General features: G+C 68.1%; 213 protein-coding genes, 1 tRNA gene, 4 pseudogenes and 1 riboswitch (2 of these 219 only partly in view). Of the genes and pseudogenes, 142 read left to right on the top strand and 76 right to left on the bottom strand.

All coding sequences use genetic code 11. The features are described 5' to 3' along the window. Window positions 1-444: the 5' portion of a class I SAM-dependent DNA methyltransferase gene (locus BJ970_RS02205; protein ID WP_184722990.1), read on the bottom strand. Its footprint begins 255 nt before the window's first position; only the first 444 of its 699 coding nucleotides appear in the window; the start codon lies at window positions 442-444; its stop codon lies beyond the left edge, outside the window. A 173-nt stretch (window positions 445-617) separates the two neighbouring features. Between BJ970_RS02205 and BJ970_RS02200 the strand changes: the two genes are divergently transcribed. Next, window positions 618-2,204 (top strand): ABC transporter substrate-binding protein, encoded by a 1,587-nt coding sequence (locus BJ970_RS02200; RefSeq protein ID WP_184722987.1) that lies wholly within the window; start codon window positions 618-620, stop codon window positions 2,202-2,204. A gap of 31 nt (window positions 2,205-2,235) precedes the next feature. Further along, window positions 2,236-3,705 (top strand): TIR domain-containing protein, encoded by a 1,470-nt coding sequence (locus BJ970_RS02195; RefSeq protein ID WP_184722985.1) that lies wholly within the window; start codon window positions 2,236-2,238, stop codon window positions 3,703-3,705. A 19-nt stretch (window positions 3,706-3,724) separates the two neighbouring features. Here BJ970_RS02195 and pobA read toward each other — a convergent pair whose 3' ends face one another. The 7 genes from pobA to BJ970_RS02165 all read right to left on the bottom strand — a co-directional run bounded on the left by pobA (window position 3,725) and on the right by BJ970_RS02165 (window position 12,289). Beyond that, on the bottom strand, window positions 3,725-4,897 hold the full coding sequence (pobA, locus tag BJ970_RS02190) for a 4-hydroxybenzoate 3-monooxygenase (RefSeq protein WP_184722982.1): 1,173 nt from the start codon (window positions 4,895-4,897) through the stop codon (window positions 3,725-3,727). Window positions 4,898-5,172: 275 nt separating this feature from the next. After that, a complete protein-coding gene (locus BJ970_RS02185) occupies window positions 5,173-5,493 on the bottom strand; it encodes a helix-turn-helix domain-containing protein (RefSeq protein WP_376775098.1) in 321 nt (106 codons plus the stop codon). Next, entirely contained in the window at window positions 5,393-5,917 is a 525-nt protein-coding gene (locus BJ970_RS39830; protein ID WP_376775096.1) for a helix-turn-helix domain-containing protein, read from the bottom strand. The genes BJ970_RS02185 and BJ970_RS39830 overlap by 101 nt, the downstream gene beginning before the upstream one ends. Before the next feature lie 166 nt (window positions 5,918-6,083). Then, window positions 6,084-8,711 (bottom strand): hypothetical protein, encoded by a 2,628-nt coding sequence (locus BJ970_RS02180; protein ID WP_184722976.1) that lies wholly within the window; start codon window positions 8,709-8,711, stop codon window positions 6,084-6,086. Window positions 8,712-8,895: 184 nt separating this feature from the next. Beyond that, a complete protein-coding gene (locus BJ970_RS02175; protein ID WP_184722973.1) occupies window positions 8,896-9,105 on the bottom strand; it encodes a YbdD/YjiX family protein in 210 nt (69 codons plus the stop codon). After that, on the bottom strand, window positions 9,102-11,246 hold the full coding sequence (locus tag BJ970_RS02170; protein ID WP_184722970.1) for a carbon starvation CstA family protein: 2,145 nt from the start codon (window positions 11,244-11,246) through the stop codon (window positions 9,102-9,104). Before BJ970_RS02170 ends, BJ970_RS02175 begins: the two co-directional genes overlap by 4 nt. A 218-nt stretch (window positions 11,247-11,464) precedes the next feature. Continuing rightward, window positions 11,465-12,289: an LLM class F420-dependent oxidoreductase gene (locus BJ970_RS02165; RefSeq protein WP_184722967.1), complete on the bottom strand. Its 825-nt coding sequence runs from the start codon at window positions 12,287-12,289 to the stop codon at window positions 11,465-11,467. Between the two features lie 289 nt (window positions 12,290-12,578). On the opposite strand from BJ970_RS02165, the gene BJ970_RS02160 reads away from it, so the two are divergent. The 3 genes from BJ970_RS02160 (at window position 12,579) to BJ970_RS02150 (ending at window position 14,939) form a co-directional block, all read left to right on the top strand. After that, a complete protein-coding gene (locus BJ970_RS02160; RefSeq protein WP_312864068.1) occupies window positions 12,579-13,121 on the top strand; it encodes a SigE family RNA polymerase sigma factor in 543 nt (180 codons plus the stop codon). Beyond that, window positions 13,118-14,164, top strand: a complete 1,047-nt coding sequence (locus tag BJ970_RS02155; protein ID WP_184722963.1) for a hypothetical protein — start codon at window positions 13,118-13,120, stop codon at window positions 14,162-14,164. The genes BJ970_RS02160 and BJ970_RS02155 overlap by 4 nt, the downstream gene beginning before the upstream one ends. A gap of 88 nt (window positions 14,165-14,252) precedes the next feature. Beyond that, window positions 14,253-14,939 (top strand): hypothetical protein, encoded by a 687-nt coding sequence (locus BJ970_RS02150; RefSeq protein WP_184722960.1) that lies wholly within the window; start codon window positions 14,253-14,255, stop codon window positions 14,937-14,939. A gap of 30 nt (window positions 14,940-14,969) precedes the next feature. On the opposite strand, the gene BJ970_RS02145 is transcribed toward BJ970_RS02150, so the two are convergent. After that, the gene (locus BJ970_RS02145; RefSeq protein WP_184722957.1) at window positions 14,970-16,223 is read right to left on the bottom strand and encodes a hypothetical protein; all 1,254 of its coding nucleotides are present in this window, start codon (window positions 16,221-16,223) and stop codon (window positions 14,970-14,972) included. Between the two features lie 461 nt (window positions 16,224-16,684). Between BJ970_RS02145 and BJ970_RS02140 the strand changes: the two genes are divergently transcribed. Together BJ970_RS02140 and BJ970_RS02135 are read left to right on the top strand one after the other, a co-directional pair. Continuing rightward, window positions 16,685-17,161 carry a DUF3145 domain-containing protein gene (locus BJ970_RS02140; protein ID WP_376775095.1) on the top strand — a complete coding sequence of 159 codons (477 nt, stop codon included), beginning with the start codon at window positions 16,685-16,687 and terminating at the stop codon, window positions 17,159-17,161. A gap of 106 nt (window positions 17,162-17,267) precedes the next feature. Further along, on the top strand, window positions 17,268-17,846 hold the full coding sequence (locus BJ970_RS02135; protein WP_184722951.1) for a hypothetical protein: 579 nt from the start codon (window positions 17,268-17,270) through the stop codon (window positions 17,844-17,846). Window positions 17,847-17,888: 42 nt separating this feature from the next. Here BJ970_RS02135 and BJ970_RS02130 read toward each other — a convergent pair whose 3' ends face one another. The 6 genes from BJ970_RS02130 to BJ970_RS02105 all read right to left on the bottom strand — a co-directional run bounded on the left by BJ970_RS02130 (window position 17,889) and on the right by BJ970_RS02105 (window position 24,331). Then, window positions 17,889-19,337: an acyl-CoA carboxylase subunit beta gene (locus BJ970_RS02130; protein WP_184722948.1), complete on the bottom strand. Its 1,449-nt coding sequence runs from the start codon at window positions 19,335-19,337 to the stop codon at window positions 17,889-17,891. A 146-nt stretch (window positions 19,338-19,483) separates the two neighbouring features. Then, complete coding sequence (locus tag BJ970_RS02125; protein ID WP_184722945.1) at window positions 19,484-20,728, bottom strand: beta-ketoacyl-[acyl-carrier-protein] synthase family protein; 1,245 nt, start codon at window positions 20,726-20,728, stop codon at window positions 19,484-19,486. Then, window positions 20,725-20,964, bottom strand: coding sequence for an acyl carrier protein (locus tag BJ970_RS02120; RefSeq protein ID WP_184722942.1), 240 nt, complete (start codon window positions 20,962-20,964; stop codon window positions 20,725-20,727). The genes BJ970_RS02125 and BJ970_RS02120 overlap by 4 nt, the downstream gene beginning before the upstream one ends. 64 nt (window positions 20,965-21,028) lie before the next feature. Further along, window positions 21,029-22,009, bottom strand: a complete 981-nt coding sequence (locus BJ970_RS02115; protein ID WP_184722939.1) for a beta-ketoacyl-ACP synthase III — start codon at window positions 22,007-22,009, stop codon at window positions 21,029-21,031. Next, entirely contained in the window at window positions 22,006-22,926 is a 921-nt protein-coding gene (locus BJ970_RS02110; RefSeq protein ID WP_184722936.1) for an ACP S-malonyltransferase, read from the bottom strand. Before BJ970_RS02110 ends, BJ970_RS02115 begins: the two co-directional genes overlap by 4 nt. A 190-nt stretch (window positions 22,927-23,116) precedes the next feature. Then, complete coding sequence (locus BJ970_RS02105; RefSeq protein ID WP_184722933.1) at window positions 23,117-24,331, bottom strand: PucR family transcriptional regulator; 1,215 nt, start codon at window positions 24,329-24,331, stop codon at window positions 23,117-23,119. 416 nt (window positions 24,332-24,747) lie between these two features. Here BJ970_RS02105 and BJ970_RS02100 point away from each other — a divergent pair, with 416 nt between their 5' ends. Beyond that, a complete protein-coding gene (locus tag BJ970_RS02100) occupies window positions 24,748-25,641 on the top strand; it encodes a peptidoglycan recognition protein family protein (RefSeq protein ID WP_312864067.1) in 894 nt (297 codons plus the stop codon). Window positions 25,642-25,729: 88 nt separating this feature from the next. On the opposite strand, the gene BJ970_RS02095 is transcribed toward BJ970_RS02100, so the two are convergent. Next, window positions 25,730-25,963: a DUF3263 domain-containing protein gene (locus BJ970_RS02095; RefSeq protein WP_184722930.1), complete on the bottom strand. Its 234-nt coding sequence runs from the start codon at window positions 25,961-25,963 to the stop codon at window positions 25,730-25,732. A 221-nt stretch (window positions 25,964-26,184) separates the two neighbouring features. After that, window positions 26,185-26,317: riboswitch (FMN riboswitch) on the top strand. Between the two features lie 99 nt (window positions 26,318-26,416). Between BJ970_RS02095 and pnuC the strand changes: the two genes are divergently transcribed. Further along, complete coding sequence (pnuC, locus tag BJ970_RS02090; protein ID WP_184722927.1) at window positions 26,417-27,082, top strand: nicotinamide riboside transporter PnuC; 666 nt, start codon at window positions 26,417-26,419, stop codon at window positions 27,080-27,082. A gap of 131 nt (window positions 27,083-27,213) precedes the next feature. Here the strand turns inward: pnuC and aceE are convergent, their stop codons facing one another. Further along, a complete protein-coding gene (aceE, locus tag BJ970_RS02085) occupies window positions 27,214-29,979 on the bottom strand; it encodes a pyruvate dehydrogenase (acetyl-transferring), homodimeric type (RefSeq protein ID WP_184722924.1) in 2,766 nt (921 codons plus the stop codon). A 294-nt stretch (window positions 29,980-30,273) separates the two neighbouring features. Here aceE and BJ970_RS02080 point away from each other — a divergent pair, with 294 nt between their 5' ends. From BJ970_RS02080 to BJ970_RS02070, 3 genes are all read left to right on the top strand, one after another. Further along, window positions 30,274-30,708, top strand: a complete 435-nt coding sequence (locus BJ970_RS02080; protein ID WP_184722920.1) for a DUF3052 domain-containing protein — start codon at window positions 30,274-30,276, stop codon at window positions 30,706-30,708. A 114-nt stretch (window positions 30,709-30,822) separates the two neighbouring features. After that, on the top strand, window positions 30,823-31,287 hold the full coding sequence (locus tag BJ970_RS02075; RefSeq protein WP_184722917.1) for a peroxiredoxin: 465 nt from the start codon (window positions 30,823-30,825) through the stop codon (window positions 31,285-31,287). Window positions 31,288-31,395: 108 nt separating this feature from the next. Next, window positions 31,396-31,467: transfer RNA gene (locus tag BJ970_RS02070), tRNA-Val, on the top strand. A 542-nt stretch (window positions 31,468-32,009) separates the two neighbouring features. Here BJ970_RS02070 and BJ970_RS02065 read toward each other — a convergent pair. From BJ970_RS02065 to BJ970_RS02045, 5 genes are all read right to left on the bottom strand, one after another. Then, window positions 32,010-32,720 (bottom strand): hypothetical protein, encoded by a 711-nt coding sequence (locus tag BJ970_RS02065; protein ID WP_184722914.1) that lies wholly within the window; start codon window positions 32,718-32,720, stop codon window positions 32,010-32,012. Between the two features lie 157 nt (window positions 32,721-32,877). Then, entirely contained in the window at window positions 32,878-36,069 is a 3,192-nt protein-coding gene (locus BJ970_RS02060) for a type I restriction endonuclease subunit R (RefSeq protein WP_184722911.1), read from the bottom strand. Then, window positions 36,070-37,272, bottom strand: coding sequence for a restriction endonuclease subunit S (locus tag BJ970_RS02055; RefSeq protein ID WP_184722908.1), 1,203 nt, complete (start codon window positions 37,270-37,272; stop codon window positions 36,070-36,072). Next, the gene (locus BJ970_RS02050; RefSeq protein ID WP_184722906.1) at window positions 37,265-38,890 is read right to left on the bottom strand and encodes a class I SAM-dependent DNA methyltransferase; all 1,626 of its coding nucleotides are present in this window, start codon (window positions 38,888-38,890) and stop codon (window positions 37,265-37,267) included. The genes BJ970_RS02055 and BJ970_RS02050 overlap by 8 nt, the downstream gene beginning before the upstream one ends. Before the next feature lie 15 nt (window positions 38,891-38,905). Further along, complete coding sequence (locus tag BJ970_RS02045; protein ID WP_312864066.1) at window positions 38,906-40,774, bottom strand: helix-turn-helix transcriptional regulator; 1,869 nt, start codon at window positions 40,772-40,774, stop codon at window positions 38,906-38,908. 189 nt (window positions 40,775-40,963) lie between these two features. Here BJ970_RS02045 and BJ970_RS02040 point away from each other — a divergent pair, with 189 nt between their 5' ends. Then, window positions 40,964-42,649: a DUF6119 family protein gene (locus BJ970_RS02040; protein WP_184722903.1), complete on the top strand. Its 1,686-nt coding sequence runs from the start codon at window positions 40,964-40,966 to the stop codon at window positions 42,647-42,649. Between the two features lie 980 nt (window positions 42,650-43,629). On the opposite strand, the gene BJ970_RS39345 is transcribed toward BJ970_RS02040, so the two are convergent. Both BJ970_RS39345 and BJ970_RS02030 read right to left on the bottom strand, forming a co-directional pair. Continuing rightward, on the bottom strand, window positions 43,630-45,936 hold the full coding sequence (locus BJ970_RS39345; RefSeq protein WP_184722900.1) for an ATP-binding protein: 2,307 nt from the start codon (window positions 45,934-45,936) through the stop codon (window positions 43,630-43,632). A gap of 148 nt (window positions 45,937-46,084) precedes the next feature. Next, window positions 46,085-46,314 (bottom strand): annotated as a pseudogene (locus tag BJ970_RS02030) (IS256 family transposase); the annotation flags it as partial. A gap of 198 nt (window positions 46,315-46,512) precedes the next feature. Here BJ970_RS02030 and BJ970_RS02025 point away from each other — a divergent pair. From BJ970_RS02025 to BJ970_RS02010, 4 genes are read left to right on the top strand one after another with little or no spacing between them, the layout of a single operon-like run. After that, window positions 46,513-48,147, top strand: coding sequence for a GMC family oxidoreductase (locus tag BJ970_RS02025; RefSeq protein ID WP_184722897.1), 1,635 nt, complete (start codon window positions 46,513-46,515; stop codon window positions 48,145-48,147). Continuing rightward, the gene (locus BJ970_RS02020; RefSeq protein ID WP_184722895.1) at window positions 48,144-48,575 is read left to right on the top strand and encodes a hypothetical protein; all 432 of its coding nucleotides are present in this window, start codon (window positions 48,144-48,146) and stop codon (window positions 48,573-48,575) included. Before BJ970_RS02025 ends, BJ970_RS02020 begins: the two co-directional genes overlap by 4 nt. A 9-nt stretch (window positions 48,576-48,584) precedes the next feature. Continuing rightward, the gene (locus BJ970_RS02015) at window positions 48,585-48,785 is read left to right on the top strand and encodes a hypothetical protein (RefSeq protein WP_184722892.1); all 201 of its coding nucleotides are present in this window, start codon (window positions 48,585-48,587) and stop codon (window positions 48,783-48,785) included. Continuing rightward, window positions 48,764-49,672: an alpha/beta hydrolase gene (locus BJ970_RS02010; RefSeq protein ID WP_184722889.1), complete on the top strand. Its 909-nt coding sequence runs from the start codon at window positions 48,764-48,766 to the stop codon at window positions 49,670-49,672. Before BJ970_RS02015 ends, BJ970_RS02010 begins: the two co-directional genes overlap by 22 nt. Window positions 49,673-49,849: 177 nt before the next feature. On the opposite strand, the gene BJ970_RS37555 is transcribed toward BJ970_RS02010, so the two are convergent. The 8 genes from BJ970_RS37555 to BJ970_RS01975 all read right to left on the bottom strand — a co-directional run bounded on the left by BJ970_RS37555 (window position 49,850) and on the right by BJ970_RS01975 (window position 53,026). Next, window positions 49,850-50,407, bottom strand: a complete 558-nt coding sequence (locus tag BJ970_RS37555; protein ID WP_184722886.1) for a tetratricopeptide repeat protein — start codon at window positions 50,405-50,407, stop codon at window positions 49,850-49,852. Window positions 50,408-50,485: 78 nt separating this feature from the next. Further along, window positions 50,486-51,037 (bottom strand): DUF3558 domain-containing protein, encoded by a 552-nt coding sequence (locus tag BJ970_RS02000; RefSeq protein ID WP_312864065.1) that lies wholly within the window; start codon window positions 51,035-51,037, stop codon window positions 50,486-50,488. Continuing rightward, window positions 51,034-51,237 carry a type VII secretion target gene (locus BJ970_RS37550; protein WP_246470646.1) on the bottom strand — a complete coding sequence of 68 codons (204 nt, stop codon included), beginning with the start codon at window positions 51,235-51,237 and terminating at the stop codon, window positions 51,034-51,036. Before BJ970_RS37550 ends, BJ970_RS02000 begins: the two co-directional genes overlap by 4 nt. Further along, window positions 51,150-51,350 carry a hypothetical protein gene (locus BJ970_RS37545; RefSeq protein ID WP_246471854.1) on the bottom strand — a complete coding sequence of 67 codons (201 nt, stop codon included), beginning with the start codon at window positions 51,348-51,350 and terminating at the stop codon, window positions 51,150-51,152. Before BJ970_RS37545 ends, BJ970_RS37550 begins: the two co-directional genes overlap by 88 nt. Window positions 51,351-51,487: 137 nt before the next feature. Next, window positions 51,488-51,640 (bottom strand): hypothetical protein, encoded by a 153-nt coding sequence (locus BJ970_RS01990; protein ID WP_184722883.1) that lies wholly within the window; start codon window positions 51,638-51,640, stop codon window positions 51,488-51,490. Between the two features lie 38 nt (window positions 51,641-51,678). Further along, window positions 51,679-52,434, bottom strand: coding sequence for an SDR family NAD(P)-dependent oxidoreductase (locus tag BJ970_RS01985; RefSeq protein ID WP_184722880.1), 756 nt, complete (start codon window positions 52,432-52,434; stop codon window positions 51,679-51,681). A gap of 30 nt (window positions 52,435-52,464) precedes the next feature. Next, entirely contained in the window at window positions 52,465-52,728 is a 264-nt protein-coding gene (locus BJ970_RS37540; protein WP_246470641.1) for an SDR family oxidoreductase, read from the bottom strand. Between the two features lie 16 nt (window positions 52,729-52,744). Beyond that, the gene (locus BJ970_RS01975) at window positions 52,745-53,026 is read right to left on the bottom strand and encodes an Atu4866 domain-containing protein (RefSeq protein ID WP_246470639.1); all 282 of its coding nucleotides are present in this window, start codon (window positions 53,024-53,026) and stop codon (window positions 52,745-52,747) included. 133 nt (window positions 53,027-53,159) lie between these two features. On the opposite strand from BJ970_RS01975, the gene BJ970_RS01970 reads away from it, so the two are divergent. The 3 genes from BJ970_RS01970 (at window position 53,160) to BJ970_RS01960 (ending at window position 56,418) form a co-directional block, all read left to right on the top strand. Continuing rightward, window positions 53,160-54,005 carry a helix-turn-helix transcriptional regulator gene (locus tag BJ970_RS01970; protein WP_184722877.1) on the top strand — a complete coding sequence of 282 codons (846 nt, stop codon included), beginning with the start codon at window positions 53,160-53,162 and terminating at the stop codon, window positions 54,003-54,005. A gap of 737 nt (window positions 54,006-54,742) precedes the next feature. Further along, complete coding sequence (locus tag BJ970_RS01965) at window positions 54,743-55,339, top strand: choice-of-anchor C family protein (protein WP_246470637.1); 597 nt, start codon at window positions 54,743-54,745, stop codon at window positions 55,337-55,339. A gap of 413 nt (window positions 55,340-55,752) precedes the next feature. After that, entirely contained in the window at window positions 55,753-56,418 is a 666-nt protein-coding gene (locus BJ970_RS01960) for a 4Fe-4S single cluster domain-containing protein (protein ID WP_184722871.1), read from the top strand. On the opposite strand, the gene BJ970_RS01955 is transcribed toward BJ970_RS01960, so the two are convergent. Next, on the bottom strand, window positions 56,354-57,043 hold the full coding sequence (locus BJ970_RS01955) for a DUF6338 family protein (protein ID WP_184722868.1): 690 nt from the start codon (window positions 57,041-57,043) through the stop codon (window positions 56,354-56,356). The two genes, BJ970_RS01960 and BJ970_RS01955, sit on opposite strands and share 65 nt — an antisense overlap. A gap of 238 nt (window positions 57,044-57,281) precedes the next feature. On the opposite strand from BJ970_RS01955, the gene BJ970_RS01950 reads away from it, so the two are divergent. Genes BJ970_RS01950 through BJ970_RS01910 form a run of 9 tightly spaced genes read left to right on the top strand, consistent with a single transcriptional unit; the run spans window position 57,282 to window position 70,995 of the window. Next, window positions 57,282-58,205 (top strand): effector-associated domain EAD1-containing protein, encoded by a 924-nt coding sequence (locus BJ970_RS01950; RefSeq protein WP_184722865.1) that lies wholly within the window; start codon window positions 57,282-57,284, stop codon window positions 58,203-58,205. 56 nt (window positions 58,206-58,261) lie between these two features. Next, the gene (locus tag BJ970_RS01945) at window positions 58,262-59,665 is read left to right on the top strand and encodes a coiled-coil domain-containing protein (RefSeq protein ID WP_184722862.1); all 1,404 of its coding nucleotides are present in this window, start codon (window positions 58,262-58,264) and stop codon (window positions 59,663-59,665) included. A gap of 13 nt (window positions 59,666-59,678) precedes the next feature. Next, entirely contained in the window at window positions 59,679-62,315 is a 2,637-nt protein-coding gene (locus tag BJ970_RS39340; protein ID WP_184722859.1) for an AAA family ATPase, read from the top strand. Continuing rightward, the gene (locus tag BJ970_RS01935) at window positions 62,312-64,144 is read left to right on the top strand and encodes a hypothetical protein (RefSeq protein ID WP_184722856.1); all 1,833 of its coding nucleotides are present in this window, start codon (window positions 62,312-62,314) and stop codon (window positions 64,142-64,144) included. The genes BJ970_RS39340 and BJ970_RS01935 overlap by 4 nt, the downstream gene beginning before the upstream one ends. After that, window positions 64,141-65,199, top strand: a complete 1,059-nt coding sequence (locus tag BJ970_RS01930; RefSeq protein ID WP_184722853.1) for a hypothetical protein — start codon at window positions 64,141-64,143, stop codon at window positions 65,197-65,199. The genes BJ970_RS01935 and BJ970_RS01930 overlap by 4 nt, the downstream gene beginning before the upstream one ends. Then, window positions 65,166-67,814 carry a hypothetical protein gene (locus BJ970_RS01925; protein WP_184722849.1) on the top strand — a complete coding sequence of 883 codons (2,649 nt, stop codon included), beginning with the start codon at window positions 65,166-65,168 and terminating at the stop codon, window positions 67,812-67,814. The genes BJ970_RS01930 and BJ970_RS01925 overlap by 34 nt, the downstream gene beginning before the upstream one ends. Continuing rightward, window positions 67,783-69,171 (top strand): hypothetical protein, encoded by a 1,389-nt coding sequence (locus BJ970_RS01920; RefSeq protein WP_184722846.1) that lies wholly within the window; start codon window positions 67,783-67,785, stop codon window positions 69,169-69,171. Before BJ970_RS01925 ends, BJ970_RS01920 begins: the two co-directional genes overlap by 32 nt. Then, window positions 69,168-70,109 (top strand): hypothetical protein, encoded by a 942-nt coding sequence (locus BJ970_RS01915; RefSeq protein WP_184722843.1) that lies wholly within the window; start codon window positions 69,168-69,170, stop codon window positions 70,107-70,109. Before BJ970_RS01920 ends, BJ970_RS01915 begins: the two co-directional genes overlap by 4 nt. A gap of 34 nt (window positions 70,110-70,143) precedes the next feature. Further along, the gene (locus tag BJ970_RS01910) at window positions 70,144-70,995 is read left to right on the top strand and encodes a hypothetical protein (RefSeq protein WP_221467011.1); all 852 of its coding nucleotides are present in this window, start codon (window positions 70,144-70,146) and stop codon (window positions 70,993-70,995) included. A 257-nt stretch (window positions 70,996-71,252) separates the two neighbouring features. On the opposite strand, the gene BJ970_RS01905 is transcribed toward BJ970_RS01910, so the two are convergent. The 5 genes and pseudogenes from BJ970_RS01905 to BJ970_RS01890 all read right to left on the bottom strand — a co-directional run bounded on the left by BJ970_RS01905 (window position 71,253) and on the right by BJ970_RS01890 (window position 75,531). Further along, window positions 71,253-71,534, bottom strand: coding sequence for a hypothetical protein (locus BJ970_RS01905; RefSeq protein ID WP_184722838.1), 282 nt, complete (start codon window positions 71,532-71,534; stop codon window positions 71,253-71,255). Between the two features lie 427 nt (window positions 71,535-71,961). After that, window positions 71,962-72,297, bottom strand: a complete 336-nt coding sequence (locus tag BJ970_RS01900) for a hypothetical protein (RefSeq protein WP_184722833.1) — start codon at window positions 72,295-72,297, stop codon at window positions 71,962-71,964. Between the two features lie 52 nt (window positions 72,298-72,349). Beyond that, window positions 72,350-72,694 carry a hypothetical protein gene (locus BJ970_RS37530; protein WP_246471853.1) on the bottom strand — a complete coding sequence of 115 codons (345 nt, stop codon included), beginning with the start codon at window positions 72,692-72,694 and terminating at the stop codon, window positions 72,350-72,352. Between the two features lie 60 nt (window positions 72,695-72,754). Next, window positions 72,755-72,988: pseudogene (locus tag BJ970_RS37525) on the bottom strand (cyclic nucleotide-binding domain-containing protein); the annotation flags it as partial. 1,085 nt (window positions 72,989-74,073) lie between these two features. Next, window positions 74,074-75,531, bottom strand: a complete 1,458-nt coding sequence (locus tag BJ970_RS01890) for a helix-turn-helix domain-containing protein (protein WP_184722827.1) — start codon at window positions 75,529-75,531, stop codon at window positions 74,074-74,076. Between the two features lie 320 nt (window positions 75,532-75,851). Between BJ970_RS01890 and BJ970_RS01885 the strand changes: the two genes are divergently transcribed. Next, entirely contained in the window at window positions 75,852-76,364 is a 513-nt protein-coding gene (locus BJ970_RS01885; protein ID WP_184722823.1) for a GNAT family N-acetyltransferase, read from the top strand. Here BJ970_RS01885 and BJ970_RS39825 read toward each other — a convergent pair. From BJ970_RS39825 to BJ970_RS01855, 6 genes and pseudogenes are all read right to left on the bottom strand, one after another. Next, window positions 76,321-76,461: pseudogene (locus BJ970_RS39825) on the bottom strand (integrase core domain-containing protein); the annotation flags it as partial. The gene BJ970_RS01885 and the pseudogene BJ970_RS39825 sit on opposite strands and share 44 nt — an antisense overlap. Window positions 76,462-76,569: 108 nt before the next feature. After that, entirely contained in the window at window positions 76,570-76,869 is a 300-nt protein-coding gene (locus tag BJ970_RS01875) for a DUF6262 family protein (RefSeq protein WP_184722820.1), read from the bottom strand. Further along, complete coding sequence (locus tag BJ970_RS01870) at window positions 76,866-78,770, bottom strand: tyrosine-type recombinase/integrase (protein ID WP_184722817.1); 1,905 nt, start codon at window positions 78,768-78,770, stop codon at window positions 76,866-76,868. The genes BJ970_RS01875 and BJ970_RS01870 overlap by 4 nt, the downstream gene beginning before the upstream one ends. After that, window positions 78,739-79,821, bottom strand: a complete 1,083-nt coding sequence (locus BJ970_RS01865; protein WP_184722814.1) for a tyrosine-type recombinase/integrase — start codon at window positions 79,819-79,821, stop codon at window positions 78,739-78,741. Before BJ970_RS01865 ends, BJ970_RS01870 begins: the two co-directional genes overlap by 32 nt. Before the next feature lie 85 nt (window positions 79,822-79,906). Further along, window positions 79,907-80,599, bottom strand: a complete 693-nt coding sequence (locus BJ970_RS01860) for an IS3 family transposase (RefSeq protein WP_184722811.1) — start codon at window positions 80,597-80,599, stop codon at window positions 79,907-79,909. Beyond that, window positions 80,596-80,886, bottom strand: a complete 291-nt coding sequence (locus tag BJ970_RS01855; RefSeq protein WP_184722809.1) for a transposase — start codon at window positions 80,884-80,886, stop codon at window positions 80,596-80,598. Before BJ970_RS01855 ends, BJ970_RS01860 begins: the two co-directional genes overlap by 4 nt. Before the next feature lie 65 nt (window positions 80,887-80,951). On the opposite strand from BJ970_RS01855, the gene BJ970_RS01850 reads away from it, so the two are divergent. The 4 genes from BJ970_RS01850 to BJ970_RS01835 all read left to right on the top strand — a co-directional run bounded on the left by BJ970_RS01850 (window position 80,952) and on the right by BJ970_RS01835 (window position 84,365). After that, window positions 80,952-81,098: a hypothetical protein gene (locus BJ970_RS01850; protein WP_184722806.1), complete on the top strand. Its 147-nt coding sequence runs from the start codon at window positions 80,952-80,954 to the stop codon at window positions 81,096-81,098. Window positions 81,099-81,234: 136 nt separating this feature from the next. Then, window positions 81,235-81,723: a methylenetetrahydrofolate reductase gene (locus BJ970_RS37520; RefSeq protein ID WP_312864064.1), complete on the top strand. Its 489-nt coding sequence runs from the start codon at window positions 81,235-81,237 to the stop codon at window positions 81,721-81,723. Between the two features lie 139 nt (window positions 81,724-81,862). Next, complete coding sequence (locus tag BJ970_RS01840) at window positions 81,863-82,222, top strand: dihydropteroate synthase (RefSeq protein ID WP_312864063.1); 360 nt, start codon at window positions 81,863-81,865, stop codon at window positions 82,220-82,222. A 220-nt stretch (window positions 82,223-82,442) separates the two neighbouring features. Further along, window positions 82,443-84,365, top strand: a complete 1,923-nt coding sequence (locus BJ970_RS01835) for a tetratricopeptide repeat protein (protein WP_184722803.1) — start codon at window positions 82,443-82,445, stop codon at window positions 84,363-84,365. Here BJ970_RS01835 and BJ970_RS01830 read toward each other — a convergent pair. Continuing rightward, a complete protein-coding gene (locus BJ970_RS01830) occupies window positions 84,311-86,032 on the bottom strand; it encodes a hypothetical protein (RefSeq protein WP_184722801.1) in 1,722 nt (573 codons plus the stop codon). The two genes, BJ970_RS01835 and BJ970_RS01830, sit on opposite strands and share 55 nt — an antisense overlap. A 176-nt stretch (window positions 86,033-86,208) precedes the next feature. Here BJ970_RS01830 and BJ970_RS01825 point away from each other — a divergent pair, with 176 nt between their 5' ends. Beyond that, window positions 86,209-86,673, top strand: coding sequence for a hypothetical protein (locus BJ970_RS01825; protein ID WP_184722798.1), 465 nt, complete (start codon window positions 86,209-86,211; stop codon window positions 86,671-86,673). Between the two features lie 753 nt (window positions 86,674-87,426). Here BJ970_RS01825 and BJ970_RS01820 read toward each other — a convergent pair. The 5 genes from BJ970_RS01820 to BJ970_RS01800 form a co-directional block, all read right to left on the bottom strand. Next, window positions 87,427-87,675 carry a hypothetical protein gene (locus BJ970_RS01820; RefSeq protein ID WP_184722795.1) on the bottom strand — a complete coding sequence of 83 codons (249 nt, stop codon included), beginning with the start codon at window positions 87,673-87,675 and terminating at the stop codon, window positions 87,427-87,429. A 45-nt stretch (window positions 87,676-87,720) separates the two neighbouring features. Then, window positions 87,721-87,888, bottom strand: a complete 168-nt coding sequence (locus BJ970_RS01815) for a hypothetical protein (RefSeq protein ID WP_184722791.1) — start codon at window positions 87,886-87,888, stop codon at window positions 87,721-87,723. Between the two features lie 742 nt (window positions 87,889-88,630). Then, complete coding sequence (locus tag BJ970_RS01810; RefSeq protein ID WP_312864062.1) at window positions 88,631-89,416, bottom strand: S1 family peptidase; 786 nt, start codon at window positions 89,414-89,416, stop codon at window positions 88,631-88,633. Between the two features lie 353 nt (window positions 89,417-89,769). Next, window positions 89,770-90,888: an AI-2E family transporter gene (locus tag BJ970_RS01805; protein WP_312864061.1), complete on the bottom strand. Its 1,119-nt coding sequence runs from the start codon at window positions 90,886-90,888 to the stop codon at window positions 89,770-89,772. Window positions 90,889-90,947: 59 nt separating this feature from the next. Continuing rightward, a complete protein-coding gene (locus BJ970_RS01800) occupies window positions 90,948-91,277 on the bottom strand; it encodes a hypothetical protein (RefSeq protein WP_221467010.1) in 330 nt (109 codons plus the stop codon). A 187-nt stretch (window positions 91,278-91,464) separates the two neighbouring features. Here BJ970_RS01800 and BJ970_RS01795 point away from each other — a divergent pair, with 187 nt between their 5' ends. Then, window positions 91,465-92,835: an NAD-dependent succinate-semialdehyde dehydrogenase gene (locus tag BJ970_RS01795; RefSeq protein ID WP_184722789.1), complete on the top strand. Its 1,371-nt coding sequence runs from the start codon at window positions 91,465-91,467 to the stop codon at window positions 92,833-92,835. Between the two features lie 115 nt (window positions 92,836-92,950). Beyond that, window positions 92,951-93,391 (top strand): cyanase, encoded by a 441-nt coding sequence (cynS, locus tag BJ970_RS01790; protein WP_184722787.1) that lies wholly within the window; start codon window positions 92,951-92,953, stop codon window positions 93,389-93,391. 57 nt (window positions 93,392-93,448) lie between these two features. Here the strand turns inward: cynS and BJ970_RS01785 are convergent, their stop codons facing one another. Together BJ970_RS01785 and pruA are read right to left on the bottom strand one after the other, a co-directional pair. Then, window positions 93,449-94,378, bottom strand: a complete 930-nt coding sequence (locus BJ970_RS01785; protein ID WP_184722785.1) for a proline dehydrogenase family protein — start codon at window positions 94,376-94,378, stop codon at window positions 93,449-93,451. A gap of 176 nt (window positions 94,379-94,554) precedes the next feature. After that, window positions 94,555-96,183 (bottom strand): L-glutamate gamma-semialdehyde dehydrogenase, encoded by a 1,629-nt coding sequence (gene pruA / locus BJ970_RS01780; protein ID WP_184722783.1) that lies wholly within the window; start codon window positions 96,181-96,183, stop codon window positions 94,555-94,557. Between the two features lie 153 nt (window positions 96,184-96,336). Here pruA and BJ970_RS01775 point away from each other — a divergent pair, with 153 nt between their 5' ends. Beyond that, window positions 96,337-97,992: a PucR family transcriptional regulator gene (locus tag BJ970_RS01775; protein WP_184722781.1), complete on the top strand. Its 1,656-nt coding sequence runs from the start codon at window positions 96,337-96,339 to the stop codon at window positions 97,990-97,992. Between the two features lie 12 nt (window positions 97,993-98,004). On the opposite strand, the gene coaA is transcribed toward BJ970_RS01775, so the two are convergent. Together coaA and BJ970_RS01765 are read right to left on the bottom strand one after the other, a co-directional pair. Then, window positions 98,005-98,937 carry a type I pantothenate kinase gene (gene coaA, locus BJ970_RS01770; RefSeq protein WP_184722780.1) on the bottom strand — a complete coding sequence of 311 codons (933 nt, stop codon included), beginning with the start codon at window positions 98,935-98,937 and terminating at the stop codon, window positions 98,005-98,007. A 239-nt stretch (window positions 98,938-99,176) separates the two neighbouring features. After that, window positions 99,177-100,628 carry an amino acid permease gene (locus BJ970_RS01765; protein WP_184722778.1) on the bottom strand — a complete coding sequence of 484 codons (1,452 nt, stop codon included), beginning with the start codon at window positions 100,626-100,628 and terminating at the stop codon, window positions 99,177-99,179. Between the two features lie 557 nt (window positions 100,629-101,185). Between BJ970_RS01765 and BJ970_RS01760 the strand changes: the two genes are divergently transcribed. The 3 genes from BJ970_RS01760 to BJ970_RS01750 all read left to right on the top strand — a co-directional run bounded on the left by BJ970_RS01760 (window position 101,186) and on the right by BJ970_RS01750 (window position 104,407). Further along, window positions 101,186-102,565: an FAD-binding oxidoreductase gene (locus BJ970_RS01760; protein WP_184722775.1), complete on the top strand. Its 1,380-nt coding sequence runs from the start codon at window positions 101,186-101,188 to the stop codon at window positions 102,563-102,565. 22 nt (window positions 102,566-102,587) lie between these two features. Beyond that, window positions 102,588-103,817, top strand: coding sequence for an SAM-dependent methyltransferase (locus BJ970_RS01755; RefSeq protein WP_184722772.1), 1,230 nt, complete (start codon window positions 102,588-102,590; stop codon window positions 103,815-103,817). 107 nt (window positions 103,818-103,924) lie between these two features. After that, window positions 103,925-104,407 carry a VOC family protein gene (locus BJ970_RS01750; protein WP_184722768.1) on the top strand — a complete coding sequence of 161 codons (483 nt, stop codon included), beginning with the start codon at window positions 103,925-103,927 and terminating at the stop codon, window positions 104,405-104,407. A gap of 25 nt (window positions 104,408-104,432) precedes the next feature. On the opposite strand, the gene BJ970_RS01745 is transcribed toward BJ970_RS01750, so the two are convergent. After that, window positions 104,433-105,845, bottom strand: a complete 1,413-nt coding sequence (locus BJ970_RS01745) for a lipase maturation factor family protein (protein WP_184722765.1) — start codon at window positions 105,843-105,845, stop codon at window positions 104,433-104,435. A 65-nt stretch (window positions 105,846-105,910) separates the two neighbouring features. Between BJ970_RS01745 and BJ970_RS01740 the strand changes: the two genes are divergently transcribed. Next, window positions 105,911-106,735 (top strand): putative RNA methyltransferase, encoded by an 825-nt coding sequence (locus tag BJ970_RS01740; RefSeq protein WP_184722762.1) that lies wholly within the window; start codon window positions 105,911-105,913, stop codon window positions 106,733-106,735. Window positions 106,736-106,810: 75 nt separating this feature from the next. Here the strand turns inward: BJ970_RS01740 and BJ970_RS01735 are convergent, their stop codons facing one another. Next, window positions 106,811-108,274: an aldehyde dehydrogenase (NADP(+)) gene (locus BJ970_RS01735; protein WP_184722759.1), complete on the bottom strand. Its 1,464-nt coding sequence runs from the start codon at window positions 108,272-108,274 to the stop codon at window positions 106,811-106,813. A gap of 63 nt (window positions 108,275-108,337) precedes the next feature. Further along, window positions 108,338-109,690: an FAD-dependent oxidoreductase gene (locus BJ970_RS01730; protein WP_184722756.1), complete on the bottom strand. Its 1,353-nt coding sequence runs from the start codon at window positions 109,688-109,690 to the stop codon at window positions 108,338-108,340. Window positions 109,691-110,038: 348 nt separating this feature from the next. Here BJ970_RS01730 and BJ970_RS01725 point away from each other — a divergent pair, with 348 nt between their 5' ends. The 4 genes from BJ970_RS01725 (at window position 110,039) to BJ970_RS01710 (ending at window position 116,417) form a co-directional block, all read left to right on the top strand. Then, entirely contained in the window at window positions 110,039-112,135 is a 2,097-nt protein-coding gene (locus BJ970_RS01725; protein ID WP_312864060.1) for a putative bifunctional diguanylate cyclase/phosphodiesterase, read from the top strand. A 180-nt stretch (window positions 112,136-112,315) separates the two neighbouring features. Further along, window positions 112,316-114,331: a threonine--tRNA ligase gene (gene thrS, locus BJ970_RS01720; RefSeq protein ID WP_184728814.1), complete on the top strand. Its 2,016-nt coding sequence runs from the start codon at window positions 112,316-112,318 to the stop codon at window positions 114,329-114,331. 2 nt (window positions 114,332-114,333) lie between these two features. Beyond that, on the top strand, window positions 114,334-114,903 hold the full coding sequence (locus BJ970_RS01715) for an HIT family protein (RefSeq protein ID WP_184728815.1): 570 nt from the start codon (window positions 114,334-114,336) through the stop codon (window positions 114,901-114,903). Between the two features lie 182 nt (window positions 114,904-115,085). Beyond that, window positions 115,086-116,417: a transposase gene (locus tag BJ970_RS01710; RefSeq protein WP_184722754.1), complete on the top strand. Its 1,332-nt coding sequence runs from the start codon at window positions 115,086-115,088 to the stop codon at window positions 116,415-116,417. 290 nt (window positions 116,418-116,707) lie between these two features. Here the strand turns inward: BJ970_RS01710 and BJ970_RS01705 are convergent, their stop codons facing one another. Further along, entirely contained in the window at window positions 116,708-117,235 is a 528-nt protein-coding gene (locus BJ970_RS01705) for a YceI family protein (protein ID WP_184722751.1), read from the bottom strand. 181 nt (window positions 117,236-117,416) lie between these two features. Here BJ970_RS01705 and pgsA point away from each other — a divergent pair, with 181 nt between their 5' ends. Continuing rightward, window positions 117,417-118,022, top strand: coding sequence for a phosphatidylinositol phosphate synthase (pgsA, locus tag BJ970_RS01700; RefSeq protein ID WP_184722748.1), 606 nt, complete (start codon window positions 117,417-117,419; stop codon window positions 118,020-118,022). 16 nt (window positions 118,023-118,038) lie between these two features. On the opposite strand, the gene BJ970_RS01695 is transcribed toward pgsA, so the two are convergent. After that, a complete protein-coding gene (locus BJ970_RS01695) occupies window positions 118,039-120,153 on the bottom strand; it encodes an elongation factor G-like protein EF-G2 (RefSeq protein WP_184722745.1) in 2,115 nt (704 codons plus the stop codon). Between the two features lie 234 nt (window positions 120,154-120,387). Here BJ970_RS01695 and pdxS point away from each other — a divergent pair, with 234 nt between their 5' ends. The 12 genes from pdxS to BJ970_RS01635 all read left to right on the top strand — a co-directional run bounded on the left by pdxS (window position 120,388) and on the right by BJ970_RS01635 (window position 132,792). Then, window positions 120,388-121,305 (top strand): pyridoxal 5'-phosphate synthase lyase subunit PdxS, encoded by a 918-nt coding sequence (gene pdxS / locus BJ970_RS01690; RefSeq protein WP_184722742.1) that lies wholly within the window; start codon window positions 120,388-120,390, stop codon window positions 121,303-121,305. Window positions 121,306-121,372: 67 nt separating this feature from the next. Further along, window positions 121,373-122,008: a pyridoxal 5'-phosphate synthase glutaminase subunit PdxT gene (pdxT, locus tag BJ970_RS01685; protein ID WP_184722739.1), complete on the top strand. Its 636-nt coding sequence runs from the start codon at window positions 121,373-121,375 to the stop codon at window positions 122,006-122,008. Between the two features lie 35 nt (window positions 122,009-122,043). Beyond that, window positions 122,044-122,793, top strand: coding sequence for a YebC/PmpR family DNA-binding transcriptional regulator (locus BJ970_RS01680; RefSeq protein WP_184722735.1), 750 nt, complete (start codon window positions 122,044-122,046; stop codon window positions 122,791-122,793). Between the two features lie 209 nt (window positions 122,794-123,002). Then, entirely contained in the window at window positions 123,003-123,512 is a 510-nt protein-coding gene (locus BJ970_RS01675; RefSeq protein ID WP_184722732.1) for a DUF4262 domain-containing protein, read from the top strand. 129 nt (window positions 123,513-123,641) lie between these two features. Continuing rightward, window positions 123,642-124,232 carry a crossover junction endodeoxyribonuclease RuvC gene (gene ruvC / locus BJ970_RS01670; protein ID WP_184722726.1) on the top strand — a complete coding sequence of 197 codons (591 nt, stop codon included), beginning with the start codon at window positions 123,642-123,644 and terminating at the stop codon, window positions 124,230-124,232. Further along, window positions 124,229-124,828 (top strand): Holliday junction branch migration protein RuvA, encoded by a 600-nt coding sequence (gene ruvA, locus BJ970_RS01665; protein ID WP_184722723.1) that lies wholly within the window; start codon window positions 124,229-124,231, stop codon window positions 124,826-124,828. Before ruvC ends, ruvA begins: the two co-directional genes overlap by 4 nt. A 10-nt stretch (window positions 124,829-124,838) precedes the next feature. Beyond that, the gene (gene ruvB / locus BJ970_RS01660) at window positions 124,839-125,909 is read left to right on the top strand and encodes a Holliday junction branch migration DNA helicase RuvB (protein ID WP_184722720.1); all 1,071 of its coding nucleotides are present in this window, start codon (window positions 124,839-124,841) and stop codon (window positions 125,907-125,909) included. 360 nt (window positions 125,910-126,269) lie between these two features. Further along, window positions 126,270-126,653 carry a preprotein translocase subunit YajC gene (gene yajC / locus BJ970_RS01655; protein ID WP_184722717.1) on the top strand — a complete coding sequence of 128 codons (384 nt, stop codon included), beginning with the start codon at window positions 126,270-126,272 and terminating at the stop codon, window positions 126,651-126,653. Window positions 126,654-126,997: 344 nt separating this feature from the next. Further along, entirely contained in the window at window positions 126,998-128,554 is a 1,557-nt protein-coding gene (gene secD / locus BJ970_RS01650; RefSeq protein WP_184722714.1) for a protein translocase subunit SecD, read from the top strand. Further along, complete coding sequence (secF, locus tag BJ970_RS01645) at window positions 128,551-129,714, top strand: protein translocase subunit SecF (protein ID WP_184722711.1); 1,164 nt, start codon at window positions 128,551-128,553, stop codon at window positions 129,712-129,714. Before secD ends, secF begins: the two co-directional genes overlap by 4 nt. A 26-nt stretch (window positions 129,715-129,740) precedes the next feature. Then, on the top strand, window positions 129,741-130,277 hold the full coding sequence (locus BJ970_RS01640; RefSeq protein WP_184722708.1) for an adenine phosphoribosyltransferase: 537 nt from the start codon (window positions 129,741-129,743) through the stop codon (window positions 130,275-130,277). A gap of 193 nt (window positions 130,278-130,470) precedes the next feature. Further along, window positions 130,471-132,792: a RelA/SpoT family protein gene (locus BJ970_RS01635; protein ID WP_184722705.1), complete on the top strand. Its 2,322-nt coding sequence runs from the start codon at window positions 130,471-130,473 to the stop codon at window positions 132,790-132,792. A gap of 85 nt (window positions 132,793-132,877) precedes the next feature. Here the strand turns inward: BJ970_RS01635 and BJ970_RS01630 are convergent, their stop codons facing one another. Continuing rightward, window positions 132,878-133,702 (bottom strand): peptidylprolyl isomerase, encoded by an 825-nt coding sequence (locus tag BJ970_RS01630; RefSeq protein ID WP_184722702.1) that lies wholly within the window; start codon window positions 133,700-133,702, stop codon window positions 132,878-132,880. Window positions 133,703-133,884: 182 nt separating this feature from the next. Here BJ970_RS01630 and BJ970_RS01625 point away from each other — a divergent pair, with 182 nt between their 5' ends. Genes BJ970_RS01625 through BJ970_RS01615 form a run of 3 tightly spaced genes read left to right on the top strand, consistent with a single transcriptional unit; the run spans window position 133,885 to window position 136,498 of the window. Next, a complete protein-coding gene (locus tag BJ970_RS01625) occupies window positions 133,885-134,568 on the top strand; it encodes an MBL fold metallo-hydrolase (RefSeq protein ID WP_184722700.1) in 684 nt (227 codons plus the stop codon). A 20-nt stretch (window positions 134,569-134,588) separates the two neighbouring features. Continuing rightward, window positions 134,589-135,866: a histidine--tRNA ligase gene (gene hisS / locus BJ970_RS01620; protein ID WP_184722698.1), complete on the top strand. Its 1,278-nt coding sequence runs from the start codon at window positions 134,589-134,591 to the stop codon at window positions 135,864-135,866. Then, on the top strand, window positions 135,863-136,498 hold the full coding sequence (locus BJ970_RS01615) for a hypothetical protein (RefSeq protein WP_184722696.1): 636 nt from the start codon (window positions 135,863-135,865) through the stop codon (window positions 136,496-136,498). The genes hisS and BJ970_RS01615 overlap by 4 nt, the downstream gene beginning before the upstream one ends. A 15-nt stretch (window positions 136,499-136,513) precedes the next feature. On the opposite strand, the gene BJ970_RS01610 is transcribed toward BJ970_RS01615, so the two are convergent. Then, the gene (locus BJ970_RS01610; RefSeq protein ID WP_184722694.1) at window positions 136,514-137,953 is read right to left on the bottom strand and encodes a YibE/F family protein; all 1,440 of its coding nucleotides are present in this window, start codon (window positions 137,951-137,953) and stop codon (window positions 136,514-136,516) included. 151 nt (window positions 137,954-138,104) lie between these two features. Between BJ970_RS01610 and BJ970_RS01605 the strand changes: the two genes are divergently transcribed. Beyond that, complete coding sequence (locus BJ970_RS01605) at window positions 138,105-139,181, top strand: Rv2578c family radical SAM protein (RefSeq protein WP_312864059.1); 1,077 nt, start codon at window positions 138,105-138,107, stop codon at window positions 139,179-139,181. A gap of 229 nt (window positions 139,182-139,410) precedes the next feature. Here the strand turns inward: BJ970_RS01605 and BJ970_RS01600 are convergent, their stop codons facing one another. Then, complete coding sequence (locus BJ970_RS01600) at window positions 139,411-140,454, bottom strand: hypothetical protein (RefSeq protein WP_184722692.1); 1,044 nt, start codon at window positions 140,452-140,454, stop codon at window positions 139,411-139,413. Between the two features lie 565 nt (window positions 140,455-141,019). Between BJ970_RS01600 and aspS the strand changes: the two genes are divergently transcribed. The 14 genes from aspS to BJ970_RS01530 all read left to right on the top strand — a co-directional run bounded on the left by aspS (window position 141,020) and on the right by BJ970_RS01530 (window position 156,322). Continuing rightward, a complete protein-coding gene (gene aspS / locus BJ970_RS01595) occupies window positions 141,020-142,840 on the top strand; it encodes an aspartate--tRNA ligase (RefSeq protein WP_184722690.1) in 1,821 nt (606 codons plus the stop codon). A gap of 327 nt (window positions 142,841-143,167) precedes the next feature. Beyond that, a complete protein-coding gene (locus BJ970_RS01590) occupies window positions 143,168-144,376 on the top strand; it encodes a phosphotransferase family protein (RefSeq protein ID WP_376775093.1) in 1,209 nt (402 codons plus the stop codon). Between the two features lie 56 nt (window positions 144,377-144,432). Further along, on the top strand, window positions 144,433-144,798 hold the full coding sequence (locus BJ970_RS01585; RefSeq protein ID WP_184722685.1) for a GNAT family N-acetyltransferase, cg3035/Rv0428c family: 366 nt from the start codon (window positions 144,433-144,435) through the stop codon (window positions 144,796-144,798). A gap of 336 nt (window positions 144,799-145,134) precedes the next feature. After that, window positions 145,135-145,509 carry a hypothetical protein gene (locus tag BJ970_RS01580; protein ID WP_184722682.1) on the top strand — a complete coding sequence of 125 codons (375 nt, stop codon included), beginning with the start codon at window positions 145,135-145,137 and terminating at the stop codon, window positions 145,507-145,509. A gap of 46 nt (window positions 145,510-145,555) precedes the next feature. Beyond that, window positions 145,556-146,152: a carbonic anhydrase gene (locus BJ970_RS01575; protein WP_184722680.1), complete on the top strand. Its 597-nt coding sequence runs from the start codon at window positions 145,556-145,558 to the stop codon at window positions 146,150-146,152. A gap of 101 nt (window positions 146,153-146,253) precedes the next feature. Further along, window positions 146,254-147,768, top strand: coding sequence for a SulP family inorganic anion transporter (locus BJ970_RS01570; RefSeq protein WP_184722677.1), 1,515 nt, complete (start codon window positions 146,254-146,256; stop codon window positions 147,766-147,768). A 49-nt stretch (window positions 147,769-147,817) separates the two neighbouring features. Continuing rightward, the gene (locus BJ970_RS01565; RefSeq protein WP_184722674.1) at window positions 147,818-149,173 is read left to right on the top strand and encodes a replication-associated recombination protein A; all 1,356 of its coding nucleotides are present in this window, start codon (window positions 147,818-147,820) and stop codon (window positions 149,171-149,173) included. 57 nt (window positions 149,174-149,230) lie between these two features. After that, window positions 149,231-150,196: a 2-hydroxyacid dehydrogenase gene (locus tag BJ970_RS01560; RefSeq protein ID WP_184722671.1), complete on the top strand. Its 966-nt coding sequence runs from the start codon at window positions 149,231-149,233 to the stop codon at window positions 150,194-150,196. Between the two features lie 151 nt (window positions 150,197-150,347). Beyond that, complete coding sequence (locus tag BJ970_RS01555; RefSeq protein WP_184722669.1) at window positions 150,348-150,755, top strand: DUF948 domain-containing protein; 408 nt, start codon at window positions 150,348-150,350, stop codon at window positions 150,753-150,755. Further along, on the top strand, window positions 150,752-151,063 hold the full coding sequence (locus tag BJ970_RS01550; RefSeq protein WP_184722666.1) for a hypothetical protein: 312 nt from the start codon (window positions 150,752-150,754) through the stop codon (window positions 151,061-151,063). The genes BJ970_RS01555 and BJ970_RS01550 overlap by 4 nt, the downstream gene beginning before the upstream one ends. Before the next feature lie 76 nt (window positions 151,064-151,139). Beyond that, a complete protein-coding gene (alaS, locus tag BJ970_RS01545) occupies window positions 151,140-153,812 on the top strand; it encodes an alanine--tRNA ligase (protein WP_184722664.1) in 2,673 nt (890 codons plus the stop codon). Next, window positions 153,809-154,285, top strand: coding sequence for a Holliday junction resolvase RuvX (ruvX, locus tag BJ970_RS01540; RefSeq protein ID WP_184722662.1), 477 nt, complete (start codon window positions 153,809-153,811; stop codon window positions 154,283-154,285). Before alaS ends, ruvX begins: the two co-directional genes overlap by 4 nt. Further along, entirely contained in the window at window positions 154,282-155,481 is a 1,200-nt protein-coding gene (gene mltG / locus BJ970_RS01535) for an endolytic transglycosylase MltG (RefSeq protein WP_184722660.1), read from the top strand. Before ruvX ends, mltG begins: the two co-directional genes overlap by 4 nt. Beyond that, window positions 155,468-156,322: a shikimate dehydrogenase gene (locus tag BJ970_RS01530; RefSeq protein ID WP_312864058.1), complete on the top strand. Its 855-nt coding sequence runs from the start codon at window positions 155,468-155,470 to the stop codon at window positions 156,320-156,322. The genes mltG and BJ970_RS01530 overlap by 14 nt, the downstream gene beginning before the upstream one ends. 23 nt (window positions 156,323-156,345) lie before the next feature. Here the strand turns inward: BJ970_RS01530 and BJ970_RS01525 are convergent, their stop codons facing one another. Genes BJ970_RS01525 through BJ970_RS01515 form a run of 3 tightly spaced genes read right to left on the bottom strand, consistent with a single transcriptional unit; the run spans window position 156,346 to window position 158,792 of the window. After that, on the bottom strand, window positions 156,346-156,615 hold the full coding sequence (locus BJ970_RS01525; RefSeq protein WP_184722656.1) for an HPr family phosphocarrier protein: 270 nt from the start codon (window positions 156,613-156,615) through the stop codon (window positions 156,346-156,348). A 51-nt stretch (window positions 156,616-156,666) separates the two neighbouring features. Next, a complete protein-coding gene (locus BJ970_RS01520) occupies window positions 156,667-157,929 on the bottom strand; it encodes a PTS transporter subunit EIIC (protein ID WP_184722653.1) in 1,263 nt (420 codons plus the stop codon). After that, the gene (locus BJ970_RS01515) at window positions 157,926-158,792 is read right to left on the bottom strand and encodes a GntR family transcriptional regulator (RefSeq protein WP_246470636.1); all 867 of its coding nucleotides are present in this window, start codon (window positions 158,790-158,792) and stop codon (window positions 157,926-157,928) included. The genes BJ970_RS01520 and BJ970_RS01515 overlap by 4 nt, the downstream gene beginning before the upstream one ends. A 284-nt stretch (window positions 158,793-159,076) precedes the next feature. On the opposite strand from BJ970_RS01515, the gene BJ970_RS01510 reads away from it, so the two are divergent. From BJ970_RS01510 to BJ970_RS01475, 8 genes are all read left to right on the top strand, one after another. After that, on the top strand, window positions 159,077-159,313 hold the full coding sequence (locus BJ970_RS01510; RefSeq protein WP_184722647.1) for a PTS sugar transporter subunit IIB: 237 nt from the start codon (window positions 159,077-159,079) through the stop codon (window positions 159,311-159,313). Next, window positions 159,310-159,765 carry a PTS sugar transporter subunit IIA gene (locus BJ970_RS01505; protein WP_184722644.1) on the top strand — a complete coding sequence of 152 codons (456 nt, stop codon included), beginning with the start codon at window positions 159,310-159,312 and terminating at the stop codon, window positions 159,763-159,765. Before BJ970_RS01510 ends, BJ970_RS01505 begins: the two co-directional genes overlap by 4 nt. Before the next feature lie 77 nt (window positions 159,766-159,842). Continuing rightward, complete coding sequence (locus BJ970_RS01500) at window positions 159,843-160,454, top strand: prepilin peptidase (protein WP_184722642.1); 612 nt, start codon at window positions 159,843-159,845, stop codon at window positions 160,452-160,454. A gap of 128 nt (window positions 160,455-160,582) precedes the next feature. Continuing rightward, window positions 160,583-161,788: a chorismate synthase gene (gene aroC, locus BJ970_RS01495; RefSeq protein WP_184722638.1), complete on the top strand. Its 1,206-nt coding sequence runs from the start codon at window positions 160,583-160,585 to the stop codon at window positions 161,786-161,788. Then, window positions 161,788-162,312: a shikimate kinase gene (locus BJ970_RS01490; RefSeq protein ID WP_184722633.1), complete on the top strand. Its 525-nt coding sequence runs from the start codon at window positions 161,788-161,790 to the stop codon at window positions 162,310-162,312. The genes aroC and BJ970_RS01490 overlap by 1 nt, the downstream gene beginning before the upstream one ends. 25 nt (window positions 162,313-162,337) lie before the next feature. Continuing rightward, window positions 162,338-163,450, top strand: a complete 1,113-nt coding sequence (gene aroB, locus BJ970_RS01485; protein WP_184728812.1) for a 3-dehydroquinate synthase — start codon at window positions 162,338-162,340, stop codon at window positions 163,448-163,450. Then, window positions 163,447-163,890: a type II 3-dehydroquinate dehydratase gene (aroQ, locus tag BJ970_RS01480; RefSeq protein ID WP_184722630.1), complete on the top strand. Its 444-nt coding sequence runs from the start codon at window positions 163,447-163,449 to the stop codon at window positions 163,888-163,890. The genes aroB and aroQ overlap by 4 nt, the downstream gene beginning before the upstream one ends. Window positions 163,891-163,978: 88 nt before the next feature. Further along, window positions 163,979-165,454 (top strand): glycoside hydrolase family protein, encoded by a 1,476-nt coding sequence (locus BJ970_RS01475; RefSeq protein ID WP_184722627.1) that lies wholly within the window; start codon window positions 163,979-163,981, stop codon window positions 165,452-165,454. 2 nt (window positions 165,455-165,456) lie between these two features. Here BJ970_RS01475 and BJ970_RS01470 read toward each other — a convergent pair whose 3' ends face one another. Continuing rightward, window positions 165,457-166,452: a GlxA family transcriptional regulator gene (locus tag BJ970_RS01470; protein WP_184722624.1), complete on the bottom strand. Its 996-nt coding sequence runs from the start codon at window positions 166,450-166,452 to the stop codon at window positions 165,457-165,459. Here BJ970_RS01470 and BJ970_RS01465 point away from each other — a divergent pair. Further along, on the top strand, window positions 166,451-167,815 hold the full coding sequence (locus BJ970_RS01465; protein WP_184722621.1) for an MFS transporter: 1,365 nt from the start codon (window positions 166,451-166,453) through the stop codon (window positions 167,813-167,815). The genes BJ970_RS01470 and BJ970_RS01465 overlap by 2 nt on opposite strands. 156 nt (window positions 167,816-167,971) lie before the next feature. On the opposite strand, the gene BJ970_RS01460 is transcribed toward BJ970_RS01465, so the two are convergent. Continuing rightward, entirely contained in the window at window positions 167,972-168,505 is a 534-nt protein-coding gene (locus BJ970_RS01460) for a methylated-DNA--[protein]-cysteine S-methyltransferase (protein WP_184722618.1), read from the bottom strand. Window positions 168,506-168,619: 114 nt separating this feature from the next. Here BJ970_RS01460 and BJ970_RS01455 point away from each other — a divergent pair, with 114 nt between their 5' ends. The 3 genes from BJ970_RS01455 (at window position 168,620) to nusB (ending at window position 170,895) form a co-directional block, all read left to right on the top strand. After that, window positions 168,620-169,729 carry a M24 family metallopeptidase gene (locus BJ970_RS01455; protein WP_184722615.1) on the top strand — a complete coding sequence of 370 codons (1,110 nt, stop codon included), beginning with the start codon at window positions 168,620-168,622 and terminating at the stop codon, window positions 169,727-169,729. Window positions 169,730-169,812: 83 nt separating this feature from the next. Next, complete coding sequence (gene efp / locus BJ970_RS01450; RefSeq protein ID WP_184722611.1) at window positions 169,813-170,379, top strand: elongation factor P; 567 nt, start codon at window positions 169,813-169,815, stop codon at window positions 170,377-170,379. 51 nt (window positions 170,380-170,430) lie between these two features. Continuing rightward, on the top strand, window positions 170,431-170,895 hold the full coding sequence (nusB, locus tag BJ970_RS01445; RefSeq protein WP_184722608.1) for a transcription antitermination factor NusB: 465 nt from the start codon (window positions 170,431-170,433) through the stop codon (window positions 170,893-170,895). 142 nt (window positions 170,896-171,037) lie between these two features. Here the strand turns inward: nusB and bldD are convergent, their stop codons facing one another. Then, window positions 171,038-171,526: a transcriptional regulator BldD gene (bldD, locus tag BJ970_RS01440; protein ID WP_010311046.1), complete on the bottom strand. Its 489-nt coding sequence runs from the start codon at window positions 171,524-171,526 to the stop codon at window positions 171,038-171,040. A gap of 288 nt (window positions 171,527-171,814) precedes the next feature. Here bldD and pyrR point away from each other — a divergent pair, with 288 nt between their 5' ends. From pyrR to BJ970_RS01355, 17 genes are all read left to right on the top strand, one after another. Beyond that, the gene (gene pyrR / locus BJ970_RS01435; protein ID WP_184722605.1) at window positions 171,815-172,402 is read left to right on the top strand and encodes a bifunctional pyr operon transcriptional regulator/uracil phosphoribosyltransferase PyrR; all 588 of its coding nucleotides are present in this window, start codon (window positions 171,815-171,817) and stop codon (window positions 172,400-172,402) included. Continuing rightward, on the top strand, window positions 172,402-173,334 hold the full coding sequence (locus BJ970_RS01430) for an aspartate carbamoyltransferase catalytic subunit (protein WP_184722601.1): 933 nt from the start codon (window positions 172,402-172,404) through the stop codon (window positions 173,332-173,334). Before pyrR ends, BJ970_RS01430 begins: the two co-directional genes overlap by 1 nt. After that, on the top strand, window positions 173,331-174,629 hold the full coding sequence (locus BJ970_RS01425; RefSeq protein WP_184722598.1) for a dihydroorotase: 1,299 nt from the start codon (window positions 173,331-173,333) through the stop codon (window positions 174,627-174,629). The genes BJ970_RS01430 and BJ970_RS01425 overlap by 4 nt, the downstream gene beginning before the upstream one ends. Continuing rightward, window positions 174,629-175,171: a PH-like domain-containing protein gene (locus BJ970_RS01420; RefSeq protein ID WP_184722595.1), complete on the top strand. Its 543-nt coding sequence runs from the start codon at window positions 174,629-174,631 to the stop codon at window positions 175,169-175,171. Before BJ970_RS01425 ends, BJ970_RS01420 begins: the two co-directional genes overlap by 1 nt. Continuing rightward, a complete protein-coding gene (gene carA, locus BJ970_RS01415; RefSeq protein ID WP_184722592.1) occupies window positions 175,168-176,292 on the top strand; it encodes a glutamine-hydrolyzing carbamoyl-phosphate synthase small subunit in 1,125 nt (374 codons plus the stop codon). Before BJ970_RS01420 ends, carA begins: the two co-directional genes overlap by 4 nt. After that, a complete protein-coding gene (gene carB / locus BJ970_RS01410) occupies window positions 176,292-179,627 on the top strand; it encodes a carbamoyl-phosphate synthase large subunit (protein ID WP_184722589.1) in 3,336 nt (1,111 codons plus the stop codon). The genes carA and carB overlap by 1 nt, the downstream gene beginning before the upstream one ends. After that, window positions 179,624-180,472 (top strand): orotidine-5'-phosphate decarboxylase, encoded by an 849-nt coding sequence (gene pyrF / locus BJ970_RS01405; RefSeq protein WP_184722586.1) that lies wholly within the window; start codon window positions 179,624-179,626, stop codon window positions 180,470-180,472. The genes carB and pyrF overlap by 4 nt, the downstream gene beginning before the upstream one ends. 158 nt (window positions 180,473-180,630) lie before the next feature. Further along, entirely contained in the window at window positions 180,631-181,110 is a 480-nt protein-coding gene (locus BJ970_RS01400; protein WP_312864057.1) for a hypothetical protein, read from the top strand. A 98-nt stretch (window positions 181,111-181,208) separates the two neighbouring features. Continuing rightward, window positions 181,209-181,697: a YbaB/EbfC family nucleoid-associated protein gene (locus BJ970_RS01395; protein ID WP_312864056.1), complete on the top strand. Its 489-nt coding sequence runs from the start codon at window positions 181,209-181,211 to the stop codon at window positions 181,695-181,697. An 11-nt stretch (window positions 181,698-181,708) separates the two neighbouring features. Then, a complete protein-coding gene (locus BJ970_RS01390) occupies window positions 181,709-182,035 on the top strand; it encodes a hypothetical protein (RefSeq protein WP_246470634.1) in 327 nt (108 codons plus the stop codon). Then, window positions 182,032-183,324, top strand: coding sequence for a WXG100 family type VII secretion target (locus tag BJ970_RS01385; RefSeq protein WP_184722579.1), 1,293 nt, complete (start codon window positions 182,032-182,034; stop codon window positions 183,322-183,324). Before BJ970_RS01390 ends, BJ970_RS01385 begins: the two co-directional genes overlap by 4 nt. Beyond that, window positions 183,321-184,037, top strand: coding sequence for a hypothetical protein (locus tag BJ970_RS01380; RefSeq protein WP_184722575.1), 717 nt, complete (start codon window positions 183,321-183,323; stop codon window positions 184,035-184,037). The genes BJ970_RS01385 and BJ970_RS01380 overlap by 4 nt, the downstream gene beginning before the upstream one ends. 8 nt (window positions 184,038-184,045) lie before the next feature. Next, window positions 184,046-184,729 (top strand): hypothetical protein, encoded by a 684-nt coding sequence (locus BJ970_RS01375; protein WP_184722572.1) that lies wholly within the window; start codon window positions 184,046-184,048, stop codon window positions 184,727-184,729. Window positions 184,730-185,030: 301 nt separating this feature from the next. Then, a complete protein-coding gene (locus tag BJ970_RS01370) occupies window positions 185,031-185,354 on the top strand; it encodes a hypothetical protein (protein ID WP_246470632.1) in 324 nt (107 codons plus the stop codon). Then, window positions 185,351-186,517 (top strand): WXG100 family type VII secretion target, encoded by a 1,167-nt coding sequence (locus BJ970_RS01365; protein WP_184722569.1) that lies wholly within the window; start codon window positions 185,351-185,353, stop codon window positions 186,515-186,517. The genes BJ970_RS01370 and BJ970_RS01365 overlap by 4 nt, the downstream gene beginning before the upstream one ends. Continuing rightward, window positions 186,514-187,245 (top strand): hypothetical protein, encoded by a 732-nt coding sequence (locus BJ970_RS01360; protein WP_184722566.1) that lies wholly within the window; start codon window positions 186,514-186,516, stop codon window positions 187,243-187,245. The genes BJ970_RS01365 and BJ970_RS01360 overlap by 4 nt, the downstream gene beginning before the upstream one ends. A gap of 12 nt (window positions 187,246-187,257) precedes the next feature. Continuing rightward, window positions 187,258-187,953 (top strand): hypothetical protein, encoded by a 696-nt coding sequence (locus BJ970_RS01355; protein WP_184722563.1) that lies wholly within the window; start codon window positions 187,258-187,260, stop codon window positions 187,951-187,953. 140 nt (window positions 187,954-188,093) lie between these two features. On the opposite strand, the gene BJ970_RS01350 is transcribed toward BJ970_RS01355, so the two are convergent. Beyond that, a complete protein-coding gene (locus BJ970_RS01350; RefSeq protein ID WP_184722561.1) occupies window positions 188,094-189,002 on the bottom strand; it encodes a serine/threonine-protein kinase in 909 nt (302 codons plus the stop codon). 46 nt (window positions 189,003-189,048) lie between these two features. Then, window positions 189,049-190,905: an ABC transporter ATP-binding protein gene (locus BJ970_RS01345; protein ID WP_184722558.1), complete on the bottom strand. Its 1,857-nt coding sequence runs from the start codon at window positions 190,903-190,905 to the stop codon at window positions 189,049-189,051. A gap of 549 nt (window positions 190,906-191,454) precedes the next feature. Between BJ970_RS01345 and BJ970_RS01340 the strand changes: the two genes are divergently transcribed. Beyond that, on the top strand, window positions 191,455-192,597 hold the full coding sequence (locus BJ970_RS01340; RefSeq protein ID WP_184722556.1) for a serine/threonine-protein kinase: 1,143 nt from the start codon (window positions 191,455-191,457) through the stop codon (window positions 192,595-192,597). Then, window positions 192,594-193,046, top strand: coding sequence for a hypothetical protein (locus BJ970_RS01335; protein ID WP_184722554.1), 453 nt, complete (start codon window positions 192,594-192,596; stop codon window positions 193,044-193,046). Before BJ970_RS01340 ends, BJ970_RS01335 begins: the two co-directional genes overlap by 4 nt. A 116-nt stretch (window positions 193,047-193,162) precedes the next feature. On the opposite strand, the gene BJ970_RS01330 is transcribed toward BJ970_RS01335, so the two are convergent. Then, window positions 193,163-194,086 carry a hypothetical protein gene (locus tag BJ970_RS01330; RefSeq protein WP_184722552.1) on the bottom strand — a complete coding sequence of 308 codons (924 nt, stop codon included), beginning with the start codon at window positions 194,084-194,086 and terminating at the stop codon, window positions 193,163-193,165. A 35-nt stretch (window positions 194,087-194,121) separates the two neighbouring features. Then, window positions 194,122-194,289 carry a hypothetical protein gene (locus BJ970_RS01325; protein ID WP_184722549.1) on the bottom strand — a complete coding sequence of 56 codons (168 nt, stop codon included), beginning with the start codon at window positions 194,287-194,289 and terminating at the stop codon, window positions 194,122-194,124. On the opposite strand from BJ970_RS01325, the gene BJ970_RS01320 reads away from it, so the two are divergent. The 12 genes from BJ970_RS01320 to BJ970_RS01265 all read left to right on the top strand — a co-directional run bounded on the left by BJ970_RS01320 (window position 194,288) and on the right by BJ970_RS01265 (window position 203,448). Further along, on the top strand, window positions 194,288-194,788 hold the full coding sequence (locus BJ970_RS01320) for a DUF5753 domain-containing protein (protein ID WP_184722546.1): 501 nt from the start codon (window positions 194,288-194,290) through the stop codon (window positions 194,786-194,788). The genes BJ970_RS01325 and BJ970_RS01320 overlap by 2 nt on opposite strands. 21 nt (window positions 194,789-194,809) lie before the next feature. Next, complete coding sequence (locus BJ970_RS01315; protein WP_184722543.1) at window positions 194,810-195,013, top strand: DUF397 domain-containing protein; 204 nt, start codon at window positions 194,810-194,812, stop codon at window positions 195,011-195,013. Window positions 195,014-195,141: 128 nt separating this feature from the next. Next, window positions 195,142-195,678 carry a hypothetical protein gene (locus BJ970_RS01310; protein ID WP_184722540.1) on the top strand — a complete coding sequence of 179 codons (537 nt, stop codon included), beginning with the start codon at window positions 195,142-195,144 and terminating at the stop codon, window positions 195,676-195,678. After that, window positions 195,671-196,222, top strand: a complete 552-nt coding sequence (locus BJ970_RS01305; protein ID WP_246470630.1) for a DUF3558 domain-containing protein — start codon at window positions 195,671-195,673, stop codon at window positions 196,220-196,222. The genes BJ970_RS01310 and BJ970_RS01305 overlap by 8 nt, the downstream gene beginning before the upstream one ends. Window positions 196,223-196,233: 11 nt before the next feature. Next, window positions 196,234-197,481 carry a hypothetical protein gene (locus BJ970_RS01300; protein ID WP_184722537.1) on the top strand — a complete coding sequence of 416 codons (1,248 nt, stop codon included), beginning with the start codon at window positions 196,234-196,236 and terminating at the stop codon, window positions 197,479-197,481. 76 nt (window positions 197,482-197,557) lie between these two features. Continuing rightward, window positions 197,558-198,334 carry an ESX secretion-associated protein EspG gene (locus BJ970_RS01295; RefSeq protein ID WP_184722534.1) on the top strand — a complete coding sequence of 259 codons (777 nt, stop codon included), beginning with the start codon at window positions 197,558-197,560 and terminating at the stop codon, window positions 198,332-198,334. A 468-nt stretch (window positions 198,335-198,802) separates the two neighbouring features. After that, window positions 198,803-199,120, top strand: coding sequence for an integration host factor, actinobacterial type (gene mihF, locus BJ970_RS01290; protein ID WP_150068243.1), 318 nt, complete (start codon window positions 198,803-198,805; stop codon window positions 199,118-199,120). Continuing rightward, the gene (gene gmk / locus BJ970_RS01285) at window positions 199,117-199,719 is read left to right on the top strand and encodes a guanylate kinase (protein WP_184722531.1); all 603 of its coding nucleotides are present in this window, start codon (window positions 199,117-199,119) and stop codon (window positions 199,717-199,719) included. The genes mihF and gmk overlap by 4 nt, the downstream gene beginning before the upstream one ends. 97 nt (window positions 199,720-199,816) lie before the next feature. After that, complete coding sequence (gene rpoZ, locus BJ970_RS01280; protein WP_184722529.1) at window positions 199,817-200,110, top strand: DNA-directed RNA polymerase subunit omega; 294 nt, start codon at window positions 199,817-199,819, stop codon at window positions 200,108-200,110. Then, window positions 200,107-201,357 carry a bifunctional phosphopantothenoylcysteine decarboxylase/phosphopantothenate--cysteine ligase CoaBC gene (gene coaBC / locus BJ970_RS01275; RefSeq protein ID WP_184722526.1) on the top strand — a complete coding sequence of 417 codons (1,251 nt, stop codon included), beginning with the start codon at window positions 200,107-200,109 and terminating at the stop codon, window positions 201,355-201,357. The genes rpoZ and coaBC overlap by 4 nt, the downstream gene beginning before the upstream one ends. Before the next feature lie 96 nt (window positions 201,358-201,453). Beyond that, window positions 201,454-202,635 carry a methionine adenosyltransferase gene (gene metK, locus BJ970_RS01270; RefSeq protein WP_221467373.1) on the top strand — a complete coding sequence of 394 codons (1,182 nt, stop codon included), beginning with the start codon at window positions 201,454-201,456 and terminating at the stop codon, window positions 202,633-202,635. Window positions 202,636-202,719: 84 nt separating this feature from the next. After that, window positions 202,720-203,448, top strand: coding sequence for a YwaF family protein (locus BJ970_RS01265; protein ID WP_184722523.1), 729 nt, complete (start codon window positions 202,720-202,722; stop codon window positions 203,446-203,448). Window positions 203,449-203,471: 23 nt separating this feature from the next. Here the strand turns inward: BJ970_RS01265 and BJ970_RS01260 are convergent, their stop codons facing one another. Next, the gene (locus tag BJ970_RS01260) at window positions 203,472-203,930 is read right to left on the bottom strand and encodes a tRNA (cytidine(34)-2'-O)-methyltransferase (RefSeq protein WP_184722520.1); all 459 of its coding nucleotides are present in this window, start codon (window positions 203,928-203,930) and stop codon (window positions 203,472-203,474) included. A 111-nt stretch (window positions 203,931-204,041) separates the two neighbouring features. On the opposite strand from BJ970_RS01260, the gene BJ970_RS01255 reads away from it, so the two are divergent. Both BJ970_RS01255 and BJ970_RS01250 read left to right on the top strand, forming a co-directional pair. Beyond that, window positions 204,042-204,326: a hypothetical protein gene (locus BJ970_RS01255; protein ID WP_184722517.1), complete on the top strand. Its 285-nt coding sequence runs from the start codon at window positions 204,042-204,044 to the stop codon at window positions 204,324-204,326. A 103-nt stretch (window positions 204,327-204,429) separates the two neighbouring features. Then, window positions 204,430-206,448, top strand: a complete 2,019-nt coding sequence (locus tag BJ970_RS01250; protein ID WP_184722514.1) for a primosomal protein N' — start codon at window positions 204,430-204,432, stop codon at window positions 206,446-206,448. Between the two features lie 63 nt (window positions 206,449-206,511). Here the strand turns inward: BJ970_RS01250 and BJ970_RS01245 are convergent, their stop codons facing one another. Beyond that, a complete protein-coding gene (locus tag BJ970_RS01245) occupies window positions 206,512-207,543 on the bottom strand; it encodes a polysaccharide deacetylase family protein (protein ID WP_184722511.1) in 1,032 nt (343 codons plus the stop codon). Between the two features lie 175 nt (window positions 207,544-207,718). Between BJ970_RS01245 and BJ970_RS01240 the strand changes: the two genes are divergently transcribed. Both BJ970_RS01240 and ggt read left to right on the top strand, forming a co-directional pair. Continuing rightward, window positions 207,719-209,320: a putative glycoside hydrolase gene (locus BJ970_RS01240; RefSeq protein ID WP_184722507.1), complete on the top strand. Its 1,602-nt coding sequence runs from the start codon at window positions 207,719-207,721 to the stop codon at window positions 209,318-209,320. A gap of 158 nt (window positions 209,321-209,478) precedes the next feature. Beyond that, a complete protein-coding gene (ggt, locus tag BJ970_RS01235) occupies window positions 209,479-211,278 on the top strand; it encodes a gamma-glutamyltransferase (protein WP_184728806.1) in 1,800 nt (599 codons plus the stop codon). Window positions 211,279-211,472: 194 nt separating this feature from the next. On the opposite strand, the gene BJ970_RS01230 is transcribed toward ggt, so the two are convergent. Further along, entirely contained in the window at window positions 211,473-212,366 is an 894-nt protein-coding gene (locus BJ970_RS01230; protein WP_184722504.1) for a DUF4231 domain-containing protein, read from the bottom strand. A gap of 157 nt (window positions 212,367-212,523) precedes the next feature. Here BJ970_RS01230 and def point away from each other — a divergent pair, with 157 nt between their 5' ends. From def to BJ970_RS01155, 15 genes are all read left to right on the top strand, one after another. Then, the gene (gene def, locus BJ970_RS01225) at window positions 212,524-213,069 is read left to right on the top strand and encodes a peptide deformylase (RefSeq protein ID WP_184722501.1); all 546 of its coding nucleotides are present in this window, start codon (window positions 212,524-212,526) and stop codon (window positions 213,067-213,069) included. 1 nt (window position 213,070) lies between these two features. Then, the gene (fmt, locus tag BJ970_RS01220; RefSeq protein ID WP_184722498.1) at window positions 213,071-213,994 is read left to right on the top strand and encodes a methionyl-tRNA formyltransferase; all 924 of its coding nucleotides are present in this window, start codon (window positions 213,071-213,073) and stop codon (window positions 213,992-213,994) included. Then, entirely contained in the window at window positions 213,991-215,403 is a 1,413-nt protein-coding gene (locus tag BJ970_RS01215; protein WP_184722495.1) for an RsmB/NOP family class I SAM-dependent RNA methyltransferase, read from the top strand. The genes fmt and BJ970_RS01215 overlap by 4 nt, the downstream gene beginning before the upstream one ends. Before the next feature lie 73 nt (window positions 215,404-215,476). Then, window positions 215,477-215,935, top strand: a complete 459-nt coding sequence (locus BJ970_RS01210; protein ID WP_184722492.1) for a nucleoside deaminase — start codon at window positions 215,477-215,479, stop codon at window positions 215,933-215,935. Window positions 215,936-216,105: 170 nt separating this feature from the next. Beyond that, a complete protein-coding gene (locus tag BJ970_RS01205) occupies window positions 216,106-216,519 on the top strand; it encodes an OsmC family protein (RefSeq protein WP_184722489.1) in 414 nt (137 codons plus the stop codon). A gap of 180 nt (window positions 216,520-216,699) precedes the next feature. Beyond that, window positions 216,700-218,118 carry an amino acid permease gene (locus tag BJ970_RS01200; protein WP_184722486.1) on the top strand — a complete coding sequence of 473 codons (1,419 nt, stop codon included), beginning with the start codon at window positions 216,700-216,702 and terminating at the stop codon, window positions 218,116-218,118. Window positions 218,119-218,177: 59 nt separating this feature from the next. Continuing rightward, on the top strand, window positions 218,178-218,861 hold the full coding sequence (gene rpe / locus BJ970_RS01195; RefSeq protein ID WP_184728805.1) for a ribulose-phosphate 3-epimerase: 684 nt from the start codon (window positions 218,178-218,180) through the stop codon (window positions 218,859-218,861). Between the two features lie 55 nt (window positions 218,862-218,916). Beyond that, the gene (gene ribD, locus BJ970_RS01190; RefSeq protein WP_184722483.1) at window positions 218,917-219,939 is read left to right on the top strand and encodes a bifunctional diaminohydroxyphosphoribosylaminopyrimidine deaminase/5-amino-6-(5-phosphoribosylamino)uracil reductase RibD; all 1,023 of its coding nucleotides are present in this window, start codon (window positions 218,917-218,919) and stop codon (window positions 219,937-219,939) included. A 53-nt stretch (window positions 219,940-219,992) separates the two neighbouring features. Continuing rightward, a complete protein-coding gene (locus BJ970_RS01185) occupies window positions 219,993-220,640 on the top strand; it encodes a riboflavin synthase (RefSeq protein WP_184722480.1) in 648 nt (215 codons plus the stop codon). Beyond that, entirely contained in the window at window positions 220,640-221,938 is a 1,299-nt protein-coding gene (locus tag BJ970_RS01180; protein WP_184722478.1) for a bifunctional 3,4-dihydroxy-2-butanone-4-phosphate synthase/GTP cyclohydrolase II, read from the top strand. Before BJ970_RS01185 ends, BJ970_RS01180 begins: the two co-directional genes overlap by 1 nt. Next, a complete protein-coding gene (gene ribH / locus BJ970_RS01175) occupies window positions 221,935-222,432 on the top strand; it encodes a 6,7-dimethyl-8-ribityllumazine synthase (RefSeq protein WP_184722476.1) in 498 nt (165 codons plus the stop codon). The genes BJ970_RS01180 and ribH overlap by 4 nt, the downstream gene beginning before the upstream one ends. Next, complete coding sequence (locus tag BJ970_RS01170) at window positions 222,429-222,878, top strand: PH domain-containing protein (protein WP_184722474.1); 450 nt, start codon at window positions 222,429-222,431, stop codon at window positions 222,876-222,878. The genes ribH and BJ970_RS01170 overlap by 4 nt, the downstream gene beginning before the upstream one ends. 132 nt (window positions 222,879-223,010) lie before the next feature. Then, window positions 223,011-223,790 carry a nucleotidyltransferase domain-containing protein gene (locus tag BJ970_RS01165; protein ID WP_376774981.1) on the top strand — a complete coding sequence of 260 codons (780 nt, stop codon included), beginning with the start codon at window positions 223,011-223,013 and terminating at the stop codon, window positions 223,788-223,790. Between the two features lie 117 nt (window positions 223,791-223,907). Beyond that, window positions 223,908-224,930, top strand: coding sequence for a beta/alpha barrel domain-containing protein (locus BJ970_RS01160; RefSeq protein WP_184722472.1), 1,023 nt, complete (start codon window positions 223,908-223,910; stop codon window positions 224,928-224,930). Between the two features lie 406 nt (window positions 224,931-225,336). Then, window positions 225,337-226,416 (top strand): glycoside hydrolase family 172 protein, encoded by a 1,080-nt coding sequence (locus tag BJ970_RS01155; protein ID WP_184722470.1) that lies wholly within the window; start codon window positions 225,337-225,339, stop codon window positions 226,414-226,416. A 12-nt stretch (window positions 226,417-226,428) separates the two neighbouring features. Here BJ970_RS01155 and BJ970_RS01150 read toward each other — a convergent pair whose 3' ends face one another. Next, window positions 226,429-227,364, bottom strand: coding sequence for an MBL fold metallo-hydrolase (locus BJ970_RS01150; RefSeq protein ID WP_184722468.1), 936 nt, complete (start codon window positions 227,362-227,364; stop codon window positions 226,429-226,431). 84 nt (window positions 227,365-227,448) lie between these two features. On the opposite strand from BJ970_RS01150, the pseudogene BJ970_RS39820 reads away from it, so the two are divergent. From BJ970_RS39820 to uvrC, 3 genes and pseudogenes are all read left to right on the top strand, one after another. Next, window positions 227,449-227,636: pseudogene (locus BJ970_RS39820) on the top strand (hypothetical protein); the annotation flags it as partial. Between the two features lie 526 nt (window positions 227,637-228,162). Further along, entirely contained in the window at window positions 228,163-229,314 is a 1,152-nt protein-coding gene (locus BJ970_RS01145) for a helix-turn-helix domain-containing protein (protein ID WP_312864054.1), read from the top strand. A 267-nt stretch (window positions 229,315-229,581) separates the two neighbouring features. Further along, on the top strand, window positions 229,582-230,686 hold the 5' portion of the coding sequence (gene uvrC, locus BJ970_RS01140; protein WP_184722463.1) for an excinuclease ABC subunit UvrC. It continues 959 nt past the right edge of the window; only the first 1,105 of its 2,064 coding nucleotides appear in the window; the start codon lies at window positions 229,582-229,584; its stop codon lies off the right edge, out of view.

Below are 230,686 nucleotides of genomic sequence, written 5' to 3'. Positions count from 1 at the left end.
CACCAGGACGAATGGCGCCTTCGGTGTCGTCAGCCGCCACGCCTCCCGGTACAGCGGGCGCAGGTCGTCCAGGTGCTCGTCTATCAGCGAGGAGATCGCCAGATCGTAGGCCGCGTCCGGAAGTCCGCTGGCCGCGACGTCGGCCTCCACGAGCCGGTCGTGGGCGCCGCGACGGTGTGCGACGGCAAGCATCTCCGGCGTCAGGTCCACTCCGTCGACCGCCGGGATTCCCTTGTCCCGCAGCCACTGCCCGGTCCGGCCGGTGCCGCAGCCGAGGTCAACGGCGCGGGTGACGGTCGCCCAGGACGGCTCATGGAGCCGTTCCAGCAGGGCGATGTCCATCGCGTCCTCGACGGTCTGCTCGTAGTTGGTGACCCATTCGCCGTACCCGGTGCGGACGTCCACGGTGCGATAACCGCGCGCGTCGAAGCCACTGAACTCCATTGCCCGGATTATTCCGCCGTTACTCCCGTTGCCAAAAGGGTTTTCCACCGGTCGGCGCAGTGGTCCGCCGATGACGATCACAGCTGCGCCCCGGATTCGCCGAATCGCTTGACGGTTCGCGCAACGCAACGACATGGTTACGGGCTGCCTGTTGTGGACGGCGGGAGGACGGTATGGGGGAAAGCGGCGGGGAGCGGCGACCGTTCCAAGTTCCGGTGGTCAAGCGGCGCTGGCCGGTATTGGGCGTCGCCGCGGCTTGCGTGGTGGCGCTCGTGATCGCCGCCTACGGCATCGTGACGTGGTCGCGCGGCTGCGGTTCCGGGCTCTACCGCGCTGGGCCGCTCGACGAGTGCGTCGGCGTCACCGACGGGCCGGGCGAATTCGGTCTCAGCGATGGGCTGGGCGGATTCGACGAGAGCCTGCGGGACGTGCAGACAAAGATCGCGGCCGAGAACGAGCGGGTGCGGCGGGTCAGCCGCGAGCGAAACAGGCCGTACGTCAGCATCGCCTACTTCAGCCCGCTGACCGTCGCCAAGCCCGACACCACCACGATCGAGGCGGTCCGGCGCAGCTTGGAGGGCACCTACGTGTCGCAACTCCGCGCCAATTCCGACGGCAGGGAGGAGTGGGGCGGCAACCTGCCGCTGATCCAGCTGCTGCTGGCCAATCCCGGCAGCCGCAGCGCGCAGTGGGAGCCGGTGGTCAAGCAGTTGCAGGAGCGCGCCGAGTCGGTGGGCAACGGTCGGTTGGTAGCGGTGACCGGGCTCGGGCAGAGCCTGGCAGGCACCCGCGATGCGATCAATACCCTCGCGCAGCAAGGGATTCCGATGGTCGGCGCGATCATCACCGCAGACCGGTTCAGCGTCGATCCCGCCGCCCCCGAGGTGCGGGGCCTGCTGCGAGTGGCGCCCACCAACTCGGCGCAGGCAGGTGCGCTGGTCAAGCGCCTCGAAGACACCAAGCGGGCAATGGTCGTGTGGGACCGCAACCCTGACGAGGTGTTCTCCGGCGACCTGGCGGCAGCATACGAGAGGCTGTACCAGCAGCACGGACGCCAGCTGCGACGCGGTGAGCCGTTCGACTCCGCGCAGCTCGCGACCGCGAACACGTTCCCGGCGATGATCCCGAACATCTGCCAGATCCAGCCGGACGCGATCCTGTTCGCGGGCCGGCTCCGCGAACTGAAACCGTTCCTCAACGCGCTGGCATCCCGATCCTGCATGGAGCTGCCGATGCGCGTGCTGATCACCGACAGCGTCATCGACATCGGCGGCGACTCGGAAGTCCAGCGCAGCCTGGAGTCCGGGATCACGTTGGAGTACACGCAGTTGGCCGCGCCGCAGGCGTGGGATGCCGCACCCCAGTACTTCTCGCGGCGGTCGGTCGAGTACTTCAAGCTCGGTTCCACCGCGACCGCCGTATTCCAGCAGGAGTTCCCCGGCGAGTCGATCGACGACGGACTGGCCATCACCGCCTTCGACGCGTTCGGCGTGGCCGCCACCGCGGCCCGGCGTGCCGTGCAGTACAACAAGGTTGCCGAGAAGCTGCCCAGCGCCCGGGAGGTCGCCGCCCAGTTCGACCGGATGCACGACCGGGGCGGCGCGGTGGACGGCGCCAGCGGCTGGTTGTCCTTCGACCCGCTGACCGGACGTCCGGACAGCAAGGCGTTACTGGTCGTCGAGGTGACTAAGGAACCCGGTCAGCCGGTCCGGTCCGTGCCGAGCGTCATCTCGGAGAACGGCGCCCCTTACCTGCCGTAGGGCCGATGTCGCATGTGATTGGGAGTGCTCGATGCAGCCGTTCGAAGGGCCTGCGCGCACCGGCATCTTCGTCAGCTACCGGCACGGCGACAACGACTACGCCGTCGAGCTGTTGAACTCCAAACTGGACGAGCAGTTCGGTGCCCAACGGATCTTCTTCGACGCGAGGCTTGAATCCGGGGTCAACTACGTGCACGCGATCGAGTACGGGTTGCAGTCGTGCGCGGTGCTGCTCGCCGTGATCGGCGAGAAGTGGCTCGGCGTCGCCGACCGGCAGGGGCGTCGTCGGCTGGAGGACCCGGCCGACGTGGTGGTGCGAGAGATCGGCACCGCGCTGGGCAACGGCGTCCGGGTCATTCCGGTGCTCATCGACGGGGCGACGATGCCGAAGTCGTCGCAACTGCCGACCGCATTACGGGAGTTGGCACACCTCAACGCATACGAGTTGGGAGCGCGCGAGTCCGATCGGGCGGAGCTCGTGGTTCGGCTGGAAAGCTACCTGGGCGCGTTGGAAATGCGGCCACCGGAGCCCGTGCAGCCGGAGCCGACCGACGTCGATCAACCCGAGCCTGATCGGTCGGAGGCGGCCGGTCGCGACCCCTACGACCTGGTCCACGACCTCGTGCAGGAATGCATCGTCCCGCCGGGCGTCCGGGAGCGGGAGCTGCCGTTGATCAGGTTGCTGGGTGCGCGAGGCAGCGGGAAGACCGAGTTGCTGGGCCGCCTCGCCCGGGATTGCGGGGACAGCGTGCCGCACGCGAGCGTCGATTTCGACGACGACCGAACGACGACGCTGCGTGGCGCCGTGATTGAGCTGGCCACGCAGCTAGGCCGCCGGTACCCGAAGTTCGGGCAGGTGCAGTTCCGCTACCTGATGCTGTGCGTCCTGGCCGCCGGTTCGGGATTCGGTGCCCGGACGGCGCTGTCCAAGCTGCGCAACGCGGTGCTCAACGCCGATCCACCGGGCTATTCCCGGTCGACTTTCGATGCCGTGGTCGACACCTTGCAGGAATCGGGTGCCATGCTGAACTGGTCCGGCATCCTCGCGGATGCTTTGCTGCACGGCAGCGAGCGCACGTACTGGCGCAGGAGGCTGCGAACACTGACCGCGGTTCAGGAATTCACCGGTGCGCCAACGGATCCGTGGGCCGAAGGCAATGCCGTGGGCTCGCGCGAGTTCGACGCTGTGTTCCTGGCGGCGTTCCTCGCCGACCTGCGCCAAGCCTATGCCGACGGCCGGCACCGGTCGGACCGTACGATGAACTGCGTCGCCCTGCTGGACAATGTGGATGCCCCCCTCGGGGAGCGGTTCCTCAACCTACTGCTCGACCTTCGGCAAAGCCTCCCGCCCGATCCGCTCGTTGTCCTCGCGGCGAGCAGCCAGTGGCAGCCGGCCCTGGTGATCCGGGACGTTCCCGGGAGACCAAGCCTGGCCGCGTGGGCGCAACGGAGGAATGCCACCAGAGACCGGGATTCGTGGTGGTATCCGATCGACCTGTGAGGCGGCGAATCGGCAGGGCTCAGCGCGTCGGCAAGCCGACGTAGTTTTCCGCGAGGGTGGTCGCGGCCGCGGTGGAGGAGCGCAGGTAGTCGAACTGCGAGCGTTGCAGGCGGCGTTCGAAGGCGGCATTCGGGCCGCCGAAGTGGTGCGTCAGGGAGGTCATCCACCAGGAGAAATGCTGGACCCGCCAAACCCGTTGCAGACACGCGGCGGAGTAGCAGTCCAGACCGGTGGCGCTGCCGGTCCGGTAGAAGTCGGCGATGGCTTCGGCCAGTTTGTCCACATCGGACACCGCGAGGTTGAGACCCTTCGCGCCCGTCGGCGGGACGATGTGGGCGGAGTCGCCGGCCAGAAACAGGCGGCCGTGGCGCAGCGGTTCGGCCACGAAACTGCGAATCGCCGTGATGACCTTGTCGATGATCGGTCCTTCGTGCAGCGTCCAGCCTGGCGTGCCCAGCCGGGTGCGCAGTTCCGTCCAGATCCGGTCGTCGGGCCACGCATCGCGCGGTTCGTCTGGGGCGCATTGCAGGTAGAAGCGGCTCAGCGTGGCCGATCGCATGCTGTGCAGGGCGAATCCGCTGGCATGGTTGGCGTAGATCAGCTCGTCCGAGGAGGGACCGACAGTGGCCAGGATGCCGAGCCAGCCGAACGGGTAGACGCGCTCGTAGATGGTCCGGACACCGGCCGGGATGGCGTCCCGGCAGACTCCGTGGAACCCGTCGCAGCCCGCGATGAAATCCGCGTGCAGTTCGTGGTCGACGCCGTCGAATGTGAAGCGGACGAACGGGCGGTCTGTCGCCACGTCGTGCACCGCGACGTTGGAAACCTCAAACAGCACCTGCCCGCCGTCGCGTCGGCGGCGCTCATTGAGGTCCTTCACCACTTCCTGCTGGCCGTAGACGGTGATCGCGCGGCCGGTAAGCTCCTGGAAGGGAATGTGCTGGCGTTCGTCGTCGAACTGCAGGTAAACGCCGCGATGCACTTCGCCTTCGCGCAGCATCCGCTCGCCCAGGCCGACATCGCGGAGCAGGTCCACGGTGCCTTGTTCGAGGACCCCGGCGCGCACTCGCTGCTGGACGTACTCCTGGCTGCGCCGCTCCAGCACGACGGAGCCGATCCCGTGCAGGTGCAGCAGATGCGACAGCAGCAGCCCGGCGGGGCCGCCACCCACAATCGCGACCTGAGTACGCAATGCAGCTTCCTTCGCCTCTGGTCCACTCCACTGTCGATTCCCGAACGCCGCAACCGAGGCCAACGCTTCCACTGGCCGGAATCAGACCGGATCCGCTGCTTTCGGTGTCGAAAACTACGAAATACATCACGGACCCGTTCGCGCCGGCCGCAGCGCGCCGATACTGTGCCCGCAGTCTGCGAGGCACACGTCGTTACATACAGAACAGAAAGTCCCGGCCTGCGATTTACCGTAGACCGGGACTTGGTGCCAGAAGTGGAACGGTGTCGCAGGGTTTATGCGTGGACCTCGGTGCGGTCGAGCTCGTTCATCGAGACGGTGACGTCGTGGTCGTCGAAGTCAGCCACGAGTCGCAGGCGTCCGCCCAGGGCGGCCACGTAGCGCTCGATCGTGCCCGCCTCGACCTGGGACAACTCGCCCTGCTCCAGCTTGCTCACACGCGGTTGGCTGATCTGCATCCGCGCAGCCAGCTGTGACTGCGATAGCCCCAGGTCCTTACGTAGCTGGGCCGGTCGATCTCCCAGGATGTAGGAGTGGGTCACCGCGCGCGCCCGCTCCTGAGCGGCCGCCACATCCCGGCCCCGCGCCCGGTCCAGGGTCTCCTTGTCCTTCTTGACGTCCTTCCAGGATCGCCCCATCGCTCAGCCCTCCTCCAAGTCGGCCAAATGCTCTGCGAAACGCTTCTCCGCCAGCCGGATGCTTGTTTCGTACCAGCCCTGCCAGTTGCCAGCCTTGTCCCCGGCCACCAGGACAAAGCGAGACCACCGAGACGTTGCGGCCCAGCCCACGGGCGATCTCCCGCAGGGACTTGCCGGCCGCCAGCCCCCGGGAGATCTCCTCCCGCTCAGCGAAGGTCAACGCCCCGGCGGCCCGCCGACGCGGCGCGGGCGCGATCCCCCCGCAAGGACACACCACCTTGCGCACCGACTCATGCGAGATCCCCAGCTCACGCCCGATCTCCCGCTGCCCGTACCCCGCACGCCACAACCGCCACACCTCATCGGCATGCCGCTCGACCATCGACACCACAACACCTCCACGAAGATCATTTAAGAAGGTGTTGCATCGACCCCTTGAGGCCAAGCGCGAATCGGCGTTCGCCACGCCTGACCAGTGCCGATTTCGCGCGAAATCGTCGCCCCGTCAGGGCAACCCGGAAGCCCCTTCGTTAGAGCGGAACAGACGTTCATGGCGTGTGGGGGCAGCCTGGGCTTTCCTTGTCCTGTTCGGACGGTTTGCCGATGGTTGCCGCGCCGCAGGCGAAAAGCACGCGGGGCGAGGTGTTCAGGTCGTTGATCTGGCCCAGGCCCATTAAAGCCTGGCGCTTGCGCTGCGGCTCGTAGCCGGTCCTTGGATCCGTGTTGGTGGCGAAGTCGATCACGCCGGTGACGCCATCGAACTCGGGGAGTTGACGCAGCCGGGCCCAGACCGTCGGAGCCATCAGCGGCAGCGGCGGCCCCTCGGGCAGTTCCAGGCTCGCGACGGCCTGCCGGAACGCATAGGTGGCGTCATAGCCCAGCGCCACCCGTTCGCCGACGTGGTGCCGCTGGTACCTGTCGCACGGGTTCCACTGCTTGTCCTCCCGCAGCAGGCGCTGGAAGCGTTCCCTCGTCCGGTTCTCGATCTTGCCATCGCAGGTCGTGAGCGTGGATTTGGCCACGAAGATCAAGGGGCGGTTGAGCTCGGCCGGGCGGCGCAGGTCGTTGTCCGCGATGAACCGGTTGGCCGAGTCGTCGGCGATCACGGCGGGCTGGTTCTCGCCGCAGGTCCTCGCCACCTGCGTGATGAACTCCTTGAACTCGGTGCCCCGCCCGGCGAAGATCGCTGTCGGTCGGGGCTGCTCGCCACACAGCCTGGTCACGTCGCTCAGGGAGTGCACCGGAGAGGTCGGCAGGCCACGGCCGGCCAGGCTTGCCAACAGGTCGGCGGATAGCGTCGAGGTGTACAGGTCTTCGGGATCCGGCCGGTAGTAGACGTACGTGTGGCTGCCGGGTCGGATCGCGGCATCGCCCGGCGGGGCGTCGAGCAAGCTGGGGTTGGCCACCGCCTCGGCGATCAGCTCCGCCTGGTCGTGGTTGGGCGGGGCGAGCTGGAAGTAAAGCGGCGACACTAGGGCCAGGCCGTCGGCGGACAACGTGGTTCCGATGACGGGGAGGCTGAGCGTGTTCAGCTCCCGGAGGACGTCCCGCGTGACCGTTCGGCTCTCGTCCAGGCCGACCACGCCGACGATGCTCGGATCCGCGGCCACGAGCGGCCGGAGCATGTCGAGCGCAACCGCGCCGAACCGCATTTTCGGGCCCGCATTGGCCACGATGATCTGCAACAGCGGCGCGTCTTGGCGCTGGGGTTCGATCAGCTCGCGCTGCGCCATCGCCATGCCTTCCATGTCCTCGCTCGCCGCGGTGTAGGACTCGGCGGAAGATAACTGGCCAAAGTAGATCAGCGTGAACAGCGGCCGCTCCGGTTGATCGGCGTGCAGCCGCGCGGAAGTCCGGTTCTGCTGGTAGATCCGCTGCTGCGCCTCCGCCAGCCGGACATTCTCCGGGCTGAACACGAAGAGTTCGCTGTCGCTGAAGCCGACGCAATAGTCCTCGACTGTACGCACCGAAACCCGTTCGCCGCGCAGGCTGGCGGTGGAATTGCAGTGCCGGACATAGGAATTCACCGCGAAGCCGCCCGATCCGGCGACCAGCGCCGCGCACAGGACGGGCACTACCCACCGGCCCACCCACCACGGCGGCGCCGGGACCGGCTTCCTGATCAGCGGTCCCTCCGCCACCGGGGGCGGGGCGACCAGCGGCAGGTACCAGGCGGATGCCTCCTGCCTGGTCCGGGATTCCGGCAGGTTTTCCCGCCACCGCTCGTACGGTTCGTGCGCGTCGCGACCCGCCACGACCGGGGTCGGTTCCCGGCCCGGCGGGGCCATCTCGCCGGCCGCGACTACCAGCAGCGGGGCGTAGTGCCCGGTCGTGTTGCGGACGTCGTTGATCAGCCTCAACAGGGTGGCCCCGGCGTTGGCGGCGGCGACATTGTCGATCATCGCCAGCGGATACACGGTGCGACGCCAGCCCTTCAGCCGCCACGATTTCCGCTCGTAGCACTCGCGCAGGTCTTCTTGAAAGGCGTGCACCAGCAGCTTCTGCACCTGTTCGGCGCTTTCGTTGTCGCGCGCCGGCACGGTGAGCCGCTCGGCGAAGGCCAGGAACGTCTGCGACAACTTCGGCGACAGATAGTTCTGGCTCAGGAACCAGCGGAACTCCTGCCCCGACCCGGGACGACCGTTGATCCGCAGCCGCAACAACACTCCGGTCAGCAACCGCAGGCCGTGGAAAATCAGCTTCGTCCACCACTGGTCGGTGCTCTGGGCGGCGTCGGCGAACAGGTCATTTTGTTGGTTGCGGAGGTATTCGCGCAGCCGCTGCGCGAGTTTGCGGCGGCGGTCCAGCGAGGCGACCTCACTGAGGTCCTGTGCCATCAGCCACCTGGCGAGCGTGAAGCGCCGGAACCGAAGCGGGTCGAACCCGAACCTGCCCACCGAGAAGTCGGCGACGAGCTTCTGCAGCAGGTGGGCGATGTCCTGCGTCGCGTCGTCGCTGGGCGGCTGGGCGGCGGCATTGACGCTGGCCCGAGGCGCCTGGCGGGGGTTCGCCGTGTCGAGTTGGTCGTCCAGCTGCGTCAGAAAGCGGTCACCCGGTGCGTTTCCGGCCAAGCAGATGACCGGCAGCACCGTCTCCCCACGCCGCGGTCGCTGGAGCAGCTCGATGATCAGATCAACCGTTGCCTGAGCATCCGCTTCGTTCGGCATTCCGGTCATTGACCCCCCGCGCCCCTTGTCCTGGCCGCGCAGCGCGGCGCTCGGAATCAGCGTGAACCGCCAACTAAAGCAGAGCGGCACCGTGCGCGGGGGCGGATTCAACGCCCGAATCCACGGACGGAGTAATCGCCGCTCGGCGAGGCAGGTGACGCGAGAAGGCAATCCGGGACGTCGACAGCGCCTGTCAGCAGCAGCGCGAGCCCGGGGTAGCGTCTTTGCGGTCGATGTGGCGGCGCCAGAACTCGCGCTCCGGCAGCGGCGGCTCGGCGGGGTGGTTGCGGCGCTGGTGGTCCAGGTAGCGCTCGTAGGCGTTCTCGCCGACCACCCCCCGCACGATCTGCCAGGCCGTGCGGGCGGACCCGCGCAGCCTAGCCAGGATCGGCGTGCCGGTCACGTCCTCGCCTCTACCTTCCCGGCGGCCGCCAGCTCCTTCTGGACCTGCCGTTCCTCGGCGGTCGGGAGCAGTCCGGACGGGGCCCACAGCGCCGACTTCTGGTAGGGGACCTCGGTGTCCGGCAGCGGAGCGGTCACCCGCAGCGCCTTGATCCAGACCCGGATCGCGTCCAGTAGCACGATCACGATCAGCAGCGCGAACAGGATGCTCAGCACGCCGTCCACAGTGGAGTTTGTCACGACCTTCTGCATCTCCTCGACGGTGTGCGCCGAGCCCTTGCTGGTCTGCCCGGCATCCAGCGACGCCTGATAAGCCGCGCGCTGCGCGAAGAAGCCGATCTTGGCATCGGCGGAGAAGATCTTCTGCCAGCTCGCGGTCAACGTCACCGCCACGTCCCAGGCCAGCGGCACCAGCGTCACCCACGCGTACTTGGCCCGGCCGGACTTGATCAGGATCGTGGTGGCCACCGCCAGCGCCACCGCCGCCAGCAGCTGGTTGGCGATGCCGAACAGCGGGAACAGCTGGTTGATGCCGCCCAGCGGGTCGTTGACCCCGGCCCACAGGAAGTAGCCCCAGGCACCGACGATCACCGCGCTGGCGATCCAGTTGCTCGGCTTCCAGCTGACGTCGCCGAAGCGCTTCCAGACGTTGCCCACGGTGTCCTGCAACATGAACCGGCCCACCCGGGTCCCGGCGTCCACAGTGGTCAGGATGAACAGTGCCTCGAACATCACCGCGAAGTGGTACCAGAATGCCTTCATCGCATCCCCGCCGATGACCTGCGAGAACACCTCGGAAAGCCCGACGGCCAGGGTCGGTGCGCCGCCGCTGCGGCCCACCAGCGTGTGCTCGTCCACCGAGGCCGCGGCGGCGGCCAGCTGGTCCGGCGTGATCTGGAAGCCGATCCCGGCGACCGCTTGCGAGGCCGACTGCAGGGTGTCGCCGAGCGCCGCCGAGGGCATGTTCATCGCGAAGTACAGGCCGGGCTCGATGATGCACGCCGCGGCCAGCGCCATGATCGCCACGAACGATTCGGTGAGCATCCCGCCGTAGCCGATGACGCGGACCTGCGACTCCTTCTCCAGCATCTTCGGCGTGGTGCCCGAGGACACCAAGGCGTGGAAGCCGGACAGCGCGCCGCAGGCGATGGTGATGAACACGAACGGGAACATCGCGCCGGAGAACACCGGTCCCTTGGCGTTGAGCGCGAAATCCGTGATCGCCTCGGTCTTCATCATCGGCATCGCGATCAGGATCGAGACCGCCAGCAGCGCGATGACCCCGACCTTCATGAACGTGCTCAGGTAGTCGCGCGGCGCCAGCAGCATCCACACCGGCAGCACCGAGGCGATGAACCCGTAGATGATCAGCGCGAAGGTCAGCTGGTTGCCGGAGAGGGTGAACATCCCCGCCAGTGCGGAGTCGGCGACCCAGCTGCCCGCGACGATGCTCAGCAACAGCAGCGCTACGCCGATCATCGACGTCTCGACGATCCGGCCCGGCCGCAAATAGCGCAGGTAGAAGCCCATGAGCAGGGCGATCGGGATGGTCATGCCGATGGAGAAGGTTCCCCACGGCGAGCCCTTCAGCGCGCCGACCACGACCAGTGCCAGCACCGCCAACAGGATGATCATGATGGCCAGCACCGCGATCAGCGCCGCGATCCCGCCGACCGGGCCGATCTCCTCGCGCGCCATCTGGCCAAGGCTTCGGCCGTCGCGGCGGGTGGAGAAGAACAGCACCACCATGTCCTGCACCGCGCCGGCGAAGATGACGCCGACAATGATCCAGATGGTGCCCGGCAGGTAGCCCATCTGGGCGGCCAGCACCGGCCCCACCAGCGGCCCGGCCCCGGCGATCGCCGCGAAGTGGTGGCCGAAGAGCACCCGGCGGTCGGTCGGCTGGAAGTCGGTGGCGTTGTTCAGTCGCTCCGCCGGCGTCGCGCGGGTGTCGTCGACCTTCAACACCTTGTAGGAGATGAACCGCGCGTAGCAGCGATATGCGATGGCGTAGGAAGCCAGCGCCGCGAACACCAGCCAGGCCGCGGAGATCTCCTCGCCGCGAACGAGCGCGATGACACCCCACGAGACCGCGCCGACGATCGCCACCAACACCCAGATGGCGATTTCTTTGGGACTCATCTTGCGCTTCCGAGCGGCTGCACCGCCCGGCGCCGTTTTCGTAGCCACCGTCCCCAGACTCCATTTCTGCGTTGCGCTGTGCGAGAGGTCAGACACAGCAGTCTCCGAGGATCGGCGTGCGTGTCCCGAATGTCTAGCCCATTGCGTCGAAGTAACCAGGATGTAAGCCACGGCTGGTCACTTCCCGTTATCGGCGGAGGACTCACGTGTCTGCTGGTTCAGCTGAGGCCCTTGATGAGTTCGGTCATCTCGTCGAGCCTGCGCAGCGTGTCGTCGCGCGGGCGAGTCGGCAGGTAGAACAGCGTGCGGTCCACGCCGGCCGCCACGTAGGAGTCGAGGACCGCCGGATCGCGCGGCGCCGCGTAGACCGTGACCAGTACCCGCCAGCCCGCCCGGTCGCGCACCTTCGCCACCAGGTCGCCGAGGTTCTCGGTGCCCCCGCGCGGCAGCCAGCCACCGCCGTATTCGGCGACCCGGGCGATCGCCCGCTCGCTCTCCCCGCCGACGTAGATCGGTGGGTGTGGCTGCTGCACCGGCTTCGGCCACGAGTAGATCGGGTCGAAGTCGACGTACTCGCCGTGGAACTCCGCCAGCTCGGAGGTCCAGATCTCCCGCATGGCCCGGATGCGCTCGTCCATCAGCGCGCCTCGGGTCGCCGGATTCGTGCCGTGGTTGCGCATCTCCTCGCGGTTCCAGCCCGCGCCGACCCCGAAGATCACCCGGCCGCCGGAGATCAGGTCGAGGCTGGCGACCTCCTTGGCGGTGATGATCGGGTCGCGCTCGACGACCAGCGCGATGCCGGTGGCCACCAGCAGCCGCTCGGTGACGGCCGCGACCGCGGTAAGCGACACGAACGGATCCAGCGTGCGGTAGTAGATCCGTGGCAGATCGCCCCCGCCCGGGTAGGGCGTCTCCCGGCTCGCCGGGATGTGCGTGTGTTCGGCGATGAACAGCGAGTCGAAATCGCGTTCCTCCAGCGCGCGACCCAGATCCGTCGCCCCGATGGCGTCGTCGGTGATGAACGTGGAAATCCCGAACTTCATCGCACCCTCCTAGCCTCGCCGGCCCCTCAGACCTACCGCCCCGCGCGGCGGACGGCAAGATTTCGGGATCGGCGTGCAGCTCAGCCGCACGGCGGCTTCGTTCGGCCTGGTGCAGCGGTCCTGACCGGGCATGATCCACCTGGGGCGGGGGCGTGCGTAGACCGCCATGAGATCATCATCTATCGATTCGTCGGTAAACTTCGCCGCCGTTGGGCGCAGCCGATCGATAACGAGTGAATACCGGCCGCAACCAAGGAGGGGGTCTCGGGCGTCGTGCAGAGATGTGACGGTGTCGATTGCATTGCCCGTGACCGCCTGGCCGGGCGACGGGCTGGCGGCAATGGATGAACTGACGAGCAAGCTAACCGACCTCTACCAGGAGCATTACAAACAACTGCTGCGCGTCGCGGCTCTGCTCGTAGATGACCGCGCCTCCGCGGAGGACATCGTGCAGGACGCCTACGTGCGGGTCTTCGACTCGCGCTCCCGGCTGCGCGATCCGGATAAGGCGCTGGCGTTCCTCCGCCAAGCGGTGCTCAACCGCGCCCGTTCGATGTTGCGGCGCCGGTTGATCGCCAGGAAGTACCAGCCGAGGCTCGCCACCCGGGACAGCCAGCCGGACGACACGGAACGCGGGGTGGATCGCGCGGTGCTGGCCGCCGCGCTGGCACAACTGCCGCGACGGCAGCGGGAGGCCGTGGTGTTGCGGTACTACGCCGACATGAGCGAGTCCCGCACCGCCCAAGTGATGGGCTGCAGCCAGGGAGCGGTGAAGTCTTACTGCTCGCGTGGCGTGTCGCGACTGTCGGATCTGCTCGGGGAGAGGGTGTGAAGGACGGGAACAGAACTAGGGAGGTCGACCTGCTGCGCACGCAGCTGCACAGATTGGTCGAGGACGTCGAACCCAGACCCGACGCGCTGCCGAGGCTGCTCGCCAACGCGCGGCAGCGAAGATCGCCGTGGCGTCCGTTGCTCGCCGTGGCCGGCGCGGCCGCCGTCGCGGCAGCGGCTTTCGTGGTGGCGATGCCACGCCTGCCCGGCCAGCAGGCGCCCGAACCGGTCAGCGTCCGGCCGGACAGCTACCTCGCCGCTCCCGAACCAGGCGTGATTACGTCCTTTGACGTGTTGTCCGGTCGGCAGAACCAGGCGGTCGCCCGCGTTAACGGTGCCGACACCAAGGTCCTGGCCACCGATGGGGACCGGGTTTACACGTTGGTGTCGACCGCGGCCGGACGTCGGGTCGTCGAGGTGACGCTGGGCGGCGGGCAGCAGGTGCTGCCCGGCAACGTCGGCGACGGCCGGTTGCTGGCCGCCGGCGGCGGACGCATCGCCTACCTCGACGGGAACGACGTCGTGGTTGTGCACGCAATGCAGCAGCAAACGCCGCAGCAGCGGATCGCGATTCCGCCCGAGCTGCGGGTGAACGATCTGGCGTTGGCCGGCGACGGTCGGCTTGCGGTGCTGGCCGGGCGGCATGACAGCCGACGGTCCCTGGTGCTGTTGCTCGCGCCCGACGCCAACTCGCTGGCAGGGCACGTCGAGGCGGTGCCGGAGGCGAGCTGCGGACCAGTGGCGATCGCCTGGTCCGGAAGAGATGTCGCGGCGCTGCAACCCGTGGACTGCGGCGGCGAGCAGGCCCGGGTGGCCACGTACGCGGCCGACAGCGGCCGGAAGATCGGGGCCGGAGTGCCGTTCCGCACGCCGCCGCTGACTGCGGTTGGGACACGGTTGTCCACGGATTCGCTGGGGCGCTTCCTGGTGTCCTCTGACGGGCGGGGCCAGTGGCTCGTGGACGGTTCCGCGATCCGCCCGATCCCGCCGGCTTGCACCACCGGAGGAGTCTGCACGCCGGGCCCCAGCACGTTCTGGAGCTGATCACGCTCCGCAGTGCGGACACGCCCCTGATCCGACCAATGCCGGGCCTGCCCGCCGCAACGCCCGGACGATCGGTAGCGGCTTTCCGATGCCGAGGACAGGGGTGCACGTGCGGGCACAACGAGGGGAGCTGGCGCGGCTGTACCGGGCCGCGCTGAACCGGCCGAGATGGCAGCAGGTCCTCGCGTTCGGGGTTTCGCTGTGGACCTTGGCCTGGATCATGGGCCAGTTCCTCACGCCGCAGGACGGGCCGACCGCGCTGGGCGTGCTCGGCCAGCTCGCGGCCCGGCTCGGGCTCACCGGCGGTAGCTGGGCCGAACGGCTCACCGAGACCTGGCAGAACAGCGGCGGCGGGTTCGCCTTGCTGGGTGGGCTGCTGTGGGCCGCCACCACCGAGCGCGGCCAGTTGCCGGCTCTGCTCGGCTGGGTCGCGGTGATGCTCGGGTCGGAGCGGCTCGGCTACCAGCCCGCAGTCCTGCTGGCGGTGGTGACCTTGGTTGGCTTCGTGTTCGTGCTGTGGCTGGCGGCGGCGCTCACCAACTGCCGGTTCGTCGACCGCCGAACCACCCTGTTACCTCGCGACGTAGTGCGGGCGGGCGTCACCGCGGCGGCGCTGTCCGCCGTGGTGCCGCTGTTCGCCCCGGCCTTCTTCCTTACCCGGCTGGGAAATCCCTATGTGACCAAGGCCCCGCGGATCCTCGCCCGGAACACTCCGGATACCCCGGGCGCACCGGATCGAGACGGTTGGTCCCAAGGCCGTGACCAGGGGCCATGACCGTCCCATGCCCGCTCCGACGGTGGTGCGTCACGACTGGGGTGTCAGGCGGAGACCGTGCTCGGCCAGCGCACGAAGCCCCACATCGTCCGGAGCGGAAGACCGGTGCCGCCACACGGTTTGCACTATGCGCACCTGGTTGCCGGTCCGCTGCACGGCCTGCGCCGAGTTGTCGAACCCGTCCGGGCCGCCCGGCCAGCCCTTGCCCTCGGCGATCAGATCGGTGACGCCGCCGGTGCCGGCGGCATCGGCCAGTTCCCGCAATTCGCTCGCCGCCTGCTGGTCGGGCACCTCGACGATGGCGATCGAGACGGCGGCGGGCCGACCCGAGACCTGGGTGTCGAACACCGCGCGGGTCAGGCTCCGGCACGGCTGCTGCTGGAACCAGCGCTGCACGTCTCCGAAGGAGTGCCGGGCGCACGAGGCATCGCGCGCGGCGACCATCTGCGTGAACTCGACGCCGTCGATCCGCTGGGTCGGCGCGGGCTGCGGTGCTGGGCCGGTGGTCGGCCGACCGAGCGTCAACCACATCCCGACGACGCCGCAGATCAGCAGCAACGCGGCTACCGCCGCGATCAGCTTGATGCGCGGGGGTAGGCGCCATAGCGGCGCTGCCATGGCGGATTGCTCGGTGTATTTCGGGAGGAGCACGGTGTCCGCGGTCGCCAGATCCGTGGCCGCCGATTCCGGGAAGCCCTCCTCGGCCAAGTCGGCGAGGCTCAGCTCGCAGGTCTCGTCGAGCACCTGCACCAGCCGCAACGCGGGTTCGACCGGGCATGGGAATTCGTAGGTCGCCAGTTCGCGGGCGGCCGCGAGGATGGTGGTCGTGCTCGGCGAAACCACCCGCACACCCCGGTGCAGGTCGGTGGTGGGCTGAATGACCTGCCCGGCGTACGGGCCGACCACCACGATCGCGGCCACTGGCAGCGGCTCCAGCCCGCGCGACTGCAGGCTGCGGGCCAGCGCGGCGGCGGATTCGAGGCCCTCCAGCCCGGGGTTGACCGCGCCCTCGGTGCGTACCATCGGCCAGCCGTCGATCGTCCACGGGGTCTGCAGCGGCGCGTCGACCCGCAGCGCGGGCTGGGGGAGGTCGATCCCGAGCACCACGATCACCCCGCGCGGCAGCACGATCACGGCATCCAGGGGCCGCGGGCTGCCTGGTGGGCGGCAACCGAACGCGGTGACCCCACCGAGCACCGAGCAGCCGGCACCCCACGCGGAAATGGCCGCCCGGATGTCGGCGCCGACCCGGGTCGGTTCCGCGCCGAGCCGCATCAGTCGCATGACGGCCTCCAAGATCCGGCGGGCACCGCACGCCCGGCGTGGTCGGCTTCGACCTGGTCGCGTCGGGCGATCACTCACATGTTCGAGCAGAGACGTTAGTCGCGGTGGTCAAGCATTGTCGCGAGATTCCAGCTTTCGTCCGTTCGAGTGGTATCCCCCACTCGTCTGCTGCCCTCTCGCTGGTGCATTCGAGGGACGCGGAAGGCCCGTGACGACGCCCCGGAACTGCGATTTTCCGCTATTCGGAGCAGTCGGTGCCCGACACCCCAGACGACGGACCGCCTGCGCCGGGGCGCGGAGCATGGCGACGTTCTGGTGGCGGACCTCTCTATTCGCAATGCAGAATGGCGCGGCACCTGTTGATCGCCAAGTACGCGAGGTCGTAGGGGAAGACGTCCCTCGTCGAACAGCGGAGGTCAGCAGTGAGCACCCGTGGCAGTGACCGTGGCCTCACCTCTGGTGTGGTCTACGTCCACTCGTCGCCGTCTGCGGTCTGCCCGCACGTCGAGTGGGCGATCTCTGGCGCACTCGGCATTCGGACGGAACTCCGCTGGACGGCCCAACCGGCAGCCCCAGGGCAACTCCGCGCGGAGTGCAACTGGTCCGGCGAGCCGGGCACCGGCGCGCACTTGGTCACCGCGCTGCGCGCGTGGCCCATGCTGCGCTTCGAGATCACCGAAGATCCCAGTCCCGGGGTGGACGGTCAGCGGTTCTGCCATGCGCCCGGACTGGGCCTGTGGCGGGCCAGCACCAGCGCCAACGGCGACATCATGGTCAGCGAGGACCAGTTGCGGACGCTGGCGGCCAACGCCAAGGGGCCGGAGGCCTTCGGCCACCGAGTCGATCAGTTGCTCGGCGCGGCCTGGGACGACGCCCTCGAACCTTTCCGCCGCGCGGGCGACGGTGCCCCGGTGACCTGGCTGCACCGGGTGGGCTGAGGCTCGTTTCGTGAGCGGTGTTCCCGGTACTCGCCGGAACGGCCGCCACGGGGCCTTTCTCCCGAAACGCCTGCCGACGCCGTTCGGGGTGTGAAAGGCTGCGATCGTGCGTTCTTGGCTGAAATGGGGTCTTCCGCTCGCCATCGTCGTGCTGCTCGGCGCGGCGGGCGGCGGGATGCTGCTGGCCCAGTACGTCTACCGCGACCCGTCGTCGCAACCGCTGGACCAGACATCGCCTCCCGCGGTCCAGACGGTCAAGTCCGCGCTGGGCATCATCTACACCCCGGACGCCGCTGCGCACCCCGATCGCCAGACCGTGCAACTGCTGCTGGACGACCACTTCAGGTCGATCAACATGAAGAGCTACGACCTCTGGAAGTCCACAGTGGTCCCCGCCAAGTGGCGGGAACTGCCGAGGGAGAAGTGGTTCGACAACTACGGCACCACCCGGGACTTCGACTGGACCGTGCAGCGGATCGACCCGGCACCGGACAAGTCCCTGCTGGTGCTGCTGACCTTCCGGAGCAATCAGGCCAAGGAAGACGCGCCGCCGGAGCTTCCAGAGACGTGCGTGACCTGGAACGTGGCGTACCCGGTGGTGGTGGACCCGGAGACGGGCAACGGATTGCGGTTGGACACCAGCAAACTGCCCAACAGCGCCCTGTTCCGCCGCTGCCAGCAATGAGCGCGCGAAAACGCCAAGCTGCTGCGCGGGCCCCTCAGCGGATCACAACGGGATGTTGCCGTGCGCACCGCGGCCCGCGGGGGCGGCGGCGAGCGCTTCGGCAATCCGGCGGCGGGTGGTCTTCGGGTCGATGACCTCGTCGACCACGCCGATCGACATCGCCCGGCCGACTCCGCCCGCCACCCGCTCGTGTTCCTCGGTGAGCTTTGCCTGCAATGCCTCGCGCTCCTCCTCGGGCGCGGCGGCCAGCGTCTTGCGGTGCAGGATGCCGACCGCGGCCTTGGCGCCCATCACCGCGACCTCGGCCTCCGGCCAGGCGAACACGGTGGTCGCACCCAGCGAGCGGGCATTCATCGCGATGTAGGCGCCGCCGTAGGACTTGCGAGTCACCAGCGTCACCCGCGGCACCACGGCCTCGCCGAAGGCGTGCAGCAGCTTCGCGCCGCGGCGCACCACGCCGCCCCATTCCTGGCCGACGCCGGGCAGGTAGCCGGGCACGTCGACCAGCACCAGCAGCGGCACCCCGAACGAGTCGCACATCCGCACGAATCGGGCGGCCTTCTCCGCCGACAGCGAGTCCAGGCAGCCGCCCTTGCGCAGCGGGTTGTTGGCGATCACGCCGATGCTGCGCCCGCCGAGCCGACCGATGCCGACCACGATGTTCGGCGCCCACTTGGCCTGCAGTTCCTCGAAGTCCGCCGAAACGTTGCCCGCTCCGTCGTCCTTTTTATCGAGGATGCCGCGGATCACCGGCTTGATGTCATAGGCGCGCTGCGGGCGGTCCGGCAGCAGCGCGCGCAGGTCGTTGTCTTCCTGCACCGAGCGCAGATCGAACAGGCCCGGCTTGGCGAACAGCCCGGTCAGCCGCCGCGCCCGCACGTAGGCGTCGGACTCGTCGTCGGCGACCACGTGCACCACGCCGGACTTCGCGCCATGCGCCTCGACACCGCCAAGGCCCTCCTGGTCGATCTGCTCACCGGTGACGCTGCGGACGACATCGGGACCGGTGACGAATACCCGGCCGGCCGGGGACATGATGACCACGTCGGTCAGCGCCGGGCCGTAGGCCGCGCCACCGGCGGCCGGGCCCACCACCACGGAGATCTGCGGCACTCGGCCGGAAGCGCGGATCATCGCCGCGAACATCTGGCCCATGCCGTCCAGCGACTCCACGCCCTCGGGGATGCGGGCGCCGCCGGAGTGCCACACACCGATCACGGGGCAGCGTTCGCGCACCGCCATGTCGATGGCGTCCACGATGTGGCCACATCCCGCGGAGCCGAGCGCACCGCCCATCTTGGTGGCGTCGCTGCAATAGACGATCACCTTCGTGCCGTCGATGCGACCGCGCACCGCGTACATCCCGCTGGTGTCGCGGGAGTGCAGCGGCTCGATCGACTCCGGGTCGAGCAGTTGGTCCAGCCGCACCTCGGGATCGCGCGGATCCCGTTGTGCCTGCTCACTTTCCGCCCGGGTGGCCATGACGGTCATCGGTTCCTCCGGAAGTTCGGTGTCGGGAAGGCCGCCGGAACGACGAAATCAGTGCCGCGCTGGTCGACCGCCGTGCGCGGCTGTCATATCGCAAAGCGCTTAAGGACGGGCTGAATGACGCTCAGCCCGTCCTTGTGCGGCGGCGGTCATGCCCTAGCGAAGGCGAGCGCGACGTTATGCCCACCGAAGCCGAAGGCGTTGTTGATGGCTGCGGTCTGCTCGACGTGCCGCGGCTTGTCGGCCACCACGTCCAGCTCGACCTTCGGGTCGATCGTTTCCAGGTTGCGGGTCGCCGGAATGATGCCTTGCTGCAGCGAGAGGATCGTCATGATGCTCTCCACCGCGCCGGCCCCGCCGACCAGGTGGCCCAGCGACCCCTTCGGCGCGGTGACCACCGCGCTGTCGCCCAGCACCTTGCGCACCGAGTTCGCCTCGCCCACATCGCCGACGACGGTGGACGTCGCGTGCGCGTTGATGTGCCCGATGTCCGACGGCTGCAGGTCCGCGGTGTGCAGCGCCCGCTGCATCGCCCTGACCTGACCCGCGCCGTCCGGGTGGCTGCCCGTGATGTGGTAGGCGTCGGAGGTGATGCCCACACCCGCCAGCCGGCCGTAGATCCGCGCGCCGCGCGCCTTGGCGTGCTCCGCGCTTTCCAGGATGACGACCCCGGCGCCTTCGCCCATCACGAACCCGTCGCGTTCGACGTCGAACGGGCGGGAGGCCCGATCCGGATCGTCGTTGCGGGTGCTCAGGGTCCGGGCCTGGGCGAAACCGGCGATGGTGATCGGGTGGATGCAGGCCTCCGCACCACCGGCCACCACCACGTCGGCCAGGCCCTGCCGGATCATGTCCCAGCCCTTGGCCAGGCCCTCGGCGCCCGAAGCGCACGCCGACGCGGGGGAGTGCACCCCGGCGCGGGCCCGCACGTCCAGGCTGACCATCGCCGCCGGGCCGTTGGGCATCAGCATCGGCACGGTCAGCGGCGAGACCTTGCGCAGCCCGCCGGACTCCAGCAGGTCATCCTGCTGGAGCAGGGTCAGCGGCCCGCCGATGCCGGTGCCCAGCGACACCCCGAGCCGGTCGGGGTCGACCGATTCGGTGTCGTCGGTGGGCAGCTCGAACCCGGCGTCCGCCCATGCCTCGCGCGCGGCGATCACGGCGATCGCCTCGCACCGGTCCATCCGCCGCAGCTGCACACGGGGCAGCACCTCGCTCGGGTCCACCAGCAGCGGGGCACCGATCTTGGCGGGGAGGTCGAACCGGTCCACCCACTCGGCCTCCAGCCGGCGGATGCCGGTGGCGCCGTTGATGAGCCCATCCCAGGTGGATGCGACGTCACCGCCCAGCGGTGTCGTCGCCCCCAGCCCGGTGATCACGACATCCACAGTCATGCGCTCTTGGTGATGTAGTCCACCGCGTCACCGACGGTCTTGAGGTTGGCCAGCTCGTCGTCCGGGATCTTGACCCCGAACTTGTCCTCCGCCTGCACCGCGATCTCCACCATGGACAGCGAGTCGATGTCCAGGTCGTCGACGAAGGACTTGTCGATGGTCACGTCGGCGGCGTCGACACCGGCGACCTCCTCGACGATGGCGGCCAGACCAGTGGTGATTTCCTCGTTCGACACGGGTAGTTCCTTCCTCGTTCTTGCGTTCTCACCGCGGGCCGATGGCCCGCGGCAGCTGGGTGGTTCAGGGACAGATGGCGACCTGGGCCCCGTAGGACAGCCCGGCTCCGAAGCCCACTAGCAGCATCACGGCGCCGCTCGGGATCTCTCCCGCCGCCCGCATGTGGTCGATGGCCAGCGGGATGGACGCCGACGACGTGTTGCCGGAGAAGACGATGTCACGCGCGACCACGAGGTCGTCGCGGGCACCCTGCGACTGCAGCTTCTTGGCGATGGCGTCGACGATCCGCAGATTCGCCTGGTGCGGCACCAGAACGTCCACATCGGACAGCTGGAGGCCGGCCGCCTCGACCGCGCGGACCGCCACCGGGGAGATCTGGGTGGTCGCCCACCGGAAGACCGACTTGCCCTCCTGGTGGATGTATTTGTTGTCGCGCAGGCAGATCGCGTCGGCCAGGTCGCCGGCGCTGCCCAGCACGCCGGGACCGAGTTCCGGCTCGTCGGCCGGACCGACCACGGCGGCACCGGCGCCGTCGGCGAAGATGATGCAGTTCGCGCGGTCCTCCCAGTCCAGCCACTCCTGGAACCGCTCGGAGCCGATCACCAGCACGTTCCGGGCCGAACCGGCGCGCACCGCATCGGAGGCCGCGGCCAGCGCGTAGACGAACCCGGCGCACGCGGCGTTGAGGTCGTAGGCGCTCTTGGCCTCGATGCCGATCTGGTGGGCGACCTGGGCCGCCGCGTTCGGGATGTTGCCCGGCATGGTGCAGGTGGCGACGATCACCTGGTCCACATCGGACGGTGCCAGGCCCGCGTCGGCGATCGCCTTCGCACCGGATTCGATGGCCATGCTGACCACGGTCTGCTCGGCGTCGCCGAGCCGGCGGTGCACGATGCCCACGCGCTGCCGGATCCACTCGTCGTTGGTATCGACGATCTTGGCGAGATCGTCGTTGGTGACGATTCGGTTGCCCTGCGTGCTGCCGAAGCCCAGCAGCCTGGTGCCGACCGGTGCGGCTACCTGCGCAATGCGGGGTCGGGTCACGCGTCGCTCCCAAGCAGGTCGGCGACCTTGTCCAGGTCGGCAGGGGTCTTCAGGGCCACGGTCTTGACGCCCTTGAGCTCACGTCGCACCAGGCCGCTGAGGGTGCCTGCGGGCGGAAACTCCACCGTAGCGGTCACGCCGCGGTCGGCCAGCGCGGCCAGGCAGCTGTCCCAGCGCACCGGGCTGGTCACCTGGGCGACCAGGCGGCGGAGGATCTCGGCGGAGTCGCTGACGACCGCACCGTCGGCGTTGGAAAGCAGCGGCTGGGCGGCGTCGGCGGCGGTCACCTTCTCCGCGTGCTTGCCCAGGGCATCCTGGGCGGGCGCCATGAAGCGGGTGTGGAAGGCGCCGGCCACCGACAGCGGGCGGACCCGCGCCGCGGGCGGTGGTTCCTCGGCGAGCTGCGCCAGCGCGGGCAGCCGACCGGCGGCCACGATCTGGCCGGCGGCGTTGCGATTGGCCGGGTCCAGGCCGAGCAGATCGAGGTAGTTGAGCACGGCTTCCTCGTCGCCGCCGAGCACGGCGGACATGCCGGTCGGTTCCAGCGCGCACGCGGCGGACATCTCCCGGCCGCGCACGGCGGCCAATGCGACCGCGTCATCGAAGGTCAGGGCGCCGGCCACGGCGGCGGCGGCCAGCTCGCCGACGGAGTGCCCGGCGACCGGAGTGTCCGCCGGGATCGTCACCCGGCTGCGCAGTTCGTCGGCGGCGATCAGCGACAGCGCCACCACCAGCGGCTGGGTCACCGCGGTGTCCTTGATCTCATCCGCCTCGGCGGTGGTGCCGAGGCGGAGCAGGTCCAGGCCGGTCAGCTCGGACCAGGCGACGACGCGTTCGGCGACGCCGTCCAGTTCGAGCCACGGATTAAGCATCCCTGGGGTCTGCGACCCCTGTCCGGGGGCTAGAAGCGCGATCACTCTTGCTACTGAACACGCCCACGGCGATCCACGTGATGTCGATAGAGACGAAGTCCTGACTTCAATGTTGTGGAGTGTCTACAAGCCAGCCGGTGGCCAGGCCCGACGAGCGGCGAAATCGTTGTCGCCTGTGTTCGGTTGGTCACCCGGCGAGTGAACGCCGGCGAAGCCCGTTACGGGGAACCCGTCGTCACCAGAGGCCACGGGCCTTGGCGAGCCGCCCCACCGCCAAGCCGACCCGCAGGACGTGCGCATCGCGGGCGTTGGACGGGGTGCGGCCGGTCAGCTCCGCCACCCGGCGCAGCCGATAGCGGACGGTGTTCGGGTGCACGTACAGCTGCCGCGCGCAGTTCTCCAGCACACCGCCGACCTCCAGGTAGGTGTCGACGGTCTCCATCAACGCCCCGCCCGCGTCCACCAGCGGCAGCACGATCCGCTCGACCAGCTGCCGTTCGGCCTCCGGGTCGCCGGCCAACGCCCGCTCCGGCAACACGTCGCCGGAGGGCACCGGGCGCGGCGCGGACGGCCACGCCACCACGGCCCGCAGCGCGGACATCGCATCACCGGCCGAGCGGTGCGCCTCGGCCAGGCTCGGCACGGTCGGCCCGGCCACGACGGGCCCGTCGTCGAACGCTTCGGACAGCCGCCGCGCCGCCTCATCGTTGGCGCGGTCGTCGCCCAGCCCGCCGAAGACCACCACTAGCCGGGAGCCCTGCACGCCGAGCAGCACCGGGCAACCGACCCGCGCCGCGCGGCTGCGCACCTGGTAGACGATGGTCGGGGGGTCGTCCGACGGGGCGTTGCCGACCAGCACCGTCGCCTCCGATGACGGCTCCCAGCCGAGCGCGGCGGCCCGGGACAGCAGCGACTCCTCGGCGTCGCCACGCACGATGCCGTCGACCACGAGCGCTTCCAGCCGCGCATCCCATGCGCCGCGGGCTTCGGCTGCGGCGGCATAGGAGGTGGCCGCGGCGAAGGCGATCTCCCGGGTGTAGCGCAGGATCGACTCGGTCAGCAGCGTGCGTTCGTAGTCCTTGTCGGCGAGTTCGGGCAGCTGCTGCTCGAATACATCGATGGCCACCCGCACTAGTTCCAGGGTTTGCCGCAGGCTGATCCAGCGGGACAGGTCCCGGGGGGCGGTGCGGAACGCCTCGGCGGTCAACCGGATCGCCTCGGTGGGGTCCTGCAGCCACGCCACGAAGTTGGTGGCCCCGGTCTGGGTCACCAGCAGCACGCTCGCCCGCTGGTCGGCGGGCAATCGCCGGAACCACGGCAGCCGTTGCTCCATCGCGCTGACGCTGGCGCCGGCCAGCCCACCCGAGCCGCGTTCGAGGCGGCGTAGCGTGCCGGCGGAGACCTGCTGCGGCGTGCCGATATCCCGCTCACCTGCGCGTTCGGTACTCATGCCTCCAGAATCGCACGCCGCTGATCAGCGTCGTCGGGCAGCGGCCGTCCCCGCGGTCCGGCGCCCGGGGGCGTTCGGGTGGGAACCGCCGATCCGGGGCTCTCGCGGATCAGGAATTCGACGAGTGCGACACGGGCCTGCGCCGAATCACACCCGGTCGAGGCTCCGCAAAACGCACCACCGCAAACCCGATTGAGGGAATTGAACCCTTTTGAGGGGCCTGTCGCGGTTGCTGCCCGCTGTGTCGGCAGGAAACGATCTTGTGGTGAGGAAGGGTCACGCGTGATCGCCTGTGGCGCGACCCGATCGTCGGGACTCGCTCCCGGTGGGTCCCGACCTTTTCACGCGCTTGGCCGTGGTCGCTCGCGCGCGATCAGGACACCATGAAGCATCGGATCAAGCCGGGAGAGTGATCAGTGGTGGCTTTGCCTCTCGTCTGGCTCGCGGACGTGTTGCGCGCAACCGGATTAACGGTGGTCGAGACCGACGGCTGGCGGAACCGAACCGCGACGTCGGGACCGCTGCCGGACCCGGTCGGCGTGCTGGAACACCACACCGCGACCCCCGCGTCCTACGAAAACCCGGCGCCGAGCGTGCAGTTGTGCATCGATGGCCGACCCGACCTGGCCGGTCCGCTGTGCCACGCGATGATCGGCTTCGACGGCGTCGTGCACATGATCGCCGCCGGACGCGCCAACCACGCCGGGAGGGCGAGAGCCTCCGGGCCAGTCCCGGCGGGCGACGGCAACATCCTCTACGTCGGGTTCGAGTGGGACTACCAGGGCGTGGACCAGGGGCCGAGCCCGGAGCAGTACGACGCGGCGCTAGAGGCGACCCGGGCGGTGCTCAACCACCTCGGGAGTCCGATGGACGCCGCGCGCGGCCACAAGGAGACCAGCGTCACTGGCAAGATCGACCCCGGTCACGTGGACATGGACCAGTTCCGCGCGCAACTCGGGAACCGGAAACAGGAGGACGTGATGACACCGGAGCAGGATGCGATTCTGCGACGCCTCGAAACCGAACTGCTCGGCCCGCGTGGGCCGAAGGGCGAGATCCAGGGCTGGCAAACCGACCTCGGCCCCCGCACGATCGTCGCGATGCTCGTCGACCTGGTCAACGAAGTGGTGGCGAAGCAGCAGAACCCGGCAGCCGCGGCGCAGGCCCCGGCGCCCGACGCGGAGGCGATCAAGGCGGCTTTCCAAGCCCTGCCGCCGGATCAGGCCGCGCCGCTGCTGGCCGAACTGGTCCGCATCCAGCAGGCCCGCCAGCCCACTCCCGAGCAGTACGCCCAGCGCTCCCAGCCGTAACGGCCGCGGTCAACTCCCTTGAACACTTCTGGCCACCCGACCTGCTCGTGGCACCTGAGCAGGCAAAGCGGCTGGCATGCCGGGGAGGTCAGCTTTCGCTGGCGGCGCGGCGTTGGGCTCGTTGGTCGCGGCGGCGTTGAAGGCGCTTGACCAGGGCGGGCTGTTGCTGGAGCGCCTCGGGCTCGTCCAGCAGCCGGTTCAGCCGCTGGTAGTAGCGGGTCGGCGAGAAGCCGAAGCGCTCCTGGATGACCCGCTCCTTGTTGCCCTGGTAGTGCCAGTGTTCCTGCTCGAAGGCGAGGATGGCGCGGTCGGTGTCGTTCACCCGGCGTCCCTCCTCCGGCCGTCGATCAGTTGCCAGCCGAGTCTACCGACAGGGGCACGGGTGTTCGATCGGCCATCCGGGCAGCAATCCTCGCCCTTTCCCCGGACTTGTGGATTCCCGCGGCCCGGGCGGTGCGCCGTGATCAAGACTGTGATCCAAGGCACGTATCAATGCCGGAACAGTTCCGCGGGCGCACGATGTTGAGCACTACGAACGAAGTCGTGCGCTCCGGGGCTCGGTGAAAATCCGAACCGGCGGTGAAAGTCCGCGAACCGGCGTCTCCCCGCGGAGGTGTCGGCCGATCCGGTGGAATTCCGGTACCGACGGTGAAAGTCCGGATGGGAGGCAGCGCACGGGCGGCCAAAGCCGGGCGTCGGCGCACCGCGCCGACGGTCGTGCGTGTCGGCTTCCCGCCTAACCCCGGTGCGTTCACAGCCGGTGGGAGGAGCGGGCGTGCAGGCTGTCGCGGAATGGGTGCTCGGCAACGGGATTACCGTGCTGGGCCAGAAGATTTCCTGGGCGGAACTGGTCGGGCAGCTGTGCGCGCTGGCCGTGGTCTTCCTCGCGCAACGCAGAACCCTCGCGACCTGGCCGGTGCAGATATCCGCGACGGTCCTGCTCTTCGCCGTCTACGCATCCGCGCATTTGGGCGGACTGGCCGTCCGGCAGGTGATGATCCTGCTGATCTCCGGCTACGGCTGGTGGGCCTGGAACCGCCGCAGCGACCCGGTTTACGGCGTCGCGGTGCGCAAGGCCGGCGGCGCGGAGAGGCTCGTGCTGATCGCCGCGCTGGCGCTGGGCACCGCCGCCTTCGCGCTGCTGCTGTCCGCGCTGGATGCCTCGTGGGCACCGTGGCCGGACGCCTGGATCTTCATCGGAACCCTGGTCGCGTTCTGGGCGCAGGGGCGCGGTCTGGTCGAGTTCTGGCTGGTCTGGCTGGCAGTCGACGCGGTCGGCGTGCCACTTCAGATCGCCTCCGGGCTGTATTTCAGCGCGGCGATCTACGTGATCTTCGCGGTCCTGGTCATCCACGGCTGGTGGAGCTGGAACCGCACGGCGAAGGTGCAGCGTGCGCGTGAGGTGCCCCCGTCGCCAGCAGACTCCGGCCTCTCTCGTTGATCATCTAATGCCCAATTTGCCTTGGGCAACACCGCCTGCCCGTCGCCGCGCACATCGCGATCTCCCGGGGTGCCGTCCGGCTTCAACCGGACGGCACCTGCGGGCCTCGGCCGCGAGGCGGCCCGGTGCGATCACGCCACACCGGGGTCCGACGTCTGCGGCCCGGCGGCCTGAACATCGTCGAGCCGGTACCGGCGGGTCGCCTCGACCACCGTGGACTTGTCCACCTGACCGGCGCGGGCCAGCGCGGCCAGGGTCGCGACCACTGTGGACTCCGCATCCACCAGAAACACCCGGCGCGCGGCCGGCCGGGTGTCGGAGAACCCGAACCCGTCCGCACCGAGGCTGACCATGTCGCCGGGCACCCACGGCCGGATCAGGTCCGGCACCGCGCGCATCCAGTCGCTGACCGCGACCACCGGCCCGTCGGCCTGCGACAGCACCCGAGTCACATGCGGCACCTGCGGCTCGGCCTCCGGGTGCAGCAGGTTGTGCCGGTCGGCGGCTTCGGCCTCGCGCCGCAGCTGCGACCAGGACGTCGCCGACCACACGTCGGCCTGCACGCCCCACTCCTCGGCGAGCATCCGCTGCGCCTTCAGGGCCAGCGGCATGATCACACCCGAGGAGAGGATCTGCGCCCGCGGCCCCGAACCGCCCGGCGCGGTCTGGTACCGGTACAGGCCGCGCAGCAATCCGTCGACGTCAAGGTCCGCGGGCTCGGCCGGCTGCTGGTACGGCTCGTTGTAGACCGTCAGGTAGAAGAAGACGTTCTCGGCGTCCTCGCCGAACATCCGCCGCAAACCGTCCTTGGCGATGTGCGCCACCTCGAACGCCCACGCCGGGTCGTAGGCCACCACCGCCGGGTTCGTCGCGGCGAGCAACTGCGAGTGGCCGTCGGCGTGCTGCAGGCCCTCACCGGTCAGTGTGGTCCGCCCGGCCGTCGCACCCAGCACGAACCCACGGGCCATCTGGTCCGCGGCGGCCCAGAAACTGTCGCCGGTGCGCTGGAAACCGAACATCGAATAGAAGATGTAGACCGGGATCATCGGCTCGCCGTGCGTGGCATAGCTGGTGCCCGCCGCGGTGAACGACGCGGTCGACCCGGCCTCGTTGATGCCTTCGTGCAGGATCTGGCCCTGCTCGCTCTCCCGGTAGGCCAGCATCAACTGGTAGTCCACCGGCGTGTAGAGCTGGCCGAGCGGGTTGTAGATCTTCTGCGACGGGAACATCGAGTCCATCCCGAAGGTGCGGGCCTCGTCCGGGATGATCGGCACGATCCGCGGCCCGATCTCGCGGTCCTTCGCGAGATCCTTGAGCAACCGGACGAACGCCATCGTGGTGGCGACCTCCTGCTTTCCGGAGCCTCGCCGGACCACCTCGTAGACCTTGTCGCCGGGCAGCACCAGCGGCTTGGCCCGCACCCGCCGCTCCGGCAGGTAGCCGCCCAGCTGCCGGCGCCGTTCCTGCAGGTACTCGATCTCCGGAGCCGCCTGGCCCGGGTGGTAGTACGGCGGCAGGTAGGGGTCGAGCTCCTGATCGCTGATCGGGATCCGCAGGCTGTCCCGGAACAGCTTCAGGTCGTCCACCGTCAGCTTCTTCATCTGGTGGGTGGCATTGCGGCCCTCGAAGTGCGGCCCGAGCCCGTAGCCCTTGATCGTCTTGGCCAGGATGACGGTCGGCTGGCCGTAGTGCTCGGTGGCGGCCTTGTATGCCGCGTAAACCTTGCGGAAGTCGTGGCCGCCACGGCGCAGGCCCCAGATCTGGTCATCGGTGAGGTGCCTGACCATCTCCTTGGTGCGCGGGTCGCGCCCGAAGAAGTGCTCCCGGACGAAGGCCCCGTCGTTGGCCTTGTAGGTCTGGTAGTCGCCGTCCGGGGTGGTGTTCATCAGGTTCACCAGCGCCCCGTCGCGGTCCGCGTGCAGCAACGCGTCCCACTCGCGGCCCCAGATCACCTTGATCACGTTCCAGCCCGCGCCGCGGAAGAACGCCTCCAGCTCCTGGATGATCTTGCCGTTGCCGCGGACCGGGCCGTCCAGCTGCTGCAGGTTGCAGTTGATCACGAAGGTGAGGTTGTCCAGGCCTTCGTTGGCCGCGACGTGCAGCAGCCCGCGCGACTCCGGCTCGTTCATCTCGCCGTCGCCCAGGAACGCCCACACGCGCTGCTGGCTGGTGTCCTTGATGCCCCGATCGTGCAGGTAGCGGTCGAACCGCGCCTGGAAGATCGCGTTCATCGGGCCCAAGCCCATGGACACGGTGGGGAATTCCCAGAAGTCCGGCATCAGCCGCGGGTGCGGGTACGACGGCAGGCCGCCGCCCGGCCCGGCGTGCGAGTACTCCTGGCGGAACCCGTCGAGCTGGTCGGCCGACAGCCGGCCCTCCAGGAACGCGCGGGCGTAGATACCGGGGGAGGCGTGGCCCTGAATGTAGAGGTGGTCGCCACCGCCCGGGTGGTCCTTGCCGCGGAAGAACCAGTTGAAGCCGACCTCGTAGAGGCTGGCGGAGGATGCGAAGGACGAGATGTGGCCGCCCACGCCGATGCCGGGCCGCTGCGCGCGGTGCACCATCATCGCGGCGTTCCACCGCATCCAGGCGCGGTAGCGGCGCTCGGTTTCCTCGTCGCCGGGGAACCACGGCTCCTGCTCGGTGGGGATGCTGTTGACGTAGTCCGTGCTGGTCAGCGAGGGGACACCGACGCCGGTTTCGCGGGCGCGCTGGAGCAGCCGCAGCATCAGGTACCGGGCACGCTGCTGCCCGTTGGCCGACAGCACCGAGTCGAAGGACTGCAACCACTCCTCGGTTTCCTGCGGATCGATGTCCGGCAGGTGGGAGGCGAGACCGTCCCGGATCACCCGCACCCGCGGGGTGGGGGCGGCGGCGTCGTTGTTGAGCGGGGACAAGGGAACTCCTCGACTACGTCGTGGACGTGGCAGGGTGTCCGACAGTGATGTCCGACACTGTCATCGTCCCCCATCATGGCTGTCGATAGGTACACCGGCGGTTGGACCTGTGCGGACCAGGCTGTCGGTGTCGGGTATCCCGGTCTACAGTCGAGGCTCAACGTGTTGCTACGGCGTGTCGTGCCGTTAGCAGTTGCGCGGGTGGCGGTCGGCAGTGTTCGCTATCCGCCAGGTCTGGAAGGTGTGCGGCGCCGAACGGTCGTCGCACCTGTGCATTGGAGGAGTGAGCAAACCGTGGTCGCCGCGGGAGACGCCGGTAAAGGCGAAGCCGACGTCGCCGAGAGGCTCGACATCGAGCCGGAGATGGTTGTCCAAGAACTCGGCTGGGATGAGGACGTCGATGACGATGTCCGGGCCGCGATCGAGGAGCGTTGCGGGAGCGAACTGCTCGATGAAGATGCCGACGAAGTGGTCGATGTCGTGCTGCTGTGGTGGCGCGAAGACGATGGCGACCTGACGGACACGCTTCTCGATGCCATGACGCCACTGTCCGACGATGGGGTCATCTGGGTGCTGACCCCGAAGACCGGCCGGGACGGCTATGTCGAGCCGGCCGACATCGCAGAGGCCGCATCGACGGCGAACCTGGCCCAAACAGCGAACGTCAGTCTCGGCGAAAGCTGGATGGGCACCAGGTTGGCCTACCGCCGGGCCAAAGCCCGGCGCTGAGCGGCCGCGTGCTGTCCACCCCGTGGGCGCCGGTGCTCGCCATCGGTGCCCACGGCGGTCGGGTCGGTGTAGGTTCGGCGATGACAAGGTCACGTCGAACAGGAGGGTGCACTCATGACGGTCGAGGTCGGTGCACAGGCGCCGGACTTCACGTTGCCGGACTTCAACAAGGAAAAGGTCTCGCTGGCCGATTTCCAGGGTAAGAAGAACGTGCTGCTGGTCTTCTACCCGTTCGCGTTCAGCGGAATCTGCCAGGGCGAGCTGTGCCAGGTCCGGGACGACCTCGGCGAGTTCCAGAACGACAAGGTTCAGGTGCTCGGCGTGTCGGTCGATTCCCCGTTCGCGCTCAAGGCCTGGGCGGATGTGGAGGGCTACACCTTCCCGCTGCTGTCGGACTTCTGGCCGCACGGCGAGATCGCCAAGGCATATGGCGTGTTCAACGAGGCGGCTGGCATGGCCAACCGCGGCACGTTCTTGATCGACACGGAGGGCAAGGTCCGCTTCGCCGAGGTGAACCAGCCGGGTGAGGCTCGCGACCAGAACGTCTGGAAGAAGGCGCTGGCCGAGCTCACGGCGTGACGAACGGCCGAACGTAGCGTGGTGGCCGACCGGGTGCCGAGGATGCCGCGACACACCGGTAAGGTGTCCGAGGCGATCCGATTGACTGAACCGGACGGCCACCACCCAGGGCGCATAGCTCAGCGGAAGAGCACTTGCCTTACAAGCAAGGGGTCGCAGGTTCGAACCCTGCTGCGCCCACCGTCGCCACGGCCCGTTGGTCTGGGATGAAATGCCGGGTCAGCGGGCTTTTTTGTGCGAGGAAGAGGATCTTCCTTTGATCGTTTGCTGCGCGGGCTCGGCTGCAAGCCGCTTCCGCTGTGCCACAGATGAACGTTCGGAGTGCACATTTCCTGGTCAAGACATTGTCGTGGCGGTCACAGGGAGAGCCCACGCCCTGTTGCGACCCGGTGAGGACCACGCTGACGCAGCGGCGGTAGGCGAGAGTGGCCGAGCTCGCGGCGCTGGATGCTGACAGGCATGGCTCCTGGGCTTGCACCAGGGTGGCTACGGCGCCTTGATCCGCTGGGTGATGCGGTGCCGCCAGCTCGGTGTAGATCGGCTGCGCCGACGACCGGTGGCTGTGCGCCGGAGACGTAGGGTCGCCAAACGCGGCTACTGTAGCTCGTCAACGTGTCCCTTCATGAGTCGTCGGAACTGCCGCTGAAGGCAATCGGCGGACGCGACGGAAACATGGCCGAGCCATTGGTCAACGGCTCTTTTGAGAGCTTCGCTATGGGCGCTCAGTTCGCTGGCGGGCGGTGGTGATTCACGAGCCAGGTCACCCATGCGTGCGTGACCTCGCCGACGGTGCCGAGATGGGATGGATAGTCGGTGTAGAGCTCGTTGAGCCAGAGAATCCACAGCTCGTACGCTTCGCGCAGATCGGCGGCGAGCGCTTCACATGCCTCCAACATTGCCTTGAGCGCGTTGACGTTTCCTTCGCCGGCGTATTCCAACGCCTTCGGCCACAGATCCCAGACGAAGTGATCCAAAAGGGCACGAATGCGGTGTGCACATGTGTCGCGACGATTGCGCAGCTCATCGATGAACACGTCTTCGTCGTCGCCTGACGGCCGAGGTTCTGTTCCGCTCGGCTTGGGGAGTTCGGGCTCAATGATGCGATGGAACGCGCTGAGATCAGGCTCTTCGACAAGCTCCGGTTCCGTGTCGCCGGGCAGGCGGATCGCTGCCAGGCGGCACAATTCGTCGAGCTGCGCGTCGTCGCCCGCGTCGTTGATGATGTCGATCGCTTGCCTAACAGACTGCTCCACCATGGTGAAGTCGCTCTCGGCCAGCCGATCGTCGACTTCGGAGCTGATGTCTTGGACCTGCCGTGCTGGGTCGTAGAGAAAATCGGCGTTGGCCTCGATCGCCTCGTCGCGACGTTCCCGAAGCGATTCCAGTTCTTCGAGAAGGGCGTCTGCGTCGAGTAGAACGTCGGCTTCGGGCACGTGGATCTCCCAATTCGGTTCGGTAAGTTCGGACAATGTAGCCAATGAGCTCTTCAAGCCCGGCGAGGTTGCTGTTGTTTGGGCCTATCGCCCCGATGTACTCATCCAAATGGCAGATGTCGCTATCCACGGGCATGATCGCGGTCGGTGTTGTTGTTTAACTCGGCCGTGCCGCGTTTCGTAGCGCCATCGTCTCCATCTGTTCGATGACGAGTTTGATGGCTTCGGGCTGCTTGTCCGGCGGGTACTTGTATTTGACCAGGAGCCTTTTCACTGACGAGCGGAGTTTGGCGCGGACGTCGTCGCGGACGGTCCAGTCGGTTTTGACGTCGCGTTTCATGACGCCGACGAGCTCGCGGGCGATTTGAGCGAGGACGTCTTCGCCCTGAAGGTCGACGGCGGATTCATTGGTGCTGACGGCGTCGTAGAAGGCGAGCTCGTCGGCGCCCAGCGGCGGATCGAACTTCTTGCCCCGGTCGCCTTCGGTGGCGACTTCCTTGGCCAGCTTGATGAGTTCGGCGATGACCTCGGCGGAGGTGAGCTGCTGGTTGGTGTATTTGCGCATGAGTTCGGTGATGCGTTCGGAGAACGCCCTCTGACGCACTAGGTTGTGCCGGGTGACCCGGCCGGACTCCTCGACGAGCAGGGAGCGCAGCGCTTCGATGGCCAGGTGCGGGTTTTCGGCCCTTTCGGCTTTCTGCTGGAACTCGGGGCTGAGGTCGGACAGCGATGGTTTGGGCATGCCTGCGGCCTCGTAGATGTCGACGATGCCGGTGGTTCCGGTGGATTCGGCGACGAGTGCGGCGAGCATCCGCTGGATGTCCTCGGGGACGGGTTTGCCTTCGGCCTGGCGTTCCTGTGCGTCGAACTTCGCCATCCACACCCGCACCTCTTCGAAAAACCTTGCGGCGGGCCGGAATTCTTCCAGGGTTTCGCTGCCGGAGCACAGTGCCCAGGCGCGGGCGAGCTGGTTGCTGAGTTTGCGGAACCTGTCGCCGAGCGTCTCCTCGCCGGGTTCGACCTGGTTTCCGGGGGTGTGCGGGGAGCGGAGGTGGTTGGTGAGTCCCTTGGCGGCGTAGACGAAGCCTTTCTTCACGTCCTTCTTCCAGGTCTCGCGCCACGGGTACCCGGAGCAGAGCTGTTCGAGCTGGGTGAGCAGCGTGGTGGTGAGCGCAATAGCTTCGTCGACGTTCTTGCCGACGGGCTTCTTCTCCTGGTCGTTTTGGCTGTATTCGGCGAGCGCCTTGTTGAGGTTGTCGGCCAGGGGCGCGTAGGCGACGAGCAGCCCGTCTTCCTTGCCTTGGTAGGTGCGGTTGACGCGGGCGAGGGTCTGCATGAGCAGCGCGCCCTTGAGCGGCCGGTCGAGGTAGAGGGTGTGCATCGGTGGGGAGTCGTAACCGGTGAGCATCATGTCCTTGACGATCACTAGCCGCAGCGGGTCATCGGGGTCACGCAGCCGCTGCTTGATGGTCTTGTTCTGGCTTTCGCGGCGCACGTGATCCGTGATCGGGGGTTCGTCGGAGGCGGATCCGGAGTAGACGACCTTGATGGCGCCCTTGTCGACGGCGTCATCGTGCCAGTCGGGACGCAGCTTCGTGATCGCGGTGTAGAGGTTGGCGCAGATCTCCCGCGTGTTGCACACGATCAGGCCCTTGCCGGGCCCGGAGATGAACTGCTCCATCGCTGCCGAGCGGGTCTCCCAGTGCGCGACGATGTCAGCGGCGAGCACAGAGATACGTTTGGGAGCGCCGTAGACGGTGTTGAGCTTGGCCACGGCCTGCTCGACCTGAGCGCGTTGAACGTCGTCGAGCCCGGTAGTGGCTTCGTCGGCGGCTTGGTCGAGGTCGTCCTCGGAGACCTGCTCGGTCAGGCCGACTTTGATGAGTCGGGGTTCGAAGTAGACGGGGACGGTCGCGCCGTCGTCGATGGCCCGGCTGAGGTCGTAGATGTCGACGTAGTCGCCGAACACCTCGCGAGTGTTGCGGTCGGAGAACGAGATCGGTGTACCGGTGAAGGCGATGAGTACCGCGTTCGGCAGCGCGTCCTTGAGGTGCCGGGCGTAGCCGTCGAGGTCGTCGTAGTGGCTGCGGTGCGCTTCGTCGGCGATGACGATGATGTTGTGCCGATCCGACAGCAGCGGGTGGTCGGCCCCGGACTCCTTTTCGGATTTGCTGAGCCCGAACTTCTGCAGCGTCGTGAAGTAGATGCCACCGGTGGTGCGGTTGGTCAGCTCGTCGCGCAGCTGCGCACGGGTGGTGACCTTGACCGGTTTCTCGGCGAGCAGCAGCGACCGGTTGAAGGTGTCGAAGAGCTGTCCGTCGAGTTCCTTGCGGTCGGTGACGACCACGACCGTCGGGTTCTTCAATGCGGGCTGGGTGCCGACGAGCTGGGTGTAGAGCTCCATCTCCATCGACTTGCCCGAGCCCTGGGTGTGCCAGACGACGCCGGCCTTGCCATTGCTGGTCGCGGCGTCGACGGTCTTGCCGACCGCTTTGGTGACCGCGAAGTACTGGTGCGGCTTCGCGATCCGCTTGACGTAACCGCCGGATCCTTCGTCGAACGCGACGAAGTTGCGCTGCAACTGCAGGAACCGTTCGGTGTTGAACACCCCGTCGATGAGGTATTCCAGCTCCAGCTGGTGCTGGCTTTCGTTGGTGTCGTCGTCGGGGCTGACGGGTTTGCCGTCGTCGTCGACGTTCCACGGCGAGAAGTGGTTCAGCGGCGTGAACGGGGTGCCGTAGCGGGCGGTGATGCCGTCGCTGATCACCGTGAGCACCGCGAACCGGAACGCCATCGGGAACTCACGCAGATACGTGCCGAGCTGTGCGTGCGCGGCGTCGAGGTCGGCGTCCTCCGCCCCCGCCTGCTTCAGCTCGAAGATCGCCACCGGGAACCCGTTGAGGTAGCAGACGATGTCGAACCGTCGTTCGTGCTCCAACGACCGCACGGTGACCTGGTTGACGGCCAGGAACTCGTTGTCCTCCGGCCGGTGACTGACCAGGCGGATCGTCGGGGTCTGCTCGACACCGTCCGAATCCACATAGCTGATCTTGCGGTAGCCGTGCACCAGTGCGTCGTGCAGCCGCTTGTTCTCGCTGATCGGGTCCTGCGATTCCGGCTGGACGAGCTCCGCGAACGCCTGCTCCAGCCACTGCGCGGGCACCTGCGGATTCAACGCCCGCATTCGTGTCAGGGCACGACACTTGAGCACCAGATCGTCCCAGGACGTGCGGCCGTCCTCGGTGCCCGGAGCGATCGCGGAACCCGGCAGGTGCTGCCACTCGCGCTCCGCCAACTCGTCCAGTGCGAGCTGCTCCCAGTCCGCCTCACTGAATCCGACCTGCGACATCTACACAGCCTCCTCAACGACCTTCTCAGCATCGCGAACCCGAACCTTCCCCGACATCAGAAGGGGGAGAAGGGAGTCGCGGGTGGTGGTGAGTTTTTCTGTCTCGGTCATGGCTTGGGCCGCCAGATCGTGAAGCGGTCCGACACCCTCGGAGAACGATTTGAGAGCTGCTGTATCCGGAAGTCGAACTGGGAACTGTTTGAACTTGCCTCGGCTCAGTTCAAGGAACGTCGCTCCGTTTGCGTGGCTCAGAAAGTCCGAAACGCGCGCCCGCATCTCGTGGAACAGCCACCATTGATGATCGGAATTCTTGGCGTTGACGACGATGAATCCCTGGTTGACGGCAGTCGAGACCTTGGCGATCGCGAAGGCGCCGATTGTGGCACGTGAGGTCATCAGGATCGAACCGGCTGGATAGCGCTTGGACGAGCATGCGGCCATGCCTTCTTCTGTGATCATTCGACTGGTGTCGAACAGGTATGGCGCACTCAGTGCGGTCACGTCAGTCGGCGTCGCCCACGGGATGTCGCCGTTCCAGTATTCGTCCATGGAACTCTTTGGGGTTCCACCGCCGAAAACGTCGGCAAGGTCACCGAAAGTTCGGTCGCCGAGCGGAATGTCGCGGACCGCAGCAGCGAACCGAGTGTCCGCCAGTTTCAAGCACAGTTGTGCAGTGTGGTCGTTGGCGGCGATCTTGTCGTCGAGTGCCCCCAGCACCTCCGCAATCGCCCGCTGCTCCGTGACGCTGGGCAGCGTCATCGTTAGTGATGTGATGTCGCGTAGCGACATGAAGTCGGCCATGTCCGTCTGTGCCTTGAGAGCGGCAGCCTGTCCCCAGAACTCCGTACTCTTGAACCAGTAGTACAGGTATCGGGAATGGAGCGGGCCGTCCTCGACTGGCCGGAAGTAGCACAGTTGAGGGCTGTAGGCGAAAGTCGGACCGCCCGAAGGCATGATTGCGACTCGACCGACCGTGCCTTTGGTCGTCAGAACGACGTCACCTGGCCTGGAAACCTTTGGTCCCATTGTCTGCGGCGGAATGGTCGACTCGCTGGTTTGAGATGTCGCTTGAATTCGACCCTCCAAGACGTCCGCGACTCTCAACACCGGAAGCCCTGCCCCCTCCGATCTGGGCCTCCCTGCCCCCATCTCAAGCACGTTGTCGCCAGCGAGCTCATCGAGCGTCACAATTCCCTCACCCATCGATCCGCTCCAGCTGCTCGCGCACGACCTTCTCCAGCCGCGCCGACTCGTCGAACGCCTCCAGCAACTCCTTGGTGAGTCGCTGAATCTTCTCGTCGACAGGTTCTCCGTCGTCCTCGACCTCGGGTGCTCCGACGTAGCGTCCGGGGGTGAGCGCGTAGTCGGCGGCCTTGATCTCGGCGAGTGTCGCGGACTTGCAGAACCCGGGCACGTCCTCGTAAGTGAGGTTTTTCTTTGCGGCGGAGCGGGTTCCGCGCCAGGCGTGGTAGGTGTCGCCGATGCGGACGATGTCGTCATTGGACAGTGCGCGTTCGGCGCGGTCGATCATGTAGCCCATTTCGCGGGCGTCGATGAACAGCACCTCGCCGGAGCGGTCGACTCCGGCGTAGTCGCCGGCTTTCTTGTCCTTGGCGAAGAACCAGACGCAGACCGGGATTCCGGTGCTGCGGAAAAGTTGGGTGGGCAGGGCGACCATGCAGGAGACGAGATCGGCTTCGACGATCTGTGCGCGGATTGCGCCTTCGCCGTTGGAGTTCGATGACATCGAGCCGTTGGCCATGACGACGCCGGCCGCGCCGTTGGGCTTGAGCTTGGACAGGATGTGCTGGATCCAGGCGTAGTTGGCGTTGTTCGCCGGGGGTACGCCGTACTTCCAGCGCGGGTCGTTCTCGTTGCGAGTCCAATGCTTGATGTTGAACGGCGGGTTCGCCATCACGTAGTCCATCTGGACGTCGGCGTGTTGGTCGCGGGCGAAGGTGTCGCCCCAGCGGGAGCCGAGGCCAGTGTGGTCGATGCCGTGGATGGCGAGGTTCATCTTGGCCATGCGCCAGGTCTCTTCGAGGCTTTCCTGGCCGTAGATCGCGACCTGCTTCGGGTCGCCGTCGTGTTCGTAGATAAATTTCTCGGTCTGCACGAACATGCCGCCTGAGCCGCAGCACGGGTCGTAGACGCGACCCTTCGAAGGTTCGAGGACCTCGACGATGACTTTGACGACGCTGGGCGGGGTGAAGAACTCGCCCCCGCGTTTGCCTTCGGCGCGGGCGAAGTTGCCGAGGAAGTATTCGTAGACCTCGCCCATGAGGTCGCGGGCCCGGTGTTCGCCCTGACGGGAGAAGCGGGCGCTGTTGAACAGGTCGATCAGTTCGCCGAGGCGGCGCTGGTCGATGTTGTCTTTGTTGTAGAGGCGGGGGAGCGTGCCTTGGAGTGTCGGGTTCTCCGTCATGACCGCTGCCATCGCTTCGTCGACGAGCTGCCCGATCGGCTTGGGCTGCTCGTTACCGGCGAACAGGGTGCCCTTCGCATTTTCCGCGAGATACGACCACCGTGCGGCCGCGGGCACGACGAATACGCCGTAGCCCTGGTATTCCTCGGGATCGTCGATCAGTTCGGTGATCTGTTCCTCGTCGTAGCCGTCGGCTTCGAGTTCGGCGCGGATGGCCTCCCGGCGCTCGTCATAGGCGTCGGAAACGTACTTGAGGAACACCAGACCGAGGATCACGTCCTTGTACTGGCTGGCCGACAGCGAACCGCGCAGCTTGTCGGCGGCCTTCCAGAGTGTGTTCTTGAGTTCCTTCATCGTCGACGGTGCCGACGGTTCCTTCTTTTTGCGGGGAGGCATCCTCGTCCTTCTTCCTCAGTTTTCGCCGTGACCAACGATGGTGATCGCACCTTCGGCGGCTCCGTTGATCATGAACTCCGTTAGGTTCTGGAGGGCGTTCAGCCGCTCGCGTAGCCGCGCCTCGTAGGCGGTGGCGGCGGCGAGTGCATCGTCGAGTTCCTGGACGCCGGTCTCCAGCCGGGGAACGTTCCATGCCAGTGGGTCACCGGCTGTGTCCGGGAGTCGGTTGATGATCGCCGCCAGGGTATGCGGGCCGATCCCGGCCCCGGGAGCGAGCCGGATGATTCGCGCTGGAGCCCGGAGCAGTGATCCTCCGATCGGGTCCACCCAGGCTTCGGGCGGGCTCTTGGCGAAGACGACGTCGCCCGAGTCGGTGCGGGGCGCGTGCGGATGGCGTTGGGCGGCCTCGATCGGATCGAGCCGGATACCGGTCGGGCCGGACGCGCCAACTACGTCCACGGTGCCATCCGGGTCGTGATCGTCCTCGTTGTAGCGCTTACCGCGTTTGATCTTGAGGAGCTTCTGGTTCTCCAGCTGTCCCAGCGATGACCAGCTCACCGCGATGGTGCCGGCGGCGGGGGAGACGAGGACGTCGAATCCGGGAAGCGGCTCGGCGGTGCGTTGGGTGGCGGCGATGACACGGTCGCGGTGCTCGGCGGGCTCAGTAGTAGCGAAGCGGGCCGCGCGGATGCCCCGGGGGACCACGGGCTGCTTGCTCAGGACCGCCGCGAGCTCGCGCGGGCGGGCGTAGCGGAAGGCCCGCGCGGAGTCGTCGTTCAGCGCCGCCACCGCATCTGCGGCCAGGTCGTCGGCGTCGAGCTCGTCGAGCGTCGCGATGTCGGTAACTCGAAGCGGTGAGTCGGTGCGTCCGGTGCAGATCCAGAGCCCGAGGGCCTGGCGGTGCGCCTCACGCCACAGGCCGCGGGGAAGGCGTGCGGCGAAGGCGAGGTTGCCCGGGCGGAGGGTGCGCGCGCGGTCGGACTCGGCGTCGCCTCTGAGGTCATCGCACAGCATCGACGCCGGGCCGAGGATCATCGCCACGTCGTTCGGGCCGAGCCCCAGGATCACGTTGTCGATGTCATCGAGAACGGACGCCGTGTCGGAGCCGAGGACCGAGCGGAGGTGGATGCTGGGCAGCGCGGTCTCCGTCGCGGTCTCGACACCTCGGATCATCGCGCGCCGGAGCAGGGCACGGTGATCGTCGCCCGGTTCGAAGTCGGGCACGATCAGTTCGGTGAAGTCGGCGGCGACCGTCAAGGTCAGCCGGTGCGGACCGTCGGTGTGGATCAGGGGGACGCCGTAGGGATCCAGGTCCCGCGCGCATGCGGTCGCGACTGTGCGGACCAGGTCGATCGCGGTGTCGGTTAGCTCGCGGGTCGCGTGCTCACGGGCGACGCGACCCCGCTCCAGTAGATCGAGCGCTTCGTCCGGGCCCCGGGACGCCTCGGCGAGATCCTCGACATATCGGACCGTGTCGACGGTGGCTGCACGGACCTCGCGTACCAGGCACCGATCCTTCGGGTCGATCTCCTCGGCCAGGTCCACGAGCTCGTCGTGTCCTAGCTCACCAAGGTCGTCGCCGGTGGCGGAACGCAGGCATAGTAACGCCACGAGTTCCTCCAGCGACGCACCGTCAGGCGCGCTCCATGCTGGGGCGTCCAGGTGCATTTCGGGGTTGTTGCCGCGCCCGGTGGCCCGGAGCCACTCGACGATCTCGTCACGCCGGAACCGCGCGAGACCGCCGGTGTCGTCGATCGGCGCGGGAAACGGAATCGACCGGCCGCGCACCATCGGGCGGGTGCGCCACGCACTCACCACGGCACGCTGCACACCCGCGAGCGCGGCGATGTCCCGCAGCGTCAGCGTGGCTTCCGAGTCCGTCACGGTCGGTCTCCTCTCGATCACCGCAAGAGTAGATCGCCGAGCAATCTTAGTGAAAGATTATTCTGATAACCCTACTTATCGGAAAAAACTTCGTGTATCCAGTGTGCCTGCTGTCACTGTCGAAGCGGTCCCGATCTTCCCCGTCAGCCCGGAGAGACCGACTCCGGACTCGGAACCGTGGAGAAGCACATGGCGACGAACACGTCCAAGCACACGCTCTACCGCCTCATCGGTGTACCAGCGACCCCCGACGGTTTGCGGAAAGCGCTGGATCACGACCGCCTCGACGCACTCGACCACACGGTGCAGGAGGCGCCGTATTTCACCGAGCTCGACATCCCGGCCCTGCTCGTGACGGTGAACGACGTGCGTGACCAGGCGGAGTGGTGCCCGGAGGTCCGGCGCACGACAGGATGCGACGTGGCCGAGCCGAGCTGGCGCTCGTCCGCCGTGCTGGTGCTCGCCGTCGACGGTCAGGTCTACGCGATCGGCTTCGACCAGGGATTCCGGCTGATTCCCGACCGGCTCAAGGACACGAACTTCGGCCTGACCTTCGCACTACGGGCCGTAGACCCCAACGCAGTTTTCGGCATGACCTCGAAAGTGCTGGGCGAGGGACGTACCGACATCACCATGATCGCGGGCGGAGCACCGGTGAGTCGGCTTGGTGTCAAGGAGTACCTGCGGATCGTGCGCAAGGTGGCCGGCGAGATCCACGGAGTGGCACTGACGCGGACTCGCCTCGGTAACGACACACTCGTCCGGGTAGACGGAGGGTACGGGCTCCAGCTGCCGCTCGGCATCGAGGCGAAGAACCTGGTCGCCGACATCCGGGAAGTCGCTCGGGTGTGCCGCCAGAACTCGCCGCACCGCGCGCTGGAATTCATCGAGCACGTCCGACCGGTCCGCGATGAAGCGACAGTGGAGGAACTGGATCGAGTGCTGGACGACGTGTTGGGGGATCCTGCCAGTGGGCTCGTCACGGCCGCAATGCCGTACAACCGCCTTGACGAGATCGCCGAGGCGCGGAACTACCGCATCAAGATCAGCAAATCCGAGTGGCGCCACTCCGACGAGTTCGACCTGGAATACGTGCTGAAGAGACTGGGAATGCACCGGCCCGGTCACCGTGTGCCCGCGTTGCGTGATGCGGAAGTGGCGCTGTTCCGGCGCGTCGGCGACCGGGCCTCGAATGATTTGGCCACCGACCCGCTGATCCGGTGGCTGGAAGCGAACTTGTTGTCGATCGGGTCCCGTCGGTTCCACCTCACCGACAACCAGTGGTACGAGATCGGCGAACGATACCTGCCCGAGATCGTCAATACCGTGACCAGGGTGATCAGGCCGAAGGCGTCCGTGGAATTGCCGAAGTGGATGCCTGGGGAGGAAGAAAGCGACTACAACGAGAACGCCCCAAAGCGGTGCCCGGACGCCGGGTACGTGTGCCTGGACAAGAAAAAGGTGCGCAACCCGCTGAAATCGCCCGACACACTGGAAGTCTGCGACCTGCTCGCCGCCGATGGCACAATGGTCATGGTCAAGCAGGCGAGTGCGTCCGATGCCCTGAGTCACCTGTTCCACCAGGGGCTCGTGGCCGTGCAGATGCTGCTGGAGAGCGCCGAGGTTCGGGAGCGGTTCGCGCGCAAGGTCCATGACGTCAGCGGTCGCGTCATACCGAAGGACTTCAAGCCCAAGCGCGTCGTCTTCGCGATCCTTCTCAAGAAGGGTGTCGACCTCACCCCTGACACGCTGTTCGCGTTCTCGCAGGTCGCGCTCGCGCAGACAGTGAAGCTGCTGGAGGAGCGGGGAGTGGAGGTTGAGGTCGTCGGTATCGAAGCTGACGCCGCTGACGAGGTTCACGACGTGGCTGCGTGAACGGTTCCGTGCCGCCTGCAGGCGATGTCGATCCCCGTCGTGGTTCGCTTTCGCGATCGGAGATAAGGGCATGGCGCTTCACTGGTGTTCACGCTTCACGACGACAACGACAAGCACACGAAGCCGGAATGCTCATGTCGCGGATACACATGAACAATATCGCTCCTGCCGTGACGTCACGGTGGCTCTTCAGCCGGATCTCACGATGCTGGCAAGGGTGCACGCAGCACAGTTCACGACAGCGCGCCACGAGATGCCGACGGCCGATTCCGCCTTGGGAGCGCCAACTTGGGAGGAATCTCGGAGGTTCCATTCTGCGCTGAACCGCTCTCGACCGTCCACAACAGAACTGCCCCGACCTGCATGATCTCTATTTTCGCGGGTCGGGGCGATGTGGCCGTGTCTACCTCGACGCGGTAGGGCTCACGAGGACTCCTTCGCCTATGCAACTGGCCCGGTGCTGTCGAGGAAAGGGCTGACCAGCGTTGTCGTTCCGGTGGTGATCAGGGTTGTGAAGACTCTTGGAAGCTGCACAAGATCTTGAGCTCACCTCGGGAAGCAAGAACACGAACGAGGGTGCATTTATGGTGCAGACTCGTGGTCGAATGATGTCGAATCATGCCGATTGAAGGCGTGAGCGATTGCAAAGTTTCCAGCTAGATTGATTGGCGTCCAGGCTGGCCCGGTAACCGAAGGGTTGCTGGGTCGAGCCCGGTTGCTTCCTGGGGTGCAGACGCTCACGTGCCGTGGAGGGAAATGGGAGGAACGTGCTGTCCTGAGCTGCGTTGTACTGCTCGCAACGGCGCTGTACTTCACAGCATTGTCCTGCGGTTTCTTCGATTTTCGCAGTTCGCTGTCTCCTGTGGACACAACTTACAAGCAAGGGGTCGCTGGTTCGAACCCAGCTGCGCCCACCTCGAAACACCAGGTCATCGGGGGAGCAACGCAGGATCAAGCTCCTCCGGTGACCTGCTGAGTGGCTATTTGCTGCGCCGTTCCGTGATCCAGGTCGCGATCTGGGCACGGGAGGCGAAGCTGAGCTTGGCAAGGATGTGCTGGACATGGGATTCCGCCGTGCGTTGGGAGATAAGGAGCATCTTCGCGATGTCCTTATTGGACAGGCCCTGGGAGACCAACGCGGCTACCTCCGACTCGCGGGGTGTGAGAAGATCGAAAGGTGATCGGGCCGAGTCGGGTGCAGGCTGTGCGTGGGGCTCTTCCGTCAAGGCGTATTGAATCGCGGTATCACGCCGCAGGCTGGCGCCCTGGGTGTAGGCATCCGCGAAGGTATCGGCTAGCGTCTGTCGCAGGCGTGTCTCGCACTCCTGGTGGCGGGTGAACAGACCGGGTAGCGAGGTGATGGGGATGCCCATCTCCTCAAAGCGTGTGACGGCGGCGCCAAGCAGGGCGGCTGCGCGCCGCGGATTGCTCCGGGCCGTGATCCATGCCATGGCATCGATCGAGATGGCTATGCCAAAGTGGTCGTCGATCGAATATTTCAGCCGCAGGCTTTCCTGTTCCATCTTGAGGGCCCCTTGGATGTCCCCTGTGTGCAGGATGGCTAACCAGCTCAGACACTTGGCGCGGATCAGAATTTCGTCCGGGGGGTCGAGCGCTAAGCATTCGTGATAGCGGGTCGGCGCACGTTCGAAATCGCCCGCAAAGGTATGCACAAGCGCAAGCAGAAACAGCGTATAGACCTGTTCGCCGGAATTTCCTATGGTCTCGAAAGTGGCAAGTGCCTTTTCGAAATCGCTGGCTGCCCGGGACAGGTCATCGGCGAACAAAGCCCGGAAACCGGAGGCCTGACGGATGAACGCCTCGGCCGGCTCACCGAACTTGCGGGCCAGTGCACGGCCGTCCTCTAGTAACGAGGCCGCCATGGTGAGGTCGCCTTGCAAAGTGGCCAGCCAAACAGCGGTGTTGATGGCCAGGATTGTGGCGTGGGTGTCCGATGACGTTTGCGTGCGGAGACGTGTGATCCAATGGCGTCCTTCACGGACCAGCCCTCGTGTCATCCAGTGGTGACGTAAGCCAGCCGCGATGCGCAGGCCGGTAACTGCCTCGCCAGGCTCGGTCGCGCAGAACTCCAACGCCGCTTGCAGGTTAGCGTGTTCACGGCGCAGTCGAGCGAACCATTCGCTCTCGCGTACCTTGCCCCACCCTGCCTGCGCTTGGTCAACAAAGTCGGCATAGAAGTCGCGGTGGCGACGGCGCGCGGTTATCCATTGTCCGGAATCGCGCAACCGCTGCTGTCCGTACTGGCGGATGATTTCCAGCATGCGATAGCGCGTCTTGCCATCATGCTCCTCGCGGATCAAAATGGACTTATCCACCAGCGAAAACAGGACGCTCGCAAGCGCAGGCTCGCTGTCGTGGGAGGTTGCCGTGGCGATAGATTCGATGGCGTCAAGTTCGAAACCGCCAGCGAAGACCGCCGCCTGCGCCCAAAGGTCGCGTTCTTCCGGTGTGCACAGCTCGTAACTCCACTCGATGCACTCCCGTAAACTATGTTGCCGGTCTCCGGCTACCCGATTCCACGTAAGTGATGGGAAGCGACCGGACAGCTGCTCCAGAACCTCGGTGAGACCCATTCCGCGTAACTGGACGGCGGCGAGCTCCAGGGCAAGCGGCACGCCCTCGAGTTGCTGGCAGAGCGCGAGCACCTTGTCCATGTTGTCGTCGGTTAGTCGGAGGTCAGGCACCACGGCCCTGGCACGGTCGAGAAACAAGTTGATCGATGAATCCTCTATCTGCGCGACGCGAGGGTGCAGCTTGTCTGGGACCGGCAACGGCATCACCGGAAGGATCTGCTCTCCGGCGGTGTTCAATGACTGTCGGCTCGTCGCGAGGATGCGCAGGTTCGGGGCGGACTGCAGCACCGAGCCTGCCAGTTCAGCGCACGGATCCAGCAGATGCTCGCAGCTGTCCAACACCAGCAGCGCGTGACGCGGCGCAAGGAACTCCGTCAGAACGCCGATGGCCCCGCGTGGTGACTGCGGGTGCAGCTTCAATGCGCTGGCGACCGTGTCGGGGACGAGAACGGGATCACTGAGCGTCGAAAGGTCGGCAAACCACACCCCGTCTGGGAACGCCCGGCGTAACTCCGTCGCCGCGCGCAAGGCCAGCCGTGTTTTGCCCACCCCGCCGAAACCGGTCAGTGTCACCAGTCGCGCCCTTGACAGCAGCCGCCTGATCTCCGCTCGCTCCACCCGCCGGCCGACAAAACTCGTCAGCTCAGCCGGCAAGCTGCCGACAGAGCCAGTCACCGCCCTCGGTGCAGCCACAAATCCAGCATAGAGTGGGACAACGAGCTCTCGCTGGTCACGTGAGCACCAATGGCAACGCTGATAGACAACATTACCCGGCATCGCTCCTGTTAATCGCCGCGATTTTTGCTCAGCCGGGGAGGTCTGCCTCGGCAACGGTGTTCGGTTAGTAGGTTTCGGCGGCCGACCAGCGGTCGCCGAAGGCGATGGCGAAGGCGATGGCGAAGGCGTTGATGACTGGTTTCCATCGCATCGTCCATTGGTTGTGGCCCGTGCCGGTCGGGTGCATGCTGCGGGTCACAAGCTACTGGCACTTCAAGGCTGCTTGCTCGGCCGGAAGTGCGCCCTGGCTCGTACTGGTCGGCAGTAGCGGGCATTCAGCGACTCAATCGCGTTGCCCGCGGTGCCTGCCCCCCGGGCAGGGTAGTCCTCGACGAAGTCCGAGTAAGAGCGGGGCGCTGCGCTGCCTCGCCGGTCAGCACGAGGAGCGGGACCATGTCCTGCACATCGTGGCCGAACGGAAAGCGTTCAGTTCTCGACCGACGCCCTGGAACGGCACCTCCGAACCGGCAAGACCATGGAAGGACGGCGCGTATGAACGGCCGTGACAATCTCCGCGAGGAGAAGGCCGACGTCCTGATCGTGGGAGCGGGCGCCTCCGGTGCTTTCGCCGCAGTCGAGCTGTCGAAGGCGGGCTTCTCGGTGGTGTGCCTGGAGCAAGGCGATTGGACCAGGCCGACCGAGTTCGCGGGAGCCCGCCCGGAGTGGGAGCTCAAGGCACAGAAGGACTGGCATCCCAACCCAAACACGCGGGCTCGGGCCTCGGACTATCCGATCGACACCAGCGAATCCGATGTCAACCCGCTGATGTTCAACGGCGTCGGCGGGAGCACGATCTTGTACGCAGCACAATGGGTGCGGATGCTGCCGTCGGACTTCCAGACCCGAACCCGTGACGGCGTGGGCGACGACTGGCCGATCAGCTACGAAGACCTTGCTCCCTTCTATGGACGGACCGAGATCGACATGGGCGTCTCGGGTCTCGCGGGCGATCCCGCGTATCCCGACAAGGCGCCCTATCCCAATCCGCCCATGCCGATCAACAAGATCGGCCGGAAGGCGGCGGAAGGCCTGGACAAGTTGGGTTGGCACTGGTGGCCCGCGCCCAACGCGATTTCGGCGAGGAAATATCGCCACATGAACGCCTGCGTCCGCCGGGGGACATGCCTGACAGGCTGTCCCGAAGGTGCGAAGGGCTCGGTGGATATCACGCACTGGCCTGACGCCATCGATGCGGGCGCGCGCCTAGTCACCGGGGCGAGGGTCAAGGAGGTCACCACCGATGCGAAGGGCCTCGCGACCGGGGCGGTCTATATCGATCGGAACGGCGCAGAGAGGCATCAGGCCGCCGATGTGATCGTTATGGCTGCCAACGGCATCGGCACCGCGCGCCTGTTGCTCCTCTCGACGTCGCGAGCCCACCCTGACGGGCTCGCGAATTCTTCCGGTCTTGTCGGCCGTCGCCTGATGATGCATCCCTATGCTGCGGCGACGGGTGTCTACGACGAGCCGCTGGAGAGCTGGCTCGGTCCTGCAGGGCACGCGATCCAGACCTTCGAGTTCTACGAGACTGATGCCAGCCGTGGCTTTGCGCGCGGAAGCAAGTGGCAGGTCATGCCCAGCGGCGGTCCCCTGGGGCTGCGCGCCGGTTACAGCGACAGTCCGGTCGAGGAGGTCTGGGGCGAGAACTTCCACCACCGGATCCGCAGGACTCTCGGCCGGTCGTTCGAGTGGGGAATCACGGCAGAGGACTTGCCTGACCTGGAAAACCGGGTCGTCCTCGACTCGAAACAGACCGACTCCGACGGCATCCCATCGCCAAAGATCATCTATCGGTCGTCGGATAACACGCGACGGCTGATGGATTTCAACCTCGAACGAGCCCGCGATGCGCACAAAGCCGCCGGTGCGACCGAGGTCCACATCACACCCCTCATGCGGGACTGCGGCTGGCACATCATGGGAACGGCCCGGATGGGCCTCGACCCCGCCGACTCAGTGATCAACGAGTGGCATCGCGCGCACGACGTGCCGAACCTCTACGTCATCGATGGCAGCGCGTTCGTCACCTCGGCTGCGGTCAATCCAACTGCCACGATCACCGCGCTCACGCTGCGTGCCATGGAGCAGCTCATCGCGAACCGGAAAAACCAGGAGGTCCCCCTATGACCGCCTCGTACCCTGCTGTGACGCTGACCGATCACGAGCGCGACATCTGTGGCGCCCGCGCCGATGTCCTTATCCCCAACGCTGCCGGGATGCCTGCTGCTACGCAGATGGACGTGCATTCAATCTGGATCGAGCACGCGCTCGGTGCCCGCCCAGACCTGGCCGACCGGTTCCGGGCGTCCCTGGCCGAAGCTGTGGATGAACCTCCTGCCGAGGCAATCGAGACGCTCCACAAGAACAGCCCCGAGCTGTTCGACGCGTTCAGCGTGCTCGTCGCTGGCGCCTACCTTATGAGCCCCGAGGTACGCGCGCTCATCGGTTACCCGGGGCAGGAAAATCGACCTGTCGCGAACGACGAGGTGAAGACCTATATCCACCTTCTAGAGCGCGTTGTGCAACGGGGACCAATTTATAGGCCGACTGTCTGACTCCTGGACATGCGCCGCTCCCCGGTGCTGATCGAGTCGAACTTCCCCACCGAGCTGGGCGGGATGTTCAAGAACCTGGAGAACAAGGGCAACCCATGGGGCCAGAACGCCAAGGACCGGCTCGCCTGGGCCGAGGAGCTCGACTTCGAGGTGCCGGTCTTCGACGTCGATATGAGAGAGGTGGGTTCATGGTCAGCCGCGAAATGCTAGAAGTGATCGAGAGCATTACCGATTTTCCCTTGGATGTTCCGGGGCAGCGGCGCCACTACGAGAGGGTGTGGCGGGCAGTGCCGGTCGATGAGGACATCCGCTCCGAGCCCGCGGACCTGGGTGGTATCGGCGGAGCACGGTCGGAATGGGTGTGGACGGGCGAGCAGGCGAGCGATGCCTGCTTCATGTACTTCCACGGTGGCGGCTACGTGTGCGGCGAGCCGTGGATGTGGCGGCAGTTCAACGGGACGCTGTCGCGAGCGTCGGGCATGCGGTGCCTCGCCTTCGGCTACCGGCTTGCGCCGGAGTACCCGTTCCCGACGGCCGTCGCCGACTCGTTCGCTGCCTACCGCTGGCTGCTCAACAGCGGTGTCAGTCCCCAAGAGATCGTGTTGACCGGCGACTCGGCGGGCGGGGCTCTCGTGTTGGCTGTGCTCGTTGAGCTACGCGAGAAGGGCCTGCCGCTGCCGGCGGGTGGCGTGGTGATGTCGCCCTGGACCGATCTGGAGCTCCGTGGCGAATCGATGACCCCGGCCACCAATGATCCGCTCACCACCGAGGAGTCAGCGGGGTCAATGGCGCGGCTGTACCTCGACGATCAGGACCCGCGGAGCCCACTCGCCTCGGTCCTCTACGCCGACCTCACCGAGCTCCCGCCGGTGCATGTCGAGGCGGGCACCAGGGACGTGTTGTACAGCGACTCCGCCCGGCTGGTCGAAAAGCTGACGGAAGCCGGGAACAACGTTCGTTTCCATTCGGTGCCTGGAGCCATCCATTCCTACCCGGCGCTGGCCGGGGGGACCCCGGAAGCAGCGGAGGCAATCGACCGGATGGCAGATTTCATGATCACGATCACCGGCCGCGCAAGTTCAGTTCCCCACGAGTAAACGGACTCAGGCTGTCGGCGAGTACGGAAGACAGATCGTCTCCGAGACACGTCGCGGAGAGCGGGCCAAGCACCCGTTGATGAAGACGAGCGTGCTGGCGATTTGTTTGTTACTCGTTCCTTGGCGGTCGAGTTCGGCGATTTCTCGTTCACGTTGAGGCGTGCCCGAGGCTCTGCTTCAGGTGTGGGCTCGGCGCGTAGTGGTTTGCCGCGGAGGTATGCGATCGCTTGTTCGAGGCTGACATCCGAGCCCCTGGGCGAAGCAGTTGCGGTAGTGGTCGTCGCCGAGAGCCTGCCGAGTTTGTTGTTCGCACTCGTCGTGGTAGCGACGGAAGGTGAGCAGGGGTGCGCCCGCTTCACGGCGGATGGTTTCGGCGGCTCCGAACAGCCGCGCGGCGTCGTCATAGCGGCCTTCGCTGGTCGCGACCCACGCGATCGTTTCGGCGCACAGTCCGGTGCAGTGGTGGTCTTTGAATTCTTGCTGGAGTTCAAGGCTTTCCCGCGCCAGTGTCGCGGCGCGCTCTGGCTGGCCTTGACGCCAGGCCTCGACCCCGAGGCCCCAGAGGGCGTAGGAACGGCGCCAGTTCTCACCGTGCTCGCGTGAGAGCGCGAGAAGTTCCTCGTATACGGCGGTGACTCGTTGCGAGTCGCCGTGCAGGGAGGCGCTGACCCCCGGGAAGACCAGGGCGGCGGAGAACCAGTGGATATCTGTGGAGGTTCGTAGCTGGGGGATCACTTCTTCGCAGAGTTCGATCGCATGCGGGAAAGTCGCGTCGCTCAGAGCGCGGAAAGTGCGCCCGACTCCGGAAGCCTGTTACTTGGGGAGCCGCGGCTCGACGTGGCGGGCGATCTTCTCGGCCTCGCCGCACTTATCAGACACTGAACCAGGCTTGGCCTCGGTTACATCGACGAGCACGACACCGTCGCCCGCATCGAGGACGATCGAGCAACCAGCGTCAACCGCGCCTCCGCCGCCTTCGACGGCGCGGGCAGCGTTGCGCCCGTTGATGCTGAATTTTTCGTACTTATCCCAATGGCCATCGGATTCGTACTTGTCGACGGTCTCTTCCGCGTTCTTGTAGAGGGTGAGGAGGATCTTCTCGCCCCTGTAGCTGCAGCCCGGTTCAAAGCTCAGCTGCTCTGCTTTCTGGCCCGGGCCCTTGACACCAGCGGCACTCAGATCTCCCTGTGTGAAGAACGCGCACGTGTCGAAGTCCTTCAAGCCAGCGGCTGCCGCACTCGATGTTGGGGGCTGCTCTGTGGTGGTCCTACCGTTGCTGCCAGCGGCGCCACCAGAGCATCCGGCGAGGCCGATCAACACCAAACCGGCGGTCGCAGAAATCAGGGTCCGAGAGAGTGCGGTCACTGAATACCTCGCTGAAGATCCTGGGCGTTCTGGTCGTCGGTCGCACGATAGTCTCTCGCCGCTGCACGGAAGGCATCCGCCTGTTCCTGTAAGACTTTTTGCATCTCCTTGATCAGCGGCAATGCTCCAGCTGTTGCGTGTTCAGCCTTGTCAGCGAACCGCTGGCCAGTTTGCCAGCACTGACCTGTTGGTTGATCCATTGCGTCCGGCTGCGGACAGCTTGCAGACCTTCCGCCGCCGCCTCGAAACCGCCCTGAGTCACAGTTGCTTTCCCCCTGGCTTGTCGATCAACCAGGGGGATGCTCTCGACCATGCCCCTCTCGCGGGGGTGGTTTCGGACATGCCAAATCGAGCCCCGTTGCAATGCCAACGGTGCTCGACCGGCTGGCCTCTATATGCAGTGCGCAGCTGGAGCCGCGCTACTGCTTTATTGAGTCGTTCGTTTCTGTCTCACTCCCTGTACTCATCGAGGTTGGCGGCATTGGGTAGCCCGTAGAGCTCCTGCAACCGGCCGAAGGTCGGCGTTCCCGTGATCGGTGGTGATTGGGGATTCGGGCTGTCGGGGGCGGTGTCCGCTGCGGCGGTACCGTCAGCAGGGCCCACGGCCACCGGCGTGGTGGCTGTGGGATGACCTGTGGGTGTCAGTACGCGGTGAGTCCGCCGTCAACGACGAACTCGGCTCCGGTGATGAACGAAGATTCGTCGCTGGCCAGGAAAAGCATGGTGGGAGCGACCTCGTCAGCCCGGCCCGCTCGGCGCATTGGGGTGCGCATGATGTCGGGTTGCTGGTCGCCTTGCTCGTCGAGCAGGTCCTGGATCATCGGGGTTTGGATGACGCCGGGATGCACCGAATTGACCCGGACACCGCGCGTGGCGTATTCGACCGCGGCGGTTTTGGTCAGCAGCCGCACGGCCCCTTTGGAAGCTTGGTATGCGGCGGCTGCCCCGCTGCCGACGAGACCGAGGACCGAGGAGGTGTTGATCACCGAGGCGTTGCCGGACGCGCGCAGGAGCGGCATGGCGGTCTTCATCCCGAGCCAGGTGCCGGTCTGATTGACCGCGATCACGCGGTCCCAGGACTGCTGCTCGGTGTCCTCGATGCCGGGCCAGTCCAGGATGCCGGCAAGGTTGACCAGCACATCCAGCCGGCCGAAGCGCTGGCGGATCAGTTCGATCACCTCGCCCCAGTGCTCGGCCGAGGAGACGTCCAGCCGGGTCGCCAGCGCCTCGGCGCCGTCGGCTGCCAGCCGCGTCGTGAGTGCGCGCACAGCGTCATCGTCGACGTCGGTGACGACCAGGCGGGCTCCTTCTCGGGCGAATAGGTCCGCGGTGGCGGATCCGATGCCTCCGGTGGCGCCGGTGATCAGCGCGACCTTGCCGGTCAACCGTCCAGTCATGCTTCGTTCCTTGTCTGGTAGGGGGATGGGTCAGGCGGCGGTGTAGCCGCCGTCGGCGGCGACGATGGCTCCGGTGATGAAGCCGGACCGGGGCGAGGCCAGAAACCCGATCACCTCGGCGATCTCCTCGGGTTGCGCGACCTGGGGACGGACATCGGTGGCCACCACGTGGGCGCCCCGATCGTGCAGCCAGGCAACCGTGGCCGCGCCGACCCCGCGCGCGGCGCCGGTGACCAGCGCGGCCTTTCCGTCCAACTCGGCCACCGCTTCGTGGCCCGGGCGCGATGTAGTCATTGGTGTGGCTCCCTGTTCAATGCTCGTCATCGGCGGATTCGCGGTAAAGCACGAGGTGCTCGTGGTAGAGCACGCCGTCGCGGATGTCTCCGGTCGCGGTGAAGCCGGCGTCATCGACGTAATCCAGGTGATTCCCGGTTACCGTGTACCGGCCGGTGTAGGCGCTGCGTCTGTCGCCGCGGGCCTCGTCATAGCGTCCGTCGGCACGGAGTTCCTGCCGGATGTACCCATCCGCGGTGACCCACATGCCGACCACGTCGGCGTTCGGCTCGGTGTTTGACTGGCCTGTGCTCATCATCGCTCGCCTCAATCCCTGACTTGCGGTCTCGTACCACCGAGTCTCAGAAGCCGGCGCGGTAAGCGGCAGGACGTGCGCTGACTGGGTGCGCCATACCCACCCAACCGTGCGGGCACCGGCCTAAGGTGGCGGTATGAGCGGTGGAGAGTTGGGTGAGTTCCTGCGGGCACGCCGTGCGCAACGGACCCCCGAAGACGCGGGCCTGCTCTATTCAGGTCGGCGCAAGGTGTCCGGACTGCGTCGCGAGGAAGTCGCCGTGCTCGCCGGCGTGAACGCCGACTACTACACCCGCCTGGAACAGGGCCGCGAATCCAACCCGTCTCCACAGGTCCTGGATGCTCTTTGCCGCGCACTGAATCTCGACCCCGAAGCACGCGAGCACCTGTACCGGCTGACGGGCACCGCACCGGAGACCGCCCGCGCGCCGGTACCGCAGACCGTGAGCCCGGAACTGCGGCAGCTGATGGACGGCTACACCAACACCCCGGCGTTCGTGCTCAATCGGATCTTGGATGTGCTAGCCACCAACGCCCTGGCCGACGCGCTGTTCGCACCGTTTCACCCGGCGGACAACCTCGCCCGCATGACCTTCCTCGACCCCGCGGGACGCCACTTCTACGCGCGCTGGGACTGGACGGCGCAAGCCACCGTGGCGAACCTGCGCAGGGCAGCGGGCTTCGACCCACACGACCCGGGTCTGCTGCGCCTGGTGGCCGAACTCCGCGACGGCAGCGAGGAATTCCGCACCCTGTGGAACTCCCACCACGTGCGCGGCAAGACCCACGAACCCAAACACCTGGTCCACCCCGACGTCGGGCCCTTGACACTGACCTACCAAGCCTTCGACGTACGCAGCGCCCCCGGACAGCAACTGGTCATCTACCACGCGGAACCGGCCGCCCCCAGCGCCCACGCCCTCGCACTGCTGAGCAGCCTGCACGCCACGAAGCACCCGGCCGACACCCCTACCAACACCTGACCGGCCCGACCGGCCATTCGAGCAGCGCAGTTCCCGCGATCATGTTGCCTATGTGTATACACAATCGACAGTTTTGCGGACCTCCAGCGCCTTCTTCTGGAATTTCCGCGGAACAATCCAGTGGGCGTGTGGCCCAACGGTTCGATGCCGTCCACCTATGCCGGGATTCAGTTTCAGGCGCCGTACGGCCTCGCGGAGCTTCGCGGCTGGGGTTCGGAGTCGACCGCATGGCTCAGAACCTTCCACGGCGTGCTTCTAGGACTGTCTTGTGTGGACGATGTGCAGCGCCGAGTGCAGCAAGGACGCGCTCGATCCGCTATATGGCATTCGTCGTGTGCTGTGGTTTCCGAATTCGCCTGAAATTGGGGCTCTTCTGTCCCTGGAAGCCCGCACCCGTGGGATGTGGTTGGTCCGTTCGGGTTGATCCGTGGGGCACATCTGGCGGTGCTCCCACTGGTGCCGAGGGTATTCATTGCCATGTCTCTCTCCATAGTGCTACCAGCGCTAATCCGCTTAAATACAAGGAAAATCCCGGCCTGCTGCCGGTCTCCGACTCAGGTAGGGCAGGATCACCCATACGGCCGCACTAGCCGACCCTAAAGGCCGATTACGGCCTACGATCTTTGAACTACTTTCAGTTCGCCGCATCCAGTTTCGTGGTCGCTGACCTGCGACTTCGATTAATGGACTGCGGGCTACAGCAACTCATGATTCCCTTGGAGGGTTCTTTGCTGTCCATGCGAACCTATCTCGCTGCTGCCACTGCGGCAGTCGTGATTGGCGGTGCCGGCACCCTGGCGGCGGCACCGGCCTTCGCCTCGCCTCGCGCGATCAGCCACTTTGACGATGGCAGTTTCGAAACCCCAACCGTGGCAGTGAGCACGTTCGACACCTTCTCGGCGGGGCAGTCCTTCGGGCCGTGGCGGGTGACGAGCGGGACTATCGACCTGATCGGTGAAGGGTTCTGGCAGGCCGCCGAGGGCGGCCAATCCGTCGACCTCAACGGCACCAGTGCGGGGGCTATTTCCCAGACCTTCACGACGGTCCCGGGTACGACGTACACGGTGGCGTACTCCCTGGCCGGAAACCCCGGCGGGCAGGCGCTGAAGACCGGCAAGGTCCTCATTGACGGGCAGAACTTCCAAGACTTCTCCTTCGACACCACCGGAAAGACAACGACGGACATGGGCTACGTGAGACGGCAGGTGACCTTTGTGGCCACCAAGGCGTCCACGACGTTGACGTTCGCCAGCACCACACCCAATAGTGCGTGGGGCCCGGCGGTGGACGATGTCACAGTCCAGCCCTGCCCTCCGGTCCCTTGCTGCGGCTGACCCGGACTCGGTGATGGGCGGCAACCCGGTTGGACCGCCGGAGCGGCCTTCACCGTGCATGCAGGTTCGTTGAACCGGAAGTGTGGGGCGGGCAGGTGCCCGCTCCACACTTCCGAACCAGGACATGACCGTCGAAATGGCAAACCCGCGACCTTCCGAATTGCCCCCGAACCTCATCGGGCTTCCGGTTGGCTAGCGCGGCCAGATTCACCGGCTCGCATCGGCACCCCATCGGCTTGTTGCTCCGCTAGGCTGCTGCCGATACGCCGGATGCCGGTATCAGAATCGTTTGCGCTCCCGTTCTCCACCGAAGCGATAATCTTGGTACCTCGCAAAGAAGATCACTGGTGGCGAGTATTCGCGATCGGCAGATACCGCACAGCCGTGGGATAAGCGGGGGAGGTACCAAGTTCGTGCACATCCTCAACGTGGCAGCGACCTGTGTGGGCACCCGGTCGCTCGGTCCTGGCCTCCGGGCCGTGGTGTGGGTGCAGGGATGTCCGTTCTCCTGCCGGGAATGCGTGGCACCTGAGTGGATTCCGGATCGGCCGGCGCGGCAGGTGGATGTGCCCACGCTCGCCGGGGAATTGCTAACCCAAGACGTTGCTGGGCTGACCTTCAGCGGCGGCGAGCCGATGGTCCAGGCCGCCGGGCTGGCCGCGCTGGCGCGGACCGTCCGGGCCGAGCGCGACGTTTCGCTCATCTGCTTCACCGGATACACCCTGCCCCGGCTGCGTTCGCGGCCCCCAGGCCCCGGTGTTGCCGATCTGCTTGCCGAGGTGGACGTGCTGATCGACGGGCGCTACGTGGCGGCGCGGGACAATGGTCGTGGCCTGCGCGGCAGCACCAACCAGGTGGTACACCACCTCACCGACCGGCTGGCCGGATCCGGCTACGACTTTGAGAATCGGACGCGCTCGGTCGAGATCCGCCTCGGGGACGGCGACATGGCTTTGGTTGGTGTGCCACCGCCGGGCCTGCTCGCCACCCTGGACCGGGTCTTCGACGCCGCCGTTACGGCTCTCGCGACGCAGGAGCCTGGTAACTCACCAACAGCAGCGCGATCCGCCGAGCACTGACGACCACCGCGCTCGTGTTCGTCAGTTCGGCCGAGTCCGCCGCGCCTTTTGGCCGGTAGCGAATGGGAGCGGCGAGAGTCAGTTCCCGGTCGGCGTCTTCGTCGATGGCGGTGTTGTAGGAGGCCAGCCAGCCCGACACGAACGATCCGTCTTCCAGGTTGCACCCGACATGCACCCGCCGTCCCGGCTGTTCGCGGAACAGCAGCCACCACGCCGACGCGCTCGACTCATGCGGCATGACCTCCGCGTCGACGCGCAGTCCTGGTGCCCGGGACAGAATCCGCCTGAGCAGGCCGGAACCGGCCAGCCAGGCGAGCAGCACGGCCACGGCGAGCAAACCCAGTGCCCACCAGGCCACCAGCAGGTAGGACTCGCGCAGATAACTACCGGGCTCCCGGACGATTCGGTCGACATCCGGCGTGCCACCCGGCCAGATCAGGCGAATCAGCCCGAAAATCAGGAGCGCGACAATGTCGAGCAGCAGGCTCACGCAAACCATTTGGGCGGTTTCGCGAAATACGGACATGCTCTGCTGCGGGACCACACGCTGCCGTGCGAGAACGAAGGTCAGGCCCGGCGCCAGGCTGATCACGAAGACGAGCAGCCCCAAGAGCGTAGACGGCACATATCGACTATGCCATACTTCGATCACCGATCACGCAGGGGGAGCGATGGGTGACCAGGAGTTGCGGGGAACGGCTCATCAGCAGGACAGCAAGGCCGCTCGACCTCGTCGTTTTCGTGGCCAGAAGACGACCAAAGCGATGGAAATCCCGGTTTTCGAAGAGCTTCCCGAACCGCCGCCACCACCAACCGAATCAGGCTCGTAGGACCCTTTGTACACTGTGGACAATCAGCTTTCGGTGACCGAGATATCCGAGCTCACCGCATTGTTCTCCGACGAGGAAGACAGCCGGGCATTACTGATTAGATGCGGGATGCCGAATTGGGTGCTGAACCAACTGCCGACCGGCGATATTCACGCCTTCTGGTCCGCGGTGGCCGCTCGGCTGGCGGCCGGAGTCCTCACCGCCGGTCGGGCACGGCTGCTCGCCGCCGCACGCGGCCTTTTCCCGGACAACCCCGTGTTCGCACCCGCCGGGCAGCCGACCGCGGCTCGGGACGTGATCCAGGCCCCTGGCGGAACCGTCAACGTCTACAACGCCCCGGTGTGGAAGGGTTCGCCGGGCACGGACGCGGAACCGGTGAAGCACAAGGAAACCAAGGTTTTCTTCCTCGGCGCCAGCCCGTATGACATCGCGCTCGACCGGATTCGCGCCGATCGCGAGTTCCGCGCCATCCAAAGCGTCGCCCGGCCGGGCGTGCTGAGCGTGGTCAACCGCACCGCCGCCACCGTCGCCGACTTGGCGCACCTGCTCGACGAGCGCCCGCACATCCTGCACCTGTCCTGCCATGCCGGGGACGGCGTGCTGCTGTTCGAGGACCCGACCGGGGAACCGCACCCCATCGAGGTCGCTTCCCTGGTACGACGGATGCGCGCCTACTACGACCACGCCCGGTTCCGGCTGACCGGGCTCGTGCTTTCGGTTTGCGGCAGCGGTGATTTCGCCACCGAGTTCGCGGGCATGGCCGATGCGGTCGTCGGCTGGCGCGGCGACCTCGACGACGACTGCGCCATCGAGTTCGCCAAGGCGCTCTACCGGATGATCGGCGGCGAATCGGCCTTGTCGCTCGGGGACGCGGCGCGGGTGGCCGCGGTCGAGGTCGCCGAGTCCGGCCCGGCATGCGCGCGGCTGGCCGATCAGCTGGTCGTCTTTCCGCCGTAACGCCGTGCCGTCCGGAGCCCATGCGATCTACCCGGGAGAAACGATGTGGTGTTGTCGTGAGTGGTAGGAAGCGGATGTACGTCGACCAGGCCGAGTGGAACGACCTTCGCCGGCAGGCGGCCCAACTCGCCGAAATCCAGCGCGACCTGCCGAAGCTGATCCAGCGAGTCGAGGAACAGACACAGCGCGACCTGGAGCGCTCGATGAACGAGGTCGAGTCCCGGCAGGCCGGTTTCCAAGCGGAGATGGGCCGACTGAGCGAGCGCACCCAGAAGTTCGAGCGGCGGACCGCCGAGCAGTTGCGTGCCAGCACCGACCGGCTCCGGCAGGAGATGACCGAGCAAGGCCGGCAGCTGCGCTTCGAGACCGCGGAAGCGCTGCGCACTCAGCGGGAAAGCCTGCGACGGTTGATCGACCAGGAGCGCGAGGACCGGAACCGGCGGTTGGCCGAGATCGACGGCGCGGTGGCCCGACTGCGCGGCGACCAGGCCACGGCGGCGCGACTGACCGGCGAATACCTTGCCGATGCCGAAGTTCTGCTGGAGCAGGTGCGGAAGTTCCCGCACGAGCGGTACCTGCCCGGCCGGGTCGCCAGGCTGGACGAGCGACTGGCCACGGTTCGCGGCAACGTCTCGGATGGGGTGGGCGCCTATGCGCTCAGCGGCGCGCAGGAGCTGTGCCAGTCCGCGAGCGAACTGCTCCTCGAACTGGAGCATCTGGACCAGGAATGGCGGGCCTGCCGAATCGCCGCCGAGCGCGAACTGGTGAAGCTACAGGAACTGTTCGCCCAGAACGCCACGATCGACGTCTCCGAACGGTTCGGCCCCGGCGGGCCGGACAGCGCGCCGAGCGTCGACTACTGGTCCCGGGGCGCGCTGTCCCGGCTCAGCAAGGAGGTGGCCACGCTGCTCGCCCAGGTTCGCGACGACGAGGATCCCCTCGCCACCGAATCACTGCTGCGCATCGTGACGGAAACGGCCCCGGAGTCCGAAAAGCGCCTGGAGTCGGTGGTCGGGCAGGCGGTCACCGCCATCCAGGCTTCCCAGCTGCGGACCAACCTCGCCGACATGATCGCAACCGCCCTCGACGAACACCACTACTACGAGGTGACCGACTCCGGTTATGTCACCGGCGACCAGCGCGAGACCTTCCTGGCCAAGACGGTCCACCACGCCAGCGGCAGCGAGATCGTGATCGAGGTCGAGCCCAGTCCCGAGGATCAGCCGCCGACGGTCCGGCTGCACAACTTCGACGCCGACGGCGCTGCTGAGTCCGAGCGCACGGCGCGCACGGCCTCGATCCGCGCCAGCGTCTACGCGCACAGCGGCCTCAATCTCGGTGCGGCGCAGGAGGAAACCGCCGAACCGGACGAGAACGCGCGTGACGTCAGGGCCCGCGTGCTGGCACCCACCAAGGCGGGCCCGGCCGCCGATCCGGCCCAGCCCACCAACCCGTCCTGACCGGGAGCGGGAGGTGACAGCGGATTCCAGGGACCGGCCGCGGTTTCCGGTGCCGATGGCGGTTCCGGAACGTCTCACCGGGGCACGGCGACCAAGGCTGGGCGAGCCCATTTGGGTCGTGCATGGCGCGGGCGCGGACGACCAGCTCGTCGGGGCCGACCTGCGGGTGCGCGGTGCCGAGGAGATGCTGTGGGAGATCCTGCACGACGCCGGCTACGAGCGGATCGTGTTCAGCAGTTTCCGGGAAGCGGTCTACTTTCGTGACCGGCACTCGCGGGAGCTGACCAGGCGCACCGGTGAGCGGGCCGCTCCCCGCCGGTCCCGGACCATGCGCCATTTCACCGGGCCCCTCGGCGACCGGATGGTGCTGGCGGATCCGGCGCGGCAAGGTGCGGCGGCGCGGTCGTCCGCGGGTGGCACCGATTTCGGGCCGCGCACCCAGCCGCCGGCCGCATCGGACCCGCAGCGGATGATGATGCTGGATTCGCTGATGGTCCAGGAATCGGTGCGCACGGCGGTCGTGGTACCGGCCGCGGACACCCTGCTGCGCAACATGCAGATGGACATGCGCCGCTCGTTCGCCGAGATGATCGGCCGGTGGAGCGCCGGTCAGATCGGCGCGGGCAACACCTGCGTGCTGCTGTTCAGCCAGGCGGAGTTCGCCGACGTGGTGGAGTTCGTCCGCGGCCTCGACTACCTGCCGCAACTGAGCAGTCGGCTGGAGGCGCTGGCCGTGCGTCGCGCCGCGCCAACCGTCACCCGGATCGGCACCCCGGACGAGCCGGAGCTGTCCCGGCTAATCCAGTTGGTCCGGCTGCGCAACGGGCTGCGGATCGAGGACTGGAACGCGCTGCCGCACATCACGCGGGTCATGGCCGCCCAGCGGGTCGGAGTGCGCACCTGGCTACCGGAACTGCGGTCGATGGCCGAACGGCGGACGTTGTCGGTCGAGGCGTTGCGCGAACTGGGCCTCGCCGAGGTCCCGGTTCTGGACAGCCGTGATCTATGGCGGCGGTTGGACTCGATGACCGGGCTGCGCCAGGTGAAGGACTTTTTGGTCGCGCACCGGCACGCGCTAGAAGCCGATGCGGCCCTGCGCGAGTTGGGCCGGGGTGCCGATGCCGAGCCGACGGCGATGCATCTGGTCTTCACCGGCAATCCGGGCACCGGCAAGACGATGGTGGCGGGCATGATCGGCGAGTTCTACCGGGATCTCGGGTTGTTGCGCCGCGGTCACCTGGTGGACGCCTCGGTCGAGGACCTGGTTTCGCCTTATGTCGGCGAAACGTCGCGGCTCACCGGCGCGCTGGTTCGGCAGGCGCTGGACGGGGTGCTGTTCATCGACGAGGCGTATCGGCTCAGTGACCAGCGCGACGGTCACGGCGGCGAAGCCATCGACCTGCTGCTCTCGGAAATGGAGAACCACCGGGACCGGTTGGTGGTGATCATCGCCGGTTACCCGGACAAGATCGAGGAGTTCTTCGCCGCCAATCCCGGTCTGGCCAGCCGGTTCCCGGCGGGAAACCGGCTGGATTTCCCGGATTACTCGCCGGCGGAGCTGCACGCGATCCTGTTGCGACAGCTCACCGAACTCGGCCTGACCTGGTGCGCCGGCCTCTCCGCTGCCCTGCGCACGATCACCTCGGAGCTTTATCGAACCCGCGACCCGGAAACCTTCGGCAACGCACGTACCATGCGGGAACTGGCCACGCAGATCAAAAGGGAATGGGCGCAGCGGACGCGACCGGTCCGGGGCGGTCCGGTCGACGAGGCGACCGAGGACGACATCCCGCAGCGGTACCGGCCGCTGCTGGGCGATCCGGCGCCGTTGGACGAGGTGCTGGCCGAACTCGACGAACTGGTCGGTCTCGGGGCCGTCAAGGACTCCATTCGGCGGATCGCCGCGGTACTCGAATTGCGGCGACTACAACCGAATCGGCCCAGCATCGCCCTCGCTCCCCATATGGTGTTCACGGGTTCGCCTGGCACGGGCAAGACAACCGTGGCCGGGCTGATGGGGCGGGTGTTCGTCGCGTTGGGCCTGCTTCACTCCGGACACGTCGTAACGGCGACCAGGGCCGACCTCGTCGCCGGATACGTCGGCCAGACCGCGGAGAAGACCAGGGAAAAGGTGATGGAGGCGCTGGACGGCGTGCTGCTGATCGACGAGGCGTACGCGCTGCGTGGCGGCGTCTCCAACGACTTCGGGCCGGAGGCGATCACCGAACTGCTGACCCTGATGGTGGATTGGCGCGGCAGGCTGGTAGTGATCGTGGCCGGTTATCCGGAGGAGATGGCGGCATTCCTGCGGAGCAACCCGGGGCTGGCGTCCCGGTTCGAGCAGCACTTGGTGTTCGAGGATTATTCGGTGCCGGAGCTGCGGCTGATTTTCGAGCGATTGGCCGAAAGCGAGGGGTTCCAACTGGGGCAAGGGGTTTCGGCCAAGGTGGTGCGCTGGTTGGAGGCCGATCGGGATGGATTGCAGCAGCGGGGCGAGCGGTTTGCCAATGGCAGGACCGTGAAGAACCTGTTCGGGGTGATCGAGAGCCGGCTTGCCCAGCGCGTGCTCCGGCTTCCGGAGGCCGAGCGTGCGGCCAACGCCATGCTGATCACGTCCATCGACGTACCGGATCCGGGGCGCACGCGATGATCGCCGCCGAGAGCCAGCTCGCCTGCCCGGTCTGCTCGGCTGCGCCGGACGAGCCGGTCTGCTCCCGATGCGGCTGGGTGCTGGAGGCGGGGCCGTGGCTGGGCCCGGCCACCGAGGCGGATCGGCGCGCGTTCGGCGAAAGACTGGCCTCGGCACGGCGGCGGTTCGACCTGGCCGCCGCCGCACTAGCCGCCGGTTATCCCGACGCCGGGGACCCGGCGATCTTCGACCGGCTCGCCGCCCTCGCGCGAGGTGGGTGCCCGGACCCGGCCGAACTCGTGGCGGCCCGCGAAAGCGTGCCGAGGGTCGCCGCGATTTCGATGTCCGAGGCGGTCCGGCCCGCGCTGGCGCGACTGGTCGGCACATCGGAGGACGATCAGCCCCGCGTCCTCGACGTCGTCGATGTGCGGGTCAACGGGATTGCCGCGGTCCGGCTGCGCACCGACGAGCTCGGTGTTCCGCAACCGGTGGGACCGGTCCGGCTGCGGTCGTGGCCGGATCTGTTGCCGTCGCTGCCCGATGACGACGGCGAACGTCGGCTGGTAATGGCCGGCGGGGCAGGCGTCCACGGCACGGCGGTGATCTCCGACGCCGAGATCGCCACCGGTCGGCAGGTCCTTCGCCAGTTGGCCGGGGCAACCGAAGGCGCCGACGAGGTGCTGGTGGTGCACCGGCTCGGCGGATGGGCGATCCCGGACCGACTGCTTGACCTGCCGACCCGCCTGATCCGCGCGGATGGACCGGAGCTCGGCGCGGTGACCGGATTCGCCCCACTGCGCCACGACTACCGGCTGGTGCTGATCGAGGCGGACGGACGAGGCGCGACCCGCCCGGTGTCGAAGACGCTGTTTCCCGCTGGCACCACGGCGGAATCGGGCCCGGAGGTCACCGTGCCGGTCGTCGCGCCGGCGACCGGGCGGCAACCCGTGGTGGTGGCCGTGGTCGCCGGGCCGGACGGAATCCCGCCCCGGCAGTGCCGACCGGTCGAGGTCCTCCGGTGCGAACTGGCCGCCGGGCAGCGCCATGCGCTGCGGTTCCGGTTGGATGGCCCGGGCCGGGTGCGGCTGGGCAGTCCCGCGAACGCCGACCGGGACCCGGAAACCGCGGCTGCCTGGCCAACCCCGCTCGACGAGATTCCCGTTACGTACCAACCCGGCACGGACGACATGGACGTTGTGTTCGGCATCGAGCTCGGTGGCTCGGCAACGGAGGTGGGCCGACGGCGTGACCTGATCGTCGAGGTCATCCGGCTCGTCGAGGAAAGGCACCCCGAAGCCGCTGCCGTGCGGGTCTGCGTCGTCGGATACCACGACCACGTGCGTGGCCGGCGCAATGTGCTGGACGTTTCCGGGTTCGGAACACCGGCGGCCGGGCGCGAGTTCGCCGCCGGCCTGGTGGCCTCGCCGATGATCGAGCCGCTCGCCGCGCCGGTCGAGGACGCGCTCCGGGCCGCTCAAGGCTGGCGGGCCAGACCTGCGGCCCGCCGGTTCGTGCTGGTCGGCGCCCGCCCGCCGTTTCCCATCAAGGACGCCAGCGTGCCGAGATGCCCCAACGGCATCGACTGGCAAAAGCAGTTGCGACGGCTTGAGCGCGACGATGTGCACCACGTCGCCGTGTGGGACCGGCCGTCGCGGTACGACAAGCAGAACCAGGACAGTCGGCAGGCCCTCCGCGACTGGCTCAGGCTCAGCCATCCCAAGAAGCGGATGTTGCTCACCGGCACCGAGCCGGAGCTGGTCGCCAACAACGCCCGCCTGCTCGGCGCGACCAGCCGCCCGGCACCGCTGCTGTTTCCCCTCGCCGCCTGGACCCAGGAGGATGCCCAGTGACCCAACCAGCGCGACCACGACCCGCGCCGCCGACCCAGTTGCGAATCGGCCTGTGGGGGCCACCGGGCAGCGGCAAGACGACTTTCCTTGCCGCGCTCAAAATCGCGACCACCTTGAAGTCGGGCGAGCAGATGAACTGGATCATGAACGGCGCCGACGACGCATCGGCGAACTTCCTCCAGGATTCGATGTATCAGCTGACCACGGCGAAGGTCTTTCCGGTCGCGACCGCCGACCAGCAGAGCATGATCTTCCGGTTCACCGGCAGGAAGCAGGTCGAGCGGCGCAACCGGCTGGGCAGGCGGACGGTCGCGAGCGAACGTGTGGTCTTCGAGCTGGACGTGCTTGACGTGCCCGGCGGCATGTACGGCGACCAGGACGGCCGCCCGCTCGGGCGCGCCGGCGACACGGTCGAGGATTCGTCGTTCTCGGTCGGCGGGGACGATCGGGACGACCCGTTTCTCGGTTCCGACGCATCCGCCGACGCGGACGAGCGCTTGCTTGATCACTTGCAGTCCTGCCACGGCATCGTCTACCTCTTCGATCCGGAGCGGGAGACCCGGGAGGGGGATGCCTGGCGGTTTTTCCACCCGGTCCTGGAGAAGCTGGCCGGCCGCATCATGGGGCAGGACACCTTCGCCGGCACTAAGCTGCCGCAGCACGTCGCCGTGTGCGTGACCAAGTTCGATCAACCCAACATCTACCACCAGGCCCGGTTGCGCGGTTATCTCGCCTACGAGCAGCAGCGCCCGTTTCTGCCGATGGTGCCCAATGACCTGGCCGGTCAGTTCTTCCAGAAGCTCTGCGACGACCCCCTCAGCAACGCCGATCTGGTCGAGCGCGGGCTGCGGCAGTACTTCAACACGATCGACTATTTCGTCACGTCGTCGATCGGTTTCCACGTGACCGACAACCGGTTCCGGCAGTACGACTTCCTGAACGTGGAACGGGTCGGGCCGGGGCCCAGCGACTTCAAGATCAAGGGGAAACTTTATCCGATCAACGTGCTGGAGCCGCTGCTGTGGCTGCACCAGAGCATTACCGACGCGGGCTGACCATGACAGTTATCACCGCTGGCTGGGCGCTGGTCGGCAAGCAGCCCGGCACATACGACGACTACCGGCTGCTCGCGTCGAGCAGCGAGCCGTTCACCGCGCGGCAGTTCCAGGAGATCGTGTTCCGGTTCAGTCCCGGCAACTCGCCACTGCCGCACGAGACCGGGGCATCGGGCCTGCCGTGGGTGTGGTTCACGCCGTCCGCCATCCGGGGAACCACCTACATCGGTATCGCCATCCGGGAATGGACGAGACATTCCGACGCCACCAACCGGCCGATCGCGTTCACCAGGTACTTCTGCGTTTCCCTCGACGACTTTCTCGCGGCCGGGCTGACCTTCTCGACGCTGTACACGGCGGTTCGCGACGTCGAGCTTGCCTGGGAGACCGGAGCCGGCACCGGCGATCCGGTGCGGATCGCGCTGCCCGCCGCCCCGCCGCCGCGTGACTGGCCAGGCGGTATCGATCTCGAACTGGCCGCGGCAGCCGCCGCACGGCTCTTCACGGGGCCAGTGGCACTGCTCGGCGGTGACACCGACCTGGAAGACCGGTTGGCCGTGCTGGACGCCATCAGCAGTCTGCTGCCCGCCGGGGCGAAGGCGTGGCTGCGGGTGAGCTGCTGGGCCGATTTCGGCTCGAACCACCAACTTCGGTTGACCTTCGCGCACCGTGCTCGCGACATCGATCTTGCGGTGGACCTGCGGTCGCGGATGATCAGCGACGGCGAGCTTTCCGACGGCGCCGTAAGTTACCGGCGCGCGCTGCTGGAGCTGTGCGACAAGCACGGCGTCGACAAGGTCAGCCGCCACCTCGCGATGTCCGGCGAGATCAGGGAGCGCGACGTGGCCGGCGCCCAGATCGCCCTGGAGGAACTCGATCTCACGGTCTCGGCCCTGCGCGCGGCCAGGGCCGGGGCGCTGTCCCCGGCGCTGCTGCGCAGGCTCGATGCCAGGGAGCAGTTCGGCGTGCTATCCGCGGCCAACCGGGCGGAGGTGCTCACCGCCTACCTGTACGCCGCGACACCGGCCGAGGTGATCGCCGATGCGGGACTGCTGGCACGACACTGGCCGTCCGCAGTGGACACTCGACTCGACGACGCGCTGTGCGTGGCGGTGCGGCGGCAACTCGGCGACACATCGGCCACGATCGACGAGTCCGTCGACCTCGCCCGCGTGGCCTGGCGGATCGGCGCCGAGCGCACCTTCGCTCGCGCGCTCGACCCGACGAACGTGCCGGAGTGGCAACGGTCCGCCAAGGCCAGGACGGCCGCCGCGATCGCGGTCCGGCTCTCCGGAGACGACGGCTGGGCCGCGACCCTCGCTCCGGTGGTCGCCAATTCGGAAACGCTGTCGGTCGCGATGCTCCGCGAGTTGCTGGCCGCGAACAACGACTTGACGGGGGACTGGGTCGAGCGGCTCGACGTCGCCGGTGCCCGGTCGCCGTGGATGCGGATCAGCACGCCGTACCGGCTGGCACTGTCCGGTGGTCCCCATGACATCAGCCGGGACGAGCTCGACGGTCTTGATCGGGTCGACCCCGACATCGTCGGGGACTTGGTGCGTCTCACCCATGATCGCCGACCGTCCTATTTGGAAAGGCTGCTCGACACGGTGCTGCCGTGGCTGCGCGAGCGGCTGGCGACGGGCCGGGTACCCGGCTGGATCGGGGTGCTCGGCCGGCTCAGCCCGGACGACCAACGGCAGCAGGCCAGGATCGACTTCATGCTCTGCTGCTCGGCCAGGCGACCGCGCCAAAGCCTGCGGTGCGGGTCGACCTACCGGGACGCCCTGGTGCGCTCCGCCGAGGAGGCCGAGCTGTCCACCGCCCAACAGGAAACGCTCGTCGACACGGTGGCCGCACGCCTTGATCCCGGCTGGTCCGACGACCACGGGGGCTTCGTGGTAATCCTGGACGTCCTCTGGCGGCTGGCCAACCTGGCCGGCCGACCACCGATCGAGTCCAGGCAGCTCATCACCGTGCTCGGCGACGAGGTCCTGGCACGGCCCAGCATGCTGGACACCGTGCCGGAACTCGAACGCTGGCTGCCGTGGCTGGAGCAGGATCCGAGGTTGCGGCAGTACGTCGTGATGAGCCGACTAAGGCACCTGACCGACCGCTCCTCTCCGACCTACGTAGCGCAGTTGATCGCCGACCTCATCCAGGCCGGGTATCCGATGAAGGACATGGTCGGCGTTCTGCAGCAGGCGCGGTGGCGGCCGAGCGTCGCCGAGTGGGCCGAATGCCTCACGGCGGTCACCGCCGCACTACACCGCGCCGGTGTGCGGGATCTCAGGCCGGTCCGGCAACTCGCGGCCAGGCTCATGTCCGGCGACGGTATCGGCGGCGTCAACCCCGTCCAGGCCGCGGCCGAGCTTCCCGCAGCGGTATTTCCGCAGGTGCGCATGGCCGTCGAGATCGCGCGGCTCGCCGCGCAGCGCGACCGCGAGATGGGCGGCGTCGGTTCCGCACAAGCCGCGCTCAACGGCATCCGCCGACAGCTCGAACTGCTGATCAAGGAGATCGAGGGTGAGCCCGGCGGGCGGAAGCTGCTCCCCGAGTGGGCGCGGTGGAGGTCGCGGCCGGATGACGGCCGGTATCGCCATGACCAGCGATGACACCACGGTCGCTCAGGCTGGCCTCGACATCGGGGCGGTCCGGACCAAGATCGCTTTCGATCCGGCGACACCGGTATGGCATGGGCCGTCCCCGATCGCGGGCTCGCATCGCGGCTTGCTGGGCGCGTTCGCCGAAGTGGCTGGTGCCGCAACACCGGCGCGGTTGCTGACCGGTTTCCTGAGCGAACTGCTCGCGCCAGCCGGACCGGTGCCGGTGAAACCCGGCCGGACGGCTGTGGTGGCGGCGGTGCCGGACGCGTGGATCGGCGCCGACGCGGCGGACACCTGGACGGCGCCGGGAAGTACTCCGGTCGGCAGGTCGCTGCACAGGCTGCTCACCGAGGACGTCGGGTTCGCCTCGGCGCGGCTGGTGCCCGGCCTGCAGTGCGCCGCCGCCACCTACACCGAGCGGCGGCCCGAGAGCGGATGCCTGCTGCTCTGCGACATTGGATCGTCCACTGTAGATACTGCGGTGTATGTGCTCGACGGGGCGACAACGAGGCTGCTGGACGCCGACTATGGCAATGTGGCGGATAGCGCGCTGCGGCAGACGTTGCTGAAAGCCGCTGATGATCGCGGCGCCATCGACGATCCGGCGCGGATCGCGGCACTGGAGGACGAGCGGTGCCGACGCGCCCACCGGGTGCGGCTTGTCCTGGAAAGGGCCGAGGTCCATGCCCGCTACCGCGCGACGCCGGTGTACCTGCCGGGCGCGCACGGTGCCGCGCTCACCGCCGGCGTCCTGGTCCAGGCCCTGCGCCCGCTGGCGGAGCTGACCGCTCGGGTGGTCCAGCGGCTGCTGGCCAGGGTGCCCGAGCCGCTGTTGCCCGACATGGTGGTCACTGGTGGCAACGCGATCGCCCCCGTGGTCACCGCGGCGCTCGAAGCCACCGGCGGTCGGGTGCGGTCGGTCGCTCGCCTGGATCCGCTGGCGGCAGCGCGTGGTGCGCTGCTCATCGCCACCGGCCAAGCCGCTGCGTTGGACGGTTACCCGCACGAACTGGGCGTCGCAGTGCACCGCATCCGGCACGGAATGCTCGAATCGGCGATCGTCTCGATCACCGAAGCCGCCGCGACCCCGGTGGTCATCACCGTCCGAACCGGCCACAGTGGACCGTTGCCGGTGTGGGTCCGGCGCAACCGGCGCGGCCCGTGGTGCGAAACCAAGTCCGCCGAGCCGGTCTCCGTGCCCGAGGGCGACTACCGGGTGGCGCCGCTGGGGCGGCGAGGAGGGCTCGGCGCGGTGTCGCTGCGCCCGACCGGCGGCGGCCCGGACATCGTGTATCCACTCGGCCCGGATGTCGGCCCAGCCGTGCCCGACCCGGACCAGTCGACCGACGAGGGGAGAACCACGTGACAGACGACCCCCGTGCGGCGTTGCTCGCCGCGGCGAACAGCGGCGACGACGCCCAGTCGGCGCTGCGAGCGCTGCGCCATGCGCTGGCGTGGTCGGCTTGTGCGGTCGGTTCGGCCCAGCGGATCGAGGTGACCGATCCGGCCGCGATCGAGCTGGTGATCGCCCTCGACGACGCCTTCGCCGAGGTCGACGGCCTCCTGGAGCAGGTGCCCGGGTTGGCCGAGGCGGCAGTGGCGGGCGTCGAGGTGACCGAGTATCTGAACCGGCAGGCCGGGACCCTCACCAACCTGGCCGACCTGATCACCGTCGCCCGGCGGGAACACGAGGCGCTGGCCTCCGTCGAGGCCGAACTGCGGGAGAGCGGCGAGGAGCACACCAGGATCCTCGGCGAGATCGATGAACTCCGGCGGCTCGAAAGGTTACGGGATGCCCTACCCGCCCTGCGCGAGCAACACGAGAGCCTGAACCGACGGCTCGAAGCCATGGTGAGTCCGGTTGCCGAGGCCGAGCGCGCGCTGTACGAGACTGCGGACAAGGTCGTCCTGCTCAGCGCGGAGCGGCTGGCCGACCTCGATGAGCGAATCCAGCAGGTGCTCGCGAAGCTGCAACGGTCCGAAGCGGACTGGGCGGAGCAGGACCGGCTCCGCGCCGATGCGGAAACGAAGCTGCGGCAGAAGAACGCGGAGTACGAGAAACTGCGCACCGAAAGGGAAGGAGTGCTGGCCGCACTCAGGCAGCATGCCGAGATCGACGGCGATCTGCTCGACCGGATCGCCGCGGCACGGGACGGGACGGCACTGGATCGGGTCCGAAGCGTGGTGACCGACATCAAAGCATCGCTCGATCAAGTGGATGCCGCACTACGGGACGCGCTGGACCGGTACGTCCGGTTCGTCGAGGAAAACCGCAAGGTACTCCCATGGCGAGACGAACCATGACGCACAGCAGGCGATGAGCTGCTCTAGGAGCCATATGACAGCAGTACAGCGGAAACGTAGCTATGAGATCAAACCCGACCACGTCATCATGTTCGGGCGCGTGATCGTTACCGTGGTTTTCCCGTGGCTGATGGCCAAGTTCCTGCTCAAGCCCGGGGTCGGTCCGCTGCGCGACGATCGATTTCTGGACCGCCTCGGATTCTGGCGAGCGGCGGTCGGGCTGGTCGTGATCGTGGTCGCGACTTACCCATTCCAGTCGCCCGGCACCGTTCTGGGCAGCAACGTGACCAAGATGTGGCTCACCGCGTCGTACGCGATGCTTGCGGTGCCCTTGCCGTTCCTCGTGCTGCTCATCGCGACCCGCTCCGGCCACCGCGTGCAACTGCTACGCGGCGCACTGCGCCTGCTGCGGCGCATGGCTCTCGCGTCGACCGGCTTCTTGCTGCTGATAGGGATATTTCTCGTTTTCGGCCGCGAAGGCGGGACGTCCTACAAGGTGGCCGAGACGTCGCTTCCCGGACTGCCCGGCTTTCTCGTCGGCGTGCTCAAGGTGTTTGGTGTCGTTGGCGGTCTATGTTGGCTCGCGATCTTCATCCTGTGCACGATCTACTGGGCCGCGCGCACCGGGTTCTGGCTGAGCGAAATCCACCCGCTGCTCGCGCCGGTCAGTACCACGATCGTCATGTTGCTGATCAATGGACGGGAGATCATCGAGTTCGACACCAGAGGCGTGCCCGGCTCGCTCTGGCTCACGCTGAACCTCTGTGGGACGGCCTCAGCGCTGGTGCTGGCAGTCTTCGAATACCGGCATCTCCATTCGATCGGTTACCGATTCCGCAGCGGACCGCAACCGGCAGCCATTGATGTGCGCACGAGTGATCAGTGAACCAGGCTGATTCGGGCGCGTCGGATGTCGCAGTCGCCGAGTTGGCGAGCGGCGGTGACGCCGACGCATCGACGAGGCCGCCGATCTTGCAGGCTCGGTAACCAGGTGGGCACCACGCCGAAGACTGTTCTCACGCACGGGAGTGACGACGGCAAGGTTTTAGGGCTCTTCAATCCCCACGGCGAGTGCGCGCATGCGGGACCGGCCCGCCGCCGGTGTGGGAGGGGAAGTGCAGCGGCGGCGGGCCGGAGCTTGTATCAGCGGATGGGCTGTCGGTTCAGATCGACGACTCTCCCGGTGCGGAGCTCGAGCGGCTCTTCATATGTGGTTGCGCTTCGGCATACCTCACAGGGCGCGCCGCCGCCTTGGTACATCACGAATGCCAGCGGGAGCATTTCGCGGCAGGCGCTTACGTGGTACTCCGTAACCTCGGCAGGGGTCTGGGATTCGGATTCGACGGTGTGGATGAATCCGCCCTCGGAAGCAAAAGCGTGGCTGAGGGCGTCCAGCCCGGACTGCCGCCAGGTGTACTCGTTCATGGCGATGCTTTCTGGTCGTGCTGCCCCACGGGCAGCGTCTTCTTTTCTTGGATGGGCGAGCGGTCCCCGGTAGCGTCTGAGCCCACGCCGGGCACCAGCGCGGGATCGCCTGGGGGTCCGCGACGCGGGCGTGTCCGGACGGCATTTGCCGTGCACCGATTGTCCTTCTTCGCATCGCAGATCTCGATCAGCGTCAGGACCGGTGCCGAGAAAATCAGCAAGAACAACCCGGCAGAGTCTGTTGAGAAATAACGGTTTCCTCGAATTGATGCGGCGTTTGGGGCCGTGGTCGTGTGCACATACGCCGGTCCTCTCCAGAGGTATCGGCACCCGCTGGGGGACGTCCGCGACGACACGAAGCGCTGCGGTAGCTGATGGGCGGTCTCAGCGTTGCAACCAGCACCGACCGGCTCCGGAAGTTCGGAACTCACGAGGCGATCCCTTCCACAGTGCTCAACTGGCCGGTCAACTTGCCGAACCCACGGTTTGCCACAGCGGAGGGCGCTGGGAGCGGCAGCCGTTGGGCATCCGCAGGGTGGGCACGTGCACAGTCCTGGCACTTGGTCAGAGTCCGTGCGGAGAAGCTCTCGCCGTTGGACGGAAACGCCGGCGAGTTGCACGCTGACCAGTAAGCGACCCGGCCACGGACGGCAATTGGCCGGGCACCGGCGAAGATCCGGTGCTCAAGGTCGCGGAAAACGCCCACACCGACCATGTCGTGCTCGGCCGGGGGCAGCCCGGTCTCGGCGCCAACACCGGTCATCAGACGGCCCTCCCGTGCTCGTGCAGAACGGAGACCTCCAGTAGCGACAGGGTCATCGCGCACCACCCCGGGACTCCTGCGGGCGCGCTGCGTGCCACATGCCGCCGAGTTCGTTGAGGCGGTCCAGCCACGGGTAGCCCGACTCCTTGACCCCATTCGAGCCGTGAGTGCGCCGGTACAGGACCGTGAACTCCTGGCTGACGCGGTCACGGAGAACATGCACGACCTCGCCACGGGCACGCTTGCGCTGCATCGCGTACTCCAGCTGCGGATGCGCCTCCCGAACGAAGTCCAGGAAACCGGGCTCCTCAAGCGGAGGCAGATGCGCGGGACGTTCCTTCACATTGTCGTCGTCGGCCAGCAATAGCAGCGGCACGACTGCGTGTGCAGGGCTCACCGTCATAGGGGGATCACGTCCTCGACTAGGTTGGTTAATCAGTCGTCCAGTAGGGCTTGCTATGTCCGACGGCCCCAAAATCGCCAGCAGGTTTGTCCTGCCATCCCGGGCTTTGCACTCCAGCTTCACCTTGCCCGACTGAACGATGTAAAGCCGGTCGCCCGGCTCACCCTCGGCGAAAATCATGTGTCCTCGTGGGAACTCCACCGGTTCCAGCGACTGGGCGAGTGCCTGTGCCGCTGCCGGCTCAACACCTTGGAATATGCCGGCTCGGGCCAAAGTTTCATCCGCCACGTGAAGTCCTTACCCATCCACTACTTCCGCTGCCCAGGCGCCAATAGTGTTCCTATTAGGACCCGAGTGAAGTCCTGAACACTCGGCGCCGAGTGCAGCCATTCACAGTTCACCAGCGCGACGTTCCCGCCACGAGGCCATTGAAAGGACGATGAGAGGACATCGAGAGGACGTGCCCGCACCAGCTCGTCGAGCACAGTGGCGGCGATGTTGCGCTGTCGCTGTTGACCATCGACACAGCGGCTTCCCGAGTGACGCGGTGGGTAAGATGACCGATGGTGCACTGCAAGACTTCTGCTGTTCCTAAGCTGGCAGCTCTCAGAGGTCCCTGATCCTCCTGGGGTGTCCCGGTATTGAAGGTTTCTCGCCGACACCGTCGCCTTGTCCAGTCTGGACAGTTCTGTTCGCACTTCGGAAGTGGGGACCGGCTGGACAATGACGTGCGCCCTGCCCAAGCTGTAGGGCTCCAAACAGCGCTGATTCGGCGAGCGCCGTGGGGCTACATCCTCGAAGCTGAGGCAGCAGCCGAGCACTGCCTTTTTCGAATCGCCGACCTCGCCGACCTACCTGAACTCGTACGTGCGCACAACGCCCACGATGTCTAGACCGACCTCGCCGACGTGAGCGCCCGCACGCGGACCTCAAGCATACGAGCGTGTGGCGTGTGGGACAGTTCCCTGAGGACAGAGGGAATTCGCTCGGCGGTCGTGCCGTACCACGTTTTCTGGAGCGATTCTAATGCGTCGGCTACGGCGGCTGCTGACCGATCAGCATCCTCCTGGGCATTTGCCAGCGCCAAGTCGAGCAGCAGTACTGAATGCTGCTTGCCCTCATGCGGCCCGAGTCCCTCCAGTGCCGTGGTCAAGTTTCTTGCCGCCGCTGCGTAGCGTCCAGCCGCCAACTGGGCGCTGGCAGCAAATCCGTCCAGCCGTGATTCATCGTAGAAATCCAGCCAGACCGGTCCGGGTTCCCGCCTTCGGCGACCAAAGCGTCTTGAGCATGGCCGACATAACGGACCAGCAACGCCGACCGCAACCATTGACCTCCATCGCAACCGCTCATCCTGCCCCAAAGCACCCGAAAGATCACTTCACCAGGATCTCCCGATGCTTCCAGGAAAGGTGCAGTGCCGCCGACGCTCCAGGCGATAGCCGCGCGCTCTCTCGCAGCCGCCGGATGGTGTTCCCCTCGAAGGGAAGAACCTGTGTGGGAACGCGGCCCTCGGCGTTGTTTCGGACGGCTGCCGCACCGAAGAGTGCGTCGTAGAACTCCGGTTCGATCACCGCGACGGTCAGGATGTCGCCACACAAGGTCAACGCATCCAGCGTGAGGCCAAGACACCACACCTGGATCCTGCCGTCGGCCTGAGCCGCATCCATGCTCGCGAAGGGCTCCTGCTGGGCGTAATTTATCGGTCTTCCGCTGCCGTCGTACTCGACTTTCCCGAGGAGTTCTTCGGCGTATTCCCGTTGGATGTTGCGCCACAGCGAGAAGTCGGCGCGCAGCGCGGACGGAAGGACACTGGATGGCTGGAAGATTCCTGCCGGGATCAGGTGCGTCAGTCCGCCGCCTCCGGCGACCCGGCTGCCGTCGCGATGATGCAGCACGACGCTGGGCGAGTCGCCGCCGCGAATGGTGAGCGTGCCGATGGCACCCATCAACGGCCGACGCGTGACGTCACGCGGGTCGCCAACGAGTTTGCGGAACGATAGCCGCCGTGATGAGGGCCGTGGGTGGATGCTGGTATCCCCGCTGTCGGTGTGGATGACGTGATGCAAGGCGGTCTCGTGCGCGAGGGCCTCGTTGATGTCCATCGAGTCGAAGAACCCCATGTAACCGAAATGCAGGCTCGGGCCGGACGCCGACCAGTCCACTCGCGTCACACGCCACGCTAGCCGGTTCTCAAATAGTTTTGGCGGTTTCAGTTCCTGAATGGCGTCGTGGTACAGGCGGTGGCGCTGCGTCGCGGAGTGCAGTGGGCGCACCGCAGCACTCTCGTGTTCGCCACCAGTGATCACCGGCTCGGGCGCGGATTCATCCATGACGAGCATGATCTGCTTGAGCGGGACCGGTGCCTCGGGAATCCAGTCTGCGGGTGCGATGGTCCCGGTGCTCTCCAAACCGGGAATACGGTATTGGGGGTAGAGGTGCTCGGCGAGCACCGCAAGCTCGCGTCGGTAGGCGTTGAGAGCATGCTGGGTCGCAAGCCAGCGCTGCTGCTCACGTTCGACGCGGGGATCCCGCGCGTCAGTCTCGCCGTCGAAGCCGATAGGTGCCTGGGGCGGACGCGCCCGGCGGAACCCCAAGTCCTTGATCGGGACACTGAAATATTCCGCAAGAAGGCTGAGGCTAAGCAGGTCCGGCTCGGCGGTCTCGCCGGTCTCCCAGCGCCGCACCGCTCTGGCCGAATAGCTTGTGCCGCACTTGTGACGAGTGCGTGCCAGGTCGTTGAGCGCGTCGGCGAGGCCCTGTTGCGACAGCCCGGCTTCTCGGCGAAGCCTCACCAGTTCGTCGTTCCTGATCCGTGGGAAAACGGCCGCCATTCACCCACGATAGCGGCTGGCAGCTAAGGCAGCCGCCAGCCTGGTCGGTGAGGTTCAAATCGCAGTTCTGAAACGACGCTCCCCGGTGGCTCCCGGCTCGCGATACGGTGCCGAGGACACCGCTGCTCGGGTTACAGCCTCGCAACGCATCGCCAGCCGGCGGCTGACTCCTAGGTGCCGGGAACTGAGCCGGCATGGCGGCTCGGCGACCTGCGGCATGAAAATGTCCTCCTCGGAATGAACGGAACCTAGCCACGTCATGCCGACTGACGTCGCAGCTGACTCGGCATGCCACGCCCTCGATGAGGCAGGGTTAAGTTATGACTGAGAACCCGGTACTGCGTGACATCGCGGCCGACCATCCCGACGCCGCCGGGCTCATGGCTGAGCTGGAACACTTCCAGCTCAGCCTCTACGGTCATGCCGACCCCGCGTGGGTCGACGCCGCAGAATTCACACCGCCACGAGGACTGTTTGTCGTCGCCTACCTCCACGGCGAACCGGTTGCCTGCGGCGGATGTCACCGCCTCCTCAACGACACCGTCGAAATCAAGAAGATGTACAGAACCCCGAGACTGCGAAAACGGGGCCTGGGTCGCCTAATCCTCACACGGTTGGAGCGCTTCGCACTCCAAGCAGGCTCCCGACGGATCCGTCTTGAGAGCGGCGCGAGGAACGCAGACGCTCTCAAGTTGTACGAGGAGGCCGGATACCATCCCATCCCCCCGTACATGCCCAACCGGGGAGCTGAGGTTCCCCCCGAGTGGTGGACAGGGGGTTTACGGGGATTCAGGCAGCCGCTCGAAGTGAGTTCTCGTAGTCGTCGGGACTGAGCATCCCGATCGCGGAGTGCCGCCGGACAGCATTGTAGAAGCGAACCCAATTGTCAACTGTGTCAACAAGTTCCGCTTGTGTGGCGTAGGTATGCCGGTAGTAGTGCTCGTGTTTGAACGTGGACCAGAACGATTCCGCAGGGCTGTTGTCCCAGCATTATCCGGCTAATGATCGTGGTTTCCGGTTGTTGGCCGGTTAACGCTTTCAGTCGTTTCGAGCTGTGAGGCGTCGGAGTTGTTCTTCGTGGCGGCGTACTCGGGTGGCGAGGGCGTCGAGGGCGGCGCGGAGGGTGGTGATCTCGTCGGTGAGGCTGGTGAGGGTGCCGCTGGTGGCGGATCGAGATCGGTGTTCCTCGATGACGGCGCGCAGGGTTGGGTTGCGGTAGAGGGTGGTGCGGCCCAGCCCGGTGTGGGCGGCGACGGCGGTGAAGGTGACGGCGTGGCCGTCGTGGTGGAGCTGGACGCAGGCGCGTTCGACGCGGCCCAGGGTGCTGGTGGTGGTCATCCGGCTTGGGCCTCGTTGATCAGAATGTCGAGTCGGGCGATGAGTCGTTGGTGGCGTTGGGCTTCGGCGATCCAGCCTCGTTGTTCGGCGTCGCGGGCGAGTGCTTCGGCGTCGACGCGTTGGGCGGCCAGGATGGGCAGCGAGCTGGGTTCGGTGTGGAAGCTGGGGCAATGCTCGCAGATGTTGGCGTAGGCGCAGGCGCCTTGGGCGGGTGCGCGGAGGCAGAACCCGCCGGCCAGACGGGATTTGAGCAATGGGGTGTTCTTCCAGTCGGCTCCGCCGGTGATGTCGGCCAGTGGCAGGCTGATCGTGCCGGTGGTGGGGGTGCGGGCCTGTTGTTTGGCGAGGTCGAGGGCTCGTTCGTATTCGGCTCGGACGGTGGTGTCGAACAGCCGACCGTAGCGCAGGCTCATCTCGGCGGAGACGTGGCCAAGTAGCGCCATCAGTGCTTGGAGTGAGACGCCGGCGTTGACCAGGGCGGTGGCGTAGGTGTGGCGGAGCTGGTGCGGGGTGAGGTGGTCGAGTCCCGCGGACTGGGCGGCGCGGTCGAGTTCGTGACGGACCGCGCTTTGGGAGAGGCGTCGGCCGTGGTGGGTGAACAGGAACTGGGCCCGGCGCCGGTAGCGAGGGTGCGGCATCGGCCGTCCGTGGGAGCGGATGGCGGTGATGTGGTCGATTAGGTCGAGGATGTCGTCATCGATGGGGATCATGCGCTCGGTCTCCAGTTTGCCGAGCGGGATTTTCAGCCAGCTGCCGTGGTCGGGGACTTCGTGGACGCAGTCGAGCTCGAGGTCGAGCAGTTCCCCGATCCGCAGTCCGCAGCTGCGTTGCAGTCGCAGGGCGGCTGCGGCGAGTTCGTTGCCGGGGTGTTCGGTCAGCACTGCGGTGAGTCGGCGGTCGACGTCGAGGGGCAGGTAGCGGGGCAGCGTGTGCGGGAGTTTGGGGACATCGTCGCGGAATATCAGCTTGCGGGGTGGCGCGTCGGGCCAGTCCCACTCGGTGATATCGGTCAGGAATCCCATCAGCGCGAGCACTCGCCGGGATCGGTCCGCGACGGTGATCGGCTGATCGTTTTTCGGGTTGACCGCGTCGACCAGCGACCTCAGGTAGGGCTCGATGTGCTTGCGGCGATCCAGCTCGGCGATGGAGCCGAGTCCGGGATCGACCTCGGCCAGGAAGACCCCGAAGTGCTTGAGCCGGGTCGCGAAGGCCGACACCGTTTTGGGCTGACAGGTCGCCCGCTTGCGTTCCAGATAGGCGATCATCGTCTCGCGGATCGGCGGCCGCAGGTCGGCGAGCCGGTCGGCGAACGGGACCGGCCCGCCCGAGCGTGGCAGTTCATCGACGATTCCCAAGTAAAACAGCACCCGTTGGGCATTGCTGACCGACGCCAGATAGTGCCTGTGCCCCTTGCCAGTTCGCGTCTCCCGCTCCTGGCACGCAGCCCGGAATTCGTCCAGATCGGCCATGGTGAGCAGATCCAGCGACCGTCCAGTCTGGATCAGCAGCCGGACCGGAACTTGGGAACCGGTGGCGAACCGGACCCGTTCGGTGAACCCGAGCTCGGCGGCCGCGGTCATGAACCGATCGAGATCCGGACCCAGCGGTGAATCCTTGACCTCCCTCCAGATGCTGGAAAGCTTGCGTTCCAGCAGATAGTCATAGCCCGGTTGCAGCACCCGATGCAGCATCAGGAACGTGATGATCGGCCGGGTCGAGCTTCCCGCCGACAAGCGGGTCTCCAAAGGCTGCACCGCCCACTGCCCGGGGTCTGGCCAGCGCTGGAAGAACACCCGAGCCGCCCCCGTGTAGGCGGTGTTTCCGCGTCCGGTCCGCCGCAGGTAGTCCAAGTAGGCGGCGTGCAGATCATCACTGGGAGCGGATGCGATCGCGAGCGGCATCGAATTCTGCTTTCACATGCGCCGGAGCCAAATGGATGTAACGGGCGGTGGTGTCGACATGAGCGTGTCCGAGCAACGCTTGCATCACCGCGAGATCGACCCCCGCTTCGGCCAGGGCGGTGCCGAAGGTGTGTCGCAGCGCGTGAGGATGCCCGCCGACGACGCCGGTAAGCCCACGGTGATAGCGGAAGATCGTGCGCAACCCGGCCGCAGTCAACGGCTGGCCCCGGTTCGGCCCCTTGGCCACGAGAAACAGACGGGCGCTTGCGGATTCGGGCCGCTCGGCCAGCAAATACACCTGGATCACCGAAGCGACGTCGGCATCCAGCGGGACCCGGCGTTCCCGCTGGCCCTTACCGACCACCCGCAGCCATCGGCCGCCGATATCGGCGTCGACGACGTCCAGGCCCAGCACCTCGGCGGAACGCAGCCCGCAATACAGCATCAAGCCCGCGATCGCCCGGTCCCGCCACGCATGAAAACTCGCCAGAAGCTCCGCCGCATCCGACTGCGACAGCGCCGTGGGCAGACGACGAGGCTCCCGGAGCCGAAGCGACGAACGGGTTTTCGGCCGACGGACGGTGTGCGCGAGCATCCCGCTGCGCTCACCCGCTACCAGCCAGCGGGCCTCCTTGCCTCTGGGGACTGGGTTTTTCACGTCCGGATCCCGCATCGCGGCGAACGCGAACAAACCCGAGATCGCCGCCAACCGCCGATTGATCGTCGTGGGGGCATACTGATCCATCCGACGGCCCGACAACGTGACCACGTTCGGCCCCGGCCTGCCCGCAACCGTAGCCTCCCGGCAGGCACGCAAGAACCGCAACAACACCTCCGTGGTCACCTCCGGCAACGGCTGCTCCTCAACGACGAGCCACCGGCAGAACGCCAACACGTCGTATCCATAGGCACGCACGGTCTTCGGTGAATAGTTCCGATCGGCCAAATACGCCAGGTACTCATCCACCAACCCGAACCGCGACGCGGCCGGCCCGGCCAACGCCCAGCCACCGTCCCGTTCCTCAAGCCGAAGACCGGCCTCGATACCCATAAGGAACAGACGTACCAGCCATGAACGCAGCCAACCGGCAAGTACCACTACCGCAGCGTGTCGCTGACCTGGACAAACACAACCATTAGCCGGTTAAGAGGGACGACCCGGTCCTGCCTACCGATGGTCGCACGCCCAGATCGGCGAGCGTGGCGCGGAACTCGGCGGAGGTGTATTGCGAGCCACGGTCGGAATGAAAGACCGCGTCGTTACCGATCAGGCCACGCCGGGCGGCCAGGACGATGGCGTCACCGACCAGTTCGGCGCGAATGTGCCCGGCCATCGCGTGGCCGATGACCTCCCTGTTGTGCAGGTCGATCACGGTGGCCAGATACAGCCAGCCCTCTTGTGTGGGCAGATAGGTGATGTCACCGACGAGCCGTTGCCCGGGTGCTGGGGCGGTGAAGTCGCGGCCGATGAGATCGGGCACCGGGGCAGCGGTCTCATCCTGCCTGGTCAGTGACCGGCGTCGGCGCCGGGTGATGCCGGTGATGCCGTGCTCGCGCATGATCCGCTCGACGCGTTTGTGGTTGACCCGCCGGCCGCGGCGGTGCAACACGGCGGTGACCCGGGGGCGCCCGTAGGTGCCACGGTGCTCGGCATGGACCTCGGCGATCTCGGCTGCCAGCCGTTGGTCGGCGGCGGTTCGTTCGGCGCGTGCGGGGGCGGCGTCCAGCCATTCGTAGAAGCCCGGGCGTCTGATACCCAGGACCCGGCACAGCCGTGCGACGCCGAAGACGGCGCGGTGTTCGGAGATGAACCGGTAGCTGCAGGTCAACGACCCATCTCCTTGGCGAAATAGGCGGCTGCCTTGCGCAGGATCTCCTTTTCCAGCTCCAACTCGGCCACCCGCTTACGCAGCGCCCGCAGCTCTTCCTGCTCACCCGCGGAGACGCTGTCCGGCGAGGCGGCCTCGGCGCGTTCGGCGGTGCGGACCCAGTTACGCAGCGTCTCGTGGTTCACCCCAAGCTCGCGGGCGACCTGCCGTAACGGGCGATCCGAGGACCGGGCCAACTCGACCGCGTCCTTGCGGAACTGCTCGGGAAACTTCGACGAACCTGACACAGGGACATCCTTACTCAGGCAACTACTGCCTGGGATCAGGGTGTCCGGTTCACAGGGGCAACCTCATGATGCGTAACCGGTACATGTCACTGCTGTCGCTGTTCGATGACGACGAGCTTGCCCGCGGCATTGAGGAGGTCCGTCGCGATCGCCCTGGAGATCGAGTGGTGTTCGTCGACCGGTACGCCTTCGTACAAGGGGAGGTGCCGTGAGTCCGCAGCTCGACGAACGGTTGGGCCGCCTTCAGAAAAAGCTGGGCGACCATGCTCGGATCGCGTCTCACCTCGGGCTCGATTTCGAGCGGCCGATCCGGTCGCTGGGGGATGGCTACCCAGAGAACGCAGTCTCGTGGTTGGCAAGATCAGCGAACGGCTGCTCAAGCAGTTATGGCGCCACCACGATGTGGTCGGCGACCCGGGGTCGAAGTCACTGAGCGAGCTCATCAAAGGTTGTCGTCCGCAGCTGTCCGGCGCGCCGTTCCCGCCCCACCTGGCCGAGCGGTTCGCCGCCGTCGCCGACGATCCCGCAGCCGTGCGGGCTCTCGGCATCGAACGGGCGATCTTGCTTTCGCAACGACTGCTCGCCGAAGGCGTACTGGGTCCGCACTTCATCACGTTCAACTTTGCCCGAGCCACCACGGAGGTTGTCGCCGAACTCGCCCTGCCCACGTCATGCCCCCGAAGCCGCGCCGGATGTGGGTGGAAGGCACCGAGCTGGTGGCACTCACCGCCCACGACTACGAAAACCTGGCCGGCCAACGCCGTCAGGCCGGCGCGCAGGCCGCCCAAACCGTGCGCTGCGCAGCCAGCTCGACCTGCTCAACTCATTCGTCGATGAGCTCGAACAGGCTGTGGCCGACCTGCTTGAGTGCCCGTCCACACCGTGCACGGCCTGCGCGCATTGGTGACGAGTGCGCACAGAAAGCCCTGATCGACGCTTTGAAAAACCGTCCACACCAGACAAGAGGCCGACAGTCGTGACCATCGAGCAAGCAACCCTGTCCGGAAGTGCGGCGCGTGCCACCGTGACCAGACCAGACGTCGGCCCCCTCAAGGTGATGGGCGTCCTCAACGCCACCCCGGATTCGTTCTGGTCGGGCAGCAGGTTCGACGCCACCGCGCAGGCGATCATCGCTGGCGAAGGGATGTTAGTGAGCGGCACTTGGGCGGTGGAAGTCGGCGGGGAATCCACCAGGCCCGGAGCCGACTCAGTGTCGGCGGACGAGGGCTGGACCATGTGGGCCCGATCATCTCCGCACTCGCCAAACGGCTCGCGCAGCAGCCGACCGAGCCGGTTGGGCGTTGACGCGCTGAGGTCACCGAAGGCGACTTGCTGAGATCGTAGGCGTGGTGGGTGATCCGGTGTTTAGTATTGATCACTGAGTGCGGTGACGCCGTCGCGCCTGGGGTGGCGTGGTTGAGGAGGTAGGAGTGCGCGCGATAGCGAACCAGTTGCAGCCGCCGCCATATCCGTTCATCGATCGTGAGGATGTTCTGGCTGCGATGTTCACCCAGGTCGAACGAGCTACGCGAGACGGACGTCCCGCCCTGGTCGCCTTGGACGGGCCGGGTGGTATCGGCGTTACCGCTGCTGCGCTGCAATTCTATGCGAAGTACAAGTCGTGGTTCCCGGATGGCGCTTTGCAGGTCAAACTGAGCGACCCTGACCGCAACGAGATGGTGCCTGCCGGTGAGGCGCTCAACGGAACGTTGCAGAACCTGGGGCAGGCACCTGGCGAGCTTCCGGCGACCATGGCCGACCGATCGAGCCTGCTTCGTCGCCTGCTTTCGGACAAACGGGTCTTTCTGCTGCTCAACGATGCCGTGACCGTTTCTCAGATCGAGACTTTCCTGATCAACTCGCCGGGATCGCTGGTAGTGGCGACGAGCAGGGCCGAACTGCGGGGCTTGCGCCGGCTGGGTTTCAAACGGGTCCGGGTCGGCCCCCTCAACGCTGCACACAGTGCGGCGTTGCTGGACGCATCGGCCGAACGTGCGTGGGACTGCGATGACCAGACCAAAGCGCATCTCATCGCGGTCTGCGGCGGATATCCCTTGGCGCTGAACGTGGTCGCGTCGCTGGCCGAGGAGCCTTCACCAGGCCGGATCATCAAACGCAGACTTGAGCGGGGCGGGCTCGAACTGTTCCAGGAGGACGAAGGGAACCCGGTGCGACGGCCGCTCGACTTGGTCTACGACAACCTCCCCGCCGACGCGGCTGAAGCACACCGGATGCTGGCGCTGCACCCTGGAACGCAGTTCGCTCTGGAGGCGGCAGCGGTCCTTTTCAATACCAGCCTGGATGACGCCGAGGAACGCCTGCGGGTCTTGACACGTAAGCGTCTCGTTCACGTCGTGGACGAAGACCGCTACGAGGTGCATGCCCCGATCCGGGTGCACGCGCGTGAGGTTCTCGCCGCTGACCCCGAGCTGAGTGGCCGGACCATCGAGGTCGTTCGTCGGGTCGCGACGTGGTATCTGAAACAGACCGTGGCGTGGGACCAGGTGCTTTCCGACCGGTGGCGAGTCAGCCCGCTCTACCAAGAACGTGCTGGTCTTCCGGAAGACGTCGACGTCGAGACCCGCAGGGAGCAGCGAGCCCGTGCCCTGGGTGCTCTGGAGCAGGAACGGGAAAACCTGCTGGCGTGTGTCCGTGCTTCGGAGACTGCCGGGCTCGACGAACTGACCTGGCAGTTCTGTGAAGCATTGTGGGGCTTGTACCACCTGCACGGCCATTTCGACGACTGGATTGACACGCACCAGCGTGGTCTGGCCGCGGCTGAACGACTCGGCAACCGGCTCGCCGTGATGCACGTGAGCGCCCAACTCGGTTCGGCATACTTCGCGATCAAAGAGTACTCACAGGCCAAGGAGTGCTTCCTGAAATCGCTGCATGTGGCCATCGACGAGGGGCATGACTTCGGTCAGCAGAGTGCGTGGGAATGGCTCGGCAAGATTTACCGCGAGCTGAATGAGATCGAGGAGGCCCTCCAGGCTTTCGTGAAGTCCGAGGAGATTGTGCGACGACTGGACTCGCAAGACCAGGCACGTGCGTTGGCGCTGATCCGGCTGCAGCGCGGGCGTACGTATCTCAAGGCCGACCGTTATGCCGAGGCTGCGGAAGAATTCTATGGTGCGCTCGAGTACTTCGCGGGAACCTCGGAAATCGACAACGAGGCTAAAGCTCGGTTCGAACTGGCTCAGGCCTACGCTGGACTGGATGCCTTGGAGAAGGCCACGGAGACCGGACAGCAGGCTCTGGCACTGTTCAGCAGGGACGGTTCATCACGCCGGAAGGGCGAAGTCTGCCGGCTGCTCGCCTCGATCGGGCAACGGCAGGGCGATCACACCACCATGATCGATTACCTTGGCCAGGCTGCGCAACACTACGCCCTCTGTGATCCAGGTGAGGCCGAGGCGATCCGTCAGCACCTGGTCGAGCTTGACGAAGATGCTTCTGGCGGGTCGCACGGTTCCTGACGCGCCCTGTACTCGCCGGACGCGGTGCGCGCGACCAGGTCCGTCGGCGGCTGGTGGTGCTTGCCGCCAGAGATCAGCCAGAGGTAGTACACCGAAGCCCAGATCATTGGATCCGGCGCAGCTGCGTATTCGGTGCCGGCGGGCGTGATCCGGACCGGATCGATCCCACGGCCGGCGAGGAGGCATTCGCCGCTCGTAGTTGCCATGGCCGCCAGGGTTGTTCCGGGAGATTCACGTAGCGTTTCGCTCCACCACAGGCGCACTGAGGTCGTCAGCTCTTCTTCGTGGCAGAACAGGATGTCGGCGTTGGTGCGCAGGCTGCGGATCGGGTGCTGGAAGCCGACGACCAGGTGGGCGCCATCGGGCGGGGCCTGGCCGTCAGTCCGTCCAATGAGGACGTCCGCAGGTAACCGTCGTACCCGGGCGGTGTTGTCGTCCTCGACGCACCCGTCGACGAATGCCGCTGTCGCACGAGAACGCCCGAGTCGGGAGCAGACGCTCATGATCGGTAGTGGCGGCACCGGCACCTCGGAGGACGGTTCCTCCAGTTTCATGAGCTCGTAGAAGACGGTACGCAACCGCTGGCCTGATTCCCCTGGTTGAGAGGTGATCAGGTTGGCAACGGGCGCGTACCTGCCGCTCCGGTACTCGGAGACGACCTGTTCCAATTGCGGCCGAATCGCGGATCCGGTGTCGAGTCCGGGGGCGCACTGACCGAGTAGATCGACCGGTGAGCCGGCGGCGACCGCCTCCTCCGCGAACGCCGCCAGCGCGAGGGGAACATCCAGAGCCGTCGCGTAACACGTCACGGCACCGTAGTCGCCGATAACCACGTCGGCTGCCACCAGCGCCGCCTGCCAGCCTTCTTCCGGGCGGATGAGGCGAAGTCCGGCGCGTTCGCACTCGGCGAGCCAGGACCGTACCTGCGCCTGTCCGTGGGCGAACCAGATGTGGGGATGCAGAACGCCGACCACAAGGTACGAATCAAGCGGAAGTTCGGCCTGCAACTGCCTGAACAAGGTGGGCCATGTGTTGATCAGAGAACCGGCCCGCCACGTCGACGAGACGACTACGACCGTGGTGTCCTCGTCCGCGCCGAGTGCATACCGATATTGGTGGCGCAGCGGGATACTGGCCTGGATACGGTCCAGGCAGGGATCCCCGGCAAGAACGGCCGCCTCAACAGCTTCCGGGACTTCCTTTGCCAGTCGTTCGAGCTGCTCCTCATGGGAGAGGATGAGCCGGTCCGGAACAAGCCGTCCGGCATGCAGCAAGGACTGTGCTGACAGGCCATATACCGGCTCCCGGCTCCCGGCTCCCGGCTCCCGGCTCCCGGCTCCCGGCTCCCGGCTCCCGGCTATTGTCTTAGTATATCCGATTCCATGAGAGATAATCACTAACGGTGCATTGATCTCATGAAGATTTCCTGTGTGATTGGCTGATATCGCCAGATCGAACTTTGAGAGCAGTGCATGCTCCCACGCGATCACAGGAACGTCGGCCTCAGCGAGAAATTCGGCAACACCGGTGGATACGGCCGATGAGCCAGGGCAGGTAAAGACAAGCTGGATCCGATGATCCGAATCGAACACCGGTAGTACGTCGCGCAGACGGTTCGCCGAGGCGACCGTGTGTACGATGATCAGGACCCTCCGCGAGGTGGGCATGGTCGACCACTGCGACGCGCGCGGGCTGATCAGTGGTTTCGGCCATGCATGTGATGACAACGGACGTTCTCCCGGACTGCTTCACGGCTGGGACTCTCAGTCTAGTCGTGCGAATCGACGGAACGGCCGAGCCCGCTTCGCAGCCACGCGCCGACACCCTCCGCTAAGATCATGGCATGGGTTCATCGGCGCCGTGGTGGAGCGCGGCTATCACCTCGTTGATCAGTGTGTTAGGGGTCCTGGTAACCCAGTGGATGGCGAACCGCCGGGAGCGTCGACGCAACCACTTCGAACGTCATCAGCAAACCGAGGAACGCAGGTCCACGATTTATGCCGATTACATCCGGGCCGCGAACCGGTTGCGGCGAATTCGTGACTGGTCAGAATCCGGAGATAGAGTCTCGATTGTTGATGAATTTCACGCAAGTGTGGGTTCTGTTGAACTTGTCGCAGACGAACCCGTTCGCGAATGTGCGGAACTGTCCGGCCGTGCGGCTGAAAGGCTTGCCCGGGTAGCGCCGGGAAATCCTCGGGAAAGCGCTGTCGTGGACGAAGCAATGAAGGACCTCGAACACGCGGTAGAAGCGACCAAGAAGGCTATGCGTGCTGAACTCGGAACAACGGTTTCACAGCATCGGTGAACTCCCGCGATCCCATGATATCGCTCAGTCAGCACCGAGCACGCCGCTGGCGGTCGCGCCAGCAGCGCTGACGGTGCTCATTGGCACCACGCTAACGGACCGTTCTCCATGCACGTGGAGGTGATCCGGTCGCTTAAGGCATCGGTTCCGGCATCTCGTGCCGCTCTTCAAGTACGTGAAGGTGACTCGTGGGCTCAACTCACGTGCTGTTGAGGTAGCTGGTTCCGTTGTCGGTGACTTTGTAGGTCCCATGCTGTTGCGTTGTCGATGTAGTGGTAGCTGGCTGGACCGAGTCTTCGGGCGGCGATGCGGCTGATTGCTGTTTTGGGTAGTCCTGGTGGGGCAGCGTTGCGGACTGCTGTGAGGGCTTCGTGGAGCCAGTCAGGAAGTTCGTGAGCGGTTCGGGCGTGTCTAAGCGCGTGACTCCAGATGGCGAGCTCACTCCGGATGTCACCGTGACGACACCTGCCCCGTACGCGCGGGACCTAGTTGTCGTCGAGGCGAAGGACCGGCACCGAATGGCGGTCGGACGCAGGACAGGCGGTGTTCGCGGTTCGGATCAGAATAGCGCTCTGTACTACGCCGAGCGCTACGCGGCGGGACTGCGCCCAGCGGTAACGTGGGTCGTAAACCACTGCGACTACCGATACGACACCGATTCGCTCACCGAGCACGGCACCGTGTGGGCGCGCATTCGCCTCGCCGCGAAGTTAGGTCAACCGCCCTGCTCCTCCTATTGGGGCGGGCTCGCTGTCAGCTCGCAAATGGCGATGAAATGGCGATGCGATCTTGAACGGGTCCGCCATTGCTGTTTTCAAGGGTGTCCCGCAGGCGCGGAAACCACATCATGAGTTGGGCGCGCTCGGCGGCGGTCAGCGCCGCTACGGAGGCCGCCCACAGGGCTTCCAAGAACGTCGCGAATCCCGACGACACCGTGGACTCGGCGTAGTCCTCGTGCAGCTCGGAGACCCACTTCTCGCTCTCCAGGTCCGCATGGGCCACGAGCGGACCTCGTTGAGGGTGCCTAGTAATGGATACAAAGACCGCTCAGGGCCGGTCGGTGACGTTCAGCGAGGCGAGCGTGTTCTCGCGGTCGCGGATGTACGCGAGATCGGCAACCACAGCCGGGCGGAACCAGTTCAGTAAAGCAGCCAGTGCATCCCGTTCGGAAGGACTGACCGGGATCTGCCGAGTAACCAGGCTCGCCGACAACAAGTCGACCAGGATCGATTACTCACCGACACGACTCAGGGTGCGGTACTTCTCCAGCCGGTCTGGTGGGAGGCGATCGGCCAGACCCCGTCGCCGCCGGCTTGAAGGATCTGGTCAAAGCGGTCTTGCGCTCCTTGATCCAGTTCCTCGTACGACTTGACGCACTCGGTGAGCCGCCCGGAGATCTCAAGGGCGTCCTTGGCCAGGTTTTCGACACCCCTGCGTCTTTCAGTGCCCCGAGGTCGACGCGAAATCCGTCCGGCACAGTGTATTTCCTTCCCTGGAGTTCTGCCTCGACGAGGCCGGTCCAGGCTAATGATCAGCGGGCTGACCGATGCCGCTTTGGCTGTGTATCGCCTAAATGGTCAAGACACCACGGCACTCCACCCAGCACTGCGAACCTGGGTTCCGAGCAGAGTCGGGAACGGTAAGCCGTCGATCTTGCGTAGACTCGGTACAGCAGGTCGAGTGACATGAAGGACTCGTTCTCGCGATCGAGCAGCAGCCGACGGCCGCGGCAGCGGACAAGACCACGTGCTGGTGTGGCCGGAGCCCGAGTGCGACGTCGAGCTGGTTGCCGTTCATGCCCCTAGCAATCGCAATAATCGTGAATCAGCGACAGCGGAGTCAGCAGCTGCAACAGGTCGCTACCCGTATCGCGGAGTTGGACCGGAGCTGCCTGTGGTGCAGTGTTGTCAGCACCGGCGCCCCACCACCTTGCCGCCCGGCCCCATCCCAAGACCAATCAATATGATTCGTTGATCTGTTTCTTGATCCAGTCCGCTATGACGTCCACTCTGGACGTCCTCTCCTGTTGGGCGTGCGGGCATTCCGGACCGCCGCTCTCGACCGACACCAGCGCGTTCGCGCCGCGGTGGTTCTCGAAGTAGGGCGCCCCGGAGTCGGTCGGGCAGGCGCTGGTGTCCGCGCTCGGCCAACTGCCGGTGACCGTCGTGATTTTGTCCTGCACCTCTTGGATCCGGACCTTGCCGACCTGCAGGTGGGTGGCGGGCTCGGTCGCGTCGGCGGACTCCTGGCCCCAGCCCGCCAGCACCAGGGTTTCCCCGGGCCGCGGCGCGGCCGAGCGCAGCGCCAGCGGGCGCACGTCCTTGATCGGCTTCTTCAGCTTGACGACCGCGACGTCGCTCACCGGCGACTGCCGGACCTCCACGACGTCCACCTCATGGCCCTTGTCCGCCTCGGCGTCGTCCGTGCGTCCGACGATCGCGGTCGTCGCATACGGCGTCGGCCCGCTCACCGGCTTGCGGTCGACATCGTGGAAGCAGTGCCCGGCCGTGATCACCCACTGCGGATCGATCAGCGCGCCGGAGCAAGCGCTGTCGTAGGTGCTGCCGTCCGGTTTCGGGATGTCGCTCATCAAGAACTTGACGGCGAACGGAAACGCGCCGTCCTCGGCGTCCCGTGCATTGGCCACCGCGCCCGCAGGGACCGACATCGCCACGCCCGCACCAACCGCTGCGGCAGCGGCGACCATCCCGGCGATCACCTTGGGGCGCAGAATTCGTAACACTTCGATCCTCCGGATCTTCTTCGTCTTGATCCGGAAAGAGTCAACATCATCCGCAAGCCGAGCTACAACCTTAGTGCAGACACCGTTCCCTTTCGGGCAGGGGGATATCGGTCAGCTCGATTTCTGCCACCTCTCGTATGCCTCCGCCGCCAGCTCTCGCGGAATGTCAAAAGCACCTTTTCGTCCAGGTTGTGAGGCGCGATGCCGCCGAGCGAAAGAACCTGCGGGTTGACCTTTTTCCGGCGGGATCTGCCCTTTGGCTCTCACGGCCGCAAGCGTGGGAAGATCGGAATCGTCCGAGTGGAGATCGCCTTCGAACGGGCGTTACATGCTGATGTCCGATGTGGACACTCTCAATTGCCTTCGGTGCGCGGCGATTTCCTCTCGGCCCGCTCGGCGCTGACCCGGTCGGAGACCAGGAAGGCGCTCGCCCACGCCGCCCGCGGATCGCTGTCCACCAGCAGCGCCTTGGCCAGCAGCGTCAATGGGACGGCGAGCACCGCTCCGAGCGGCCCGATCGCCCAGGTCCAGAACACCAGCGACAGCAGCGTCACGGTCACCGACAGGCCCACGGCGTCGCCGACGACGCGCGGTTGGATCAGGCTTTGCACCACGAAGTTGAGCACGATGTAGACGACGGTCACGACGATGGCGAGCTGCCAGCCGCCCTCCAGCAGGGCGAGCAGGACCGGGGGCAGCAGGCCGATGATGAACCCGATGTTGGGGATGTAGTTGGTGACGAAAGCCAGCAGGCCCCACAGAACCGGCAGCGGCACCCCGAGCAGGGCCAGCGCGATGGTGTCGAGCACCGCGACGATCAGGCCGAAGACCGTCGACACCACCAGGTAGCTGCGGGTGCCGTGGGTGAAGCCGCCCAGCGCCCCGGCCATCCTCGGGTGGTAGGTGGACACGATCTCCATCCGGCGGCCGACCCCGCCGGTCTCGATGCCCAGGAACAGCAGCAGCGCGAGGAGGAACACCAGGTTGGTGCTTACGCTTGCGATGCCGGACAGCAACGTGCCGATGAAGCCGGCGAGTTGACCGTAGTTGACCGTGCTCCCGGCGGCCTTGATCTGTTCCGGCCCGATGCCGAACTTCGCCAGCGCCTTGCTCAGCTCGGCTCCGAGGGCGTCGGCGCGCTGCGCGTACTCGGGCAGGATCGTTGCCAGGCGCGCGACCGAGACGACCACCACCAGGGCGAACGCGATCAGCACCGCGTAGACCACCAAGATCAGGGTCAGGGTGGCCAGCCAGCGCGGACACCCCTTGCGGATCAACCACACCGGCACCGGGTTGGTGGCGATGACGATGACCAGCGCGAGGAACGTCGGCGCGATCAACCAGGAGGCCGTCCGTACCCCGGCGACGACAACGACGGCCGACGCCATCCCCAGGAGCACGACCAAGCCTCGTGGCAGTCGGTCGGCCCGTTCCCCAGCGGGAGTGGCCGGGTCACGGCGGTGATTCGCCACCCGGCAAATCTACGAGTCCCGAATCCTTTCCGCGCGTCGATCAGGCGCTGCCGCGAACGTCAAGCCTCTTCGAGTGCCTCGCCAAACTCCCGCAGCAACAGGCGGTGCCGGTTGTGGGCGAGCACGTGACCCGTGCCCACGGTGACCGCCACCGGCCAGGACAGCAGCCCAGTACCAGCCAGGACGACCACGCCGGCGAGGTAGGCGAGCACATCCGCCGGAGGTAGCGGGATGGTTGCCACGCCCGGTAGCTCCACCTTGATGCCGTGTCGACTGCTGGTGATGCTGAATCCGTTGCCGGGGCCGCTTGCCGCGGTGTCTCCGGTTTTGCCGTTCGTTTCCGACGCCCGGGTCAACGCCGTCGAGTGGGCGGCGTTCGTGGTGGACATGGCTGATCCCCGATCCTCGATCGTGGCAGCCCCGTGGTTGCCGTGCGGGGCTCGGACGCCCCGACCTTCCGCCGAGCCTTGCCCGCTTCATAGAGGCCAAGGTCCGTCGCGCACGGGTCGGCGACCATCCGAGTGGCCCGTGAGCCGGACATCAGTCGGATCGCAGGTGCTTAGGTACGTTAAGTTCATGGCTTCTTACAAGACGGTGAATCCGGCGACCGGCGAGCTGCTGAAGGAGTTCCCGACGGCAACCTCGGCGGAGGTCGAATCGGCCCTGGCGGCCTCGTACGAGGCCTACCGGTCGTGGCGGCTCAGCCCGGTCGGGACCCGTTCGGCGGTGCTGAGCCGCGTCGCGGAGATCTACCAGGAGCGAAAGGACGAGCTCGCCAAGATCATCGGAACCGAGATGGGCAAGCCGTTCCGGCAGGCGCAGGGCGAGATCGACATCGTGTCGAGCATCTACCGCTACTACGCCACCGAGGGCCCGGGCTTCCTGGCCGACGAGGAGCTTTCGGTCAGCGGCGGCACTGCTGTCGTGCGGTCGGCACCGGTCGGGTCGCTGCTCGGCATCATGCCGTGGAACTTCCCTTACTACCAGGTGGCGCGGTTCGCCGCGCCCAACCTGATGCTCGGCAACACCATCATCCTCAAGCATGCGCCCAACTGTCCGCAGGCCGCGCTGGCGATGGAACAGGTCTTCGCGGATGCCAGCTTGCCCGAAGGCGCCTACATCAACATCTTCGCCACCAACGACCAGGTCGCCGACATCATCGCGGATCCGCGCAATCAGGGTGTTTCGCTGACCGGGAGCGAGCGCGCCGGCTCGGCCGTGGCGGAGATCGCCGGCCGCCACCTGAAGAAATGCGTGCTTGAGCTCGGTGGCTCGGATGCGTTCATCCTGCTCGACACCGACGATCTGGCGAAGACGGCGAAGCTGGCCGCCGCGGGCCGGATGGGCAACGCCGGGCAGGCGTGCAACTCGCCGAAGCGGTTCATCGTGCGGGAAGACCTCTACGAGGGTTTCGTCGCCTCGCTGACCGAGCAGGTCGCGAAGGTGACCCCGGGCGACCCGCTGGATCCGTCGACCAGGTTCGGCCCGCTGTCGTCGCGGGAAGCGGCCGACCGCCTGATGGAGCAGATCCAGGATGCGATCGACAAGGGCGCTACGGTGCACGTCGGAGGAAAGGCCGTCGACGGGCCCGGTGCCTACGTGGAGCCGACCGTGATCACCGGCGTGACGCCGGAGATGCGCGCCTACTCCGAGGAACTCTTCGGCCCGGCCGCCGTCGTGTACAAGGTGTCCGACGAGGACGAGGCGGTGGAGCTGGCGAACAGCTCCCCGTACGGCCTCGGCGGCGCCGTCTGGAGCCAGGACGTCGACAAGGCGCGTGCGGTCGCCGACCGGCTCGACACCGGCATGGTGTGGATCAACGGGCTCGCGGGCTCGCAGGCGGATCTGCCGTTCGGCGGGGTCAAGCGGTCGGGCATCGGCCGTGAACTCGGCAAGTACGGCATGGCGGAGTTCGTGAACAAGAAACTCATCCGCCAGGAGAAGTAAATCCGACGGGCGGCCGCGTGCCTCGCACGAGGTGCTGCGGCGGTCGGCGCTGGGTATGGTCGAACAGCGGTCGGCGAATTTTTGTTGCGGCGCACCGGAATGGGAGTCGGTTGTCATGATCGGCAAACTCGAAGCGGGCGAGCTCATCGCGGCCGAGCGGGCTCGGCGCGAGGTCTCCTGGCGGGAGATTTCGGAAGCGATCGACAAGCCGCTGTTGTGGACCATCGCCGCGCTGCTCGGCCAGCACCCGGTCGGGCGCGAGGACGCAGAGAAGGTCGCCGACCTGCTCGATCTCGACCAGGCGACCGTCGATGCGTTGCGGCGGCAGCCGTATCGCGGCACTACCGAGGTAGTACCGACGGATCCGACCGTTTACCGGTTCTACGAGGTTCTGCAGGTCTACGGCGGGGCAATCAAGGAGGCTATCCACGAGGAGTTCGGCGACGGGATCATGAGCGCGATCAACTTCAAGATCGACGTCGAGCGCCGGCTGGATCCGGAGGGCGACCGCGTGGTGGTCACCCTGGACGGGAAATTCCTGGACTACAGGTGGTAGCCCCCTTGATGCGCCGCGATTTCCATGGAAATCGCGGCGTGGTCCGGCGCCGCCGGATCAGTTCTGCGAGATCAGGGACCGGAGGAAGAAAACGAGGTTGGCCGGGCGCTCGGCGAGGCGGCGCATGAAGTAGCCGTACCACTCGTCGCCGTAGGCCACGTACACCCGCAGCTTGTTGCCCGCCGCGGCGATCCGCTTCTGTTCCTCGGCCCGAATGCCGTAGAGCATCTGGAACTCGTAGCTGTCCGCGCTGCGCCCGGCCCGCGTGGCCAGATCCGCGGCGATCGCCACCATCCGCGGGTCGTGGCTGGCCACCATCGGGTAGCCGGCGCCCTCCATCAGGATCTTCAGGCAGCGCACATAGGAGCGGTCCACCTCGGCCTTGTCCTGGTAGGCCACCGATGCGGGCTCGGAGTAGGCGCCCTTGCACAGCCGCACCCGGGAGCCCTCGGTCGCCAGGTCGCGGCAGTCCTGCTCGGTCCGGTGCAGGTAAGCCTGCAGCACCGCGCCGACCCACGGGAAGTCCACCCGCAGGTCGCGGAGGATGCCCAGCGTCGAGTCGGTGGTGGTGTGGTCCTCCATGTCGAGGGTGACCGTGGTCCCGGCGGCGGCCGCGGCCTCACAGATCAGCCGCGCATTGTCGAGGGCGATCTTCTCCCCGTCGGTGGCCAGGAACTGCCCGACCGCGGAAAGCTTCACCGAGACCTCGGCCCGGTCGGCCAGACCCTCGGTGGACAGCACCTGCAGCATCTCCTGGTAGGCGCGGACGGTGTCGGCGGCCTGCTGCGCATCGAGCGTGTCTTCGCCGAGGTGATCGAGCGTGACGTACATGTTGCGGTCACGCAGGGTCCGGGTGGCCCGGACCGCGTCCTCGGGTGTGGTGCCGGCGACGAACCGCGCGACGACCGGCTTGGTCAGCGGGTTGGCCTCCACGAGTCGGCGCACGCCCTGGGAACGGGCGGCGGCCAGCAAGGTGCTGCGCAGCATCGTGGGTCTCCTTCGTGCAGCTGTGTTCGGGGGGTGGGGATCTCCTGCCTTCCGCGTTGCCTGCAAGTCGAGAATGCGTGCCGCGGTTCGCCGGACGACACCGGCAAAGGGTTCGGAGCGGGAACTTCGGGGTGGAGGGGCACCCTGGAGCGACTCGGTCCAGGGTGCCCTCGCTCCTAGCCCATGTGGGGATAGGCGATCTGGGTGGGGGCGTCCCAGGTTTCCTTGATGGCCCGGGGGCTGGTCCAGCGCTGGATGTTGAGCAACGAGCCGGCCTTGTCGTTGGTGCCGGAGGCCCGGCTACCGCCGAAGGGCTGGCGGGAGACGATCGAGCCGGTCGGCTTGTCGTTGACGTAGAAGTTGCCGGCGGCGCCGCGCAGCTTGTGGTGTGCCAGCTCGATGGCGCTGCGGTCGGTGGCGAACACCGCGCCGGTCAGCGCATACGGGCTGGAGGAGTCGACGATGTCGAGGATCTCGGAGTACTTCGCGTCGTCGTAGACGTGCACGGCGATGATCGGCCCGAAGTACTCGGTGGTGAACACCTCGTCGCTCGGATCGTCGCAGACCAGCACGGTGGGCTCGACGAAGTAGCCGACCGAGTCGTCGTAACCGCCGCCGGCGAGCACCTCGATGGACGATTCCCGCGCGGCCCGGTCCAGCGCCGCCTTGTGCTTGGCGAAGGCGCGGGCATCGATCACGGCGCCGCCGAAGTGGGCGAAGTCGGTGACGTCGCCGTAGCGGATGCTGCGGGTCAGGTCGGCCAGCTCGTCGCGCAGTCCGGCGTCCCAGATCGAGCGCGGCACGTAGGCGCGGGAGGCCGCCGAGCATTTCTGGCCCTGGTATTCGAAGGCGCCGCGAGCGAAGGCAGCGGCCAGCGGGGCCGGGTTGGCCGAGGGGTGCACGACGATGAAGTCCTTGCCGCCGGTCTCCCCGACGATGCGGGGGTAGCAGCGGTAGTTGTCCAGGTTCTCGCCGATGGTGCGCCACAGCTTCTTGAAGGTGGCGGTGGAGCCGGTGAAGTGCAGGCCGGCGAAGCCGGGGTCGGTCAGCGCGACCTCGCTGACGGCTTGGCCGTGCCCGGTGACCAGGTTGATCACGCCCGGCGGGAGTCCGGCGGCCTCGAACAGCCGCATGGTGAAGTGCGCGGCGAGTTGCTGCGAGGGCGTGGGCTTCCACACCACGGTGTTGCCCATCAGCGCCGGGGCGGTGGGCAGGTTGCCCGCGATGGCGGTGAAGTTGAAGGGGGTGATGGCGGTGACGAAGCCGTCCAGCGGGCGGTAGTCCAGCCGGTTCCACTCGCCGGGTACCGAGCGCGGCTGTTCGGCCATGATCTGGCGTGCGTAGTGCACGTTGAACCGCAGGAAGTCGATGAACTCGCAGGCGGCGTCGATCTCGGCCTGCTGCACCGACTTGGACTGGCCCAGGATGGTGGCGGCGTTGATGGTGTCGCGCCACGGTCCGGCCAGCAGGTCGGCGGTGCGCAGCAGCACCGCGGCACGTTCGTCGAAGGGGGTGGCGGCCCAAGCGGGCGCGGCGTCCTTGGCGGCCTGCACGGCCTCGGCCACGTCCTGCGAGGTGGCCTGCGCGGAGGTGCCGAGCACGTGCTGGTGGTCGTGGGGCTGCACGACGTCGAAGCGCTCACCGCCGGCCATCCGCTGCGTGCCGCCGATGGTCTGGGTGAGCTCGACGCGGTCGGACTCCAGCTCCGCGATGCGCTTTTGCAGCGACTCCCGTTCCGGCGATCCGGGCGCATAGCCCTTGACCGGCTCGTTGTAGGGCACCGGGACCGAAGTGATGGCGTCCATGGCCAATTTCGCCTCCTTGCGGGGAAGTCGCGCTGTCGTGCGGGCAAATGGTGCTGTCACTTGGGAGGTTAAGGTTTCGTTAGCGCCCCGGGATTGTCCGATCGGCTATTGTTGGCAATATCAGATTGTTCGGTTGAACAAGTGAGGTCCTGGGTGTCTGAGGTCGGAGTCGACGCGGTGAGCGTTGGCGTGGTGGGGGTGCCGCTGCGCCAGCTCCTCATCGCGGTGGGCGAGCCCCTGGTGGACGTGCTCGCGGCACCGGGCGGCTTCGACATCGAGGTGCGTGACGTCGTCATTGTCGACCCGGAGGAGGAGTCCGGCAGCGGTCGCAACGGCGATTTCGTGCTGGTCATCGGCGCGCGTGGCCGGGCTGCCGCGCGGTTGGTGCGCGCCGCGGCGCGCGATGGCGCCGCCGCCGTGGCAGTCAAGGTCGACTCCGAAACCGACGCGCGTGCCCTGCGCGATACCGCGATCGACTGCCGGATCGCGCTGCTCGGCGTGCGGCCCGAGGTCCGCTGGGAGCGGCTGGAATCCTTCGCGCGGTCGGCCGTGGACAACGCCCGGCTGACCACCGACGCGGACCTGGGCGAGGCGCTCGGCGACCTGTTCTCGCTGGCCCAGACGGTGGCGGCGATGACCGATGGCATCGTGGCCATCGAGGACACCGCGAGCCGGGTGCTGGCCTACTCGCGTTCCGACGATGAGGTCGATGAGCTGCGCCGGCTGTCGATCCTGGGGCGGCAGGGGCCGGAGCCGTACCTGGCGATGCTCCGGGAGTGGGGGGTCTACCAGCGGCTGCGGGCGGGCGAGGAGGTCGTGCGCATCGACGAGCGGCCCGACCTGGGCATCCGGAGCCGGATGGCGGTCGGCATCCACGCGGGCACCCAGCCCTTGGGCACGATCTGGGTGCAGGAGGGCAAGCGGCCGTTGGCGGAGCGTTCCGAGCGGGCGCTGCTGGGCGCGGCGCGCGTCGCGGCGCTCCAGCTGATCCGGCAGCGCACCGAGGCCACGGCCGGGCCGCGGTTCCGGGAGAACTTGCTGACCGGCCTGCTCGACGGCCTGATCGACGCCCAGTCGGTGGCCGACAACATCGGCGCGGATCCGGCGAAGCCCGCGGTGGTCGTGGTGTTCACGCTGCGCCCGTCGGACGCCAGCTCGGACCGCTCCGAACTGGAGTTGCAACGGGCCGAGATGACGAGCCTGATCTCGGTACATTCCTCGGCGTACCGGCGCAGTGCACTGGTCACCACGATCGGTTCGCGGGTGTACGTGCTGCTGCCGGACCTGCCGGAGCGTTCGGCGGTGGCGGCGGCCCTGAGCCTGACCCGCGAGATCGTGACGGCGGCCAAGCAGCACCTGCGGGCGAAGGTGCAGGTGGGCGTGGGCTCGGCGGTGCGGACGCTGGATGAGGTGGCGGAGTCGCGTACCGAGGCGGACCGGATCCTCGACGCGATGACCCACGACCTGCACGCGGAGATCGCCACCATCTCGGATGTCCGGGCGCAGGTGGTGATCAGCGAGATCCTGACGGTCCTGCAGGGCAACGAACGGTTCCGCGACTCCCGTCTGACGGCGCTGTACGGCCACGACGCGGAGCACGGCACGGACCTGGCCCGCTCGTTGCTGGCGTACCTGGAGGCGTTCGGTGATGTCCGAGCGGCCAGCGACGGCCTGCACGTCCACCCCAACACCCTCCGCTACCGCATTCGCCGAGCGGGCGAGATCACCGGCATCGACTTCTCCAATGCCACGGAACGGTTGAGCGCCCACCTGCAACTTCTGCTGTCCCGCCGGGCGGCGCGGCGCTGAAGTCACGGCCGGTCAGAGCTTGCGGAGGCGGACCCTGTTGATGGAGTGGTCGATGTCCTTGCGCAGCACCAGCGTCGCTCGCGGGCGGGTGGGCAGGATGTTGTCCAGCAGGTTCGGTTCGTTGATCGTGCGCCACAGGTGATCGGCTTCGGCGCGGGCTTCCTCGTCGGAAAGCTGGGCGAAGTGGTGAAAGTGGGAGTTCGGGTTCGCGAACGCCGTGTGGCGCAGCGCCAGGAAGCGATCGGTGTACCAGCGGGCGATGTGCTCGGTGTGCGCGTCGACGTAGATGGAGAAGTCGAACAGGTCCGACACGGCCAGGCTGGGACCGGGCTGCAGCACGTTCAGGCCCTCGATGATCAGGATGTCCGGCTTGCGGACCACGTGCTGCTCACCGGCCAGGATGTCGTAGGCGACGTGGGAGTAGACCGGCGCGCTCACCTCCGGCGCACCGGATTTGACCTCGGTGACGAAGCGCAGCAGCGCCCGCCGGTCGTAGCTTTCGGGGAAGCCCTTGCGGTGCATTAGGCCGCGGCGCATCAGCTCGGCCTTCGGGTAAAGGAAGCCGTCGGTGGTGACCAGGTCGACCCGCGGGTGGTCGGGCCAGCGGGCCAGCAGGGCGCGCAGGATCCGCGCGGTGGTCGACTTGCCGACCGCGACGCTGCCCGCGATGCCGATCACGAACGGCACCTTCGTGCCGCGCGTCTCTTCGCCGAGAAACGTCGTGGTGGTTTCGTGCAGCCGCTGGCGGGCGGCGACCTGGAGGCTGATCAGCCGCGACAGCGGCAGGTAGACGTCGGCGACCTCGGCGAGGTCGACGGGATCGCCGAGGCCGCGCAGGGCGACGAGCTCGTCCTCGGTCAGCGGAAGAGGTAGGGAATCCCGCAGTTCCCGCCACTGCGCGCGGTGCAACTCGACATACGGGCTCAGTTCGCGTACGCGCGTCACAAGCACCCCTCGGCGTTGAGGCCCGACAGGAAATATTCAGACAACCGCGAACCCTAGGCCGCGGAAGGCGCGCGACGCTGTGACCCACTGCACGCTGAGACGGACGGAACACCCTTGATCGATCGCGAGTGGCGATTTCAACGGCGAACAACCCGCCGATTTCCTTGAAATCACCGCCGGAACGACGAAACGCCGGACGGCGCTGGAGAGCGTCGTCCGGCGTTCCGGGGTTCAGCGGGTCAGTTCTGCAGCTCGCCGGAGGCGGGCTCGTTGAGCTTGGAATTGCGGTACCCGTAGGCGAAGTAGATCACCAGGCCGACGACGAACCAGCCGGCGAACCGCAGCCAGGTCAACGGCTCCAGGAAGGTGACCAGCCAGATCGAGAACACGATGCCGATGATCGGCACGATCGGCATGCCGGGGCACTTGAACCCGCGCGGCAGGTCCGGCCGCTTGTAGCGCAGCACGATCACCGCGGCGCACACGATCACGAACGCCAGCAGGATGCCGATGTTGGTCAGCTCCGCGGCCTCGCCGATCGGGAGCAGGCCGGCGATCAGCGCCGAGGCGATGCCGATGAGCCAGGTGAACCGGCTCGGCACCTTGCGCACCGGGTGGGTCTTGCCGAACCACTTCGGCAGCAGGCCGTCCCGGCTCATCGCGAAGCCCACCCGGGTCACGCCGAGCATGAAGGTGAACAGCACGGTGAGGATGCCCAGGATCGCGCCGACCGCGATGATCGCGCCCAGCACCGGCAGGCCGACGTCGGCGAAGGCGGTGGAGAAGGCGCTCTCGGCGCTGATCTGCTGGTACGGGATCATGCCGGTGAGCACCAGGCATGCCAGCACGTAGAGCACCATCGAGATGGCGAGCGAGTAAATGATCGCCTTCGGCATGTGCCGCTGGGCGTCCTTGGACTCCTCGGCGGCCGTGCTCATCGCGTCGTAGCCGAATACCGCGAAGAACACCGTCGCCGCCCCGGCGAACGCCCCGCTCATGCCGAAGGGGAAGAACGGGTTGTAGTTGCCGGCGTTGATGTGGAACGCGCCGACGACGATCACGACCAGGACCACGGCGACCTTCAGGTACACCAGCAGCGTCTCGAAGCGCGCCGCACTCTTCATGCCCTGGTTGAGGATGAAAGCGATCAGCAGGCACAGCAGTGCGGCAAAGAGGTTGATCTTGTAGCTGCCGGGTGGGGCGGCTCCGGCCTCGGTGCCGGGTGCGCCCATCATCCACGTCGGCAGGTCGATGCCGAGGAAGCCGAGCAGGTCGTTGAAGTACCCGGAGATGCCGATGGCGACCACCGCGACGATCGCGGTGTACTCCAGCAGCAGGTCCCAGCCGATCAGCCAGCCGACGACCTCGCCGAGCACCGCGTAGCCGTAGGTGTAGGCCGAACCGGCCTTGGGAATCATGCCCGCGAACTCCGCGTAGGAGAACGCGGCGGCCGCACTGGCGATGCCCGCGATCAGGAACGAGATAAGCACCGCGGGCCCGGCCTTCTCGTTGGCCACGGCACCGGCCAGGGAGAAGATTCCGGCACCGATGATGCCGCCGACGCCGATCGCGGTGAGCTGCCACAGGCCCAGCGAGCGCTGCAGGCCGGTGTCACCGCCGTCCTCGATGATCGAATCGATCGGCTTGCGGCGGAATATCCCCCGCCCGGATTGGAGACTTGGTGTGGTCACGGCTTCTCCCGATGCATTTGTTCTGCGCGAAAGGGTACGTACATGGCGTGATCCGGCCGGGGGACGTCCCGCGCAACGTCTTCCGTGTCCTGCATCACCGATGGGTTTGCACGTTGCGGCGAAACCTACGTGGCTGAGATACGCGATCAGGTTGTGAGCTTGGACGATAGTTTCGGGTTGAGCTTAGCCGATCGGACAAAATTTGCGGTGAGCTCTTGAATCCCGCTTCACAGCGCAACGCCTTCGGTAGCGATCCGTGACCATGCGGCGTGGCAATCGTTAGTTTTCGCGGCGGTGTCCACCCGAAGCGAGCCCCGGCGTGATGCGAAGGCCATGATTGGAGTCAATGTGATCGAAATCCCGCTGTGCTTGCATGCGGCAAGCAAGCATGTCTGGTAAGTGATCACCCGCCGTCGATCACCTGGCGTTTTGCGGTCTCCGGTGGACGAGGACAACGGGGTTGATCAAGAATTTTGTACCTTTTGTCCGTCTTGCGGTGCTGTTAGCTCCAGGTAAAGCGGGATGCCTGCGGGCTGGACCGGCAATAGAGTCGAGGCATGGGCGATCGGGGAACAGTCGCGGCAGGAAGCCATTCCGACGAAGTAACCGCTCTGGTGGCGCAGTACGGGCGACTGCCCGCCGGCGCGCCGGTGCGCCTGGCCAAGCCGACCTCGAACCTCTTCCGCTTCCGCGCGCCGTCGGACAGTCCGGGACTGGACGTCGGGCGGTTCAACCGGGTGCTGGAGGTGGATTCCGCCGGCCACACCGCGCAGGTGCAGGGCATGGCGACCTACGAGAGCATCGTCGACGCCCTGCTTCCGTCCGGGCACCTCCCGATGGTGGTGCCGCAGCTCAAGACCATCACGCTAGGCGGCGCGGTCGCCGGGCTGGGCATCGAGTCCACCTCGTTTCGCAGCGGTCTCCCGCATGAATCGGTGCGGGAGATGGAGATCCTCACCGGCGCCGGCGAGGTGGTCCGGGCCCGGCCGGACAACGAGCACGCCGAGTTGTTTCGGGGCTTTCCCAATTCCTACGGCACCTTGGGCTACGCGCTGCGGCTGGAGATCGAGCTGGAGCAGGTCAAGCCGTACGTCCGGCTGCGGCACGTGCGGTTCGGCTCGGCGCGGGAGTGCGCCACCGCGATCGCGGAGATCTGCCGTGACCGGAGCTTCGACGGGCACCCCGTCGACTTCCTCGACGGCACCGTGTTCAGTCCCCGCGAGCAATACCTGACGCTGGGGTCCTATGTGGACCACGCGCCGTTCGCCAGCGACTACACCGGGCAACAGATCTACTATCGGTCCATCCGGCAGCGGCAGGCCGACTACCTGAACATCCACGACTACCTGTGGCGCTGGGACACCGACTGGTTCTGGTGTTCCCGCGCGCTCGGCGCGCAGCACCCGCTCGTCCGCCGGTTCTGGCCGCAGCGCTACCGCCGGTCCGACGTCTACCGCAAGATCGTGGCCTGGGACCGCCGCCACGCGGTGACCGACCGGCTCGCGGTGCTGCGCGGCAAGGGCCGCAACGAGCCGGTCATCCAGGACGTGGAGATCCCGGTCGACCGGCTGCCGGAATTCCTGGAGTTCTTCCACCGCGACATCGGCATCAGCCCGATCTGGCTGTGCCCGGTGCAGTTGCGCGACCCCACGGGCTGGCCGCTGTACCCGATGGACCCGGACACCTTGTACGTCAACGTCGGCTTCTGGGCCACGGTGCCGCTGAAACCCGGCGAGGCGCCCGGGCGGCACAACCGGGCCATCGAGCGCGCGGTGACCGAACTGGATGGGCACAAGTCGCTGTACTCCGACTCCTACTTCGACGAGGCCGAGTTCTGGCAGCTCTACAACCGGCCCGCCTACCAGCGGCTGAAGGAGCGGTACGACCCGAAGGACCGGCTTCCCGGGTTGTACGAGAAATGCGTGGGGGAGAAGTGAGCAGCAGGAAGGAGATCCGCTGATGGGCTGGGCAGAGGTGTTCGCGCGCATCCTCGGAAGCGATGTCTCGGTGGAGATCCGCGCCTTCGACGGCAGCCGGGCCGGCGAGTCCGGGGCACAGGTGTGCGTGGAGATCCGGTCGCCGCTGGCGCTTTCGCATCTCGCCGCCGCACCAGGTGAGCTCGGTCTGGCGCGGGGCTACGTCTCCGGCGCGATCGAGGTGCACGGCGACATGTACACCGCGCTGGCCGCTTTCCCGGCGGTCGCGCTCAACGACATCCCGCCGAACCTGCGGCGCGAGCTGGCGGTGAAGCTCGCCGGGTACCGGCTGTGGTGGCCGGTGGGTCCGCCGGCGGTCGAGCACCGCCCGCGCGGCTCGCGGCACTCGAAGCGCCGCGACAGCAAGTCGATCTCCTACCACTATGACGTGTCCAACCGGTTCTACGAGTGGGTGCTGGGCCCGTCGATGGCCTATACCTGCGCCGTGTACCCCGAGGCGACGTCCACTTTGGAGGAGGCGCAGTTCGCCAAGCACGACTTGGTGGCGCGCAAGCTCGGGCTGCGGGAGGGCATGCGGCTGCTCGATGTCGGCTGCGGCTGGGGCGGCATGGTGATGCATGCGGCCGAGCACTACGGGGTGCGTGCGCTCGGCGTGACGCTGTCGCGGCAGCAGGCGCAGTGGGCGCAGAAGGCCATCGCCGAGCGCGGGCTGGCCGACGTCGCCGAGGTGCGCCACGTGGACTACCGCGACGTCACCGAGACCGGCTTCGACGCGGTCAGCTCGATCGGGCTCACCGAGCACATCGGCCTGGCGCAGTTGCCGGACTACTTCTCGTTCCTGGCCGGCAAGCTGCTCCCCGGCGGGCGACTGCTCAACCACTGCATCACCCGCCCGGACGGCAGCCACGGCTCGCGGCCGGGCAAATTCATCGGCCGCTACGTCTTCCCGGACGGCGAGCTGGAGCCGGTGGGCACGCTGGTGTCGGCGATGAACGACAACGGCTTCGAGGTGCGTCACGAGGAGAACCTGCGGGAGCACTACGCGCTGACGCTGGCCGGATGGTGCCGGAACCTGGAGGAGCACTGGGACGAGGCGGTCGCGGAGGTCGGTCTCCAACGGGCACGCGTGTGGCGGCTCTACATGGCGGCTTGCCAATTGGGCTTCGAACGCAACGTCGTCCAGCTGCACCAGGTTCTCGGCGTCCGCCTGGACGGCACCGACGCGCACTACCCGCTGCGCCCGTCCTGGTGAGGCGTGCCGGCGAAGGGCGAGCTGGGAGCTTGCGATGAGTTTTCCCGCGGTGGCCGGTCTACCTGTCTGTGGCCAGCATGAGGGCGGCGACCAGACGGGAGACGGTCATGTACGAGATCAAGCAGAAGATCACCCCCAACCTGTGGTTCGACACCGAGGCCGAGGAGGCCGCCGAGTACTACGCCGGGATCTTCGACGACTCGCGAGTGCTGGAGGTGCAGCGCTACGGCGAAGCCGGGCCGGGTGAGCCGGGCACGGTCATGCTCGTGGTGTTCGAGCTCGCCGGGCAGCAGTTCGTCGGTATCAACGGCGGCCCGCAGTTCAAGTTCACCGAAGCGATCTCGCTGGAGGTGACCTGCGGGTCGCAGGAAGAAGTCGACCGGCTATGGCAGCGGCTCGGCGAGGGCGGCGAGCACGGGCCCTGCGGCTGGCTGAAGGACAAGTACGGCCTGTCCTGGCAGGTCACCCCGCGCAGGCTGCTGGAACTGGTGACCGACCCCGACGAGGCCAAGGCCGCCCGGGTCATGAAGGCGATGCTCGCCATGAGCAAGATCGACATCGCGGCCCTGGAAGAAGCCGCCAAGGGCTGAGCACGTCGATCCCGGAAAAGGGGCTTTATTCAAGGTCTTCCAGGGCCAGCGGCGGGAGGAAGTCGCCGACGCGGCTTCGCATCCAGTAGGCGCCGGTCTCCCGGCGTTCGGCCCGGGTCGTGAAGCGGTAGCGGTATAGCTCGGCCCGGACGAGCATCGGTGGCGACTCCGGGAACGGGTTGTGGCGCAGCAGCCTAAGGACGTGTGCTTCGTTGCGCAGCAACGCTTCCACCAGTTTCGGCAGCCAAGTCCGGCCGTAGCTCGGGGAGATCGCGAGGAACCACATCAGCCAGTCCAGGCGGAGGTGGTAGGGCGCGACCTGCGGCGGTCGTCGGCGCGGGTCGCCGGGCTTGCCCTTGAACTCGTACTCCAGCCAGTCGGCGCCGGAATCGGCCGCGCCTTCGAAGATCACCTCGTAGCGGGTCCGCGTCATGCTGCCGAAAGCGCCGTAGGTGTTGCCCAGGTGCAGCTTGTTGAAGCTGCGGTTCATCACCTGCCGCTGCCCCAGCATGTTGCGCACCGGCCAGTAGCTGAGCACCACGAAGACGACCGTCACGGCCAGCACCGCCGTGACGAACCATCGTGGCGGGTCGGTCGGCGGCGGCGGGTCGGGCGTCACCCAGTGCAGCAGCCAAGAGCCCATCGCCGAGAACGCCAGCGTGATGGTCAGCAGGTTCAGCCAGGCGAAGTTCCCGCTGACCATCAACCAGCCCTGCGTCGCCACGATGATCAACGCGGCCACGGTCGCGGCCGGTTGCGGGGCGAAGAGCAGGAAAGGCACGACGAGTTGCGCACCGTGGTTGGCCACCACTTCGACCTTGTGCAGCGGACGCGGCAGCCGGTGGAACCAGCGGCTCAGCGGGCCGGGCATCGGCTGCGTCTCGTGGTGGTAGTACAGCGCGGTGAAGTCCCGCCAGCAGGAATCGCCGCGAAGCTTGATCAGCCCGGCCCCGAACTCCACGCGGAACAGCAGCCAGCACAGCAGCCACAGCACCGGCGCGGGCGGTTCGATGGATCCGGGGCCGAGGAAGATCGCCAGGAATCCCGTCTCCAGCAGCAGCGATTCCCAGCCGAACGAGTACCAGATCTGCCCGACGTTGACGATCGACAGGTACAGCAGCCACAACACCAGCCAGAGCACGATCCACGCCCACAGTGGTGCGCGGTCGACGACCAGCGCCAGCAAGCTGCCGATCACCCCGGCCCAGGAGACGCCCGCGAAGAACCGGTCGGAGTAATGCAGGTAGAACAGGCTCGGCGATTGGCTGAAGGGGACGTGCGCGAGGAATCGGGGGATCGGTGTCAGGCCGCGTTCTCCCAGCAAGCCCCGGAACTGGCGCGCCGCGCTGAGGAAACCCACCAGGTATCCGATCGCGAGCAGGTGCTGCACCGCGAACCGCGCGGCCCAGTAGTCGGGCGCCGAAAACCAGTCCCACATCCTCCCCACCATCTCAGCCCGTCGACGGCTTCTAGAATCGCCTACCGACGCTGTGGAGGGCGAGCTTGCTGGACGACGTGGTGGCGGTGCTGGCCTGTCCGCATTGTGGTTCGAACCTGGACCGGGCGGGCAACAGCCTGCGTTGCGCGACGAACCATGTGTTCGACATCGCCCGGCAGGGCTACGTGAGCCTGGTGTCCGGCAAGAGCCGGGTCGTCGGTGACACGGCGGCGATGGTGGCGGCACGGGCGGAGTTCCTTGACGCGGGCCACTATGCTCCGATCGCCGATGCGGTGGCCTCGGCGATGTCCCCCGTTGAGGGCTGCGTGGTGGACGTGGGGGCGGGCACGGGTTACTACCTGGCCCGAGCCCTGGCGGAATCCGACCGGGTCGGGGTCGCGCTGGACGTCTCCAAGTACGCTTGCCGCCGCGCAGCGAAGGCACATCCACGCCTGGGTGCGGTGGTGGCCGATGCCTGGCAGACGCTGCCGGTGCGCAGCGGCGCGGCGTCGGCGGTGCTGAACGTCTTCGCGCCGCGCAACGCCGTCGAGATGCACCGGGTGCTGCGTCCCGGCGGGTTGCTGGTGGTGGTCGTCCCGAATCCCGGCCACCTCGCCGACCTGGTGTCCGCGCTCGGGCTGCTCAGCGTGGACGAGCGCAAGCAGGAGCGGTTGACCGAGCAGCTCGCCGACCGGTTCGATCTGGTGTCGCAGCAGATCCGCGAGTTCCGGTTGTCCCTGGGCGAGCCGGCGGCCGAGGCGGTGGTGGCGATGGGCCCCAGCGCCTGGCACGCCAGCGCCGAGGACCTGCGATCCCGCATCGCCGCCCTGCCGAAGCCGGTCACACCGACCGCATCGGTCACGGTGGCGGTGTATCAGCGCCGAGGGTGAACCCGGGAGTCGGCGAGGGCCAGCCCGAGTCCACAGTGCACTGTGGGCTCGGTGCCCGTTGAGTCAGTCAGCTGGTCACTTGGGTTCGTGGATGGTTTGCGGGATGCCCCACGGGTTGTCGTCGCGCAGGGCCGTCGGCAGAAGGTCCTGCGGGACGTTCTGGTAGGTCACCGGGCGCAGGAATCGGTCGATCGACGCCGTGCCCACGGACGTGAAGCGGGCATCCGTCGTCGCCGGGTATGGGCCGCCGTGCTGCATTGCCGGGGACACCGCGACACCCGTGGGCCAGCCGTTGAACAGCACTCGCCCCGCGCGCTCGCGCAAGCGGTTCACCAGGGTTGCCGCGAACTCCGTGTCCTCGGCTTCGGCGTGCAGGGTTGCGGTGAGGTTGCCTTCGAACGCCTCCGCTGCCCGCCGCGCCTCGTCCTCCGAGGAGTAGGTGACCACAATGGACAGCGGGCCGAAGACCTCCTCCAGCAGCGCCTCGCGGTTCGCCAGCAGGGTGTCGACGTCGGTGGCCAGCAACGTTGGCACCGCGCCGTCGTCGACGCTGCCTTCGGCCAGCACCCGGACGCCCGGCGCCTTGGTGACGGTGGCCCGTCGCCCGCAGTAGCCCTCGTGCAGCCGCTCGTTGAGCAGCCGATGCGCCGCCACCGCCTTGGACTCGGCGGCGAGCACGTCGTCGAGGCCGTGGTCGGCAGGCAGGAACAGCAGCCCCGGCTTCGTGCACAGCTGCCCGGCGTTGCCGGAGTACGACGTCACGTAGCCCTTGGCGATCTCCTCGCCGCGGGCGCGGACCGCGCTGGGGGTGACGAAAACCGGGTTGATACTGCCGAGTTCGCCGAAGAACGGAATCGGGGTGGGTCGCGAGCTGGCGATGTCGAACAGCGCGCGACCGCCCGGGACCGACCCGGTGAACGCCGCGGCCTTGATCCGCGGGTCCTGCAGCGCCGCCGTGCCGACTTCGAAACCGAGCACAACGCTGAACGCGCCGTCCGGCGCACCGGCGGACTGCAGCGCCTTGATGATGATCTCGCCGGTGCGCACCGACAATTGCGGGTGCCCGGGGTGGCCCTTGAGCACCACCGGGCAGCCCGCCGCGAGCGCCGAGGCGGTGTCGCCGCCGGCGACGGAGAAGGCGAACGGGAAGTTGCTCGCCGCGAACACCAGCACCGGGCCCACGGGCTGCAGGATCCGGCGCAGATCCGGCTTGGCACCCAACGCGAAACCGGCGTCGGCGCGGTCCAGGGTGGCCTGCAGGTAGCCGCCTTCGTCGAGTACCTCGGCGAACAGCCGGAGCTGGAAGGTGGTGCGCTTGAGCTCGCCGGTCAGCCGCCCTTCGGACAGGTTGGATTCGGCGATGGCCAGCGGCACCAGTTCACCGCTCGCGGCGTCGAGCGCGTCGGCGACGGCGACCAGCTGGCGGGCGCGGGTGGCGGGTGACTGTGCGCCGAACGCATCGGCGGCGTCGGCGGCTCGTTGCAGGACGGTGTCGAGTTCGGCTTGGGTGGTGTCCGGGATCCGTTCGGTCGCGGTCAACGTGCCATCCTTTGCGCGATACGAGTGGCTTTCCCCCACCGTAATACGGCTCCTTGGAAAGATTCAGCCCGCGGAACGCGAGATCCGGACCATCTCCTCCCGGGGGACGACCTTGATGCGCTCGCGACCCTGGGCTTCGCCCAGCGCCCTCTCGTGCGCGTCCAGTCGGCCCCAGCCCTCCCACGTCGTGTACTCGACGCCGCGCTCTTCGAGCAGCCGCAGGATGCTCTCGCCGGCTGGCTCCTCCGCCTGCGGCATCGTCGCCAGGTCGGCGAGCAGGTTGTTGATCGTCTCCAGCGCGTCGCCCTTGGTGTGGCCGATCAGGCCCACCGGGCCGCGCTTGATCCAGCCGGTGGTGTAGATGCCCGGGAGGGGCTCGCCGTCGAGGTCCAGCACCCGGCCGCCGTCGTTGGGCACGGTTCCGGTCTGGTGGTCGAACGGGATGTCCGGCAGCGGCGAGCTCAGGTACCCGACCGCGCGGTAGACCTGCTGCACCGGATGGGTCTCGTACTCGCCGGTGCCCCGCACGTTGCCATCGCCGGTGAGCTCCATGACCTCCACCTTGAAGCCCTCGACCCGGTCGCTGCCCTGCACCTCGACCGGCGACCGCAGGAAATGCAGGTGCAGCCGTCGCGCGGTGTCGTGCCTCGGATCCCGCAGTGCCCAGTCCTGGAGCGTCTTGACGATCGTCTTGACCTGGTTGTTGGTGCGGATCGCTTCCTCGCTGGCCTCGTCGAGTTCGAAGCCCTCGGGGTGCACGATGATCTCCACATCGGCCTGGTGGTCGAGCTCGCGCAGCTCCAGCGGCGTGAACTTGGCCTGCGCCGGGCCGCGCCGGGCGAACAGGTGCACGTCGGTGACCTTGGAGTCCGTCAGGCCCCGGTGCACGTTCTCCGGGATCTCGGTGCTCAGCAGGTCGTCGGCCTGCTTGGCCAGTACCCGGGCGACGTCCAGCGCAACGTTGCCGGCGCCGATCACCGCGACCTGCTCGCCATCCAGCGTCCAGTCCCGCGGCGCCTGCGGGTAGCCGTCGTACCAGTAGACGAAGTCCGCGGCGCCGAAGCTGTGCGGTAGGTCGATGCCGGGGATGTCCAGCGCGCGGTCCTGGTCCGCGCCGGTGGCGAAGACGACCGCGTCGTAGTGGTGGCGCAGGTCGTCCAGCTTGACGTCAACGCCGTAGTCGACGTGCCCCAGGAACCTGATCTCCGGTTTCTCCAGCACTCGGTGCAGCGCGCTGACGATGCCCTTGATGCGCGGGTGGTCGGGGGCCACGCCGTAGCGGATCAGGCCGTAGGGCGCTGGCATCCGGTCCAGCAGGTCGATCTCGACCGGGGTCTCGGACTTGGTCAGGATGTCGGCGGCGTACACGCCGGCCGGTCCGGCCCCGACGATCGCGACTCGCAGCGGGCGGGTCATGCGCTCTCCTCCTGTGCGCCACACTCGCGCACTCGACTGGCCCCACGCTCGATTGGCCCGGTGCTCGACCTGACCGGTCGCGTGCCGGGCGAAATGCGCGGGGAACGCCTCAAGCTTAGGCATGCCTTACCCTCGATCCCGCCATGCGGACCGGTGACAATCCTCATAAGGACGCACCTCGCCGTTCACATCCAGCACGTGACCAACTGCGTGGCGTGACAGTAGGATTCGGAGTCGATCAACCGCGCTGCTGCCCGGTCGGTGCCGGGCACGTCACGCGACGACGGACGCGAAGGACAGGTGGGAGATGCGCCGGTTGCCGCACCGCGCGCCCGACGGAGCCGGATCGTGATCACCAGAGTGGACCGTCTTGAATTCGTCCGACGCTGGAAGCGTGCGATCGTGCACACCAGCTATGTGCCGCTGCCGCGCGCCGACATTGACGAGCACCTGAACGACTGCGTGGACCGGTTGGTCGGCGAGCTGACCGGCGCCGCGCTGCCGGGTGCGGCGCTGGAGGTAGGCGCCGAGCTCGTCCAGATCCACTTCACCAACCCCGAGGTGCTCGCCCGCACGCTGCGGCTGTTCGGCGCCGAGTTGCCCAGACTCCTGCCCGGGCTGCGGTCCGACCGCTTGTTCGGCGTGCTCGGCGACCTGGCCGCGGGGTTCACCGGGCGGCTGCGCGAGCAGACCCTGGCCGAGCAGGAAGTGATCAAGCAGGCCGTGCTGTACGCGCGGGACTCCACCGAGGAGGCGTTGCGGGCCAGCGAGGCGCGGTCCCGCGTGGTGTTCAACTCCACGGCGCTGGGCATCGCGATCGTGTCGTTGGACGGCACTATCGAGGAGGTCAACGCGGCGATGAGCCGGATCTTCCAGCGTGCGGCGGACGACCTGATCGGCGGGACCGTGTTCGAACTGGTCGACGAGGACTGGTCGGCGGAACTCCGGGACGCCCTGGCCGATCTGGCCGGGTCCGCCGACGGTTGCCGGCTGGAGATCCGCTGCACCGAGCCGAACGGCACGCACACCTGGAGCCAGCTGTCCGCATCGCTGGTCCGCGACGCCCGCGGCGAACCGGACTACCAGGTGCTGCTGTTCGAGGACATCACCGACCGGTACATGCTCCAGGAGCACTTCCACCGCCAGGCCATCCGCGACCCGCTGACCGGGCTGGCCAACCGCAACCAGCTCCGGTCCAGCCTGGACGCCGCGCTGAAGCCGACCTACCCGGAGCGCCGGATAGGTCTGTGCTATTTCGACCTGGACGGATTCAAGGCGGTCAACGACAGCCTGGGCTACTCGGTCGGCGACCGGCTGCTGCGGCACGTCGCGCAGCGGCTCGAGGCGCTGGCCAAGACCGAGCAGGCGGTGGCGGCGCGGATGGGCGGCAACGAGTTCGCCCTGCTGATGCCCGATTCGCCGGACGCCAACGCGGTGATCCGAGTGGTGGAAGAGCTGCTCCGGGAGATCGCCGAACCGGTGCAGATCGGCGACCACGAGCTCAGCGCGTCGGCGAGCGTCGGCATCGTGGAACGCGAGGTCGCCGGGACCGATGCGGAGGCGCTGCTGCGGGACGCCGACATCACGCTCTACCGCGCCAAGCGCGATGGCCGCGCGCAGTGGGTGCTCTTCGACACCGTGAGCAACCGGGCCGCGCTGGACCGATTCAAGCTCTCTGCGGCGCTGCCCGCCGCGCTGGAGCAGAACGAGCTGTTCGTCGAGTACGAGCCGATCGCGATGCTGGAGACCGGTGAGCTGGTCGGCGCCGCCGCCAACGTGCGCTGGGACCACGAGGAGTTCGGCGAGTTGGGCGCGGAGCGCTTCCTCGGGCTGGCCGAGGAGACCGGGCTGATCACCCGTCTCGGCAGCTGGGCGCTGGAGCAGGTCTGCGAGCACGGGTCGGGCTGGGTGCGGCGACTCGGTGCGAAGGCCCCGGTCGCGACGGTGAACCTGTCGCTTCGGCACTGCCGCGATCCGGAACTCGTCGCCGACGTGCAGCGCATCCTGCACCACAGCGGGTTGCCGCCGTCGTCGCTGGCGCTGGGGTTGCCCGAAGCCGCCCTGTTCGACCACCAGGGCGACCCGGTGGACACCCTGGAGATCTTTGCCGACATGGGGATCCAGTTGGTCGTCTGCGAGTTCGGCGACGACTACACCCGGGTCAGCCGGCTGCGCGACCTGCCGGTGCGGGCCGTGCGCATCGAGGGACCGCACCTGGAAAGCCTGGCTGACCCGGACGGCCCGGACCCGCTGGACCGGCACCTGGTGGTCAGCGCGGTGGGAGCGGCGCGGCTGATGGACTACCTGGTGGTGGCCGGCGGGGTGCGCACCGAATTGCAGGCCCACCGCCTGCGTGAACTCGGCGTCAGCCTGGTGCAGGGCCCCTACGTCAGTGGGCTGGCCTCCGCATCGGAGATCGAGCGCTTCGCCGCGACGTCCCGCTGAGCCGCCGCCGCTGCCCGTCTTGCGGTGCGGGGAGCGGCGGCAGTGCGGGGAGCGGCGGAAACCGGGTGGCGACAGGCCGATAGCATCGGTGTGCGAAGCGTATCCCCGCCGGTCGGTGGCCGGCCCAGCCGAGGAGTGATCGTGTCCGTACAGCCTTCCCAAGCCCAGCAAGCTCTCCGGGTGAAGGTTCCGGCGGGCACTACCGCGGGTGCGGCGGTCGCCGAGGCGGGGCTGCCGTCGAAGGGCCCGGACGCGGTCGTGGTGGTCCGCGACACCGACGGGAACCTGCGCGACCTCGCGTGGGCACCGGACGCCGACGTCGAGGTGGAGGCGGTCGCCGCCGACACCGAGGACGGTCGCAGCGTCATCCGGCACTCCGCGGCGCACGTGCTGGCCCAGGCGGTGCAGAACCTGTTCCCCGACGCGAAGCTGGGCATCGGCCCGCCGGTCCGGGACGGTTTCTACTACGACTTCGACGTCGACCGGCCGTTCACCCCGGACGATCTGCAGGCGCTGGACAAGCGCATGAAGCAGATCATCAAGTCCGGGCAGAAGTTCGCCCGTCGCAAGCTGGAGTCGGTCGAGTCCGCCAAGCAGGAGTTGGCGACCGAGCCGTACAAACTGGAGCTGGTCGACCTTAAGTCCGATGTGGACACCAGCGAGGTGATGGAGGTCGGCGGCGGCGAGCTGACCGTCTACGACAACATCGACCGGCACGGCGAGGTCGTCTGGGGCGACCTGTGCCGCGGCCCGCACGTGCCGCACACCCGGTTCATCCCCGCCGTCAAGCTGATGCGGGTGGCCGCCGCGTACTGGCGGGGCGACCAGAACAACCAACAGCTGCAACGGATCTACGGCACCGCCTGGGAATCCAAGGAGAAGCTCGACGAGCACCTTGAGTGGCTGGCCGAGGCTGAGCGTCGCGACCACCGGCGGCTCGGCGCCGAGCTGGACCTGTTCTCCTTCCCGGACGAGATCGGTTCCGGGTTGCCGGTGTTCCACCCCAAGGGCGGCATCATCCGGCGCGAGCTGGAGGACTACTCCAGGCAGCGCCACGAGGAAGCCGGCTACGAGTTCGTCTACACCCCGCACATCACCAAGGACACGCTGTTCAAGACCTCCAGGCACCTGGAGTGGTACCGCGACGGCATGTTCCCGGCGATGCACCTCGACGAGGAACGGGACGCCGACGGCGAGCTGCGCAAGCCGGGCGTCGACTACTACCTCAAGCCGATGAACTGCCCGTTCCACAACCTGATCTACCGCTCGCGCGGGCGCTCCTACCGGGAGCTGCCGCTGCGGCTGTTCGAGTTCGGGTCGGTGTACCGGTACGAGAAGTCCGGTGTGGTGCACGGGCTGACCCGGGTGCGCGGCATGACGCAGGACGACGCGCACATCTACTGCACCCCCGACCAGTTGCAGGACGAGCTGAAGTCGCTGCTGAGCTTCGTGCTCGACCTGCTGCGCGACTACGGCCTGGAGGACTTCTACCTCGAACTGTCCACCCGCAACGAGGAGAAGTACGTCGGCAGCGACGAAAGCTGGGCGGTGGCCACCGAGGCGCTGCGCACGGCCGCCGAGGATTCCGGGCTGGAGCTGGTGCCGGACCCGGGCGGCGCGGCCTTCTACGGTCCGAAGATCTCCGTGCAGGCCAAGGACGCGCTGGGCCGCAGCTGGCAGATGTCGACCATCCAGGTCGACTACCACCTGCCGGAGCTGTTCAACCTGGAGTTCACCGCGCCGGACGGCAGCAAACAGCGGCCGATCAAGATCCACCGCGCATTGTTCGGTTCGATCGAGCGGTTCTTCGGGGTGCTCACCGAGCACTACGCGGGTGCGTTCCCGGCCTGGTTGGCACCGGTGCAGGTGGTCGGCATCCCGATCGCCGACGAGCACGTCGAGCACCTGCGACGGGTCGCGAAGACGTTGCGGGCCAAGGGCATTCGTATCGAAATCGACACCAGCGACGACCGGATGCAGAAGAAGATCCGCAACCACACCACCCAGAAGGTGCCGTTCCTGCTGCTGGCCGGCGGCAAGGACGTGGCGGCCGACGCGGTGTCGTTCCGGTTCCGCGACGGCAGCCAGATCAACGGGGTGCCGGTGGAGCAGGCGGTCGCCGCGCTGGCCGACTGGATCGGGCGTCGCGAGAACGCCTCGCCGACCGCGGAGAACTTCCAGGCGGAGCGGGCGTGAGCATGGTTCGCGGCCCAGAGGGCGTGGAGCTGACCGAGCAGCACGGTATCGGGGTGCCGGACGCGTTGCAGCGGCTGTGGACGCCGCACCGGATGGCCTACATCCAGGGCGAGAACAAGCCGGAGGGCGACGACAGCGACGGCTGCCCGTTCTGCCGGCTGCTCGAATCGGGGCGACCGGACGACGAGACGCTGATCGTGGCGCGCGACGAGCTGGTCTTCGCCATCCTCAACCTGTACCCGTACAACCCGGGCCACCTGATGGTGCTGCCTTATCGGCACGTCGCGGACTACACCGAGCTCAGCGCGGCGGAGACGGTGGCGGTCGCGGAGTACACGCAGCGGGCGATGCGGGTGATCCGGCGGGTGTCGGCGCCGCACGGGTTCAACATCGGGCTCAACCAGGGGCCGGTGGCGGGGGCGGGCATCGCCGCGCACCTGCACCAGCACGTGGTGCCCAGGTGGGGCGGCGACTCGAACTTCATGCCGGTCATCGGCCACACCAAGGTACTGCCGCAACTGCTCGGCGAGACCCGGCAGCTGCTGGCCGCCGCCTGGTCCGAAGTGGACTGAACCCTTGAGTTTCCCGATCCTGCCTTAAGCCGGGAATCAACAGGGCCGGGGACGTATGTCTCCGGCCCTGTTCGTCCTTACCGCCTAGTAAGTACGGGTAGTGGTTGATCCGGAGTTCATTGCGCAGGTCTCCTTCTTGTGAGTGTTCGGGTTCTGGATCAGTTGCTATCGAGGAGGATGCTGTGTCTCATGTCAGGGCGCTTACGCGCGGTGATCGTCGTCGGAACGAGCGGCTGACCCGGTTGCGATCGATCGTGCGCCGCGAGTTCGCGGTGGTCGCGGTCGATCTGGCCTTGGCCAAGCAGGCGGCGGTGGTCGCCGATCACGATTCGCGGGTGCTGGGCCGACGCATGTTCAGCGGGGATGCGTGGGTGATCGATGACATCCTGGACTGGGCCGGGCCGGTCGCCGCCAAGGCGGGGTTCGCCGGTGTGGTGCTGGGGTGCGAGCCGACCGGGCATCGCTGGAAGCCGCTGCTGGACCGGGCCCGCGCTCGCGGAGTTGAGCTGGTGTGCGTGAACCCGATGCTGGTGCACCGTGGCCGGGAGGAAGAGGACTTCACCCGCGACCGGTCGGACTTCAAAGACGCCACGATCATCGCCAAACGCGTCGCGGAACTGCGCTGTTACGTGCCCTATGTGCTGGAGGGGCACTGGTGTCGCCTGCGGCATCTGGGGGCTCGCCGTGCCGATCAGCTTGTTGCCGCGGGGTCGGCCCGGCAGCGTTTGCGTGATCTGCTGGAGTGTGCCTGGCCTGCGGTGCTGTCCACCGCGAGCAAGCCTTTGGACACGCTGACCTGGCGGGTGGCCATGGCGGTGTCCACCGACCCGGCCCGGATCATGGCGATGGGCTTTGATGCCTTTGCCGCGGCAGTGCGTGACGAACTTCCCCGCTGGGGTGGCAGCCGCCGCAATCTGCGCATTCTGCGCGCGATCTTCGACGCCGCTCGCACACCTGGCGGGGTTGCTACCGAGCAAGCCGCGGCCTGCGAACGAGCGGCCTACGCACTCGACGACTGGCACCATGCCCTGGGGCAGCTCGCCGACGTTGAGGCCCGCATGATCGAGGTCCTCGACACCCTGGAACTGTCCACGTTGGTCACCACCATCACGGGGTTGTCGGTCGTCGGGGCCGCCGCCATCCTCGCCGAGACCGGCGACCCAGCGCGCTTCGACTGTGCCCGAACCTGGGTCAAGCATGCGGGGTTGTGCCCACGTGCCAACGAATCCGGGAACTTTCACGGCATCACCACGGTCTCCCGCCGCGGCCGCCCCGGACTGCGCACCGCCGCTTGGCGGGCCATCTGGGGCGCACTGACCCACAACCCGGTCTACACCGCCCGCTATACGCACCTGACCACCCGTGAAACCAACCCGCTGCGCCCGGGACAAGCCCGCACGGCCCTCGCAGCGGCACTGCTGCGACAGCTGTTCGTGGTCGTCACCCGCCGGGTGGCCTGGGATCCGGCGGTTGCCGCCGGCACTACGAAGGAGGTGGCGCCGCAGGCCGCATAGCGCGACACTGGCCATGGGCGGGGCGAACCCGACTCCTCCTTGGGCAGAACCCGGAACTGAGCAGGGGCGCCCCGCCCACCCTCCACCCAAGCTCGGATGAGGGCTGTTGGGACAAACCCGGTTGTTCGCTAGGTCGAGCACGGAGAGTGGGCGCAGGCACCCGCCACCCCGGCCAGTCACGCCACCCACCACATCACCACCCACCATGATCAACCCCGCACACCCGCGGGGACACTGCCGCACGCCCAAAACCGGAAACATCACCAATTGACTTCGCCCTCATAGGCTGCTCAGTCGCGGCGCTGCGCCTCGATGTCGAGGGTGATCTTGACCTTCTCGCTGACTTTGGCGCTCCCGGCCGGGCCGACCCCGAAGTCGGTGCGGTTGATGGTTACGCTGGCGGACAGCCCGAGCAGGCCGTTCTCGGTGAAACCCCCCAGCTCGGTGGCCAGCGAGACCGGCTTGGTGACGCCGCGCAGGGTGAACTCGCCGTCGATGACGAAGTCGTCGCCATCCTGGCGGACCCCGGTGGAGCGGAAGGTCAAGGTGGGGAACTGCTCCACGTCGAGGAAGTCGGCGGAGCGCAGGTGCGCGTCGCGGTCGGCCTGGCGGGTGTCGATCGACGCGGCTTCGATGGTGGCGGTGACCGTGGACTCCAGCGGGTCGGCTGCGGTGACGATCTCGCCCCGGAAGCTGCCGAAGCGGCCCCGGGACTTGGCCACGCCCATGTGCCGCACGGAGAACTCGACGTTCGAGTGAGCGGGGTCGATGTCCCAGGTGCCCGCGACGTAGCCGGGGATCTGCGCGGTAGCCGTCATGGTGCCTCCAAGTAGCGTAAGAACGGTCCACTGCGAGAACACTGTTGAAGCTTCAATGATTCCGGGCTGTGTTCGGGCTCACGCCTCGTCGTGTCGGCGCACGCCTGCCGGTGCGGCTGATCACCGGCGGCTAATCTGCACGAAACGACACCGGGTGCACAGGCGGCTGACACTTCAGGCAATGCTCAACATCTTCGCGCGGGCTTCACTTTCGCGATTGACCAACCCGATCGGCGCGGGGTTGGTCCGCCTCGGGCTGTCGCCGAATGCGGTGACGCTCACCGGCACGATCGCCAGCGCCGCCGCGGCGCTGTGGTTCTTCCCGCGCGGCCAGCTGTTCGTGGGCACCGTCGTGGTCACGGTGTTCCTGCTCTTCGACATCCTCGACGGCGCGATGGCGCGGGCCGGCGGCAAGGCGTCGCAGTTCGGCGGGGTTTTGGACGCGAGTTGCGACCGGCTGGTCGACGGCGCGCTGTTCGGCGCGCTGGTGTGGTGGTCGCTAGTCGTGGAAGTCGATCGGGTGCGCGGCCTGGCGTTGTTGATCTGCCTGGTCAGCGCGCAGGTGATCTCCTATGTCAAGGCGCGTGCGGAGGCCAACGGCCTGCGCGCCGACGGCGGCCTGGCGGAGCGCGCCGAACGCTTCCTCGTGGTCCTGGTCGGCACCGGTTTGTACGGCCTGGGAGTGCCGTACGTGCTGGACATCGCGGTCTGGCTGCTGGCGGCGCTGTCGCTGATCACGATCGCTCAGCGGCTGATCGCCGTCTACGCCTCCTCCCGCACCCAGTGACCCGGCCCGGACTTGGTCATTTCTGCGGGACGAGGGACTCGGGCATCGGCTCGTAGTTCTCGAACTGCCGGGTGAAGGTCGCGCTGCCGGAGCTCAGCGATCGCACATTGACCGCGTAGCGCACGAGTTCGCTCGCTGGCACGTGCGCGCGCACCACGGTCCAGCCGCCGTCCTCCGGTTCGGTACCGACCACCTTGCCGCGCCGGCTGGAAAGGTCGCCCAGCACCGCCCCGAGATGCTCATCGGGGATGCGCACGGCGACCTCGTCGACCGGCTCCAACGTGACCAAACCCGCCTGGTCGGCGGCGGCCTTGAGCGCCAGCGCGCCCGCCGCCTGGAACGCCGCGTCGGAGGAATCGACGCTGTGCGCCTTGCCGTCCACCAGCGTGACCCGCACGTCCACCAGCGGGCACCCCTCGTTGATGCCCTTCTCGATCTGCGCCCGAACCCCCTTCTCCACGCTGGGGATGAACTGCCGCGGCACCGCGCCGCCGACGACCCGCTCGGTGAACTCGACACCGGAACCGCGGGGCAGCGGCTCCACCTCCACGTCGCACACCGCGTACTGGCCGTGTCCGCCGGACTGCTTGACGTGCCGCCCGTGGCCCTTGGCGGACTGTGCGAACGTCTGTCGCAGGGGCACCCGCACCGGCACCGTGTCGACCTCCGCGCCGCCCTCGCGCAGCCGTTGCAGCACCACGTCGGCGTGCGCCTCGCCCATGCACCACAGCACCAGCTGGTGGGTCTCGCTGTCGCGTTCCAGCCGCAGGCTCGGGTCGGCGGCGATCAGCCGGTTGAGGTTGCGCGCCAGCGCGTCCTCGTCGCTGCGGGTGTGCGCGGTGACGGCGATCGGCAGCAGCGGCTCGGGCATTGGCCACGGCTTGAGCAGCAGCGGATCCGAGGGATCGGACAGCGTGTCGCCGGTCTCCGCCGAACCGATCTTGGTCAGCGCGCACAGGTCGCCCGCGATGCAGTGCGTCACTTCGCGCAGGTTCGCGCCCAGCGGCGAGTACAGGTGCGCCACCCGCTCGTCTTCATCGTGATCGGGATGTCCGCGCTCGGCCATGCCGTGGCCGGAGACGTGCACCGGCCGTTCCGGGCGCATCACGCCGGAGAACACCCGCGCCAACGAGACGCGGCCCACGTACGAGTCGACCGAGGTGTGCACCACCTCGGCCGCCAGCGGTCCCTCCGGGTCCGGGATGAGGGTGCGCGGGTTGCGGCCGTGCTGATCGGTGAACTCCGGCAGCGGGTGCTCCAGCGGCGACGGAAAGCCGCGCTTGATGCCGTCGAGCACCTCGCGGATGCCGACCCCGGTTATCGCGCACACCGGAAGCACGGGGTGCAGGCCGCCCTGGGCCACCCCTTTTTCCAGGTCGGCGATCAACGTGGCCTCGTCGATCGGCTCGCCGTTGAGGTACCGGTCCATCAGCGACTCGTCTTCGCTCTCGGCGATGATGGCTTCGATGAGCTCGCCCCGCGGTTGGTCGATCTGCTCGCGCAGTTGCTCGTCGGCCGCGACGGTGCCCCCGAGCTCGTAGATCTGCTCGGTGAGCAGGCCGACCAGCCCGAAGAACTCGCCGTCCGCGTCGAAATGCGGCAGGTACAGCGGCAGCACTCCCGAGCCGAACGCGTCCTGGCAGCCCAACAGCGCGGTGTCGAAGTCCGCGCGGGGCTGGTCCAGCCGGGAGATGAGCACCGCACGGGGCATGCCGACCGCGGCGCACTCCTGCCAGATCGCGCGGGTCGCGGGGTCGACGCCTTCGGTGGCCGCCAGCACGAACAACGCGGCGTCCGCGGCACGCAACCCGGCGCGCAGTTCACCGACGAAGTCCGCGTAGCCGGGCGTGTCGATCAGGTTGATCTTGATGTCCTCGTGTTGCATCGGTGCGATGGCCAGTCCGATGGACCGTTGCTGCTCGATCGAGGCGGGCTCGTGGTCGCACACCGTGGTGCCCTCGGTGACGGCGCCCGGTCTGGGGATCGTCGAGGTGGCGGCCAGCATCGCCTCGGCGATCGTGGTCTTGCCGGCGGCCGACGGGCCGACCAGCACGATGTTGCGGATCTTGGCGGGTTCTGAGGGGGCCGGGATCGCCGGCCCTCCTACCGTGCCGCTTTGTTTGCTGCTCATGAGTACTCCCCTGCGCGCTCCCGGCGACCACATGTGTCTCCGATCACACACCTCGTGTTCGGGTCGTGCAAGGGCGGTTGGCACTGCCGCTGGGTTGCGAGCCGCGGACCGGTCCGCTCCGGGCCGCCCGGGCAGCAAGTGGACTACCGGAATTAGCGGTCAGTGGACCGTGGAAATGGTCCAGTTCGGGAATAGCCTGGTCGCGGCAGAACACCGACAACAGAAGGGCCTAAGGTGACAACCGTCGACGCCAAGGACACCGCCGGCAACGCCCAGACCGGCACCGACGGGGTCAAGCGGGGCATGGCCGAAATGCTCAAGGGCGGCGTGATCATGGACGTGGTGACGCCCGAACAGGCCAAGATCGCCGAGGCCGCCGGTGCGGTCGCGGTGATGGCGCTGGAGCGAGTGCCCGCTGACATCCGCGTCCAGGGTGGCGTGGCCCGGATGTCCGATCCGGACATGATCGAGGGCATCGTCAACGCGGTCTCCATCCCGGTGATGGCCAAGGCGCGCATCGGCCACTTCGTCGAGGCGCAGGTGCTGCAGTCGCTGGGCGTGGACTACATCGACGAGTCCGAGGTCCTCACCCCGGCCGACGAGGTCAACCACATCGACAAGTGGGCCTTCACGGTGCCGTTCGTGTGCGGCGCGACCAACCTCGGCGAGGCGCTGCGGCGGATCTCCGAGGGCGCGGCGATGATCCGCTCCAAAGGTGAGGCCGGCACCGGCAACGTCGTCGAGGCGACCCGGCACATGCGGCAGATCCGCGCCGAGATGCGGCGCCTTTCGGTGCTCGGCGACGACGAGCTCTACGTCGCGGCGAAGGAGCTGCGCGCCCCGGTGCAGCTGGTCCGGGAGATCGCCAGGACCGGGAAGCTGCCGGTCGTGCTGTTCACCGCGGGAGGCATCGCGACCCCGGCGGACGCGGCGATGATGCGGCAGCTGGGCGCGGAGGGAGTCTTCGTCGGCTCGGGGATCTTCAAGTCCGGCGACCCGGCAAAGCGGGCCGAGGCGATCGTCAAGGCGACGACGTTCTACGACGACCCGGACGTGATCGCGAAGGTCTCCCGGGGCCTCGGCGAGGCGATGGTCGGCATCAATCTCGACGACCTCACCGAACAGCAGCGCTACGCCCACCGCGGCTGGTGATTCCAAGGCGGCCGGCCGGCGGGTCCCGGGCTTCGATTGCGAGCGGGCGTGCAGGAGAATCGAAGCCGTGACGAAACCCGTGATCGGAGTCCTCGCCCTCCAGGGCGGCGTGGCAGAGCATCTGGTCGCGCTGGAGCGCAGCGGGGCCGAGGCGCGGTCAGTCCGCCGGCCCGAGGAGCTGGCCGCAGTGCACGGAATCGTGGTGCCCGGCGGCGAGTCGACCACGATGACCCGCCTACTCGACACCTTCGAGCTCTACGAGCCGCTGCGCGAACGGCTGGCGGCAGGGCTGCCCGCCTACGGCTCGTGCGCTGGGATGATCATGCTCGCCGGAGAAGTGGTGGACGAGGCTCGGGACCTACCGGCGGTCCGGCCGCTGGGTGCGCTGGACGTGGTCGTGCGGCGCAACGCCTTCGGCCGGCAGGTCGACTCGTTCGAGACCGACCTGGACTTCGCCGGCATCCCGGACGGCCCGGTGCACGCGGTTTTCATCCGCGCACCGTGGGTGGAAAAGGTCGGCGCCGACGTGACGGTGCTGGCAACGGTGCCCGACGACCCGGACAACACTAGGCGAAATGATGCCGCCGGTAGGATCGTCGCGGTTCAGCAGGGACCGGTGCTCGCCACCGCCTTCCACCCGGAGCTGGTCGGCGGCGACGAGCGCGTGCACCGCTATTTCGTACAGATCGTCCGCGCGCAGTGAAAATCGCAGCGCAGGCGTAGAAAGACGGAGGAGAGATGAGCGGCCACTCAAAGTGGGCCACCACCAAGCACAAGAAGGCCGCCCTCGACGCCAAGCGCGGCAAGCTCTTCGCGAAACTGATCAAGAACGTCGAGGTTGCCGCGCGGACCGGTGGGGGCGACCCCGAGGGCAACCCGACCCTGTACGACGCCATCCAGAAGGCGCGCAAGAACTCGGTCCCGCTGGACAACATCGAGCGGGCGCGCAAGCGCGGTGCCGGTGAAGAAGCCGGCGGCGCCGACTGGCAGACGATCATGTACGAGGGTTACGGGCCCAACGGCGTCGCGGTGCTGGTGGAGTGCCTGACCGACAATCGCAACCGGGCCGCCGGCGAGGTGCGCACCGCGATGACCCGCAACGGCGGTTCGATGGCCGACGCGGGGTCGGTGTCGTATCTGTTCAACCGCAAGGGCGTCGTGCTGCTGCCGAAGAACGGGCTCAGCGAGGACGACGTGCTTATGGCGGTGTTGGAAGCCGGCGCCGAGGAGGTCAACGACCTCGGCGACAGCTACGAGATCCTGACCGACCCGACCGACCTGGTCGAGGTCCGCAAGGCGTTGCAGGCCGCGGACATCGAGTACGACTCGGCGGAGACGAACTTCCTGGCCTCGGTCAACGTCCCGTTGGACGCCGACGCCGCCCGCAAGGTGTTCAAGCTGATCGACGCCCTCGAAGATTGCGACGACGTGCAGAACGTCTTCGCCAACTTCGACGTCTCCGAGGAGGTCATGGCCGAGGTCGGCTGACGCGGTTGTCGCGTTGGAAGTTGGCGTTGTGCCGCTGTGCCAAATTCCACATCAGCGATTCGGTGCTCGAAGAGGTCAACGCGTGAGTGCTGGGCGGCAGGTCGTGGCCGAGGTCTGCTGACACGCAACGTGTTCGGCCCGCTCCCGCCGGTTCCACCGTGGCTTAGCGCCTCGGGTACCGGCGGGAGCGGTTTGCTTTCCCGGGCAGAATGACGGCTGTGGTCAACACGGATGAGGGTCTGCGCAGGTGGATGGTGAACACCGCGGACGAGCACGGAGCCGCGGTGATGCACGTTGCGGGCGACGAACGCGGCGCGTCGTACGCGTTCTCGGTCGGGGCGTGGCGTCGTTTTGGCAAGCCCGAAGTCGTCGTGATCGGTCTGCCCCAGGAGGTCGCGCACAAGGTGGTCGACACCTACGTGCAGCGGGTCGGCAGGGGCGAGCGGTTCCAACCGGGACAGCTCTACGACGGCTTCCTGCAGGGCTGCCCGGTCACCTTCGAAAAGGTGGCGCTGCAGCACTATCCGGAGTATCTGGGCAGCGCTTTCCTGGTCTACAACGGACCGGACTTCCCCGCGGTGCAGCTGATCGTCTCAAGCCCGGACGGCGGCAAGTTCCCGTGGCAGCCCGACGCGCCGGGCGGCTTCCGCGAGTACCAGCCGGTGCTGACCGACAGCGGTCTGCCGGAAAGCTGGACTCCCGGCACCGACGGCCCCTGACCGGCCACCGCGCGGTGCCGACCGCCCCGGCCGGGTGATGCGCACGCGTGTCGGTGCGGTGGCGGAGCCCGGTGGTTCGATAGGATTCGAACGAATGTTCATGGCTGCGGGACTAGGGCAGGTGGCGTCGTGCGCGTGCTGGGAGTCGACCCCGGGCTGACTCGCTGCGGGCTCGGCGTGGTCGACGGCGGCCGCGGCCGCGAGGTCGCCTGCGTGGCGGTCGGTGTGGTCCGCACGCCGCCCGAGGACGAGCTGTCCGGTCGGCTGCTGGCGGTGGCGAACGCGGTCGAGCAGTGGATGGACTCGCACCGCCCCGAGGTGGTCGCGATCGAGCGGGTCTTCAGCCAGCACAACGTGCGCACCGTGATGGGCACCGCCCAGGTCTCCGGCGTCGTGGCGCTGGCCGCCGCCCGGCGCGACCTGCCGGTGGCCTTCCACACCCCGAGCGAGGTCAAGGCCGCCATCAGCGGCTCCGGCCGGGCCGACAAACGCCAGGTCACCACGATGATCACCAAGATCCTGGGGCTGGCTACCCAGCCCAAACCGGCCGACGCCGCCGACGCCCTGGCACTGGCGGTCTGCCACCTGTGGCGCGCCCCGATGGCCGCCCGGCTCGCCGCGGCGGAGGCCAGAGCCGCCGAACTTGCGCGCAACCACCGCGCCCGGCTGAAGGCGGCCCAGCAGGCCACCCAGGCTCGAACAGGAGGGAAATCCCGATGATCTCCACGGTACGAGGTCCGGTGCTGTCGGTCGGACTGGACCACGCCGTGATCGAAGTCGGCGGCGTCGGCATGGCGGTGCACGCCACGCCGGTGACGCTCGCCGCGCTGCGCCGCGGCGAGCAAGCACGGCTGTGGACCTCGCTGATCGTGCGCGAGGACTCGCTGACCCTTTACGGCTTCGCCGACGCCGAGGCCCGCGACCTGTTCGTCCTGCTCCAGACCGCCTCCGGCGTCGGCCCCCGGCTCGCATTGGCCACGCTCGCGGTGCTTGCGCCCGACCAGCTCTGCACCGCGCTGGCCGACGGCAACCTGACGGTGCTCACCCAGGTGCCCGGCATAGGCAAGAAGAGCGCCGAACGGCTGATCCTGGAGCTGCGCGACAAGGTCGGCGTGGTGGCCGGGACCGCGACCGGCCAGGCGGCGACGGCGGACGGCGGCCGGGTGCGTTCCGAGGTCTCCGAGGCGCTGGTGAGCCTGGGCTTCTCGGCCAAGCAAGCCGAGCAGAGCGTCGAAGCGGTGCTGGCCGCGAGCAACGGCGACCTGGACACCTCGGCCGTGCTGCGCAAGGCCCTGGCCACGCTCGGCCCGAAGTGAGGTCGGACGGATGCACGAGGACGACGACGGCTGGCAGCCGCCCGGCGATGGCGTCGCGCTGGACCCGCATCAGGACCCGGCCGACCAGGATGTCGAGACGACGCTGCGCCCGCGCAAGCTGAGCGAGTTCGTGGGTCAGGCGCGGGTGCGCGAGCAGCTGGAACTGGTTCTGCACGGCGCTCTCAGGCGCGGCGACCAGCCGGATCATGTGCTGTTCTCTGGCCCCCCGGGGCTGGGCAAGACCAGCCTGTCGATGATCATCGCGACCGAGCTCGGCGCCTCGATCCGGGTCACGTCCGGTCCGGCGCTGGAGCGGCCCGGCGACCTCGCGGCGATGCTGTCCAACCTCGCCGAGGGCGACGTGCTGTTCATCGACGAGATCCACCGGATCGCCCGCCCCGCCGAGGAGATGCTCTACCTGGCGATGGAGGACTACCGGGTCGACATCGTGGTCGGCAAGGGGCCCGGGGCCACCAGCATTCCGCTGGAGCTCGCGCCGTTCACGCTGGTCGGGGCCACCACCCGGTCCGGCGCGCTGACCGGGCCGCTGCGCGACCGGTTCGGCTTCACCGCGCACATGGAGTTCTACAGCCCTGATGAGCTGGAGCTGGTGGTGCGCCGCTCCGCCGGGATTCTGGGCGTGGACCTGCGCGACGACGGGGCCACCGAGATCGCCGGCCGGTCCCGGGGCACCCCGCGGATCGCCAACCGGCTGCTGCGGCGCGTCCGCGACTACGCGGAGGTGCGGGCCGACGGCGCGGTGACCCGCGAAATCGCGCGTGCCGCGCTGGAGGTCTACGACGTCGACGAAATGGGCCTGGACCGCCTGGACCGGGCCGTGCTCGGGGCGCTGATCAAGTCCTTCCACGGCGGCCCGGTGGGGATTTCGACGCTGGCGGTCGCGGTGGGCGAGGAGTCCACCACGGTCGAAGAGGTCTGCGAGCCCTACCTGGTGCGGGCCGGCATGCTCGCCCGTACCCCGCGCGGCCGGGTCGCGACGGTGGCCGCCTGGCACCACTTGGGGCTCACGCCGCCGCAGCACGCACCCGGCGAGCCGCCACCTGGGCTTTTCGACGAGTGACCGAACAGTGACATACCGCCGATTCGGTGTGCCTCGCCCGCCATCTGCTCGCGGCCGGGGCGCTGTTCCGTGTTGGCGGCGTGACGTTATCCTCCTCACGTCTCGCTCGGTGGTGAGGCAACCGCTAGAGGTGACACCGCCGGGTGTGCAGCGCGGCAGGCACGAACCGCGCCCCCGCGACATCGGGGGCACATCCGCGAACCGATTCGCGGATCGCACGGGCCGTGCAGACTCTCCCGTTTCCCAGTGGGGAGAGGACGTCAACCCGAGTTGACCTGGCACACTGGGGCTGAACATCCGAACAATTCGGGCGCAGTACTGCGAGGGCTGGGCCGCGAAGCGTCCGCTGAACGGAGCAAGATGGACCTCCAATCCCTGATTCTCCCGCTGCTGATCGTCCTGCTGGCGGTGCCGCTGTTCCTGCAGGCCCGCAAGCAGAAGCGCGCGGTGGCCGAGCAGCAGAAGCTGCAGAACTCCATCACGCCCGGCGACAAGGTGATGACCACCTCCGGCGTCTACGGCACCGTGGTCGAGACCAAGGACGACACCATCGACCTGGAGCTGGCCCCGGGCGTGACCACCACCTGGGTGCGCGCCGCGGTCCGTGAGAAGGTCAACACCGACAGCTCCCCGGCCGCGGAGCCGGCCGAGGCCGGCACTTCGACCGACGCCGCTGAGGCCACCGTGGTCACGGAATCCAAGGCCGAGGTCGCCGAGCCGATCGAGCAGCAGAAGACCAACTGACGTCCGGCGGGACGTTCCCGCACCACCGGGCACCGCACCGGCGCCCGGCGGGTGGGGCTTGACCGCCGAGGTCGCGACGCGGGCACCGGGTTTCCCGGGCCCGCGTCTGTGCGTAGTTGTCGATCAACGCACGGTGGCCACCCGGGGCGCTGACATCGGCACCCGGCCTGTCAGACTGGACCGAGGGCGGCGCTGATCCACCACCCGAACGGACGGTGGATCAGCCTAAGATCGCGCCGGTTGGGAAACGTCGGTGAATCCAGCTGTACGTTGGTAGCTGGCCACCTGGCGCGCAAATCAGCCCGCGCACCGTACCGAGACCGTGGACAGGAGACCGACGCACCGTGGCACCTCCGGCCGGGCAGTTTCGCCCAGGGCGTTATCTGGCGTTCTTCGCACTGATCGTCATCGGGCTGTACGCACTGGTGTTCTTCACCGGTGATGGCAAGCCGAACCCGAAGCTGGGGATCGACCTGCAGGGCGGCACCCGGGTGACGCTGACGGCCCGCACGCCGGACGGCCGGCCGCCCACCACCGAGTCGCTGAACCAGGCCCGGCAGATCATCGAGACCCGCGTCAACGGCATGGGCATCAGCGGTTCCGAGGTGACCCGGGACGGCAACAACCTCGTGATCACCGTGCCCGGCGAGGGTGGCGAGCAGGCCAAGCAACTCGGGCAGACCGCCGAGCTGAACTTCCGCAAGGTCATCAACGCCGTCCCCGCGGCGCAGCCGCCGGCGGGCACGACCCCGCAGGCCGCGCGGCAGCAGGGCGGCGACGACAAGAAGGCGATCGACGAGGCCAAGGCGCTCCGGCAGAGCACCGACCCGAAGGTCCAGATGCAGGCGCTGCAGACGCTGAACTGCGCCGCCGAGGACCCGCTGCGCGGCAACGACGACCCGAAGCTGCCGCTGGTGACCTGCGACCGCGAAGGCCAGCAGAAGTACCTGCTGGAGCCGGTGTTCCTGCCGGGCAAGGAGATCGCAAACTCCCAGGCCCAGCCGCCGAATCCGCAGGGCGGGCACCCGGGCTGGGCGGTGGCGCTGGACTTCAAGAGCGAGGGTGCCAAGATCTGGGCGGACTTCACCTCCGCCAACGTCGGCCAGCAGGCCGCGTTCGTGCTGGACACCGAAGTGGTGTCGGCGCCATCCGTTAACACGGCGATGCTCGGTGGTAACGCGCTGATCACCGGTCAGTTCAATCAGCAGACCGCCACGGACCTGGCCAACATCCTCAAGTACGGGTCGCTGCCGCTGGCCTTCGACCAGTCCGAGGCCGAGACGGTGTCGGCGACCCTCGGCGTGGCCTCGCTGGAGGCCGGGCTGATCGCCGGCGGCCTCGGCCTGCTGCTGGTGGCCGTGTACTGCCTGTTCTACTACCGGCTGCTGGGCATCCTGACCATCCTGTCGCTGGCGCTCTCCGGTGGCGTGGTCTACGGGGTGCTGGTGCTGCTCGGGCGATGGGTCGGCTTCACCCTCGACCTGGCCGGCGTCGCCGGTTTCATCGTCGCGATCGGCATCACCGCCGACTCGTTCATCGTGTTCTTCGAACGCCTCAAGGACGAGATCCGCGAGGGCCGCACGTTCCGCTCGGCGGTGCCGCGGGCGTGGCCGCGGGCCCGGCGCACGATCCTGTCCGCCGACGCGGTCAGCTTCCTGGCCGCCGCGGTGCTGTACATCCTCGCCGTCGGCCAGGTGAAGGGCTTCGCCTTCACGCTCGGCATGTCGACGGTGCTGGACCTGGTTGTGGTCTTCCTCGTCACTCATCCGCTGGTGGCGTTGGCCTCGAAGAACAAGTTCTTGTCCAAGCCCTCGGTCTCCGGCCTGGGGGCGGTGCAACGGCTCAGTGACCGGTACCGGGCCGCCCGCAAGGCCGCTGCGACCACCGCCAAGGAGGCGTGAAGGTGACGACTCCAGGTACTGAAGGCGCCCGGCGGGAAAGCATCTTCCACCGCCTTTACACCGGGACCGGGGCCTTCGACATCATCGGCAAGCGCGCCCGCTGGTACGTCTCGCTGGGCCTGCTGGTGCTGGTGTGCATCGGGGCCATCGGGTTCAAGGGCTTCAACCTCGGCATCGACTTCGAGGGCGGCACCAAGATCCAGCTGCCCGCGGTCGGCGCCCAGGGGCCGATCCAGACGGACCGGGTGCAGGCCGCGTTCCAGGACGCGCTCGGTCATCCGGCCGAGACCGTGCAGGTCGTCGGCGTCGGGGCCAACCAGAGCATCCAGATCCGCTCGTCGTCGCTGACCGTCCCGCAGGTGGCCGCCGTCAAGCAGGCGCTGTTGACCGAGGTGCAGCCGCTGGACGCGCAGGGACGCCCGAGCGAGCAGGTGATCAGCGACAGCGCGGTCAGTGGCACCTGGGGCGGTGAGATCACCCAGCAGGCGTTGATCGCGCTGGCAGTGTTCCTGGTGCTGGTTTCGATCTTCCTGGCGTTCTACTTCGAGAAGTGGATGGCGGTGGCCGGGCTGATCGCGCTGCTGCATGACGTCGTGGTGACCGCCGGGATCTATTCGCTCGTCGGCTTCGAGGTCACGCCCAGCACCGTCATCGGCCTGCTGACCATCCTCGGGTTCTCGCTGTACGACACGGTGGTGGTCTTCGACAAGGTCAAGGAGAACACCCGCGGCCTGCTCAGCACGACCCGCCGCACCTACGGCGAGGCCGCGAACCTGGCGGTCAACCAGACCCTGATGCGCTCGATCAACACCTCGGTGATCGCGCTGCTGCCGGTGATCGGGCTGCTCGTGGTGGGCGCCTGGCTGCTCGGCGTCGGCGTGTTGCGTGACCTGGCGCTGGTGCAGCTGGTCGGCATGATCGCCGGCGTGGTGTCGTCGATCTTCCTGGCCACGCCGCTGCTGGTGGACTTCAAGATGCGCGAGCCGAAGTTCCGCGAACACGCGGCGAAGGTGCGCCAGCGCCGCGAGCGCGCCGAGGCCAAGGCCGCCGGTGAAGAGGTTCCGCCCGAGCCGAAGCAGGCGGTCGCGGCGGGCTCTAGTGCGCGCGGTGGACGCCCCGGCGGCAAGACGGGGCGGCCATCGGGGAAGAGACGGCGTTGACCGGGGCGGAGGAGACAGCCATTTCCGTGCAGGTGACCGACGCCGCCGATCACGCGCTCCGGCGGGCGGCCAGGCTGATCCGGGAGGTCCCGGACTTCCCGGAACCAGGTGTGCTGTTCCGCGACATCAGTCCGCTGCTGGCCGATGGCACCGGGCTGGGCGCCGTGGTCTCGGCGCTGGGCCGCGGGGTCGAGTTCGACGTGGTGGCCGGTGTGGAGGCGCGCGGCTTCCTGGTCGGAGCGGCGGTGGCGCAGGCCTTCGGCACCGGCGTGATCGGGCTGCGCAAGCCCGGCAAGCTGCCGGTGGTGGCGGATCGGGTCGACTACCGCCTGGAGTACGGCCGCGCCACCCTCGAACTTCCGGCCGACACGCTGTGCGCCGGTCAGCGGGTCCTGATCGTGGACGATGTGCTGGCCACCGGCGGCACCTTGGGCGCGGCTTGCCGGCTCGTCCGGCAAGCCGGTGCCGATGTCGCGGCGGCGGCCGTGGTCCTCGAACTCACGGCGTTGGAGGGTCGCGACAAGATCATGGGCGAAACCGTCCGGGCCCTCCTGCAAGCCTGAGTGGTGCGTCTCACCGGCGACCGCTGTCCGGTGATCAGTAGGGGTGAAGTGCGGCGGGCCGTCGACTGCGCGAGGTGACCGCTGGGCGTATCACAACCACACCAGGGAAGGTCCGTCGCCCGGATGGCGTTATTCTCAGTGTCCGGGTCCCCGGACCTGGGACGAAAGCAACGTCTGAGCCCGGGAGCGTGCGGTGAGCCAACACGTCGAATCTCCTGCTTCGGCAACCGATCCGGTTGCCGAGCCGCGTGCGGCCTCCGCGACCCGTCGCGTCCGCGCCCGGCTGGCCAGGAGAATCACGGCGCAGCGGGCCGCCGCGGTCAAGCAGGTGCTTGAGCCGCTCGCCACCGTGCACCGCGAACTCCACCCGCAGGCGGACCTCGCGCTGCTCCAGCGCGCCTACGACGTCGCCGAGGAGAAGCACAGCAGTCAACGGCGCAAGTCGGGCGACCCTTACATCACGCACCCGCTGGCGGTCGCGACGATTCTGGCCGAGCTCGGTATGGACACCACCACGCTGGTGGCCGGCCTGCTGCACGACACCGTCGAGGACACCGACTACTCCCTGGACAAGCTCGGCACCGAGTTCGGCGACGAGGTGGCGCACCTGGTCGACGGCGTCACCAAGCTGGACAAGGTCAAACTGGGGGCGGCCGCGGAGGCCGAGACCATCCGCAAGATGATCATCGCGATGGCCCGCGACCCCAGGGTGCTGGTGATCAAGCTCGCCGACCGGCTGCACAACATGCGCACCATGCGTTTCCTGCCGCCGGAGAAGCAGGCCCGCAAGGCGCGCGAGACCCTCGAAGTGCTGGCCCCGCTGGCGCACCGACTGGGCATGGCCACGATCAAATGGGAACTGGAGGATCTGGCGTTCGCCATCCTGCAGCCCAAGAAATACGACGAGATCGTGCGCTTGGTCGCTAACCGCGCGCCGTCGCGCGACACCTACCTGCGCACGGTCATCGACGAGCTGTCGCGACAGCTCGACACCGCCCGGCTGGCAGCGAAGGTGGAGGGCCGCCCCAAGCACTACCACTCGATCCATCAGAAGATGATCGTGCGGGGCCGCGATTTCGACGACATCCACGACCTGGTGGGCGTGCGGATCCTGGTCGACGAGGTCCGTGACTGCTACGCCGCGATGGGTGTGGTGCACGCGCTGTGGCAGCCGATGCCCGGCCGCTTCAAGGACTACATCGCCCAGCCCCGCTTCGGCGTGTACCAGTCGCTGCACACCACGGTGATCGGCCCGGAGGGCAAGCCGCTGGAGGTGCAGATTCGCACCCACGAGATGCACCGCACCGCCGAGTACGGCATCGCCGCGCACTGGCGGTACAAGGAGACCAAGGGCCGCAACGGCAGCGGCGGGCAGTCGGCCGTCGAGGTCGACGAGATGGCGTGGATGCGGCAACTGCTGGACTGGCAGCGGGAGGCCGCCGACCCGGGCGAGTTCCTGGAGTCGCTGCGCTACGACCTGGCGACGAGGGAAATCTTCGTCTTCACGCCGAAGGGCGATGTGATCACGCTGCCGTCCGGTTCGACCCCGGTGGACTTCGCCTACGCGGTGCACACCGAGGTGGGCCACCGCTGCATCGGCGCCCGCGTCAACGGCCGCCTGGTCGCGCTGGAACGCAAGCTGGAGAACGGCGAGGTCGTCGAGATCTTCACCTCCAAGGCGGAGGGCTCCGGCCCGAGCCGGGACTGGCTGTCGTTCGTGGCCTCACCGCGGGCCAAGGCGAAGATCAAGCAGTGGTTCGCCAAGGAGCGCCGCGAGGAAGCGATCGAATCCGGCAAGGAGCTGATCGCCAAGGAGATCCGGCGGCTCGGACTGCCGGTGCAGCGCCTGGTGTCGGCCGAAACACTCGGCGCGGTGGCCCGCGAACTGCACTACGTCGACGTCACCGCGCTTTACGCGGCGGTGGGGGAGAAGCAGCTGTCGGCGCAGCATCTGGTGCAGCGGCTGGTGGCCTTCATCGGCGGCCCTGAACAGGCCGCCGACGAGATCGCGGAACGCTCGACGCCGTCGACGACGCTGCGCGGCAAGCGGCGCAGCAGCGGTGACTCCGGTGTCGTGGTGAAGGATGCCGGTGACGTGTGGGCGAAGCTGGCCCGGTGCTGCACGCCGGTACCCGGTGACGAGATCCTGGGCTTCGTGACCCGCGGCGGTTGGGTCAGCGTGCACCGCACCGACTGCACCAACGCCGACGACCTGCGCAGCACGCCGGAGCGCTTGGTCGAGGTGTACTGGGCACCTTCGGCGTCGTCGGTGTTCCTGGTCGCGATCCAGGTGGAGGCCCTCGATCGGCATCGGCTGCTCTCCGACGTGACCAAGGTGCTGGCCGACGAACGGGTCAACATCCTCTCGGCCTCGGTGACGACCTCGAAGGATCGAGTGGCGGTCAGTCGCTTCTCCTTCGAGATGGGCGATCCGAAGCACCTGGGCCATGTCCTCAAGGCGGTCCGCAACATCGAAGGCGTCTACGACGTCTACCGCGTGACGTCCGCGGCCTGAGCCGGGTTGCCCGGCGGTCGCTCTCTTCGGAAATCGATGGGCCCTGCGGCTGCTGTGACACCGCAGGGCCCAATTTTCGAATGGCTCAAGCCGGTGCGGCTGCGCTCTCGATCTTCACCGGCAATTTGGGGCTTCCGTCGTCTTGACCGTTGACGGGCTGCACCCCAGCAGCGGCGACCTTGTCGAGCACGGCCAAGCCTTCCGGGCTGACAGTGCCGAACACCGTGTAATTCGGCGGCAGGTAGGAGTCCTGATAAACCATGAAGAACTGGCTGCCCCCGCTGTTGGGCTGGCTGGACTTGGCCATTGCCAGCGTGCCCCGCGGGTAGACCACCGAGCCACCCTGGTCGTACGGGCTGGGCGCGGGTGCCAGGCCCGCAGGCGGTTCGTCCTTGATCGAATATCCGGGGCCGCCAGAGCCGGTTCCGCTGGGGTCGCCGCATTGCAACACCTTCAGGCCCTCACCGGTGGTCAGCCGGTGGCAATCGGTGCTGTCGAAGTACCCCGCCCGCACGAGGTGGTCGAAGCTCTGCACAGTGCACGGGGCCTTCGCGTGGTCCAGCGTCACGGGAATCGCGCCCTGACTCGTCCGGAACGTGAGGTTCTCGGTGCCGTTGGCCGGGGTGGGTGTGGGATCTGGGGGCACGTCGACGGGTTTCGCGGCTGGTTCGCCGGTCTTGGCGTAAGCGCACGGCCCGCCGGTGCCGGCCTGCGCCTGCGGGGCTTGCTGCCGCGCGCTGTCGCTGCCGTTGCGGGTGAAGTAGAAGACGCCGCCAACGACCGCGATCACCACGACGATCGTCGCGCTGGCGGTAATCACCCGGCGTCGTTTGGCCTGCTCGGCACGGCGCTGCAGTTGGCGTTCGAGCTTCCGCTTGGCCGCCTGGCGCCGCTGCTCGTTGCTGGGCACCTGCTCCCTCCCCGATTCGGCAACCTGATGTCGTCGCGGGGAGTTTATGGGGTCGGTCGCGGACGGTTTCTGAGAGCCTGCGCATCGTGCGTGCGGCGCGCGAAGGCGCACGTGGGCGGGACGATAATCTAGGGTCCTGACCCGTCATCCTCGGGTGCCGCCCCAACGAAAGGTCGCACTTCGTGCTTGTCCTCGGGTTCCCGGTAGGACCGCTGCAGGCGAACTGCTACGTGCTCGCGCGCGGGGAAGGCGAACCCTGCGTCGTCGTGGATCCCGGCCAGGACGCCGTGCAGCCACTGGACGAACAGTTGCGCAAGCACCGGCTCGTGCCCGCCGCGGTGCTGCTCACCCACGGGCACTTCGACCACGTCTTCTCCGCCGGTCAGGTGTGCGCCGCGCACGGCGTGCCCGCCTATATCCACCCGGCCGACAGGTTCATGCTCGACGACCCTGGAGCCGCGCTCGGCCCGGCCGGCCGGCAGCTGTTCGGCGACGGACCGGTGATGGACGCGCCCACCGATGTCCACGATCTCGCCGGCGGGGACGAGCTGGAACTGGCCGGGCTGAGCTTCGACGTCACGCACACCCCGGGCCATACCGGCGGATCGGTGCTGTTCGGCGTCGGGACCGACGAGGGTGGACGGCTGTTGCTGTCCGGCGACACCCTCTTCGCCGGCGCCATCGGGCGCACCGATCTGCCCGGCGGCGACCACGGCCGGATGCTTGAGTCGCTGAGCACCAAGGTGCTGCCGCTGGACGACGAGACCGTCGTGCTACCGGGCCACGGACCGACCACCACCATCGGGCGCGAACGCGCGGGCAACCCGTTCCTGCAGGGCCTGCCGGCTTCCGACGCCATTTCCTGACGAGGACTGAACCACCACCCATGAGCACGTTCACCGCACCCAAGGGCATCCCGGAGTACTACCCGCCGGAGTCGGCGGGCTTCCTGGCGGTCCGCGACACCCTCGCCGACGCGGCGCGACGAGCCGGCTACGGCTACATCGAGCTGCCGGTGTTCGAGGACACCACGCTGTTCGCCCGCGGCGTCGGGGAGTCCACCGACGTCGTCACCAAGGAGATGTACACCTTTGCCGACCGCGGCGGCCGGTCCGTGACGTTGCGCCCGGAGGGCACCGCGGGCGTGATGCGCTCGGTCATCGAGCACGGTCTGGACCGCGGTCAGCTGCCGGTGAAGCTGTACTACAGCGGCGCGTTCTTCCGGTACGAGCGCCCGCAGGCCGGGCGGTACCGGCAGCTGCAGCAGGTCGGCGTGGAGGCGATCGGGATCGACGATCCGGCCCTGGACGCCGAGGTCATCGCGATCGCCGACGAAGGCTACCGCCGGCTGGGCCTCACCGGGCATCGCATCGAGATCACCTCGCTCGGCGACAACACCTGCCGCCCCGCCTACCGGGCGAAACTGCAGGAGTTCCTGCGGGGGCTGCCGCTGGACGAGGAGACCCGGCGCCGCGCCGACCTCAACCCCCTGCGGGTGCTCGACGACAAGCGCCCCGAGGTGCGGGAACTGGTCGCCGACGCCCCGCTGATGGTCGACCACCTCTCCGCGGCGGCCAAGGAGCACTACGAGCAGGTCAAGACGCACCTGGTCGACCTGGGCGTGGCGTTCGTGGAGAACCCGCGCCTGGTGCGCGGCCTGGACTACTACACCAAGACCACCTTCGAGTTCGTCCACGACGGACTCGGCGCGCAGTCCGGAATCGGCGGCGGCGGTCGCTACGACGGCCTGATGGCCGAGCTCGGCGGTCAGGAGTTCTCCGGTGTCGGCTTCGGGCTCGGTGTCGACCGCACCCTGCTGGCGTGCCAGGCCGAGGGGCTGGCCATCGGCGACCAGGCGCGGTGCGACGTCTACTGCGTGCCGATGGGTGAGACCGCCAAGCGCCGTTTGGTGGCGGCTGCGGGCGGGCTGCGGGCCGTCGGGGTCCGCGTCGACATGGCCTACGGCGGCAAGGGCCTCAAGGGCGCGATGAAGGCCGCGGACCGCTCGGGCGCCCGGTTCGCGCTGGTGCTCGGCGAGCGAGACCTCGAAGCCGGCACCGCGCAGCTGAAGGAACTGGCCAGCGGTGAACAGCGCGCGGTGGCCTTGGAAACGCTGGTAGACGACGTGCGGGCGGCCGTTGCGGCGGCGGAGCCACCGAGATGACCGAAGTCGAGACGATCCCGCTGGATCTGCTGGACCGCAAGACGATCCGCAACCGGGCCCGCAATGTGGCGATCGCGGCGGTGATCGTCGCGGCGGCCTTCGGCGGCATCGTCGGCCTGTTCGCCGGCACCACCGGCTTCGCCATTGTGGCGGCGATCGTGGGAATTCCCTTGTTGCTGCTGGCCTTCGCGGAGTCCCGGAAAACCATTGAGCTGCGCGGCAGCGAATTGGTGTCCCGTGCGGTGGGTGCCCGCGTGGTTGAGGTGAAGGCCGCGGATCGTCTCGACTTGTTCGTCACCGACCTGCGCGGCGCGCGGACGGTCAACCTGCTGGTCGGTGGCCCGCCCAAGGGCAAGGCGATCAGCGTGTCGCTGGCCATGTACGCGGGCACCGGCGGGCGCGAACTCGGGATTTACGCGCTGCGCCGGTTGGCCGACACGCTGGCGGGCTCCGGCGACACCCGCGCGCTGGTGCTCTCGCAGCTGATCGTGGCCCAGCTGCGGTCGGAAGCACGCGGCGACGCCGCCCCGGACCGACCGCTGTACCGGCTCGCATCGGTCGCGCCGCCGGGCCGGATGGCGCAGCGGTTGAACCCCGACGCGGTCGCCAAGTTCGTCGCCGCCTTGGGGTAGTGCCCGCACGCCGGATCAGCGGTCGGCCTTGCGGTGCGGTGGACGCCACCACACCGTCGCGGTTTCGGCGCCGGTGGCCGCCGCCCGGCCCACGCGGTCCGCGACCGAGCTGCCATGGTGGCTTGCGCCCTGCGCGGGCTCGCGGATCGCCACCGCGGCGGCGATCGCGGTGGTGATCGGCACCGCTGCGACCAGGCCGATGCTGCCGACCAGCGTGCGCACCACCTCCTGCGCCACGGCCTGCGAGCTCACGATCTGATTGAACGTCCGGCCGGAGAGCGTGTAGGCCAGCAGCATCGGCAGGGCCGCGCCCGCATAGGCCAGGACCAGGGTGTTCACCGCAGACGACACGTGGTCGCGGCCGATCCGCAACCCCGCCGTGTAGAGCTGCCGCAGGGACATCGTGGGGTTGGCCTTGCGCAGTTCCCACACCGCACTGGTCTGGGTCATGGTCACGTCGTCGAGCACGCCGAGCGCACCGATCACGATTCCGGCCAGCAGCAGGCCGCGCGCGTCGATCGGCGCGCCCAGCAGCCCCATCAGGCTGGAGGTGTCCTCGTCCAGCCCGGTCAGGCTGGCGGACGCCGAGAAGACCGCGCTGAGCAGGCCGATCAGCGCGAGGCTCAACAGGGTGCCGAGCACCGCGGTCGAGGTCCGCGCGGAGAAGCCGTGCGTCAGGTAGAGCACCACGAACATGATCAGGCCGGCGCCGACGACCGCCACCAGCAGCGGATTCTCGCCCGCGAGGATGGCCGGTAGCACGAAGCCGATCAGCACGACGAAGCTCAGCCCGAGGGCGATCAGCGCGGCGAAGCCCTGCCAGCGGCCGAGCACGATCACTGCTGCGGCGAACATCAGCGCCAGGACGAGCAGCGGTGTGCCGCGCTGGAAGTCGACTACCTGGTAGGACGCCGGGTCGTCTGGATTGGCCCCGGCGTAGCTGAGCACCACCTGGTCGCCGACGGCGAAGCGCGGCGAGCCCGGGTCGGTCGGCACCGCCTGCTGGATGGTCTGGCCGGGCTTCGGGCCGTCCTGCATCCGGACCCCGACCAGCACGCAGCCGCCTTGGCTGGGCGAGTCCGGGGTGCAGGAGCCGGCGACGGCCGAGACGACCTCGGCGTTGACCGGGTACTGGCCAGCGCCGAGATTGGTGCCGGTGCGCTGCTGGTGACCGAACGGGTAGAGCAGCAGGACGCCGACGATGGCGGCCAATGCGAAAGGCACCAGCGCGATGACGAGAACTCGTTTGACCTGCTTGGATACCGGCTCGGCGGGCCCGTGGCCGTGCCCGTGGCCGTGGCCGTGGTCGGTGCTGGTGGCGTCGCGGCCGGGACGGGGGCCGCGTCGCGTCGGCGGGTCGGGAGTGACCTGGTCCTGGTCTGCTGCCCGGCGGTGGCGAGCCCGATGGCCGCCTCCGGGCTCGGGGGGCTCTCCGGTGGGACGGCGGTCGGTCACCGGGCAATTATGCGGACTGCCCCGCGGGGGTCGCCCAGAGAGGGGGCGCTCGGGCGGGCTCGCGCACCCAGCGTCGTCGCGTTTTCCCCGATAGGCGGATATCCGGCGGCGCCGCTCGACATGATCATCGAAACTGTGTTCGAATCTAATCGTGCGATGGGAACAGCAACGAATCACCCCGCCGGCGGGGGACGCTCCGGAGCTGCCGCTCGCGATGCCGGAGCCGCCGCGGCGTGACGGCGGGCGCGCGGGGCTGCGCCTGCCCGAGCCGGTGCCGATCGAGGCCGGCACGGCCGAGTCCTACGCGATCGAGATCCATGCGAAGTCGATCATCAACCGAGTGCCCGGGGCGGCGCGGGTGCCGTTCGGGTGGACCATCAACCCGTACCGGGGTTGTGCCCACGCGTGTAGGTATTGCTTTGCGAGGCGCACTCACACGTACTTGGACCTGGACGCGGGGCACGATTTCGACAGCAAGATCGTGGTCAAGGTCAACGCCGGGGTCTTATTACGCAAGGAGTTGGCCAGCCCGCGCTGGGCCGGCGAGGCGATCGCGATGGGGACCAACACCGACCCGTACCAGCGCGCCGAGGGGCGCTACCGCCTGATGCGGGACATCCTCGCGGCGTTGCGTGACCGCGCCAACCCGTTCTCGATCCTCACCAAGGGAACGCTGATCCTGCGGGATTTCGATCTGATCGCGCAGGCCGCCGAGGTCGCCCCGGTGTCGGTGGCGGTCTCCATCGGTTCGGTCGACGAGCGGCTCTGGCGGGCGGTCGAGCCGGGCGCGCCCTCGCCGCGGCGTCGGTTGGACGTAGTCCGCCGGTTCGCCGACGCGGGGATCGGCTGTTCTGTGCTGATGGCACCGATCCTGCCCGGGCTCAGCGATGCACCGGAGCAGATTGACGCGACGGTACGGGAACTGGCCCAGGCGGGAGCTGCGAATGTCACGCCGTTGCTGCTGCATCTGCGACCAGGGGCACGCGAATGGTTCCGGGCCTGGTTGCAGGGGGAGCACCCGGAGTTGGTGCCCAGTTACGCCAGGCTGTACCGGGAGGGGTCCTACCTGCCGAAGTCCTACCAGCGGGAGGTGCTGGCGCTGGTGGCCGAGGCCAAGCGGCGCCACGGCGTCGGGTCGTCGCGGATGCCGGAGTTTCGCGAAGTCGGAGCGGGTGCGGCCCGGTCCGACGCCGAGGAAGAGGGGGTACGCCAGCTCAGCCTGTTGTAAGTCCGGTCGGCCACGACCAAGCGCTGATGCCGCGCGAAATGCACATTGTTTTCAATTGGGATAACAGACAATGTTTGCGGAAAGCGATCCCCGCATGGTTTGAAACTCCACCGGCGGTTTCGGGGAATCCGATAACGACGCCGTCGTTCACGGTTCAACCAATGGCCGGCAAGGAGGTCGGCCTCCGGTTACCTTCCGTGCTGGCTCGGCCTGTTCGTTCCGGGGCGGGTCAACACGTTGTCGTGCGCGAAGACGTGGTCGTGCCCAGCTGATCCTCGGGCTGCCACCGGACGCCGAAGACGCCCATGCCGAAGTCCAGCGCCACCGCGTGCGTGCGGCCGAAGCGGTCGACCGTCAGCGGTCTCGGGGGCGCCACCTCCTGCGTGGTGGAGTCGCCGACGTAGCTCTCGCACCGGGTCGGCATGTGCGCGGGGTCGAATTGCAACTCGACGACGTACTGCCGCACGGGCAACCGGAACAGCCGGCAGAAGCTGTGCTCGGCCTCGTTCGGGCCGGTCGGCGGGTCGATGATCTCGTACTCCAGCAGCAGCGTCTCGCCACGTGTCAGCGCCCGGTCGAACAGCAGCTCCGCCACCACCAGGTCGCGGGCGTGGTCGGTGAGCACCTGACCGAGTCGGCAGGACCGGATGGGGCGGATGATCGAAGGTGTTTCGCCGGAGGAGGCGCCGTCGAACATGATCACCCAGCGATCGACGCCGTTAAGCTCGGCCCGGACCAGCTTGCGGGTGCGGATCTTGCGCAGCTCGCCGTGCTGGTCGACGTGCACCACGTCGTGGTGGCTCAGCCGGGCGAGCTTGCTGTCGTGGCTGGTGTCGATCTTGGTGAGCAGTTCGGCGGCGGACTCGTTCTCCGACCAGAGCGCGCTCAGCGGCGGTGCGTCGGCGGGCACCTGCCGGGTGCGGCCGCGTGGTCGGGGTGGCCCCAACAGCGCGGATAACGCGCCCTCCGGCACGCTCAGCACCTGCTCCAACTGTTGCAGGGCGAGCAGTGAATCGGGGCGCTCCGGGCGTCGTCGGCCGGATTGCCAGTAGCTCAGCGCGGTGATGCTGACCGGCGTGCCGCGGGCGCGCAGCCGGTGCTGGATGCGTTCCAGGCTCAGCCGGCTCGCCCGGATCGCGGTGCGCAGGGCGGCTTCGAACGGACCGGTTCGGAGCAGTTCGGCGAGTTCGGCCGACAGGGCGTTCGCGCCGTGCTGTGCACCGCGGACGGCCGGATGGGCGGCTGGGCGAGCCTCGGTTTTCGAACCGGTCATCGTTACTCCTCGTGTCCGCCGAATTCCGAACTTACGCTAATCAGTGAATCTCTGTTTCGCAACGACCGAGTTCCGGTAGGCATCTCCAACTAAAGGAGTAAGTTGGGTTGTACAGGGGTTGAAATCAACTCGGCACCGCTTCGCTTGGCCGACGAACAATGTCCGTTGCGTGATCGTGGATCATGCTTCGAATGAGGTGAATTGTGAACCATCCGCGCCGAAATTGGTATCGACCATTCGGTGCCGCTCGGACGAATGGACGAACCTCGGGCCGCCTGCCGGTCGGCAGGGCGATCGGCAGTTCGGTCGGTGCGCTCGGCATCCTGGCAGGCAGGGGAGCCGACCGTCCGGGCGCGCGGTCACGCTCCGCGCCGACGGGCCGACGCCCGGCACCTGCGCGCTGCGCTTCGGCGTCCGTTGGCTAGCCTTGATGCCTTGCGTCCTGGCTGCTTAGCCGCCCCGTGGCCGAGCAGGCCGGACGATGATCGGGTGCGGCGAGGCCGCCGACCAGTTACACCGTCCATACCGTCAAGCGCTCAACAGCGGAAGAAGGAGCTCAGTACCCGTGATGCGCACGCACGAGGCCGGATCGCTTCGCGCCGGTCATGCCGGGCAGACCGTCACCCTCGCCGGGTGGGTGGCGCGCCGTCGCGATCACGGCGGGGTCATCTTCATCGATCTGCGAGACGCCTCCGGTGTCTCCCAGGTCGTGTTCCGCGAAGGCGAGATGGCCGAGCGCGCCCACCGGCTGCGCGCCGAGTTCTGCATCCGGGTCACCGGCGAGGTGATCCGCCGCCCGGCGGGCAACGAGAACCCGGAGATAGCCACCGGCGAGATCGAGGTGACCGCGGTCGAGCTTGAGGTGCTTTCCGAGGCCGCGCCGCTGCCGTTCCCGCTGGACGACCACTTGGAGGTCGGCGAGGAGGTCCGGCTCCGGCACCGCTACCTGGACCTGCGGCGCAGCGAGCCGGCCCGGATCATGCGGATGCGCAGCGAGGTCAACCGCATCGCCCGGGACGTGCTGCACGGCCGCGACTTCGTCGAGGTCGAGACGCCGACCATGACCCGCTCGACGCCGGAGGGCGCCCGGGACTTCCTGATCCCGGCCCGGTTGCAGCCCGGCAACTGGTATGCGCTGCCGCAGTCGCCGCAGCTGTTCAAGCAACTGCTGATGGTCGGCGGCCTGGAGCGCTACTTCCAGATCGCGCGCTGCTACCGCGACGAGGACTTCCGCGCCGACCGGCAGCCGGAGTTCACCCAGCTCGACATCGAGATGAGCTTCGTCGACCAGGACGACGTGATCGAACTCGGCGAGGAGATCCTGGCCGCGCTGTGGAGCAAGCTGTCCGATCACGAGATCCCGCGCCCGATCCCCCGAATGACCTACGCCGAGGCGATGGCCAAGTACGGCACCGACAAGCCGGACCTGCGGTTCGGGCTTGAGCTCACCGACATGACCGAGTACTTCAAGGACACCACGTTCCGGGTGTTCCAGGCGCCCTACGTCGGGGCGGTCGTGATGCCCGGCGGCGCCGACCAGCCGCGGCGGCAGCTCGACGCCTGGCAGGAGTGGGCCAAGCAGCGCGGGCACAAGGGCCTGGCGTATGTGCTCGTCGGGGCCGACGGGACGCTGTCCGGCCCGGTGGCGAAGAACCTTTCCGACGCCGAGCGTGACGGGATCGCCAAGGCCGTTGGCGCGGCCCCCGGCGACTGCGTGTTCTTCGCCGCGGGCCCGCGGTCGGCGGCCCGCGGCCTGCTCGGCGCGGCGCGGCTGGAGATCGGTGAACGCTGCGGCCTGATCGACCACGATGCCTGGTCGTTCGTGTGGGTCGTGGACGCTCCGATGTTCGAGCCGGTGGACGAGACCGACGACGTCGCGGTCGGCGCCAGTGGCTGGACCGCGGTGCACCACCCGTTCACCTCGCCCAACGCGGACTGGATCGACACCTTCGATCAGGATCCCGAGCACGCGCTCGCCTGGGCCTACGACATCGTCTGCAACGGCAACGAGATCGGCGGCGGATCGATTCGTATTCACCGATCCGACATCCAGGAGCGGGTGTTCGAGTTGCTCGGCATCTCGCGCGAGCAGGCGCAGGACAAGTTCGGCTTCCTGCTGGAGGCGTTCAAGTACGGTCCGCCGCCGCACGGCGGCATCGCCTTCGGCTGGGACCGGACCTGCATGCTGCTCGCCGGTGCCGACTCGCTGCGCGACGTCATCGCCTTCCCGAAGAGCGGTGGCGGTTTCGACCCGCTGACCGCCGCGCCCTCGCCGATCACCATCGAGCAGCGCAAGGAAGCCGGGATCGATGCCAAGCCCGCGGCACAGGTCGGCGACCAGAGCATCTCGGTCTTCCCGCCCGGCGTGGTGGAGAAGCAGGGCTGATCGGGAGCGGGGCGGGCACCGCGTGCTTGCAGCCGCGCTCGACGTGCGCCGTGGCCGGGGCGAGGTTGTCCGACAGGGTGACGATTCGGGGGGTGTTGCGCCGCTTGTGCCCGCTGTGGTTTCGAAATCTTCGTCGCCGTGCAACCCCGCCGACGCTTGGTTCCGTCAGCGTCTACGGGGCGGGTGTGTCCGGAGGACCATCGATGGTGGGAGCGAGGTCCGCCGGGCGAACACGCAGCGGTTACCGGCTTGACCGGATGTGTGTCACTTGACCGGTCATGCCCATCCGGGTTCAGGTTGTGGGGGTAATGTCTGGAGACGATGAGCGTGGAGATCACCACCGGCCCCCCGGAGGTTCGCGTCCCGGCCAGCACGGAGGCGACCGATACCGTCGGGACCGCGGAAGCCGTGCTGAGCAAGCGGACGGGAGCACCGGTCCGGCTTGCCGATGCGGAGGACCTCGGCGGCAGCGACCGCTCGGTCGTGATGCGGGTGCGGATCGCCGAATCGCCGTTCGAACTGCCCCGCACGGTGGTGGTCAAGCACTACGGCGAGTGTCCGGTGGAGGCCCGCTCCGACCCGTTCGCGCATGAGGCGGCGAGCTGCCAGCTCACCACCGCGCTGCCACCCGAGGCCCGGGTAGGCCCCGAGCTCATCGCGCACGACGCCGCCGAACGTCTGCTGGTGCTCGAAGACCTCGGGCGGGGTTCCACCCTGGCCGACGTGTTGTTCGCCGATGATCCGCGGGTTGCCGAGCGGGCATTGCTGGCGTGGGCGCGGGCCCTGGGGCGGCTGCACAGCACCACCGCCGGTTGCGAGGCGGACTTCGACGCGTTGATGCGCCGCCTGGGTGCGAAGTCGTGGACCGATCCGGTCGCCGACGACATCGTGCGGTCGGTGGCCGAGCTACCGGAGCTGCTGACCCAGATCCTCGGGGTGGACACCCCGCCGCGCATGGTCGAGCGGCTGACCGCCGCCACCGAGCTGCTGGAGTCGAGCCGGTACCGGTCGTTCAGCCCGTCGGACATCTGCCCGGACAACAGCCTCGTGACCGGCAGCAGCGGGGTGCGGTTCCTGGACTTCGAGTGGGGCTGCGTGCGCGACGTCGCGATGGATGCCGCGTACCTGCAGTACCCGTTCCCGTCGTCGTGGTGTTCGTACGCGTTGCCGGGCAACCTTGCCGAGAGCATGTTGTCGACGTGGCGTTCGGAGATCGCCGAGGTCTGGCCCGAGCTCGATGACGACGAGGTGCTGATGCCCCGGCTGTTCAACGCCCAGCTGCTGTGGGTGTGGGTGTCGACGTGGTGGTTCCTGCCGCGGACCGGGGAAACCGACCGGCCGATCGACCTGCACATGCCTTCGCCGCGCCGCAGCACGGCGCTGGTGGACCGGTGGCGGCGCCTGCGCACGGACGCGGAGGAGGCCGACATGGTCGACATCGCGGAGGTCGCCGACCGGATGATCGATGCGCTGGTGGACCGCTTCGGGGCCGGTGCCCTGCATCTGCTGCCGTACCCGGCCTTCCGCACCGCGTAGCCACCCGGCTCGCGCTCCAGGCTCGGTTTCACGCGGCATCCATCCGGAGGTGCGTGGTGGGTTTCGTCGGGTTGGAGATCGAGCGGGCCGCCGTCGCCACCTGGCCGGCTTCGACGGTCGAGCGCGTTGACGGCTGGCTATATCGGTGCTGCGGCCTGCTGAACCGCAAGCGCTCGAACTCGGCTTTGCCGCCCGCTGTCGTCGCGGACGCAGCTGCGGCGGTCGAACGGCTGGAAGAGTTCTACGCGGTGCGGGGCACCAAGCCGATCGTGCAGGTAAGTCCGCTTGACCGGCATGCCGAGCTCGACGCGTTTCTGGCCGCCCGGGGCTACCGCGTGGTCGCTCCCACCGCGGTCATGTTCGCCGACTGCACGCGGGTGCTGGACGACCTCGCACGGTTACCACTACCGGGTCGGCTATGATGCGGTGTTTCGGTCTTGTTGCCCAGGATGAATATGGCCGAGGGTTCAACTCCCCCAATACGGTAATTCTGGTCACATCGCCAACACTTTCCGTAGTGAACATCGTTTACGCACCGCAGTGACGGCCCTCTTGTCCACCCGGCATCCGGGTGAATTCGCAGGTCGAACCGGGTTGGATTAACATATCGTCATTTGTTTCTCCGCCGGTCGGGCCGGAACTGTGACTTGCGCCCGGACCGTCGTTATCGGATACCTTGAGTTCAGCGTTTAGCACTACGCCCCGCTACCGTCGGCGTCGCCGGAAGGGGAACGGCTGCTCTATTCGGGAGGCATTCGGTGCGTGGCAAGGCATGGCAGATCACGAGGGCGGGAATATTCCTGCTCTTCGCGGTCGTGCTCGCGTTGCTGGGCCCGCTAAACGCCGAGGGCAGCTCGCAGTTGCGCATCGGACCTGCTGAATCCAAGTCCGAGACCAACGAGCAACGGGACGTCGAGAAGCTGCGCGAACGGCTGCCTGGCATCGCGCCACCCCGGCGTCTCTACGACCGCAAGAACGACCGCGGCGCGCTCTTGCCGCCCGGGCTGCAGTACGCCGCCGATATCGAGAATCAAGCCCAGGTGCGCGTGCTTCCGAATGCCCGGAGCAAACCGCACCACGCCTGCGTCAAGCTCAAACATTCACCTGCCGCACTCCAGGTCATCCGCCACTGATCGGCGCTCGCGACATATTCCGAGCAGACGATCAGGAGAGGCGACAATGAGCTTCGAACATTTCGTGCGGCACGCACGACGGCACCCCAGCATGCTTTCCGCGGACCGCCGGCGGCAACTCGCCGCAGGTCAGAAACCGTCCGCGCTGTTCATCGGTTGCTCCGATTCGCGGGTGATCCCGTCCCAGATCACCGGTGCCGAACCGGGGAATCTCTTCGAACTGCGGACCGCCGGCAATGTGGTGCCGAAATACGCGCCGGACTCGGCGTCCAGCGAAATGGCCACTATCGAATACGCGGTTCTGCAGCTGCGCGTGCCGGAGATCATCGTCTGCGGGCACTCGCACTGCGGTGCCGTCACGGCATTGACCCTGGCCGGGCGCGGCCTGGAGGAGTTGCCCGCGCTGCGGACCTGGCTCGGCACCGACGGCTTGGCGGGCGCCGAACCGGAGGACCCCAGCGTCCGCTCGGAGAGCAAGCGGCACATCCAGTCGCAGCTGCAGACGCTGCATGAATACCCGTTCATCCGGGACCGGGTCATCGCCGGTGAACTGCGGTTGCACGCTTGGTTCTACGAGATCGACACCGGTCTCGTCTTCGCCTGCCCGCAGTCGCCGGACGAGCCGGACTTCCTGCCGCTCTGACTTCCGTTCCCTAAGCCCGTCGGGCCAGCTCGACGCCCGCACCGCCAGGTGCGCGGCGCGATGCCTGTTGCCCGCATATTCGACTTGCCCTGGAGGGCATTGTGACGACTCAACTCGAATCGCCTCGCCCGGCGCGCCGCGGGCCCGGCGCGCCGCGCTGGCCGAAGGAGACCTTCGGCGCCGATCTAGGGGCCTCGCTGGTGGTGTTCCTGGTGGCCGTGCCGCTCTGCGTCGGCGTGGCCGTCGCGTCCGGCGTGCCGGTCGAACTGGGCATCCTCACCGGCATCGTCGGCGGCCTCGTGGTCGGCTTGCTGCCCGGCAGCACGATGCAGGTCAGCGGCCCCGCGGCGGGGCTGACCGTGCTGGTGGCCTCGGCGGTCGACCAGCACGGGCTGGCGGCGCTGGGCGTGATCGTGCTCGGCTCCGGCCTGGTGCAGATCGTGCTGGGCCTGAGCCGGCTCGGCACCTGGTTCCGGGCGATCTCGCCGTCGGTGGTGCAGGGCATGCTCGCCGGTATCGGGCTGGTGCTGATCCTCGGCCAGATCTACCCGGTGGGTGGCCTCGCGCAGCCCGAGTCCACCTGGACGAAATTCGCCGGGATCCCGGACTTGCTGGTCACGACCGTGACCAGCCCGGCGGGCCGCAGCGGGCTGTTGCTGGCCGTGCTGGCCCTGGTGATCATGGCGCTCTGGAAGAAGGCGCCCGCGCAGCTGCGGCTCGTGCCCGGCGCGCTGCTGGCCGTCGTGGCGACCAGTGCGGTGGCGGCGCTGTTCGCGATGCCGGTGCAGAAGGTGGAGGTCGGCTCGCTGCTGTCGGCGTTGAACGTGCCGACCGCCGCTGCCTGGGGCGAGCTCGCCACGCCCGCCGTACTTGGTTCGATCCTGACCTTCGCGCTGATCGCCTCGGCGGAAAGCCTGTTCAGCGCCGCCGCCGTGGACCGCATGCACGACCGCCCGAAGACCCAGTACAACAAGGAACTCGTCGCTCAAGGCGCGGGCAACACGATCTGCGGTCTGCTGGGGGCATTGCCGATGACCGCGGTGATCGTGCGCAGCGCCACGAACGTGCAAGCCGGGGCGAAGACCAAGCTCTCCCGCATCCTGCACGGGTTCTGGCTGCTGCTGTTCGTGATGCTGCTACCGGGCGTGCTGGCCTTCATCCCGACGGCCGTGCTCGCGGCGCTGCTGATCCAGGCCGGTTGGAAGCTGCTGGAGCTGCGGCAGGTCGTCACGCTGGTGCGGGAGCACCGCTCGGAGGCGTTCGTGCTGGTGCTGACCGCTGGCACGATCCTGGCCACCGACCTGCTGATCGGCACGCTGACCGGTCTGGCGGTCGCCATCATCAAGACCGCGATCGACGTGTCCCGGCTGTCGGTGCGGGCCGAGCACGACGACGAGCACGTGCGCGTTGAGCTGGGTGGCAACGCGACGTTCCTGCGGCTGCCACGGCTGCTGGACCACCTCGAACAGCTGCCAACGGGCAAGCACGTGCACCTGGACCTCACGACGGTCCGCCACCTCGACCGCGCCTGCTACCAAGCCGTCGAGCACTGGGCGGCCCAGCGCCGCCGCGGCAACTGCACGGTCGAGGTGGCCCTGCCCGCCCGGGTGGGCTGAGTCAAGGACAGTCACTGGGGCGTCGGAGGCGGCGGGTAGCGTCGGCGGGGTGAGTGAGGGCTTGTTCGACGAGGGGCTGTTCGGCGCCGACACCGAGATGCGCGCGGGCGAGAAGCTGGCCGAGAACGCGCCGTTGGCGGTGCGGATGCGGCCCCGCTCGCTCGACGAGGTCGTCGGCCAGCAGCACCTGCTGGGGGCAGGAGCTCCGCTGCGCCGCCTGGTCGAAGGGGCAGCACCGGCATCGGTGCTGCTCTACGGCCCGCCCGGCACCGGCAAGACCACCCTCGCCAACCTGGTTTCGCTGGCGACCGGACGGCGGTTCGCGGCGCTGTCCGCGCTGTCGTCCGGGGTCAAGGAGGTGCGCGCCGTCATCGAGGAGGCGCGCCGCCGGTTGGGCCGGTCCGGCGAGTCGACGGTGTTGTTCATCGACGAGGTCCACCGCTTTTCGAAGACCCAGCAGGACGCGCTGCTGGGCGCGGTCGAGGACCGCACCGTGCTCCTCGTGGCGGCCACCACGGAGAACCCGTTCTTCTCCGTGGTGGCTCCGCTGCTGTCGCGATCACTGGTGCTGCAACTACGCAGCCTCGATGACGAGGACATCCGCACGCTGCTGCGGCGGGCGGTCAGCGAGGAGCGCGGTCTGGGTGGGGCGCTGAACCTGGCCGAGGCGGCCGAGGCGCACCTGGTGTCGCTCGCCGGAGGCGACGCGCGACGGGCGCTCACGGCGCTGGAAGCGGCGGCGGAGTCGGCGAGTTCGACCGGTGCGGACGCGATCGACCTGGCGACCGTGGAGGCCACCGTGGATCGCGCCGCGGTTCTCTACGACCGGGGCGGTGATCAGCACTACGACGTGGCCAGCGCGTTCATCAAGTCCATCCGTGGGTCCGATGTGGACGCTGCGCTGCACTACCTGGCCCGGATGGTGGAGGCGGGGGAGGACCCGAGGTTCATCGCGCGCCGGCTGGTGGTGCACGCCAGCGAAGACATCGGCATGGCCGATCCGACCGCGTTGCAGACCGCCGTCGCGGCCGCGCACGCGGTGCAGTTCATCGGGATGCCCGAGGGTCGACTCGCGTTGGCACAGGCCACGATTCACCTCGCCACCGCGCCGAAGTCCAACGCCGTGATCATGGCGATCGACGAGGCGATGGGTGACGTGCGGGCGGGCAAGGGCGGCCCGGTGCCGCCGCACCTGCGCGACGGGCATTACGCCGGAGCGAACAAGCTCGGCAACGCCCAGGGCTATCAATATCCGCACAGCAAGCCGGAAGGCGTGCTCACCCAGCAGTACCCGCCGAACGAATTGGTGGGCCGCGACTACTACCAGCCGACCGGTCGAGGCGCGGAGCGCACGCTGAATGACCGGATCCCGAAACTGCGCGGCATCATTCGCGGCGACGACTGACCGGCCCGCGGGTTGCGGGTAGATTCCGGCGGGGATTTCGTCGCGAGGAGGTTGTTGGTGGACAAGCGGATCGTGGTCAGCCGGGCGGTGCCGGAGCCGGCGTTAGACGTGCTGCGCCAGGCCGGGAAAGTGCACGTCTGCCCGCAGGACCGGCCGCTGACCGTGCCCGAATTGCACGAGGCGGTGCGCGGCGCGCACGCGATCGTGACGATGCTGCACGACCGGGTCGATGCCGACCTGGTCGCGGCCGCCGGCCCGCAGCTGGAGGTGGTGGCCAACGTTGCGGTCGGCTACGACAACATCGACGTTCCGGCGGTGACCGAGCGGGGCGTCATCGTCACCAACACGCCGGGTGTGCTGGTCGACGCGACGGCCGACCTGGCCCTCGGGTTGCTGCTCATGGTCACCCGACGGCTCGGTGAGGGCGAACGGCTGCTGCGGGCCCGCCGGCCGTGGACCTTCCACCTGGACTTCATGCTCGGCACCGGGCTGCAGAACAAGATCCTCGGCATCGTCGGACTCGGCGACATCGGGCAGGTCGTGGCCAGGCGGGCCCGCGCGTTCGGGATGAACATCGCCTACACCGGCCGCCGCCGGGCCGCAGCCGAGGTGGAAGCCGAGCTCGACGCCCGTTTCCTGTCCCAGGACGAGCTGCTGCGCACCGCCGACGTGGTGTCCCTGCACTGCCCGCTGACCGAGCAGACCCGGCACCTTATCGACGAAGCGGCGCTCGCGACGATGAAGCCCACCGCGGTGCTGGTCAACACCAGCCGCGGCCCGGTGGTCGACGAACAGGCGCTGGCCAAGGCGCTCCGGGAAGGCCGAATCGGCGGCGCGGCCCTGGACGTCTTCGAACACGAGCCGGAGGTGGAACCGGCCCTGCTGGACCTCGACAACGTCGTGGTGGCCCCGCACCTTGGCTCGGCGACCACCGAAACCCGCACGGCGATGGCCGAGCTCGCCGCCCGCAACGTCGCCGAGATCCTCGCCGGGCACGAGCCGCCGAATCCCGTCCACCGATAACCCGACCGAGGTGACGGGCGGGTGAACAGTGGCCGTGTCGGCTTCGACCGGGTGCGGATGTCCGGGTACGGCCCCGGTAACCTGACGCTCGATCAACAGGCCGGGGCCAAGCCCCGGCCTACGGACATGACGTGGAAATTCGGGAGGGCACGTGACGCCCACGCAGATCGCCGCGCTGATCGCCGCCGGAGCGTTCGTGCTGCTGGTCGTGCTGCTGGCGATCCCGCTGATCAAGCTCGGCCGCACCCTGGACGAGGCGACCATCGCGATCCGCAAGGCGCACGAGAACTCCGATCCGCTGTTCACCGGCGCGAACTCCACCATCACCCACGTCAACACCCAGCTGGAACGGGTCGACGGCATCACCGCCAACGCGAAGACCATCAGCGGCAACGTCTCGGCGTTGTCCTCGCTGTTCACGGCTACACTGGGTGGCCCGTTGGTGAAGACGGCGGCCTTCTCCTACGGGGTCAGCAAGGCGCTGCGGGCCCGCCGGAGGCGGAAGCAGGAGCCCGCGGGCCGGCACTTCCGCCGCAAGGGCAAAGGGGGGCGCAAGTGAGGCGCCTGTTCTGGTTCGGCGCCGGGATCGTGGCCGGGGTCGCGTTGACGCGCAAGCTCAACGAGACCACCCGGAAGGCGACCCCGAGCGGCATAGCCGAGCAGCTGGGCGGCGCGGTCCGGGAACTGGCCGGGGCCGTCGGCTCGTTCGGTGCCGAGGTGCGTGCGGGCATGCAGGAGCGGGAGCAGGAACTGCACGACGTGGTCGAGCGCGGCAGCGCAGCCGACACGGTGCAGTTCCGCCGGATCGACGTGGCCTCCGAAGAGGGCGCGGCCAACGGTCGGCGAGCTCGCCGGGCGGGCCGCTGACGCCGGCGCTTCGCGCCGCCAGCCGCTCGCCGACACCCGAAAGCCTGTCCGCCATCTGAACTACCGAGGACTCATCGTGCAGACCCACGAGATCAACAACCGCTTCATCGAGCACTTCCGCGGCCGCGGCCACACCGTCGTGCCCAGCGCGTCGCTGATCCTGGACGACCCGACCCTGCTGTTCGTCAACGCCGGCATGGTGCAGTTCAAGCCCTACTTCCTGGGCGAGGCCCCGGCGCCGTACCCGCGGGCGACCAGCATCCAGAAGTGCGTGCGCACCGGCGACATCGACGAGGTCGGCAAGACCACCCGGCACAACACGTTCTTTCAGATGGCCGGCAACTTCTCCTTCGGCGACTACTTCAAAGAAGGCGCCATGGACTACGCCTGGGACCTGATCACCAGGTCGCAGTCCGAGGGCGGCTACGGCATGGACCCGGGCCGGCTGTGGGTCACCGTCTTCGAGAACGACGCCGAGGCGGCCGGCCTGTGGCGGCAGGTCACCGGCATCTCGCCGGAGCGGATCCAGGCCCGCGACGCCAAGGACAACTACTGGGACATGGGCGTGCCCGGCCCGGGCGGCCCGTGCTCGGAGATCTACTACGACCGCGGCCCCAAGTACGGCCGCGAGGGCGGCCCGATCGTCGACGAGGACCGCTACATCGAGATCTGGAACCTGGTGTTCATGCAGGACATCAGGGGTGAGCTGGCGCCGAAGGAAGGCCACCCGCCGATCGGCGAGCTGCCGACCAAGAACATCGACACCGGCATGGGCGTCGAGCGGGTCGCGTGCCTGCTGCAGGGCGTGGAGAACGTCTACGAGACCGATCTGGTCCGCCCCGTGATCGCCAAGGCCGAGGAGCTCTCCGGCCGCCGCTACGGCGCGAACCACGAAGACGACGTGCGGTTCCGCGTCATCGCCGACCACGCCCGCTCCGGTGTGATGTTGGTCGGCGACGGCGTTACCCCCGGCAACGAGGCGCGCGGCTACGTGCTGCGGCGGCTGCTGCGCCGGATCATCCGCTCCACCCGGCTGCTGGGCGTGCAGGAGCCGGTGCTCGGCGAGTTCAGCAAGGTCGTGCGCGACGCGATGGCGCCGAGCTACCCGGAGCTGGTCACCGAGTTCGACCGCATCGACTCGGTGATGCGCAACGAGGAAGACGCCTTCCTGGCCACCCTGACCGCAGGTTCGAAGATCTTCGACATGGCGGTGGCCGACACCAAGCGGGCCGGCGGCAAGCAGCTTGCCGGGGCCAAGGCCTTCCAGCTGCACGACACTTACGGCTTCCCGATCGACCTGACCCTGGAGATGGCGTCCGAGCAGGGGCTAACCGTTGACGAGCAGGGCTTCCGGAACCTGATGGCCGAGCAGCGCCGCCGGGCCAAGGAAGACGCGAAATCCCGCAAGACCGGGCACGGCGATCTGTCGACCTACCGGACGCTGCTGGACCAGCACGGCACCACCGATTTCATCGGTTACACCGACCTGCGGTCGCACAGCCGGGTGCTGGGCCTGCTGGTGGACGGGCAGCCGGCGAAGTCCGCCGCGGCGGGCACCGAGGTCGAGCTGGTGCTCGACCGCACCCCGTTCTACGCCGAGGGCGGTGGGCAGATCGCCGACACCGGTCGGCTGGTCGGTCCCGGGGTGGCCGTCGAGGTGCAGGACGTGCAGCGTGCCGTGCCGGGCCTGTTCGTGCACCGCGCCAGGGTCGTCGAGGGCGAACTCGGCGTGGACACCACGCTGGAGGCCTCGGTTGACGTCGCGCGCCGCCACGCGATTGAACGCTCGCACTCCGCCACCCACCTGGTGCACGCGGCCGTGCGCAGCGCTTACGGCAAGCGCGCCGCGCAGGCCGGTTCGCTGAACTCGCCGGGCCGGATGCGCTTCGACTTCACCGCCCCGTCGACGGTGTCGGCAGGCGTGCTAACCGGCGTCGAGGAAGAGGTCAACGACTACCTGCAGAGCGACGTCGAGGTGCGGGCCTACACCACGACGATGGACCGGGCGATGGAGCTCGGCGCGATCGCGCTGTTCGGCGAGAAGTACGGCGACCAGGTCCGGGTCGTCGACATGGGCGACTATTCCCGGGAACTGTGCGGCGGCACCCACGTGCCGAGCATCGGCCGCCTCGGCGTGGTCAAGCTGGTCGCCGACTCCTCGGTCGGCTCCGGCGTGCACCGCGTCGAAGCGCTGGTGGGCATGGACGCGATGCGCCACATCAGCAAGGAGCACCTGCTGGTCAGCCAGCTCGCCGAGCAGTTCAAGGTGCCAGCCGAGGAGCTGCCGGAACGGATCCAGGGCGTCGTGTCCCGGCTGCGCAGCGCGGAGAAGGAACTACAGCAGCTGCGCATCGCCCAGGTTCTACAGTCCGCGGGCGAACTCGCCGACAAGGGCGCCGACGTGCACGGCGTGACGCTGGTCGCCGAGCAGGTGCCGGACGGCGTGGACGGCAATGCGCTGCGCGCGCTGGCCGGTGAGATCCGGGGCCGGCTCGGGTCCCGCCCCTCCGTGGTGGCGCTGTTCTCCGCGGACGAGGGCAAGGTCAGCTTCGTGGTCGGCGTCAACGACGCCGCCCGGGACAAGGGCGTCGCGGCGGGCAAGCTGGTGCCCGGCTTCGCGGGCGAGGTCGGCGGTCGCGGCGGCGGCAAGCCGGACATGGCGCAGGGCGGCGGCTCGAACCCGGCGGGCATCAGCGCCGCGATCGGGGCGCTGCGCAAGACGCTGGACCAGGTGGTGGCTGGCGGGTGACCGAGCATCGGCGGCAAGCGGATCCCGGACCGGGGCGTCGGCTGGGTGTCGACGTGGGTGCGGTCCGGGTCGGCGTCGCACTCAGCGACCCCGCTCCGATGCTGGCGACCCCGCTGATCACCTTGCAGCGGGACGCCGCCGGAGGCCGCGACCTCGGTCAGCTGGCCGAGCTCGTCGCCGAGCACGAGGTGGTGGAAGTCGTGGTCGGCCTGCCCAAGACGTTGGCGGGCCGGCACGGAACTGCAGCGGAAACGGCCCAGGCATACGGGGCGGCGCTCGCGGAACGGATCGCACCGGTGCCGGTGCGGTTCGCCGACGAGCGACTGACCACCGTGACGGCCAGCCGGATGTTGTCGCAACGCGGCGTGCGGGGTAAAAAGCAGCGCGCCGTGGTCGATCAGGCGGCGGCCGTGGAAATCCTGCAGGCGTGGTTGGACGGCCGGGGGCAGACGACACGAGAGGAACTTTCGTGACTGACGATCTCGGACTGTTCACGGACGAGCCGGGCGAGACGCGGCGTGCACCGGATCCGGAGCGATTCCGCCGCCGCAAAAGACGACGGATCGTGACCGCGGTGGCGGCCGTCTTCGTGATGCTGTTGGTCGGCGTCGGCGTGCTTTACGGCGCCAGCCAGATCATGCAGATCGGCGCCTACGACAACTACGAGGGCGAGGGCACCGGCGAGACCGTCATCGAGATCAAGCCCGGCGACACCGTCAGCGCCATCGGCCGCACCCTCGCCGACAAGAACGTGGTGGCCAGCACCAAGGCGTTCACCAAGGCCGCCGAGCAGAACCGGCAGATCAACAGCATCCAGCCCGGTTACTACCTGATGCGCAACCAGATGTCCGGCGAGGCCGCCGTGGCGCACATCCTGTCGGCGGACGCGAAGGTCGGCCGGGTGGAGATCCGCGGCGGCATGCGGCTGGAAGACCAGGTGGCGCCCGACGGCGGGCGCACCCCCGGCATCCTGACGCGGCTCGCCGAGGCGACCTGCGCCGGGGCCAACCCCAGCTGCACCACATCGGAGGAGATGCACCGGATCGCCGCGACCGCCGACCTGGCCTGGCTCGGCGCTCCGCAGTGGGCGATCGCGGACGCTTCCAAGGCCGAGCCGAAGCGGCGGCTGGAAGGGCTCATCATGCCCGGTGTCTACGACGTGAAGCCGGGCGAGAGCGCGGACAACGTGCTGCGCGACGTCGTCACCAGATCCGCGGCATCGCTTGAGGTGTCCGGGCTGCCGCAGTCCGCCCAGGGCACCCAGTACAGCCCGTACCAGGTGCTCACCATCGCCTCCCTGGCGCAGAGCGAGGCGATCGAGAAGGACTTCCCGAACGTGTCGCGGGTGATCTACAACCGGCTGGCCCCACCGTCCATGCACCTGGGGCTGGACTCCACGATCAACTACCCGCTGGACAAACCGACGCTGCTGACCAAGCCCGAAGACCGGAGCCGGTCGGGCGCGTACAACACGTACCAGAACTTCGGCCTGCCGCCGACGCCGATCTCGGCGGTCAGCAAGGAAGCGCTGCAGGCCGCGGAGAAGCCCGCCGAGGGAAGCTGGAAGTACTTCGTGAAGTGCTACCCGGACGGCACTTCCTGCTTCGCGGACACGCCGCAGCAGCATGAGGCCTACATCAACGAGGCACGGGCACGTGGCGCGTTCTGAGCACCGACGGGCAGCAGTGCTCGGTTCGCCGATCGAGCACTCGCTGTCCCCGGTGCTGCACGGCGCCGCCTACGCGGCGCTGGGTCTGCACGGCTGGAGTTACGAGCGGGTGGAGGCCGACGCGGACCGGCTCGTCGAGTTCGTCGCCGGGCTCGGCCCGGAATGGGCCGGACTGTCGGTGACCATGCCTGGCAAGCGGGCGGCGTTGAGCGTGGCGAGCGAGGTCACCGAGCGCGCCGCCGCGGTCGGAGCGGCCAACACCCTGGTCCACCGGGCCGACGGGAGTTGGGCTGCGGACTGCACCGATGTCGACGGAGTCGTCGGCGCGCTGCGCAGCGCGGGCGGATTCACCACCGGCCACAGCGGGCTGATTCTGGGAGCCGGCGGCACCGCCGCCGCGACCCTGGCGGCGTTCGCGGAGCTCGGATTGAGCGAAGCGACGCTCGCAGTGCGCGAGCCCGCGCGAGCGCGCGAGGCAGCCGAGACCGCCGAGCGCGTCGGGCTGCGGGTGCGCGTCGAGCGCCTGAGCCGCCTCGTGCTCGCGGACGTCGCGGCAGCGGCGGACGTCGTGGTGTCGACGCTGCCGGCGGGGGTGCTGGACGCGCAGGTGACGCAACTGGCGAAGGCCGAGTGCGTGCTGGACGTGGTCTACCACCCGTGGCCGACGCCGCTGGCCACGGTGGTCACCGCCACCGGCGGGCGGATCGCCACCGGGCTGGACATGCTGCTGCACCAGGCCTTCGGCCAGGTCGAGCAGTTCACCGGCCGCCCCGCGCCGCGTGCGGCCATGCGCGACGCACTCGCGGCGGCCACCGGCAACGAGCTTCCGCTCCCGCTCTGAAACGACGCGCTGTTTCAGCGGTTTCAGTTGTTGTCGAGGTCCGAGGAGACGAGCTGGGCGATGTGGTCCAGCGCCGCTTCCGCTCCGTCGCCCTCGGCCGCGAGCACCACTTCGTCGCCGTGGGCCGCGCCCAAGGTCATCAGGCCGAGGATGCTGCCCGCCGCCACCGGATCCGTGTCGTCCTTGCGGATCGTGATCGGCACGGGCTGCGCTGCCGCCGCCTTGGCCACGAGGGCCGCCGGCCGCGCGTGCAGCCCCACTTTGCTCGCCACGGTTACCCGTCGCTCCAGCATGGTTCTCCATTCGTCGGGGGATTCGGGGGTTCGGGGAACGATCGCCGGGGATCAGCGCTTCGCGGGGTCCGGTTTGACGCTCCCACCGGCATTATCCGTGGATACCTCGGCCGTGTCGGTGTCGTCCTCCTCACGGCCCGGGGTGCGCAGCTGCCACTTCGTGATCGCGAACCGGAACACGAAGTAGTAGATGACCCCGTAGACCAGGCCGATCGGGATCAGCCACAGCGAATGCTGCGAGATGCCGAAGTTGAGCACGTAGTCGATGGCGCCGGAGGAGAACCCGAACCCGGCGTGGATGCCCAGCGCGTTGGTCAGCGCCAATGCCGTGCCGGTGAGAAGCGCGTGGATCAGGAACAGCGGCCAGGCCACGAAGAGGAACGAGAACTCCAGCGGCTCGCTGATACCGGTGAGGAAGGCGGTGAGCGCCGCCGAAAACATCACGCCACCGACGATCTTGCGCTGCGTGGGCTTCGCGCACTGCCAGATGGCCAGCGCCGCGCCCGGCAGGCCGAACATCAAGATCGGGAAGAAGCCGGTCATGAAGGTGCCCGCGGTCGGGTCACCGGCGAAGAACCGCGAAATGTCGCCCTTCTCGCCGTGGTAATCCCCGAAGAGGAACCAGACCACGTTGTTCGGGATGTGGTGCAGACCGAAGGGCACCAGCAACCGGTTGACCACCCCGTAAATGCCGCCGCCGAGCACCGCGTTCTGGGTGACCGCGTTGCTGAAGGCAGTCAGCACCGCGTCGAAGATCGGGTACAGCAGACCCAAGACCACGCCGACGATCAGCATCGCGAAGGCGGTGATGATCGGCACGAACCGGCGCCCGCCGAAAAAGCCCAGGTAGGCGGGCAGCTTGACGCGGTGGTACCGCTGCCACAGCCAGGCCGCGGCCAGCCCGGCGATGATGCCGCCGAGCACGCCGTACGGGCCCTTGTTGAACGCCTTGTCCGCCTGGGTGCCGGTGATCTCCCACAGCACGCCGGAGAGCACCAGGTAGCCGACGGCACCGGCGAGCGCCGTCGAGCCGTCGGACTTCTTGGCGAAGCCGATCGCGACGCCGATGGCGAACAGCAGCGGCAGGTAGTTGAACAGGGCGTTACCGGCGGAACCGATCACCCCGGCTACGGGCTGCAACCAGGGCAGGCCGTGCCCCAGTCCTTCCGCGCCGAGCAGGTCGGGCTGGCCGAGGCGCAACAGCAGTGCGGCGGCGGGCAGGACCGCGATCGGCAGCATCAGACTCCGGCCCAGCCGTTGCAGCAGGGCGAAACCCTTCCTGTTGCCGATCGCCGTGGTGGCGCTGGCACTCATCGGTTACCTCCTGTGTCCCGGACACCGGGTTGTCTTGCGGGATAGTCACGTCTGGTCGGCCCGTTCGGCCGGGTCTGTTCGTGGTGGCCGGGGCCGCTCGGATCGCGGTCCAGCCGCATCGTCACCTGGTACAGATCGCCGCGGTACCAGGAGGTCATGTCCTCGATGGCCCGGCCCTGCGCGGTGGCGATCCGGCGGAACATCAGGACCGGGCTGCCGGTGCGGACCCCGAGCAGCCGCGCCGTTTCGGCGTCGGCGCCTTCGGCCAGCACGGTCTGCGTGCCGCGTTCCGGCCGCACCTCGTAGCTGCGGGCCAGCAGGGAGTAAATGGAATCGGTCAGGTCGTGGTCGAGCAAGCCGGGCACTAAGCCCGCGTGATACCAGCCGCGTTCCACGGCCATCGGCGCACCGTCGGCCTTGCGCAACCGCTGCAGCCAGTACGCGGGTTGGTCGGGGCGGAGGCCGAGCGCCTCGGCGGTGCTGGCCGGTGGGACCGCCTCGGCGGCTTCGAGCAGCACCGTCTCCGGCCGCATGCCGCGGCTGCGCATGTCCTCGGTGAACGAGGCGAGGTGCAGCTGGGAGTTCACCCGCGGCCGGGTGGTGAAGGTGCCCCTGCCGCGGACCCGCATCAGGAGTCCCTCGGCGACGAGCTGACCAATCGCCTCGCGGACGGTCAGCCGGGAGACGCCGTAGCGCATGGCGAGGTCGCGTTCGGACGGCACCGGCGAGCCCGGCAACAGTTCTTCGCGGGCAAGTTCGCGCAATATTTCCCGCAACTGGGCGTGCTTGGGCGTCGGGCCGTCCCGCAGCACGTAAGCCGCATCGGTGCGGGGACTGCCGTCCACGGTTCGCCGTGCGGCCAAGCTGTCTCCCATCGGTCGTGCCGGACGCCACATCCGGTGCTTGTGGGAACCCGGCACCGGGTCGAACATGGGCGGATCGAATTCCGGCGGGTCCGGCGCTGTTCTCCGGCCTCAGCCGGTTGGTACTGTCCGGTCTAAACCAGTCGGTTGCGAACAATGCGCCGTCATGCGATCCGGTGTCAAGACGGCCCGGACTTCGTTGCCTCATCGACACCGAGTAGCGCAAGATCATCGGCGACGCGGTGCGGATGGCCCGCGTCGCCGGAGGACGAAGGGAGCACGGGGTGGCTCAGGACAAGGCCGCGGCGATCCTGGCCGCACTTGGCGGCGGGGACAACGTGGTGGAGATCGAGCCGTGCATCACGCGGCTGCGCTGCGAAGTCGAGGACGGGTCGAAGATCGACGAGGCGGCGCTGAAGGCCGCCGGGGTGCACGGCGTGCTGGTGCAGGGCCCGGTCGTGCAGGTCGTGGTGGGGCCGGAGGCGGACACGCTGGCCGGGGACATCGAGGACCTGATGTGAGCGTCGAGGTCGGCAGCCCGGTAGCGGGCCTGGCCACCGCGCTCAGCGAGGTGCCCGACCCGGTGTTCTCGCAGGCCATGGTCGGCCCGGGGGTGGCGGTGCAGCCGGCCGGCGGCCGGGCCGAGGCGGTCGCGCCGGTGGCTGGCACGCTCGCGACGCTGCACCCGCACGCGTTCGTGGTCGCCTCGCCCGGCGGTACCGCGATCCTGGTGCACCTGGGCATCGACACCGTGAAGCTGAAGGGCGAGGGCTTCGAACTGCACGTGGCCAAGGGCGACGTCGTCGAGGCGGGCCAGCGGATCGTCACCTGGGACCCCGCCGGGGTGGAATCGCGCGGCTACTCCTCGATCTGCCCGGTCGTCGCGCTGGACATCCCGCCGGACGCGCTGATCGACCTCCGCGAGGACGGCCAGGTTGTCGCCGGCGATCCCCTGTTCACGGTCGACGCCTGACCGATGCGCAAACCGACACGCGCACCTCCGCGGAGGTGATGCCGGGGGCTTGGCGCGGATCGCTGGATGCTGGCTCGATGGTCGTGTTGATCGGGATTGCCGGCGGTGCGGTGGGTTTCGGCGCGGGCCGGCTCGGGCGGTTCGTGCTTTGTTCGGCGCGCCGGGGAGTCCGGCCGCCACGGTTGTGGTGCGAGGTGTCGGTGTGTCTGCTGTGGACAGTGGTGGCTGTTCGAGCGGCCACCGGCATGCCGCTGTGGTGGGTGGCGATCCCGCTGTTGCTCGGCTGGCTCTCGGTCATGCTCACGGTTTGCGATGTGCTCGCCGCGCGGCTGCCCGACGCCCTGACCCTGCCCGCCTACCCGGTGGCTGCGGCATTGCTGGCGATCGCGGCACCGCACCAGCCCGGCGTGCTCGTCGGTGCGGTTGGCGGCGTGGTGCTTTTCGCCGGGACGTATCTGTTGGTGCGCGTGGTGTCGCCGAACGCGATGGGGCCCGGTGATGTGAAGCTGGCTGGCAGCCTCGGCGCCGTAGTGGGTGCTGTGTCGCTGTCCGCAGTGCTGGTCGTGATGGCCGCCGCGGCGGCGTTGACGCTGGTGGCGTCCCTGTGGGCGCGCAGCGGCGGGATCCCGCACGGCCCCGCCATGCTCGCCCCGGCATGGCTCGTCACCGTCTTCGCGTCCTGGCCGTAAGGCCGTTGGCGATTTCGTGAGAAATCGGCGGTCCTGGTGCGGAGCCGGCGGCGATTTCGCGCGAAATCGGACGTGCTCAGGGCCCCCGGCCGGGTTCACCGTGGACCGAACGTGGCAGGATCATAGCTGTGCTGCGCTGGATGACCGCTGGAGAATCGCACGGGCCCGCCCTGGTGGCGGTGCTGGAAGGCATGGTCGCCGGGGTCGAGGTGACCTCGGCCGACATCGCGACCCAGTTGGAGCGGCGCAAGCTCGGATTCGGGCGCAGTCCCCGGATGAACTTCGAGGCCGACGAGCTGGAGCTGGTCGGCGGTATCCGGCACGGCCGCACCCAGGGCGGCCCGATCGCGATCCGGATCGGCAACACCGAGTGGCCCAAGTGGGAACAGGTGATGGCCGCCGACCCGGTCGACGAGGACGTGCTCTCATCGCTGGCCCGCAACGCGCCGCTGACCCGCCCGCGACCCGGGCACGCCGACCTCGCCGGGATGCAGAAGTACGGCTTCGACGAGGCCAGGCCGGTGCTGGAGCGCGCCAGTGCCCGGGAGACGGCCGCGCGGGTCGCCGTCGGCACCGTGGCGCGGCAGTTCCTGCGGCAGCTGCTCGGCGTGTCGATCGTCAGCCACGTGATCAGCCTGGGCGGCGTCGACGCCGAGCACGACGTGTTGCCCGGTCCGGACGACCTGGCCGCCATCGACGACAACCCGGTGCGCGCTTTCGGCGACGCCGCGACCGAGAAGATGATGGCCGAGGTCGAGGCGGCCAAGAGCGACGGCGACACCCTCGGCGGGGTCGTCGAGGTCATTGCCTACGGCCTGCCCCCGGGCATCGGTTCCCACGTGCACTGGGACCGCAAGCTCGACGCGCGGCTGGCCGGTGCGCTGATGAGCATCCAGGCGATCAAGGGCGTCGAGATCGGCGAGGGCTTCGCCAACGCGCACCGGCGCGGCAGCGCGGCGCACGACGAGATCTACCCGGACCAGGGCGTCAAGTGGGTCCGGCGGGGCAGCAACCGGGCGGGCGGCCTGGAGGGCGGCATCACCAACGGCGAGCCGCTGATCGTTCGCGCGGCCAAGAAACCGATCTCCAGCCTGCCGCGCGCACTGGCCACTGTGGACATGGTGACCGGCGAGCCGGCGCAGGCGATGCACCAGCGCTCCGACATCACGGCGGTGCCGCGTGCCGCGGTGGTCGCCGAAACGATGGTCGCGCTGGTCCTGGCCGAGGCCGCCCTGGAGAAATTCGGTGGCGACTCGCTGCCGGAAACCCGGCGCAACGTCGAGGGCTACCTGGCCTCGCTGCGGGAGCGCGCCGAGAAGCGGCAGGTGCGGTGATGGGCCCCCGCGCAGTGGTCATCGGTCCGCCGGGCGCCGGTAAGACGACGATCGGCCGGTTGCTGGCGCAGCGTCTCGACGTGGTGTTCCGGGACACCGACGACGACATCGTGCAGACTGCCGGCCGGCCCATCGCCGACATCTTCGCCAACGACGGCGAGCCGGCGTTCCGGGCCATCGAGGAAGACGCGGTCGCCGCGGCGCTGCGCGACCACGACGGAGTCCTGGCGCTCGGCGGCGGTTCGGTGCTTTCGGAGCTCACCCGCGAACGGCTGGCGGGGCACCCGGTGGTGTTCCTGTCGGTCGGGCTGGCCGAGGGCGCCAAGCGGGTCGGGTTGTCCACCGCGCGCCCGCTGCTGGCCGGGGTGAATCCCCGCGCCACCTTTAAAGCGCTGCTGGACGCGCGAGTGCCCATCTATCGTTCGGTGGCCGCGGTCGAGATCGTCACCGATCACGTGGAACCCGCCGAGGTCGTGGAGCGGGTCGTCGCCGCGCTGTCGGCGCACCGCACGCCGTCCAGTTGATCAAGACGGAGCCGAAGGGACGATGATGACCGAACCGGTGCGGATCAGGGTGGCCAGCCAGCAGCCCTACGACGTGGTGGTCGGCCGGGGACTGCTCGGCGAACTCGTCGACTACCTGCGCGACGCATCGGTGGTGGCGCTGGTGCACCAACCCACCATCACCAACACCGTCGAGGCGGTGCGCGACGAACTGGCCGCGGCCGGGGTGGACGCGCATCGCGTGGAGATCCCCGACGCCGAGGACGGCAAGAGCCTTCAGGTCGCCGGGTTCTGCTGGGAGGTCCTCGGCAAGATCGGCATGGACCGCGGCGGGGTCGTGGTGTCGTTCGGCGGCGGCGCGGTCACCGATGTCGCCGGGTTCGTCGCCGGAACCTGGATGCGCGGGGTTCGCGTGGTGCACGTGCCGACCACGCTGCTGGGCATGGTGGATGCCGCGATCGGCGGCAAGACCGGCATCAACACCGACGCGGGCAAGAACCTGGTCGGGCTGTTCCACGAGCCGAGCCTGGTGCTGGCCGACCTGGCGACCCTGGACGGGTTGCCGCGCAACGAGCTCGTCGCGGGCATGGCCGAGATCGTCAAGGCGGGCTTCATCGCCGACCCGGAGATCCTGCGGCTCATCGAGGCGGATCCGGCCGTGGCGACCGACCCGGCCGGTGACGTGCTCGGTGACCTGGTGCGACGGTCCATCCAGGTCAAGGCCGACGTGGTCGCCGCGGATCTGAAGGAATCGCACCTGCGCGAGGTGCTGAACTACGGCCACACTCTGGCCCACGCCATCGAGCGCCGGGAGCGCTACCGCTGGCGGCACGGCGCGGCGGTCAGCGTCGGGTTGGTCTTCGCCGCGGAGCTGGCCCGGCTGGCCGGGCGGCTGGACGACGAGACCGCCGACCGGCACAAGCGGGTGCTCGACCTGCTGGGCCTGCCGACCAGCTACGACCCGGACGCGCTCGGCCAGCTGCTGGAGGCGATGCGGGTGGACAAGAAGACCCGCTCCGGGATGCTGCGGTTCGTGGTCCTCGATGACCTGGCCAAGCCCGGTCGGCTGGAGGGGCCCGACCCGTCGCTGATCGCGGCGGCGTATTCGGCGATCACCGGCGGCGGTGCAGCCAAGTCGAGCTCGGAGGTGCTGCTGTGAAGGTGTTCGTCCTCAATGGACCGAACCTCGGCAGGCTCGGCAAGCGCGAGCCGTCGGTGTATGGCAGCACGACGTATGCCGATCTGGTCGAGATGTGCGAGCGCACCGGCAAGGAGCTGGGCGTCGAGGTCGAGGTCCGGCAGACCGACCACGAGGGCGAGCTGGTCGGGTGGCTGCACGAGGCCGCCGACGCGCAGTTGCCGGTGGTGCTCAACGCGGGCGCGTGGACGCACTACTCCATCGCGGTGCGCGACGCGGCGGCGCAGCTCAACGCCGACCTGATCGAACTGCATATCTCCAACGTGCACAAGCGCGAGGAGTTCCGGCACATCAGTTACCTGTCGGCCGTCTCGACGGCTGTCATCGCCGGTCTCGGTGTGGCGGGCTACCCGCTGGCGATTCGCTGGCTGGTCGACAAGGCGAACGGCCAGGCGGGATGAACGAGGCGATTTCAATGGAAATCGGCAGGTCGATTTCCATTGAAATCGCCGCCCCCCGGTTCCGGGTGCGATTCTGGGGAGGTTTCGCATGAGGGATCGGGTTCCGGTTCTGCTGCGTCGGCTGGTGGCGTTGGGCGTAGTCGCATTGCTCGCGGGTTGCACGCAGGTCGAAGGCGCCCCCGGACCACAACCCCAGGTGCAGACCCCGGTCGCGCAAACGCCGAAACCGATCAAGCTGAGGGTGGGCGGCCAGCGCGGTAGCGCCGGAGTGGTGCTGGCGGGTGGGGTGCCCGCCCCGTACAACTACGGACCGACGGTGTTGCTCGAAGACGGGCAGTACCGCGCTTGGTGGTGCAGCCAGTTGCCCGGGATCGGCCCGCCCGGTGACGACATCCTGCAGGCCGCGTCGGGCAGTCCGGATGGGCCGTTCACGGCTGCCGGTGGCGCGCCCGCGGTGCCGGTTTTCGCCGGACGCCCCGGCGGATTCGACGGCATGCACACCTGCGACCCGTCGGTGTTGAAAGTGGACGGTCGCTACTACCTGTACTACACGGGCGCGGCGGAGGATCACGCGCACGGTAACGCCATCGGCGTGGCGAGCAGCCCCGACGGTTTCGCCTGGCGGCGGGAGGCCGGTGGCGCCCCGATCGTCACGGCTTCCGGCGAGGTGAGCCGGGAGAACGTCTACGGCGCGGGCCAGCCGTCCGCGCTGTACCTGGACGGCTGGTTCTACCTGATGTTCACCGACACCACGGCCTCCGGCGCGGGCCGCAACGGCGCCGGCCAGTTCGTGATCCGCGCCCGCAACGCCGAGCTCACCGACCACCAGCAGGTCTTGACCGAGAACGGTTTCGCGCCCGGCGGCGCGCAGCGGTCGCGTTCGGTCGCCGACGCGTTCAGCGCGGACTGGATGTGGGTTCCGGCGCTAAATGCGTTCGCCATCGCCCACCAGACCGCGGCGGGCACCACGATCACCTTCTGGGACCGGGATTTCACCCGCCATCCCTACGAATCGGTGGTCGTGCCCGGCCCCTGGCGGGAGGGTCCGGGTTTGGTCCGCCGACCCGACGGGAGCGCGACAGTGTCCACAGTGGATCCGTGTGGCACCGTCCCGGTGGATGTTTTCCGGGCCACCGTGGCTTTTCCGTCGCCGACCGACATTCGGCACTTCGGCATCGACGCCACCGGTGTCGATGGGTGCGCAACGACCGGGCAGGCCGCTGCGGTCCTCGACGGATTCGCGGTGCCGTCCCCGACTCGCACCGTCGACGTGGTGCGCAACGGGCAACGGATCCGCGTCGAACGTCGCTCCGTCGCGGAGCAGCTGGTGACCGAAGTCCTCGACACCCGGGTGCCCGCGTTGGACGGGCTCCCGGTCGTCGGCACCATCCGCGCCGCGACGCCCGCCATGCGCTCGCCGCAGGGGGAAATCGGCGTGCTCGACGATAAAGGTCGATTGTGGACGGTGAGTGCGGAGGCCGCCGCCGCGAACGGTTCTCCGGTCACGGACGTCTCCCGGCAGGAGTGGGATGCGCACGCCCCGGCAGGAGACCTCCGGCGCTGACGTCACCGCCCGGCACCGACCTGGTCGACGCGGCGGAAGGTGCGGCGGTAGGTGGCGGGGCTGGTGCCCAGGCGCAGCCGCAGATGCTTGCGCAACGAGGACGCGGTCTTCAGGCCGGACTGCTCGGCGACCGCGTCGATCGGAAGATCGGTGGACTCCAGCAGGTGGCGGGCGCGCTCGATGCGTTGTTGCAGCAGCCAGTCCAGCGGGCTGGTGCCGGTCTCGCCCCGGAACCGCCGGGTGAAGGTCCGCACGCTCATCCCGGCCTGGGCCGCTACCTCGTCCAGCGTGAGCGGATCGGCGAGCCGCTGTAGCATCCACGCGCGCGTGGATGCGGTGCCGGTGTCGCCGGTCTCCGGCAGCGGCCGTTCGATGTACTGGGACTGGCCACCGTCGCGCCACGGCGGCACGACGCTGGACCGGGCCGCGGAGTTGGCGACCTCGCTGCCGTGGTCGCGGCGGATGACGTGCAGGCACAGGTCGATCCCGGCGGCCACCCCCGCCGAGGTCAGCACGTCGCCGTCGTCCACGAACAGCACGTCCGGGTGCAGCCGCACCTGCGGGTACAGGCGCTGGAAGCGGCGTGCGTGCGCCCAGTGGGTGGTCGCCGGGCGGCCGTCGAGCAGGCCGGCCGCCGCGAGCACGTAGGCGCCGGTGCAGATCGACATGATCCGGGTGGTGCCGGGCAGCCCGGCGAGGTAGTCGGCCAGGTGTGGGTCCAGGCTGCCGTCGGTGCACGGCCCCTCGACGTGGGTGCCGGGGATGATCAGCGTGTCCGGCGCGGTCAGGAAGCCGGGGTCGGATTCGGGCAGGATCGAGAAGCCGCGGGTGGTGCGGATCGGGCCACCGTCGAGGCTGCAGACCTGGACGTCGTAGAGCGGTTCGCCGTCCGGTCCGAGGGCGCCGGCGAAGATCTGCGACGGGATCGCGAGGTCGAAGCCGACGACCTGCGGGATGCCGAGCACCGCGATGCGGTGCGGGCTACTGGGCGTCGTCATGGCCGAATCTTCTCACATATTGTCCTTCCGGCCACTAGTTCGGTGCCGGGGCGTCGACAAGACTGACGACGTGATCAGCACTGTGTCCGCGCGCCGCGTCCATCCCGCCTGGTGGGTGGCGGGCGTCGCCTTCATCGCCCTGCTCGGCGCGGCGGCCTTCCGGTCGGTTCCCGGCGTGTTCATGAATCCACTGCACGACGAATTCGGCTGGCCGCACAGCGTCATCTCGGCCGCCGTATCGCTGAACCTCTTGCTTTACGGCCTGACCGCGCCGTTCGCGGCGGCGCTGATGGTGCGCTTCGGCATCCGCCGGGTCACCGTCACCGCGCTGCTGCTCGTGGCGGCGGGAAGCGGGCTGACGGTGTTCATGACGGCCAGCTGGCAGCTGGTGGTGTGCTGGGGACTCCTGGTGGGGCTGGGCACCGGATCGATGGCGCTCGCCTTCGTGTCCACTGTGGTCGATCGGTGGTTCGTGGCGCGGCGCGGCCTGGTCAGCGGCGTGCTGACCGCCGGCAGCGCGACCGGGCAGCTGATCTTTCTGCCGCTGGCGGCCGTCCTCGTCGAGAAATTCGGCTGGCGCGTCGCCTCGCTGGCCATCGCCGCGACGGCATTGCTGGTCGGCTTGCTGGTGTGGGCGGTGATGCGCGAGTGCCCCCGCGACGTCGGCGTCGCCGCCTACGGCGCGACGGGCGAGGAGCCCGAGCCGGTGCGAGAGCGCGGCAATCCCGCCGCGCTCGCGCTGCGCACCCTGCGCGACGCGGCCCGCGTACCGGCTTTCTGGCTGCTGGCCGGTGGTTTCGCCATCTGCGGGGCGAGCACCAACGGGCTGGTGAACACACACTTCGTGCCTGCCGCGCACGACCACGGGATGCCGACGACGACGGCCGCCGGGCTGCTGGCCGTGATCGGGATCTTCGACGTGGTCGGCACCGTGGCGTCGGGCTGGTTGACCGACAAGGTCAACCCGCGGTTCCTGCTCGCCGTCTACTACACCCTGCGCGGCGTCTCGCTTTTCCTGCTGCCGCAGCTGTTCGCGCCCTCGGTGGAGGCGAACATGGTGCTGTTCGTGGTGTTCTACGGGCTGGATTGGGTGGCCACCGTGCCGCCGACCCTGGCGTTGTGCCGGGAGCACTTCGGGCCCCGCGCCTCGGTGGTGTTCGGCTGGGTCTTCGCATCGCACCAGGTCGGGGCGGCGGCCATCGCCAGCATCGCGGGCGTGGTGCGCGACGAGTTCGGCGACTACGCCGTTGCTTGGTACGGCGCGGGCCTGCTGTGCCTGCTGGCGACGGCCTTCTCCGTCTCGATCCGGCGGATCGGCGCGACACCCAAGGTGCCGGTCGCCACGGGGTCAGCGTCACGGTGATCGACTTCGAACGACCGGCCCATGCGCGGTCCGGTGTCATGATTTTTTTGGAATTGTGGCGGAACTCGGTTTTTTCGTGCCAACCGGCAAATACTCGTTCGGGGGCAGGAAAATTGGCAACAGCGGGAATGGTCGCCATTGTCCGGTGATGCACACCTATTCCTGGCCGGCCGGTAGCAGGTCGAGCTCCAGCAGGCTCGGCTCCAGGACGCCTTCCAGCACCAGCAGCCGCCGCTTGGCCGCCAACCCGGGACCGAACCCGCCGAGCCCTCCACCACTGGCCAGCACTCGGTGGCACGGCACGATCAACGGCACCGGGTTGCCGCCCATGATCGTGCCGACCGCCCGCGAAGCCTCCGGCCGCCCGGATAGCTCCGCGAGCCCCTTGTAGCTGACCGTTTCGCCGAACGGAACCAGCTCTAACAAGGTGCGCAGCACGTGCAACCGCAGCCCTTCCAGCGGAGCCCATTCGATCGGCACGTCGAACTCCCGGCGCCGCCACGCGAAGTACTCGCCGAGCTGGCGCGCGGCCTCGGCCGCGATGCCGGTGTCCCGGCTCAGCTCGGCTCCGGCGTATTCGCCGAGCACCTCGTCCGGTCCGGAGAAGGCCACCCGGCACACCCCGGACGCGGTTGCGACCACCGTCAGCTCCCCGACAGGGCTGGCGAGCGCGCTCCACGACAGAGACATGCCGGAAGGCTAGCGCTCGGCACCGACAACCGATTCCGGCCGGACCGTGGCGGCTTCCCGCCGACGTTCGCGTGACCAGGCCGTTTCGTCGTTTCCCGGGTTAGGCTCCGGAACATGCCCGAGTCGCACGCCCACCGACGAAACGCCCTCCGCAACCGCCTGCGCGAGCAGGAACTGGACGCCATGTTGGTGACCGATCTGCTCAACATCCGTTACCTGACCGGCTTCACCGGCTCCAACGCGGCCCTGATGGTGCATGCCGCGGACGGGCCGGGGACCGAGGAGCGGACGGTGTTGTGCACCGATGGCCGCTACCTGATCCAGGCCGAGTCGCAGGTGCCGGACCTGGTGCGGGTCATCGAGCGGGCGAGCGATCTGGCGCTCGCCGAGCGGATCGGGGCCGATGCCGCCGAATTCCGCCGCGTCGGCTTCGAGAGCCAGCACGTCACCGTCGATCGCCGCGACGCGCTGGCCGAGGCCGCGGGCAAGGCCGAGCTGGTGCGCGCCCCGGGTCTCGTCGAGCGGCTGCGGCTGATCAAGGACGAAACCGAGATCGAGGCGCTGCGGATGGCCTGCGCCGCCGCCGACCGGGCGCTCGCGGGCCTGATCGAGCACGGCGGTCTGCGCCCCGGCCGCACCGAGCTGGAGGTCGCCCGCGAGCTGGAGACCCGGATGCTCGACCACGGCGCCGCCGGGCCGTCGTTCGAGACGATCATCGCCGCCGGGCCGAACTCCGCGGTGCCGCACCACCGGCCGACCGACGCGGTGCTGGCCGCCGGCGACTTCGTGAAGATGGATTTCGGCGCCCTCGTCGACGGCTATCACTCGGACATGACTCGCACCGTGGTGCTCGGCAAGCCCGCGGACTGGCAGCGCGAGATCTACGAGCTGGTGCGCGCGTCGCAGGCCGCCGGCCGGGCCGCGCTCGGCGTCGACACCGACGTCAAGGCCGTGGACAACGCGGCCCGCGCGGTGATCGAGGACGCCGGGTACGGCGAGCAGTTCCTGCACGGCCTGGGACACGGCGTCGGCCTGGAGATCCACGAGGCACCGACGTTGTCGCAGCGGGGGGACGGTAGAATCAGCGCCGGGATGGCGGTCACCGTCGAGCCTGGCGTTTACCTGGCAGGGCAGGGCGGGGTCCGCATCGAGGACACGCTGGTCGTGCGTCCCAGCACACCGGAGCTCCTCACCTTGACGACGAAGGAGCTCGTCGAAGTCTGACGCACCGAGGTGCGCCGGCCCAGCCGGAATCCGGTTCGCATTGGAAACACGCCCAAGCCATCACCACAGGAGAGACCCCCACCGTGGCATCCACGAACGACCTGAAGAACGGACTGGTGCTCAATATCGACGGCCAGTTGTGGACCGTCGTGAACTTCCAGCACGTCAAGCCCGGCAAGGGCGGCGCTTTCGTGCGCACCACCCTGAAGAACGTGCTCTCCGGGAAGGTCGTGGACAAGACCTTCAACGCCGGGGTGAAGGTGGACACCGCGAACGTCGACCGCCGCGAGATGACCTATCTCTACAACGACGGCACCGACTACGTGTTCATGGAGCCCGACACCTACGACCAGGTCAACATCTCGGGTGACGTGGTCGGCGACGCCGCGAACTACATGCTGGAGAACAGCGCCGTGGTGGTGGCCCGCCACGACGGCAACCCGCTGTACGTCGAGCTGCCCGCCTCGGTGGAGCTGGAGATCTCGCACACCGACCCGGGCCTGCAGGGCGACCGTTCCACCGGCGGCACCAAGCCGGCCACCCTGGAAACCGGCGCCGAGGTCCAGGTGCCGCTGTTCCTCAACACCGGCGACAAGGTGAAGGTCGACCCGCGCGACGGCCGGTACCTCAGCCGCGTCAGCAGCAAATGATCGCCTGCCCGTCCGCCGCGGGACTCGGTCCGGCCCGAAAGAGGGTGTGAGGTGGGTTCTCGGAGCAAGGCACGCAAGCGTGCCGTGGACTTCCTCTACGAGGCCGATCAGCGCGGCGTCGACCCGGTGACCCTGCTCGCCGACCGGGTCGGCTCGCCGGACGTGCCGCCGGTCGGCGAGTACACCATCACCCTGGTAGAGGGCGTCACCGCGAACCGCGAGCGGATCGACGAACTGCTCACTCAGCACGCCGAGGGCTGGTCGCTGGGCCGGATGCCCGCGGTGGACCGCTCGGTGCTGCGGCTGGGCCTCTACGAGCTGCTGTGGAGCGAGGACGTGCCGCCGGCGGTGGCCATCGACGAGGCGGTGGAGCTGGTCAAGGCGCTGTCCACGGACGACTCGCCGCGCTTCGTCAACGGCGTCCTGGGGCGCATCGCGGGCATCGGAAACCGCCTCCGCAAGTCCGTCCGCCAGGAACAGACGGCCGAGCAGACCGCGGAGCAGACCGCCGAATAAGGGTGGCGATTTCGCGCGAAATCGCCACCAACCCGAAGCACGCACGCTGAAAAAAGGGGGCACCCGCTGCGACCGTGGGTCGCGGTGGGTGCCCCGTTCACGTGCCCTGCCCTCACTCGTTCGAGCGGGGCCGGGTGTCGTGTCACTCCTCCCGGGCTGGGCGGGCCTCCGGGGGAAGCACGCCCCAGTCGATGAGCTGCTCGGTGAGCTCACCTGGCGTCATGTCGTAGATGATGGCCAGGGATCGCAGGTCCTCGGTGCGGATGGACAGCACCTTGCCGTTGTAGTCACCGCGCTGGCTCTGGATGGTGGCCGCGTAGCGGGCCAGTGGGCCCACCTTCTCCGCAGGTAGCTGCTGCAGCCGCTCCAGGTTGATCACAACTTTGGTCGCGGGCTCGGCGCCGGATGGCACCCGACCCTCGGGAAGCAGTTCCGCGACCGGAACCCCGTAGAAGTCGGCCAGCTCGGCCAGCTTCTGCACGGTCACCGCACGGTCGCCTCGCTCATAGGACCCGACGACCACGGCCTTCCACCGCCCGCCAGACTTCTGCTCGACGCCGTGCAGCGACAAACCCTGCTGCTGGCGGATAGCGCGGAGCTTGCTGCCCAGCGCCTTGGCGTAGTCGCCCATGTGGCGTTTCTCCGTTCGTTCGCCCCGTCAGCCGATAACGGCGGCCGGGGAGCAAAGCTCAGATCGATACGGAGAGTAATGTTCGCTCGCAAGCGTCACCAGGTCAAGTTGGTCTTTCTCGGCAATGCGGCGAACGCCACCACACCACCCGGACGATTGACCCCAACGCGCTGATAGCGTACAAGGCAGCCCGGTGGTCGGCGACGGCTCGCGAGCCCGTCACTGCGGGGCAGCTCACACACCATCCTTTAAGGACCCGTCCAGTGAGGCGGGGAAGGAGGTCGCACCGTGGCGTCACGCCAAGCGGCGGACGCGACGGATCCGGCCGGGCAGCGGGAGCTGCTGTCGGCCGGTGACGTTGCGCGCACGATTGCCCGGATCGCCCACCAGATCATCGAGAAGACCGCGCTGGACACCGGCAACAGCGACGTGGTGCTGCTGGGCATCCCGACCAGGGGGACTTCGCTGGCTCACCGGCTGGCCGCGAAGATCAGCGAGTTCAGCGGCGTGACGGTGCCCACCGGCACCCTGGACATCACGCTCTACCGCGACGACCTGCGGCACCGCCCGAACCGCCCGCTGGAGCCCACCAGCCTGCCCGCGCGGGGCATCGACAACACGCTGGTCGTGCTCGTCGACGATGTCCTGTTCTCCGGCCGCACCGTGCGGGCCGCCCTCGACGCCCTCCGCGACCAGGGCCGACCGCGGGCGGTGCAGCTGGCGGTGCTGGTTGACCGCGGGCACCGCGAACTGCCGATCCGCGCCGACTACGTCGGCAAGAACATCCCGACGTCGCGCTCCGAGGACGTCGCCGTCCGGCTCGCCGAGACCGACGACGCCGACTGCGTGGTGCTGCGCCGCGAGGGAGGCGAGTGATGCGCCACCTGTTGTCCACCGAAGATCTGGACGTCGCCACCGCGACGAGCCTGCTCGACACCGCGGACACCCTGAAGCAGACCCTGCTGGGGCGCGAGGTCAAGAAGCTGCCGACGCTGCGCGGCCGGACCGTCGTGACCCTGTTCTACGAGAACTCCACGCGCACCCGGGTGTCCTTCGAGGTCGCCGGGAAGTGGATGAGCGCCGACGTGATCAACGTTTCGGCCAGTAGTTCTTCGGTCGGCAAGGGCGAGTCCCTGCGCGACACCGCCCTGACGCTGGCCGCCGCCGGGGCCGACTGCGTGATCATCCGGCATCCCGCCTCGGGCTCCGCGCACCGGCTGGCCGGTTGGCTCGACGAGGCCGGCACGCAGGTCATCAACGCCGGCGATGGCATGCACGAGCACCCGACCCAGGCGCTGCTGGACGCCGCGACGCTGCGGGAGCGGCTGGGCGAACTGGCCGGTCGCCGCATCGCGATCGTCGGCGATCTGCTGCACAGCCGGGTGGCCCGGTCGAACGTGCACCTGCTGCGCACCCTGGGCGCCGAGGTGGTGCTGGTCGCGCCGCCGACGCTGGTGCCCGCCGGGGCTCAGCACTGGGGCGCGGAGGTGCGCCACGAGCTGGACCCGGAGCTGCCGAAGCTGGACGCGGTGATGATGCTGCGGGTCCAGGCCGAGCGGATGCACGGCGGGTTCTTCCCGTCGGCGCGTGAATACTCGATCGCCTACGGCCTCAACGAGGCACGGCTGGGCATGCTGCCCGAGCACGCGGTGGTCCTGCATCCCGGCCCGATGCTGCGCGGCATGGAGATCGCGCCGGCCGTGGCCGATTCGCCGCGCGCCGCCATCACGCAGCAGGTCAGCAATGGCGTGCACGTGCGGATGGCGGTGCTTTACCACCTGTTGGCCGGAGAGGAGATCACGGCATGAGCCGGGTGCTGCTGAAGGACGTCCGCCCGTATGGCGCGGGCGAACCGGTGGATGTGCTGATCAACGGCGAGGTCATCGCCGAGATCGGCCCGGGCCTCAACGCCGACGCCGACGAGATCGTGCACGCCGGTGGTGCGGTGGCGCTGCCGGGCTTCGTGGACCTGCACACGCACCTGCGGGAGCCGGGCCGCGAGGACGCTGAGACCGTCGAGACCGGCTCGATGGCCGCCGCGCTCGGTGGGTACACCGCGGTCTTCGCGATGGCCAACACCGATCCGGTGGCCGACAACGCGGTGATCGTCGAGCACGTGTGGCGGCGCGGTCGCGAGGTCGGCCTGGTCGATGTGCACCCGGTGGGCGCGGTGACGGTGGGGCTCAAGGGCGAGAAGCTCGCCGAACTGGGCACCATGCGCCGCAGCGTCGCCGAGGTCCGGGTGTTCTCCGACGACGGCCACTGCGTGCACGACCCGCTGATCATGCGCCGCGCGCTGGAGTACACGAAGTCCTTCGGCGGCGTGGTCGCGCAGCACGCCGAGGAGCCGCGGCTGACCCTCGGCGCGCAGGCGCACGAGGGCGCGAACGCCGCCCGGCTGGGCCTGGCGGGCTGGCCGGCGCCGGCCGAGGAAGCCATCGTCGCCCGCGACTGCCTGCTCGCCGGGCACACCGGTGGCACGCTGCACATCTGTCACGTCTCCACCGAAGGCACCGCCGAAATCCTGCGCTGGTGGAAGTCCCGCGAGTCCGCCGGGCGGGTGTCCGCCGAGGTCACGCCGCACCACCTGCTGCTGACCGACGACCGGCTCGACACCTACGACCCGGTGAACAAGGTCAACCCGCCGCTGCGCGGCGACGCCGATGTGCTGGCGCTGCGCCAGGCGCTGGCCGACGGCACGGTGGACTGCGTGGCCACCGACCACGCCCCGCACGCCGCGCAGGACAAGGACTGCGAGTGGTCCGCCGCCAAGCCCGGCATGCTCGGCCTGCAGACCGCGCTCGGCATCGTCGTGCAGACGATGGTGCGCCCGGGCCTGCTGGACTGGCGCGGCGTGGCGCGGGTGATGAGCGAGCGGCCCGCCGAGATCGCCGGGCTGACCGACCAGGGCCGACCGGTCGCCGCCGGGGAGCCCGCGAACCTGGTGCTGGTCGACCCGGAGGCCGAGTGGACGGTGCGCGGCGCGGAACTGGCCAGCCTCGGGGAGAACTCCCCGTTCGAGGGCATGCAGCTGCCCGGCCGCGTCGTCGCGACGTTGCTGCGCGGGCGGCTGACCGCACACGAGGGCAAGGTGAGGCGCTGATGGACCGCGTGCTGTGGGTGATCGGGCTGGCCGCGTTGGTGGCGCTGGTGTTCTTCGGGATGCGGCGTGGCTGGGTGAACCGGGCCCGTCGGCAGGCCGCCGAACTGCCCGGGTTCCCGGTGCCACCGGACAAACCGGGCGACGAACTGCTGCCCGCCGCGACCGGCATGTACGTCGGCACCACCAGGGCGACCGACTGGCAGGACCGCATCGCCGTCGGCGACATCGGGCACCGCGCGAACGGCACCGCGCAGCTGCACGCCACCGGCCTGCTGCTACGACGAAACGGAGCCAGCGCACTGTGGATCCCGGCGGAGTCCATCGTGGACTGCCGACTGGACCACAAGCTGGCCAACAAGGTGGTGCCCGGCGCCGGCCTGGTCGTGGTGACCTGGCGGCTGGGCGAGCAGCTGCTGGACACCGGGTTCCGCGGCGATGACAAGACAACGCAGACCGAGTGGGTCGAGGCGGTCCGGGCACTGTCGCCCGCCGACGAGCCGACGCGACACAAGACCGCGACTTCGCGGCAGGAGGAGAAATGACCACCGCGCACACCCCGGCCGCACTGGTGCTGGAGGATGGCCGGATCTTCCGCGGGGAGGCTTACGGCAAGGTGGGCCGCACCCTCGGTGAGGTCGTGTTCACGACCGGCATGACCGGCTACCAGGAGACCCTGACCGACCCCTCGTACCACCGCCAGATCGTGGTGCAGACCGCGCCGCAGATCGGCAACACCGGGTGGAACGACGAGGACGACGAGTCCGCGCGGATCTGGGTCGCCGGCTACGCCGTGCGCGATCCCGCCCGGATCCCGTCGAACTGGCGCTCCCGCCGGTCGCTGGCCGACGAGCTGGAGCGACAGGGGATCGTCGGCATCGCCGGGATCGACACCCGCACGCTGACCCGGCACGTCCGCGAGCTCGGCGCGATGCGCGGCGGCATCTTCTCCGGCCCGGGACTCGGCGGCGACGACGAGATGGTCGCCGCGGTCGGGGCCAGCGCCGGCATGGTCGGCGCGTCGTTGGCCGCCGACGTCACCACCGCCGAGCCTTACGTGGTCCCGGCCATCGGGGCGAAGCGGTTCACCGTGGCCGCGCTGGACCTGGGCATCAAGTCCAACACGCCGCGGATGATGGCCGAGCGCGGCATCGAGGTTCACGTGCTGCCGCTGGCGTCCACGCTGGAGGAAGTGCTGTCGATCAAGCCGGACGGGCTGTTCCTGTCCAACGGCCCCGGCGACCCCGCCACCACCGACCGGCAGGTCGAGCTGACCCGCCAGGCGCTGGACCGCAAGCTGCCGCTGTTCGGCATCTGCTTCGGCAACCAGATCCTCGGTCGCGCGCTGGGCCGCGGCACCTACAAGCTGCGCTACGGGCACCGGGGCATCAACATCCCGGTGATCGACGCCGAGACCGGCCAGGTCGCGATCACCGCGCAGAACCACGGCTTCGCCGTCGAGGGCGAGCCGGGGGAGCGGTTCGACACCGACTTCGGCCGCGCAATGGTCAGCCACCACTGCGCCAACGACGGTGCTGTCGAGGGGTTGCGGCTGCTCGACGGCCCGGCGTTCAGCGTTCAGTACCACCCCGAAGCGGCTGCGGGTCCGCACGATGCCGCGCCGCTGTTCGACAAGTTCGTTGATCTGATGAGTGAGGCGCGCTGATGCCCAAGAGGACCGACATCAAGCACGTACTGGTCATCGGTTCCGGACCGATCGTGATCGGCCAGGCGTGCGAGTTCGACTACTCCGGCACCCAGGCCTGCCGGGTGCTGCGCGAGGAGGGCATCCGGGTCTCGCTGGTGAACTCCAACCCGGCGACGATCATGACCGACCCGGAGTTCGCCGATGCCACCTACATCGAGCCGATCACGCCCGAGTTCGTGGAGAAGGTGATCGAAGCCGAGCGGCCGGACGCGATCCTGGCGACGCTGGGCGGGCAGACCGCGCTGAACACGGCGGTCGCCCTGCACGAGCGCGGGGTGCTGAAGAAGTACGGCGTGGAGCTGATCGGCGCCGACTTCGAGGCCATCCAGCGCGGCGAGGACCGGCAGCGGTTCAAGGACATCGTGCGCGCCGTCGGCGGTGAGGTGCCGGAGAGCGCGGTGTGCAAGTCGATGGAGGACGTGCGCGCGTTCGTCGCCGAGCGCGGCCTGCCGGTGGTCATCCGGCCCAGTTTCACCATGGGCGGCCTGGGTTCGGGCATGGCCCACACCGAGGAAGCGCTGGAGCGGATGGCCTCCTTCGGGCTGGCAGAGAGTCCGGTGCACGAGGTGCTCATCGAGGAGAGCGTCCTCGGGTGGAAGGAATACGAGCTTGAGCTGATGCGCGACCACGCCGACAACGTGGTGGTGATCTGCTCGATCGAGAACATCGACCCGATGGGCGTGCACACCGGTGATTCGGTCACGGTGGCGCCGTCGATGACGCTGACCGACCGCGAGTACCAGCACATGCGCGACGTGGGCATCGCGGTGCTGCGCGAGGTCGGGGTGGACACCGGCGGCTGCAACATCCAGTTCGCCATTCACCCGGAGACCGGCCGGATGGTCGTCATCGAGATGAACCCGCGAGTGTCGCGGTCCTCGGCGCTGGCGTCGAAGGCCACCGGTTTCCCGATCGCCAAGATCGCCGCGAAGCTGGCCGTGGGCTACACCCTCGATGAGATCCGCAACGACATCACGGGCGAGACCCCGGCGAGCTTCGAGCCGACGCTGGACTACGTGGTGGTGAAGGTGCCGCGGTTCGCCTTCGAGAAGTTCCCGGGCGCGGACCAGGAGCTGACCACCACGATGAAGAGTGTCGGCGAGGCGATGGCGGTGGGCCGCAGCTTCTCCGAGGCGCTGGGCAAGGCGCTGCGCTCGATGGAGACGAAAGCGGCCGGTTTCTGGACGGTGCCTGATTCTCTGGGGCCCGACCCGGAGGGCGTCACCGTCGAGTCCACTCTGGACGAATTGCGGACGCCGCACGACGGTCGCCTCTACACCGTGGAGCGCGCGCTCCGGCTGGGCGCCACGGTTGAGCAGGTGCACGAGGCCTCGGGCATCGACCCGTGGTTCGTCGACCAGATCGCGGCCTGGGTCGAGCTGCGCGGCGAACTCGTCGAAGCCCCGGTGCTGGACGCGGCGCTGCTGCGGCGCGCGAAGCGGGCCGGGCTCTCGGACCGGCAGATCGCCGCGCTGCGCCCGGAACTGGCCGGTGAGGACGGAGTCCGGGCGCTGCGGCACCGGCTCGGCGTGCGGCCGGTGTACAAGACGGTGGACACCTGCGCGGCGGAGTTCGCGGCGCGCACCCCGTACCACTACTCGGCCTACGAGTCCGACCCGGCGGCCGAGTCAGAGGTCACCGAGCAGCGCGAGCGGCCGAAGGTGATCATCCTCGGCTCCGGCCCGAACCGCATCGGCCAGGGCATCGAGTTCGACTATTCCTGCGTGCACGCCGCGATGGCGCTGCGGGCGGCCGGCTACGAGACCGTGATGGTCAACTGCAACCCGGAGACCGTTTCCACCGACTACGACACCTCGGACCGGCTGTACTTCGAGCCGCTGACCTTCGAGGACGTCCTGGAGGTCGTGCACTCCGAGCGGCAGTCCGGCACCGTGGCGGGCGTGATCGTGCAGCTCGGCGGGCAAACCCCGCTGGGGCTGGCGCGGCGGCTGGCCGAGGCCGGGGTGCCGATCGTGGGGACCCCGCCGGAGGCGATCCACCTCGCCGAGGACCGCGGTGCGTTCGGCGATGTGCTCGCCGGGGCGGGCCTGCCCGCGCCGAGGTACGGCACCGCCACCTCGTTCGAGGGCGCCAAGCGGATCGCCGACGAGATCGGCTACCCGGTGCTGGTGCGGCCGTCCTATGTGCTCGGTGGTCGCGGCATGGAGATCGTCTACGACGAGGCATCGCTGGAGAACTACATCGCCCGCGCCACCGAGGTCACCCCGGAACACCCGGTGCTGGTGGACAACTTCCTCGACGACGCGATCGAGATCGATGTGGACGCGCTCTGCGACGGCACCGACATCTACCTCGGTGGCGTGATGGAGCACATCGAGGAAGCCGGGATCCACTCCGGCGACTCGGCGTGCGCGCTGCCGCCGATCACGTTGGGGCGTCAGGACATCGAGCAGGTGCGCAAGTCCACAGAGGCCATCGCGCGCGGCATCGGCGTGCACGGCCTGCTCAACGTGCAGTATGCGCTCAAGGACGACGTGCTCTATGTGCTGGAGGCCAACCCGCGCGCCTCGCGGACCGTCCCGTTCGTTTCCAAGGCGACCGCCGCGCCGCTGGCCAAGGCCGCGGCCCGGATCATGCTCGGCGCCAAGATCGCGGACCTGCGGGCGGAGGGCCTGTTGCCGCCGGAGGGCGATGGCGCGGACCTGCCGATCGACGCGCCGGTCGCGGTGAAGGAAGCCGTGCTGCCGTTCCACCGGTTCCGCACCCGCGAGGGCGCCGGGGTGGACTCGCTGCTCGGGCCGGAGATGAAGTCCACCGGCGAGGTGATGGGCATCGACACCTCCTTCGGGCAGGCCTTCGCCAAGTCCCAGGCCGGCGCCTACGGTTCGCTGCCGACGGCCGGCCGGGTGTTCGTCTCGGTGGCCAACAAGGACAAGCGATCCCTGGTGTTCCCGGTCAAGCGGCTAGCCGACCTGGGCTTCGAGATCCTGGCCACCAGCGGCACCGCCGAGGTGCTGCGCCGCAACGGGATTGCGTCCACAGTGGTGCGCAAGCACAACGAGGAGGCAGGCCAAGAGCGGGACGTCGTCGAGCTGATCAAGGCCGGCGAGATCGACATGGTCATCAACACCCCTTACGGCAACCCCGGCCCGCGCGTGGACGGCTACGAAATCCGCACCGCGGCCGTCTCCCGCGACATCCCGTGCATCACGACGGTGCAGGGCGCGGCGGCGGCGGTGCAGGGCATCGAGGCCGGCATCCAGGGCAACATCGGTGTCCGGCCGCTGCAGGCGTTGCAGGCGGCGCTTCGGCAGGGCGGTGAGCAGCGATGACTGACCCGCTGCGGGTCGGCTTCGGCGAGCGGTTGGCGGAGTCGATGCGGGCTCGCGGCGCGTTGTGCGTCGGCATCGACCCGCACCCGTCGCTGCTGCACGCGTGGGATCTCGACGAGACCGCACGCTCGGTGGAGCGGTTCGCGATGACCGTGGTGGAGGCGCTGGCCGGCGAGGTCGCGATCCTCAAGCCGCAGTCGGCGTTCTTCGAGGTGTACGGCTCGGCCGGAATCGCTGTGCTGGAGAAGGTGATCGCCGAGGCGCGGCAGGCCGGTGCGCTAATGCTGCTGGACATCAAGCGCGGCGACATCGGCTCCACGATGGCGGCGTATGCGATGGCCTACCTGGACGAGCACGCGCCGCTGGCGGCGGATGCGGTGACCGTGTCGCCGTACCTCGGCTACGGTTCGCTCGCCCCGGCCATCGGCATCGCGGAGCAAACCGGCCGCGGCGTGTTCGTGCTGGCGCGCACCTCCAATCCGGAGGGCGCGGGCCTGCAGCAGTCGATCCACGGCAGCGGCGACTCGGTCGCCCAGTACATTGTGGACTCGGCGGCGGAGAGCAACGCCGGTGCGGAGCCGATGGGGCACGTCGGGGTGGTGGCCGGTGCCACCATCCGCTCCGACGAGCTGGACTTCTCCCGCCTCAACGGCCCGATCCTGGCACCAGGCCTCGGTGCCCAGGGCGCCACGGTGCAAAGCCTGCGGGCGGTGTTCGGCGCGGCGCTGCCGAACGTCCTGCCTGCCACGGCCCGCGACGTCCTCCGCCACGGCCCGACGGTCAACGGTCTGCGAGCCGCCGCCCGCAAGGTCCGCGAGGAGGTACAAGACCTGCTGCGCGGCTGACTTTTCGGGATGAAGGGCACCTTTCGCCGCGCGGAAGGTGCCCTTCACGATTGTTCCGATCGAATGAGCAACGCCCACGGCTACCGGACCGTGTCTGATACCAATTTCGGGTGCATCCCGAAACGAATGGCGCTGTCGCGAGCAAGAAGCCGCCGCGCGTGTTGCGCTGGATCATCGTCCTGCTGCTGGTCTGGGCCGGCACCGCGATCTACTTCCTGGTCTCGACCGAGGTGACGATCGCCGGCCGGATTTTCGGCAAGGGAGAGGCAACGGCCGAACCGACTGCGCGGGTGGAACTGGAGCGGGGCCAGCCGTTCGGCCTCGCCGCCCATCGGGACGAGTACGCGAAGTGCGAGGTGATCCCGGAGGCCGGCGAGGCCCGCGTGCTGATCCCCGACCGCCCGGCCAACAGCCTCCGCAGCACACGGCTGCCGGAGCCGGTGCCGGCGTGGTTCTCCGGTGCCGCCGAGGTCCACTGCGCGGGACCCGCGACGGTGCTCCTGCCGGAGCGATACGAGAAGACCGGACTGAACGTGCTGATGGGCCTGATGACCGCATCCGGCCTCATGATCGTCGTCGTACTCGTGCAGATCGGGCGCCGTGTCCGGGTCAACACCCGGTTGTACGCAGGTGCCTAGCGGGTTTGCTTGCGGGAACGGATTGCCGAACGGCATAAATGCGCGAACGACGCTCGGCTAGGGTCGTTTCCAACGGATCGAAGAGTGAGGGGGCGGCTGTGAGCGGCGCGTCTGAGCGCATCCAGGAGATGATGCGCAAGTTTCAGGAGCAGGCGCAGAAGGCGTCGGAACTGCAGTCCGCGATGCAGGACATGCGGGGCACGGCAAGCAGCCCGGACCGCTCGGTCACGGTGACCGTCGCACCGTCCGGCGCGCTGCTGGACCTGCGCCTGGCACCGAACGCGGTCCGCCAGTCGGCCAGCGACCTCCAGCAGCAGATCATGGCGACCATCCGTGAGGCGACGGCGAACGCGGCCGAACAACTCAACAGCACGGTGGCGCCGATCCTCGGTGACCAGTTCGACAAGTTCCAGGAAGCCTTCAACGTCGAAGGCGCGGCGATCAAGCCGGACATCGAGGGAGACGAAACGCCCTCACCGGAGAGTCCCGCACCGCCGCCTGCCGCGCACCGCGCGCCGCCGGCGACGCCGCGGCGAAACGCCGACTACGACGATGACGACTTCTCTGCGGGCTCGTTCCTGCGCTGAGGGGCTTTGTCTTGACTGACTTGAAGATGACGCCGGGCACGCTGACCGGCCACGGCCAGGGCTGCGAAAGCCTGGCCGACAAGTTCGGCCAGCTCGCCGACCTGCTCCAGCAGGCCCGGGTGGACGACCAGTGCTTCGGTCCCATCGGGAAGGAGCTCGTCAACCTGTTCGGCATATACCTGGACAGCCTGCAGGAATGCCAGGACTTGGCGACGAAGGCGCAGCAGTTCCTGCTCAAGACGAAGCAGTCACTTGATGACACGGTCAAGGACTACGCCGACACCGAACAGCAGATCTCGGAGATGCTGAAGAAGGCCGGAGAGGGACTGGGCGGATGAGCGCGCCGCAGGGGCCAGGAGACTTCCACACCCTGAACAAGGGGGACGACAAGCCGCAGAAGGACTGGTTCGATCAGGCGGCGGGTCGAGGCTCGTCCCTGTGGGGCGCCAGCCAGGACGTCGCAGACGCTTCGGAGCCGCCCGAGTGGGGCGTGGCGATGGTGTCGATGCGGATGGAGCAGCTGGAGCTGCTGACCAGCCCTGGCCAGGCGTTGATGAGCAATGGGCTGGGTTTCCTGGTGTCCATTGTGCTCAGCCCGCTGATCGAGTTGATCGAATGGGCGGTCGGCGATCCCGAGCAGATGAAGGCCACGGCCGAAGGCTGGGAGAACGTCGCCTTGTGGCTTGATCAGGTTGCCGAACAGGAGCCGCAGCGGGCGCAGGCGACGGCGGAGACCTGGGCCGGCAAGGACGGCGACGCGTTTCGCAAGCAGATGACCGAGTTCGGCGACGGAGTCAAGGCGCTGGCAGCGGACATCCGCGATCTCAAGGGCACCTTGGAAATGATCGCGGACATCTTCGACATGGTCGTCGAGTTCTTCATCCAAACGGTCACCGAGCTGATCATCGGCCTGATCGTCCAGTGGCTAGCTGCCCTGGCGGCGTCGTGGATCACGGCCGGGGCCTCGGTCGGTGCGGCGAGCGCCGGCACCGCGGTCCAGGTGGGGGCAACCGGGGTCCGCATCACGACGCGGGTCATGCAGGTGCAACGCAAGCTCTTCCAGATGTTCCAGAAGATCGAGCGCCTGCTCCAAAAGCTCCGCGAGGCGGGCAAGCTCCGCAAGGTCATCGACAAGATGAACGACATGCGCGAGGGCAACATGATCCAGAATGCGGTCGCGCGGAAGATCGACGCAAACCCGGTGGCCAAGTTCCTCACCAAGGCGGACGGCAGCGACTTCACCTCCAAGGGAGGAAAGTTCCTCCAAGACGTGGAGAAGCAGCACGCCGGCCGCCTCGCGGACCTTGACAACCAGATCAAGGATGCGAGCAAGGCCGGTGACAGCACCTTGGAGAACTCGCTCAAAGCCGAGAAAGCTCAGTTCCAGCAAGACATCAAGGGTGTGCAAGGGCTGGCCAACAACACCGTTTCGCATGTGCTGACCGGGGCTTTGGGCGGGAAGACGACTTGGGGACAGGCCGCGATGTCCGCTGGAACCGACGTTGTGACCGGTGCAGCGATCGAACAGGGCGCTAACGCGGTCTATGACACTGGCAAGGGCTGGTTCCAGGGGGATCTGTCGTCGGACGAGCAGCGTGACCAGGCGCAGGAGAAGGGCTTCTCGTGATTGAAGTGATTTCGGCGCGAACCTGGTGGTGCGCTCCGGACGAACGGATCCTTTGGTGCGTGCCGTTGCGGAAGCCAGAGGGTAGCAAGCCGTTCATCCTGTACTCGGTCAAGGGATTGGATGAGGCCGGCGCGCGACGGATGCCCGGTGCGCGTGCCTTGAGTGCTGTCGGTGGGTTTCTCGGTGAGGCCGCTTTGGAAGTGATCTCGCCTTCTGAGGACGTTGGCGGCTTGAGGCTTCGCCCTCAGAGCGCCGTGGTTTCAGGACCTGGTCGGGACTGCCTTGCAGCGGCACGTCTTGCGCAATGGCAGCCGGCCAATCACAAGACCAAAGGCAGAAATCCGGTTTGGTTCCTGACGTCGCACCGGCTCGGGCTTTTGGAGTTCGACCCCAGCAAGAAGGTGAACGACAACGACGCCGGCGGTGTGATGAGCGGCCTGAAGACAGCGGTTGGTCGCTATGTTGGTGGTACCACGGAGGAACGCGTGCCCGACGCGGCTTCCCCCGTTGATCTGCCGGGTTTCATGGTTCACATGGAAATTCCTCGTAATGAGATCGCTTCGTTGACGACCGTAAAACAGAAGGTCGGGGACCGGAAGGACCTGCCGTTCTTGCGTATCGGCCTGGTTGATGGATCGACGATCGATGTCTCCGACGAGCACAACGACGAGCGTGTCCAGCGGATGGTCGCTATGAGCCACGGCCAGGGGTGACGGAATCCATGCTTTCGACGAAGCAGTTCCAGAAGTTGTTGGAGCGGGATTGGCTCGATGAAGGCGATCGAGTCATGGCGCTTTTCGGTGGTGAGGGCGAGCGCGGGTACCTCGGAGCCACGATCGGCGGACGTCATGTCGTGCCGCACCGTCCTGTGATGCAGACGGAGAATCTGAACGTCGACTTCGGCGCGTTGCCGCTGCCGGCGGCTGTGGTGCGAGATGGCCGTTTCCACGGCGACGAATGGGTCCACGACCCGGCGATGCGCGGTTGGCTGTACGCGGCGACGCCGCAGCAACTTGCGGTCCAGTGTGCTGATCGACTCGCGGCCGCCGGACCAGAGGGCTGGTTCGTTTCAACGCCGGCGCGCCTCGCCGTCGTCGTAGATGCTTCTGCGGCGGGCGAGCCTGACGATGTCGCACAGCAAAAGACCGTCGACGAAAAGGGTGCCGAGGAAGCCAAGGGAATCGGTAGGTGGCTGGGTAAGGCCCGTTCGGCGGTTTCTGCGGTGGCCGATCTCTCGGACAGCCTTCGGCCGGGTTCGGGGCCGTCGCTGATCACGCTGTGGGAATGCCGCCGTGACCAGTTGACTTCCGGGGGATTCATCACCAAAGGCAGGAACGCGGGCGGTGTCAGGTTTGCCCGGAATGAATTCGTGGACGGTTCCGTGCTTGAGCTGAGGATGGCGTAGTGCGGGCCTGGTCTTACTAGTTTGGGCGTGGCGCTTGAGCAGACGTTCCGGGCTCCGGGCGCAAGGCGTGATCACGCGTGGCAGATGGGCGGATTTGTCCGTTTGTCGTCGCCGATGTCTGCCCCGTTTCGAACAGATCGAACATTGGAGACGAAACGCCCATTTCTTCTGGTTGGGTGAAACTCCTTGCCGTTCATGGGGAACCGTCCGCGGGTGCCGTAACGTCCAAGCGGCCACCGCAGCGGGATACCGATGATGACGACTCCTCTGCGGGCTCGTTCCTTCGCTGAGGGTGATTGTCTTGACTGATTTAAAGATGACGCCGGCCACGTTGACCGGCCACGGCCAGGGTTGCGAAAGCCTCGCCGACAAGTTCGGTCAGCTCGCCGACCTGCTTCACCAGGCCAAAGTGGACGACCAGTGCTTCGGCCCCATCGGCGACGCCGTGGGCCTGAGCAGCAAGTACTTCGAAAGCCTCGACTCCTGCAAGGACTTGGCGTCCAAGGCCCAGGAGTTCCTGAAGCACATGAAGGAAGCGCTGGACGAAACGGTCAAGGACTACGCCGACACCGAACAGCAGATCTCCGAGATGCTGAAGCAGGCCGGCGAGGGGCTGGGCGGATGAGCGCGCCGCAGGGGCCTGGCGATTCTCAATCCCTGAACAAGGGTGATGGCGACTCGAAGAACTGGTTCGAGCAGGCCGCCGGCCGTGGCTCCTCGCTCGTGGGTGCCTCCCAGGACCTGGCGGACGCCTCGTCCCCACCCGAGTGGGGCGTGGCCATGGTGTCGATGCGGGCCGAGCAGCTGCAGATGCTGGCCAGTCCCGGCCAGGCGTTGATGAGCAACGGCCTCGGCTTCCTGGTGTCGATCGTGCTCAGCCCGCTGATCGAGCTCGCCGAGTACGCGATCGGCGACCCCGAGCAGATGCGCGCCACCGGCGAGGGCTGGGAGAACGTCGCGAAGTGGCTCGACCAGGTCGCCGAGCAGGAGCCGCAGCGGGCGCAGGCGACGGCGGAGACCTGGGTCGGCAAGGACGGCGACGCGTTCCGCAAGCAGATGACCGAATTCGGCGACGGAGCGAAGGCCCTGGCTGAGGACGTCCGCGACCTCAAGGGCACGCTGGACATGATCGCCGACATCTTCGACATGTTCGTCGAGTTCTTCATCTCGGTCGTCACCGAGCTGATCATCGGCCTGATCGTGCAGTGGCTGGCGGCCCTGGCTGCGTCGTGGATCACGGCGGGTGCGTCGGTGGCCGGCGCCAGCGCCGGAACGGCCGCTCAGGTCGGTGCGCAGGGGGCGCGGATCGGCGGCCGGATTGCCCAGATCCAAGGCAAGCTCTACCAGCTGTTCCAGAAGCTGGAGCAGTTGCTGCAGAAGGTCCGCGAGATCGGCAAGCTCCGCAAGGTCATCGAGAAGATGAACGAGCTGCGCAACGGCGGGAAGGTCTCCCAGTTCGTGGCGCGCAGGCTGGACTCGAACGCGCTGATCAACACCCTCACGAAGGCCGACGGGTCCACGCTGGCCACGACGACCGGCAACCGCTTCATGCAGGGGGTCACCGGTTCCGAGGCGTTGGCGGGCAATCTCTCCCAGCGGTTCCTGTCCAGCACGCTTGGCGGCTCGACGCGGTTGTCCGGCGCGATCTTCAACGAAGGTGTCTCGACGGCCAAGGATGCGGCCATCGAGCAAGGCGCCGACTTCGTCTATGGTGCAGGGGAAGGTCAAGCCACCGGCAAGATGAGCGAAGAAGAGCGGAAATCGGCGGAGGAGAAGGGCTTCTCGTGATCGAGGTTCTGGCTGCTCGCCAGCAGTGGTGCCGGCCGGGGGAGCCCATCCTCTGGTGCATCCGGTCGCACCGCAACTACCTGTTCGACGTCGAAGGGCTCGACGAGAAGGGGAAGCCGAAGAAGGGGTGGGGCACACGCGCCGCTCTCGGCGCTGGCGATGCCGTCGGAGGAGTCCTCGGCGGGGTTTTCGATGCGGTCACCGGCGGGGACACCGATTCCGATCTGAAGGATTCCCCGCCGAGCGTGCTGTTCGGTCCGGGCCCGAACTGTATGGCGGTCGCGAAGCTTTCGCGCCTCCCCACCGGGGAGGACCGCGCTTGCTGGGTGTTGACCTCGCACCGGCTGGGCTTGCTGACCTTCCACGACGCCGCCGAACCGGAGGCGGGCGAAGCCGAGGAGTCGGCGGGACTCCTCGGCGGTGCGCTGAAGTTCGGAAAGGGCGCGATGAAGTTCGCCCGCGACGTCCGGGACATCGTCGCCTCGAAACCCGAGTACGAGCCGGGGGTTGCCGTCCCGGTGCCGCAGGCGAGCGCCCACCTGGAGATCCAGCGGCCCGCGATCGCCGACATCGGTGCGCACCAGCGCAAACTCGGCCGCGGCTACCAGACAGGCAAGCCCTGGTACCTGCGCGTGCAGTTCACGGACGGCTCGGGGATCGAGCTCAGCCCGTCGCCGAAGGAAAAGCCCCTGCAGCGGCTGGTGGCGATGTCCCACGGGAAGATCTGACGAAGGCGAGCGATGAGGGATCGGTCCAAAGTTCTGCGCCTGCTCAACGACGGCTGGTGCGCCCGCGGCGAGCAGCTCATCTTCCTCGTGGGCGGCGAGCACAAGCCGGGTTGGTTCGGCGCGACGCTCGGGAGCACCCGGCAGGTTCCGTACCTTCCGCAGCAGGACGACGGGTTGCAGCCGCCGTGGCCGTTGGTGAACCCGCGCCTTTCGGCGGGCGAGTTCCTGGCGGACGAGTGGGTGCACGACCCGGCGGTGTGGGGCTGGTTCCACACCGACAGCCCGGTGCGAGCGGCCGCTCAGTGCGGCGACGCGCTGAGCCGCGGCAAGCACTTCTCGTGGCTGGTCTGCAGCAACCGTCGGCTGGCGGTGGTCGTGGAGGCCGACGTGCGTGCCGAAGCCCTGCAGAAGGCCGCGGAGCAGCAGAAACCGGCTGAGGAATCGTCGGGGATGCTAGGCGGGTTGTTCGGCAAGGCCAAGGCGTCGAAGGACAGCGACCAGCCGCAGGCGCCTGCCCCGGCCGGGCCGATCGAGACCTGGTGGGAAATCCCGATCGGACACGTCGGCCGGTTCGACTCGGCCGAGCGTGGCAGGGGAATCGACCCCGTGGAGTTCTTCGGAATCCGGTTCGGGGACGACTCGACCCTGGAGTTCCGCCTGATCAACGCCCCTGACCTGGTCGAAACCGTCTACTCGAACCTCCGCTGAGGCGTGCGGATTCAGTAATAGCGGGTAGGAATGGCCGTTGATCGGCGGCGCTGGACGAGGCGGCGGGGCCGGGTGGCTTCATACCGCTGGTCATGTTCGTCGGTGGCGCTGATGCGCACCCGGACCCCGCCAACGCGCCGCTACGACTCGGCCCTGGGAGTCGGCACGGGATCGGCAACCGCGGACAGTGCTTCGGCGAGTTCGGCGACTGCCGGGCGCTGTCGCGGATCCTGGCGTAGGCACGCGTCGATTGCGCTCGACATCGCCTTCGGCAGCCGTCGCTGGGTTCGGATCGGGGGTGCGGGAACGGTCAGCTGCGGGCACCGCTCCTGCAACGCCGACACCGACTCGAAGTCCGTCGGTTCGCCGGAGGTTCCGACGTCGAACGGCAGGATTCCGGTCGCCGCTGCGTACAAGGCCAGGCCGATTCCCCAGACGTCGGTCTCCGGCCTCAGCATTCCGCCGCGGATCTGCTCGGGTGCCATGGCGCAGGGCGTTCCCGCGCCGCCGCGGCCGGGGCCGGGGTGGCGGGCGAAGTTGAGATCGATGACGCGCGCCCTGCCCAGGTCCGCGATGATGTTGCCCGGGTTCAGGTCGAGGTGCAGGTAGCCGCGGTCGTGCATGTAGGCCATCGCCGAGCACAGGTGCTGGCCCAGGTGGGCGAGCTCGGCGGCGGTGAGCCGGCGGGTGCGCGTTTCGATCAGGTGCGAAAGAGTCGCCCCCGACAGGGTTTCCAGCACGAGAACCGGACCGTGCTCCCCGGCGACGAGGTCGTACGCCCGGACGATGTGCGGGTGGGTGAACGACAGCAGCAGGCGGCCTTCGAGTTCCAACCTCTTCCGGACGCCCTCGTAGTCCGCCTGGTCCGGGCGCACGGACTTGATGAAACACCGGCAGTACCGCTCCTCGCTCCAGGCGTCGTAGGTGTCGAGTTCCCGCCCCCGGCGCATGTGCTGGATGACCCGGTAACCCGGTGTGATCTCGTAGCCCGGCGGATGCGGTTCCGGCAGGGATTCCGTCGGCTCGGGCGCAATGCTGATAGCGGTCATCAAAACTCCCTTCGATGGATGCCCCGCTTCGGCCGCGGGGATGAGGTCAAGCCGTCTCCCGCGCGGTGATGGGAGGGGCGTGATCGCGTTCGTGCAGCCGGTAGAGCTCGGCGTACCTGCCGCCGCGGCCGATCAGCTCGGGGTGCGTGCCGGCTTCGGCGATCCGGCCGTGGTCGAGCAGCAGGATCTGGTCGGCGTCCCGGACGGTGATCAGGTTGTGCGACACGACTATCGTGGTGCGGCCTTCCATCAAGCGGCGCAGTGGCTCTAGCACGCGTGCGGTCGCGGCCGCGTCGAGCCCGACCGTCGGCTCATCGAGCAGCAGGATCGGGGCGTCGCGGATCATCGCGCGGGCGATGGCGATCCGCTGCCGCTGCCCGCCGGAGAGCAGCCGCCCGTGCGGGCCGACCCGGGTCTCGTAACCGTCGGGCAACGCGGTGATGAACTCGTGCGCGTCGGCGGCACGGGCCGCGCGCACGACCTCTTCCTCGGTGGCGTCCGGCTTTCCCCAGAGGATGTTGTTCCGGATGCTCATGTCGAGCGCGAGGACGTCTTGAAGCACCACCGCGACGTTGTGGCGCACCGATTTCTGCCGCATCGAGCGCAGATCCGTGCCGTCGAGGGTGATCGTGCCGGAGTCCGGGTCGTAGAACCGCAGCAGGAGCTTCCCGGTGGTGGACTTGCCGGATCCGCTGGCGCCGACCAGGGCGATCGTCTGCCCGGGCGCCGCGGTGAAGCTGATGCCGCGCAGCACATCGCGCTCCGCGTGCGGGTACCGGAAGGTGACGTCGTCGAAGGTGACCACGCCGCGCGCGCGGTCCAGCCGCCGCGGACGGACGGGGTCGTGCACGGTCGGCCGCTGGTCGAGCAGCTCGATGACGCGTTCGGCGCTCGCGGCGGCCGCGAAGACGGTGTTGCTGAGCTGGCCGAATCCGCGCACCGGCGAGTAGAGCTGGCTGAGGAAGCCGAGGAACACCAGCAGACCGCCCAGCGAGATGGCGTTCTGGGTCAGCTGCCAGGTTCCCAGGCCCACGATGATCAGCACCCCGGCCAGCTCCAGGAGCTGGATCATCGGCGAGAACAGCGCTTTGAGCCTGGTGGCGACCAGTTCGGCGGCGAAGCTCCCGAGGTTTTCGCGGTGCAGGCGGTCGGTTTCGGCGTTCTCCCGCCCGTACGCCTTCACCAGCGCGGCGTTGCTCAGGCTCTCTTCCGCGACCGAGCTGATCGACCCGGTGCGCTGCCGCTTCTCGCGCGAGGCGGCTTTGATCCGGTGCGAGAAGAACCGGGCGGTCAACCAGAACGCAGGAATGGTCACCAGGGACACGATGGCCAGCTGCCAGCTCAGCACGAAAAGCGCGCCGGTGAACAGCACGATCTTGAACGCGTAGGAAATCGTCTGGGTCAGCCCGGACAGCACCAGGTTCTCGATCGCGGCGATGTCGCCGGTGATCCGGGACAGGGTGTCGCCGATCTTGCGTCGTTCGAGGAATTCCACCGAAAGTTCGTGGAGGTGCCGGAACAGGCCGGTGCGCAGTTCGAGCAGGAAGCGTTCGGCCAGCCAGGTGGACAAGTACCGGTCGCCGAACGCGACCAGCCCGGCGAACAGCGTGACGACGACGTAGGCCGCGGCGAGCCCGAAGAAGAGGCCGAAATCGCGCGGCACCAAGACCTTGTCGACGAGGATCTTGAAGAACCAGATCGTGGCCGTGTCCAGGATGGGCGCGATCAGGATCAGCGCCATCACCACGTACAGCCACCCGCGGTAGGGGCGCACGTACGGCCAGAAGCGGCGGAAGATCTCGCGGACGCTGACCGGTGGCGCCACTTCCGGCGTTTCTCCGGGGCTGCTGGTGCTGACCCCGAACAGGTACCGGATTCTGGAGAAGAGGTTGGTGTTAGTCATAGTCGGCGGCCATCCGGCGGCGGCACCTGTCGACGCCGCCGCCGAACGATCTTGTTACCAGAAACATCCGGTGTTGAACCGGAAGAATCTACGACTGCAGAAGCGCCTGCTGAAGCAACGCCCGCTGAAGCCGCTGAACCCACCCCAGGCAGGTGCAAGTCCGGTAAAGACAGCCATAACTGCTCCTCGTATGTCGTGATTTTCTCGTTGCGATGGGCCCCATCCCCCGGGGTAACGCTTGTCGGGCAAGCGTTTTGGGCCCGTCTATGGGCTTTCCAGCGCCTCAGGCGGCCAAACGCTCCGGCAGTGAGATTTTTTCGTTGCGACACCGAATGATGTTGGTTCCCGTCAGAGTCGAATGATTGGTCGCACCACTGCCACCGGGGCGGATTCGGCGGCTTACGCGCCCGAGAAGATTATTTGCGATCGAGAACAGTTTTGTCGTCGCTGTTCACTGGCCTGCGCACCTGCCGCCCCACGTGCCCGGGATGACTCGGGACGCCTGCGGTCGTCTAGGGTCGCTCTCGCAGCTGACGGTTCGGAGGACTGATGGACGACGTGCCTCTGCTGGGCGGGCGCTACCGGTTGGGCGCTCGCTTGGGTGGCGGCGGGATGGCCGACGTGTACCGGGCGACGGATACCCGGCTGCAGCGCGTCGTCGCCGCCAAGGTGTTCCGGGCTGGTACCGACGCCGCTGGGCGGGAGCGGTTCGCGGAGGAGGCCCGGACCCTTGCCGGGCTCAGCCATCCCGGCCTGGTCACGGTGCACGACTTCAGTGCCAGCGAGGACGAGCTGTACCTGATCATGGAGCTGGTCGAGGGCCGTACGCTGGCCGATGTGATCGCGGCGGGCCCGCTGCCGCCGGAACAGGCCGCCGATCTCGGTGGTCAGCTGGCCGACGTGCTGGCGCACGTGCACGACAACGGGATCGTGCACCGCGACGTGAAGCCGTCGAATGTGCTGATCGCCAACGACGGCACGGTTTTCCTCGCCGACTTCGGCATCTCCCGGCTGGCCGACGGGGCCGCACGGATGACCAGTTCCGGTGTCGTCGTCGGCACCGCCACCTACATGGCGCCGGAGCAGGTCCGCGGCGGCGAGGTCAGCTACCCGACGGACGTGTACGCGCTGGGCCTGGTGCTGCTTGAGTGCATCACCGGCAAGATCGAGTATCCCGGTGCCAGCGCGGAAAGCGCCGTGGCGAGGCTGGTGCGGGCACCCGAAGTGCCGGTCGCAATACCGGTGCACCTGAACCGAGCGCTGGTCTCGATGACCGCCGCCGCCCCGGAGCAGCGGCCAACCGCCGCGCAGAGCGCGGAGCTGCTCAGCGGCATGGCCACCGAGGTGCTCTCCCGGATTCCGGCCGAACCGCAGACCGAGCAGCTACGCCCGACCGGCTCGCAACACCCGAGCCCCTCGCAACTCCCAACCGAGGTGCAGCGCCCGACCGGGCCGCCCAATCGGCCGATGACGCAGCACCTCCCGGCGGAGGAGCTACGCGGTCGGCGCCGGAACCGGCGGCCGCTGCTGCTCGCCGGTGGCGGGCTCCTCGTGCTGCTGGTGGCTGTGATCGGGTACCTTTCGTGGCCTAGCCAGCCCCAGTCGCCGACACTGCCACCGGCATCGGGCCCGGCGGCGGTGACGCGCCTGCCCGAAGACCTCGCCAACCTGGAAAGGCTGGTCCGGGAATGAAACGCATCCTGCTTCCCGCGCTCGCGCTACTGCTCGCGGGTTGCGGCAGCGCACCCGAATCGGCCCATCCGCAGGTGCGCCAGCAGCTCATCACGCAGGTAGAGGCGGTGAAAACCGCCGCGCTGGGCAATGATCGCGCCGGTGCCGAGGCGGCACTCGCCGAACTAAATCGCCAAATCGCCACCGCGCAGGCCCAGGGCAGGCTCACCCCGAACAGCGCGCGCACGATCCTTGCCGCAGCGGACCGAGTCGCCGCAGACGTGCGCACCATCCCACTGCCCGAGCCCCCGCCCCCGGTGGTCGTGACGGTCACGCCGGATCAGCCGGCGCCCGACGAGCAAGCCACCGACGATAGCCAGCGAAGGCTCGAAGAACAGCAGAAGCGCTGGGAACAAATGCAAAAGCGCTGGCAAAAGCAGCACGACAACAACGGCAAGAACGGCAACTGACGCACCCGCCGCGTCGCGACCCGATGCGGAAGTGGACGATTTCGCAGCGAAATCGGCACTTCGCCCGGCTGGTGAGCGCCGTTTTCGCGCGAAATCGCGTCAACCCGGGCGACAGATCACCGGGTGTCGGGGGACCAGGAAAGGGCCCACGGGGTGGTGTCCGCAAGGGGGTCGGCCGGGAAGTTCGGCGGGCGGATGTACTCGACCCGGGTCACGGCCGCCGGTTGGGGTTCGCCGGTTTCGGACGGGCGCAGGGTTTGGCGGAACATGTAGGAGGGGAGCAGGGTTCTCGGGTCGATGTAGTAGACGATGTCCGCGCCTGCGGCCGAGTTGTCTGCTGTGTGGTACGGGTACGCCATGATGTCGAGGCCGGTCTTCTTGAAGGCCCAGATCAGGTGCTGCATGTCCCAGCGGCGACCATCGTGGTCGACCAACGCTCGGGCCCGAACCGGAAGCCGGATGTGCGTAGCGCCGCCGACCTCGATCAGGCGCGGTCGTTCGGCCGTGAGGAAGCGCCACGATTCCCGGTTCAGCTGATTGATCATCGTGACGGCTTGGGTGTCGGTCAGCCCGGCCGGGATGATCCCGTCACCAAGGAACGGCCGGTTCGACGCCCGGCAAAGTGGGCTGTACCCCGGCGTCCACTTTCTGCGCGAAGGGCTGTAGTCGTAGTACGTGCCGTCAATGCACTTGTCCCACATGGCCCCTTCGCCGCGACGGTGGTCGATCGAGGCGCCGACTTGGCGACGGGTCCCGAAGTCGTAGATCTCGTCATTCACCGTGACCTTGCGCCGTTCGGCGGCCCGCTCGGGCGTTTCGAAGTACTCCCGCCTGGTATGCAAAACGGATTGCCTGGCCTGCCGGTAGAACATCTCCCAGAACAGCGCGTTCGGATCGAGCCGATCGATGTTGTCGGGCGTGACCGGGCCGTCGAACGAGGGTCTGGGCGCGTCGGCCCGCGTCCGATTCGGAGCTGGGGCCGGTGAGCAAGCCGCCGCGGTCATCGCGAGCAGGCAGATGATGGTCATGGTCAGTTTCATGCGTTCGTGGTCTCCGGTGAACGGGCGTGGCAGGCTCATCCGCGATCGCAGAGGGCTTCGACGACGTCGCGGGCGTCGGCGTTGAAGGCTTGGTCGAGGAAGTAGACCTTGTTGGAGAGATCGGTGAGCTGCCGCCGGGCGACCACGACTTCTACGCCGTCCTGGGCGATCGAGACCTCGTCGCGGACGAGCATCGAGACCATGCTTATCCCGGGCCTGTTGCAGACATCCGAGTACGCGACCGCAATCGTGCACGGTACGGACCCAGACCTGAACCTGGCAGAGGTCGACACGCTGGTCACGGCGCGCATGGGGCGGCAAACCTTGTTGAACCGCCCAGCGGCGCCAAAGCTTGAGGTACTTATCGAGCAGAGCATCCTGGAGCGTCCCGCTGGGGGTACAGGAGTGATGTTCCGTCAGCTCCGCCACCTGGTCAGCGCTACGAGCCAAGACAACATCACTCTGCGCGTGGTGCCGTCTGCAGTCGGCGTGCATCCGGGGATGGCAGGCCCCTTTGTCATCCTCGATTTCGAGAAGCACCCCAGCCTTGTCTACCTGGAGAATCGTGGAAGCAGTGCCTTCCTCGAAGAGTCCGAGCACGTGGCTGCGGCGAGAGAAGCGCTTCAGTCCTTGCAGGAGGTGGCTCTGTCGGTTGAGAATTCAGTGGGCCTCGTCAACTCCATCGCTGATGGATTGGTGTGAAGACAGGCAAGGAGCAGCTCAGTGGCATCACTGGATCTCTCAACGCTTCGTTGGCGTAAGAGCAGCCGAAGTAGCAACTACGGGAACTGCGTCGAGGTGGCCTTCAGCGGACCAGCTGTCGTGGCAAGAGATTCGAAGGCCCCGGACGACGCGAGGTTGGTGTTCAGCGCGGTGAGCTGGGCTTCATTCCTTGGTCGGCTCCGGGCTGGGCGGTTCGATGCATAGCCGGTCCTGATCTGGAACCCCTCGGCCGCATCCAACTCGATAATCACCCGTTCGGCCCAGGTGCCGTTGAACCAACTCATGTCCGAACTGCCGCTTGTGTGCGCTAGGTTTGCCACGGTGGCAAGTGGATGACCGTCGCCCTCGTCGCGACGGCACGCAGGCGAGGGAGTTCAGCGGTGACGGCCGAGGGGGAAGAAAACCAGGTCCAGTTCGACGCGACGGACCAGGCGTACATGCGGCAACAGATGGACCAGGGTGGTTTGCTCGCTCCGGTCGGTGCCTTCGTTTCCACGGTGGCACGTGCGGCGGACAAGACGGCACTCGCAACTTCGCAAAGCACATACGGGTCGATGCAGATTGACCTGGACAAGGTCGATGAGATTGCTCGCTTCTTCGAAGACGAAGCCCGCGGGCTGCGTGAACGGCAGGCCGATATCTACAACTTGTCGACCATCACTGCTCCTGGGACGGACCCGGTGAGCGTTCAGGCCACCGAGAAGTATGGGCTGGTCGCTGCGGGAGATGAGTCGGCGTACCTCGAAAATTACTTGAAGCTTGCTGAAATGTTCGATAAGACCGCTGAAAATCTTCGTGCGAGTATTAAGCAGTCGCGAACTGATCAGGAGAACGCGGCAGACGCCTTCCGAGGAGGAAACCTTGCGTAAGGGACTCGCCATCAGCGCAGTCCTGGCCAGTCTTGTGCTGGCGGGTTGCAGTGGCGGATCGGACGAGACGGGGCCGACGACTGATGCGAGCGCGCCCCCGTCGGAGCCAACGGCTACGCAGTCGGCGCGTACGGCTCCCGCGAAGTCGCTGGACATCGACCGCTGCTCAATCGTTTCTCAGGCTCAGGCCAAGCAACTCGGGGCTGATCAGCAGCCTCGTGAACGAGATTCCAACGGTACGCCTGGATGCAACTACGACCTCGGCACGTCCGGCGCTGGTTTCATGGTCTTCCTTGCTGCTGACAAGGCCGAGACGATGCAGAAGTTCGCGGATGCTCGCCGATCGAACGTTAAAATGATCGACATCGGTGGTTACCCGGCGGCGCGGGTCGGCACCAACAAGACGAACTGTCTGCTGTCGCTGGATATTTCTGATAAGGGCTCCCTGTACGTCAATACCTTGGTGCCGTCTGGAACGCCGAATCCGTGCGATCTTTCTATGCAGTTCGCTGAGGCTGCTCTCCAGAATCTTCCCAATGCTTGAGGGGGCAGGGGATGACTGACACCAGACACATAGAGCCTTCAGATTTCGAAGGCGCGTCGCTCGATCAGATGCGCGGCTGGGTCCACGGCGGCACACCCGACGGCCTGTACGGCAGTTCCGAGGGGTGGAAGAAGGAGGACCGGTACCTCCGAGACCTCAAGACTCGTCTTGAGGACAAGCTCAAGAGCGTCGGCGCGGTCATGCAGTCCGAGTCCGGCGAAGCCATGCAGAACCAGGCCATGCCTGTCGTGCTCTGGACTGAGGTCGCTGCCGATAACGCGCTCGCGCAGTCGCAGCTGATGACCGACCAGGGTAACGCCTTCAAGAAGGTGCAGGATTCGATCCCGGGCAAGGGCGAGGAACAGGAAATCCCGGACGACTCGTGGATCGAAGAGGCGTGGGACAACATGTGGACCGGGTCTACTGACGCCGAGGACGCCAAGGCGCACAACGAGAAGCTGCGGCAGGAAGCCGTGCAAGCCTTCCAAGGTTACGACAACGCCTCGCAGAATGCGGTCGCCGCGAGTGCGATGTTCAGCCCGCCGCCGGATGGTGGCTTGAAGACTACCGTCACCGGATCGGAGATTCCTAGCGTCGGTCACCAGCCTGCCAGTACCAGCAGCCAGTCGGCGTCCTCCGCTGGGAGCGTCGTCGGTGGCGGGTCGGGCGTTGGCGGCGGAGGCGTTGGGTCGGGCATCGGCTCCGGTGGTGTTGGGGGCGTCGGCGGTCCTACTGGCACCGGGGGTGCCTCCGGTACCGGTTCGATGTGGCACACGCCGAGTACCGGTGACGGTTACCAGCAGCGGCCGGGTTATCCCGGAGGGCCGGGCAGCCCCGGCAGCCCTGGTTACTCGGGTGGTCCTGGTTACTCGGGTGGGCCGGGTCGTGGTGGGGCGGGCATGCCTGGTGGGCGTCCTGGCGCCGGTGCAGGGGCCGGTGGCGGTCGCGGCGTCGGCGGTCGTGGTGGCGTCGGCGGTGTGGGTGCTCGCGGGGCTCGTGGTCCCGGTATGGGTGCCGGTGGTCGGGCCGGGGTCGGCGGGTCGGGTAGCGGTGGTCCCGGGTCCGGTGGTGCTGGTGGGGCCGCTGGTCGTGGCGGCGCGGCCGGTGCCGGTGGCGCCGGTGGTCGCCCGCAGGGCAAGAAGGGCGAGGAGGACCAGGAACACGAGACCCCCGATTACCTCGTCGGCGATCAGGGCATCTTCGACGACGACCTGCCGCGGGTCGCACCGCCGGTCTTCGGTGAGTGGGACCAGCAGTAAGCAGTAGGCGACAACAGAAAACCGCGTGGGCGGCATCGGGTCGGTGCCGCCCATGTACTGGGCTGGGGAGCATCCGGTGAAATTCGAGCTGTCGAAGCAAGCTTTCTACGAGGCGTGGAAGCACTTCAAACTGGGGACCAAGCCGTTGGTGCTGAACGTGCTCCCGGAAGGCATCTTGCAGTCTGAGCGCCGCGAGGTGGAACGGCGGGCGTGGGAAGAGCTGCGCGCGCTCGGGTTCGGCAACGAGATGCGGGAAGACGACATCTACGGCGTGTTCCTGCCGTTGCAGCGCTACGAGCGTGCCTTCGACATCACCTTCAACGAGCGCAAGCCCGACGGTGCGAAGCTAAAGCTAACCGGGATGGTCGCCAACGTCCGGAACAGCGCGACGCTGGCGGTGCAGACCGAGGAGACCGTCCGGATGCAGGCCCTACCCGCCGATGCGATGGTCCGGGCGGTGCTCAGCGTTCTGCCCGAGGACGTCAAGGCCGGACCGGGGCGCGGCGTGTCGCTGCGCAGTTCTGCGATGGAGCAGGCCGCGACGGCCGCCGGGAAATCCGACCGCGCGATGGCCGACGGCCTTTCGCGGCAAGGGGTCCGGCGAGACGACGCGCGGACGCTGGTGGAGATGGCCGGGGGTCCGCGCACGGCTTGGGCTCAGGTCGGCGCGTCCATCATGGATGGTCAGGGCAAGCGGCACCGGGCCCCGATGGTCACCAACTTCTTCGCCAACGCCAAGGGCTGGTACCTCATCGAGAACAACCGTCGCAGCGCCGAAGCCTGGACCACGATCGCGCCGATCGACAAGCAACGGATGGCCACCCGGGTCCAGGACCTCATGAAGGCCCTCTGAGCCGCTGGACCCGCATCGAGCTCCGCCAGCGCACCTGCGCCGCCTCCGGAGCTCGTGGCACCGCCGCCCGGGCGGCAGACCGGCCGGTCGGTATGGCGGCAAAAGGAAACGGAACTTCCGCGTGGCGGAATTCGAGGAGCCGATTAGCGTTCTTGATCACTACGTCCGATGAGGGACATTTCACCCCGGTTTGACCTGCGAGGACGCCCCCGGCGTGGCTCAACTGTGCGGAAATCGGACACATTCGAAGAGTTTTGGCCGAGATTAGTGCACTTCAGCGGCTTTGTTGGTAGTACTTGCAGCGGCCCCGTGCTCGTGCACGCCTTGTACGAGTAGAAATAGAAGGGCCAGGGCGGCGCGCCGGCTGAATTGCGCTCACGAAACCGGGACCCCAGTGGAACCCGGCGGAGCGGACTCGGTACCGTCGCCCGCACCGATCAAGAGAAACCCCACATCACGGAGGACATGGTGGCCCTTCCCCAGCTGACCGAGGAGCAGCGGGCAGCAGCTCTGGAAAAGGCGGCTGCCGCCCGTCGCGCCCGAGCTGAGCTCAAGGAGCGCCTCAAGCGAGGTGGAACCACGCTGGCGGAGGTCCTGGAGACCGCCGACAACGACGAGGTCTTGGGCAAGATGAAGGTCTCCGCCCTGCTCGAAGCCCTTCCCGGCGTTGGCAAGGTTCGCGCTCAGCAGATCATGGAGCGTCTGGAGATCGCCAACAGCCGTCGGCTGCGCGGGCTGGGTGAGCGGCAGCGCAAGGCGCTGCTCTCCGAGTTCAGCGGCGAGTGATCGACGCACAAACCGGCGCTGAGCCGAGGACCGTCCGTCAGGGCGAGCCTCGGCTCACCGTCGTTTCCGGGCCCTCCGGCGTCGGCAAGTCCAGCGTGCTCAGCGAGGTGCGCAGGCAGGCTCCGGAGATTTACTTCAGCGTGTCCGCGACCACCCGCCCGCCCCGCGCCGGGGAGATCGACGGGGTGCACTACCACTTCGTCGACACCGCGGAGTTCGAGCGAATGATCGCCGCCGGCGAGATGCTCGAATTCGCCCGTTACGCGGGCAACCTCTACGGCACCCCGCGTAAGCCCGTCGAAGAGGCCCTGGCGGCCGGTCGGCCGGCCGTGCTGGAAATCGAACTGCAGGGCGCCCGCCAGGTGCGCCGCGCCATGCCGGAGGCACAGCTGGTGATGCTGCTGCCGCCGTCCTGGGGGGAGCTGGTGGAACGCCTCACCGGTCGCGGCACCGAGCCCACCGAGGTCGTCGAGCGGCGGTTGGCGACCGCGCGCGAGGAGCTGGCGGCCGAATCGGAGTTCGACGCGTCGGTCGTCAACGCCGACGTGCAGGTCGCGACCAGCGAATTGCTACGATTGATTCTTGGCCGCGAGCAGTGACCGCGCCGGTTGTGCACTTGACCGCACACTGGTTTCCGAGAGCACGGGCGCGCGACACCGCCGGTACGGACACCCACGAGGAGCAGGAGCCACTCACGTGAGCACCCCCAGCGCGCTGGCTGCGCTCAACAGCAGCCCGTCGACCAACACCGTCGAGGGCATCACCTACCCGCCGATCGACGACCTGCTGGAGCAGGTCAGCTCCAAGTACGCCCTGGTGATCTACGCCGCGAAGCGGGCGCGGCAGATCAACGACTACTACGCGCAGCTCGGCGAGGGCCTGCTGGAGTACGTCGGGCCGCTGGTCGAGCCGGGCCCGCGGGAGAAGCCGCTGTCGATCGCGCTCCGCGAGATCCACGCGGGCGTGCTTGAGCACACCGAAGGCGAGTGACGACCGATCGCACCGAGGATCGCCCGCGGGTGGTCCTCGGCGTCAGCGGTGGCATCGCCGCCTACAAGGCGTGCGAGGTGCTGCGGCGGCTGACCGAGTCCGGGCACAGCGTCCGGGTGATCCCCACTGAGGCGGCGCTGCGCTTCGTCGGCGCGGCGACCTTCGAGGCGCTGTCCGGGCAGCCGGTGGAGACCGGCGTGTTCGCCGACGTCGAAGAGGTCCCGCACGTGCGGCTCGGGCAGCAGGCCGACCTGGTCGTCGTCGCGCCCGCCACCGCCGACCTGCTGGCCCGTGCGGCGCACGGGCAGGCGAACGATCTGCTCACCTCGACGTTGCTGACTGCGCGCTGCCCGGTGCTGATGGTCCCGGCGATGCACACCGAGATGTGGGAGCACCCGGCGACGCAGGACAACGTGGCGCTGCTGCGCAGCCGCGGCGTGGTGGTCGCCGAGCCCGACAGCGGCCGGTTGACCGGCGCGGACACCGGCAAGGGCCGGTTGCCCGATCCCGCCGAGATCGTCGACCTGGCCCGGTTGCTGCTGGCCGAACCGCGGGCGCTGCCCCGCGATCTCGAAGGCCGCCGCGTCGTGATCTCGGCCGGCGGCACGCGTGAGCCGCTGGACCCTGTGCGCTACCTCGGCAACCGTTCGTCCGGTCGCCAGGGCTTCGCGCTGGCGCGCGTCGCCGCGCACCGCGGCGCGGAAGTCACGCTGGTCGCCGCGTACACCGCAGATCTGGTCGATCCGGCCGGCGTCCGGGTGATCCGGGTGGGTACCGCCGAGGAACTGCGGTCGGTGATGCTGGCCGAGTCCGACGGCGCGGACGCCGTGGTGATGGCCGCGGCCGTGGCCGATTTCCGGCCCGTCTCCCCGGTCGGACACAAGATCAAGAAGACCGATCGGGATCCGGAACCGCTGGCGCTGACCCGCAATCCGGACATCCTCGCCAAGCTCGTCGAGGCGCGGAACGCGGGCAAGCTGGCCGCCTCGCTGATCGTCGGGTTCGCCGCCGAGACCGGCGATCCGACCACCACGGTGCTCGACCACGGCCGCGCCAAGCTCGTCCGCAAGGGCTGCGACCTGCTGGTGGTCAACGCCGTCGGTGATGGACGGGCCTTCGAGGTCGACGACAACGCGGGCTGGTTGCTGGGCGGCGACGGCACCGAGGAGCCCATCCCCTTCGGCGCGAAATCTCGGCTGGCGGCCACATTGTGGGATGCTGTGAGCCGACAGCTCTCCCGCCAGTAAAGTGATCTGGTACGTCGGCCACCTCGGCGAGCTTTCTTCGCAGGGAATTCGGGGAGAATCGTGAGTCAGCAGTCGGGCCTGCGCACCGGGCGCAGGCTGTTCACCAGTGAGTCCGTGACCGAAGGCCATCCGGACAAGATCTGCGATGCGATCAGCGACTCGATCCTGGACGCGTTGCTGGCTCAGGACCCGCGCTCGCGGGTGGCGGTGGAGACCTTGGTGACCACCGGGCAGGTGCACGTGGCGGGCGAGGTGACCACGGACGCCTACGCGGACATTCCGACCATCGTGCGGGAGAAGATCCTGGAGATCGGCTACGACTCCTCCGCGAAGGGCTTCGACGGCAACTCCTGCGGCGTGAACGTCGCGATCGGCTCCCAGTCCCCGGACATCGCCCAGGGCGTGGACACCGCGCACGAATCCCGGGTCGAGGGCGTGCTCGACGAGATCGCCAAGCAGGGTGCCGGCGACCAGGGCCTGATGTTCGGCTACGCCTGCGACGACACGCCGGAGTTCATGCCGCTGCCGATCGCGCTGGCGCACCGGCTGTCGCGGCGGCTGACCCGGGTCCGCAAGGACGGCGTGCTGCCGTACCTGCGGCCGGACGGCAAGACCCAGGTGACCATCGAGTACGCCGGTGACCAGCCGGTGCGGCTGGACACCGTGGTGCTGTCTACCCAGCACGCCGCCGACATCGACCTGGATTCGATGCTGACCGTCGACGTCCGCGAGAAGGTGGTCGGCCCGGAGATCGAGGAGCTCGGCATCGAGACCTCCGACACCCGGCTGCTGGTGAACCCGACCGGCCGGTTCGTCGTCGGCGGCCCGATGGGCGACGCGGGCCTGACCGGCCGGAAGATCATCGTCGACACCTACGGCGGCATGGCCCGCCACGGCGGCGGTGCCTTCTCCGGCAAGGACCCGTCGAAGGTGGACCGCTCCGCGGCGTACGCCACCCGGTGGGTGGCCAAGAACGCGGTCGCCGCGGGCCTGGCGAGCCGCATCGAGGTGCAGGTCGCCTACGCGATCGGCAAGGCCGCCCCGGTGGGCCTGTTCGTGGAGACCTTCGGCACCGAAAACGTCGACCCGACGCGTATCCAGTCCGCGATCAACGAGGTCTTCGACCTGCGTCCGGCCGCGATCATCCGCGACCTGGACCTGCTGCGGCCGATCTATGCCCAGACGGCGGCCTACGGCCACTTCGGGCGCAACGACCTCGACCTGCCCTGGGAGCGCACGGACCGTGCCGAGGCCCTGAAGTCCGCCGCCAACGCCTGACGGTCATCCGGTGGGCGATTTGGAAATCAGCGCGTCGATTTCCCTTGAAATCGCCCGAACCCCCCGGGTCCTTACGCTTAAGGTGTGGAGCCGCTGCCGGTAGATCGCTTCGTACCCTACGGCCCGTCGCACTGGGTGCTCATGGTGCTGATCGTCGCCGGGTCGGTGGCGCTGCCCGTGCTCGGGCACCGGAACCGCGATCCGCGGACCACCACGTTGTTCACGCGCATCTTCGCCGTGGTGGTCTTGGCGTTCAACGTGCCGTTGCTGATCTACCAGCTGTTGCCCGCCCAGTGGAACATCGCCGAATCGCTCCCGCTGCAACTCTGCGACTTCGCCTGGATGGTCGCCGCCTACGCGCTGTGGACCCGACAGCCGCTGTCCTATGCCCTTGTCTACTACTGGGGCCTCACGCTGACCCCGCAGGCGATGATCACGCCCGCGCTGGACGCCCCGGATTTCCCGAATATCCACTTCATCCAGTTCTGGGGCCAGCATCTGCTGGTCATCTGGGCGGCGGCGTACCTGACGTGGGGCGTCGGGATGCGGCCGAACTGGCGCGGCTACTGGTTCTCGGCCGGGGTGACGCTCGTCTGGATCGCGGCGATGCTGGCATTCAACGCCTGGGCGGGCACCAACTACGGCTTCGTCAGCCGGAAGCCGGACAACCCGTCGCTGCTCGACGTGATGGGCGGCTGGCCCTGGTACCTGGGCGTCGGGGTGGCCATCGGGTTGGCCGCGTGGGCGCTGCTGACCTGGCCGTGGACCAGGACTCCGCGTGAATCGGGCAGCGCGGCGCGGACGGGAACGTGAGTGCGCAACCAGCAGCCCCGCGCTCACGAAGGCATCGCGAAACCCTGCTGACGCCAGGCCTCGTAGACCGCGACGGCCGCCGAGTTGGCGAGGTTCATCGAGCGGATACCGGGCAGCATCGGAATCCGCACCCGCAACGTCGATGCGTCGAGCACGTCCTCGGGCAGCCCGGTGGATTCGGGCCCGAACAACAGCACGTCGCCCGGCCGGTAGGACACCTTCTCGTAGGAGCATTCGGCCTTCGAGGTGAACGCGATGATCCGCTGCGGATCCAATGCCCGCCAGGCCGAGTCGAGGTCGGGATGCACGTGCAGCGCGGCGCGGTCGTGGTAGTCCAGCCCGGCTCGGCGCAGCTTCGCGTCCGACACGGAGAACCCGAGCGGTTCGATCAGGTGCAGCGCGCACCCGGAACCGGCCGCCATCCGGATCGCGTTGCCGGTGTTGCCCGGGATCTCGGGCTGATAGAAGACCACGTGAAACACCCGAAATCGTTTCACACTGGCCCCGGGTTCGGCAGCGCGGGGGAGGGGATTTCGGCCGGTGTGCGGCCCAAGGCCGCCGCCGATACTGGCAGCGGAGTGAAGGAGGGCGTCATGCCGATTCTTCGTGTCCAGCATTCCGTGCCGTCCTTCGACACCTGGAAGCAGCTCTTCGACCGCGATCCGATCGATCGCAAGCGCAGCGGCGTGCGCCACTACTGGATTCGCCGGGGCGTGGCGGATCCAGCCATGGTGATGGTCGATTTGGAGTTCGCCGAGTTCGACGAGGCCGAGGAGTTCCGGCACCGTCTGCACGGGCTGTGGGCGGGCCCCGCCCATCCCTTGGTGCAGGACCCGCAGACGTGGATCATCGAGACGGTGGAGTCCGTCGAACTCTGATCACACCAGCCGATTGGCGTCGCCATGCCGCGCGTGACGCCCGATGTACCCGTTGCGACGTGCACTTGACCGACCCGTCCGGGCGCTCTGGTAGAGAAGAGGCATGGCAGGTGCACAACCGAAGGGGGCGACGGCAAAGCGGACCGCGGCGGCGAACCGACCGGTGGCCCGCGTGCTGGTCGACGTCCCGCTACCGGTGCACCTGGACCGGCCGTTCGACTACCTGGTGCCCGACCGGCTGGACACCGACGCGGTGCCGGGCTGCCGGGTGCGGGTGCGTTTCCGGGGCAAGCTCGTCGACGGCTACCTGCTGGAACGCAACGAGACCACGGACTTTCAGGGCACCCTGTCCTGGGTCGAGCGGGTCTTGTCACCGGAACCGGTGCTGACCCCGGAACTGCTGGAGCTTGCCCGCGCGGTGGCGACCCGCTACGGCGGCATGCTCGCCGACGTGGTGCGCCTGGCGATCCCGCCCCGGCACGCCGGGGCGGAGAAGTCCGCACCCCGCGAACCCGGCCCACTGCCCCCGCGCCCCGCCGCCGAAGCCTGGGCCCGTTACCAACACGGAACGTCTTTTTTGGAGGCGGTGCACGCGGGACGCTCCGCCCGGGCGGTCTGGCAGGCACTACCCGGCGAAAACTGGCCCAGCCGGCTCGCCGAAGCCGCCGCCACCGCCGCGGCGGCCGGACGAGGCGCGCTGATCGTCGTCCCCGACCACCGCGACCTGCAGCGGCTGCAGGACGCCTGCACCGGGCTGCTCGGCAAGGACGGCGTGGTCGCCCTCGCCGCCGACCTGGCGCCATCCGCGCGCTACCGCCGCTGGCTGGCAGTGCTGCGCGGCGCGGCACGCGTCGTGATCGGAACCCGCGCGGCAATGTTCGCACCGGTGCACCACCTGGGCTTTGCCGCGGTGTGGGACGACGGCGACGACCTGCACAGTTATCCGCAGGTGCCCTACCCGCACACCCGCGACGTGCTGACGCAACGCGCGCATGCGGCAGGGGCGGCGCTGATCGTCGGAGGCTTCGCGCGTACCGCCGAAGCGGCGTTGCTGGCCGAGTCCGGTTGGGCGCACGAGCTGGTCGCGCACCGCACGGACGTGCGGGCGGCTGCGCCCAGAGTGACGGCGATCGGCGAAGATGACAATCAACTGGCGCGTGACCCGGCGGCGCGGGCTGCGCGGTTACCGTCGGTTGCGTTCGAAGCGGCGCGATCCGCGCTCGGTGCGGGAGCGCCGGTGCTCGTGCAGGTGCCACGACGCGGCTACGTGCCGGCGCTCGCGTGCGGCGACTGCCGCGAGCGGGCGAGGTGCCGCCGGTGCGCGGGGCCGCTGGCGCTGCCGGGAGGCAACGAAGACGGAGCGCCGAAGCCGGCGGCGTGCCGCTGGTGCGGAGCCGCGGAAGCGGCGTTCAAGTGCAGCTCCTGCGGCTCGCGGCGGCTGCGCGCGGTGGCGGTCGGTGCGTCCCGCACCGCGGAGGAGCTGGGGCGGGCGTTCAGCAATGTGCCGGTGCGGACCTCCGGTGCTGGCGAAATCCTGCCGACCGTGCCCGCGAAACCGGCGCTGATCGTGTGCACTCCTGGTGCCGAGCCGGTTGCCGAAGGCGGGTACGGCGCGGCGCTGCTGCTGGACGGCCGGACCCTGTTGGGCCGTCCCGAACTTCGCGCGGCCGAGACGGCGCTGCGGCTGTGGTTCGCGGCGGCGGCGCTGGTCCGGCCCGCTGGCGAAGGCGGGCGGGTCGTGGTCATGGCCGATTCGTCGCTGCAACCGGTGCAGGCCCTGGTGCGTTGGGATCCGGCGTGGTTCGCGTCGCTGGAACTCGCCGAGCGCGCCCAGCTCGGCTTTCCCCCGGCCCGCCGCGTCGCCGCCGTCGACGGCATCCCGGAAGCCATCGAAGCCCTGCTGGACTCGGCGGACCTGCCCGCGACCGCCGAAGTCCTCGGTCCGGTGCCGCTGGGCGAGGTCGACGAGGACGGCAATTCCGAGCGGGAGCGGCTGATCGTCCGCGTCGAGCGATCCGAAGGCCGAGCCCTCGCGGGCTCCCTGCACGCGGCCCAAGCGGTACGAGCCGCCCGCAAAGCGGCCGAACTGCAAGTCCGCCTCGACCCACTGGAATTGCTGTAGGCCGTAATCGGTGATCATCGGCTCCGCGCAGGACCGTGGCGGATCCGCGGTGAACCGCGAGGCTCAGTACCGGTGGAGCCGCGCCCCGACCGACGGTGCGGGCTCGGTGTTCCGGTCGGCAGGAGCGGAGACCCGGTTCGGATCTCCGTCCGAGGTGTAGCGCCGGGCCGGGTCGGCGGCGAGTTTGTCCAGCCACCTCGTGGAACCGTACTGGGCATCCGGTCCGGTCGGGCCCTGCGAACGGATGCGGGGCACGTTGAACGGGTCGAATTCCGCCGACCACGGCGACGGCGCCGGGTTGGATCCGACCAGCAAAACACTGCTGTAGTGGTAGCCGATTCCATCGGCCGAGCCTGCGGCCGCAAGCGGCTCGTTGTCGGGGTGCACGCCCAGCGGTAGCGCGATCGACTGTACCGGCACGCCCGGCACGGCATCGGTGATGACCCGCTGCATCCCCGCGATCTGGTGCGCTACCTCGGCATCCGATGCCCGGCCGAGGTTCGCGTGGTCGAGTGTGTGGTTGCCGATCTCGAAGCCGTGCTCGTGCAACCAGTTGAGGCTGCGCCGCCCGGTGGGTTCCTCGAACGGCGGATCGTTGACGTAGCACGTTGCCACCGGGCGGAACCCGGGGTGCGCTGCGGCGGCGTCCAGCAGGATGCGGATGGCTGTGCCCGGTGCCGGTTCGCCGGCACCGTCCAATGTGAACTGACTGACCGTGCCGTCGTCGAAGGTGAGCACCACCGGATGCTTTCCGGCCGGGATGTCGAACCGGCCGGTGGCGTACTCGGTGGTGGTCACCGGCACGTAGTCCTCGGCGGCCAGCCGGTCCAGCTCCGTGCGGAAATCTTCCGGCGTGCGGTCGTAAACGCTGCGTGGCTTGGCAGTGATCCGATGGTACATGAGCACCGGGACGTCGCCGAGTTCGTTGGCGTGCAACGACTCCGGCGTGGGAAGCGGAGGTGGCGCCGGCGGGGGACGCTGGAGGATCGCATTGTGTTGCGGCGAGCCGGTTTCTGCGCCGCACCCGGCACCGAGAATCGCGAACAGGACCGCTGCCGTCGCCGCGACGCCGTTTTTCCGCAGTGGTGACCGCATCCCGCCAACGCTAGAGATCGGCACTGTGATTGGGGATACTCCAAGTGGCTAATTGATCTCCGGCGATCGGATTGAGAGGGTGGTGGTACGGCCGGTCCGCAGGGGTCGGTTTCCACTTGATCGAGCATGAATTTAGTGCAGCCGTGCGAGTTCGCCAGTCGGGGAGGCGAAAGCGATGACGGATGCTGCCTCCGGTACGACCCGCGTCAAGGCGGCGTTGGCCGAGATACCCAGGTCTGTCGCGATCGGGTTAGGCGCCATTGTGGTGCTGCTACTCGGAGTCCTGTTACTACGAACGACATCCACAGCGGACGTCCGGATTGCCGGGTTACCGGACCATCCCATCAGGCCGGACGCGGTGGGCTCGATTCAGATCCGCGCCGGTACCGCCGATGGGTTGCGGGTGCTGCTCGACGGCCGGGAGATTCCGGCGGTCGAGCGGCAAGGCGCGCATGTGGTGCAGGCGGCCGGACTGCCGGACGGCCCGCACGAGTTGCGCGTCGTGGTGCCGCGCAGTCCGTCCTGGCTTGGTTCCACCACTACCACTCGAACATTTACAGTGGACAGCGAGCCGCCGGTGCTGCAGGTCGAGGACTCGTTGCGGCCGGAAGGGCCGAACAAGCCGGTGACGGTCACCGGGACCGTGCGGGACGCCAACCAGGTCACCGTGGCCGGCAAGCCCGCGGTGTCCGACCCGCGGGGCGGGTTCAGTGCCGTGGTCGACCGGCCGGACCGGAACATCCGGGTGGCCGCAACCGATGCCGCGGGCAACCGGACCGAGCGGATGGTGACCGTCCACATAAGACACCCCGGGATGCGTGCGGTGCACCTGACCGGGCTGGCCTGGACCAGCAACTCGCTGCGCGAGCCCATCCTGGCGATGGCCCGGCAGGGCAAGATCGACACCATCGAGCTGGACCTCAAAGACGAGAGCGGCGAGGTCGTTTACGACTCCGGGGTGCCGAGGGCTCGCCAGATCGGCGCGGTCAAGGGCTACTACCACGCCCGGCAGGTGCTCGACCAGCTGCATGGCATGGGCGTGCGGGTCGTCGGCCGTCTCGTCGCCTTCAAGGATCCGGTACTGGGCGCGGCATCCTGGCACGGCGGGCACCCCGAACGCGTCGTGCAGACCGCCGATGGCCGACCCTGGACGAGCGGCGCTTACGGCAGCTACGCGTTCACCAACTTCGCCGACCCCGTGGTGGTCCGGTACAACATCGATATCGCCGCCGAGGCCGCTGCCCTGGGCTTCGACGACGTCCTCTACGACTATGTGCGGCGTCCCGACGGGCACATCGAGCAGATGCGCATCCCCGGGCTGACCACCACGCCGGAGGCGGCCATCGCCGACTTCCTGCGCCAGACCCAGCCCGAGGTGCGGTCGCGGGGCGCGCTGCTCGGCGCGTCGGTTTTCGGCATCGCGGTGGACCGGCCCACCGAGATCGCCCAGGACATCCGGCAGATGTCGCAGTTCGTCGACTACATCTCGCCGATGGTCTACCCCTCGCACTGGGCGCCCGGTGAATTCGGGGTCGCCGATCCCAACTCCCAGCCCTACGACATCGTGGCACGCTCGCTGGCGGTGTTCGCCAAGGCGGTCGAGGGCACCGATGTACAAATCATCCCGTGGCTGCAGGATTTCAGCCTCGGCGTCCGCTACGGCCCTGGGGAGGTGGCGGCGCAGACCGACGCCGCGCGGAACAACGGCATGAACTCGTTCCTGCTTTGGGCCCCCAACTGCCGCTACCACGACGCGGCGCTGGGTCCGGCGAAATAGGGCCCGGCGCAATAGCGCGCGGCGAACGGCCTGTTCGCCTCGTAAGGTTAGCCGAGTACTCCGTTCGCTTCACCGGCTTGGTGCCGTGTGGCACAACAGTTGTTTCGAGGGCGCGAACTGGGCAGAGTATTGCGGCGTTGTCGATGTTGGAGGTGGCGATGCCGTCGAGGCATATTCGACTAACCCTGGCCGTGATCACGTCGTGTGCGCTGATCGCGCCGATGGCACAGGCGGCCCCGCCGGGTGGCCCGCCGACGGAGCCACCCAAGCAAGCCGAGGCCATCGGTTCCGGTGGCGCGGTCGCCAGCGCCGACCCCTACGCGACGCAGGCCGGGATCGAGGTGCTCAGCCGCGGCGGCACCGCCACCGACGCGGCGGTCGCGGTCGCTGCCGCGCTGGGTGTCACCGAGCCCTACCTGGGCGGGATCGGCGGCGGCGGTTTCTTTGTGCACTACGACGCCAAGACCGGCAAGGTCGAGACGATCGACGGGCGGGAGACCGCGCCTTCCGCCGCCCACCGGGACATGTTCCTGGACAACGGTCGGCCGATCCCGTTCGACGACGCGGTCACCAGCGGACTCAGCGTCGGTGTGCCGGGCACCCCGATGACCTGGCAGGCGGCGCTAGACCGCTGGGGAAGTAAGAAACTCGGCGAGGTGCTGCGCCCGGCCGAGCAGTTGGCGCGCAAGGGCTTCGTCGTCGACAAGACCTTCCGCGAGCGGACGGCGCAGAACGAGCAGCGTTTCCGTGCGTTCCCGGCGACCCGCGACCTGTTCCTGCCGGGCGGCAAGCTTCCCGAGGTCGGCAGCGTGCTGCGCAACCGCGACCTCGCCGACACCTACCGAATCATGGGCACCCGCGGCATCGACGCCCTGTACCGGGGCGAGCTCGGCGCGGATGTGCTCAAGGCGGTGAACCAGCCGCCGGTCGACCCGACCGTGAAACGCACCGTGCGTCCCGGCGGCATGACCACCGACGACCTGAGCGACTACCGCATCGCCGAGCAGTCGCCCACGCACCTGACCTATCGCGGGCTCGACGTCTACGGCATGGCTCCGTCGAGCTCCGGCGGCACGACGGTCGGCGAGGCGTTGAACATCTTGGAGCGCACCGACCTGTCCCGCCTCGACAAGACCGCGTACCTGCACCGGTTCCTGGAGGCCAGCAAGATCGGCTTCGCCGACCGCAACCGCTGGGTGGGCGACCCGAAGTTCAACGACGTGCCCACCGATGAGCTGCTCAGCCAGCAATTCGCCGATTCCCGGGCCTGCCTGATCACCGACGACGCGGTGCTGCCGACCCCGGTCGCGGCCGGCGATCCGCGCAACCCGCAGGGCTGCCAGGCTCGCACCGCCGGTGGCGTCGAGCCGTACGAGGGCCCGAACACCACGCACCTGACGGTGGCCGACAAGTGGGGCGACGTGGTGTCCTACACGTTGACCATCGAGCAGGTCGGCGGCAGCGGGATCGTGGTGCCGGGCCGGGGATTCCTGCTGAACAACGAGCTGACCGACTTCAACTTCACCCCGGTCACCCCCGGCCAGCCGGACCCGAACCTACCCGGTCCGAGCAAGCGCCCGCGCAGCTCGATGAGCCCGACGATCGTGCTTCAGGACGGCCGACCGCTGCTGGCCGTCGGCAGCCCCGGCGGCTCGACGATCATCACCACGGTGCTGCAGGTGCTCCTCGGTCGCCTGGACCGCAAGCTGTCCCTTGTGGACGCCATCGCCGAGCCCCGGGCATCGCAGCGCAACGCCGGGCAGACCGAAGCGGAGGCGGGCTTCCTGGCTCAGCCGGAGGCGGAAAAGCTGAAGGCCATCGGCCACCAGTTCAAGCCGACCGGCGAGATCGGTTCCGCGACCGGCGTCGAACGGCTGCCCGACGGCCGCTGGATCGCGGCGGCCGAACCCGAACGCGCGGGAGGCGGTTCAGCAGCAGTGGTGGTGCCCGGCCGCTGAGGCGCGAGTTGCAACGGGGCCGTGAGTCTTTCCGGAAGCGCTGGATTCACGGCCCCGGGCCCCGGCGTTCGCAGACCGGTCGGAGCGGATCGTGCGGTTGCGGGGGATCTTTGGCCCCTTGCAGGATGGCTGCGCCGCGGCCGGAGAGCGCGGAGAATTCCCTTTCCCGCCAGCGAAAATATTCTGCGCGTCGATCACCTCGTCCGGTTGGCGTGCCACATGGTGTGCTCGCGGCTGACCGCCGCCTCGGCGTCGGCGACCGCGGCCGACCACTGCTGCTCGTCGAGGTCGCGGTCGAGCAGATCGCGGATCACGGCCAGTTCGTGGGAGGCCATCACGTACGCGGTCGCGGTCGCGTTGTGCTGGCGGGTGGCGTTCCATGCCGCGAACGCCGACACCGCCGCGGCCACGATGCCCGCTAGGTCGAAGTTGACCACGCCGAGCGCCTTGGCCAGCGCGCCGGCAACGCCCACCACTTCCATGGTCAGCATCGTGGTCCGGAAGATCCGCGCGTTGCGCAGGTGGTAGAGCGCCCTGCTCGCGTACCAGTCCTGCTGGTCGAGCACCCGGCCGATCAGGTAAGCCTCCTTGCGTTCGGCCAGCGGCGCGGCGCGCATCGACCGCATCTTGTCGGTGATCGTCGATGCCGTGCTGGGCAGCAGTGGAACCTGGGGCAGGTCGCGCTGCAGGATGCGGATCCGCTCCACGAACTCGTCGTCGGCCCGTCCGGACCCGGCCGCGAACGGCGCGGCACCCGCGACGTAACGCCAGGTCAGGGTCTTGACCGACTCCGCCAGTGCGCGGCCCTCGTACCAGACCTTGTCCGGCCGGGAGCCGACCACGGCCAGTTCGATCACCATCGCGCAGACGAAAGCCAGAGCCGTGCCCACCGCGAACACGTCGATCCCCGCGGCGCCGATGGGCAGGGTGAACGCGGCGAACACCGCGGCCGAAACGGTCAGCACCAACCGGGAGCGGACGGCCCGCAGGTAGGTGCGCTGCTGGTGCACGGAGGCCGCATCCGCCGCCTGGAACAGTCCCGGGTAGTCGGTGGGGGTCAAGAACTGAAGCTGATCGGTGCTCGACAATGCACGCTCCGTAGCTAGGGGGCTCTAGTGAATCGTGGTGGAGGTGCGCTCCGAAAGCGGCCATTTCGGCGGAACTGCCGCCGCGGCGACCAGGAGCGGGTGACGACTAGACTCGGCGGGTCGCCAATCGCCGTCGTCGACATCTCAGGGAGCTCAAGTGACCGTCCAGCCGATCAGACTCTTCGGCGACCCCGTGTTGCGCACCAGGGCCGACGAGGTGGTCGACTTCGACAAAGAGCTGCGCACCCTGGTCGAGGACCTGTGGGACACGATGGAGGAGCAAGGCGGGGCCGGGCTGGCCGCGCCGCAGCTGGGCGTGGGCCTGCGGGTGTTCACCTACCACTGCGACGGGTTCGCCGGGCACCTGGTCAACCCCACCTGGACCGTGGTCGGCGATGAGGAGCAGTTCGGTCCGGAAGGCTGTCTGTCGATCCCCGGGATGCGCTGGGACTGCTTGCGCGCCAGCCACGTGGTTGCCCGCGGCTGGAACATGCATGGCGACCCGGTCGAGGTCGAGGGCACTGACCTGCTCGCCCGGTGCATCCAGCACGAAACCGATCACCTCGACGGCGTGCTGTTCGTCGACCGGCTCGACGAACAGACCCGCAAGGCCGCAATGCGCGAGATCCGCCAGGCCGCGTGGTTCAACGGCAATGCACCGGTGATCAAGGAAAGCCCGCACCCGCTGTTCGGGGGTCGCTGACATGCGCGTGGTCTTCGCCGGCACGCCCGCCCCGGCGGTGCCCTCGTTGCAGGCGTTGCTGGACTCCGACCGGCACGAGGTCGCCGCGGTGATCACCCGACCGGACGCCCCGGCCGGGCGCGGACGCAAACTGGTGCGTTCTCCCGTCGGCGCGCTCGCCGACGAACACGGCATCGAGGTGCTCGCGCCCCAGCGCGCGTCGAGTCCGGATTTCTTGCAGCGGTTAGGCGAACTGGCCCCGGATTGCTGCCCGGTGGTGGCCTACGGCGCGCTGCTGCGGGAGAAGGCCCTGGCCATCCCGAAGTTCGGCTGGGTGAACCTGCACTTCTCGCTGCTGCCCGCGTGGCGCGGGGCCGCCCCGGTGCAGGCGGCCATCCGGCACGGCGACGAGATCACCGGGGCCAGTACCTTCCGGCTGGTGCCCGAGCTGGATGCCGGGCCGGTGTTCGGCGTGGTCACCGAGCAGGTGCGCGCCACCGACACCGCAGGCGAGCTGCTGGACCGCCTGGCGATCTCCGGCGCCGGCCTGCTGGTGGCCACCCTGGACGGCATCGAGGACGGCACGCTGCGTGCCGAGGAGCAACCGGACGACGGCGTCAGCTACGCACCCAAGGTGACCGTCGAGGACGCCAAGGTGGACTTCACCGTCCCGGCCGTCGCGGTGGACCGGCTGATCCGGTCGGTCACCCCGGACCCCGGCGCGTGGGCGCTGCTGCACGACGAGCGATTCAAACTCGGCCCGGTGTCCATTGTGGACGAAGAACTGCCGCCCGGCGAGATCCGGGTGGAACGGCGGCGCGTGCTGGTCGGCACCGGCACCTCGGCGGTCGCGCTGGGTGCGGTACAGGCGGCGGGCAAGAAGCGGATGGCCGCCACCGACTGGGCCCGTGGAACCCGCATCGAGCAAGGAGAACGGCTCAAGTGAACGATCGCCGCCGCCGGCCCTCCCGGCCGGCCAAGGCTCGCCCGCCGCGGCGCAAGTCCGGCCCCGCTCGGCCGCTGGACGTCGACCCGGTCCGCTTGGCCGCAGTGGAGACGCTGCGCGCGGTGCGGGAGCGCGACGCCTACGCCAACCTCGCCCTGCCGCCGCTGCTCAAGCAGCGCCGCATCACCGGCCGGGACGCCGCATTGGCCACCGAGCTGACCTATGGCTCCTGCCGGGCGCAGGGATTGCTGGACGCCGTCATCGACGATTGCAGCAACCGGCCGCTGGCCGAGTTGGAGCCGAAGATGCTCGACGCGCTGCGGCTCGGGGTATACCAGCTGCTGCGCACCCGGATCCCGGCGCACGCCGCGGTTGCCTCCACTGTGGACATCGTGCGGTTCGAGAATGGTTCGAAACTAGCCGGTTTCGCCAACGCCGTGATGCGTCGCGTCACCGAGCTCGACGAGCAGGGCTGGGTCGACAAGCTCGCCCCGGCACGCGACGAGGACCCGGTCGGATACCTCGCGACGCGGTACGCGCACCCGAGGTGGATCGCGCAGGCGTTCGCCGATGCGCTCGGCATCGACGAACTGGAGGCGGCGTTAGCCGCCGACGACGCGCGGCCGGCGGTGCACCTGACCGCGCGCCCGGGCGAGATCAGCGCCGACGAGCTCGCCGCGATCACCGGCGGCGACCCGGCGCCGTACTCGCCGTACGGGGTGCGGCTGGAGGCGGGCGCCGGCGACCCAGGCGACCTGGAACCGGTGCGCGAGGGCTTCGCCTCGGTGCAGGACGAAGGCAGCCAGCTCGTGACGCTCGCGCTGACCCGCCCCGAGATCGAAGGGTCGGACCTGCGCTGGCTGGACCTGTGCGCCGGCCCGGGCGGCAAGGCCAACCTGCTCGGTTCGCTGGTCACCCTCGACGGGGGCGCGCTCGATGCCGTCGAGCAGGCTCCGCACCGCGCGGACCTGGTGCGCAAGGCCACCGAAGGGCTCTCGGTGTCGGTGCACGTGGCCGATGGCCGCGACCCGGGCCTGGAGCCGGGCTTCGACCGCGTGTTGGTGGACGCGCCGTGCACCGGGCTGGGGGCGCTACGACGGCGTCCGGAGGCGCGGTGGCGGCGGCAGCCCTCGGACGTCGGCGACCTGACGAAGTTGCAGCGTGACCTGCTGCTGTCGGCGATCCGGCTGACTCGTCCCGGCGGCGTGGTGGCGTACGTGGTGTGCTCGCCGCACCTGCCGGAGACTGAGGGCGTGGTGTCCGATGTCGTGCGCCGCACCGGGGTCGAGCAGCTGGACGCGCGCCCGTACTTCCCGGACGTGCCGGACCTGGGCGATGGGCCGGGGGTGCAGCTGTGGCCGCACCGGCACGGCACCGATGCGATGTTCTGCGCATTGCTGCGGGTGTGACAGGGCTCATCGGCGAGTTCTTCGTGCATACCTGCTGCGGTTATTGCCATGCGCATGACGGGAAGGAGCGGCAGTGTCCGAAGAGGACTATCGGCGGTGGCTGGCGGTCGCGGTCGGCGAAGCCAAGGCCGGGCTTGCGGAAGGCGGAATTCCGATCGGTGCGGCGCTGATCGGCTCCGACGGGCGGGTGCTCGGCAGCGGGCACAATCGCCGGGTGCAGGATGACGATCCGTCCGTGCACGGCGAGACCGCGGCCTTCCGCAACGCGGGGCGGCAGCGCTCCTACGCCGGCACCACGATGGTGACCACCCTGTCGCCCTGTTGGTATTGCAGCGGACTGGTGCGCCAGTTCGGGATCGGCCGCGTCGTCATCGGCGAGGCCAGGAACTTCTACGGCGGCCACGACTGGCTTGCCGAGAACGGGGTCGACATCGTGCTTCTCGACGACCCGGAGTGCGCCCGGCTGATGGCCGATTTCGTCGAAGCCAACCCGCGCCTGTGGTACGAGGACATCGGCGAGGAAGCCGACTGACCGCCGGTTTGGCCCCGGCCGGGATTCCCGATTTTGCCTAAAATTGGGGTTCTCGGTCTTGATCCCCGGCGCGCTTGCCGCGGAACAACGCGGTCGCCGACGTGGTTGCACCTGCACGGTTCCGCATCGAAGCTGGGACCGGCAACCGCAACCGACGTCAGGTGGTACGAATGTCTTCCACTCCGGTCGAAGTGACCCGGACAGGTCAGCACGTCTTCACCGCGACGAACCCGCGCGGCGCCGAGGTGGCGATCGGTCCCGAGGACGCGCCCGGGGCTTTCACCCCGGGTGAGCTGCTGCTCGCCGCCATCGCCGCCTGCTCGGCGGTGACCAGCGAGAACCTGCTGGTCCGGCGGCTCGGCGAGGACGCGAAGGTGACGGTGCACGCCGACCGGACCAAGACCCCGGAAGACAAGCACAAGTTCGCCTCGGTCCAGGTCAGCCTCGACGTCGACCTCAGCGGGTTCGAGGACGGCGAACGCGGCAGGCTCGTCGACGCGGTCCGCCGCGCCATCGAGAAGTACTGCACTGTCAGCCGTTCGGTCGAAGAGGGTACCCCGATCCAGATGTCCATTTCGCACTGACGGTAGTCATTTTCCCCATCGTGACTAGGCCAATCGCGTGCGAGACGTACGGCGTTTGGATCAACAATGCGGTGAGAATGCAACCAACTGTGTAACCGATATGCCGACCGCTCCCGTCGCGTCGTAAGGTGCTCGTCGCACACCGACAGGTGGTGCGCGACGAGGGGGAGGCACAGCACAGTGGCACAGGAGATCGCACCGGGACCGCAATCCGGGCTGCGCAGGGATCTCTCCGGCCGCCAGGTCGGCATGATCGCCGTCGGTGGCGCCATCGGAACCGGGTTGTTCCTCGGCTCGAGCCTGGCCATCTCGATCGCGGGTCCGGCCGTGATCGTCGCCTACGCGGTGGCCGCGCTCGCCGTGCTCGCGCTGGCCTTCGCGCTGGCCGAGATGATCGTGGTGCACCCCGACGCCGGTGGCTTCGGCGCGATCATCCAGCGCTACCTCGGCGGCCTCGCCGGTTTCGTCTCGCGCTGGATGTACTGGGCGGCGCAGGTGGTCAACGTCGGCAGCGAGGTCATCGCGGCCGGGCTGTACCTCCAGTTCTGGTACCCCCAGCTGCCGCTGTGGATGCCGGTGGTGGGCTTCTCGGTGCTGATGCTGGCGATCAACGTCGCCGCCGTGCGCTTCTTCGGGGAGTTCGAGTACTGGTTCGCGATGATCAAGGTCGTCACGATCGTGGTGTTCGTGGTCCTCGGAGTGGTCTACATCGTGTTCGGCCTGCCGGGTCACCCGCCCGTCGGGGCCGGTGCGCTGACCGAGCACGGTGGGTTCTTCCCCAACGGCATCGGAGCGGTCTGGCTGGCGCTGGCGGTGGTGACCTTCTCGTACCTGGGTACCGAGGCGGTGTCGATGACCGCGGCCGAGTCGCGCAACCCGGGCCGGGATGTGCCTCGCGCGGCGCGCAACACGGTGCTGCGGCTGGCCCTCTTCTACGTCCTCGGGATGCTCGTGGTGGTCTCGATCCTGCCCTGGGACCAGGCGTCTTCTTCCGGCGACGTCAGGGAGAGCCCGTTCGTGCGGCTGTTCAGCCTGGTGGGCATTCCCGCCGCAGCCGGGATCATGAACTTCGTGGTGCTTACCGCCGCCCTTTCCGCGATGAACACGAACCTGTACCTCGCCGCGCGCATGACCCACTCGCTGGCCCTGGACGGCCACGCGCCGAAGTGGTTCGCCGTGCTGAGCCGCAACGGGGTGCCGGGGCGGGCGCTGGTGCTCTCCGCGCTGGGGCTGGCGCTGGCCGCCTCGCTCGCGGTGTTCGCCGAGGACACGGCGTTCCCGATGATGCTGGGCATTGCGCTGTTCGCCGCGATCGTCGTGTACTTGATGATCTTCGCCAGCCAGTTGGCGTTCCGGCGGCGCCGTGCCGCCGACAGGCTGCCGCCTCCGCCGGTGCAGCTGCGGGGTACGCCGGTGACCACGGTGCTGGCCATGCTGTTCTTCGCCGCCGTGTTGCTGACCACGCCGTTCCTCGCGCCGTTCAGCATGGCCTGGAAGGCGGGCGTGCCGTTCGTCCTCGTGGTGTGCGCGGTGTACTACTTCGTCCGGCGCCGCGCGGCCAGAACCGAAACGGAGCGAGAGGTGCCCGTCACCGAGTAAGGGCGCTCCGCACCGGGTGGTACCTGGGATTTACACTCCCGCATGTGTCGAACCAGCCGATGATCGCGCCTTCCATCCTCTCCGCCGATTTCGCCCGCCTCGCCGACGAGATGGCCGCCGTGAACGGCGAGCCCGGGCGGCGCGCCGACTGGCTGCACGTGGACGTGATGGACGCGCACTTCGTGCCCAACCTGACCCTGGGCCTGCCCGTGGTCGAGTCGTTGCTGAAGGCGACCGACATCCCGGTCGACTGCCACCTGATGATCGACGACCCGGACCGCTGGGCCATCGGGTACGCCGAGGCCGGTGCCTACAACGTCACGGTGCACGTGGAAGCGGCCAAGGACCCGGTCGCCATCGCCAAGGACCTGCGCGCCGCCGGGGCGAAGGCCGGGCTCTCGGTCAAGCCGAACACCCCGCTGGACCCGTATGTCGAGGTGCTCAAGCACTACGACACGCTGCTGGTGATGTCGGTGGAGCCGGGCTTCGGCGGCCAGAAGTTCATCGCCGAGGTGCTGGACAAGGCCCGCAAGGCCCGCGAACTGGTCGACACCGGCCACCTCAACCTGGTGGTGGAGATCGACGGCGGCATCAACGCCGACACCATCGAGCAGGCAGCCGAGGCCGGGGTGGATTGCTTCGTGGCCGGGTCCGCGGTGTACAACGCGGCCGACCCGGCCAAGGCGGTCGAGGCGCTGCGAGCCAAGGCCGCACCGAACTTCGCCCATGCCAGGGCCCATTGATTTCCCTTGACATCGACCGGATCTTCGGTCGGCGCGGTTGAGCGGGAGGAAACCGATGGCCGCTCATCCCGAAGAGCACGCGATGCGCACCGCGATCGCGGCCAGCGAGCGGGTGCGCGGCACGACCAGCCCCAATCCGCCAGTGGGATGCGTGGTGCTGGACGCCGAGGGCGAGGTCGTCGGCGTCGGCGCGACGCAGCCGCCGGGCGGGCCGCACGCGGAGATCGTCGCGCTCCGCGCGGCGGGTGAGCGGGCCCACGGCGGCACCGCCGTGGTCACGCTGGAGCCCTGCGCGCACATCGGCCGGACGCCACCTTGCGCGGATGCCCTGCGTGCGGCCGGGATCGCACGTGTGGTGCACGCGGTTTCCGATCCCAATCCGGCGGCCGCCGGCGGCGCCGGGGTGCTGCGCGCCGCGAACATCGATGTCCACAGTGGTCTGCTGGCCGATGAGGTGACGTCCGGCCCGCTGCGGGCCTGGCTGCACTTCGCCCGAACCGGGCGGCCGCACGTGACCTGGAAGTACGCGGCCACATTGGACGGTCGATCGGCCGCCGCGGACGGCACCAGCAAGTGGATCAGCTCCGCCGAGTCGCGCGCCGAGGTGCACCGGATCCGCGCGCGGATGGACGCGATCATCGCGGGCACTGGCACGGTCCTCGCCGACGACCCGCACCTGACCGCCCGCACGCCCGAAGGTGCGCTGGCTACCCGGCAGCCGCTGCGCGTCGTCGTCGGCGACCGCGAGATCCCGCGCCACGCCAAGGTCTTCGACGATGCCGCGGAAACGATCCAGCTGCCCGGCGGCGACCCGGCCGCGGTGCTTGCCGCCCTCGCCGACCGCGGCATCGTCGACGTGCTGCTGGAAGGCGGCCCCCGGCTCGCCGGCGCGTTCGTGGCCGCCGGCTGCGTGGACCGGGTGCTCGCCTACATCGCCGCGATGCTGTTCGGCGCTGGACCGGCCGCCCTCGGCGAAGCGGGAGTGGCAAGCATCTCGCAGGCATGGCGGTTGCGGGTGGAAGAGACGACGATGAGTGGCCCGGACATCCGGGTGAGCGCGGTCCCGCGGGGCCGCTGACCGGGGCGGCGCGCGGGCGACGAGGCCCGCCAGGCAGTGCGAGGAGGCAGCAGGTGTTCACCGGGATCGTCGAGGAACTCGGCACCATCGAGGCGTTCGAGCCGTTGTCCGACGGCAGCCGATTGACTATCTCCGGGCCCGTGGTGACCGAAGACGCCAAGCACGGCGACTCGATCGCCGTCAACGGCGTCTGCCTGACCGTGGTCACCGTCGGGGACGGACGGTTCACCGTGGACGTGGTGGCCGAAACGCTGCGCCGCTCCGCGCTGAAGGGCATCGCGACCGGCGACCGGGTCAACCTGGAGCGCGCGATGGCCCTCGGCGAGCGACTCGGCGGCCACATCGTGCAGGGCCACGTCGACGGCACCGCGGTGCTGCGCGGCACCGACGCCGACGGGCTCACCCGCTTCGAACTGCCGCGGCGGCTGTCCCGCTACCTGGTGGAGAAGGGCTCGATCACCGTCGACGGGGTGTCGCTGACCGTGGTCGACGCGGGGGAGGCGGAGTTCACCGTCGCGCTGATCCCCACCACCAAGGAGGTGACCACGCTGGGCCTGCGCGAGCCGGGTGACGAAGTGAACATCGAGGTGGATGTGCTGGCCAAGCACCTCGAACGGCTCGCCGCGGCGCAGCTGGCCGAAAGGGCCCATGGTGCGCAGGCCCGTTCGGGGGACAATGGCGGCGTCAGGGAGGCGCGGTGATGAACCCCGAGTACGAGGTTGCGGACACGGTGAGCACGGACAGGTTCGACAGCATTGAGCGCGCGTTGGCCGACATCGCGGCCGGGCGTCCGGTGATCGTGGTAGACGACGAGGACCGTGAGAACGAAGGCGATCTGATCTTCGCGGCCGAGCGGGCGACGCCCGAGCTGGTGGCGTTCATGGTCCGCTACACCTCCGGCTACATCTGCGCCGGGCTCACCGGTGAGGACTGTGACCGCCTCGACCTGCCCCCGATGTACTACTGGAACCAGGACCGCAAGGGCACGGCCTACACCGTCACGGTCGATGCCGCCGACGGCGTGGGCACGGGCATCTCCGCCGCCGACCGCGCGACGACGTTGCGGGTCCTGGCCGGCCGGGAGTCCACCGCCAAGGACCTCACCCGGCCCGGTCACGTGGTGCCGCTGCGCGCCCGCGAGGGCGGCGTGCTACGCCGTCCCGGCCACACCGAAGCGGCGGTGGACCTGGCCCGCCTCGCCGGGTTGCACCCCGCCGGAGCGCTGTGCGAGATCGTCAGCCAGAAGTCCGAAGGCGATATGGCGCGGCGCGACGAGCTGGAGGTCTTCGCCGAGGAGCACGACCTGGCGCTGATCACCATCGCCGACCTGATCGCTTACCGGCGCCGCTTCGAGAAGCAGGTGGTGCGCGTCGCCGAGGCCCGGATCCCCACCGCCCACGGCACCTTTCGCACCGTCGGCTACGACAGCACGATCGACGGCATCGAACACCTGGCCCTGGTGTACGGCGAGATCGGCGACGGCGAGGACATCCTGGTGCGGGTGCACTCCGAGTGCCTGACCGGGGACGTGCTGGGCTCGCTGCGCTGCGACTGCGGTCCGCAGCTGGACGCGGCGCTGGCCCAGGTCGCCGAGGCCGGTCGCGGCGTGGTGCTCTACATGCGCGGGCACGAAGGACGCGGCATCGGGCTGATTCACAAGCTGCAGGCATACCAGCTGCAGGACGACGGCGCGGACACGGTGGATGCCAACGTCGCGCTGGGCATGCCGGTCGACAGCAGGGACTACGGCCAGGGGGCGCAGATCCTGTGCGACCTGGGCGTGAAGTCGATGCGGCTGCTCACCAACAACCCGGCCAAGCGGGTCGGCCTGGAGGGCTACGGGCTGCGGATCGTGGACCGCGTGCCGCTGCCGATCCGCCCGAACCCGGAGAACATCCGCTACCTGCGCACCAAGCGCGACCGGATGGGGCACGTGCTGGACAATCTCGACGACGGCGAGGACTCGTCGATCAACGGCGAGACTGGAGTGACGGCATGAGTGGTGAGGGGCGGCCGCGGATCAGCGTGCCGAAGGCGGGTGACCTGCGGCTGGGCATTGCCGCGATCCGCTGGCACGAGCGGCTCGTCGAGCAGATGCTCTCCCGCGCACTGGCGGCGGCCAAGGAGGCGGGCATCGCCGAGCCGACCGTGGTGCGGGTGCCCGGTTCGATCGAGCTGCCGGTCGTTTGCCAGCAGTTGGCGCACCAGCACGACGCCGTGGTCGCACTCGGTGCGGTGATCCGCGGTGGCACCCCGCATTTCGAGTACGTCTGCGACTCGGTCACCCAGGGCCTGACCCGGGTGGCGCTGGACGAATCCACGGCCGTCGGCAACGGCGTACTGACGTGCGACACCATGCAGCAGGCCGAGGGCCGGGCCGGGTTCGCCGACTCGGTGGAGGACAAGGGGTTCGAGGCCACCGCCGCGGCGCTGGAGACCGCACTGCTGCTGCGGGAGCTGCGCGGCTGGGACAGCGAGCGAGGGTTCCTGTGAGCGAGGAGCGCGTGGAGGTCCGGCCGCGGAAGGTGCGGCGGGTGGCGATCCCGATCGCGGTCGCGCTGGTGCTGGTGTTCGCCGTGGTCGCGACGCTGCTGCGGAACACGCCGACCGGCGCGGTGTTCTCGGTGTCCGACCAGGTTGCGATGGGGTTTCTGGGCGTGCTGCTGGCCGGCGGCGTGATGCTGCTGACCCGGCCGCGATTGCGCGCGGACGCCGACGGCGTGGAGGTCCGCAACATCATCGGCACCCAGCGCTACTCCTGGCCGCTGGTGCAGGCCGTCAGCTTCCCGGATGGTGCCGCGTGGGCCCGGTTGGAGCTGCCGGAAGACGAGTACGTGCCGATCATGGCGATCCAGGCGGCCGACGGCGAGCGCGCGGTGACCGCGATGCGCCGGCTTCGCGAACTCCGCCGCGCGGTGGGTCGGCACCAGGGCACCTGATGTGGTGCGATTTCAAGTGAAATCGCCGCGTTCTTCTGGCCTCCGGTCGTGGATTCCTGACGGTGACTTCGGCGGTGACTTCGGCGGTGACTTCGGCGATGCTGCCTACGCTGCCGAAGGAGTCTGATCACTGTGCCGGACGATGCCGAATTCGAAGCCCGTGTCGCGGACCGCTTGGCCGGCCTGCCGGGGGTGCGGGCGGTGAGCCTCGGGGGCTCGCGAGCCCAGGGAACCCACCGCACCGACAGCGACTGGGACTTCGCGATCTACTACCGCGGCCCGTTCGAGCCGCAGGACCTGCGCGACATCGGGTGGCCCGGCGAAGTCTCCGAGCTCGGCGGCTGGGGCGGTGGCGTGTTCAACGGGGGTGCCTGGCTGCGAATCGAAGGCCGCCACGTCGACATCCACTACCGAGATCTCGACGTGGTGGAGCACGAGCTCGCCGAGGCCCGCGCGGGCCGGTTCGAGTGGCAGCCGTTGATGTTCCACCTGGTCGGCATCCCGAGCTACCTGGTGGTCGCCGAACTGGCGATCAACCGGGTGCTGCGCGGCGAGTTGCCGCGCCCGGAATACCCGGACGCGCTGCGCAAGTCCGCGCCGCCGGTCTGGTGGGAGCGGGCGTCGATGACATTGGGCTACGCGCGGGCTAACCACGCGCCTCAAGGTCGGCTCGCCGAGACCGCCGGCGCGATCGTGCAGGCCGCCTGTCAGGCGGCGCACGCGGTCCTCGCGGCCCGGGGCGAGTGGGTCACCAACGAGAAACGCTTGCTGCTGCGGGCGGGGCTGCGCGACATCGACCGGGTCATCGCCGGGCTGACCCCGGACTCGCTGATCGCGGCGGTCGACGAAGCGCACGCCAGGTGCGACGGACGCGGCGATTTCCATGGAAATCAACGAGCCGATAGCCATTGACATCGCCCGGTTCGGGTTCGCACCCGCCGACGGTACGCGCGAACCCGGCTCGGTGTACTGCTCCGGGTGAGGGACAATGGGACTCGACGGCGCCGCGACGTCGGGTAGGAGGAGATCGTGAGCGTAGCCCAGGAGCGCAACCTACGGTTGGTGCGAGACGTCCCGTCCGAGCTCGGCGTGCGGCTCGGCGACATCAGACTGCGCAACCGCCTGGTGACCTCGTCCAGCCTGCTCGGTTACGGCGTGGCCAACGCGAAACTGGTGCCCTACGGCATGAGCCCGATCTCGCAGTTCGTGCCGCTGTCCCGCTTCGGCGGTGTCACCACCCGCACGCTCACCGTCGAGCCCCGCGAGGGGCACTTCACCACCCGCGACGTGTGGCCGCTGCACGAACTGCCCGCACTGATCAAGCGCTACGGTCAGGCGTTGCGGCAAGTCGACGGCGGCTGGCTCAACGCCTTCGGCTGGTGCAATGTCGGGATCGACGCCTACCTGCGCGACTACTACCCGCGCACCCGCGAGCAGAACACCATCGTCTCCGTCGGCGGCTTCTCCGCCGAAGAGTTCGTCACGCTGGTCGACAAGGTCAACGCCGCGGTGCCGGCCGGCGAGATCGCCGCGGTGGAGTTCAACGTCTCCTGCCACAACGTCAACTTCGACTTCAACCAGATCATCGAATCGGTGCTGGCCGAGGCGGTGCCGCGCAGCAACCATCCGGTGATCCTGAAGCTGTCGCCGGATTACGACTACCTCGGGCACGCCCGGCTGGCCGCCCGGCACGGGGTGTCCGCGCTGACCGCGATCAACACCGTCAAGGGCCTGCGGCTGGACCCGAACACCGGGCAGCCGCTGCTGAAGAACGGCTTCGGCGGGCTTTCTGGCCGCGCGATCAAGCCGATCGGCCTGCGGGTGGTCAAGGAGCTGCGGGACGCCGGGGTGACGCTGCCGATCATCGCCACCGGCGGCATCCGCAGCTTCGACGACTGCCGCGAATACTTCTGGGCCGGTGCCGACGCGGTCAGCCTGGGCAGTGCCAGCTGGTTCGCCAGCTACCCGGGCTATGCCCTCTCGCCGTTCTACGGCGCCCGAATCCGGAACCTGTTGCGCCGCATCGAGAACTACGAACCCCCAGCGCGCTGACCCGGCGGCGCGACCCGGCGTAGACCGGCGAGGGGATCCACTGCGTGCCTTCGAGCGATCGACCGGCTGCCTGATGGAGCTGATCGATGACCGTTTCTGGCAGGCAAGAAGTGCCCGCAGTGTCCTTCTCTGGTCCACAGTAGACACCTGGGTGCGTGATGCGGCGGCCGGATCTTTCGCACGCCGCAGGCGGTGGCCGATCCCCAGGCGGGTCCACGACGGCTGGCCGGACGTGGCTGCGTTGAGCCATTCGCCGCTGTTCCAACACTGCCGAAGGGAATCGGAACGGCCTGCGGCCCCGGCGCATAGCAATTGACTTGCTATGTCGGGAAAAACCGGCATCTGGCCGTCCGGCGCGTGGTAGAACGTGATCGGGAATACCGGCAGTACCACTGGGGAGGTTTTCTTGTCCGGATACGGATCGTTCGGTAGCAGCTTGCGGGATCTGCCCCGGCTGCGGCAGACCCGGCGCGGCAGGGTATCCAGCTGGGACCGCAGCGGGGGCAACAGCGACAACATCCGCATCGAGCCGGGCGAAACCCGGGAATTAGCCGACATTTCCGGACCCGGCGTGATCACCCACATCTGGTGCACCGTCGCCGTCGACCACCTCGGGCAGCGGGCCGAGGTCGAGGGCGACTACCTGCGGCGGCTCGTCCTGAAGATCACCTGGGACGACTCGTCGCATCCGGCCGTGCTCGTGCCGCTGGGGGACTTCTTCGGCATGGGGCACGGCCGCAGCGCCAACTTCGCGTCCGCACCGCTGCAGATGAGCCCGCAGGACGGCAAGGGATTCAACTGCTGGTTCGCGATGCCCTTCGCCGGGCGGGCCAAGTTCGAGCTGATCAGCGAGATGAGCATCAAGCCCGTGACGTTCTACTTCTACATCGACTACGAGACCTACGGCGAGGCAGACGCGGATCTCGGCTACTTCCACGCGCAGTGGCGCCGGCAGAACCCAACCGACGGCGTCGACCAGGGCGACCAGAGCAACGACGAGTTCCTCTTCGGCGGCACCAACACCGACGGCGCGGGCAACTACGTGCTGCTGGAGGCCGAGGGGCGCGGGCACTATGTCGGCACCGTGCTCAACGTGCAGAACCTCCGCCACACCACCGATTGGAACTGGTACGGCGAGGGCGACGACATGTTCTTCATCGACGGCGAACCCTGGCCGCCGAGGCTGCACGGCACCGGCACCGAGGACTACTTCAACACCGCGTGGTGCCCGACCCAGCAGTACCAGGCGCCCTACCACGGGCTCACCATGCCGGGCGGGCCGAACTGGAGCGGGCAGGTGTCCTACTACCGGTTCCACGTCGAGGACCCGGTGGTCTTCGATCGGTCCATCAAGGTCACCATCGAGCACGGGCACGCCAACAAGCGCTCCGACGACGTCTCATCGGTGGCGTACTGGTACCAGACCCTGCCGGCGCTGCCGATAACCCTCGTCCCGGTCGCCGAGCGCCTAGTCTGCCCGCTGTAGGGCGCTCATTGCCTAGACCACGCAGCGGAGGGGGCCGCCGTTGTAGGTGACCGCGTCGGTGAACGCCGCGACGAGGTCGGGTTCGGTGTCGTCGATGTCGGAGTAGGCGCGGTGCAGGTTGAGGACGATGCGTTCGCGCTCCGGCCACGACGCGAATTCGCCCAGGTCGCACCGCTCGGCCGCCTCCAGCGGAGTGAGGCCGTCGGTGCGGGCCTGGCGGGCCGTGTCCAGGACGAACCGGTAATAGCGGGCGTGGTCTTCGAGTACCCGCGGGAGCGCCGAGCCGGGCAGGGTCGCGCCGTGCCCGGGCACCACCGTCGCGGCCGGGTAGCCGGCCAGCCAGTCCAGCGCCTTCAGCGCGCCCTCCAACGAGCCCGAGATCACCAGCGGCGTGAGGCCGTGGAAGATCAGGTCCCCGGCGAACAGCACGCCCGCGTCCGGCACCCAGGCCACCACGTCGCCGGCGCTGTGCGCGGCGTATCCGGGGTGGTGCAGTTCGATCCGGCGGTCGCCGCTGTGCAGCGTCAGCGAGTCCCGCAGCACCACCGTCGGTGCGCGGTGTTCGGTGATGCCCCACTCCGGCGACGGCTCCCACACCGGTGGCGGATCCGTGAGCATCGGGTCGGACAGGATGCCCTCGCGAGTCGCCTCGTGTCCGATGAGGACGGTCGAGTCGGGCAGCAGGGCGTTGCCGTGCGTGTGGTCGCCGTGCGGGTGGGTGTTCACCGCGAACCGGATCGGCGCGTCCCCGGCGGCGACGCGCACCGCATCGAGGAAAAGCTGGGTGCGCTGGGCGGTCGCGCAGGTGTCGATTAGCACGATTCCGCCGTCACCGAGCACCGCCCCGGCGTTGTTGACCCACCACGAACCGTCCGGCTGTACCCACGCATGCACGCCCGGGGCGACCTCGGACAGCGTCGCGCGTTCGGGACGGGCGTTCTCGTTCACGGCTGACCTCCCAGTACGGCGCAATTCCTGATCGAGCAACGTGATCACGGCTCCACCCAGTGTGCCCCTTCGCCGCTCCGGCGTCTGTTGCTGCGGGTGTTTTCCGGGCGCACCTGCTCCGGCGGTGTGTTCAAGCGCTACTCGCAGATCGGCCGTCCGTGTCTGCTTGGTTACATCGGTAAGTGTTCGGCGCCCTGCGCCGGTCGGGTCAGCGCCGAGGGGCACCGGTCGATCGTCGACGACTCTGCGACTTCCTAGCGGCCGACACCGATCACCAGAATGGCGGCAGGGGTGCGGAGCGGCCAAATGCCGCATCGCGGTCGGCGGCAAGGTAAGGGGCCTTTTTGTGTTTCAGGGGCGTAACCGTATGCTCGTTGTTGTCCGAGCGGTAGCGGTAGATTCGGAGCCTGCCTGCTAGCCGAGATATTCTGATTCGGATACAGCGAAAGACCCCCTCCGCAAGTGAACTTCTCCCCGGAAGTTGGACTGAGAAATTCAGTTCCGACTTCCGGGGGCCACTTCAGGTTTGGAGGGGCTCTTTGTGGTTCAGAACCCCTCCCGGATTGCTGGTAGACGATCCCGAAGGACTCGGGTTAGATCCCAGTGGTTTTGCTCCAGGACTGCATCGCCCACAGCAACACCTACCTAGTGCCGTCCGTTTGGGTGAGCGGGGCGGCCCGGCCGGGGGTTTGGCACCGGTTCGCTGCTGTCTCCGTTGACGCAGCTTCCCGGTTTTTGCGAACCGGGCCCGCTCGGTACCCACACTGATCAGCTGCCGCTATCTTGGGAAGTGGATAAATGTTGACAGGGGTTTGCAGAGGGGGAGCCTTGGCCCATATGGGTGCCACACTCAGGGCGGCGCGCGAAGGCGCTGGAGTCAGTCTCCGCGAGATGTCGCAGCGAGTTCACATGGTTTCTTCATATTTGTCTCTGCTTGAGACCGGCAAGCGACCGGTACTCCACAAGCACATAAAGGCGTACGAACGGGCTCTAGGTGTGGAAGGACTGGCAGACGACATGGACAGGAGAACACTACTCACGGCGCTTGCCACAGCTGCGGCGAGTGAACCGCTGGCGCGGCTACTAGACGGGCTAGTCTCCCCCGGAGAAACCGGTCAAGTCGGTAGGATCGAGGTCGAGGCAGTCCAGGAATCGGCCCGGCATTTCTCGGCGATGGATCTCCAGTACGGAGGCAGAGTCGCGGCCGGTGTCGCGGGAGAGTCCCTGCGGTGGGCCGTCGGTCTTTTGGACCGGCCGATGACATCCGGTACCCGCAAGGCCCTGTATAGCGCCGTGGCGTCGCTCTCGGACCGGGTTGCGTGGTCTTTCCACGATTCCGGGCTTAAATACCAGACTGGGCGTCTGTCTGAGTTGGCGATCCGTACCGGCAATGAGGGAAACGATCCGACCCTTACCGCGCATGTCCGCCTTAACGTCTCCTTGTTCATGGAGACTCGACCAGTAGACGCGGCATCGATGCTTACAGGGGTTTACCAAGAGAGCCGGGTGCATCCGTTGGAGCGTGCCAACGTGGCCGCCGGGCTAGCTCGCCACCTTGGCAACGCGGGGAATGTGCGCGAAGCGCGGAATCTGCTGGGACTGGCTGAGGATCTGATTGGCAAGGAATACCCGGACGGGGTGCCCTCGTGGGCCGGGTTCCTGTCGGAACCGCACCTGTGCGCGATACTGGGCCACTCGTATAGAGCAATTGGGGAGTACAGCAAGGCCGCCGCGTACTATCAACAAACCCTCCTGGACTTCGGCCCTGAGAGGGGTCGAGGGAGGGTCATGGTCCTAACCCGTCTTGGTCTGGTCCGTCTAGCTCAGGGCAGGGTAGAGGACGCACGAGAGCAGGCAGACGCAGCGAGACAGGCAATGACCGCAGTCAACTCTGTACGGGCTCGGGAGGATCTGGACAAACTGACCCGTCGGCTCGATGAACTCGTGTAAGCCGATGAGGCTCTGACCTATGGATACGTGATTTAGAAAGCATCCACCACGAGCCGTCCGGCTGAACCCACGCATGCACGCCCGGGGCGATCTCGGACAGCGTCGCGTTCGGGACGGGCGTTCTCGTTCACGGCTGACCTCCCAGTACGGCGCAATTCCTGATCGAGAAACGTGATCACGGCTCCACCCACTGTGCCATGTCGGCACGCCCACGTCGGTCCGCCCACCGAGATCCAGGTGGTCGGGCCGCGCACGTAGGGTGGAGGCGTGGCCGATCCGTCCACCTACCGACCAGCGCCAGGCACGATCCCGGACGCCCCCGGCGTCTACCGGTTCCACGATGTCGGCGGCCGAGTGATCTACGTCGGCAAGGCGAAAAGCCTGCGCAGCAGGCTGTCGTCGTACTTCGCCGACCTCGCCGGACTGCATCCGCGGACCCGGCAGATGGTCACCACCGCCACCGGTGTGCAGTGGACCGTCGTCGGCACCGAGGTCGAGGCGCTGCAACTGGAATACTCCTGGATCAAGGAGTACGACCCGAAGTTCAACGTCCGCTATCGCGACGACAAGTCGTACCCGGTGCTGGCCGTCACGCTGCACGAGGAGTTCCCGCGCCTGCATGTCTACCGCGGCCCGCGCCGCAAGGGCGTGCGGTACTTCGGCCCGTACGCGCACGCTTGGGCGATCCGCGAAACACTCGACCTGCTGCTGCGGGTGTTTCCCGCACGCACCTGCTCCGGCGGGGTGTTCAAGCGCCACTCGCAGATCGGCCGCCCCTGCCTGCTCGGCTACATCGGAAAGTGCTCGGCGCCCTGCGTCGGCCGGGTCAGCACCGAGGAGCACCGGTCGATCGTCGACGACTTCTGCGACTTTCTGGCCGGACACACCGACCAGCTGATGCGCAAGCTGGACAAGCAGATGCAGGCGGCCTCCGCGGAGCTGGAGTTCGAGCGCGCCGCCCGGCTGCGTGACGATCTGGAGGCCCTGCGCCGCGCGATGGAGAAGCAGGCGGTGGTGCTCGGCGATGGCACCGACGCCGACGTGGTCGCCTTCGCCGAAGACGAGCTCGCCGCCGCCGTGCAGGTCTTCCACATTCGCGGCGGCCGGGTGCGTGGCCAGCGCGGCTGGGTCATAGACAAGGTCGAGGAAACCAAAACCGCCGCCCTCACCTCGCAGTTCCTTACCCAGTTTTACGGCGAGCAGGCGGCACTGGCCGACCAGGCCGACGCCGGCGGCAGCCCGGTACCGCGCGAGGTGCTGGTGCCCCAGTTACCCGAGGACACGGACGCGATCGCCGGATGGCTCAGCGAGCTGCGCGGTGCCCGGGTCAGCCTCCGGGTTCCGCAGCGCGGCGACAAACGTGCACTGATGG

The sequence above is a fragment of the Saccharopolyspora phatthalungensis genome (assembly GCF_014203395.1).
GTDB lineage: Bacteria > Actinomycetota > Actinomycetes > Mycobacteriales > Pseudonocardiaceae > Saccharopolyspora > Saccharopolyspora phatthalungensis.
The sequence above is the reverse complement of the archived record's forward strand: the minus strand, read 5'-3'. Positions and strand labels throughout refer to the sequence as shown.

Bases quoted from the DNA above. Each gene is read 5' to 3' on its own strand.
- BJ970_RS02200 (WP_184722987.1), top strand. From the start codon at position 618: ATGGGGGAAAGCGGCGGGGAGCGGCGACCGTTCCAAGTTCCGGTGGTC.
- BJ970_RS02195 (WP_184722985.1), top strand. From the start codon at position 2,236: ATGCAGCCGTTCGAAGGGCCTGCGCGCACCGGCATCTTCGTCAGCTAC.
- BJ970_RS39830 (WP_376775096.1), bottom strand. From the start codon at position 5,917: ATGGTCGAGCGGCATGCCGATGAGGTGTGGCGGTTGTGGCGTGCGGGG.
- BJ970_RS02180 (WP_184722976.1), bottom strand. From the start codon at position 8,711: ATGACCGGAATGCCGAACGAAGCGGATGCTCAGGCAACGGTTGATCTG.
- BJ970_RS02170 (WP_184722970.1), bottom strand. From the start codon at position 11,246: ATGAGTCCCAAAGAAATCGCCATCTGGGTGTTGGTGGCGATCGTCGGC.
- BJ970_RS02165 (WP_184722967.1), bottom strand. From the start codon at position 12,289: ATGAAGTTCGGGATTTCCACGTTCATCACCGACGACGCCATCGGGGCG.
- BJ970_RS02150 (WP_184722960.1), top strand. From the start codon at position 14,253: ATGCCGAGGACAGGGGTGCACGTGCGGGCACAACGAGGGGAGCTGGCG.
- BJ970_RS02145 (WP_184722957.1), bottom strand. From the start codon at position 16,223: ATGCGACTGATGCGGCTCGGCGCGGAACCGACCCGGGTCGGCGCCGAC.
- BJ970_RS02130 (WP_184722948.1), bottom strand. From the start codon at position 19,337: ATGACCGTCATGGCCACCCGGGCGGAAAGTGAGCAGGCACAACGGGAT.
- BJ970_RS02125 (WP_184722945.1), bottom strand. From the start codon at position 20,728: ATGACTGTGGATGTCGTGATCACCGGGCTGGGGGCGACGACACCGCTG.
- BJ970_RS02105 (WP_184722933.1), bottom strand. From the start codon at position 24,331: ATGAGTACCGAACGCGCAGGTGAGCGGGATATCGGCACGCCGCAGCAG.
- BJ970_RS02075 (WP_184722917.1), top strand. From the start codon at position 30,823: ATGACGGTCGAGGTCGGTGCACAGGCGCCGGACTTCACGTTGCCGGAC.
- BJ970_RS02060 (WP_184722911.1), bottom strand. From the start codon at position 36,069: ATGTCGCAGGTCGGATTCAGTGAGGCGGACTGGGAGCAGCTCGCACTG.
- BJ970_RS02055 (WP_184722908.1), bottom strand. From the start codon at position 37,272: ATGGGTGAGGGAATTGTGACGCTCGATGAGCTCGCTGGCGACAACGTG.
- BJ970_RS02050 (WP_184722906.1), bottom strand. From the start codon at position 38,890: ATGCCTCCCCGCAAAAAGAAGGAACCGTCGGCACCGTCGACGATGAAG.
- BJ970_RS02040 (WP_184722903.1), top strand. From the start codon at position 40,964: ATGGCGACGAACACGTCCAAGCACACGCTCTACCGCCTCATCGGTGTA.
- BJ970_RS02025 (WP_184722897.1), top strand. From the start codon at position 46,513: ATGAACGGCCGTGACAATCTCCGCGAGGAGAAGGCCGACGTCCTGATC.
- BJ970_RS02020 (WP_184722895.1), top strand. From the start codon at position 48,144: ATGACCGCCTCGTACCCTGCTGTGACGCTGACCGATCACGAGCGCGAC.
- BJ970_RS02015 (WP_184722892.1), top strand. From the start codon at position 48,585: ATGCGCCGCTCCCCGGTGCTGATCGAGTCGAACTTCCCCACCGAGCTG.
- BJ970_RS02010 (WP_184722889.1), top strand. From the start codon at position 48,764: ATGGTCAGCCGCGAAATGCTAGAAGTGATCGAGAGCATTACCGATTTT.
- BJ970_RS37550 (WP_246470646.1), bottom strand. From the start codon at position 51,237: ATGGATCAACCAACAGGTCAGTGCTGGCAAACTGGCCAGCGGTTCGCT.
- BJ970_RS37545 (WP_246471854.1), bottom strand. From the start codon at position 51,350: ATGGTCGAGAGCATCCCCCTGGTTGATCGACAAGCCAGGGGGAAAGCA.
- BJ970_RS01985 (WP_184722880.1), bottom strand. From the start codon at position 52,434: ATGACTGGACGGTTGACCGGCAAGGTCGCGCTGATCACCGGCGCCACC.
- BJ970_RS37540 (WP_246470641.1), bottom strand. From the start codon at position 52,728: ATGACTACATCGCGCCCGGGCCACGAAGCGGTGGCCGAGTTGGACGGA.
- BJ970_RS01975 (WP_246470639.1), bottom strand. From the start codon at position 53,026: ATGATGAGCACAGGCCAGTCAAACACCGAGCCGAACGCCGACGTGGTC.
- BJ970_RS01970 (WP_184722877.1), top strand. From the start codon at position 53,160: ATGAGCGGTGGAGAGTTGGGTGAGTTCCTGCGGGCACGCCGTGCGCAA.
- BJ970_RS01965 (WP_246470637.1), top strand. From the start codon at position 54,743: ATGCGAACCTATCTCGCTGCTGCCACTGCGGCAGTCGTGATTGGCGGT.
- BJ970_RS01935 (WP_184722856.1), top strand. From the start codon at position 62,312: ATGATCGCCGCCGAGAGCCAGCTCGCCTGCCCGGTCTGCTCGGCTGCG.
- BJ970_RS01920 (WP_184722846.1), top strand. From the start codon at position 67,783: ATGACGGCCGGTATCGCCATGACCAGCGATGACACCACGGTCGCTCAG.
- BJ970_RS01910 (WP_221467011.1), top strand. From the start codon at position 70,144: ATGACAGCAGTACAGCGGAAACGTAGCTATGAGATCAAACCCGACCAC.
- BJ970_RS01905 (WP_184722838.1), bottom strand. From the start codon at position 71,534: ATGAACGAGTACACCTGGCGGCAGTCCGGGCTGGACGCCCTCAGCCAC.
- BJ970_RS01900 (WP_184722833.1), bottom strand. From the start codon at position 72,297: ATGACCGGTGTTGGCGCCGAGACCGGGCTGCCCCCGGCCGAGCACGAC.
- BJ970_RS01890 (WP_184722827.1), bottom strand. From the start codon at position 75,531: ATGGCGGCCGTTTTCCCACGGATCAGGAACGACGAACTGGTGAGGCTT.
- BJ970_RS01885 (WP_184722823.1), top strand. From the start codon at position 75,852: ATGACTGAGAACCCGGTACTGCGTGACATCGCGGCCGACCATCCCGAC.
- BJ970_RS01875 (WP_184722820.1), bottom strand. From the start codon at position 76,869: ATGACCACCACCAGCACCCTGGGCCGCGTCGAACGCGCCTGCGTCCAG.
- BJ970_RS01870 (WP_184722817.1), bottom strand. From the start codon at position 78,770: ATGCCGCTCGCGATCGCATCCGCTCCCAGTGATGATCTGCACGCCGCC.
- BJ970_RS01865 (WP_184722814.1), bottom strand. From the start codon at position 79,821: ATGGGTATCGAGGCCGGTCTTCGGCTTGAGGAACGGGACGGTGGCTGG.
- BJ970_RS01850 (WP_184722806.1), top strand. From the start codon at position 80,952: ATGATGCGTAACCGGTACATGTCACTGCTGTCGCTGTTCGATGACGAC.
- BJ970_RS01830 (WP_184722801.1), bottom strand. From the start codon at position 86,032: ATGCCCACCTCGCGGAGGGTCCTGATCATCGTACACACGGTCGCCTCG.
- BJ970_RS01825 (WP_184722798.1), top strand. From the start codon at position 86,209: ATGGGTTCATCGGCGCCGTGGTGGAGCGCGGCTATCACCTCGTTGATC.
- BJ970_RS01800 (WP_221467010.1), bottom strand. From the start codon at position 91,277: ATGTCCACCACGAACGCCGCCCACTCGACGGCGTTGACCCGGGCGTCG.
- BJ970_RS01795 (WP_184722789.1), top strand. From the start codon at position 91,465: ATGGCTTCTTACAAGACGGTGAATCCGGCGACCGGCGAGCTGCTGAAG.
- cynS (WP_184722787.1), top strand. From the start codon at position 92,951: ATGATCGGCAAACTCGAAGCGGGCGAGCTCATCGCGGCCGAGCGGGCT.
- BJ970_RS01785 (WP_184722785.1), bottom strand. From the start codon at position 94,378: ATGCTGCGCAGCACCTTGCTGGCCGCCGCCCGTTCCCAGGGCGTGCGC.
- pruA (WP_184722783.1), bottom strand. From the start codon at position 96,183: ATGGACGCCATCACTTCGGTCCCGGTGCCCTACAACGAGCCGGTCAAG.
- BJ970_RS01760 (WP_184722775.1), top strand. From the start codon at position 101,186: ATGGGCGATCGGGGAACAGTCGCGGCAGGAAGCCATTCCGACGAAGTA.
- BJ970_RS01755 (WP_184722772.1), top strand. From the start codon at position 102,588: ATGGGCTGGGCAGAGGTGTTCGCGCGCATCCTCGGAAGCGATGTCTCG.
- BJ970_RS01750 (WP_184722768.1), top strand. From the start codon at position 103,925: ATGTACGAGATCAAGCAGAAGATCACCCCCAACCTGTGGTTCGACACC.
- BJ970_RS01745 (WP_184722765.1), bottom strand. From the start codon at position 105,845: ATGTGGGACTGGTTTTCGGCGCCCGACTACTGGGCCGCGCGGTTCGCG.
- BJ970_RS01730 (WP_184722756.1), bottom strand. From the start codon at position 109,690: ATGACCCGCCCGCTGCGAGTCGCGATCGTCGGGGCCGGACCGGCCGGC.
- BJ970_RS01715 (WP_184728815.1), top strand. From the start codon at position 114,334: ATGGTTCGCGGCCCAGAGGGCGTGGAGCTGACCGAGCAGCACGGTATC.
- BJ970_RS01705 (WP_184722751.1), bottom strand. From the start codon at position 117,235: ATGACGGCTACCGCGCAGATCCCCGGCTACGTCGCGGGCACCTGGGAC.
- pgsA (WP_184722748.1), top strand. From the start codon at position 117,417: ATGCTCAACATCTTCGCGCGGGCTTCACTTTCGCGATTGACCAACCCG.
- BJ970_RS01695 (WP_184722745.1), bottom strand. From the start codon at position 120,153: ATGAGCAGCAAACAAAGCGGCACGGTAGGAGGGCCGGCGATCCCGGCC.
- BJ970_RS01680 (WP_184722735.1), top strand. From the start codon at position 122,044: ATGAGCGGCCACTCAAAGTGGGCCACCACCAAGCACAAGAAGGCCGCC.
- BJ970_RS01675 (WP_184722732.1), top strand. From the start codon at position 123,003: ATGACGGCTGTGGTCAACACGGATGAGGGTCTGCGCAGGTGGATGGTG.
- ruvA (WP_184722723.1), top strand. From the start codon at position 124,229: ATGATCTCCACGGTACGAGGTCCGGTGCTGTCGGTCGGACTGGACCAC.
- ruvB (WP_184722720.1), top strand. From the start codon at position 124,839: ATGCACGAGGACGACGACGGCTGGCAGCCGCCCGGCGATGGCGTCGCG.
- yajC (WP_184722717.1), top strand. From the start codon at position 126,270: ATGGACCTCCAATCCCTGATTCTCCCGCTGCTGATCGTCCTGCTGGCG.
- hisS (WP_184722698.1), top strand. From the start codon at position 134,589: ATGAGCACGTTCACCGCACCCAAGGGCATCCCGGAGTACTACCCGCCG.
- BJ970_RS01615 (WP_184722696.1), top strand. From the start codon at position 135,863: ATGACCGAAGTCGAGACGATCCCGCTGGATCTGCTGGACCGCAAGACG.
- BJ970_RS01600 (WP_184722692.1), bottom strand. From the start codon at position 140,454: ATGACCGGTTCGAAAACCGAGGCTCGCCCAGCCGCCCATCCGGCCGTC.
- BJ970_RS01575 (WP_184722680.1), top strand. From the start codon at position 145,556: ATGAGCTTCGAACATTTCGTGCGGCACGCACGACGGCACCCCAGCATG.
- BJ970_RS01525 (WP_184722656.1), bottom strand. From the start codon at position 156,615: ATGCTGGAGCGACGGGTAACCGTGGCGAGCAAAGTGGGGCTGCACGCG.
- BJ970_RS01520 (WP_184722653.1), bottom strand. From the start codon at position 157,929: ATGAGTGCCAGCGCCACCACGGCGATCGGCAACAGGAAGGGTTTCGCC.
- BJ970_RS01500 (WP_184722642.1), top strand. From the start codon at position 159,843: ATGGTCGTGTTGATCGGGATTGCCGGCGGTGCGGTGGGTTTCGGCGCG.
- BJ970_RS01490 (WP_184722633.1), top strand. From the start codon at position 161,788: ATGGGCCCCCGCGCAGTGGTCATCGGTCCGCCGGGCGCCGGTAAGACG.
- aroB (WP_184728812.1), top strand. From the start codon at position 162,338: ATGACCGAACCGGTGCGGATCAGGGTGGCCAGCCAGCAGCCCTACGAC.
- BJ970_RS01475 (WP_184722627.1), top strand. From the start codon at position 163,979: ATGAGGGATCGGGTTCCGGTTCTGCTGCGTCGGCTGGTGGCGTTGGGC.
- BJ970_RS01465 (WP_184722621.1), top strand. From the start codon at position 166,451: ATGGCCGAATCTTCTCACATATTGTCCTTCCGGCCACTAGTTCGGTGC.
- BJ970_RS01470 (WP_184722624.1), bottom strand. From the start codon at position 166,452: ATGACGACGCCCAGTAGCCCGCACCGCATCGCGGTGCTCGGCATCCCG.
- BJ970_RS01460 (WP_184722618.1), bottom strand. From the start codon at position 168,505: ATGTCTCTGTCGTGGAGCGCGCTCGCCAGCCCTGTCGGGGAGCTGACG.
- BJ970_RS01455 (WP_184722615.1), top strand. From the start codon at position 168,620: ATGCCCGAGTCGCACGCCCACCGACGAAACGCCCTCCGCAACCGCCTG.
- bldD (WP_010311046.1), bottom strand. From the start codon at position 171,526: ATGGGCGACTACGCCAAGGCGCTGGGCAGCAAGCTCCGCGCTATCCGC.
- BJ970_RS01430 (WP_184722601.1), top strand. From the start codon at position 172,402: ATGCGCCACCTGTTGTCCACCGAAGATCTGGACGTCGCCACCGCGACG.
- BJ970_RS01425 (WP_184722598.1), top strand. From the start codon at position 173,331: ATGAGCCGGGTGCTGCTGAAGGACGTCCGCCCGTATGGCGCGGGCGAA.
- BJ970_RS01420 (WP_184722595.1), top strand. From the start codon at position 174,629: ATGGACCGCGTGCTGTGGGTGATCGGGCTGGCCGCGTTGGTGGCGCTG.
- carA (WP_184722592.1), top strand. From the start codon at position 175,168: ATGACCACCGCGCACACCCCGGCCGCACTGGTGCTGGAGGATGGCCGG.
- carB (WP_184722589.1), top strand. From the start codon at position 176,292: ATGCCCAAGAGGACCGACATCAAGCACGTACTGGTCATCGGTTCCGGA.
- pyrF (WP_184722586.1), top strand. From the start codon at position 179,624: ATGACTGACCCGCTGCGGGTCGGCTTCGGCGAGCGGTTGGCGGAGTCG.
- BJ970_RS01385 (WP_184722579.1), top strand. From the start codon at position 182,032: ATGAGCGCGCCGCAGGGGCCAGGAGACTTCCACACCCTGAACAAGGGG.
- BJ970_RS01375 (WP_184722572.1), top strand. From the start codon at position 184,046: ATGCTTTCGACGAAGCAGTTCCAGAAGTTGTTGGAGCGGGATTGGCTC.
- BJ970_RS01365 (WP_184722569.1), top strand. From the start codon at position 185,351: ATGAGCGCGCCGCAGGGGCCTGGCGATTCTCAATCCCTGAACAAGGGT.
- BJ970_RS01355 (WP_184722563.1), top strand. From the start codon at position 187,258: ATGAGGGATCGGTCCAAAGTTCTGCGCCTGCTCAACGACGGCTGGTGC.
- BJ970_RS01350 (WP_184722561.1), bottom strand. From the start codon at position 189,002: ATGACCGCTATCAGCATTGCGCCCGAGCCGACGGAATCCCTGCCGGAA.
- BJ970_RS01345 (WP_184722558.1), bottom strand. From the start codon at position 190,905: ATGACTAACACCAACCTCTTCTCCAGAATCCGGTACCTGTTCGGGGTC.
- BJ970_RS01340 (WP_184722556.1), top strand. From the start codon at position 191,455: ATGGACGACGTGCCTCTGCTGGGCGGGCGCTACCGGTTGGGCGCTCGC.
- BJ970_RS01335 (WP_184722554.1), top strand. From the start codon at position 192,594: ATGAAACGCATCCTGCTTCCCGCGCTCGCGCTACTGCTCGCGGGTTGC.
- BJ970_RS01330 (WP_184722552.1), bottom strand. From the start codon at position 194,086: ATGAAACTGACCATGACCATCATCTGCCTGCTCGCGATGACCGCGGCG.
- BJ970_RS01320 (WP_184722546.1), top strand. From the start codon at position 194,288: ATGCTTATCCCGGGCCTGTTGCAGACATCCGAGTACGCGACCGCAATC.
- BJ970_RS01325 (WP_184722549.1), bottom strand. From the start codon at position 194,289: ATGGTCTCGATGCTCGTCCGCGACGAGGTCTCGATCGCCCAGGACGGC.
- BJ970_RS01310 (WP_184722540.1), top strand. From the start codon at position 195,142: ATGACCGTCGCCCTCGTCGCGACGGCACGCAGGCGAGGGAGTTCAGCG.
- BJ970_RS01300 (WP_184722537.1), top strand. From the start codon at position 196,234: ATGACTGACACCAGACACATAGAGCCTTCAGATTTCGAAGGCGCGTCG.
- BJ970_RS01255 (WP_184722517.1), top strand. From the start codon at position 204,042: ATGCCGATTCTTCGTGTCCAGCATTCCGTGCCGTCCTTCGACACCTGG.
- BJ970_RS01250 (WP_184722514.1), top strand. From the start codon at position 204,430: ATGGCAGGTGCACAACCGAAGGGGGCGACGGCAAAGCGGACCGCGGCG.
- BJ970_RS01245 (WP_184722511.1), bottom strand. From the start codon at position 207,543: ATGCGGTCACCACTGCGGAAAAACGGCGTCGCGGCGACGGCAGCGGTC.
- BJ970_RS01240 (WP_184722507.1), top strand. From the start codon at position 207,719: ATGACGGATGCTGCCTCCGGTACGACCCGCGTCAAGGCGGCGTTGGCC.
- ggt (WP_184728806.1), top strand. From the start codon at position 209,479: ATGCCGTCGAGGCATATTCGACTAACCCTGGCCGTGATCACGTCGTGT.
- fmt (WP_184722498.1), top strand. From the start codon at position 213,071: ATGCGCGTGGTCTTCGCCGGCACGCCCGCCCCGGCGGTGCCCTCGTTG.
- BJ970_RS01205 (WP_184722489.1), top strand. From the start codon at position 216,106: ATGTCTTCCACTCCGGTCGAAGTGACCCGGACAGGTCAGCACGTCTTC.
- rpe (WP_184728805.1), top strand. From the start codon at position 218,178: ATGATCGCGCCTTCCATCCTCTCCGCCGATTTCGCCCGCCTCGCCGAC.
- ribD (WP_184722483.1), top strand. From the start codon at position 218,917: ATGGCCGCTCATCCCGAAGAGCACGCGATGCGCACCGCGATCGCGGCC.
- BJ970_RS01180 (WP_184722478.1), top strand. From the start codon at position 220,640: ATGAACCCCGAGTACGAGGTTGCGGACACGGTGAGCACGGACAGGTTC.
- ribH (WP_184722476.1), top strand. From the start codon at position 221,935: ATGAGTGGTGAGGGGCGGCCGCGGATCAGCGTGCCGAAGGCGGGTGAC.
- BJ970_RS01145 (WP_312864054.1), top strand. From the start codon at position 228,163: ATGTTGACAGGGGTTTGCAGAGGGGGAGCCTTGGCCCATATGGGTGCC.